Source organism: Streptomyces sp. NPDC096193 (genome assembly GCF_040302905.1).
GTDB lineage: Bacteria > Actinomycetota > Actinomycetes > Streptomycetales > Streptomycetaceae > Streptomyces.
In genome coordinates, this window is record NZ_JBEOSJ010000002.1 from 286931 (window position 1) to 513621 (window position 226691).

At 70.7% G+C, this 226691-nt stretch carries 216 protein-coding genes and 5 pseudogenes (2 of these 221 running past the window's edge); 125 read left to right on the top strand and 96 right to left on the bottom strand.

The window, feature by feature from the left end:
- Both hemG and hemQ read left to right on the top strand, forming a co-directional pair.
- Positions 1 to 375, top strand: partial view of a protoporphyrinogen oxidase gene (gene hemG, locus ABTX78_RS03980; RefSeq protein ID WP_352205232.1) — the end only. The gene continues 1065 nt to the left of window position 1, outside the view; 375 of the gene's 1440 nt are visible here — the last part of the coding sequence; the start codon falls outside the window, past its left edge; it ends in the stop codon at positions 373 to 375.
- Positions 376 to 379: 4 nt separating this feature from the next.
- The gene (gene hemQ / locus ABTX78_RS03985; protein WP_352205233.1) at positions 380 to 1099 is read left to right on the top strand and encodes a hydrogen peroxide-dependent heme synthase; all 720 of its coding nucleotides are present in this window, start codon (positions 380 to 382) and stop codon (positions 1097 to 1099) included.
- A 62-nt stretch (positions 1100 to 1161) separates the two neighbouring features.
- On the opposite strand, the gene ABTX78_RS03990 is transcribed toward hemQ, so the two are convergent.
- The 6 genes from ABTX78_RS03990 to ABTX78_RS04015 form a co-directional block, all read right to left on the bottom strand.
- On the bottom strand, positions 1162 to 2763 hold the full coding sequence (locus tag ABTX78_RS03990) for an alpha/beta hydrolase (protein WP_352205234.1): 1602 nt from the start codon (positions 2761 to 2763) through the stop codon (positions 1162 to 1164).
- 98 nt (positions 2764 to 2861) lie between these two features.
- Positions 2862 to 3647 carry a TIGR04222 domain-containing membrane protein gene (locus tag ABTX78_RS03995; protein WP_352205496.1) on the bottom strand — a complete coding sequence of 262 codons (786 nt, stop codon included), beginning with the start codon at positions 3645 to 3647 and terminating at the stop codon, positions 2862 to 2864.
- A 144-nt stretch (positions 3648 to 3791) separates the two neighbouring features.
- Positions 3792 to 4772, bottom strand: coding sequence for a TIGR04222 domain-containing membrane protein (locus ABTX78_RS04000; RefSeq protein WP_352205235.1), 981 nt, complete (start codon positions 4770 to 4772; stop codon positions 3792 to 3794).
- A 5-nt stretch (positions 4773 to 4777) separates the two neighbouring features.
- Positions 4778 to 6151 (bottom strand): MbnB/TglH/ChrH family RiPP precursor modification enzyme, encoded by a 1374-nt coding sequence (locus ABTX78_RS04005; RefSeq protein WP_352205236.1) that lies wholly within the window; start codon positions 6149 to 6151, stop codon positions 4778 to 4780.
- A gap of 156 nt (positions 6152 to 6307) precedes the next feature.
- On the bottom strand, positions 6308 to 7090 hold the full coding sequence (locus ABTX78_RS04010; RefSeq protein ID WP_352205237.1) for a DUF4142 domain-containing protein: 783 nt from the start codon (positions 7088 to 7090) through the stop codon (positions 6308 to 6310).
- A 108-nt stretch (positions 7091 to 7198) separates the two neighbouring features.
- Positions 7199 to 7915 carry a peptidyl-tRNA hydrolase gene (locus ABTX78_RS04015; RefSeq protein WP_352205238.1) on the bottom strand — a complete coding sequence of 239 codons (717 nt, stop codon included), beginning with the start codon at positions 7913 to 7915 and terminating at the stop codon, positions 7199 to 7201.
- An 80-nt stretch (positions 7916 to 7995) separates the two neighbouring features.
- Here ABTX78_RS04015 and ABTX78_RS04020 point away from each other — a divergent pair, with 80 nt between their 5' ends.
- Together ABTX78_RS04020 and ABTX78_RS04025 are read left to right on the top strand one after the other, a co-directional pair.
- Positions 7996 to 8670, top strand: a complete 675-nt coding sequence (locus ABTX78_RS04020; protein WP_352205239.1) for an AIM24 family protein — start codon at positions 7996 to 7998, stop codon at positions 8668 to 8670.
- A gap of 146 nt (positions 8671 to 8816) precedes the next feature.
- Positions 8817 to 9482 (top strand): RraA family protein, encoded by a 666-nt coding sequence (locus tag ABTX78_RS04025; protein WP_352205240.1) that lies wholly within the window; start codon positions 8817 to 8819, stop codon positions 9480 to 9482.
- Between the two features lie 64 nt (positions 9483 to 9546).
- Here ABTX78_RS04025 and ABTX78_RS04030 read toward each other — a convergent pair whose 3' ends face one another.
- Positions 9547 to 10287 carry a flavodoxin family protein gene (locus ABTX78_RS04030; RefSeq protein WP_352205241.1) on the bottom strand — a complete coding sequence of 247 codons (741 nt, stop codon included), beginning with the start codon at positions 10285 to 10287 and terminating at the stop codon, positions 9547 to 9549.
- A gap of 459 nt (positions 10288 to 10746) precedes the next feature.
- Here ABTX78_RS04030 and ABTX78_RS04035 point away from each other — a divergent pair, with 459 nt between their 5' ends.
- The 3 genes from ABTX78_RS04035 to msrB (ABTX78_RS04045) all read left to right on the top strand — a co-directional run bounded on the left by ABTX78_RS04035 (position 10747) and on the right by msrB (ABTX78_RS04045) (position 12795).
- Positions 10747 to 11667 carry an NADP-dependent oxidoreductase gene (locus ABTX78_RS04035; protein ID WP_352205242.1) on the top strand — a complete coding sequence of 307 codons (921 nt, stop codon included), beginning with the start codon at positions 10747 to 10749 and terminating at the stop codon, positions 11665 to 11667.
- A gap of 146 nt (positions 11668 to 11813) precedes the next feature.
- Entirely contained in the window at positions 11814 to 12266 is a 453-nt protein-coding gene (locus tag ABTX78_RS04040) for a DUF5709 domain-containing protein (RefSeq protein ID WP_352205243.1), read from the top strand.
- 82 nt (positions 12267 to 12348) lie between these two features.
- Complete coding sequence (msrB, locus tag ABTX78_RS04045) at positions 12349 to 12795, top strand: peptide-methionine (R)-S-oxide reductase MsrB (protein WP_352205244.1); 447 nt, start codon at positions 12349 to 12351, stop codon at positions 12793 to 12795.
- A gap of 39 nt (positions 12796 to 12834) precedes the next feature.
- On the opposite strand, the gene ABTX78_RS04050 is transcribed toward msrB (ABTX78_RS04045), so the two are convergent.
- The 5 genes from ABTX78_RS04050 to ABTX78_RS04070 all read right to left on the bottom strand — a co-directional run bounded on the left by ABTX78_RS04050 (position 12835) and on the right by ABTX78_RS04070 (position 16020).
- Positions 12835 to 13131, bottom strand: coding sequence for a DUF6510 family protein (locus ABTX78_RS04050; protein WP_352205245.1), 297 nt, complete (start codon positions 13129 to 13131; stop codon positions 12835 to 12837).
- Between the two features lie 11 nt (positions 13132 to 13142).
- Positions 13143 to 13886, bottom strand: coding sequence for a ferredoxin reductase (locus ABTX78_RS04055; RefSeq protein ID WP_352205246.1), 744 nt, complete (start codon positions 13884 to 13886; stop codon positions 13143 to 13145).
- Positions 13856 to 14455 (bottom strand): molybdopterin-dependent oxidoreductase, encoded by a 600-nt coding sequence (locus ABTX78_RS04060; protein WP_352205247.1) that lies wholly within the window; start codon positions 14453 to 14455, stop codon positions 13856 to 13858. The genes ABTX78_RS04055 and ABTX78_RS04060 overlap by 31 nt, the downstream gene beginning before the upstream one ends.
- Before the next feature lie 148 nt (positions 14456 to 14603).
- On the bottom strand, positions 14604 to 15497 hold the full coding sequence (locus ABTX78_RS04065; protein ID WP_502993757.1) for a polysaccharide deacetylase family protein: 894 nt from the start codon (positions 15495 to 15497) through the stop codon (positions 14604 to 14606).
- Positions 15498 to 15534: 37 nt separating this feature from the next.
- On the bottom strand, positions 15535 to 16020 hold the full coding sequence (locus ABTX78_RS04070; RefSeq protein ID WP_352205497.1) for a MarR family winged helix-turn-helix transcriptional regulator: 486 nt from the start codon (positions 16018 to 16020) through the stop codon (positions 15535 to 15537).
- Positions 16021 to 16275: 255 nt separating this feature from the next.
- Here ABTX78_RS04070 and ABTX78_RS04075 point away from each other — a divergent pair, with 255 nt between their 5' ends.
- Together ABTX78_RS04075 and ABTX78_RS04080 are read left to right on the top strand one after the other, a co-directional pair.
- Positions 16276 to 16782 carry a cupin domain-containing protein gene (locus tag ABTX78_RS04075; RefSeq protein WP_352205249.1) on the top strand — a complete coding sequence of 169 codons (507 nt, stop codon included), beginning with the start codon at positions 16276 to 16278 and terminating at the stop codon, positions 16780 to 16782.
- Between the two features lie 140 nt (positions 16783 to 16922).
- The gene (locus ABTX78_RS04080; protein WP_352205250.1) at positions 16923 to 18386 is read left to right on the top strand and encodes a S1 family peptidase; all 1464 of its coding nucleotides are present in this window, start codon (positions 16923 to 16925) and stop codon (positions 18384 to 18386) included.
- 143 nt (positions 18387 to 18529) lie between these two features.
- On the opposite strand, the gene ABTX78_RS04085 is transcribed toward ABTX78_RS04080, so the two are convergent.
- The gene (locus ABTX78_RS04085) at positions 18530 to 19027 is read right to left on the bottom strand and encodes a MarR family winged helix-turn-helix transcriptional regulator (protein WP_352205251.1); all 498 of its coding nucleotides are present in this window, start codon (positions 19025 to 19027) and stop codon (positions 18530 to 18532) included.
- A gap of 97 nt (positions 19028 to 19124) precedes the next feature.
- Here ABTX78_RS04085 and ABTX78_RS04090 point away from each other — a divergent pair, with 97 nt between their 5' ends.
- A complete protein-coding gene (locus ABTX78_RS04090; protein WP_352205252.1) occupies positions 19125 to 19538 on the top strand; it encodes an organic hydroperoxide resistance protein in 414 nt (137 codons plus the stop codon).
- A 457-nt stretch (positions 19539 to 19995) separates the two neighbouring features.
- Here ABTX78_RS04090 and ABTX78_RS04095 read toward each other — a convergent pair whose 3' ends face one another.
- The 3 genes from ABTX78_RS04095 to zapE all read right to left on the bottom strand — a co-directional run bounded on the left by ABTX78_RS04095 (position 19996) and on the right by zapE (position 23083).
- Complete coding sequence (locus tag ABTX78_RS04095; RefSeq protein ID WP_352205253.1) at positions 19996 to 21357, bottom strand: alkaline phosphatase PhoX; 1362 nt, start codon at positions 21355 to 21357, stop codon at positions 19996 to 19998.
- 147 nt (positions 21358 to 21504) lie between these two features.
- Positions 21505 to 21930: an OsmC family protein gene (locus ABTX78_RS04100; RefSeq protein ID WP_352205254.1), complete on the bottom strand. Its 426-nt coding sequence runs from the start codon at positions 21928 to 21930 to the stop codon at positions 21505 to 21507.
- Between the two features lie 43 nt (positions 21931 to 21973).
- On the bottom strand, positions 21974 to 23083 hold the full coding sequence (gene zapE, locus ABTX78_RS04105) for a cell division protein ZapE (protein ID WP_502993758.1): 1110 nt from the start codon (positions 23081 to 23083) through the stop codon (positions 21974 to 21976).
- On the opposite strand from zapE, the gene ABTX78_RS04110 reads away from it, so the two are divergent.
- The 4 genes from ABTX78_RS04110 to msrB (ABTX78_RS04125) all read left to right on the top strand — a co-directional run bounded on the left by ABTX78_RS04110 (position 23082) and on the right by msrB (ABTX78_RS04125) (position 26283).
- Positions 23082 to 23846 (top strand): pyrimidine reductase family protein, encoded by a 765-nt coding sequence (locus ABTX78_RS04110; protein WP_352205255.1) that lies wholly within the window; start codon positions 23082 to 23084, stop codon positions 23844 to 23846. The genes zapE and ABTX78_RS04110 overlap by 2 nt on opposite strands.
- A gap of 106 nt (positions 23847 to 23952) precedes the next feature.
- The gene (locus ABTX78_RS04115) at positions 23953 to 24423 is read left to right on the top strand and encodes an indole-3-glycerol phosphate synthase (protein ID WP_352205256.1); all 471 of its coding nucleotides are present in this window, start codon (positions 23953 to 23955) and stop codon (positions 24421 to 24423) included.
- Between the two features lie 44 nt (positions 24424 to 24467).
- The gene (gene murC, locus ABTX78_RS04120) at positions 24468 to 25862 is read left to right on the top strand and encodes a UDP-N-acetylmuramate--L-alanine ligase (protein ID WP_352205257.1); all 1395 of its coding nucleotides are present in this window, start codon (positions 24468 to 24470) and stop codon (positions 25860 to 25862) included.
- Positions 25863 to 25875: 13 nt separating this feature from the next.
- Positions 25876 to 26283, top strand: coding sequence for a peptide-methionine (R)-S-oxide reductase MsrB (gene msrB, locus ABTX78_RS04125; RefSeq protein ID WP_313943502.1), 408 nt, complete (start codon positions 25876 to 25878; stop codon positions 26281 to 26283).
- Positions 26284 to 26337: 54 nt separating this feature from the next.
- On the opposite strand, the gene ABTX78_RS04130 is transcribed toward msrB (ABTX78_RS04125), so the two are convergent.
- Positions 26338 to 26727 carry a VOC family protein gene (locus tag ABTX78_RS04130; protein ID WP_352205258.1) on the bottom strand — a complete coding sequence of 130 codons (390 nt, stop codon included), beginning with the start codon at positions 26725 to 26727 and terminating at the stop codon, positions 26338 to 26340.
- Between the two features lie 44 nt (positions 26728 to 26771).
- Here ABTX78_RS04130 and ABTX78_RS04135 point away from each other — a divergent pair, with 44 nt between their 5' ends.
- Positions 26772 to 27404 carry a nucleoside/nucleotide kinase family protein gene (locus ABTX78_RS04135; protein WP_352205259.1) on the top strand — a complete coding sequence of 211 codons (633 nt, stop codon included), beginning with the start codon at positions 26772 to 26774 and terminating at the stop codon, positions 27402 to 27404.
- A 16-nt stretch (positions 27405 to 27420) separates the two neighbouring features.
- Here the strand turns inward: ABTX78_RS04135 and ABTX78_RS04140 are convergent, their stop codons facing one another.
- Together ABTX78_RS04140 and ABTX78_RS04145 are read right to left on the bottom strand one after the other, a co-directional pair.
- A complete protein-coding gene (locus tag ABTX78_RS04140; RefSeq protein WP_352205260.1) occupies positions 27421 to 27666 on the bottom strand; it encodes a DUF397 domain-containing protein in 246 nt (81 codons plus the stop codon).
- Positions 27663 to 28490: pseudogene (locus ABTX78_RS04145) on the bottom strand (helix-turn-helix domain-containing protein). Before ABTX78_RS04145 ends, ABTX78_RS04140 begins: the two are co-directional and overlap by 4 nt.
- A 130-nt stretch (positions 28491 to 28620) precedes the next feature.
- On the opposite strand from ABTX78_RS04145, the pseudogene ABTX78_RS04150 reads away from it, so the two are divergent.
- The 3 genes and pseudogenes from ABTX78_RS04150 (at position 28621) to ABTX78_RS04160 (ending at position 31357) form a co-directional block, all read left to right on the top strand.
- A pseudogene (locus ABTX78_RS04150) lies at positions 28621 to 29111 on the top strand (ATP-binding protein).
- A 124-nt stretch (positions 29112 to 29235) separates the two neighbouring features.
- Complete coding sequence (locus tag ABTX78_RS04155) at positions 29236 to 30198, top strand: DUF1444 domain-containing protein (RefSeq protein ID WP_352205261.1); 963 nt, start codon at positions 29236 to 29238, stop codon at positions 30196 to 30198.
- A gap of 37 nt (positions 30199 to 30235) precedes the next feature.
- Positions 30236 to 31357: an aminopeptidase P family protein gene (locus ABTX78_RS04160; protein ID WP_352205262.1), complete on the top strand. Its 1122-nt coding sequence runs from the start codon at positions 30236 to 30238 to the stop codon at positions 31355 to 31357.
- 34 nt (positions 31358 to 31391) lie between these two features.
- On the opposite strand, the gene ABTX78_RS04165 is transcribed toward ABTX78_RS04160, so the two are convergent.
- Positions 31392 to 32396, bottom strand: coding sequence for an aldo/keto reductase (locus ABTX78_RS04165; RefSeq protein ID WP_352205263.1), 1005 nt, complete (start codon positions 32394 to 32396; stop codon positions 31392 to 31394).
- A 762-nt stretch (positions 32397 to 33158) separates the two neighbouring features.
- On the opposite strand from ABTX78_RS04165, the gene ABTX78_RS04170 reads away from it, so the two are divergent.
- Both ABTX78_RS04170 and ABTX78_RS04175 read left to right on the top strand, forming a co-directional pair.
- Positions 33159 to 37700, top strand: a complete 4542-nt coding sequence (locus tag ABTX78_RS04170; RefSeq protein WP_352205264.1) for a ricin-type beta-trefoil lectin domain protein — start codon at positions 33159 to 33161, stop codon at positions 37698 to 37700.
- A 93-nt stretch (positions 37701 to 37793) separates the two neighbouring features.
- Positions 37794 to 38174 carry a hypothetical protein gene (locus tag ABTX78_RS04175; RefSeq protein WP_352205265.1) on the top strand — a complete coding sequence of 127 codons (381 nt, stop codon included), beginning with the start codon at positions 37794 to 37796 and terminating at the stop codon, positions 38172 to 38174.
- An 83-nt stretch (positions 38175 to 38257) separates the two neighbouring features.
- On the opposite strand, the gene treZ is transcribed toward ABTX78_RS04175, so the two are convergent.
- The gene (gene treZ, locus ABTX78_RS04180; protein ID WP_352205266.1) at positions 38258 to 40003 is read right to left on the bottom strand and encodes a malto-oligosyltrehalose trehalohydrolase; all 1746 of its coding nucleotides are present in this window, start codon (positions 40001 to 40003) and stop codon (positions 38258 to 38260) included.
- A 90-nt stretch (positions 40004 to 40093) separates the two neighbouring features.
- On the opposite strand from treZ, the gene ABTX78_RS04185 reads away from it, so the two are divergent.
- Together ABTX78_RS04185 and ABTX78_RS04190 are read left to right on the top strand one after the other, a co-directional pair.
- Positions 40094 to 41524, top strand: a complete 1431-nt coding sequence (locus ABTX78_RS04185; protein WP_352205267.1) for a GH1 family beta-glucosidase — start codon at positions 40094 to 40096, stop codon at positions 41522 to 41524.
- Between the two features lie 9 nt (positions 41525 to 41533).
- The gene (locus ABTX78_RS04190; protein ID WP_352205268.1) at positions 41534 to 42433 is read left to right on the top strand and encodes a bifunctional helix-turn-helix transcriptional regulator/GNAT family N-acetyltransferase; all 900 of its coding nucleotides are present in this window, start codon (positions 41534 to 41536) and stop codon (positions 42431 to 42433) included.
- 96 nt (positions 42434 to 42529) lie between these two features.
- On the opposite strand, the gene ABTX78_RS04195 is transcribed toward ABTX78_RS04190, so the two are convergent.
- Entirely contained in the window at positions 42530 to 43426 is an 897-nt protein-coding gene (locus ABTX78_RS04195) for a GNAT family N-acetyltransferase (RefSeq protein ID WP_352205269.1), read from the bottom strand.
- Between the two features lie 395 nt (positions 43427 to 43821).
- Positions 43822 to 44787, bottom strand: coding sequence for a GNAT family N-acetyltransferase (locus ABTX78_RS04200; protein WP_352205270.1), 966 nt, complete (start codon positions 44785 to 44787; stop codon positions 43822 to 43824).
- A 176-nt stretch (positions 44788 to 44963) separates the two neighbouring features.
- On the opposite strand from ABTX78_RS04200, the gene ABTX78_RS04205 reads away from it, so the two are divergent.
- Complete coding sequence (locus ABTX78_RS04205; protein WP_340476038.1) at positions 44964 to 45512, top strand: DUF1707 and FHA domain-containing protein; 549 nt, start codon at positions 44964 to 44966, stop codon at positions 45510 to 45512.
- Positions 45513 to 45905: 393 nt separating this feature from the next.
- Positions 45906 to 46151, top strand: a complete 246-nt coding sequence (locus ABTX78_RS04210; protein WP_352205271.1) for a hypothetical protein — start codon at positions 45906 to 45908, stop codon at positions 46149 to 46151.
- Between the two features lie 467 nt (positions 46152 to 46618).
- Here the strand turns inward: ABTX78_RS04210 and treY are convergent, their stop codons facing one another.
- Complete coding sequence (gene treY / locus ABTX78_RS04215; protein WP_352205272.1) at positions 46619 to 48976, bottom strand: malto-oligosyltrehalose synthase; 2358 nt, start codon at positions 48974 to 48976, stop codon at positions 46619 to 46621.
- A gap of 328 nt (positions 48977 to 49304) precedes the next feature.
- Here treY and ABTX78_RS04220 point away from each other — a divergent pair, with 328 nt between their 5' ends.
- Positions 49305 to 49823 carry a hypothetical protein gene (locus ABTX78_RS04220; protein ID WP_352205273.1) on the top strand — a complete coding sequence of 173 codons (519 nt, stop codon included), beginning with the start codon at positions 49305 to 49307 and terminating at the stop codon, positions 49821 to 49823.
- Positions 49823 to 50197: pseudogene (locus ABTX78_RS04225) on the top strand (MFS transporter); the annotation flags it as partial. The gene ABTX78_RS04220 and the pseudogene ABTX78_RS04225, both read left to right, overlap by 1 nt.
- 103 nt (positions 50198 to 50300) lie before the next feature.
- Here the strand turns inward: ABTX78_RS04225 and glgX are convergent.
- Positions 50301 to 52421: a glycogen debranching protein GlgX gene (gene glgX / locus ABTX78_RS04230; RefSeq protein WP_352205274.1), complete on the bottom strand. Its 2121-nt coding sequence runs from the start codon at positions 52419 to 52421 to the stop codon at positions 50301 to 50303.
- A gap of 300 nt (positions 52422 to 52721) precedes the next feature.
- On the opposite strand from glgX, the gene ABTX78_RS04235 reads away from it, so the two are divergent.
- The 3 genes from ABTX78_RS04235 to ABTX78_RS04245 all read left to right on the top strand — a co-directional run bounded on the left by ABTX78_RS04235 (position 52722) and on the right by ABTX78_RS04245 (position 55532).
- On the top strand, positions 52722 to 53954 hold the full coding sequence (locus tag ABTX78_RS04235) for a DUF5919 domain-containing protein (RefSeq protein WP_352205275.1): 1233 nt from the start codon (positions 52722 to 52724) through the stop codon (positions 53952 to 53954).
- A gap of 113 nt (positions 53955 to 54067) precedes the next feature.
- Positions 54068 to 54790 carry a 3'-5' exonuclease gene (locus ABTX78_RS04240; RefSeq protein ID WP_352205276.1) on the top strand — a complete coding sequence of 241 codons (723 nt, stop codon included), beginning with the start codon at positions 54068 to 54070 and terminating at the stop codon, positions 54788 to 54790.
- Positions 54791 to 54977: 187 nt separating this feature from the next.
- Complete coding sequence (locus ABTX78_RS04245; protein ID WP_352205277.1) at positions 54978 to 55532, top strand: YceI family protein; 555 nt, start codon at positions 54978 to 54980, stop codon at positions 55530 to 55532.
- A gap of 79 nt (positions 55533 to 55611) precedes the next feature.
- On the opposite strand, the gene ABTX78_RS04250 is transcribed toward ABTX78_RS04245, so the two are convergent.
- Positions 55612 to 56472, bottom strand: coding sequence for a phosphotransferase enzyme family protein (locus tag ABTX78_RS04250; RefSeq protein ID WP_352205278.1), 861 nt, complete (start codon positions 56470 to 56472; stop codon positions 55612 to 55614).
- Between the two features lie 158 nt (positions 56473 to 56630).
- Here ABTX78_RS04250 and ABTX78_RS04255 point away from each other — a divergent pair, with 158 nt between their 5' ends.
- The 4 genes and pseudogenes from ABTX78_RS04255 (at position 56631) to mgt (ending at position 60926) form a co-directional block, all read left to right on the top strand.
- Positions 56631 to 57533 (top strand): carbohydrate ABC transporter permease, encoded by a 903-nt coding sequence (locus ABTX78_RS04255; RefSeq protein ID WP_352205279.1) that lies wholly within the window; start codon positions 56631 to 56633, stop codon positions 57531 to 57533.
- Positions 57530 to 58372, top strand: a complete 843-nt coding sequence (locus ABTX78_RS04260; RefSeq protein ID WP_352205280.1) for a carbohydrate ABC transporter permease — start codon at positions 57530 to 57532, stop codon at positions 58370 to 58372. Before ABTX78_RS04255 ends, ABTX78_RS04260 begins: the two co-directional genes overlap by 4 nt.
- Positions 58372 to 59667, top strand: coding sequence for an ABC transporter substrate-binding protein (locus ABTX78_RS04265; RefSeq protein WP_352205281.1), 1296 nt, complete (start codon positions 58372 to 58374; stop codon positions 59665 to 59667). Before ABTX78_RS04260 ends, ABTX78_RS04265 begins: the two co-directional genes overlap by 1 nt.
- Positions 59668 to 59686: 19 nt before the next feature.
- A pseudogene (mgt, locus tag ABTX78_RS04270) lies at positions 59687 to 60926 on the top strand (macrolide-inactivating glycosyltransferase).
- 379 nt (positions 60927 to 61305) lie between these two features.
- Here the strand turns inward: mgt and ABTX78_RS04275 are convergent.
- Entirely contained in the window at positions 61306 to 63570 is a 2265-nt protein-coding gene (locus ABTX78_RS04275) for an MMPL family transporter (protein ID WP_352205283.1), read from the bottom strand.
- Positions 63571 to 63936: 366 nt separating this feature from the next.
- On the opposite strand from ABTX78_RS04275, the gene ABTX78_RS04280 reads away from it, so the two are divergent.
- Positions 63937 to 65136, top strand: a complete 1200-nt coding sequence (locus ABTX78_RS04280) for a S8 family peptidase (RefSeq protein WP_352205284.1) — start codon at positions 63937 to 63939, stop codon at positions 65134 to 65136.
- Positions 65137 to 65213: 77 nt separating this feature from the next.
- A complete protein-coding gene (locus tag ABTX78_RS04285; RefSeq protein ID WP_352205285.1) occupies positions 65214 to 65762 on the top strand; it encodes a DUF1697 domain-containing protein in 549 nt (182 codons plus the stop codon).
- Between the two features lie 12 nt (positions 65763 to 65774).
- On the opposite strand, the gene ABTX78_RS04290 is transcribed toward ABTX78_RS04285, so the two are convergent.
- Positions 65775 to 65966: a DUF4236 domain-containing protein gene (locus tag ABTX78_RS04290; RefSeq protein WP_352205286.1), complete on the bottom strand. Its 192-nt coding sequence runs from the start codon at positions 65964 to 65966 to the stop codon at positions 65775 to 65777.
- Between the two features lie 118 nt (positions 65967 to 66084).
- Here ABTX78_RS04290 and ABTX78_RS04295 point away from each other — a divergent pair, with 118 nt between their 5' ends.
- The 4 genes from ABTX78_RS04295 to ABTX78_RS04310 all read left to right on the top strand — a co-directional run bounded on the left by ABTX78_RS04295 (position 66085) and on the right by ABTX78_RS04310 (position 68422).
- Complete coding sequence (locus ABTX78_RS04295; protein WP_352205287.1) at positions 66085 to 67119, top strand: ketopantoate reductase family protein; 1035 nt, start codon at positions 66085 to 66087, stop codon at positions 67117 to 67119.
- A gap of 10 nt (positions 67120 to 67129) precedes the next feature.
- Positions 67130 to 67702, top strand: coding sequence for a TIGR03086 family metal-binding protein (locus ABTX78_RS04300; RefSeq protein WP_352205288.1), 573 nt, complete (start codon positions 67130 to 67132; stop codon positions 67700 to 67702).
- A 269-nt stretch (positions 67703 to 67971) separates the two neighbouring features.
- Positions 67972 to 68223 carry a DUF6400 family protein gene (locus ABTX78_RS04305; RefSeq protein WP_352205289.1) on the top strand — a complete coding sequence of 84 codons (252 nt, stop codon included), beginning with the start codon at positions 67972 to 67974 and terminating at the stop codon, positions 68221 to 68223.
- Positions 68210 to 68422 (top strand): hypothetical protein, encoded by a 213-nt coding sequence (locus tag ABTX78_RS04310; protein WP_352205290.1) that lies wholly within the window; start codon positions 68210 to 68212, stop codon positions 68420 to 68422. The genes ABTX78_RS04305 and ABTX78_RS04310 overlap by 14 nt, the downstream gene beginning before the upstream one ends.
- Positions 68423 to 68511: 89 nt before the next feature.
- On the opposite strand, the gene ABTX78_RS04315 is transcribed toward ABTX78_RS04310, so the two are convergent.
- From ABTX78_RS04315 to ABTX78_RS04375, 13 genes are all read right to left on the bottom strand, one after another.
- On the bottom strand, positions 68512 to 69258 hold the full coding sequence (locus tag ABTX78_RS04315) for a sirohydrochlorin chelatase (protein ID WP_352205291.1): 747 nt from the start codon (positions 69256 to 69258) through the stop codon (positions 68512 to 68514).
- 8 nt (positions 69259 to 69266) lie between these two features.
- The gene (locus ABTX78_RS04320; RefSeq protein ID WP_352205292.1) at positions 69267 to 70160 is read right to left on the bottom strand and encodes an ABC transporter permease; all 894 of its coding nucleotides are present in this window, start codon (positions 70158 to 70160) and stop codon (positions 69267 to 69269) included.
- Positions 70147 to 70941, bottom strand: a complete 795-nt coding sequence (locus ABTX78_RS04325) for an ABC transporter ATP-binding protein (RefSeq protein WP_352205293.1) — start codon at positions 70939 to 70941, stop codon at positions 70147 to 70149. Before ABTX78_RS04325 ends, ABTX78_RS04320 begins: the two co-directional genes overlap by 14 nt.
- A 34-nt stretch (positions 70942 to 70975) precedes the next feature.
- A complete protein-coding gene (locus ABTX78_RS04330) occupies positions 70976 to 72085 on the bottom strand; it encodes an aliphatic sulfonate ABC transporter substrate-binding protein (RefSeq protein ID WP_352205294.1) in 1110 nt (369 codons plus the stop codon).
- A 207-nt stretch (positions 72086 to 72292) separates the two neighbouring features.
- On the bottom strand, positions 72293 to 73636 hold the full coding sequence (locus ABTX78_RS04335) for a sulfate adenylyltransferase subunit 1 (RefSeq protein ID WP_352205295.1): 1344 nt from the start codon (positions 73634 to 73636) through the stop codon (positions 72293 to 72295).
- A 2-nt stretch (positions 73637 to 73638) separates the two neighbouring features.
- A complete protein-coding gene (cysD, locus tag ABTX78_RS04340) occupies positions 73639 to 74577 on the bottom strand; it encodes a sulfate adenylyltransferase subunit CysD (RefSeq protein WP_340476068.1) in 939 nt (312 codons plus the stop codon).
- Positions 74574 to 75107, bottom strand: coding sequence for an adenylyl-sulfate kinase (gene cysC / locus ABTX78_RS04345; protein WP_502993760.1), 534 nt, complete (start codon positions 75105 to 75107; stop codon positions 74574 to 74576). The genes cysD and cysC overlap by 4 nt, the downstream gene beginning before the upstream one ends.
- Before the next feature lie 32 nt (positions 75108 to 75139).
- On the bottom strand, positions 75140 to 75835 hold the full coding sequence (locus ABTX78_RS04350) for a phosphoadenylyl-sulfate reductase (RefSeq protein WP_352205297.1): 696 nt from the start codon (positions 75833 to 75835) through the stop codon (positions 75140 to 75142).
- Positions 75832 to 76011 carry a hypothetical protein gene (locus ABTX78_RS04355; RefSeq protein ID WP_313943447.1) on the bottom strand — a complete coding sequence of 60 codons (180 nt, stop codon included), beginning with the start codon at positions 76009 to 76011 and terminating at the stop codon, positions 75832 to 75834. The genes ABTX78_RS04350 and ABTX78_RS04355 overlap by 4 nt, the downstream gene beginning before the upstream one ends.
- The gene (locus tag ABTX78_RS04360) at positions 76008 to 77705 is read right to left on the bottom strand and encodes a nitrite/sulfite reductase (protein ID WP_352205298.1); all 1698 of its coding nucleotides are present in this window, start codon (positions 77703 to 77705) and stop codon (positions 76008 to 76010) included. Before ABTX78_RS04360 ends, ABTX78_RS04355 begins: the two co-directional genes overlap by 4 nt.
- A gap of 114 nt (positions 77706 to 77819) precedes the next feature.
- The gene (locus ABTX78_RS04365; RefSeq protein WP_351448512.1) at positions 77820 to 77903 is read right to left on the bottom strand and encodes a putative leader peptide; all 84 of its coding nucleotides are present in this window, start codon (positions 77901 to 77903) and stop codon (positions 77820 to 77822) included.
- A gap of 95 nt (positions 77904 to 77998) precedes the next feature.
- Positions 77999 to 78565, bottom strand: coding sequence for a GNAT family N-acetyltransferase (locus ABTX78_RS04370; RefSeq protein WP_352205299.1), 567 nt, complete (start codon positions 78563 to 78565; stop codon positions 77999 to 78001).
- Positions 78566 to 78776: 211 nt separating this feature from the next.
- Positions 78777 to 80411 (bottom strand): acyl-CoA dehydrogenase family protein, encoded by a 1635-nt coding sequence (locus tag ABTX78_RS04375; RefSeq protein ID WP_352205300.1) that lies wholly within the window; start codon positions 80409 to 80411, stop codon positions 78777 to 78779.
- 17 nt (positions 80412 to 80428) lie between these two features.
- On the opposite strand from ABTX78_RS04375, the gene ABTX78_RS04380 reads away from it, so the two are divergent.
- Together ABTX78_RS04380 and ABTX78_RS04385 are read left to right on the top strand one after the other, a co-directional pair.
- Complete coding sequence (locus tag ABTX78_RS04380) at positions 80429 to 81583, top strand: YihY/virulence factor BrkB family protein (protein ID WP_352205301.1); 1155 nt, start codon at positions 80429 to 80431, stop codon at positions 81581 to 81583.
- 74 nt (positions 81584 to 81657) lie between these two features.
- Positions 81658 to 82392, top strand: a complete 735-nt coding sequence (locus tag ABTX78_RS04385) for a DUF6597 domain-containing transcriptional factor (protein WP_352205302.1) — start codon at positions 81658 to 81660, stop codon at positions 82390 to 82392.
- Here ABTX78_RS04385 and ABTX78_RS04390 read toward each other — a convergent pair.
- The 3 genes from ABTX78_RS04390 to ABTX78_RS04400 form a co-directional block, all read right to left on the bottom strand.
- Positions 82332 to 82727 carry a VOC family protein gene (locus ABTX78_RS04390; protein WP_352205303.1) on the bottom strand — a complete coding sequence of 132 codons (396 nt, stop codon included), beginning with the start codon at positions 82725 to 82727 and terminating at the stop codon, positions 82332 to 82334. The genes ABTX78_RS04385 and ABTX78_RS04390 overlap by 61 nt on opposite strands.
- Before the next feature lie 388 nt (positions 82728 to 83115).
- Positions 83116 to 83883 (bottom strand): CbtA family protein, encoded by a 768-nt coding sequence (locus ABTX78_RS04395; protein WP_352205304.1) that lies wholly within the window; start codon positions 83881 to 83883, stop codon positions 83116 to 83118.
- Between the two features lie 18 nt (positions 83884 to 83901).
- Positions 83902 to 84117, bottom strand: a complete 216-nt coding sequence (locus ABTX78_RS04400) for a CbtB domain-containing protein (protein ID WP_352205305.1) — start codon at positions 84115 to 84117, stop codon at positions 83902 to 83904.
- Between the two features lie 262 nt (positions 84118 to 84379).
- Here ABTX78_RS04400 and ABTX78_RS04405 point away from each other — a divergent pair, with 262 nt between their 5' ends.
- Positions 84380 to 84973: a histidine phosphatase family protein gene (locus ABTX78_RS04405; RefSeq protein WP_352205306.1), complete on the top strand. Its 594-nt coding sequence runs from the start codon at positions 84380 to 84382 to the stop codon at positions 84971 to 84973.
- 228 nt (positions 84974 to 85201) lie between these two features.
- Here ABTX78_RS04405 and ABTX78_RS04410 read toward each other — a convergent pair whose 3' ends face one another.
- Positions 85202 to 87895 (bottom strand): SpoIIE family protein phosphatase, encoded by a 2694-nt coding sequence (locus ABTX78_RS04410; protein WP_352205307.1) that lies wholly within the window; start codon positions 87893 to 87895, stop codon positions 85202 to 85204.
- Positions 87896 to 88021: 126 nt separating this feature from the next.
- Positions 88022 to 89653 carry an FAD-dependent oxidoreductase gene (locus ABTX78_RS04415; RefSeq protein WP_352205308.1) on the bottom strand — a complete coding sequence of 544 codons (1632 nt, stop codon included), beginning with the start codon at positions 89651 to 89653 and terminating at the stop codon, positions 88022 to 88024.
- A 220-nt stretch (positions 89654 to 89873) separates the two neighbouring features.
- On the opposite strand from ABTX78_RS04415, the gene ABTX78_RS04420 reads away from it, so the two are divergent.
- The 7 genes from ABTX78_RS04420 (at position 89874) to ABTX78_RS04450 (ending at position 95146) form a co-directional block, all read left to right on the top strand.
- Positions 89874 to 90995 (top strand): SchA/CurD-like domain-containing protein, encoded by a 1122-nt coding sequence (locus ABTX78_RS04420; protein ID WP_352205309.1) that lies wholly within the window; start codon positions 89874 to 89876, stop codon positions 90993 to 90995.
- 75 nt (positions 90996 to 91070) lie between these two features.
- Entirely contained in the window at positions 91071 to 91508 is a 438-nt protein-coding gene (locus ABTX78_RS04425; RefSeq protein ID WP_313943431.1) for a cupin domain-containing protein, read from the top strand.
- Positions 91505 to 92773, top strand: coding sequence for a beta-ketoacyl-[acyl-carrier-protein] synthase family protein (locus tag ABTX78_RS04430; protein WP_352205310.1), 1269 nt, complete (start codon positions 91505 to 91507; stop codon positions 92771 to 92773). Before ABTX78_RS04425 ends, ABTX78_RS04430 begins: the two co-directional genes overlap by 4 nt.
- On the top strand, positions 92770 to 94029 hold the full coding sequence (locus ABTX78_RS04435) for a ketosynthase chain-length factor (protein WP_352205311.1): 1260 nt from the start codon (positions 92770 to 92772) through the stop codon (positions 94027 to 94029). Before ABTX78_RS04430 ends, ABTX78_RS04435 begins: the two co-directional genes overlap by 4 nt.
- Positions 94030 to 94043: 14 nt before the next feature.
- Positions 94044 to 94301, top strand: coding sequence for an acyl carrier protein (locus ABTX78_RS04440; RefSeq protein ID WP_352205312.1), 258 nt, complete (start codon positions 94044 to 94046; stop codon positions 94299 to 94301).
- Position 94302: 1 nt separating this feature from the next.
- Complete coding sequence (locus ABTX78_RS04445) at positions 94303 to 94782, top strand: SRPBCC family protein (RefSeq protein WP_352205313.1); 480 nt, start codon at positions 94303 to 94305, stop codon at positions 94780 to 94782.
- A gap of 22 nt (positions 94783 to 94804) precedes the next feature.
- A complete protein-coding gene (locus ABTX78_RS04450; protein WP_352205314.1) occupies positions 94805 to 95146 on the top strand; it encodes a TcmI family type II polyketide cyclase in 342 nt (113 codons plus the stop codon).
- A 76-nt stretch (positions 95147 to 95222) separates the two neighbouring features.
- On the opposite strand, the gene ABTX78_RS04455 is transcribed toward ABTX78_RS04450, so the two are convergent.
- Both ABTX78_RS04455 and ABTX78_RS04460 read right to left on the bottom strand, forming a co-directional pair.
- On the bottom strand, positions 95223 to 96284 hold the full coding sequence (locus tag ABTX78_RS04455; RefSeq protein ID WP_352205315.1) for a methyltransferase: 1062 nt from the start codon (positions 96282 to 96284) through the stop codon (positions 95223 to 95225).
- Positions 96285 to 96362: 78 nt separating this feature from the next.
- Positions 96363 to 97427, bottom strand: coding sequence for a right-handed parallel beta-helix repeat-containing protein (locus tag ABTX78_RS04460; protein ID WP_352205316.1), 1065 nt, complete (start codon positions 97425 to 97427; stop codon positions 96363 to 96365).
- 439 nt (positions 97428 to 97866) lie between these two features.
- On the opposite strand from ABTX78_RS04460, the gene rsgA reads away from it, so the two are divergent.
- On the top strand, positions 97867 to 98931 hold the full coding sequence (gene rsgA, locus ABTX78_RS04465; protein ID WP_352205499.1) for a ribosome small subunit-dependent GTPase A: 1065 nt from the start codon (positions 97867 to 97869) through the stop codon (positions 98929 to 98931).
- A 119-nt stretch (positions 98932 to 99050) separates the two neighbouring features.
- Here the strand turns inward: rsgA and ABTX78_RS04470 are convergent, their stop codons facing one another.
- The 4 genes from ABTX78_RS04470 to ABTX78_RS04485 form a co-directional block, all read right to left on the bottom strand.
- Positions 99051 to 99416, bottom strand: coding sequence for a PPOX class F420-dependent oxidoreductase (locus ABTX78_RS04470; protein ID WP_352205317.1), 366 nt, complete (start codon positions 99414 to 99416; stop codon positions 99051 to 99053).
- A 69-nt stretch (positions 99417 to 99485) separates the two neighbouring features.
- Positions 99486 to 99869 (bottom strand): glycoside hydrolase family 95-like protein, encoded by a 384-nt coding sequence (locus tag ABTX78_RS04475; protein WP_352205318.1) that lies wholly within the window; start codon positions 99867 to 99869, stop codon positions 99486 to 99488.
- Positions 99870 to 99999: 130 nt separating this feature from the next.
- Positions 100000 to 100482 (bottom strand): DUF456 domain-containing protein, encoded by a 483-nt coding sequence (locus ABTX78_RS04480; RefSeq protein WP_352205319.1) that lies wholly within the window; start codon positions 100480 to 100482, stop codon positions 100000 to 100002.
- 23 nt (positions 100483 to 100505) lie between these two features.
- Positions 100506 to 101504 (bottom strand): helix-turn-helix domain-containing protein, encoded by a 999-nt coding sequence (locus ABTX78_RS04485; protein ID WP_352205320.1) that lies wholly within the window; start codon positions 101502 to 101504, stop codon positions 100506 to 100508.
- Between the two features lie 184 nt (positions 101505 to 101688).
- Here ABTX78_RS04485 and ABTX78_RS04490 point away from each other — a divergent pair, with 184 nt between their 5' ends.
- The 4 genes from ABTX78_RS04490 to ABTX78_RS04505 all read left to right on the top strand — a co-directional run bounded on the left by ABTX78_RS04490 (position 101689) and on the right by ABTX78_RS04505 (position 106870).
- Complete coding sequence (locus ABTX78_RS04490; RefSeq protein WP_352205321.1) at positions 101689 to 102171, top strand: hypothetical protein; 483 nt, start codon at positions 101689 to 101691, stop codon at positions 102169 to 102171.
- Between the two features lie 124 nt (positions 102172 to 102295).
- Positions 102296 to 104245, top strand: coding sequence for a protein phosphatase 2C domain-containing protein (locus ABTX78_RS04495; protein ID WP_352205322.1), 1950 nt, complete (start codon positions 102296 to 102298; stop codon positions 104243 to 104245).
- Between the two features lie 60 nt (positions 104246 to 104305).
- Positions 104306 to 106048 carry a pyruvate dehydrogenase gene (locus ABTX78_RS04500; protein ID WP_352205323.1) on the top strand — a complete coding sequence of 581 codons (1743 nt, stop codon included), beginning with the start codon at positions 104306 to 104308 and terminating at the stop codon, positions 106046 to 106048.
- Between the two features lie 366 nt (positions 106049 to 106414).
- Positions 106415 to 106870, top strand: coding sequence for an ATP-binding protein (locus tag ABTX78_RS04505; RefSeq protein ID WP_365939363.1), 456 nt, complete (start codon positions 106415 to 106417; stop codon positions 106868 to 106870).
- A 32-nt stretch (positions 106871 to 106902) separates the two neighbouring features.
- On the opposite strand, the gene ABTX78_RS04510 is transcribed toward ABTX78_RS04505, so the two are convergent.
- Positions 106903 to 107997, bottom strand: a complete 1095-nt coding sequence (locus ABTX78_RS04510; RefSeq protein ID WP_352205324.1) for a DUF2637 domain-containing protein — start codon at positions 107995 to 107997, stop codon at positions 106903 to 106905.
- 210 nt (positions 107998 to 108207) lie between these two features.
- On the bottom strand, positions 108208 to 109053 hold the full coding sequence (locus tag ABTX78_RS04515; protein WP_352205325.1) for a (2Fe-2S)-binding protein: 846 nt from the start codon (positions 109051 to 109053) through the stop codon (positions 108208 to 108210).
- Positions 109054 to 109202: 149 nt separating this feature from the next.
- Between ABTX78_RS04515 and ABTX78_RS04520 the strand changes: the two genes are divergently transcribed.
- Both ABTX78_RS04520 and ABTX78_RS04525 read left to right on the top strand, forming a co-directional pair.
- Positions 109203 to 110045, top strand: coding sequence for a GntR family transcriptional regulator (locus ABTX78_RS04520; protein ID WP_502993761.1), 843 nt, complete (start codon positions 109203 to 109205; stop codon positions 110043 to 110045).
- A 127-nt stretch (positions 110046 to 110172) separates the two neighbouring features.
- Positions 110173 to 110580, top strand: coding sequence for a hypothetical protein (locus tag ABTX78_RS04525; RefSeq protein ID WP_352205326.1), 408 nt, complete (start codon positions 110173 to 110175; stop codon positions 110578 to 110580).
- 128 nt (positions 110581 to 110708) lie between these two features.
- Here the strand turns inward: ABTX78_RS04525 and ABTX78_RS04530 are convergent, their stop codons facing one another.
- The 3 genes from ABTX78_RS04530 to ABTX78_RS04540 form a co-directional block, all read right to left on the bottom strand.
- Positions 110709 to 111224 carry a protein-tyrosine phosphatase family protein gene (locus ABTX78_RS04530; protein ID WP_352205327.1) on the bottom strand — a complete coding sequence of 172 codons (516 nt, stop codon included), beginning with the start codon at positions 111222 to 111224 and terminating at the stop codon, positions 110709 to 110711.
- Positions 111225 to 111240: 16 nt separating this feature from the next.
- Complete coding sequence (locus ABTX78_RS04535) at positions 111241 to 112035, bottom strand: hypothetical protein (RefSeq protein WP_352205328.1); 795 nt, start codon at positions 112033 to 112035, stop codon at positions 111241 to 111243.
- A 590-nt stretch (positions 112036 to 112625) separates the two neighbouring features.
- Positions 112626 to 114338, bottom strand: coding sequence for a PucR family transcriptional regulator (locus ABTX78_RS04540; RefSeq protein WP_352205329.1), 1713 nt, complete (start codon positions 114336 to 114338; stop codon positions 112626 to 112628).
- Positions 114339 to 114613: 275 nt separating this feature from the next.
- Between ABTX78_RS04540 and ABTX78_RS04545 the strand changes: the two genes are divergently transcribed.
- The 6 genes from ABTX78_RS04545 to ABTX78_RS04570 all read left to right on the top strand — a co-directional run bounded on the left by ABTX78_RS04545 (position 114614) and on the right by ABTX78_RS04570 (position 122019).
- Positions 114614 to 115504 carry an FAD binding domain-containing protein gene (locus ABTX78_RS04545; protein ID WP_352205330.1) on the top strand — a complete coding sequence of 297 codons (891 nt, stop codon included), beginning with the start codon at positions 114614 to 114616 and terminating at the stop codon, positions 115502 to 115504.
- A complete protein-coding gene (locus ABTX78_RS04550) occupies positions 115504 to 116085 on the top strand; it encodes a (2Fe-2S)-binding protein (protein ID WP_352205331.1) in 582 nt (193 codons plus the stop codon). Before ABTX78_RS04545 ends, ABTX78_RS04550 begins: the two co-directional genes overlap by 1 nt.
- Before the next feature lie 5 nt (positions 116086 to 116090).
- A complete protein-coding gene (locus tag ABTX78_RS04555) occupies positions 116091 to 118475 on the top strand; it encodes a xanthine dehydrogenase family protein molybdopterin-binding subunit (RefSeq protein WP_352205332.1) in 2385 nt (794 codons plus the stop codon).
- A 206-nt stretch (positions 118476 to 118681) separates the two neighbouring features.
- Positions 118682 to 120160: an NCS2 family permease gene (locus ABTX78_RS04560; protein WP_352205333.1), complete on the top strand. Its 1479-nt coding sequence runs from the start codon at positions 118682 to 118684 to the stop codon at positions 120158 to 120160.
- 36 nt (positions 120161 to 120196) lie between these two features.
- Entirely contained in the window at positions 120197 to 121333 is a 1137-nt protein-coding gene (locus ABTX78_RS04565) for an XdhC family protein (RefSeq protein ID WP_352205334.1), read from the top strand.
- A gap of 311 nt (positions 121334 to 121644) precedes the next feature.
- Positions 121645 to 122019, top strand: a complete 375-nt coding sequence (locus tag ABTX78_RS04570; protein WP_352205335.1) for an RNHCP domain-containing protein — start codon at positions 121645 to 121647, stop codon at positions 122017 to 122019.
- Positions 122020 to 122068: 49 nt separating this feature from the next.
- Here ABTX78_RS04570 and ABTX78_RS04575 read toward each other — a convergent pair whose 3' ends face one another.
- The gene (locus ABTX78_RS04575; RefSeq protein ID WP_352205336.1) at positions 122069 to 122806 is read right to left on the bottom strand and encodes a class I SAM-dependent methyltransferase; all 738 of its coding nucleotides are present in this window, start codon (positions 122804 to 122806) and stop codon (positions 122069 to 122071) included.
- Between the two features lie 119 nt (positions 122807 to 122925).
- Here ABTX78_RS04575 and ABTX78_RS04580 point away from each other — a divergent pair, with 119 nt between their 5' ends.
- The 11 genes from ABTX78_RS04580 (at position 122926) to gdhA (ending at position 135217) form a co-directional block, all read left to right on the top strand.
- Positions 122926 to 124365, top strand: coding sequence for a pyridoxal phosphate-dependent aminotransferase (locus tag ABTX78_RS04580; protein ID WP_352205337.1), 1440 nt, complete (start codon positions 122926 to 122928; stop codon positions 124363 to 124365).
- Between the two features lie 389 nt (positions 124366 to 124754).
- On the top strand, positions 124755 to 125357 hold the full coding sequence (locus tag ABTX78_RS04585) for a hypothetical protein (protein WP_352205338.1): 603 nt from the start codon (positions 124755 to 124757) through the stop codon (positions 125355 to 125357).
- Positions 125358 to 125373: 16 nt separating this feature from the next.
- Positions 125374 to 126177 carry a fibronectin type III domain-containing protein gene (locus tag ABTX78_RS04590; protein WP_352205339.1) on the top strand — a complete coding sequence of 268 codons (804 nt, stop codon included), beginning with the start codon at positions 125374 to 125376 and terminating at the stop codon, positions 126175 to 126177.
- Between the two features lie 159 nt (positions 126178 to 126336).
- Positions 126337 to 127626 carry an ATP-binding protein gene (locus tag ABTX78_RS04595; RefSeq protein ID WP_352205340.1) on the top strand — a complete coding sequence of 430 codons (1290 nt, stop codon included), beginning with the start codon at positions 126337 to 126339 and terminating at the stop codon, positions 127624 to 127626.
- Positions 127627 to 127749: 123 nt separating this feature from the next.
- Positions 127750 to 128517, top strand: coding sequence for a carbonic anhydrase (locus ABTX78_RS04600; protein WP_502993762.1), 768 nt, complete (start codon positions 127750 to 127752; stop codon positions 128515 to 128517).
- Between the two features lie 157 nt (positions 128518 to 128674).
- Positions 128675 to 129337, top strand: coding sequence for a hypothetical protein (locus tag ABTX78_RS04605; protein ID WP_352205341.1), 663 nt, complete (start codon positions 128675 to 128677; stop codon positions 129335 to 129337).
- A gap of 124 nt (positions 129338 to 129461) precedes the next feature.
- Positions 129462 to 129950 (top strand): hypothetical protein, encoded by a 489-nt coding sequence (locus ABTX78_RS04610; RefSeq protein ID WP_352205342.1) that lies wholly within the window; start codon positions 129462 to 129464, stop codon positions 129948 to 129950.
- A 149-nt stretch (positions 129951 to 130099) separates the two neighbouring features.
- On the top strand, positions 130100 to 131347 hold the full coding sequence (locus tag ABTX78_RS04615) for a hypothetical protein (RefSeq protein ID WP_352205343.1): 1248 nt from the start codon (positions 130100 to 130102) through the stop codon (positions 131345 to 131347).
- Positions 131344 to 132936, top strand: a complete 1593-nt coding sequence (locus tag ABTX78_RS04620; RefSeq protein WP_352205344.1) for a substrate-binding and vWA domain-containing protein — start codon at positions 131344 to 131346, stop codon at positions 132934 to 132936. Before ABTX78_RS04615 ends, ABTX78_RS04620 begins: the two co-directional genes overlap by 4 nt.
- Positions 132920 to 133693, top strand: coding sequence for a hypothetical protein (locus tag ABTX78_RS04625; protein WP_352205345.1), 774 nt, complete (start codon positions 132920 to 132922; stop codon positions 133691 to 133693). Before ABTX78_RS04620 ends, ABTX78_RS04625 begins: the two co-directional genes overlap by 17 nt.
- A 168-nt stretch (positions 133694 to 133861) precedes the next feature.
- Positions 133862 to 135217: an NADP-specific glutamate dehydrogenase gene (gdhA, locus tag ABTX78_RS04630; RefSeq protein ID WP_502993763.1), complete on the top strand. Its 1356-nt coding sequence runs from the start codon at positions 133862 to 133864 to the stop codon at positions 135215 to 135217.
- Between the two features lie 83 nt (positions 135218 to 135300).
- Here gdhA and ABTX78_RS04635 read toward each other — a convergent pair.
- Positions 135301 to 135510 (bottom strand): annotated as a pseudogene (locus ABTX78_RS04635) (chitinase); the annotation flags it as partial.
- 58 nt (positions 135511 to 135568) lie between these two features.
- Here ABTX78_RS04635 and ABTX78_RS04640 point away from each other — a divergent pair.
- Positions 135569 to 136396 (top strand): MOSC domain-containing protein, encoded by an 828-nt coding sequence (locus ABTX78_RS04640; RefSeq protein WP_352205346.1) that lies wholly within the window; start codon positions 135569 to 135571, stop codon positions 136394 to 136396.
- 13 nt (positions 136397 to 136409) lie between these two features.
- On the opposite strand, the gene ABTX78_RS04645 is transcribed toward ABTX78_RS04640, so the two are convergent.
- The 5 genes from ABTX78_RS04645 to ABTX78_RS04665 all read right to left on the bottom strand — a co-directional run bounded on the left by ABTX78_RS04645 (position 136410) and on the right by ABTX78_RS04665 (position 140871).
- Positions 136410 to 136634 carry a hypothetical protein gene (locus ABTX78_RS04645; protein ID WP_352205347.1) on the bottom strand — a complete coding sequence of 75 codons (225 nt, stop codon included), beginning with the start codon at positions 136632 to 136634 and terminating at the stop codon, positions 136410 to 136412.
- A gap of 255 nt (positions 136635 to 136889) precedes the next feature.
- On the bottom strand, positions 136890 to 137567 hold the full coding sequence (locus ABTX78_RS04650) for a pyridoxamine 5'-phosphate oxidase family protein (RefSeq protein WP_352205348.1): 678 nt from the start codon (positions 137565 to 137567) through the stop codon (positions 136890 to 136892).
- A 154-nt stretch (positions 137568 to 137721) separates the two neighbouring features.
- On the bottom strand, positions 137722 to 138729 hold the full coding sequence (gene ppk2, locus ABTX78_RS04655) for a polyphosphate kinase 2 (protein ID WP_502993764.1): 1008 nt from the start codon (positions 138727 to 138729) through the stop codon (positions 137722 to 137724).
- A 119-nt stretch (positions 138730 to 138848) separates the two neighbouring features.
- The gene (locus ABTX78_RS04660) at positions 138849 to 139484 is read right to left on the bottom strand and encodes a hypothetical protein (protein WP_352205350.1); all 636 of its coding nucleotides are present in this window, start codon (positions 139482 to 139484) and stop codon (positions 138849 to 138851) included.
- A 142-nt stretch (positions 139485 to 139626) separates the two neighbouring features.
- Positions 139627 to 140871 carry a phospholipase D-like domain-containing protein gene (locus ABTX78_RS04665; RefSeq protein ID WP_352205351.1) on the bottom strand — a complete coding sequence of 415 codons (1245 nt, stop codon included), beginning with the start codon at positions 140869 to 140871 and terminating at the stop codon, positions 139627 to 139629.
- A gap of 280 nt (positions 140872 to 141151) precedes the next feature.
- On the opposite strand from ABTX78_RS04665, the gene ABTX78_RS04670 reads away from it, so the two are divergent.
- From ABTX78_RS04670 to ABTX78_RS04690, 5 genes are all read left to right on the top strand, one after another.
- Positions 141152 to 141325: a CsbD family protein gene (locus ABTX78_RS04670; RefSeq protein WP_327678996.1), complete on the top strand. Its 174-nt coding sequence runs from the start codon at positions 141152 to 141154 to the stop codon at positions 141323 to 141325.
- An 82-nt stretch (positions 141326 to 141407) separates the two neighbouring features.
- Positions 141408 to 141842: an ATP-binding protein gene (locus tag ABTX78_RS04675; RefSeq protein ID WP_352205352.1), complete on the top strand. Its 435-nt coding sequence runs from the start codon at positions 141408 to 141410 to the stop codon at positions 141840 to 141842.
- Positions 141843 to 142122: 280 nt separating this feature from the next.
- On the top strand, positions 142123 to 143025 hold the full coding sequence (locus ABTX78_RS04680) for an RNA polymerase sigma factor SigF (RefSeq protein WP_352205353.1): 903 nt from the start codon (positions 142123 to 142125) through the stop codon (positions 143023 to 143025).
- Between the two features lie 491 nt (positions 143026 to 143516).
- Positions 143517 to 145061 (top strand): SDR family oxidoreductase, encoded by a 1545-nt coding sequence (locus ABTX78_RS04685; RefSeq protein ID WP_502993774.1) that lies wholly within the window; start codon positions 143517 to 143519, stop codon positions 145059 to 145061.
- A gap of 153 nt (positions 145062 to 145214) precedes the next feature.
- The gene (locus tag ABTX78_RS04690) at positions 145215 to 146588 is read left to right on the top strand and encodes a cryptochrome/photolyase family protein (RefSeq protein ID WP_352205355.1); all 1374 of its coding nucleotides are present in this window, start codon (positions 145215 to 145217) and stop codon (positions 146586 to 146588) included.
- Positions 146589 to 146660: 72 nt separating this feature from the next.
- Here the strand turns inward: ABTX78_RS04690 and ABTX78_RS04695 are convergent, their stop codons facing one another.
- The gene (locus tag ABTX78_RS04695; protein WP_352205356.1) at positions 146661 to 147290 is read right to left on the bottom strand and encodes an RNA polymerase sigma factor; all 630 of its coding nucleotides are present in this window, start codon (positions 147288 to 147290) and stop codon (positions 146661 to 146663) included.
- Positions 147291 to 147453: 163 nt separating this feature from the next.
- Between ABTX78_RS04695 and ABTX78_RS04700 the strand changes: the two genes are divergently transcribed.
- A complete protein-coding gene (locus ABTX78_RS04700; RefSeq protein WP_502993765.1) occupies positions 147454 to 148473 on the top strand; it encodes a MerR family transcriptional regulator in 1020 nt (339 codons plus the stop codon).
- A gap of 30 nt (positions 148474 to 148503) precedes the next feature.
- On the opposite strand, the gene ABTX78_RS04705 is transcribed toward ABTX78_RS04700, so the two are convergent.
- From ABTX78_RS04705 to ABTX78_RS04740, 8 genes are all read right to left on the bottom strand, one after another.
- Positions 148504 to 149754 (bottom strand): NAD(P)/FAD-dependent oxidoreductase, encoded by a 1251-nt coding sequence (locus ABTX78_RS04705; RefSeq protein ID WP_352205358.1) that lies wholly within the window; start codon positions 149752 to 149754, stop codon positions 148504 to 148506.
- 45 nt (positions 149755 to 149799) lie between these two features.
- Positions 149800 to 150174, bottom strand: a complete 375-nt coding sequence (locus ABTX78_RS04710; protein ID WP_352205359.1) for an STAS domain-containing protein — start codon at positions 150172 to 150174, stop codon at positions 149800 to 149802.
- A gap of 106 nt (positions 150175 to 150280) precedes the next feature.
- Positions 150281 to 150727, bottom strand: a complete 447-nt coding sequence (locus tag ABTX78_RS04715; protein WP_352205360.1) for an ATP-binding protein — start codon at positions 150725 to 150727, stop codon at positions 150281 to 150283.
- Between the two features lie 46 nt (positions 150728 to 150773).
- A complete protein-coding gene (locus ABTX78_RS04720) occupies positions 150774 to 152108 on the bottom strand; it encodes a PP2C family protein-serine/threonine phosphatase (RefSeq protein ID WP_352205361.1) in 1335 nt (444 codons plus the stop codon).
- Positions 152105 to 153112 carry a SpoIIE family protein phosphatase gene (locus ABTX78_RS04725; RefSeq protein WP_352205362.1) on the bottom strand — a complete coding sequence of 336 codons (1008 nt, stop codon included), beginning with the start codon at positions 153110 to 153112 and terminating at the stop codon, positions 152105 to 152107. The genes ABTX78_RS04720 and ABTX78_RS04725 overlap by 4 nt, the downstream gene beginning before the upstream one ends.
- Entirely contained in the window at positions 153109 to 153597 is a 489-nt protein-coding gene (locus tag ABTX78_RS04730) for an anti-sigma regulatory factor (protein ID WP_352205363.1), read from the bottom strand. The genes ABTX78_RS04725 and ABTX78_RS04730 overlap by 4 nt, the downstream gene beginning before the upstream one ends.
- Positions 153575 to 153985, bottom strand: a complete 411-nt coding sequence (locus tag ABTX78_RS04735) for an STAS domain-containing protein (RefSeq protein WP_352205364.1) — start codon at positions 153983 to 153985, stop codon at positions 153575 to 153577. Before ABTX78_RS04735 ends, ABTX78_RS04730 begins: the two co-directional genes overlap by 23 nt.
- Positions 153982 to 154860 carry an STAS domain-containing protein gene (locus tag ABTX78_RS04740; RefSeq protein ID WP_352205365.1) on the bottom strand — a complete coding sequence of 293 codons (879 nt, stop codon included), beginning with the start codon at positions 154858 to 154860 and terminating at the stop codon, positions 153982 to 153984. The genes ABTX78_RS04735 and ABTX78_RS04740 overlap by 4 nt, the downstream gene beginning before the upstream one ends.
- Before the next feature lie 194 nt (positions 154861 to 155054).
- Between ABTX78_RS04740 and ABTX78_RS04745 the strand changes: the two genes are divergently transcribed.
- A complete protein-coding gene (locus ABTX78_RS04745) occupies positions 155055 to 155489 on the top strand; it encodes a MarR family winged helix-turn-helix transcriptional regulator (protein ID WP_352205366.1) in 435 nt (144 codons plus the stop codon).
- Between the two features lie 157 nt (positions 155490 to 155646).
- Here the strand turns inward: ABTX78_RS04745 and ABTX78_RS04750 are convergent, their stop codons facing one another.
- Positions 155647 to 156144, bottom strand: a complete 498-nt coding sequence (locus ABTX78_RS04750; protein WP_352205367.1) for a MarR family transcriptional regulator — start codon at positions 156142 to 156144, stop codon at positions 155647 to 155649.
- Between the two features lie 102 nt (positions 156145 to 156246).
- Here ABTX78_RS04750 and ABTX78_RS04755 point away from each other — a divergent pair, with 102 nt between their 5' ends.
- Positions 156247 to 157413: a PP2C family protein-serine/threonine phosphatase gene (locus ABTX78_RS04755; protein WP_352205368.1), complete on the top strand. Its 1167-nt coding sequence runs from the start codon at positions 156247 to 156249 to the stop codon at positions 157411 to 157413.
- 24 nt (positions 157414 to 157437) lie between these two features.
- Here ABTX78_RS04755 and ABTX78_RS04760 read toward each other — a convergent pair whose 3' ends face one another.
- On the bottom strand, positions 157438 to 158229 hold the full coding sequence (locus ABTX78_RS04760) for a hypothetical protein (protein WP_352205369.1): 792 nt from the start codon (positions 158227 to 158229) through the stop codon (positions 157438 to 157440).
- 336 nt (positions 158230 to 158565) lie between these two features.
- Here ABTX78_RS04760 and ABTX78_RS04765 point away from each other — a divergent pair, with 336 nt between their 5' ends.
- The 5 genes from ABTX78_RS04765 to ABTX78_RS04785 are packed head-to-tail and all read left to right on the top strand — an operon-like array spanning position 158566 to position 163282.
- Complete coding sequence (locus tag ABTX78_RS04765) at positions 158566 to 158688, top strand: hypothetical protein (RefSeq protein ID WP_352205370.1); 123 nt, start codon at positions 158566 to 158568, stop codon at positions 158686 to 158688.
- Entirely contained in the window at positions 158685 to 158774 is a 90-nt protein-coding gene (gene kdpF, locus ABTX78_RS04770; protein WP_055544543.1) for a K(+)-transporting ATPase subunit F, read from the top strand. The genes ABTX78_RS04765 and kdpF overlap by 4 nt, the downstream gene beginning before the upstream one ends.
- Before the next feature lie 8 nt (positions 158775 to 158782).
- Positions 158783 to 160447, top strand: coding sequence for a potassium-transporting ATPase subunit KdpA (gene kdpA / locus ABTX78_RS04775; protein WP_352205371.1), 1665 nt, complete (start codon positions 158783 to 158785; stop codon positions 160445 to 160447).
- Positions 160444 to 162600, top strand: coding sequence for a potassium-transporting ATPase subunit KdpB (gene kdpB / locus ABTX78_RS04780; protein WP_352205372.1), 2157 nt, complete (start codon positions 160444 to 160446; stop codon positions 162598 to 162600). The genes kdpA and kdpB overlap by 4 nt, the downstream gene beginning before the upstream one ends.
- A 4-nt stretch (positions 162601 to 162604) precedes the next feature.
- Positions 162605 to 163282, top strand: coding sequence for a potassium-transporting ATPase subunit C (locus ABTX78_RS04785; RefSeq protein ID WP_352205373.1), 678 nt, complete (start codon positions 162605 to 162607; stop codon positions 163280 to 163282).
- 80 nt (positions 163283 to 163362) lie between these two features.
- Here ABTX78_RS04785 and ABTX78_RS04790 read toward each other — a convergent pair whose 3' ends face one another.
- Complete coding sequence (locus tag ABTX78_RS04790) at positions 163363 to 164502, bottom strand: magnesium and cobalt transport protein CorA (RefSeq protein ID WP_352205374.1); 1140 nt, start codon at positions 164500 to 164502, stop codon at positions 163363 to 163365.
- A gap of 187 nt (positions 164503 to 164689) precedes the next feature.
- Here ABTX78_RS04790 and ABTX78_RS04795 point away from each other — a divergent pair, with 187 nt between their 5' ends.
- Positions 164690 to 165823: a winged helix DNA-binding domain-containing protein gene (locus ABTX78_RS04795; protein ID WP_352205375.1), complete on the top strand. Its 1134-nt coding sequence runs from the start codon at positions 164690 to 164692 to the stop codon at positions 165821 to 165823.
- Between the two features lie 272 nt (positions 165824 to 166095).
- On the opposite strand, the gene ABTX78_RS04800 is transcribed toward ABTX78_RS04795, so the two are convergent.
- The 3 genes from ABTX78_RS04800 to ABTX78_RS04810 all read right to left on the bottom strand — a co-directional run bounded on the left by ABTX78_RS04800 (position 166096) and on the right by ABTX78_RS04810 (position 168665).
- Positions 166096 to 166740, bottom strand: a complete 645-nt coding sequence (locus tag ABTX78_RS04800; RefSeq protein WP_352205376.1) for a LysE family translocator — start codon at positions 166738 to 166740, stop codon at positions 166096 to 166098.
- Between the two features lie 105 nt (positions 166741 to 166845).
- Positions 166846 to 167601: an SDR family oxidoreductase gene (locus ABTX78_RS04805; RefSeq protein ID WP_352205377.1), complete on the bottom strand. Its 756-nt coding sequence runs from the start codon at positions 167599 to 167601 to the stop codon at positions 166846 to 166848.
- 236 nt (positions 167602 to 167837) lie between these two features.
- Positions 167838 to 168665: a helix-turn-helix transcriptional regulator gene (locus ABTX78_RS04810; protein WP_352205378.1), complete on the bottom strand. Its 828-nt coding sequence runs from the start codon at positions 168663 to 168665 to the stop codon at positions 167838 to 167840.
- Between the two features lie 99 nt (positions 168666 to 168764).
- Here ABTX78_RS04810 and ABTX78_RS04815 point away from each other — a divergent pair, with 99 nt between their 5' ends.
- Positions 168765 to 170441 (top strand): AMP-binding protein, encoded by a 1677-nt coding sequence (locus tag ABTX78_RS04815; RefSeq protein WP_352205379.1) that lies wholly within the window; start codon positions 168765 to 168767, stop codon positions 170439 to 170441.
- Positions 170438 to 172045 carry an AMP-binding protein gene (locus ABTX78_RS04820; RefSeq protein ID WP_352205380.1) on the top strand — a complete coding sequence of 536 codons (1608 nt, stop codon included), beginning with the start codon at positions 170438 to 170440 and terminating at the stop codon, positions 172043 to 172045. Before ABTX78_RS04815 ends, ABTX78_RS04820 begins: the two co-directional genes overlap by 4 nt.
- Positions 172046 to 172284: 239 nt before the next feature.
- On the opposite strand, the gene ABTX78_RS04825 is transcribed toward ABTX78_RS04820, so the two are convergent.
- Entirely contained in the window at positions 172285 to 173034 is a 750-nt protein-coding gene (locus tag ABTX78_RS04825; protein WP_352205381.1) for a hypothetical protein, read from the bottom strand.
- A gap of 171 nt (positions 173035 to 173205) precedes the next feature.
- Here ABTX78_RS04825 and gcl point away from each other — a divergent pair, with 171 nt between their 5' ends.
- Complete coding sequence (gcl, locus tag ABTX78_RS04830; protein WP_352205382.1) at positions 173206 to 174984, top strand: glyoxylate carboligase; 1779 nt, start codon at positions 173206 to 173208, stop codon at positions 174982 to 174984.
- Between the two features lie 201 nt (positions 174985 to 175185).
- On the opposite strand, the gene ABTX78_RS04835 is transcribed toward gcl, so the two are convergent.
- The 4 genes from ABTX78_RS04835 to ABTX78_RS04850 form a co-directional block, all read right to left on the bottom strand.
- The gene (locus ABTX78_RS04835) at positions 175186 to 176094 is read right to left on the bottom strand and encodes a hypothetical protein (protein ID WP_352205383.1); all 909 of its coding nucleotides are present in this window, start codon (positions 176092 to 176094) and stop codon (positions 175186 to 175188) included.
- 375 nt (positions 176095 to 176469) lie between these two features.
- The gene (locus tag ABTX78_RS04840) at positions 176470 to 177927 is read right to left on the bottom strand and encodes a catalase (protein WP_352205384.1); all 1458 of its coding nucleotides are present in this window, start codon (positions 177925 to 177927) and stop codon (positions 176470 to 176472) included.
- Positions 177928 to 178130: 203 nt separating this feature from the next.
- Positions 178131 to 179042 (bottom strand): 2-hydroxy-3-oxopropionate reductase, encoded by a 912-nt coding sequence (locus ABTX78_RS04845; RefSeq protein WP_352205385.1) that lies wholly within the window; start codon positions 179040 to 179042, stop codon positions 178131 to 178133.
- Between the two features lie 59 nt (positions 179043 to 179101).
- On the bottom strand, positions 179102 to 179941 hold the full coding sequence (locus ABTX78_RS04850) for a TIM barrel protein (RefSeq protein ID WP_352205386.1): 840 nt from the start codon (positions 179939 to 179941) through the stop codon (positions 179102 to 179104).
- 124 nt (positions 179942 to 180065) lie between these two features.
- Here ABTX78_RS04850 and ABTX78_RS04855 point away from each other — a divergent pair, with 124 nt between their 5' ends.
- From ABTX78_RS04855 to ABTX78_RS04885, 7 genes are all read left to right on the top strand, one after another.
- Positions 180066 to 180317: a thiamine-binding protein gene (locus ABTX78_RS04855; protein ID WP_352205387.1), complete on the top strand. Its 252-nt coding sequence runs from the start codon at positions 180066 to 180068 to the stop codon at positions 180315 to 180317.
- Between the two features lie 53 nt (positions 180318 to 180370).
- The gene (locus ABTX78_RS04860) at positions 180371 to 180691 is read left to right on the top strand and encodes a helix-turn-helix domain-containing protein (RefSeq protein WP_502993775.1); all 321 of its coding nucleotides are present in this window, start codon (positions 180371 to 180373) and stop codon (positions 180689 to 180691) included.
- Between the two features lie 177 nt (positions 180692 to 180868).
- Entirely contained in the window at positions 180869 to 181375 is a 507-nt protein-coding gene (gene uraD, locus ABTX78_RS04865) for a 2-oxo-4-hydroxy-4-carboxy-5-ureidoimidazoline decarboxylase (protein WP_352205389.1), read from the top strand.
- 3 nt (positions 181376 to 181378) lie between these two features.
- Positions 181379 to 181783: a hydroxyisourate hydrolase gene (gene uraH, locus ABTX78_RS04870; protein WP_352205390.1), complete on the top strand. Its 405-nt coding sequence runs from the start codon at positions 181379 to 181381 to the stop codon at positions 181781 to 181783.
- A 5-nt stretch (positions 181784 to 181788) separates the two neighbouring features.
- Positions 181789 to 182712, top strand: coding sequence for a factor-independent urate hydroxylase (gene pucL / locus ABTX78_RS04875; protein WP_352205391.1), 924 nt, complete (start codon positions 181789 to 181791; stop codon positions 182710 to 182712).
- Between the two features lie 149 nt (positions 182713 to 182861).
- On the top strand, positions 182862 to 184238 hold the full coding sequence (locus ABTX78_RS04880; RefSeq protein ID WP_352205392.1) for an 8-oxoguanine deaminase: 1377 nt from the start codon (positions 182862 to 182864) through the stop codon (positions 184236 to 184238).
- 390 nt (positions 184239 to 184628) lie between these two features.
- On the top strand, positions 184629 to 185990 hold the full coding sequence (locus ABTX78_RS04885; protein WP_365937757.1) for a nucleobase:cation symporter-2 family protein: 1362 nt from the start codon (positions 184629 to 184631) through the stop codon (positions 185988 to 185990).
- 114 nt (positions 185991 to 186104) lie between these two features.
- On the opposite strand, the gene ABTX78_RS04890 is transcribed toward ABTX78_RS04885, so the two are convergent.
- Together ABTX78_RS04890 and ABTX78_RS04895 are read right to left on the bottom strand one after the other, a co-directional pair.
- On the bottom strand, positions 186105 to 186971 hold the full coding sequence (locus ABTX78_RS04890; protein ID WP_352205394.1) for a chitosanase: 867 nt from the start codon (positions 186969 to 186971) through the stop codon (positions 186105 to 186107).
- 143 nt (positions 186972 to 187114) lie between these two features.
- Positions 187115 to 187714, bottom strand: coding sequence for an exonuclease (locus tag ABTX78_RS04895; protein ID WP_352205395.1), 600 nt, complete (start codon positions 187712 to 187714; stop codon positions 187115 to 187117).
- Between the two features lie 197 nt (positions 187715 to 187911).
- Between ABTX78_RS04895 and ABTX78_RS04900 the strand changes: the two genes are divergently transcribed.
- Entirely contained in the window at positions 187912 to 190020 is a 2109-nt protein-coding gene (locus tag ABTX78_RS04900; protein ID WP_352205396.1) for a HEAT repeat domain-containing protein, read from the top strand.
- Positions 190021 to 190182: 162 nt separating this feature from the next.
- On the opposite strand, the gene ABTX78_RS04905 is transcribed toward ABTX78_RS04900, so the two are convergent.
- Complete coding sequence (locus ABTX78_RS04905) at positions 190183 to 190788, bottom strand: TIGR03086 family metal-binding protein (protein ID WP_352205397.1); 606 nt, start codon at positions 190786 to 190788, stop codon at positions 190183 to 190185.
- Between the two features lie 283 nt (positions 190789 to 191071).
- On the opposite strand from ABTX78_RS04905, the gene ABTX78_RS04910 reads away from it, so the two are divergent.
- Entirely contained in the window at positions 191072 to 191272 is a 201-nt protein-coding gene (locus ABTX78_RS04910; protein WP_352205504.1) for an SUKH-4 family immunity protein, read from the top strand.
- Positions 191269 to 191409 (top strand): hypothetical protein, encoded by a 141-nt coding sequence (locus ABTX78_RS04915; RefSeq protein ID WP_352205398.1) that lies wholly within the window; start codon positions 191269 to 191271, stop codon positions 191407 to 191409. The genes ABTX78_RS04910 and ABTX78_RS04915 overlap by 4 nt, the downstream gene beginning before the upstream one ends.
- Before the next feature lie 77 nt (positions 191410 to 191486).
- Here ABTX78_RS04915 and ABTX78_RS04920 read toward each other — a convergent pair whose 3' ends face one another.
- Positions 191487 to 192068, bottom strand: coding sequence for a hypothetical protein (locus tag ABTX78_RS04920; protein WP_352205399.1), 582 nt, complete (start codon positions 192066 to 192068; stop codon positions 191487 to 191489).
- A 36-nt stretch (positions 192069 to 192104) separates the two neighbouring features.
- Here ABTX78_RS04920 and ABTX78_RS04925 point away from each other — a divergent pair, with 36 nt between their 5' ends.
- Together ABTX78_RS04925 and ABTX78_RS04930 are read left to right on the top strand one after the other, a co-directional pair.
- Positions 192105 to 192791, top strand: a complete 687-nt coding sequence (locus ABTX78_RS04925; protein WP_352205400.1) for a response regulator transcription factor — start codon at positions 192105 to 192107, stop codon at positions 192789 to 192791.
- Positions 192788 to 194092, top strand: coding sequence for a sensor histidine kinase (locus ABTX78_RS04930; RefSeq protein WP_352205401.1), 1305 nt, complete (start codon positions 192788 to 192790; stop codon positions 194090 to 194092). The genes ABTX78_RS04925 and ABTX78_RS04930 overlap by 4 nt, the downstream gene beginning before the upstream one ends.
- A 79-nt stretch (positions 194093 to 194171) precedes the next feature.
- Here ABTX78_RS04930 and ABTX78_RS04935 read toward each other — a convergent pair whose 3' ends face one another.
- The gene (locus ABTX78_RS04935; RefSeq protein WP_352205402.1) at positions 194172 to 195014 is read right to left on the bottom strand and encodes a CAP domain-containing protein; all 843 of its coding nucleotides are present in this window, start codon (positions 195012 to 195014) and stop codon (positions 194172 to 194174) included.
- A gap of 662 nt (positions 195015 to 195676) precedes the next feature.
- Between ABTX78_RS04935 and ABTX78_RS04940 the strand changes: the two genes are divergently transcribed.
- The 5 genes from ABTX78_RS04940 to ABTX78_RS04960 all read left to right on the top strand — a co-directional run bounded on the left by ABTX78_RS04940 (position 195677) and on the right by ABTX78_RS04960 (position 199827).
- Positions 195677 to 196162, top strand: coding sequence for a hypothetical protein (locus tag ABTX78_RS04940; RefSeq protein ID WP_352205403.1), 486 nt, complete (start codon positions 195677 to 195679; stop codon positions 196160 to 196162).
- 48 nt (positions 196163 to 196210) lie between these two features.
- Complete coding sequence (locus tag ABTX78_RS04945) at positions 196211 to 197677, top strand: hypothetical protein (protein WP_352205404.1); 1467 nt, start codon at positions 196211 to 196213, stop codon at positions 197675 to 197677.
- 76 nt (positions 197678 to 197753) lie between these two features.
- Positions 197754 to 198308, top strand: a complete 555-nt coding sequence (locus ABTX78_RS04950) for a hypothetical protein (RefSeq protein ID WP_352205405.1) — start codon at positions 197754 to 197756, stop codon at positions 198306 to 198308.
- 189 nt (positions 198309 to 198497) lie between these two features.
- Positions 198498 to 199451 carry a fibronectin type III domain-containing protein gene (locus ABTX78_RS04955; RefSeq protein ID WP_352205406.1) on the top strand — a complete coding sequence of 318 codons (954 nt, stop codon included), beginning with the start codon at positions 198498 to 198500 and terminating at the stop codon, positions 199449 to 199451.
- Positions 199452 to 199518: 67 nt separating this feature from the next.
- Positions 199519 to 199827: an Rdx family protein gene (locus tag ABTX78_RS04960; protein WP_352205407.1), complete on the top strand. Its 309-nt coding sequence runs from the start codon at positions 199519 to 199521 to the stop codon at positions 199825 to 199827.
- 74 nt (positions 199828 to 199901) lie between these two features.
- Here the strand turns inward: ABTX78_RS04960 and aceB are convergent, their stop codons facing one another.
- Both aceB and ABTX78_RS04970 read right to left on the bottom strand, forming a co-directional pair.
- A complete protein-coding gene (aceB, locus tag ABTX78_RS04965; RefSeq protein WP_352205408.1) occupies positions 199902 to 201524 on the bottom strand; it encodes a malate synthase A in 1623 nt (540 codons plus the stop codon).
- Positions 201525 to 201740: 216 nt separating this feature from the next.
- Positions 201741 to 202346 carry a nucleotidyltransferase family protein gene (locus ABTX78_RS04970; protein ID WP_352205409.1) on the bottom strand — a complete coding sequence of 202 codons (606 nt, stop codon included), beginning with the start codon at positions 202344 to 202346 and terminating at the stop codon, positions 201741 to 201743.
- Positions 202347 to 202514: 168 nt separating this feature from the next.
- Between ABTX78_RS04970 and ABTX78_RS04975 the strand changes: the two genes are divergently transcribed.
- Positions 202515 to 204512 (top strand): serine/threonine-protein kinase, encoded by a 1998-nt coding sequence (locus ABTX78_RS04975; RefSeq protein ID WP_352205410.1) that lies wholly within the window; start codon positions 202515 to 202517, stop codon positions 204510 to 204512.
- 119 nt (positions 204513 to 204631) lie between these two features.
- On the top strand, positions 204632 to 204943 hold the full coding sequence (locus ABTX78_RS04980) for a DUF5955 family protein (protein ID WP_352205411.1): 312 nt from the start codon (positions 204632 to 204634) through the stop codon (positions 204941 to 204943).
- Between the two features lie 667 nt (positions 204944 to 205610).
- On the opposite strand, the gene ABTX78_RS04985 is transcribed toward ABTX78_RS04980, so the two are convergent.
- Positions 205611 to 206414 (bottom strand): IclR family transcriptional regulator, encoded by an 804-nt coding sequence (locus tag ABTX78_RS04985; protein ID WP_352205412.1) that lies wholly within the window; start codon positions 206412 to 206414, stop codon positions 205611 to 205613.
- 405 nt (positions 206415 to 206819) lie between these two features.
- Here ABTX78_RS04985 and allB point away from each other — a divergent pair, with 405 nt between their 5' ends.
- Positions 206820 to 208163 carry an allantoinase AllB gene (gene allB / locus ABTX78_RS04990; RefSeq protein WP_352205413.1) on the top strand — a complete coding sequence of 448 codons (1344 nt, stop codon included), beginning with the start codon at positions 206820 to 206822 and terminating at the stop codon, positions 208161 to 208163.
- On the top strand, positions 208160 to 209278 hold the full coding sequence (gene alc / locus ABTX78_RS04995) for an allantoicase (protein WP_352205505.1): 1119 nt from the start codon (positions 208160 to 208162) through the stop codon (positions 209276 to 209278). The genes allB and alc overlap by 4 nt, the downstream gene beginning before the upstream one ends.
- 536 nt (positions 209279 to 209814) lie before the next feature.
- On the opposite strand, the gene ABTX78_RS05000 is transcribed toward alc, so the two are convergent.
- Positions 209815 to 210543, bottom strand: a complete 729-nt coding sequence (locus ABTX78_RS05000) for an SDR family NAD(P)-dependent oxidoreductase (RefSeq protein WP_352205414.1) — start codon at positions 210541 to 210543, stop codon at positions 209815 to 209817.
- A gap of 242 nt (positions 210544 to 210785) precedes the next feature.
- On the opposite strand from ABTX78_RS05000, the gene ABTX78_RS05005 reads away from it, so the two are divergent.
- Both ABTX78_RS05005 and ABTX78_RS05010 read left to right on the top strand, forming a co-directional pair.
- Complete coding sequence (locus ABTX78_RS05005) at positions 210786 to 211403, top strand: dihydrofolate reductase family protein (protein WP_352205415.1); 618 nt, start codon at positions 210786 to 210788, stop codon at positions 211401 to 211403.
- Positions 211404 to 211547: 144 nt separating this feature from the next.
- A complete protein-coding gene (locus ABTX78_RS05010) occupies positions 211548 to 211814 on the top strand; it encodes a hypothetical protein (protein ID WP_352205416.1) in 267 nt (88 codons plus the stop codon).
- Positions 211815 to 211855: 41 nt separating this feature from the next.
- On the opposite strand, the gene ABTX78_RS05015 is transcribed toward ABTX78_RS05010, so the two are convergent.
- Complete coding sequence (locus tag ABTX78_RS05015) at positions 211856 to 212143, bottom strand: hypothetical protein (RefSeq protein ID WP_352205417.1); 288 nt, start codon at positions 212141 to 212143, stop codon at positions 211856 to 211858.
- A 71-nt stretch (positions 212144 to 212214) separates the two neighbouring features.
- Here ABTX78_RS05015 and ABTX78_RS05020 point away from each other — a divergent pair, with 71 nt between their 5' ends.
- The 4 genes from ABTX78_RS05020 (at position 212215) to ABTX78_RS05035 (ending at position 215988) form a co-directional block, all read left to right on the top strand.
- Positions 212215 to 213444 (top strand): sensor histidine kinase, encoded by a 1230-nt coding sequence (locus tag ABTX78_RS05020; RefSeq protein ID WP_352205418.1) that lies wholly within the window; start codon positions 212215 to 212217, stop codon positions 213442 to 213444.
- Entirely contained in the window at positions 213441 to 214112 is a 672-nt protein-coding gene (locus ABTX78_RS05025; protein ID WP_352205419.1) for a response regulator transcription factor, read from the top strand. Before ABTX78_RS05020 ends, ABTX78_RS05025 begins: the two co-directional genes overlap by 4 nt.
- A 9-nt stretch (positions 214113 to 214121) precedes the next feature.
- Entirely contained in the window at positions 214122 to 215300 is a 1179-nt protein-coding gene (locus ABTX78_RS05030) for a cytochrome P450 family protein (protein WP_352205420.1), read from the top strand.
- 268 nt (positions 215301 to 215568) lie between these two features.
- Positions 215569 to 215988 carry a PaaI family thioesterase gene (locus tag ABTX78_RS05035; RefSeq protein ID WP_352205421.1) on the top strand — a complete coding sequence of 140 codons (420 nt, stop codon included), beginning with the start codon at positions 215569 to 215571 and terminating at the stop codon, positions 215986 to 215988.
- A gap of 169 nt (positions 215989 to 216157) precedes the next feature.
- Here ABTX78_RS05035 and ABTX78_RS05040 read toward each other — a convergent pair whose 3' ends face one another.
- Positions 216158 to 217162 (bottom strand): Gfo/Idh/MocA family protein, encoded by a 1005-nt coding sequence (locus ABTX78_RS05040; protein WP_352205422.1) that lies wholly within the window; start codon positions 217160 to 217162, stop codon positions 216158 to 216160.
- Positions 217163 to 217317: 155 nt separating this feature from the next.
- Here ABTX78_RS05040 and ABTX78_RS05045 point away from each other — a divergent pair, with 155 nt between their 5' ends.
- From ABTX78_RS05045 to ABTX78_RS05075, 7 genes are all read left to right on the top strand, one after another.
- Positions 217318 to 218037, top strand: a complete 720-nt coding sequence (locus ABTX78_RS05045; RefSeq protein ID WP_352205506.1) for a GntR family transcriptional regulator — start codon at positions 217318 to 217320, stop codon at positions 218035 to 218037.
- Positions 218038 to 218197: 160 nt separating this feature from the next.
- Entirely contained in the window at positions 218198 to 219196 is a 999-nt protein-coding gene (locus tag ABTX78_RS05050; RefSeq protein ID WP_352205423.1) for a sugar ABC transporter substrate-binding protein, read from the top strand.
- Positions 219197 to 219315: 119 nt separating this feature from the next.
- Positions 219316 to 220329, top strand: a complete 1014-nt coding sequence (locus ABTX78_RS05055; RefSeq protein ID WP_352205424.1) for a sugar ABC transporter substrate-binding protein — start codon at positions 219316 to 219318, stop codon at positions 220327 to 220329.
- Positions 220326 to 221387, top strand: a complete 1062-nt coding sequence (locus ABTX78_RS05060) for an ABC transporter permease (RefSeq protein WP_352205425.1) — start codon at positions 220326 to 220328, stop codon at positions 221385 to 221387. Before ABTX78_RS05055 ends, ABTX78_RS05060 begins: the two co-directional genes overlap by 4 nt.
- Entirely contained in the window at positions 221384 to 222229 is an 846-nt protein-coding gene (locus tag ABTX78_RS05065; protein ID WP_352205426.1) for an ATP-binding cassette domain-containing protein, read from the top strand. The genes ABTX78_RS05060 and ABTX78_RS05065 overlap by 4 nt, the downstream gene beginning before the upstream one ends.
- 132 nt (positions 222230 to 222361) lie before the next feature.
- Positions 222362 to 223522: an ROK family glucokinase gene (locus ABTX78_RS05070; protein ID WP_313943283.1), complete on the top strand. Its 1161-nt coding sequence runs from the start codon at positions 222362 to 222364 to the stop codon at positions 223520 to 223522.
- 2 nt (positions 223523 to 223524) lie between these two features.
- The gene (locus ABTX78_RS05075) at positions 223525 to 224100 is read left to right on the top strand and encodes a hypothetical protein (RefSeq protein WP_352205427.1); all 576 of its coding nucleotides are present in this window, start codon (positions 223525 to 223527) and stop codon (positions 224098 to 224100) included.
- Positions 224101 to 224927: 827 nt separating this feature from the next.
- Here ABTX78_RS05075 and ABTX78_RS05080 read toward each other — a convergent pair.
- Positions 224928 to 226691, bottom strand: partial view of a glycoside hydrolase family 3 protein gene (locus ABTX78_RS05080; protein WP_352205428.1) — the 3' portion only. 1149 nt of this gene lie beyond the right edge of the window; 1764 of the gene's 2913 nt are visible here — the last part of the coding sequence; the start codon falls outside the window, past its right edge; it ends in the stop codon at positions 224928 to 224930.

A 226691-nucleotide genomic window follows, 5' to 3' on the forward strand; every position in this document is an offset into this window, starting at 1 on the left:
AGCTCGTCGGACCTGTTCGTCCTGCGCACCTCCATCGGCCGGTACGGCGAGGAGGAGCATCTGCACCGCGAGGACGCCGACCTCGTCGGGGCGTCCCTGGACGACCTCGGCGAGGCGACCGGGATCGCGGCCCGCCCCGTGGCCACCGAGGTGACCCGCTGGATCGGCGGGCTGCCGCAGTACCCGGTGGGCCACCTGACCCGTGTCGCCCGCATCCGCGACGAGGTCGCCAAGCTTCCCGGCCTGCGGATCTGCGGGGCCGCGTACGACGGTGTCGGCATCCCCGCCTGCATCGCCGACGGCCGGCGCGCCGCGGAGGAGATCATCGCCACGCCCACCCTGGCGCGAGGCACGGGTCGGCAGGCGGGAGAATAGCCTCATGAGTGCGCCCGAAAAGATCCCGAACGCAGGCAAGAAGGCCAAGGATTTCAACGAGGTCATCCGGTACACGCTGTGGTCCGTCTTCAAGCTGCGCGATGTGCTCCCCGGCGATGCCGACCGGTCCGCGTACGCGGACGAGGTGCAGGAGCTGTTCGACCAGCTCGCCGCCAAGGACGTCACCGTGCGCGGCACGTACGACCTGTCCGGACTGCGTGCCGACGCCGACCTCATGATCTGGTGGCACGCCGAGACCGCGGACGAGCTCCAGGACGCGTACAACCTCTTCCGGCGCACCCGCCTCGGCCGGGCGCTGGAGCCGGTCTGGTCGAACATGGCGCTGCACCGCCCCGCCGAGTTCAACAAGTCGCACATCCCGGCCTTCCTGGCCGACGAGACGCCGCGCGACTACGTCAGCGTCTACCCCTTCGTGCGCTCCTACGACTGGTACCTGCTGCCCGACGAGGACCGCCGCCGGATGCTCGCCGACCACGGCAAGATGGCCCGCGGCTACCCGGACGTGCGCGCCAACACCGTGGCGTCGTTCTCGCTCGGCGACTACGAGTGGCTGCTCGCCTTCGAGGCGGACGAGCTGTACCGCATCGTCGACCTGATGCGTCATCTGCGCGCCTCCGAGGCGCGGATGCACGTCCGCGAAGAGGTCCCGTTCTACACCGGCCGCCGCAAGTCGGTCGGCGACCTGGTGGCGGGCCTCGCCTGAGGCTCGCCACACCATGAAGGCCGGGCCCGCATCCGCGGACCCGGCCTCGGCGACCCGGAAGATCAGACGGCGTGCGGCAGCTTCGGCTGCGCGGCGCGCCGCTCCAGCGACACCGGGTCAGGCTCCGGGTGCGGCGCGCACGAGGCGCGCCGCACCGGTGTCTCACCGCGGAGCAGGTAGTTCTCCAGGTGGGCGTTGACGCACTCGTTGCTGCCGCCCCCGATGCCGTGCGTCCCGGAGTCCTCCTCCGTGATCAGCACCGAACCCTTCAGCCGCTGCGCCAGCTCGCGCGCCCCTTCGTACGGCGTCGCCGCGTCCCTCTCGGCCGCCAGGATCAGCGTCGGCGGCAGTGCCCCGCGCTTCGTACGGACCTCCAGAGGCTCCTGCCGGGGCGCCGTCCAGAATGCGCACGGCAGGTTCATGAAGGCGTTGTCCCAGGTCTCGAACGGCGCCCTGCGGGCGAGTGCGGTGTTGTCGCGGTCCCAGACCTCCCACTCGGTGGGCCACGGGGCGTCGTTGCACTCGACGGCGGTGTAGACGGCGTTGGCGTTCTCCGAGTCCCCGGCGTACTCCGGCCGCGGGGCTGCCTGCGCGATCAGCGGCTTCTCGTTGCCCTTCAGATACTCCGAGAGCGCGGTCGCCCGCGCCACCCAGACGTCGTCGTAGTACCCGGTGCCGAGGAACGCGGCGTGCAGTTGGCCCGGGCCGACCTTGCCACCCGCCGGCTTCGTGGCGAGACGGTCGCGCGCCTTCTCGTAGCTGCGCATGACCTGCTCCGGCGTTCTGCCGAGATGGAACGTCCCGTCGTGCCGCGCGGCCCAGGCGCGGAAGTCCGACCAGCGGCTCTCGAACGCCAGTGACTGGTCGAGGTTGTTGCGGTACCAGATCTGGTCGGTGTCCGGGTTCACCGCCGAGTCGAAGACCATGCGGCGTACGTGCGAGGGGAAGAGGGTCGCGTACAGCGCGCCGAAGTACGTGCCGTAGCTGGCGCCCATGAAGGTCAGCCGCGGCTGGCCGAGCGCCGCCCGCAGTACGTCGAGGTCGCGGGCGTTGTTGAGCGAGGTGTAGTGACGCAGCGCGGGACCGGCCTTGCGCGCACAGCCCTCCGCGTACGCCTTCGCCTGCGCGATCCGCTCGGTCTTGTACGCGGGGGAGGGGTGCATCGGTGACGGCGTCGGAGCCTTGCCGAAGTCGGCCGGGTCCTCGCAGGACAGCGGCGCCGAACGGCCCACTCCGCGCGGGGCGTAGCCCACGATGTCGTACGCCCGCGCGATCCGCTTCCACTCCGGGAGCTGGGCCGCCATCGGGAAGTACATGCTGGAGGCGCCGGGGCCGCCCGGGTTGTAGACGAAGGCCCCTTGGTACTCGGTCGCCTCACCGCTCGCCTTCACACGGCTGACGGTCAGGGTGATCTGACGGCCCGACGGGTCCGCGTAGTCCAGCGGAACCTTGACCGTGCCGCAGCTGACGGACGAGGGCAGCCCTTCGACCTTGGGACAGGTGCCGAACACGATGCCCGCGTCGGCGGCCCGCTTCGCGGCGACAGCCGTCCCCTCCATCTCGGCGTCGAGGGTGGTGGTACCGCCGGCCGGGGCGACGGCCAGTGCGGTGATGACCAAGGAGCCGAGGCTGCTCACGGCCCCGTACTTCGTCACTGCTCTCATCGCGTTCCCTTCGTACGGACGGCGGCTGTGCGGCCGTGGAAAGGGAGATCCTTCGCGGAGCAGATAGTCATGTAAAGAACCTGAATGGGGTGTCGGCCTCAATGACCCATAAGGGGTGAACCACTCGTGGGGCCGACGCTGAGAGCGGCCCGCAGCGACGGGTCGTCGACCGCCCCGACGCCGTGCACCGCCACCGCGGTCAGGAACGCCCGCTCGCTGCCGTCGGCGGTGCCGACGAGGCTGCCCAGCAGACGCCGGCCGTCGGGTGAGGCCCACCGGGTGTAGGGATGCACCTCGATCCGCGCGATCGCCAGAGCGCCGAGCGTGAGGGGCAGCGGCAGCGCGAACCAGACGATCACGGGCCCGCCGCCGCCCTGCTCCTGAGGGACCATCAGCACCGACAGAGCCGCCAGCGCCGCGGTGAGCATGGTCGCGCCGCGCACCTGACGGACGGCGGACGCCACCTGCGTCCTGTCTCTGTCCGGGACGGTGAGGCCCGCGTGGACCAGACGGTCGGCGAGGGTGCGCACCGCGTCGGCGGCGGACGCGGCGGCCCGTACCGCCGCTGTCCGCGCCTGACCCGCGGGGCCGATGGCGCCGAGCACCGAACGTTCCAGATCGTCCTCGCCGTCCGGGTCCACGACGGTGGCCCAGCCCGTGTGCGCCAGCAGCAGTCTGCGCCGGCGGTGCATGGAGACGAGGGTGAGCTCGGTGACCCGCTGCGGTCCGCCGGCCAGGAAGGCCGCCTCGTAGAGCGTCAACTCCCGCTGTGCGCCGAGCGGTGCGCTGGGCGGGCGAGCCGTGTCCACCGCCGCGAGACGCAGGCGGGCGCAGCTGAGTCCCGCCGCTGACCAGGCCAGGAACAAGAACAGGAGCGAGAGCATGGGCGTGTTGTACGCGAGATGTCCCTCGCGGGGCCACATCTCGTCCACGATCCGGACACGACATCGGGGGCCGGTGACGGCGCGGCGGGCACGGGAACCCGCGCGGCGGGCACGAATCCGCGTGACACGGCCGCGGGGAACCCGTCAGGAACTGCCGCCGCCCCCACAGCTCGAACCGCCGGACGAGCCGCCGCAGCTCGACCCTCCGGACGAACCGCCGGACGAGCCGCCGCAACCGGACCCTCCCGACGAACCGCCGCACCCCGAGCCGCAACTGCTGCCGCAGCCTCCTCCGCCGCCCGGACTCGCCGCCGCACACCACACGACCGCGGTGGTGGTCGCGAACGCGGCCGAACGCTCCTGCCGGGACACGGGAGTCCGGGCCGCGGTCCTCAGCTGTGCTTGGAGGAAGGGGTCCGTCACCCCGCGCAGGCCGTACAGGGCGACGAGATGGGCGGGGGAGTGCAGATGCGCGAACTGCGTCCCGAAGGAGCGCAGGGCGTCCTGGCCGGCAGAACTGATGCGGCGGCGCGAGCGGTTGGCCGCCGTGAAGCCGATCCCGATGCCCACGAACAGGGCCGGCAGCACCAGCACGATGAAGGGGATCCCGGAGTCGTCGGGGCCGGAGGGCATGAAGGTCAGGACCGTGACGACGAACGCGAACGGAAAGCCCATCACGCACACGAACCCCTGGCAGAGGCCCCAGACCGTCAGCGCTCGGTTCGCCCCTGGCGGGAGCATCAGCCCGCGTGCGGCGAGAGCGTCACCGATCTCCTGCACCGCGGGGTTGCGCATCACCGAGCGGCGCAGGGTGTGCAGCGCACCCGTGGGCGATGCGGCCAGTTCGTCGAACACGGCCCGTTCCACGAGGTCCCGGGCGACCGGGCGCTGGGCGACGACGATGCCCGGACCGCCGATGGCCAGCCGCCCGTCCGCGTGCAGGACGGCGAGCGCCGCGTCCACGACCCGCGCCGGGCCGCCGCCGAGGAAGGCGGCCTCGTACACGTCGTGGATCTGTGCCCGGACGCCGGGGCCGGGGCCGCGGTGCGACCTGGACACCCGGACCAGCAGCGCGGTGGACGAGACGGCCACGGCGAGGTGGACGAGGATCGCGAGAACCGTCACGGCTGTCACCTCCCGACCAGCGCGGCCCGTGCCGCCCGGACGAACCGGGTGGCGCGCCGGGGCGGGTGCGCTCCGGCCCGCTCCTCCCACCAGCGGGCCAGCAGTCGGCGCGCGGTCTCGTCGGCGGGCTGCCCGGCGACGAGCAGCCGCTCCGCGAAGTCGAGCGCGTCACGCCGGTAACCGGCCCGCATGGGGCGGCACTTGGCGTACGTGAGAAAGGCGGGTCGGTACCCCTTGCCGAGTATCTCCGGCAGTTCGGGCGCGACCTTGGCGACGACGTCGGCGCGCTTGGCCGCGAGCGCGCGGCTCTGCACCCGGAGCCGCAGCGGGTCGAAGCCTTCGGGGGCAGGAGTCCCGGCGACCAGGGCGGAGAGCAGGGAGGCCTGGGCGATACCGACGCGCTCCCGGGCCCCGGGGTCTTCCTCCCCGCTGGTGACGCGCACGCCGCCGTCCGTGGCCCTCGCTGCCGCCCGCGGCCCGCCGTCGGCGCGGGCCGTACGCCCATCTCCGTCGGCGGAGGCGGTACGCACATCGCCGTCGGCACGGGCCACGGGTCCGGCGCCGTTCACCACCGTCGCGCGGACGGTCTCCATTTCGGCCGCCAGCTCCCCGGGCGGCGGGAAGTCGTCGTCGCGCTCCAGCAGGACGCCGGGCGGCGCGACCCGGGACCTCAACGCGCGCAGGACCCGCAGGACCGGTTCGGTGACCGGGTGGGCGTGGGTGTCGTGCCAGACGCCGTCGCGTTCGACACCGCCCGCGACATGGACGTACCGGATCGCCTCGACCGGCAGTTCGTCGAGCGCCTTCGCCGGGTCCTCCCCGCGGTTCACATGGTTGGTGTGGAGGTTCGCCACGTCGATCAGCAGGCCCACGCCGGTGCGTTCGACCAGCTCGGCCAGGAACTGGCCCTCCGTGAGCTCCTCCCCGGGCCAGGAGATCAGCGCCGCGATGTTCTCCAGCGCCAGCGGTACCGGCAGGAGGTCCTGGGCGATGCGGACGTTCTCGCAGAGCACCTTGAGCGCGTCCCAGGTGCGGGGCACCGGCAGCAGATGGCCGGCTTCGAGCTGGGGGGAGGCCGTGAGCACGCCCCCGGCCCGGACGAACGCGATGTGCTCCGTCATGAGCGGAGAATCCAGCGCCACAGCCCGCTCCGCGAGGTCCTTGAGCTTCTGCTCCGAGGGACGGTCCGCGCCGCCGAGACCGAGGGAGACCCCGTGCGGGACGATCTTGGTACCGCGCGCACGCAGCCGCGTCAGCGAGGCGGGCAGATGGCCGGGGCAGACGTTCTCCGCCACGACCTCGACCCAGTCGAGGCCCGGCAGGTCCTCCACGGCGTCCGCGATCTCAGGACGCCAGCCGATTCCGATACCCAGTTCCATGGGAAGTCCCCTCCTCTGCCCACTGCGCCGTGTGACGGTGCGTGCAGGGCCTATGGCCCCGCAGGACGGCGGCGAACCCGGAGGAGGGGACGTTCAGAGGTTGATTTGAGGTTGCGGTCCGCGAAAAGAACCAAGCTGTCCCGTGATCGACGGCCCTCAGCCGGCGGGCTGCGGTTCGGGCGCCTCCGGGCGGTTCGTGTTGACCGTGCCCGGCGCGACCGGCGAAGGGCTCGACGTGAGGGACTGGTTCCCGGACGGCTCAGCGGGCTGCGGCGCCGGCGGCAGGTTGCCGTCCGGCGGCGGCGGGCCCGTGGGGCTCGCGGTCACGCCGGTTGCCGCCTCGTTGGCGATGGCGTCGAAGTCGACCATGCCGGTGTTCTCCAGCATGGTGATGTGGTCCAGCACCGTGACGTTGGCGTCGGATGCGAGCTGCCGGATCAGTGTGTTCCGGGTGGTGTGCCGGACCTGCGCGATGAGCGAGAAGACCTTGCCGTGCGCGTTGCGCAGCAGGTTGGCGAACTTGTACTCGTACTCCCGGCCGCTCGCCGCCGACAGCTCCCGCAGCCAGCCCTGCTGCTGGTCGTTCGGCTGGTTCGGCAGCTCCACCCCGAGCTGCGCCGCCACGGTGCGGGCCCGCTTGTCGAGGTCCGCGTGACCGACGATCAGGTGGTCACCCGCGTCCTTGATCGCCTTCGTGGGGGCCCGCTCGATCGCCTGCTGCCCCGCGGGCAGCTCCCAGAGTCCCGCCAGCCGGACCTTCACCAGGAAGTCGCGGTCGGTCGCCGTCAGAGGTCCCCACTGGGTCGCCACCGAAGAGGCGTTGATGTTGTCCTGGCCGGTGCCGGAACGGTCCGCGTACGACCACACAGGGAACGCCAGGGCCCCTACCGTGGCGACCAGGGCCGCGATGATGAGTGCCGTCCCGTTGATGCGCCGCAACAAAATGCCTCCTGAGCCGATGTGCTACACCGCAAACCAACCGCCAACTGAATCCGTGTTCAATGCATTCGGCGGTACTGAGAGGTACGTAACGCAGCGGCGGAGTGTTCAACTCCGGAGCGAGGGATGATCGACGACCACGGTGCAGGAGCCCGGAGCGATCTCCGTGAACCCGGCGTCGCGCACCACGGGCAGCCCACTGACCGTGAGTTCCTGCCACAGGGGCCGCCCCGGAGTGCGGACGGAGAGGCGGAATCCCGCGTCCCGCCACGACTTGCGGTCGGCGTCCGACAGTTCCCACCACGCCAGCTGGGCGCCGTGCCCGGCCTGGGCCATCGCCTTGCCGGCCGACATGTCCAGTTCCGGGCTCAGCCACAGCACCGGCTCTGCCGGGCCCGGCTCGGCCGGCGCCTCCGGGTCGTCCAGATCCGTGCCGGAAACCTGGAGTTTGGCCAGCTCCTTGGGCCAGCCGTCGAGCGGCACCGGCGGGAAGACCCGTACCTCCGCCTCTTCGCCCGTCACCGTGATCCCGGGCAGCGCCGACGCCTTGCGCCACTCCGCGCCCCGCGCTCGTCGGACGACCTTGCGGATGCGGGCGTCCTGCCAGTCGCGCATGGCCTGCGCCCACTCTCCCTCCCCGGCCGAACGGTCGTCGGACAGGATGGTGAGCACGGCCCGTGCGGCGGTCTCCAGCGCGTCGGTGCGCGCCGGAGGCGCGCCCTTCTCGATCCGCACGACCAGCGGCAGCACGTACTGCGGGGCTTCGTCGCGCGCGACGCTCTCGTGCCGGAAGGGGCTGCCGGGGCTGATGTCTTCGCTGCTCACACCGCCAGTCTGCCAGCCGCTCCGGACCCGTTGTGCGGGGCTGTTGGCGGAACGGATGCATCCGGGCGACGATGCACCCCATGAAAAGCGATCTCTTTGCCTCGGAGAACATGGCGCAGCAGGCCACCGTGCCCGGTATGACCCTGCAGAACGCCAAATCGGTCAAGTACGCCGTGAACGGCGAGATGCACGCGCGGCAGGGGTCGATGATCGCCTACCGCGGAAACCTCCAGTTCGAGCGCAAGAGCCAGGGCATCGGCGGCATGCTCAAGCGTGCCGTCACCGGTGAGGGCCTGGCCTTGATGGCGGTACGCGGCCAGGGCGAGGCCTGGTTCGCGCACGAGGCGCAGAACTGTTTCATCGTCGACATCGACCAGGGCGACTCCCTGACGATCAACGGCCGCAACGTCCTCTGTTTCGACGCCACACTCTCGTACGAGATACGGACGGTGAAGGGCGCCGGTATGTCCGGCGGGGGCCTCTTCAACAGTCTCTTCACCGGCTACGGGAAGCTCGCCGTCATCTGCGAGGGCAACCCCATCGTCATTCCCGTCACCGCGCAGCAGCCCGTCTACGTCGACACGGACGCGGTCGTCGGCTGGAGCGCCCAGCTCAGCACCTCGCTGCACCGCTCCCAGTCCGTCGGCTCGATGATCCGCGGCGGCTCGGGCGAGGCCGTTCAGCTGATGCTCCAGGGCGAGGGTTTCGTGATCGTGCGGCCCAGCGAACTCACGGCGCAGCCCGCGTCGAACTGACGCGGCCGGTGATCGTGTAGCCGCCGCTGCCTCGGCGGCGCAAGATGGAGAGTGCTGCCGAAGAGCTCGGCGAAGGCGTCGGCGCGCCATCCCGCGCCGCCGTTCCCGCTCCGCAGGCCGGGCCGCGGCGGCGTCCGGGAGGTCCGATGGTGGAGGAAGAGTCGCGACTGCGCGAACTCGCAGCTCGTGTGCACACCGCCGACGTCGTCGACGCCATAGGGCGATTTCACCGGCACCGATGCCATCTGATGGATCTGAAGAGCCCCACGCCGGATCGCCTGCTCTTCGGGCAGGCCGTCACCGTCTCGTATCTGCCGTCGTGCGAGAAGTTTCTGCCGACCGACCGGTACAACTTCACCGAGCTCTTCGGAGAGGCCATCCGCGACGGCGGGCAGGGACGGGTGCTGGTTCTGGCGAGCAACGGCTACCCCGACGCGTCGCTCGGCGGCAAGGTCAAACTCTCCTCGCTCGCGACCCACGGTCTCGCCGGCATCCTCACCGACGCCCGCCTGCGTGACTTCACCGAACTCGCGGAGTACGAGTTCGCCGCCTACTGCAGCGGCGAGGCCGTGCACTGGGGCGGGGACTCCGTCACGCCGTACGAGGCGAACCGGCCGGCTGTGGTGTCGGGAGTGCTGGTGCGTCCAGGCGACTATGTGTTCGCCGACGCGGCCGGGGCGGCGATCATCCCCGGACCGGAGGTGCTGGCGGTCCTCGAGGAGGCCGTGCGGGTGGTGAACGACGAAGCACGTTTCGTCGAGATGAGCCACGGCGAGGGCGACAGCGGATCCGGGGGCGGGCCGAAGGAGTAGGCCGCCGGCTCTTTCGCTTCGACCGGTGGCCCCCGATCGGTCTACCCACGGGCCACCGGCCCGCTCACCGATGCTCCGGGTTCGGCTGGTCGAAGCGCGCGCCCGTGTCCCACTCGGTGCGCTGGTTGCCGCGGGCGGGGATGCCGCCGGCTCGCTTGATCATGGCGGCGAGGTGCATCAGGTTCCAGGTCATGAAGGTGACGTTGCGATTGGTGAAGTCGTTCTCCGGTCCGCCCGATCCGGGGTCGAGATACGAGGGCCCGGGCCCGGCCTCACCGATCCAGCCGGCGTCCGCTTGCGGCGGGATCGTGTACCCGAGGTGCTGAAGGCTGTAGAGGACGTTCATGGCACAGTGTTTCACCCCGTCCTCGTTGCCGGTGATCAGACAGCCGCCGACCCGTCCGTAATACGCATACTGGCCACGGTCGTTGAGCAGCGACGAGCAGGCGTACAGCCGCTCGACGACCTGTTTCATGACGGAGCTGTTGTCACCCAGCCAGATGGGGCCGGCCAGGACGAGGATGTCGGCCGCGATGACCCGCTCGTACAGGGCGGGCCACTCGTCGCTCTGCCACCCGTGCTCGGTCATGTCCGGCCATACGCCGGTCGCGATGTCGTGATCGATGGCCCTCACGACCTCGACCCGGACCCCCTGCGTCTCCATCAGCGCCCGGCTCTTGTCGATGAGTCCCTGGGTGTTGCTCACCTCGGGCGACCGCTTGAGCGTGCAGTTGACGACGAGGGCGCGGAGGCCGTCGAAGCGGTCGGGAAGCGCGTCGGCGGTGGGCGGCGGCTGGGCGGTCACGGAGCCCTCCTGGAATCTGTTCACCGTGCCGTTCACGGAGGTGCGACGCCGTCCTCCTGGAATCTGTTCACCGTGCCGTTCACGGAGGTGCGACGCCGTCCATGGTGCGCTCCGGCTCTCTGCTCCGGCCGCTACGGCGCGGGGGACGACGGACGACCACACCACCAGCCCAACGGCCCATCACAGCCAGGTCCGGCGGTGTGACGGTGTGTGAGTCCGGCCGAGTTGCCCGTGCCACGGCGGGGTGGTTGTGTCGATGGAGGGACATGGGCACGGGGCGACCGATGTGATCCTTCGTCATGACGGAGGGTCGGCGAGGCAGGAAGGCGCCCGCGGAGCGCGCCGCTCACGCCGCTGACGCCGCCGCCGGACCGGACGAAGACCTGGCCCCGGCGCGAACCGAGGTCCGAACGATCTGTGCGCTGCGACCGGACGTATCCGTCATCGAGAGGACCCGTCATGCAAGCCATCACTGTCCGAGACCGCGAGGCGGGTCTCGGTGGGCTCTCTCTGACGGACATGCCGTACCCGCATGCCGCCGAGAACGACGTCATCGTGAAGGTGTACGCCGCGGGTTTCACGTCCGGGGAGCTCGACTGGCCGGGAACGTGGACCGACCGCGCCGGCCGCGACCGCACCCCGAGCGTGCCCGGCCATGAACTGTCCGGTGTCGTCGCCGAACTCGGTTACGGCACGACCGGTCTCACTGTCGGCCAGCGGGTGTTCGGTCTGACCGACTGGACGCGCAACGGCTCGCTGGCCGAGTACACCGCGGTGGAGGCCCGCAACCTCGCACCCCTTCCGTCGGACGTCGATCACGTGGTGGCCGCGGCAGTGCCGATCTCCGGGCTGACCGCGCAGCAGGGTCTGTTCGACCACGGCCGTCTCACGACGGGGCAGACCGTACTGATCCATGGTGCCGCGGGCGGTGTCGGGTCGATCGCGGTGCAGTACGCGCGTGATGCGGGGGCCTGCGTGATCGGCACCGGGCGGGCCGGCGGCAGGGACGTGGCCCTCGGTCTCGGCGTTGATGTCTATCTGGACCTGGAGAACGAGTCGCTGGAGGACGCCGGCGAGGTCGACGTGGTGTTCGACCTGATCGGCGGCGACGTCCTCGACCGCTCGGCCGCGCTGGTGCGCGCTGGTGGCACGCTCGTCGCCGTCGCCATGCCGCCCACGGTCCGTCCCGAGGACGGGCGCGCGGTCTTCTTCATCGTCGAACCCGATCGCGCCGGGCTGGTGGATCTTGCCCGGCGGCTGCGGGACGGGCGGGTGAAGCCGATCGTCGGAGCCGTGCGGTCGCTGGCCGAAGCGCCGGACGCATTCGGACCCGGCCGGCGCGCCCGCGGCAAGACAATCATCCGCGTCGCGCAGGACTGAGGGGAAAGGGCCCGTTCCTCTCCCAGATTCCTGTGACGGCCAACCGCGTTACGCTGGGTGGAATGATGCATTCCGGGATGGCGGCGTCCCCCGGGCCGCTGTTCGGCTCTCGCCGGGGCGCATCCCACGGCACGAAGGACTCAGCGATGGCATCGACGAGCGAGCCGGAGAGCTCCGAATCGGCGGGGCTGCTCAGATCCCAGGAGGGTCTGGACGACGAGGAGATCGGCGACTTCCTGGACGCCGGATACTCGCCGCCGGAAACGCCTCTGGGCATCGGCGAGTGGGGCGTCACCGCCCGGGAAGCGCTGTCGCACGAGGACCTCGACCATCGGCTGGCCCGGGAGGTCGGCGAGGACGCCGTCGACGAGGGCGACGGGATCGGTGACGCGTCGGACACGGACGGCGAGCTGATCGACGACGAGGTGGGCGATGTACGGGCGGGCCGCCTGCTCGCCTGGGACACCGACGTCACGGGCGGCCGGCGCTACGACGGCTACGACTACTGGGCGCATGACGTGGGCATCGACGGCGGGGCCGCCTCCGCGGAAGAGGCAGCCGTGCACATCGTTCCGGACCCCGAGGACCAGCAGCGCTGAGATCGGGCGCGGTCGCTCGAGTGCCGTCGTCTCTGGGCGTGGCCTGGTGCGATTCGACGGACGATCCGCCCAAGGAGGTGTCATGCCCGAGTACTTCAAGAACCCCGAGGCTGTCGCACAACTTTCACCCGAGCAGTACCGGGTCACGCAGCAGGACGGCACGGAGCGCGCGTTCGCCAACGAGTACTGGGACAACAAGGAGCCGGGCATCTATGTGGATGTCGTCTCCAAAGAGCCCCTGTTCGCTTCGGTGGACAAGTACGACAGCGGAACGGGATGGCCCAGCTTCACCAAGGTGGTCGACGCGGTGAACGTCGTCGAGCGGCAGGACGCCTCGCACGGGATGGTGCGCACCGAAGTCCGCTCGGCCCACGGGGACAGCCACCTCGGTCATCTGTTCCCCGACGGGCCCAGGTCCGCGGGCGGACTGCGCTACTGCGTCAACTCGGCTTCCCTGCGCTTCATCCACCGCGACGACCTGGAGCGTGAGGGCTACGGGGCCTACGCGGACCTCTTCGGGACGGGGTGAGGAAACGCGCCGACGTGAGCGGACGCGTTCCGGGCGCGCTCACTCGTCGTGCATGGGAATGGCGATCGCGGACGTGCCGCTCATGTCGAGCCAGACCTCGCCCCTGCCGCGGACCATGCGCATCATGACCTCCCCGCATCCCGGGCAGCGGGCGACACGGCCGGGGCCGCGGTCGTACACATGCAGCCCGCCCAGGGGCCCGGTACGGGTGCAGTGCGCACACCGGCTCATCGCCGCGGTGACATCGACCGCGAAGATTTCGGAGAGCGGTCCGGCGAGCGCGTTGCCGTCCCGGTAGGCGGGCTCGCTGAACGCGTAGCCGGCTGAAACCGTCATGTCACCCTCCGCTAGCCGAATCGTTCTGTGCGGACGCGCTCGGGGGAATGGCCGAGAAGAACCAGGTAGGTGGCGGCCTTCTCGACGAAGCCGGTGGGGCCGCAGACGTAACAGGTCGGCTCGAACTCCGGGGGCCAGCCGTGCCGCGCCAGGTCCTCCGGCTCCACTCGCCCGGCCGGCCTGGGCCATCCCTCGGGTGTCACCCGCGTGTAGAGGTACGTCATGTCGAGGCCCGGAGAGCCCTTGCGCAGCTCGTCGGCGTAGAGACGGTCCGCCGGCTCGCGTACGGAGTACAGCAGACGGAACGGCACCCGGCTGCCGATCGACGCCCTGGTACGGATCATGGACATCAGCGGCACGACTCCGGAGCCGCCCGCCACCAGCAGCACCGGCTCCGGCTGCTCGGGCTGCCAGACGAACCAGCCGCCGACCGGGCCGCGGAGCTCCACGAGCCCTCCGGCCGGCAGGGTGTCCACGAGATAGGGCGAGACCTCCCCGTCCGCTATGCGCTGCACCGTGAGTTCCAGATGCTCGCCGTCCGGGATCGACGCGATCGAATAGCTGCGCTGCGTGCTGTACCCGTCCTCGGCCGTCAGCCGGACATCGACGTGCTGACCTGCCAGATGGCCCGGCCAGTCCGGCACGCTCAGCACGAGCGTGGTCGCCGTTCCCGACTCCGTACGCCGGTCCTTCACCTCAGCGGTTCGCCAGCGCAGACGGTCACCTAGTCGCCCCTGTATCGCTGCTCTTGCCATGGGTCTCCGTAGTTGTGGTAGCCGGCGCTCTCCCAGAAGCCCGGTTCGTCGTCCAGGCGGAGCTCGATCGCGCGCACCCATTTCGCGGACTTCCACAGATACAGATGCGGAACGAGAAGCCGGGCGGGGCCGCCGTGTTCGGGCGCCAGCTCCTGGCCGTCGTAGTCGTGCACGATCCACGCCTTGCCGTCGAGCAGGTCCTCCAGCGGGAGATTGGTGGTGTAGCCGCCGTAGGAGTGGACGAGGGCGAAGTCCGCCGCGGTCTCGACATCCGCGAGCAGTACGTCGAGCGAGACTCCTCGCCACTGTGTGTCGTACTTCGACCACTTGGTCACGCAGTGCAGGTCGACCGTGGGGGTCTCCATCGGCAGCTTCTGCAGCGCTGCCCAGTCCCACGTGTGGCGCTGGCCGTCCTCCGCGACGACCGCGAGCTCCCATGTGTCCAGCGGCACGTGGGGAGTCGGGCCGGCGGAGAGCACCGGGAAGTCGAACGTCTCGTACTGGCCGGGCGGCAGTTTCTTGCCGTCGGTGGGCCGCCGGCCGTGGAATCCTGGCGAAATGATGGGCATGCGCGCATCGCCTTCCTCAGCGCAGGAAGTGCTCCGAGGACAAAGGGCTTCCTTGCCCTGAAGGCCTGTATCCAGCATGCGCCCGGATGCCGCTGATGCTCCACTCGGGGCGGCCGGTGCGACGAGGCGCCCGGACACGAGTCGGACCCTAGGCACGGCCCCTGCGCATCAGCTCCGAGACCTTGACGAGGCGGTAACCGCGCTTGCGCAGTTCGGGGACGATCTTCCGGACCGCCTGTTCGGTGACCGGGGCCGCGCTGCGCGTGCAGTGCATCACCACCAGTGATCCGGGCTTCACCCCGGCCAGGACCTGTTCCGCGACCGCGTCCGCGTCCGTCGCGAAGGCGTCCCCGCTGACGACGTCCCACTGGACGGCGGTCACCTGGGCGGGGGCGATGGCGCGCAGGGCGTCGTCGTCGTAACAGCCGCCCGGGAAGCGGAAGTACGGCACGGTGTTGCGCACCCCGGCCTTCGCGAACGCGGCGAACGCCCTGTCCACATCGGCCCGCATCTCGCTCCTGTCCACCGTCGGGAGTCCGTAGCAGGAGGCCTTGAAGGCGTAGTGGCTGTAGGAGTGGTTGGCGGTCTCGAAGAGCGGGTCGTTGCCGATCGCCCTCGCCTGGTCCGGATACTGCTCGGCCCAGCGGCCGGTCATGAAGACGGTCGAGGGGACCTTCAGCTCCCGCAGGGAGGCGATGAGGCCGGGGTTGTCGAAGTGCTCACCGTCCGCCGCCCTCGGCCCCTGATCCGCCGTCATGTCGGCGTCGAAGGTGAGCGCGACGGTCATGTCGCCCGCCGCGGTGGACGAAGCGGCCCGCTCGAAGACGGGTGTCACCCCGCCCGGACCGGGGGCGAGTGTCGGGACCTGCTTCGCGCGCTGCTCCGGAGGCTTTCCGGGCCGGGGTGCGGCAGCGGCGGCCTTGCCGGGGGAGGGCGGGGCGGACGAGGCTCCGCCTCCGCAGCCGGTGAGCACGGCACCCAGGGCGGCCGCGGCCGCAAGTCTTCGTACGATAATGATCACTGACGGAAAATATACGATCATTCCATCAATGAGGGGACACGGCGCCCGGTGTCGGGTTCTACGTACCCGAGGTCCAGCCGAGCGGGTGCAGTTCCACCGGTCCGGACGGGGCGTCCGGCTCGGCGCCCGCCTCGGAGAAGGCCTTCAGCGCCGCGATCAGGGACGCGCGCTGCTCCGGTGCCAGGCGCTCGACGATCGTGCTGATCTCCCCGCGCCGTCTGGTCATCACCTCGTCCACGATGCGCGCGCCCTCCTGGGTCAGCCGCAGTTCCGTCTCGCGGCGGTTGCCAGGGTTGGTCCGGCGGTCCACGAGGCCGACGGCGATCAGCCGGTCCACCATGCGCATCGCCGTCGAGGGGCTGACGGCCAGTCGCTCCGCGAGCAGGACGAGCTTGGCGGCGCCGTGCGTGGACAGCACGACCAGCAGGCGGAACTGGGGGAGCGTGACCCGGTCCTCGACCGACGCGAGGGACCGTGCCGAGATCGCGACCAGCAGCCGGGAGGCGGTGAGCACCGCGCCGGTGACCGCCTCCACGTCGTCCATTCCGTCGGTGCGCGGCACGCCGTCCGAACCACCCGTCCGTGGGTGGTCGCCGGTCGCGCCGGGCTGCTGTGTCTGCTCCTTCATGGGCCTCTTTCTACCCTGCCGTCACGACCGCCGGGTGAACGTGCTCCTCGCCCGACCCGTACTCATGGCGGGCGCCGCACCGGTCGCCGGTGGCGGTACCGCTCTCTTGCACTGTGCAATGATGCCCGGCGGGGGCTCGCCGACGTCCGGGCCCTGTTCGGGAGGAACGAGATGACGGTGTCCCCGAGAGCCGGAGTTCTCGCCGGCCTGGCCGACGTACGCGCGGTGCCCGCGGACCGCGGCGGCGCCCTGTGGCGCCTGTCGGAGGCGGGCAGGCAACTGGACGCCAACATCATCCGCGTACCGCCCGGTGAACGGGTCGCCCGCCATGCCGAAGCCGACCTGGACGTCCTCCTCTGTGTCCTCGACGGCAGCGGTGAGCTGGAGACCGACGCGGGCCGGCAGCGCCTGGAGGCCGGTTCCGTGGCCTGGCTTCCGCGCGGCATCCACCGTGCGCTGTCCGCCGGAGCGGACGGGCTCGCCTATGTCACCGCGCACACCCGCCGCCCCGGACTCGCCATCCGCAACGCCTCCGCCGTCGCCGCTGCCGCGGAACCGGAACCGGAAGGTGGCGAAGCCGCCTGTCTGCTGAGCAGGATCTGTCCCGCCTGCGACCGTCCGGCCGAAGCGATCGACGCTCGTTACTGCAGCCGTTGCGGCTGTTCACTTCCCACCTGAGCCATTTTTGACGGGCCGTCAACAAGGTTCTTCTGCTTGTGCGGTGAGAACAACACGCGCCTCATGCGTATCCAAGGGCGGACGCGTCCCCCGGTGTCCATCGGCAACCGGACTCCGTACCCCCTACAGGAGGCGACGAGTTGAGTCACAGGCGAATAACCAAGCGAAAGGCCGTTCTGGCGGGAGCGGGTGCCGTCGGCATCGCCGCGGCCGCCGTCCTGCTCCCACAGGCCTACGCTGGGCAGGACGGTTCCCAGTCCGAGGCGGCGTCGGCTCCGAAGAAGATGAGCGCCGCCTCCGCGGCAGAGCTCCTCCAGCAGCTCGGGCAGCAGCTCGGCGAGTCCTACGGCGGCGCCTACTACGACTCCGGCAAGCAGCAGCTCGTCGTGAACGTCGTGGGCAACAACAACAACGTCGTGGTCCAGGTCAAGAAGGCCGGCGCGGTGCCGAGGAGCGTCCAGAACAGCGCCACGAAGCTGACCGCGGCGAAGAGCACGCTCAGCAAGCAGGCCACGATGGCCGGCACCTCCTGGGCCGTGGACCCGCGGAACAACCAGGTCCTCGTCACCGCGGACCGCACCGTCGCCGGCGAGCGCTGGGACAGACTGGAATCCGCCGTGAAGGCCCTCGGCCCCGGTGTGGCCCGCATCCAGAAGTCCGCCGGAGAGTTCAAGACCTTCCTCGAGGGCGGCGACGCCATCTTCGGCGGCGGTGCGCGCTGCTCGCTGGGCGTCAACGTGACCACGCAGGACGGCAGCCCCGGCTTCCTGACCGCCGGACACTGCGGTGTCGCGGCCGAGCAGTGGTCCGAGGAGGCGAACGGCGAGCCGATCGGCACGGTCCAGGACGCGGTGTTCCCGGGCGAGGGTGACTTCGCGCTGGTGACGTACGACGACCCGGCGACGGAGGCCCCGAGCGAGGTCGACCTCGGCAACGGCCAGACGGTCGCGATCACTCAGGCGGCCGACGCGGCCGTGGGCCAGGACGTGATCCGGATGGGCAGCACCACCGGGCTCGACGACGGACAGGTCACCGGACTCGACGCCACCGTGAACTACCCCGAGGGCACCGTCACCGGTCTCATCCAGACCAACGTGTGTGCCGAGCCGGGCGACAGCGGCGGCGCGCTCTTCACCCAGGACGGCAGCGCGATCGGCCTCACCTCGGGCGGCAGCGGAGACTGCGCCTCAGGCGGTGAGACGTTCTTCCAGCCGGTGACCACGGCCCTCGCGGCGGTCGGCGCGCAGATCGGTGACGGCGCGGGCGCCGGAGAGGGCGCGGACGGCGGCGCCGAGGCGAACGCGGGAGCTGACGGTGGCGCCGAGGACAACGGCGGTGCCGAGGCGAACGCGGGTGCCGACGGTGGCGCCGAGGACAACGGCGGTGCCGAGGCGAACGCGGGTGCCGACGGTGGCGCCGAGGACAACGGCGGCCTCGACGGAGGCGTGCAGGACAACGGCGGTGCCGAGGCCAACGCCGGTGCCGACGGCGGCCTGCAGAACAACGGCGGAGCCGACGGCAACGCCGGCGCCGACGACAACGGCGCCGGCGGGAACGACGCGGGGGGTGACGCCGCCGGCGACGGCACGGGCCGGCACAACTGACGCCGAGTCTGTGCGCACACCCGCAGACGAGGAGCCCCGGACATCGGCGGATGTCCGGGGCTCGTCCGTGCCCGGGGTGCCCGATGCGTCGGCCCCGGACCCGCTCCGTCCCGAGGGGCGTGCCCTGCCCACCCCGCGGGGCGTCAGTCGTCCTCCGTCAGGCAGGCCGCGGCCTCCAGCCCGGTCGTGTCCAGCGTGGCCGTGAGCGCCTCCAGCTCGGAGCGCAGCGCGCGGATCCGCTCCAACGACAGGCCCGTGGCCTCGCCGATCCTGCGGGGTACGTCCAGCGCCTTCTGCCGCAGCCCCGCGCCCGCCGCGGTGGGCCGGGCCGTCACGGAGCGCTCGTCCTCCTTGCTGCGCCGGCGCTCCACATAGCCCGTCGCTTCGAGCCGCTTGAGCAGCGGGGACAGGGTCCCGGAGTCCAGTCGCAGATGCTCGCCGATCTGCTTGACGGGCAGCTCGCCGTGCTCCCACAGTACCAGCATCACCAGGTACTGCGGGTAGGTGATTCCCAGATCCCTGAGCGCGACCCGGTAGACGCTGTTGAACGCCCGGGACGCGGCGTGCAGCGAGAAGCAGATCTGGTGGTCGAGGCGGAGGAAGGCCTCGTCCGGCACATCGGTCAGTGGCGTCTTCTCCATGCCCCCAGCATACCTGCACCCCATTTAGTTGTGCACAACTTAGTTGTGTGCTCTACTTGCGTCATCGGTTCGCAACGGACGAAGAAGGATGCATTTCATGGACGCGATCTACACCGCAGTCGCCACCGCCAATGGCCGTGAGGGCCGCGCCGTCAGCTCCGACGGTCAGATCGACCTCCCGCTCGCCTTCCCCGCGGCGCTGGGCGGCAACGGTCAGGGCACCAACCCCGAGCAGCTCTTCGCCGCCGGCTATGCGGCCTGCTTCGCCAGCGCGATGGGCGCCATCGGCCGCCAGGAGGGGATCGACGTCAAGGACGCGTCCGTGACCGCCGAGGTCAGCATCGGCAAGGACACCGACGGCGGCTTCGGCCTCTCCGTGATCATGCGGGTCGAGCTTCCGGACCACCTTCAGGGCGAGGCCGGCCGTGACCTCCTGGAGAAGACCCACGCGTACTGCCCCTACTCCAAGGCGACCCGCGGCAACCTGCCGGTCGAGCTCGTCGTCGAGTAGTCGCCCCGCGCAAGGAGAAGCCCGGGGCAGGGAGTTACCGGACCTGCCCCGGGCTTCGCCGGCTGCTCCAGAATTCTGGGAGCGCTTCTGGAGACGGCTCCATCGTGCGGCGCTCCTGTCACGGGCGCACGCCGGGAGCGGCTGACCAGGGGATCCCGCCCCGGTCGGCCGGACCGCACGCCCGCCGGAGCTCACGGTGACCGCCGTCGTCGGCGGCCCGGCGGCCGAGACCCGGGGGCTCACGACCGCCCTGGCTCAGAGCTCACGACCCCGGCGGCGGCCCAGGGTTCACGACCACGGCGCCCCCAGCCCACGCCCCGGGGCCGGGACCGCCCGACAGCCCCGGACGGGTCTCCCCGGACCGGTCAACCCCGGACCGGTCACCCCGCGACATGGCCTTCCTGGCAGGCCACCGCCCCTCCCAGCACCGCCGCGCGACCCGCCCCGCCCGCCTCCGTCAGCCCCAGGGCCCCGTGACCGCGAACGTCGTACCCGGCGTGTAGCAGTTGACGTACATCGTCTCGCCGTCCGGCGAGAAGGTGACCCCAGCGAACTCGCCCCACTCCGGCGCCTCGGGCGTCCCGATGTTCTGGCGGCCGCGGGCCATCGCGTACACCCTGCCGGACCTGGTCAGCCCGTACACGTGCTGGGCGCCACTGCCGTCCTCGCACACCATCAGTCCGCCGCCGGGCGCCAGGCAGATGTTGTCCGGGGACTCGCCCGGCAGCTGGATGTCCGTGCTCGGACCGAAGGCGACGACCAGCGTGAGACGGCGCCGGTGCGGCTCGTACTTCCACACCTGGCCGAAGTGGTCCGCCGCCGAGCCCTCGCCGCTGCGGGCGAAACTGCAGACGAAGTAGACCGAGCGCCCGCCCCAGTAGCAGCCCTCCAGCTTCTGCGCGTGGGTGATGCCCTTGGGACCGAAGTCCTGGAGCCGGATGGGAGTCTGCTTCGCCTGGCTGTCCGGTACGGGCACCCACTCGATCCGGTCGAAGCTCGTTCCCGGCTCCTGGATCGCGGAGAGGTCGGGCACGCCCGGCACCCGCATGGCCTCCAGCTCCCCGCCCGCGCGCAGTGAACGCGTCCCGCCCAGTGGCCTGTTCGGCAGGAAGCGGTAGAAGAGGCCGAAGGGCCGCTGGAAGGCGTCCTCCGTCTCGTAGACGATCCCGCTCTGCGGATCGACGGCGATCGCCTCGTGCTGGAAGCGGCCCATCGCGGTGAGCGGTACGGCGCCGGTGCGCTGCGGGTCGGCGCCGTGCACCTCGAAGACGAACCCGTGGTCCTTGGTGTAGCCGTTGGTGCCGGCCTTGTCCTCGGTCTCCTCGCAGGTGAGCCAGGTGCCCCACGGAGTGGGCCCGCCCGCGCAGTTGACGGCGGTGCCGGCGATGGCGACCCGCTCGGCCACGACATTGCCCCGCCCGTCGAGCTCCAGGGACGTACAGCCGCCCTTGCCCGCCGGGTCGTATGTCAGGCCCTTGACCGTGGGGACGGGGATCGCGGCGTCCGCGCGGTTCTCGTGGTTGCGGACGAGGTGCACCCGGCCGCGGCGCCCCGCGAAGGCCGCCATGCCGTCGTGGTTGCTCGGAACGCGGCCCTCGCCGGAGCGCAGCGGCTCGCCCTCCCGCGAGAGGACCCGATAGCGGAATCCTTTCGGCAGGTCGAGCAGACCGGCGGGGTCGGGGACGAGCGGTCCGTAGCCGGCGTGCTGCCCGCGTGCCGCCGCGGTCCCCGCGAAGAGCTCGGAGAGGGCGCCGGTGAAGCCGATTCCGGCGGTCAGTGCGCCGGCGCGGGCCAGGACTTGTCGACGTGTTGCGGACATGAGGCAACTCCCTGTTGGGGGGACCTCCCGTTGCCGAAGCTCTGGGAGGGGACAGGAGATGTGACCCGCACGTGTGTATCACGCACCTGGATGCGGGGGAACCGTGCGGGCCACACGAGCCTTCAGCTGTTCCTACAAGTCAACCGTTCAGGCGAGCGAGGCGCTCAGGGTGATCGTCGTGCCCGACAGGGCCTGGCTCACCGGGCAGTTGGCCTTCGCGTCCTCGGCCGCCTTGACGAAACCGGCCTCGTCGAGACCGGGGACCTCGTCCTCGACGGTGAGGTGGATTCCGGTAATGCCCGTGCCGGGCTGGAAGGTCACCTCGGCCTGGGTGTTGAGCTGGGTCGGCGGGGTGCCGGCCTGGGCGAGCCCGTGCGAGAGGGCCATCGAGAAGCAGCTGGAGTGGGCGCCGGCTATGAGCTCTTCGGGGCTCGTCTTTCCATTGGCCTGCTCGGCGCGGGACGGCCAGGAGACCGCGTACTCGCCGATTCCGGAGGAGTCGAAGGTGACGGTGCCCGTGCCTTCGGTGAGGTTGCCCTCCCAGACCGTGTGCGCCTGACGCGTGGTGGCCATGATGCGAATCCCTTCTGACGGAAAGGTGGTTACGCACCCGAACCTACTGCCCCACAAGGCCCTTCGCGTCCCGGGCCAGCGCGGTGAGACGGGAGATGGCGCGGAAGTACTTCTTGCGGTAGCCGCCGTTCAGCATCTCTTCGCTGAACAGTCGGTCGAAGGGCATGCCCGAGGCGAGCACCGGCACTTCGCGGTCGTACAGCCGGTCGGCGAGCACCACGAGGCGCAGGGCCGTCGACTGGTCGGGCACCGGCCGCACATCGGTGAGGCAGACCGCGCGTATGCCGTCGGTCAGAGCGCCGTAACGGCTCGGGTGCACCTTGGCGAGGTGGTCCAGCAGGGCGGGGAAGGCGTCGAGCGAGGCGCCTTCGGTGGCGTACGCGGCCTTGGCGACCGTCTCCTCGGAGTACGGGGGAGGGGCGTCGGGCAGTCCCCGGTGGCGGTAGTCCTCGCCGTCGATCCGCAGCGGACGGAACTGCGCGGAGAGGCCCTGGATCTCACGGAGGAAGTCGGCGGCGGCGAACCGGCCCTCGCCCAGCTTGCCCGGCAGGGTGTTGGAGGTGGCCGCGAGTGCCACACCCGCCTCGACGAGCTTGCCGAGGAGTGTCGAGACGAGGACGGTGTCGCCCGGGTCGTCGAGCTCGAACTCGTCGATGCACAGCAGCCGGTGACCGCTCAGGGTGCGCACGGTCTGCTGGAAGCCGAGGGCGCCGACGAGATTGGTGAGCTCCACGAAGGTGCCGAAGGCCTTGAGCGAGGGCTCGGCCGGGGTGGCGTGCCACAGGGAGGCGAGGAGATGGGTCTTGCCGACGCCGTAACCGCCGTCGAGGTAGACGCCGCGAGGCCCGGTGGGGGCGGCCGGCTTCTTCGCGAACCACCGGCGCTTGCCGGCCCCGCTCGCGTGCGCCCCGCCGAGGCTCGCCGCGAACGAGCTGAGGACCGTGACCGCCTCGCGCTGGCTGGGCTGGTTCGGGTCCGGGACGTAGGTGTCGAAGCGCACCGAATCGAAACGCGGCGGCGGCACCATCTCCGCGACCAGCCGGTCGGCGGGGACGTGCGGCTCGCGGGCGCACAGCGAAAGGGGGGCCGCTTCGGTCATGGCACTGGTCGACACAGTTCCCAACTGTAAGGGTCGTGCCAGACTGCTCGGCATGCGACGACTGCTCCCTGTGACCGACCAGACATCCGGTGAGGACCGCGAATGGTCCCTGGACGAGCTCGCCGACGCCTACGCGTACCCGGACGCCCCGCAGGACGCCTGGCTGCGGGCCAACATGGTGTCGTCCCTGGACGGGGCGGCCCAGCACGACGGCCGGTCCCAGCCGCTGTCCTCCGACACGGACATGCGGATCTTCGGCACCCTGCGAGGCCTCGCCGACGCGGTCGTGGTCGGCGCGGAAACGGTCCGTCTGGAGGGCTACCGGCCCGCACGTGCCCGGGACGCCTTCGCCGAGCGCCGGGCCGCGGCCGGCCAGGGGCCCGCCCCCGCGATCGCCGTGGTCAGCGCCTCGCTGCGCCTCGACTTCTCCCTGCCGCTGTTCACCGAACCCCTGGTGCCGACGCTGGTGCTGACAGGTGCCGCGGCCCCGCCGGACCGGATCCGCGAGGCGGAGAAGGCGGGCGCCGAGGTGGTGGTCGCGGGCGACGGGCCCGGTGTGGACCCGCCGAGGGCGCTGCAGGCGCTCGCCGAACGGGGTCTGCGGCGGCTGCTCACCGAGGGCGGGCCGCGCATGCTGGGGCAGTTCGCCGCCTCGGGGGTGCTGGACGAACTGTGTCTGACCGTGTCGCCCACGCTCACGGTCGGAGACGCGCAGCGCATCACGGGCGGGCCGGGACTCGCGGTCCCGGAACGCTTCGCACTGGCGTCCGTACTGGAGGAGGCAGGGTTCCTTTTCACTCGCTACCGTCGCATCTGACAATCGGCGGAATTTGTCGTTCCGGTTTGCTCCGGCCGGGCAGACTTACTCTCGCATTCCCCGTGCCGACGCGGGGAAGGATGGTTTCCGCAGAAGGGCTCCTGACGTGTTCACTAGCGTATTGATGATCGAGAAGCCCCTGACCTCGGAAGATGTGGAGTTCGTCACCACACTGCACGGTGGCGAGAATGTCGCTTTCGTCGTCCTGATGCAGCCGCGCGGCGACCAGGCCGACGTCCTGCTGCGTGCCATCGACGACGTGGCCATCGGCGATCTGAAGGACGCCGTCAAGGAGGGCGACGAGCCGGAGGGTCGGGCCGCGAAGGCTCCCGCCGAGCGTGCGCTGGACAATTCCCTGGCCGCCCTGCGCGCCGCCGGCAGCGAGGCCGTGGGCCAGGTCGTCGAGGACCATCCGCTCGACAAGCTCAAGGCGGTCGTCGACGAGGCGGAAGCAGACGAGGTGATCGTGCTGACCGCACCGCACTATGTCGAGGAGTTCTTCCACCGGGACTGGGCCTCCAGAGCCCGTCACAAGGTCGGCGTCCCGGTGCTCAAGCTCTTCGCGCACAGCGAATAGGCTGGCCCCTCGCACGTACTCGTACCTCGTGGGGAGACACACGCATGGCACCCGCCATCCCTAGCGCCATGGAACGCCCGCACTTCATCGGCATCGGTGGCGCCGGAATGTCGGGCATCGCGAAGATCCTCGCCCAGCGGGGCGCCGAGGTCGCGGGCAGCGACGCCAAGGAGTCCGCGACCGCCGAGAGCCTTCGTTCGCTGGGCGCCACGGTCCACATCGGGCACGCCGCCGAGCACCTGGCCTCCGACGCCAGCTGTGTCGTCGTCTCCAGCGCCATCCGCGCCGACAACCCGGAGCTGGCCCGTGCCGGTGAGCTCTCGGTCCCGGTCGTCCACCGCTCCGACGCGCTCGCGTCCCTGATGACCGGCCTGCGCTCGATCGCGGTGGCGGGCACGCACGGCAAGACCACCACCACGTCCATGCTGGCCGTGGCACTGACCGAGCTCGGTCTCGACCCCTCGTACGCCATCGGCGGCGACCTGGAGGGCCCGGGGACCAATGCCCGGCACGGCGCCGGGGACATCTTCGTCGCCGAGGCCGACGAGAGCGACCGCAGCTTCCAGAAGTACGACCCCGAGGTCGCGATCGTCCTCAACGTCGAGCTCGACCACCACGCCAACTACGCCTCGATGGACGAGATCTACGACTCCTTCGAGACCTTCGTCGGCAAGGTCGTCCCCGGCGGCACCCTGGTGATCTCCGCCGACCAGCCGGGCGCGGTGGAGCTCACCTCCCGCATCCGTGACCTGTCCACGCTGAAGGTCGTCACCTACGGCGCCTCCGAGTCCGCGGACGTACGGGTGCACAAGGTCACCCCGCGTGGCCTCACCAGCGAGGTCACCGTCCTGCTCAACGGCAAGTTCCTGACCTTTACCGTCTCGGTCCCGGGCAGCCACTACGCGCACAACGCCGTGGCCGCCCTCGCCGCCGGTGTCGCGCTGGGCATCCCGGCGCACAATCTCGCCTCCGCCCTCGGCAAGTACACCGGCGTCAAGCGCCGGCTCCAGCTGAAGGGCGAGGCCGCAGGCGTCCAGGTCATCGACTCCTACGCCCACCACCCCACCGAGATGACCGCCGACCTGGAGGCCATGCGGGGCGCCGCGGCCGACTCCCGGCTGCTGGTCGTCTTCCAGCCGCACCTCTTCTCCCGTACGCAGGAGCTCGCCGCCGAGATGGGCCAGGCACTCGCCCTGACCGACGCCTCGGTGGTCCTCGACATCTATCCGGCCCGCGAGGACCCGATCCCCGGGGTCACCAGCGAGCTGATCATCGACGCCGCCCGCGCGGCGGGCGCGGATGTGACCGCCGTCCACGACAAGGAGACGGTCCCCGAGGTGGTCGCGGGAATGGCGAAGCCCGGTGATCTCGTTCTCACCATGGGCGCGGGAGACGTCACGGACCTCGGTCCGCTGATCCTGGCCCGTCTGTCGAGCTGAGGGAGCCGAATTCATGGCGTACGACATCGAGAAGCCGGACGAGCAGTGGCGCGCGGAGCTGAATCCGGCGGAGTACAAGGTGCTGCGCCAGGCCGGTACGGAGCCCGCCTTCGTCGGTGAGTACACCGACACCAAGACGGAGGGCGTCTATTCCTGCCGGGCGTGCAGCGCCGAGCTGTTCCGCTCCGACACGAAGTTCGAGTCCCACTGCGGCTGGCCGTCCTTCTACGACCCGAAGGACACCGACGCGGTCGAACTCATCGAGGACCGCTCGCACGGCATGGTGCGCGTCGAGGTGCGCTGCGCGCGCTGCGGATCACACCTCGGGCACGTGTTCGAGGGTGAGGGTTACCCCACCCCGACCGACCAGCGGTACTGCATCAACAGCATCTCGCTGCGGCTGACGCCGGACGAGAGCTGATCCCACGGGCGATCCCGGCCAAGGCCGGGTGACCCCCCAACCGAGCACAGCCGGCTACTTGGGCTGGAGCAGGTCCCACCGGTTGCCGTACAGGTCCTCGAAGACCGCCACCGAACCGTAGACCTCGTGTCTCGGCTGCTCCAGGAAGCGCACGCCCGCGGCCGTCATGCGTGCGTGGTCGCCCGCGAAATCCTCGGTGTGCAGGAAGAACCCGACCCGGCCGCCCGTCTGGGTGCCCACGCTCGCGCGCTGCTCCTCGTCCTTGGCACGGGCCAGCAGCAGTGCGCTGCCGTGGCCGGGACCGGCCGGGCGGACCACGACCCAGCGACTCCCGTCGCCGCGGTCGGTGTCCTCGACCAGTTCGAAGCCGAGCGCGTCGGTGTAGAAGGCGATGGCTTCGTCGTAGTCACGGACGACGACGGTGACCAGGGCGATGAACGACATGGGTCACACGTTATACGTATGACCGGTGGTGGAACAATGCGCACATGCTTGCGCAGCCGCCGCCCCCTCCGCACCTGCTGGAACGAGCCCGCGCCCTCGCCGTCCCCGGCCGCCGCCGCATCCTGGGGCTCGCCGGAGCGCCCGGCGCGGGCAAGTCGACGCTCGCCGGCCGTCTCGTGGACGCCCTCGACGGGCTCGCCGTCCTCGTTCCCATGGACGGTTTCCATCTGGCACAGGCCGAGCTCGAACGTCTGGGCCGGGCCGGGCGCAAGGGCGCCCCCGACACCTTCGACGCGGCCGGATACGCCGCTCTGCTCGCCCGGCTTCGCACGCGGTCCGCGGACACCACCGTCTACGCGCCCGCCTTCGACCGGAGGCTGGAGGAGCCCGTTGCCGGCAGTATCGCCGTCCCGCCGGACGTTCCCCTCGTCGTCACGGAAGGGAACTACCTCCTGCACGACGAAGGCGCCTGGGCCGGAATCCGGCCCCTGCTCGACGAGATCTGGTATCTAGAAGTCGATCCCGCGGTCCGTGTCCCCCGACTGGTGGACCGGCACGTGGAGTTCGGCAAGGAGAGGTCCTTGGCCGAGCGCTGGGTCCGGGACTCCGACGAGGCCAACGCCCGCCTGGTCGCACGGGGCAGGGACCGGGCGGACGTCGTCGTGCCGATGCCGTAGGGCGCGCGAGACGCCGTCAGGCCTGGGCGGTGTGGGTGATGAAGGCGGTCCAGGAGGCGGGGGAGAGGGCGAGTTGGGGGCCCTGCTCGACCTTGGAGTCCCGGACGTGGACGGTGGTGGGGCAGGCGGCGACCTCGACGCAGTCGTCTCCGGATCCGCTGCTGTGGCTGGACTTGTGCCAGGCGAGGGCGACTTCGACGCATGAGTCGCCCTGCGTGCCGCTGTAGGTGCTCTTGAACCAGGCCAGTTCTGTGGTGGTCATGCCTCTCCTCGCATCTGCCGCAGCAGGCTCAAGGACTCCTCCAAGGAGTGAGCCTGTGACCGCATCCTGGCATACCGCATCTGGAGCACACTGATCACTTTCGGGTCAGAGATGAACTGTCCGCTCTCCTGGCCTTCGCAGTACCCGAACCACCGGTTGTTCGGCGTTTCGAGCAGGCGGATCGGCCGTGCAGCCCAGCGTGATCCTCACGCACCTGCGGCATGACCTGGATTTCGATGTTGCGGAGTTCCGCGAGGTCGAGGATGTGCTCGATGAGCTCCTGGGTGATCTGCGCACCGCCGGTGCGGCGCAGGAACAGATGCTCTTCCAGGATGAAGCTGTACGCCGTGTTCGGCCGTTCCCGCAGCAGCTTCTGACGCTCCAGCCGAGCGGCCAACTGGTCCGCGATCTGCTGGTCGCAGAGCGGCGGCAACTGGTTCCTGAACAGGGTCCTGGCGTACGCCTCGGTCTGCAACAAACCCGGGATCAAGCGGCATTTCGTACGTGCACAGGTTCACCGCCTCGGTCTCCAGCCGCGCCCACTGCCGGAACCAGCTCGCCAGCCCCGGTCGCCGCGACAGGTGCCGCGCCGCGCCCCGGATCGTTCCGAACGTGTCCAGCACCTCCTCCGCCCGGTCGACGAAATCCGCCGGTGGAAACCTCCGCCCCTGCTCGATCGAAGCCACCGTCGGCACCGAATACCGCACCCGTGGCGCGAACTGTTCCTGTGTCAGCCGCGCTCTCTTCCTGAAAGCCTTGATCACTTCCCCGAACGCCTTCAGGCTGTCCGAGACCTCCGGTTCCCCGCACCCGCTGTCCACCATGGACCGCCACCTCCCGCGTCCATGGTCGCGGAGGGTCACTGTGACTGCCCACTGTGTGTACCCGTACGCTGACGCAGCGTACGAGTCGCTGATCTGGAGGGGCCCCCTCCGTGGCGTCCACGGTGGGGCCATGCACCCACCCGTCACACCCCAACAGCTGGGCCCCGTACGTGTGTTCACGCAGCGGTTCAGCTCCACGGCTCTCGGCGCCCGGCTCGCCCGTCACCTGGCTCTCCATCAACTGCACGCCTGGGACGTGCCGCACGGCTCCGACGCGTCCGACACCGCCGCACTGATCGTCGCCGAGCTGGCGGCGAACGCCGTGACGCACGGCCGTGTCCCGGGCCGGGACTTCGAGCTGAGGCTCACCCGTACGCCCGCGACCCTGCGTATCGAAGTCTCCGACACCCGTGGGGAACGCCGTCCGCCCGGCCGGGGCGATGTGCGCCCGCCGGCCGCGCTCGACGGCACCGGCCGGGGACTGTGCTGGTGGAGGAGCTGGCGGACCGCTGGTCGGTGCTGGACCGCGTCCCGGTGGGAAAGACCGTGCGCGCCGAGCTCGATCTCGGGAGCGGAAAGCCCTCCGGCCCGCCCCCGCACCGGCCGAGCGTCGGCCCATGAGTCGGCACAGGCCGGGCAAAGCGCAGGCCACGACCCCTCTCCCGGGGGATCACCCGCCGACGGGGTGGGTACGCTCGGAGTCCAGGAGGTCCGGTCCTGGCGGGCGAACGAAAGGGCTGATGACGTGGGGTTGTTCCGGCGGGGGCCGAAGCGCGACGGACTCGATGTGCCCCGGGACCCCGAGTTCTCCTTCTTCTCGGTCGACGAGGGTGCGCGCTTCCGGGGACAGGTGCGGGAGGCGTTCGCGGAGCACGGCCTCGAAGTGACCGTGTTCGCCGACGTCGTCACCGACAGCGACGGACGTCAGTTCGGACTGGGCAATCTGGCTGCCGTCCTGCACAACGACGACCGCGGACCGCGTGCCTGGTCCGAGCTGGTCCGGCGGCACGTCGGCATGGTCCTGCGCACCATGAACGCGCCCTCCGCCCTGGACACCCTGCCGACCGAGCAGATCCGCGCCCAGCTCTACCCCCGGGTCGTCGGCCACGAGGGCTTCGACCCGGACAATTTCGGCTACGCCCGTCCCCTCGCCCCCGGCCTCTTCGAGATCATCGCGCTCGATCTGCCCGAGAGCGTCATGATGCTCCCCGACGAGGCCCTGGAGCCGCTCGGTGATCTGCCGTACCTCCGGGAACAGGCGCTCTACAACCTGCGCGGTCTGCCGGTCGAGGGGCACGAGACGGTCAAGGGCGAGGGAGGCATGTGCTTCGAGGTCGTCCTCGGCGACTCCTTCTACACCGCGAGCCGCGTCCTCGCGCTGGAGAGCGTCGTCCGGCAGATCGGCGGCGAGCAGCTCACCGCCGACGGCGCCCTGGTGGCCATGCCGTTCCGGCACCAGCTCGCCTTCCACGCCATCCACGACGCCGGTGTGATCCCCACGCTGAGCGCCATGACCTCGTTCGCGGCCTCCGGCTTCGCCGACACGCCCGGTGCGATCAGCCCGTACGTCTACTGGTGGCGCGACGGGACGCTCACCCAGCTCAGCGACCGGGACGAGGACGGCGACGGCCTGCGGATCGTCGTCGGCGAGGACTTCCAGGAGCTGCTGGAACGACTCGTGGCCGAGGACGGCGGATACGGAGATTGAGCTCGCGCGGGGGGTGAGCCGGGGGCAGGATGGGCTCATGCCGACGACTCCCGCGCCCTTCACCACCGACGACTACCGGGCCCGTATGGCCCGTGCCGCAGAGGCAGCCGCCGCTGCGGGGCTCGACGGTCTGCTGATCGCTCCCGGCCCCGATCTCGTGCATCTCACCGGCTATCAGCCGGGGGTCACCGAACGTCTCACGCTGCTCGTCCTCGTCGCGGGCCGCGAGCCGGTGCTCGTCGTCCCCAAACTGGAGGCCCCGGACGCGGAAGGCGCCGTCGGCGGGCCCGCTCTCACCCTGCGCGACTGGACGGACGGCGCCGACCCCTACGGCGTGACCGCGCCGCTGCTTCCGGCCGGCGGCCGGTTCGGCGTCAGCGACAACACCTGGGCGATGCATCTGCTCGGTCTCCAGCGGCAGTTGCCGGATGCCTCGTACGCCTCGGTGACCGAGGTGCTGCCCATGCTGCGCGCGGTGAAGGACGGACCGGAACTGGAGCGGCTGGCCGCGGCCGGCGCCGCCGCGGACGCCACCTACGGGGAGATCCTCAAGGTCCGCTTCTCCGGGCGCAGGGAGTCGGACATCGCCGCCGATCTCGCCGACCTGCTGCGGCGGTTCGGCCACTCACAGGTCGACTTCACGGTTGTCGGCTCCGGGCCCAACGGCGCCAACCCGCACCACGAAGCCGGGGACCGGACCATCGAGGCCGGTGACATGGTCGTCCTCGACTTCGGCGGACTGCTGGACGGCTACGGCTCCGACACCTCCCGCACGGTCCACGTCGGCGAGCCCGTCCCCGCCGAACAGCACATCCACGACGTGGTGCTGGAGGCTCAGCAGGCCGGCGTCGACGCGGTGAAGCCGGGCGTCGCCTGCCAGGAGGTCGACCGGGCCGCCCGCGAGATCATCGAAGAGGCGGGATACGGCGACCTGTTCATCCACCGGACGGGCCACGGCATCGGCGTGACCACGCATGAACCGCCGTACATGATCGAGGGCGAGGAGCAGCCGCTGGTCCCGGGGATGTGCTTCTCGGTCGAGCCGGGGATCTATCTGCCGGGCCGGTTCGGGGTCCGTATCGAGGACATCGTGACGGTGACGGAGACCGGGGGCCGCCGGCTCAACAACACGCCACGCACCATGGCGATCGTCGACTAGCGCCCCCGGCCCGAGTGGCGTCCCCGGTCGCTGCCTACCGCGGGTCGTGGTGGGACAGCCGCGCCTGCATCTCGTACGGATAGGGCAGCGGTCTGCGGCTGGCCTCGTCCAGCCGCGCCAACTGCCCCTCCGTCAGCTCGAATTCCACCACTTTGAGGTTCTCCTTCAACTGCTCCGCGTTCCGCGGGCCGACGATGGGCGCCGTCACGGCCGGCTGCTGCATCAGCCACCGCAGCGACACCTGCAACGCCGTACGGCCGGTCTCCCGTGCCACCTCGTCCACCGCGTCCAGCGTCCGCCAGGTCTCCTCGGTGTCCCGTTCGCGCCAGTCCTCCTTGCCCGACTGCTCCTGGAAGTGGGCCTCACGCGAACCGGCGGGCACGGACGCCATGCCACGCCGGTACTTGCCGGTCAGCCAGCCGCCCGCGAGGGGGCTCCACGGGATCACGGCGACGCCCTGCTCCTCGCACATCGGCGCCAGCTCCCACTCCAGTTCGCGGCTGAGCAGGTTGTAACGCGGCTGGAGACTGACGTACGGCTCCCAGCCGCGGAACTGCGCCAGGTCCAGCGCGCGTTGGAGCTGGGAGGGCGTCACATTGCTGGTGCCGACGTAGCGGACCTTGCCCGACCGCACGAGCGTGTCCAGCGTCGCGAGCGTCTCCTCGAGCGGGGTGGTCCCGTCCCAGATGTGTGTCTGGTAGAGGTCGATGTAGTCGGTGCCGAGCCGCCGCAGGCTGGCCTCCACCGCGGCGATGATGTGCTTGCGGCTGAGCCCGCCGTCGTTCGGCGCCTCGCCCATCCGGCCCCAGACCTTGGTCGCGATGACGAGATCGTCCCTGCGGCGTCCCTTCAGCCAGCGCCCTAGGATCTCCTCGGAGCCTCCCCGCGCGTACAAGTCGGCGGTGTCGATGAAGGTGCCGCCCGCCTCGGTGAAGGCGTCGAGGGCGCCGTGACTGCTCGTGTCGTCTTCGAAGCTCATGGTGCCGAGGCACAGCTCGCTGACGCGCAGACCCGTCTTGCCGAGATTGAGTTGCTTCATGCTCCGAGACTAGGAGTTGGAGCGCTCTCGATCGCAAGATTCGGCCTCGGCCGATGTGGCCTGCGCAGGGAGATTCACGGGACGGGGAGATTCACCGGGCAGGCGGGGGTGGGGGCGCCGGCTCGGGCCGCCCCCTGGACCCGTCTGCTCCCCGCATCGCCAAAGCCTTCGCGGAACGGGAACGCGTGCTCCCGGACCTGCCGGCGGGCCTCAGCCCGACGGAGGTGACGGTGGGCGAGTCGGGGGTGACGGTGCACGCTCGGGGGGAGGGTGTGCGGTTGAGCTGGCTCGGGTCCTCGCAGCCCACGGCTCGCCATCGACATGTAGTCAGGCACACTGAATATCGGTCAATCCATGGCCGGGACATGCTTCCTTGAGTTGCTCCGCCTTCACGGCAAACACACAGGTAACTCTCGGCGTGAGCACGGCTTTTACGCATACAGAGGCGGGTGTCTCCGCGCGTACTCCCGTGTCGGGGAGCCCAGGACGCTCAAGTAACCCCCTGTCCAGTTGCGTTGACCTGCGTCTATGGTGATCACCGCGCATGCGCGGCGGACCTTGACCGCTCTGCCGTGACGTACGCGCATCAGCCGGCGGCCGGGGGGACTGTGCCGCCACGGGGAGGAACGACTGTCATGTCGCGAAACCGACTCACAGCGCGCGCTGCCCGCTGTTCCCGTCCACGCGTCGGCGCAGCGGGCTGATCAGCCCGCACCTCCTCCACCTCTTCCGGACAGTGACCCCCGCCTGCCCTCGTACGCGATGAAGGATGTCCTCTTGCGCCCCAGACCAGGGTTGTTCCGACCTCGATCACGAAGATCTGCGATCCTCACCCCCGTCATCACCTCCATAACGGCGCTGGCCGTCTTCGGTGGTTTGGCCATCCAGCCCGACCTGTTCGACCGGGAAGCGGGACAGCGTACGGCCTCGGCAAGCGACTCCGAGGACTGGTTCGAGGACACCGCCGCGGAGCAGCTGCGGCAGGATCAGTGCCTCATGGCCGACGTACTGCGCCTGGGCGGGCCGACCATGGCCGCCACCGCGCAGGACGGCCTTAACCAGCCGCAGGACAAGCTGCACGAGTTGGCCAACCGGGAGCACTGGGAGAACACCCCGCTCTCCCAGGCGTACAAGAAGGACAAGGAGGCGGCCTCCAAGGAGCTGGATGCCCTCCACACACTTCGGGCCGCATGGCAGAAGCCGCTCGACGGTCTGGAGACACCGGTCGGCTTCACCGAGGTCGGGTTCCACTGGCCTCCAGGTACGTCGCCGAGTGTCGGCACCGAGGACTTCTACAGCCAGACTGGTCTGACGAAGTGGACCGCTGACCGGTTCTGGAAGAGCGACAGCGACTTCTACGAGGACCCCACGCCCCGGGCTGACGCCACGACGGCGAAGGCCGTCAAGGACCTCGGCATACCGCTGTACGGCAAGGACCCCGATCCGCAGCAGCCCGAGTGGGACCGTCAGGTCACCGAGCACGGCGCGTTCGATTACCTGACGGGCTCGTCCCTGGAGCCGATGGGCACGGACAACTCGCGTATCTTCCTCGCCTCCGGCGGGTTCCCCCGCACCGCGCCACAGCCGGGCACGGCGGAGCACCGCATTGCGGTCGAGGACTTCAAGACCCGGTTCGCCGCGTGCACATGGCGTGATCCGATCGACCCGAACAAGGCACTGAACGGTATCTCCGCCACCGCCGCCACGGAGTGGCAGCAGGAGATCGCCTCCCAGGCTGTGCAGCGCAACCAGCTCCTGACGTCCAACAAGGACGCGACCAAGGCCCTCGCCGCGGGTGCGAAGGCTCTGGGGGACATGCTGGGTCATTCCTGGGTCGCCGACCATCTGGCTCGCTGGCAGGACTACTGGTCCGCCGGTGGGCTGGGCTGGATCGGTGACAGCTACGCGACGATCGAAGTGCCGGGCGCGAAGGGCATGTGCCTGGACGTCGCGGGCGGTGCCAAGACCAACGGCACGCCGATCCAGGTCTACACCTGCAACAACGGCGCGGCGCAGCAGTGGACACTGGAGGGCAGCGAGGACGACCTCCACCTCCGCAATGTCGGCTCGCAGAAGTGCCTGGATGTGGCCGGGAACGCGTCGGCGAACGGCACGAAGATCCAGATCTCGGACTGCTACAAGTCCAAGGGGCAGTCGTGGAAGGGCGACGTCCGTGCGTCCTCGCCGCTGAAGAGCGTCAGCACGGGCAAGTGCCTGGACCTGAGCTCGTTCACCAAGAGCACGGACGCGCGGCTGTACGACTGCAAGGACGCCAGTGCGCAGAAGTTCCTGATCAAGCCGTCCGGTCACAAGGGCACGGACAGCCTGTCGTACCCGGACAAGGCGCAGTTCGACAAGGCGAAGAAGGGCATCACCGACACCCAGGCGGCGGCGAAGAAGCAGCTGGCCGTCATCAAGGCGCAGGCGGTGGCAGCGAAGAACGCCGCCACCACCACCGACACCGCCGAAAAGGCCGCCTACGCCATCGCCGACACCAACGGCGCACCTCGCGGTCGTGGACTGCTGGTCGGTCAGCAGAAGGCGCAGGTGACCAAGGGCGCGGCTGCGGCGCTGGACGCGATGGTGAAGGCCGGTGAGACCGCCGAAGCCGCCACTCGCGCATCAGGCGGCGACAGCCAGACCATCGCGCAGCGTGCGCTGGCCCAAGCGGCACAGTCCAAGGCGGAGTTCCGCAAGGAGGCAGCGCACACCGCCGAGTTGCAGGCCAAGGCCGCGGCGGATGCAGCCAAGGTGCACCGGGACAACGCGAAGAAGGACAAGGAGACCGCGGAGGCCAAGCTCGTCGTCGCGCTCAAGGCGGAAGCGGACGCCAAGGCGGCTGCCGCGGAGGCGCACGCCAAGCGGCTCGCGGCGGAGGCCGAGGAGAAGACGGCCAAGGCGGAGAAGGACACCGCTGCGGCCAAGCAGGCCGAAGCCAGTCAGCACAAGCAGACCGCCCAGGCCGAGGCGGTGAACGCCAAGAACGCCAAGGAGAAAGCCGAAGCCGCCGAAGTCACCGCGGTCGAGAAGAAGAACGCAGCGGTCAAGGCCCGCGACAACGCCCGCGATCTGCGCGACGACGCATGGGACGCCGCGCAGAAGGCGGACGCGGCGCGTGCCAAGGCGGACGCGAAGGAGGCCTTCGCCGAAGCCCATGAGTCCGACAGCAATGCCCAGGAGTCGAGGGCGGCAGCGGATGCGGCGAGCGCACACGCGGACGACGCGGAAGCGGCTGCCGGCCGTGCCCGCACCGCGGCGGATGCCGCGACCGACGCGGCCACCGAGGCGGACGCGGCGGCCACCCGTGCCGAGGCGGCGGCCAAGCGGTCCCGCGCGCACGCGGACGACGCCCAGGCCGCAAAGCTGAAGGCCGACGCCGCGGTGAAGACCGCGACGAGCGCCGCGGCCGACGCCATCGACGCGTCCGAGCACGCCTCTGGCGAGGCCAAGGCGGCCGTCAAGCTGGCGGAGGAGGCGGAGAAGCTGGCCAAGGCCGCCAAGTCGCATGCGGATGAGGCGTTCAAGGAGGCCGGCAAGGCGCTGGTCGCCGCCGCGAAGGCGGCGGGCTTCGCCCACGTCACCGCGCAGGCCGCCGTCGACGCGGGCAACGCGGCAGCTCAGGTCGCCAAGCCGGCGAACGACGCGATCCAGCTCGGCTCGCCGTATGTCACCACGGACTCGGCCGCCAGTCTGGTCGTGCTGACCGGGCAGGCGTCGAAGTCGATCGCCGAACAGCAGAAGGCTGTCGCTGACGCCCACGCCAAGAACGCACAGGCCGAAGCGGCCGCGGCGAAGAACCTCGCCGATCAGGCAACGGGCGACGCGAAGATCGCCTACCAGTACGCGGCCAACGCCGCCGGTCACGCGGCGAACGCCCGCACCTACTCCAAGGAGGCTCTGGGCTACGCGGCCGACGCCGCAGCAGCGGCCGCCAAGGCATCGGCGTCGCTGGCCCGCACGGTCGAGTACGACCGCAAGGCCACCGTGGACGCTGCCGCGGCCGACCAGGCGGCGGGCCGGGCCGAGGGCTACGCCCAGGCCGCCCGCGACTCCGCCGACCAGGCTGCTCTCGACGCCCAGGCCGCACGCGACGCCGCAGCCGCGGCCGAGCAGTCGGCCAAGGACGCCCGCGCAGCCGCGAACCGCGCCGACGCCGCAGCGACCGAAGCCGAGCAGGCGGCCAAGGACGCACTGAAGTACGCCAAGGAGGCGCAGCAGGCAGCGGAAGAAGCGGCTCGCAACGCCGCGAACAAGCAGGTCTCGACCGGTGCGGGCACCGGGGTCGGCGGCACGTGGTACGTCGTCGACGACGGCAGCATCGAAATCACCGACGCCAAGCAGCAGAACGACTGCGTCATCGAGATCGGTTTCGAAGGCTGCACCGTAACGTTCACGGTCACGTTCAACGCGACGGTCGACTTCTTCCTCTGCACCAACCCGGATGTGCCGGCCAGCGCCAACGGCTGCCCGCCGGATGACACGCTCCTCCTCCAGAGCATGCCCCTCAAGGGCTTGAAGAAGGACGTAACCGAGTACTTCTCCAAGTGGCAACTCGTCGAAATGACCACCACGTACCAGGTCATCAAGGGCGTCCTCGTCCAGGACTTCGTCGACTGCTGGCACGGCAGCGTCAGCGGCTGCGCCTGGGCAGCGAGCAACTTCATCCCGGGCAAGGCGTTCGCGAAGATCGCGGAGGGGATCCGCGCCCTGGACGCTGCGCTGAAGACAGGGGTGGGGGTCCGGGACGCCTTCACCGCGCTGAAGGCCCTGGACAACCTCGACCCTGCCACCCTGGCGAAGCTTGAGAAGACGGTCAACGCCTTCGAGGACTTTGCGAGGAACTGCCCGAGGAAGGCCGGGATTGCGGCCAGGGTTGCCTTCTCCGCTGTGGCCTCCAGCGGATGCTGGGCCGATCTGACCGGGCCGGGGCAGTGGAAGGCCGAGAACGAGAGCATGAAACCGGCTGCTCTGGCCTACCAGACGCGGATCACCGGCGTTCCTGCGGGCATGGTGTACCGGCTCACCGCGGACACCAAGTCGGGATGGGTGAAGTTCGACGGGTTCAAGAATGGGACCCTACTCGACGCGAAGAACGGGTACCTCGGGCTCATCGATCCCAAAACCGGCAAGTTCTACAAATGGTACAAGAGTGCCGCTGAGGAGGCCCAGAGGCAGAACAAGGCATTCGAGAGGCACGGTATTCCGATCGTCTGGCACTGCTCTGAGGCTGGCTCGGTCCCCGCGTTCAAGGCCATGCTGAAGGACGAGAACATCACCAGCATCACGGTCGTGCACACGCCATAGAAGGAATCCACCGGACGCCAGGATGGTGATCGCCGCCTAGAATGTGGGCGATCACCATCCCCGTCCGGTACCAAAGAGGAGAAGGTCAAACGTATGGGATACGGGATTTCCCTTCATCGGTTCGTCGACGGCGAGGCCGAAACGTTGGACGAGCAGGTGGCCAGGGAGGCACTGGCGTCTCATGCCGTGAACGCGGACCGCGACGCCGAGGAGATGCTGATCCGGGCAGCCGACGGCGGCGAGGCGGAGGTCAACGTGAGTGCCGATGGCATCATCGTGCACCGCTTCCCGTCCGGCGGGATCGTGGACATCGTTGCTGAACTGGCCGACCGTCTCGGCGCCGCCATCGTTCTTCCGGACAGCGTCCTGGTGAGCGGTGAGGACCAGCGCGCGAACCTGCCGGACGGACTGCAGGCCATGGCCGTCGTCATCGAGATGACGGGCCCGACCCTTAAGCGGGCACTCGGCGAGTGACGACACGGTCCGGCTCGTTGACGGGCGCGGTCGGGCAGTTCGTCCGGGCCGCCTGACCATTGGGCGTCAGGCGGCCCGGAGACTCACCCGTCCGCCAGCACCACACACGACTCCGCCGGCAGGTGCAACATCCCGTCCCCGCCCGGCGGTTGGATCGACTCCCACGCCGCCAGCACCCTCCCCCCGCCGCCCAGCGGGATCGATGCCGGTTCCTTCGACAGGTTGATCGCGACCCGCAGATCGCCGCGTCGGTAAGCCAGCCAGCGGGCCTGCTCGTCGAACGCCACCTTCACCGCCGCCAGGTCCGGGTCCGCCAGGTCCGGCTGGGCGTGGCGCAGGGCGATCAGTTCGCGGTGCCAGGCCAGCAGGCGGGCGTGCGGATCGCGGTCGCGTTCCGCGCGGTCCAGGCAGGAGCGGTCGCGGGTGGCCGGGTCCTGCGGGTCGGGGATCTCCTCCTCCGGCCAGCCGTGTTCTCCGAACTCCCGCCGTCTGCCGTTGCGTACGGCTTCGGCGAGTTCCGGGTCGGTGTGGTCGGTGAAGAACTGCCAGGGCGTACGGGCGCCCCACTCCTCGCCCATGAACAGCATCGGGGTGAACGGGCCCGTCAGTACCAGCGCGGCCGCGCAGGCCAGCATCCCGGGGGAGAGCGTGGCCGAGAGGCGGTCGCCGAGCGCGCGGTTGCCGATCTGGTCGTGCGTCTGGGCGTAGCCGAGGAAGCGGTGGGCCGGCGTGGCGGCCACGTCCAGTGCGCGGCCGTGGGTGCGGCCGCGGAAGCTGGAGTACGTACCGTCGTGGAAGAAGCCGTGGGTGAGGGTCCTGGCGATCGCCGCGAGGGGGGCGGCGGCGAAGTCGGCGTAGTAGCCCTGGGACTCGCCGGTCAGGGCGGTGTGCAGAGCGTGGTGGAAGTCGTCGTTCCACTGGGCGTGCAGGCCGATGCCGCCCGCGTCGCGCGGTGTCGTCGTGCGCGGGTCGCACAGATCCGACTCGGCGATCAGGAACAGCGGCCGCCCTACCTCCGCGGAGAGCCCGTCGACCACTGCCCCGAGTTCCTCCAGGAAGGTGAGCGCCCGGTGGTCGACCAGGGCGTGCACCGCGTCCAGGCGCAGGCCGTCCAGCCGGTAGTCCCGAAGCCAGGCGAGCGCGCTGCCGAGCAGGAAGGCGCGGACCTCGTCCGAGCCGGGGGCGTCGAGGTTGACCGCGGAGCCCCAGGGCGTGGTGTGGGTGTCGGTGAGGTAGGGGCCGAAGGCGGGCAGGTGGTTGCCGGACGGGCCGAAGTGGTTGTGGACCACGTCCAGCACCACGCCGAGGCCGTGCGAGTGAGCTGTGTCGACAAAGCGCTTCAGCGCCTCCGGGCCGCCGTACGGCTCGTGCACCGCCCACAGCGACACCCCCTCGTAGCCCCAGCCGTGCACCCCGGGGAACGGGCAGAGCGGCATCAGCTCGATATGGGTGATCCCCAACTCGGCGAGCTCGCCCAGCCGTTCGGCCGCCGCGTCGAGCGTTCCCTCAGGGGTGTACGTGCCGATGTGGAGCTCGTACAGCACCGCACCCCGCAGCCCCTTTCCGTCCCAGCCGTGGCGCCACGCATACGCGTCCTGTCGCACCAGCGCGCTCGGGCCGTCCGGGCCGTCGGGCTGCCGGCGCGAGCGTGGGTCGGGCAGCACCGTGCCGCCGTCCAGCGAGAAGCCGTACCGGGCGCCGTCGTCGGCCTCCGCCTCGGCGGTCCACCAGTCCCTGCGCTCTGCGTCCCGGGCCATCGGGCGCTCGGCGCCCTCCAGCCACAGCGTGACCTGCTCCTCGGCCTGCGGTGCCCACACCTCGAACAGCACTGGCGGTCCCCTCGTCGTCGATGCCGACCTCCATCCTGACAAGGCCTGGGTCTGGAGGGGGTGACGTTGCGGCCATTAAGGTCAACGGCTATGTCATCGGCCAGGTCCATGCCACCGTTGCCCGCCTTTCCGCCCGGCTTCCTGTGGGGCGCCTCCGCTTCCGCCTTCCAGACGGAAGGAGCCGCGGACACCGACGGCAAGGGGCCGTCCGGATGGGACGCCTTCGCGGCCCAGGGGCGTATCAAGGACGGTTCCGACGCATCGCGCGGCACCGCCTTCCACGAGCGCTACCGCGAGGACGTCGCCCTGCTCGCCGGCCTCGGCGCGGACGCCTTCCGGTTCTCCGTCAGCTGGCCGCGGGTGGTGCCCGGCGGCAGCGGTCCGGTCAACGCGGCCGGGCTCGGCTTCTACGACAGGCTCGTCGACGAACTGTGCGCGAACGGCATCACCCCGGCGCCCACGCTCTACCACTGGGACACCCCGCTCCCGCTGGACGAGGCGGGCGGCTGGCTGAACCGGGACATCGCCTACCGCTTCGCCGACTACGCCTTCGCGGTCGCCGAGCGGCTCGCGGACCGCGTCCCCATGTGGATCACCGTCAACGAGCCCGCCGAGGTCACCCTGCTCGGCTACGCACTCGGCGAGCACGCCCCCGGCAGACAGCTGCTGTTCGACGCCCTGCCCGCGGCCCACCACCAGTTGCTCGCCCACGGACTCGGGGTGGCGGCCCTGCGGGCGGCCGGCGCGGAGAACATCGGCATCGCCGTGTCGCACTCGCCGGTACGGGCCGCGGGCACGGGCGAGGAGGACCGGTTCGGCGCGGACCTGTACGACACGCTGACCAACTGGCTCTTCGCCGACCCGATCCTCACCGGCGCCTACCCCGACGAGAACATCGCCGCGCTGATGCCCGGCCCGGTCGCCGAGGATCTCGCCGTCATCGCCGCCCCGCTCGACTGGTACGGCGTGAACTACTACCACCCCATGCTCGTCGGAGCCCCCGCCCAGGACGCGCTCGGCGACTTCGCGGGCGTCGGCATGCCCGCCGAACTGCCCTTCGGGCTGCGGGAGACACCGAGCGAGGAACGCACGGACTTCGGCTGGCCCGTCGTCCCCGACGGACTGCGCGAGATGCTGGTCCAGCTCAAGGGCCGCTACGGCGACCGGCTGCCGCCGGTGTACATCACGGAGAACGGCTGCTCCTACGACGGGCTCGACGACCGGCGCCGGATTGCGTTCCTGGACGGGCATCTGCGGGCGCTGCACCGGGCCGTCGACGAGGGAGTGGACGTGCGCGGCTACTTCACCTGGTCGCTCACCGACAACATCGAGTGGGTCGAGGGCGCGTCCCAGCGCTTCGGTCTCGTCCACATCGACTACGCCACGATGCGGCGCACACCCAAGGCCTCGTACGCCTGGTACCGCGACGTCATCGCCGCTCAGCGCACCCTCGCGCCGCCGCCCGCGATGCGTTCCGCACTGGACCGCACACCCCTGGACCGCACACCATTCTCTGACTAAAGTCAGAGAATGGATCCCACGCAGATCGGACAGGTGCGACGGTTCAACCGCACCGTCACCGAACGCGTCGGCGCGCTCCAGGACCACTATCTGGGCCGCGACCGGCCCATCGGCGAGGCCCGGCTGCTCTGGGAGATCGACGACCGGGGCCAGGACGTACGCCGTCTGCGCGAGCGCCTCGGGCTCGATTCGGGGTACGTCAGCCGTCTCTTGCGCTCGCTGGAGGCAGCCGGTCTCGTGACGGTGGAACCCCAGCCCCGGGACCGACGGGTGCGCACCGTACGGCTCACCGACGCGGGCCGCGCGGAGCGCGCCGTGCTCGAGGGCCGCAGCGACGAGCTGGCGGGCTCCATGCTCGAACCGCTCAGCCCCGCCCAGCGCAGCCGGCTGGTCGCGGCCATGGCCGAGGTCGACCGCCTGCTGACCGCCGCGACCGTCACGCTGGACCCCGTCGACCCGGACAGCCCGGACGCCCGGGACTGTCTGCGGTCCTACTTCACCGAGCTTCAGGAGCGCTTCGACAACGGCTTCGACCCTGCCAGGAGCCTGTTGCCCGACGCGGGCGAGCTCCGGCCGCCGCACGGCCTGTTCCTCGTCGCCCGGATGCAGGGCGAGCCCATCGGCTGCGCCGGTCTGAAGCTGCCGGCCGCGGCCCCGGCCGAGATCAAACGGATGTGGGTGGCGCCCCGGGCCCGGGGCCTCGGTCTCGGCCGCCGCTTCCTCGCGGAGCTGGAGGCGCGGGCCGTCCGGCACGGCTGCGGCGTACTGCGCCTGGACACCAACAAAGAGCTCAGCGCGGCGATCGGCCTGTACCACTCCGCCGGCTTCGAGGAGGTACCGGCCTTCAACGACGAGCCGTACGCCCACCACTGGTTCGAGAAGCGGATCGGCGAGCCGGCACAAGAGTAGGCAGGATCCGGCACCGGAGTGGAGCAGGAGCCACAGGCAGGGGAGGCGAGGGCGCGGGCCGGGGCGCCGGGAACTGCCGACGCCCCGGCCCTCACATCAGTCCTGCCGGCCCGGCTCCAGATGGACGCGCTCCTGCACGACCGGGTACCCGGCCCTGGTGAAGTTCGCCGCCATCGGGAAGTTGCCCTGGTCGGTGGCGCCCGCGATGAACTCCGCGCCCCGCTCGGCCAGGAGGTGCGTGCACTCCGTGAGCAGGTCGTACGCGTAACCGTGTCCGCGCTGCTCCGGCACCACCCCGATGAAGCCGACGCACGGCCCCGACGGGTTGTGCGCCGGGATGTGCAGCCCGACCGGTTCACCCTCCGGGGTGTGGGCCAGCTGCCACCACTCGCGCGGCGACGGACACCAGTGGAAGAAGTCCAGTTCCTCCTGGGCCGCCTGGTCCACACCGCCCTCCGCGATCGCGCGCAGGGCGTGGGCGTCGAGGGTCGACGAGTGCACCCGGCGCAGAACGTCGAGGAACACCTTGTCGTCCGCCTCCGGTCGGAAGACCAGCCGGCCCGGCCGCTCCGGCAGACCGTTCTGCGGTGTCCACCGGTACTGGAAGCGCTCCACCAGGACGGTCATCCCGGCGGCCTGCGCGGCCCGCAGCCGGCTCTCACCGGCGGCCCGCCGCGCCGGGTCGTCGCGCCAGCCGGCGGGCAGGATCAGCTCGTACTCCACCTGGTGCGGGGAGGTGCGCAGCAGTTCGGCGCCCGCCTCCTCCTCGCCGTCGGCGACGTCGAACCAGTTGATGTTGACGGGGGCCGTGTCGTCGGGGCCGCCCCACCAGGCGGCCCGGGCGACGACCTTGCCGTCGCGCAGCGCGACGCGCTTCCAGTCGGGCCGGTGGGTGGCACGGGACAGCGCACGGCCGACGCCGAGCGGGTCAGGAAGCGAGTCGAAAAGATGTGCGTCGCTCTCGTCGAGCGCGCGGATGACCAGATCGGTCATGAGGAAGTCCTCCGGGAAGAGATCAGGGTGATGCGCTCCCGGTCAGACTGCGAACGCCGGGCGGACGGGGCGGGAGCGCGGGAATCGTGTGGTGGACATCGCACTCGCCTCCTTCCGTCGTCACAGGCGTGGTGATCACCGTAGACGGCCCCGGCCCGAGCCGTCCAGCGTTTTTCCCGGGTCAACGACGGCCCGTGGTACCGGACTCCGGGATTCCGGGACTCCGTGACATCGCGCCCGGTCGCGCCGAGCCCGGCGATCGGATCGAACCGGTGTCCTCCGCCTGCGGCTCGGGCCCCGGGCCCGGCGGACGCATCGATGTGAGTCCGGGACGACCACCTCGCCCCGAGCCTTGCATCAGTTCCGGGCCTCGGAATCGGTCCCGGACCTCGGCATCAGGCCCAGACGTAGTTGAGCGCCCGCTCGAAGTTCACGTACCCCGCCCGCTCGAAGGCTTTCGCCATCGGCACATTGGCCAGGTCCGTGGCCGCCCGGATCCGCGGAACGTCCTCGGCGGCCAGGATCCGGGTGCCTTCGGCGAGGATCTCGTCGATGTAACCCTTGCCGCGGTGGCCGGGCAGCACCCCGATGTACGCGATGATCGCGTTGTAGTTGTTGCGGGCGGGGATCACGAAGCCCACCGGCTCACCGCTGCCCGGCAGTTGGGCGATCCGCCACCACGCGCGCGGCGATCCGTAGCCGGCGAGCTGCTCGTCGTAGTGCTTCTCCGCAGCCTCGTGGGCGGTGAGTCCGGAGGCGAGATCGGCCCGGGCGTGCGCGTCGAGGGTGCCCTCCATGACCGGAGTCGTCAGCGCGAGGAGATCGTCCCGGCCCGTGACGGCGCGGAAGTCCAGACGTCCGCCCGGCGCGGGCACGGCGGTTCCCGGGCGCCACTCCAGCCGCAGCCGTTCCACCAGCGGCCGGGCGCCCGCCGTCTCCAGGACGGCCGTGCGGGTCTCCACCACCGCGCGGGCCGCCGGGTCCGCGCGCCAGTCGGGCGGGACGAAGCGCCCGTACTCGGGCCGGGGCGTGCCTGCCGGGACGACCGCGGCCGTCGCGGTCTCCAGCAGCCGCAGCCCGGCCTCCGACCGTTCGGCCGGGGGCAGTTCGTCGTCGACGTCGAAGAAGTCGAGCGCGAGCGGCATGTCGCCGCCGGCCGTCGTCCACCAGGAGAGCCGGGCGAGCAGCCGCTCCCCGCGCAGGGCGACCCACATCCATTCGGGACGCCGTCGGCCGGTGGCGAGGTCGTCCTCGAGTTCATGGTCGAGGACGTACGAAAGGCGCTGGAACAGGGGGAGTTCGTCCGGGCCGCTCAGCGCGCGGACGGTGAACCCCGGGTGTGGCGCGGGTACAGCTGTCACGTGTACTGGCTCCTCGGTCCTCGGATCGGAGGGACGGTAACACCCGCACGGGCAGGCGCAACGGAGATTTCCCGGGCCGGAACGTTTACTTCCGTGCAGGTCAGCGGTGGGTCGGGAGGGATGAGAACGCCGGTTCTTCTGGACACCTCAGGCCTTTCGGCCCGACAATTGCGGACGTGACGTCGTCCCCCGAGTTCCCCACGTACCCCGCACGGCTTTCGGATGCCGAGCGGGACCGTGTCGTCGGCGTGCTCCGAGAAGGCGCCGCGCAGGGCAAGCTGTCGCACGACACCTTCCTGCGGCGCATGGAGCTGGCCCTGGTCGCGCGCCGACCGGAGGAACTGAGCGTGCTCACCGCGGATCTCCGCGTCGAGAACCGCGCGTCACAGGTGCTGTTCGGCGCGGTGGGCGGAGTGTCCGCGTTCTTCGTACGGCTCCGCAGGGCGTGGCAGGCCGAGAAACTGCCCCCGCTGCTGCTGCCGGAACCCGGCCCGTACCCCCTGCGGATCGGTCGCGACCCGGGCAACGGTCTGCGGCTGAGCCACGACAGCGTCTCGCGGCTGCACGCCGAACTGAGCATGCAGGGCAGCCGGTGGATCCTGCGCGATCTCGCCTCCACCAACGGCACCACTGTCAACGGGCAGCGGGTGACGGGGGCGGTCGTGGTGCGCGAGGGCGACATGGTGGGCTTCGGCCGGATGAGCTTCCGGCTCACGGCGCGCTGACCGGGGGCAGGCGGCCCCGGCTCCTGACCCGGTCCGACGCCCGGGCCCACGCCCGCACTGGCCCGCGCCGGGACCGAAGCCACACGCGGGCGCGGCCCGCCCGTCGCGTCCTCACCCGTCCGGCGCACGCGGACTGCGCGGACCGCGCACCGATGGTCGCCTTGGGGGTCCGCGTGAGGAGTCGGCGCGGCGGCCTCAGGGAAACGAGTCACGATGGACGCTGCCGCACCCGGCGTCGATACCGGTCCAACCCTCCGCGACGGTACGTCACGCGCCCCTGCCCGGCCTGCTTCACCGGACCCTTGAGCAGGACCCGTACCAGCTCTACCGCCGGCTGCGCGAGGACCATCCCCTCGTTCTACGCCCCGTCCATCGGCGCCTGGCTGCTCCTGGTTGCTCAGTCGTCACGCGGACGTCGCCGCTGCCCCGAGTGACCCGCCCCTCGTCGACGGCCGCCGGCCCGGTGACCGGGCGTGCGGCCGGCACCGGGGCGCCGTGCCGCAGGCGATGCGGGAGGTCGTCGAGCACACCTCGTACGTCCTCGCGCACCGCATCGCCCGGCGTGAACAGGCCGATCTGGTCGAGGAGTCTGTCGCCGGCTGCCCACGGGAGCCTTCGGCGTGCGCGGGCGCAGGATGACCCGTGCCGCCGGCCCCGCCGGCAGGCGCGTGGCGCAGCTGTCGGTCCGCGAGATGGCTCTCGCGTCCTTCTTCGCCAACGTCTTGGACCACCCCGACCGCATCGCCGCGCTCCGCGGCGTCCCCGGGCTGATCGGCCGCGCCTGGCAGGAGTCGCCGCGACCCGCCCGTTCTCGTCGTGGTGCGCCGGGCCTCCATCGAGGTACGGGTGAGCGGCGGCACGGTACCCGCGGGTGCCGCCGTCGCCTGTCTGATCGGGGCGGCGGGCCGCGACCCCGACCGCTTCCGCGATCCCGACCTGTTCGACCTCACCCGGGAGGACACCGGTCAGCTGAGCTACGGGCCCGGCGACTGCCCCGCCGTGGAACTCGCCGCGCCGGAGGCGGAGCACGGACTGCGCGCCCTCTTCGACGCGATGCCCCGCCTCCGGTGGGGCCGACGGGTTCCGGCCCGCGGCGACCGGACTGCTCACCCGCTCCCCTCGGAGTCTTCTCGTACGGCCGTGCGGCTGAGGAGGGCGACGGGCCGGTCCGCGAACAGCGTGGCCAGCGGCACCGTGCCGCCGTCGAACTCCCGTGCTCCGTCCAGCAGATCCGCCCAGCGCCCCTCCGGCAGGGTCAGCTCCGTCCCCTCCCAGCCGCCCGCCTCGGCCAGCCGCTGGGAGAGCCGGGTGACGGCCGTGACGACATCGCCCGTACGGCAGAAGGCCACACAGTGCGCGGCGGCCGGACCGCTCGCCGTCAGGGGCACATAGGTCCCCGACTCGCCGAAGACCTCCGGCCGCTCCCGGCGCAGCCGCAGCGCCACCCGGGTCAGCGCCGTCTTCTCGTTCGGCATGGCCTTGCCGAACGGATACCGGTTGTCCGGATCCACCAGCGCCAGGAACTCGCCCTCCGTGCGCTGGTAGAGGTCCGGCACCCCCGGCATCGTCAGCTGGAGCAGAGCGGACCCCAGCACGTTGGCCCGCACGAACGGATCCAGCTCACGGGCGAACAGCGCCACCGAGTACAGCGGCGGCCCCTCGGGGCCCGCCTCCACGAAGTCGGCGACGGCCTTCTCGTACGCCTCGTCCGGCTCCGTCCAGGTCGTGTGCAGCGCCGCCTCCCGCACGCTTTTGAGCAGCGCCTCCCGCAGCCGCCCCTCGTAGGGGAACCCGAAGCCGACGGCGGTCTGCCACGCCACCCACGCCAGATGGGGGTCGGGAGCCCGCCCGCCCTCCAGCCGGCCGGCCTCCTCGGTGATCTGCTGCACGAAGGCCGCCCACCGGTCCGGGCACTCGGACAGCACCGCGATCCTGGCCCGCACATCGGAGCTGCGCTTGGTGTCGTGGGTGGTCAGCACGGTGCCGGTGGAGGGCCAGTCGCGCGCCAGCCGTTGGCAGTAGGCGTGGAAGTCCTCGGGCGCGACGGCCGGGCTGCCGGGGTCACCGCCGACCTCGTTGGCCGAGATCAGCGGGACGTAACGGTAGAACGCCGTGTCCTCAACGGACTTGGCCCGCAGAGCCGAGGACGTCTGCGCGAAGCGGGCACGGAAGGCCACGTGGTCGGGGTCGTCGCCGAGCCGGCCGAGCGCCAGATCGCGCACCACGTCGACCGCCGTGCCCTCCTCCGGTACCGCGAAGGCGCCCTTGGCGCTCGCCGCAGCTTTCACCGTGAGGACCTCGTCCCCGCCGACGCGGTACGGACGGTAGACCGGCACCCGCACCAGCAGTTCCCGGATCGCCGTCCGCAGCGCCCACGGAGCGTGGTCACGCAGCGCCGGATCCCGGTCGCACACCCGCTCGGCCAGCCGGGTCAGCGCGGCGGTCTCGGCGGCCAGTTCGTGGGTGACCACCCGGTACGCCGCGCGGCGCACCGTCGCCTCCCAGTAGCCGCCGCGGTCGCCCGCGGGGCCCGCGAACTCCCGGTACAGCGTGACCAGTTCCTCGGCGCCCACCGGATCGGTGAACAGCCCGTCCAGCTGGCGCAGCGCGTCGTAGCCCGTCGTCCCCGCCACCGGCCATCCCGCCGGCAGCCGTTCGTCCCCGGTGAGGATCTTCTCGACGACGGTCCAGCACTCACCGCCCGTCGCCTCATCCAGCCGGCGCAGATAGCCCTCCGGGTCGGCGAGCCCGTCCGGATGGTCGATGCGCAGGCCCTCCACCACACCGTCGCGCACCAGCTCGAGGATCTTGGTGTGCGTGGCCTCGAAGACGTCCGGATCCTCGACGCGGACCCCGATGAGGTCCGAAATGGTGAAGAAGCGCCGGTAGTTGAGCTCGGTGCGGGCGAGACGCCACCAGCCGAGCCGGTACCACTGCGCTTCGAGCAGCTCGGGCAGCGGAAGGTGCGAGGTCGACTCGCGCAGGGGGAAGCGCTGCTCGCCGTAGTGCAGGACGTCCCCCTCGACCTTCAGGGAGCCGAGCTCGTCGCCGATCCGCCCGCCGAGCACCGGCAGCAGCACCTTGCCGCCGCCGGTCTCCCAGTCGATGTCGAACCACGGCGAGTAGGGCGACAGCGGTCCCTCCCGCAGCACCTCCCACAGGGCGGGGTTGTGCCGGGGGACGGCCGCCATGTGGTTCGGCACGATGTCCAGGACGAGCCCGAGACCGTGCTCGCGTGCCGTGCGGGCGAGCGCCCGCAGGCCCTCCTCACCGCCCAGCTCCTCGCGCACCCGGGTCGGATCGACGACGTCGTACCCGTGCGTGGAGCCGGGCACGGCCTCCAGCACTGGTGACAGATGCAGATGGGAGACGCCGAGTCCGGCGATGTACGGCACGGCTGCCGTGGCAGACATGAACGTGAAGTCCGGCTGGATCTGGAGCCGGTACGTGGCGGTGGGCCTCATGCGAACGTACGTACCCACCTTGAGGGCTTCTGTGTCATCCGTCCCTGCGCCGGTGTCCGCCGATCGGGTTACGTTCACCCGATGCTCCGCACATACCGCGAGGTCGTGGCGCTCACGGGGCCACTGTTGCCGGTCATCTCCTTCTTCGGGCGAGTGCCCACGGCGATGTGCCAGTTCGGCAGTCTGCTGCTGGTCGCCGAGACCAGTGGCAGTCTCGCCGCGCGGGCTCGTCGGGGGAGGGCCGGCAGGGGGCCGGACGGTGGGTGGCCCCCTGCTCGGCCGTGCGGCGGAGCGTCGTGCTCGCCGCCGCCCTCGCCAACCGGTCGCCGTGACCGGGCTCGTCCTCGCCGGGCGCGGTGACGCCGGAACACCCCAGCTGGTGCTCCTCGGCGTTCTCGCGGGCGCGACGGTGCCGCAGATCGGTCCGCTCGCCCGCAGCCGTTCGGTGGCCTTGGCCCGCGGCTCCGGCGCGGACGACCGGGTGACCGGCGCGGTGCTCTCCGTCGAGGGGACCCTCGACGAGGTGTCGTTCGTGCTGGGTCCCGCGCTCGTCGGCGTCGCGGACGCCCTCGCCCGTCCGGCGGCCGCGCTGTTGACGGCCGCGGCGCTGCCGGCCGTGTGCGGTACGGCGTTCGCCCTGGATCCGACGGCCGCAGGGACCGCCGGCACGGCCGCAACCGCCCCGTCCCGTGCGAAGCCCCGGCTGTCCGGAGCGGTCCACGGACTGCGGGTCGCGATGGTCCTCCAGGGCGCCGTGTTCGGCGCCTCGCAGGCAGGCACCACCGCACTGACGGACCGGCTCGGACAGCCGGACAGGCGGCCCTGGTCTATGCGGCCATGGGAGTGATGAGCGCGGCGGCCGGCCTCGTCCTGGCCGCCCTCCCGCCGAGCCTCGGACTCACCACCCGCCGGCGGGTCTCGACCGCCGCACTGGTCGTCATGTCGGTGCCCCTGCCGTTCGTGAACTCGCTCGGCGCGCTGTACGCGGTGGTGACCGTGCTCGGCGTCGCGTACGCCCCTCAGCTGATCACGGTCTTCGCCCTGACCGGGCGCGGTGTCCCGGCCGTGCGTCTCGCCGCATGCATGGCCTTCCTGACGAGCGGTGTCGTCGCCGGTCAGGCCGCCGCCGTCATGCTGTCCGGCGCGCTCGCGGAGACCCACGGTCCGGCGGCGGCCTTCGCCGTGGCGCTGGCGGCCGCCGCCCTGTGCGCCATGCTGTCGTGGACGGTACGACCGGGGCGACGACGGAGCGGGCGGAGCCCGTGGGGAGCCCCGCCCGCTGATGCCCGTGGCCGCGACGGCAATCCCGTCGGGGGCCGGTGGTTCAGGCCGGCCGGCGAAGCACCGTCAGACTCCGGCCCACCAGCTTCACCCGCTCACCGGCCGCCACCTTCGGGCCCTCACCCGGCGGGACACCCTCCTTGCGGGCGGTGTCCACCACCACCTGCCACTGCCGGCCGTGGTTCACCGGCACCGCGAAGTCCAGCTCCTCCGCGCTGGCGTTGAACATCAGCAGGAACGAGTCGTCCCCGATCCGTTCACCCCGCGGCCCGGGCTCGGAGATCGCGTGGCCGTTCAGGAAGACGGACAGCGCCTTCGCGTGCGCCGCCTGCCAGTCCCGCTGCGTCATCTCCTCGCCCTCGGGCGTGAACCAGGCGATGTCGGAGAGCTCGTCGTGCGTCCCCTCCACCGGGCGGCCGTGGAAGAAGCGCCGGCGGCGGAACACCGGATGATCGCGGCGCAGCCACACCATCGCCCGGGTGAAGGCGAGCAGTGTGCCGTCCGTGTCGGAGCCCGGTTCGGGCCACTTCACCCAGGACACCTCGTTGTCCTGGCAGTAGGCGTTGTTGTTGCCGCCCTGGGTGCGGGCGAACTCGTCCCCGTGGCTGAGCATCGGCACACCCTGCGAGAGCATCAGCGTCGCGATGAAGTTGCGCATCTGACGGTCCCGCAGCTCCAGGACCTCGGGGTCGTCGGTGTCGCCCTCGGCGCCGCAGTTCCAGGACCGGTTGTGGCTCTCGCCGTCGCGGTTGCCCTCGCCGTTGGCGTCGTTGTGCTTGTCGTTGTAGGAGACGAGGTCGTGCAGGGTGAAGCCGTCGTGGCACGTGGTGAAGTTGATCGAGGCGAGCGGCCGGCGCCCGTCGTCCTGGTAGAGGTCGGACGAGCCGGTCAGCCGGGAGGCGAACTCGGCGAGCGTCCGCGGCTCGCCCCGCCACAGGTCCCGCACGGTGTCGCGGTACTTGCCGTTCCACTCGGTCCACAGCGGCGGGAAGTTCCCCACCTGGTAGCCGCCCTCGCCCACGTCCCACGGCTCGGCGATCAGCTTCACCTGGCTGACCACCGGGTCCTGCTGGACCAGGTCGAAGAAGGACGACAGCCGGTCCACCTCGTGGAACTGACGGGCCAGGGTGGCCGCCAGGTCGAAGCGGAACCCGTCGACGTGCATCTCGGTCACCCAGTACCGCAGCGAGTCCATGATCAGCTGGAGCACATGGGGGCTGCGCATCAGCAGCGAGTTCCCGGTGCCCGTGGTGTCCATGTAGTAGCGGCGGTCGTCGGTGAGCCGGTAGTACGAGGCGTTGTCGAGGCCCCGGAACGACAGCGTGGGGCCGAGGTGATTGCCCTCGGCCGTGTGGTTGTAGACGACGTCGAGGATGACCTCGATACCGGCCTGGTGCAGGGCCCGCACCGCCTGCTTGAACTCCAGCACCTGCTCACCGCGGTCGCCCCAGGAGGCGTAGGCGTTGTGCGGGGCGAAGAAGCCGATGGTGTTGTAGCCCCAGTAGTTGTTGAGGCCGGCGTCCACCAGCCGGTGGTCGTTGACGAACTGGTGCACCGGCATCAGTTCGAGGGTCGTCACCCCGAGCTCGGTCAGATGCGAGATGACCGACGGGTGCGCGAGCCCCGCATAGGTGCCGCGCAGCTCCTGCGGCAGCTCCGGATGGAGCATCGTCAGGCCCTTCACATGGGCCTCGTAGATGACCGTCCGGTGATAGTCCGTCCGGGGGGACCGGTCGTCGCCCCAGTCGAAGTAGGGGTTGACCACGACCGACGTCATGGTGTTCGGCGCCGAGTCCAGGTCGTTGCGGGAGTCCGGCTTGCCGAAGTGGTAGCCGTACACCGATTCGCCCCAGTCGATGCTGCCGCTTATCGCACGGGCGTACGGATCGAGGAGAAGCTTGGCGGAATTGCACCGCTGCCCCCTCTCGGGTTCATAGGGGCCGTGCACCCGGAAGCCGTACCGCTGACCCGGCATCACACCCGGCAGATACGCGTGCCGCACGAAGGCGTCCGTCTCGCGCAGCTCCACCGCCGTTTCTGATCCGTCGTCGTGCAGCAAGCACAGCTCGATGCGCTGTGCGGCTTCGGAGTACACCGCGAAGTTGGTGCCGGCGCCGTCGTACGTGGCGCCGAGCGGATACGCCTGTCCCGGCCAGACCTGCATAGATATGACTCTTCCACTTCTGATCCGGGTGCTGGAGGGCACTTGGCCCAGATCCTCCCCGAAAGTATCGCCGCCGAACGCCTCCATGGCAGTGGACGACGCGGTCAACATCGTGTTCCTTCTGTCGCCCGGGTACCCCAACCGCTATGAAACCCCTCACTGCGGCAGATCTCGCCAGGCAGAACGTCCAGGAAGATCAAGGGAGTTGGGAAAGCCGCCCGTCGATCCGGCTGCACCTTGTCCCGCATGCGGAGTAGTCTTCCTTGATCGTTGGGTGGGGGACGGGAAGGCGGTGCGCGGGTGAGCTCGGGAGGGCTGGAGCTACCCCCAGGTGACGCGAGTCACGAGGGGGACTCCGCCGAGGTCCCGCCGGGAGCGGTCTCTCTCGCCAGGCCGATGGAGATCGGGGCGGAACTGGACTGGGGCGCGGACGCCTGGAGCGAGGTGCGTACGCGCGCGCAACGGGCCGGACGGGCCTACATCTGGCTGAATCTGGTGGAGCAGCGGCTGCGGGCCGTGGTGGCCGCGGTGCTGCGCCCCATCTACGACCCGGTGCACGGCGACGACTGGGTGGTGGCCGCGGCGGGGCCCGCCGGGCAGGAGTGGGTGCAGCGGGCCGTCGCCGTACGCGAGGTCTCCCGCCGCAAGGGCTATCTGCTGGACCCCGCCGACGACAATGTGCTCTCCTTCCTCACCCTGCCCCAGCTGCGCGAGCTGATGGTCCAGCACTGGCCTTGCTTCGAGCCCTACTTCGACGACCGGCGCGACGTCGAGCTCGCGCTGGACGAGCTGGAGGTCGCCCGCAATGTCGTCTCCCGCAACCGCGCCCTGAACGAAGCGGTGCTCGCCCAGGCGGAGCGCGCCTCGGCGCGGCTGCTGGAGATACTCGGCAGCGGCGCCGGCGTCCGCTCCGCCGACCGGCTCCCGGTCGACGCGGTCGAGGAGCTCGTCGGCGACCGGTACGCGGACGTGGTCTCCGTCCACCCCGACCGGGTGCGGCTCCAGCGTCAGCTGCCGGCCGAGGACCTGTTCGGCGGCGCGCGCCGGCTCGACGCCATCGGGATAGGCCTGAACCTCCTCGTCCAGAACTTCTCCGGCCGCCGGCTGGTCCGTCTCGCCGAGTCGGGCTGCCGCATACGGCTGCTCTTCCTGAACCCGGCCAGCAGCGCCGTCAAGCGGCGCGAGCGGGAACTGGGCATCAAAAAGGGCGAATTGAGCCGGACGGTGGAGATGAACATCCTCCATATGCGCCGGGTGCGCTCCCGGCTCCGCGACCCGGGGGCTTTCGAGATCCACGTCTTCGACGAGACCCCGCGCTTCACCGCCTACCTCGTCGACGGCGACGGCGCCGACGGGCTCGCCGTCATCCAGTCCTATCTGAGCAGGGCACGCGGCATGGAGGCGCCCGTCCTGGTCCTCCGCGGCGGGGGCCGGGCCGTGGTCCGCGCCGGGAACGACGCCGAGAACGGTCTGTTCCAGACCTACCGCGAGGAGTTCGAGTCCGTCTGGGCGGACTCACGGCCCGTCTCCTGAACGGTCGCGGTCGGCGGTCACCGGTCGCGGTCGGCGTCCTGGGTTGTCAGTGCCGCGTGGGAGGGTGAGCAACGCACGGGGGACAGCATCACGCAGTACGGAGGAGGGCCACGATGGCTTGGCACGGGGAACCGCTGGTCGGCTTCGACCTGGAGACGACGGGCACGGAGCCGCTGGAGGCCCGGATCGTGACGGCCGCGGTCGTCGAGGTGCGGGCGGGGGAGCCGGTGGACCGGCGGGTGTGGCTCGCGGACCCGGGCATCCTCATCCCCGCGCAGGCCTCGGCGATCCACGGCATCAGCAGTGAGCGGGCGACGTCGGAAGGACGTCCGGCGCGCGAGGTGGCGGAGGAGATCGCCGCGACCCTGTGCGCGTACTGGACGCGGGGCGTGCCGGTGGTCGCGTACAACGCCGCGTTCGATCTGACGCTGCTGACGGCGGAGTTGCGCCGGCACGGGCTGGCCTCGCTGAGCGAACGGCTGGACGGCCGGCCCATCGGACCGGTGATCGATCCGTACACCATCGACCGCGCCGTCGACCGGTACCGCAAGGGGAAGCGGAATCTGGAGGCGGTGTGCGGGGAGTACGGCGTGCTGCTGGACACGGCCCACGACGCGACGTCGGACGCACTGGCGGCCGTGCGGGTGGCGTGCGCGCTGGCTCAGCGCCATGTGCCGGTGGCGTCGCTGACGCCGGAGCAGCTGCACGACCGTCAGATCGAGTGGTACGCGCAGTGGGCGACGGACTTCGAGGCCTTCCTGCGGCGCAAGGGGAGCGAGGACGCGAGGGTGGACGCGTCCTGGCCCCTGAGGGAGGTCGCACCGACGGGGTCCTGAAGTCCTCCGGTCCGGCGACGAAGGGCATGGGCGGAGGCCATCCGGGGACGGGCGGGGGACTACGCACGCGTTACGGCAAGGGGGCGGTGGCGCCTCGCCCGGACGGGCCGTTTGGTGCGGTTGGGCCGGGTTACGCATCCCTCGAGACCGTTGTCGACGGTCCGCACGACACCCGGAGGCGCTTCCCATGACCGCTCCACAGCAGATTCCCGACCTCACCCCCGCCACGTGGACCATCGACCCCGTGCACTCATCGGTGGGCTTCTCGGTACGCCACCTGATGGTGTCCAAGGTCCGCGGCAGCTTCGAGAGATTCTCCGGCGAGATCACGATCGCCGAGGACCCGCTGCGCTCCTCCGCACACGTGGAGATCGACATGTCCTCGATCGACACCCGCAACGAGGACCGCGACAACGACCTCCGCAGCACCAACTTCTTCGAGAGCGACCGCTATCCGGTCATGACCTTCGTGTCGACCGGTGTGCAGGGCTCCGGCACGGACTACACCGTCACCGGTGACCTCACCATCAAGGGCACCACCCGTCCGGTGGAACTCGCCGTCGAGTACAACGGTGTCCAGATCGACAGCCCCCTGGGCACCCGGGTCGGGTTCGCCGCCACGACCGAGATCAGCCGCAAGGATTTCGGCATCACCTTCGACATTCCCCTCGAAGGCGGCGGCACCGTCGTGGGCGACAAGATCAAGATCGACCTCGACATCCAGGCCGTGCTCCAGGCCTGACGCGGGCGGTCGGAAGACGCGGGTCACCCGGGCCGGGAACACGCGGGGCGTGCGGTCCGCACGGCTCGGCAGGAGGCGGTCAGAAGGGGTACCAGCGGACGTCCGGCGTGGCCGTCCGCAGGGACTCCACCCTGCGGCCGAACTCCAGCCGCGCCGCCTCGTTCGTCGGCGCGTGCTGCGCCACCCACGCACAGCTCGCCGTCTCCCGCGCGCCCCGCAGCACCTCGCACCCCTCCCACTCCCGCACATCCCACCCGTACGCCTCGGTGAAGGACTCGTACGCCTCCCAGCCCAGGCCGTACCGGTCCCTGGACAGGGCCATCACGACCAGGTCGTGCTCGCGGAAGTCGCCGGAGAACGTCTCCAGGTCCACCAGCACCGGGCCGTCCGGGCCCACATGGACGTTGCGGGGCAGCGCGTCCCCATGGATCGGCCCGGGCGGAAGGTGCGGGGTGAGCGCGGCCGACGCCGCAGCGAAACCGTCGCGCCGCTCGCGCAGATAGGCCGCGTCCGCCGGGTCGATCGCATCCCCGGCCAGTCGCAGCCACCGCTCGACCCCGCCCAGCAGCTCCCGCCGCGGCAGCGTGAAGTCCGGCTCGGGCAGCGCGTGCACCTGACGCAGCAGGCCGGCGAGGTCGGTCGGGTCGGCCGGTCGTACCGCGTCGGGGAGCCGGTGCCAGAGCGTCACCGGGTGCCCCTCGACCCGCCGCGCCTGCGGCTCCGCGGGCCGTACCGCGGGCACCCCCGCCTCCGCGAGCCAGACACCGATGGCCAGTTCGCGTTCCGCCCGCGCCTGCAGCGTCTCGTCGTCGACGCTCCGGCCGACCTTCACGACCAGATCGCCCGCCGAGAAGACCGCGTTCTCACCGAGTACCAGCAGTGCCGCGTCGTCGGGCAGCCCGGCGGCCCTCAGCACCTCGCGCGCCCTCGTCTCGTCCATTCGGCACCACTCCCGCTCTCGCTCCCCGACCGTACGAATCCGGCAAAGTCTTGCATCCGTGCAGGTGGGGTTGACGAAGCGACGGGCCGTCAGCACGATGACGGGGGCCGCCAGGGCGGCCGGACCAGCCGGACCAGCCGCCCGAAGGAGTCGATTCCGTGACATCGGCGACCGCAGCGCCGCGGTCCGCGCGCACGTCGGACCATGGAGCCTGGTTCCTGGTCCTCCCGGCGCTGATCCCCATTCTGGTGCTCAGCGTGGGCCCGCTGCTCTACGGCATCTCGCTGGCGTTCACGGACTCCCAGGCCGGCCGCACCGAGCCGACGCAGTGGATCGGCACCCTCAACTTCCAGGACCTCCTCCACGACACGCTGTTCTGGGACTCCTTCAGAATCGGCCTGGTGTGGGCGGTCGGCGTGACGGTGCCGCAGTTCGTGCTGGCGCTCGGCCTCGCGCTGCTGCTGAACCAGCGGCTCCGGCTGCGCTGGCTGGCCCGCGCCCTCGCGATCATTCCCTGGGCCATGCCCGAGGTGGTCGTCGGCATCATGTGGCGGCTCGTCTACAACCCCGACGCGGGCATCCTCAACGAGACGATCCGCGATCTGGGACTCGGCGACGGGCGCGACTGGCTGACCGGACTGGCCACCGCCCTGCCTGCCGTGATCGTCGTCGGCATCTGGGCGGGGATGCCGCAGACCACCGTGGCACTGCTCGCCGGCCTGCAGAACACGCCGCACGAACTGCACGAGGCCGCCGCCCTCGACGGAGCGGGTGCCTGGCGGCGGTTCCGTACCGTCACCTGGCCGGCGCTGAGACCGATCGCCCTCGCGATCACCGCGCTCAACTTCATCTGGAACTTCAACTCGTTCGCGCTGGTGTATGTGCTCACCAGCGGCGGGCCCGGCGGACGCACCCGTCTCCCCATGCTCTTCGCCTACGAAGAGGCGTTCCGCTACGGGCAGTTCGGTTACGCCGCCGCCATGGGCTGTGTGATGGTCGCGGTCATCTCCGTGATGCTCGCCCTTTATCTCGTGGGACGGCTGAGGGGAGGGGACGAGTGACCACCCTTCGTACCGGCAGGGCCGGCCGCGCAGGACAGTACGCCGCGCTGGCGTGCTACCTCGTCTTTCTCGCCTTCCCCTTCCTCTGGCTGATCTCCACGGCCTTCAAGCCGCCGCGAGAACTGGGGTCGCTGCACCCCACCTGGATTCCCGAGAACCCGACGCTCGCCAACTTCCGTCAGGCGTTCGACGAACAGCCCCTGCTCCAGGCGGCCGGGAACAGCCTGATCGCCGCGGTGTCCGCCGCGCTGATCTCGGTGCTGATCGCGACGCCGATGGCCTACGTCATGGCCCGCAACCGCACCAAGCTCTCCACCGCCGCCACCGGGTGGGTGGTGGTCAGCCAGGCGTTCCCGTTCGTCCTGGTGATCATTCCGCTGTTCCTGATCCTCAAGAACCTGCATCTGATCAACACCCTTGCCGGGCTGATCATGGTGTACGTCGTGTGGGCGCTGCCCTTCGCGCTCTGGATGCTCGTCGGATACGTACGGGCCGTGCCCCGCGAGCTGGAGGAGGCTGCGGCCGTCGACGGCGCGGGCCGGCTGCGCACGCTGGTGTCGGTCATCGCGCCGCTCCTCGCGCCGGGCATCGTCGCCACCGCGCTGTTCGCGTTCATCACCGCATGGAACGAGTTCTTCTTCGCGCTCGTCCTGCTCAAGACCCCGGAGAAGCAGACCTTGCCGGTCGTCCTGACGCACTTCCTCGGCGCGGAGGGGGCCGCCGATCTCGGGCCGCTCGCCGCCGCCGCGTTCCTCGCCACGCTTCCCTCGCTCGCCATCTTCGCGGTCATCCAGAAGCGGATCACCGGCGGCATGCTGGCCGGGGCGGTGAAGTCCTGATGCGGGCGCGGACGCTGGCCGCCGCGGCCACGGTGCTGGCCCTGCTGCTCACCGGCTGTTCGGACGGCGACGAAGGGCGGACGGACGGAACCGTCCGGCTGCGGTTCCAGTCCCTCGCCTGGCAGAAGGAGTCCATCGACGCGAACAAGGAGCTCGTCGCGGAGTGGAACAGGACCCATCCCGGCGTGCGGGTGGACTACGTCCAGGGCAGCTGGGACAGCGTTCACGACCAGTTGCTGACCTCGTTCGAGGGCGGTGAGGCGCCGGACATCATCCATGACGCGTCCGACGACCTCGCCGACTTCGCCTACGGCGGCCATCTCGCCGACCTGACCGGTCTCCTGCCCCAGCGGCTGAAGGACGACATCCCCCGGCAGAGCTGGGAGACGGCCACCTTCGACGGCAAGACCTACGGCGTCCCCTTCCTCCAGGAACCGCGGGTCCTGATCGCCAACAAGAAGATCCTCGACGCCTCCGGGGTCAGGGTCCCGACGGCCGCGGATCCGTGGAGCTGGGCCGAGTTCCGTGAGGTGACCAAGACCCTGACGGCCGCGATGGGCGAGGGGAGGTACGGCGTCGCCTGGCCGCTCAAGGAGCCGGTCTCCGTGACCCTCAACCTCGGGCTGTCGGCGGGCGGCCGGCTCTTCCACCGGGACGGCGACGGTAAGGTCACCGTCCGGTTCACGGACGCCGACGGGGTGATGCCCGGGACGGTCCACGACCAGGTGAACACCGACCGGAGCGCCGCGCGGTCCACGCTCGGCATGAGCGGCTCCGACACACTGCCCGGCCTCTTCGGCGGCAAGTACGCGATGGTGCCGCTGGGCTTCTCGTTCCGGCAGCAGGTCGTGCAGCAGGCGCCGAAAGGCTTCGAGTGGACGGTGCTGCCGGCCCCCGCCGGTAAGGAGGGGAACACACAGGGCGTCAGTCCGCAGACCCTGTCGGTCGCGCAGGACAGCCCCCACAAGAAGGAGGCGGCCGCGTTCATCGACTTCATGCTCCAGCCGCCGAACATGGTGCGGCTCGCGAAGGGGGACTGGATGCTGCCGACCGGCACACGGGCGCTCGCGGACCCGGCGCTGCGCACCCCGAAGGACGGCTGGTCCACCGGCGCGGAACTCGCGCGGAGCCTGCGGTCCGCCCCGGCGCAGTCGGTCCGCGGCTATCCGGAGTGGAAGGACAAGGTGGCGACGCCCGCACTGCAGGAGTACTACAGCGGCGCCATCGACCGGAAGGAGCTGGAGAAGCGGCTGGTGAAGGACGGCAATCTGGTGCTCGCGCGCTACCAGCGCTGACATGACCGGCGTCAGGTAGTTGCACGAGACGTCTCGTCTCGTCTAGGGTCGGTCCCATGACCGAACGACAGCGTGCCCATATCGCCATGTTCTCCATCGCCGCGCCCGGACATGTGAACCCGAGCATCGAGGTCGTCCGGGAACTCGTCGCACGCGGCCACCGCGTCAGCTACGCGATCCCCGCCTCGTACGCCGACCGCGTCGCCGCGACGGGAGCCACGCCCGTCGTCTACACCTCGACCCTGCCCACGGAGGACGAACCGGAGGCGTGGGGGACCGAACTCATCGACAACATCGAGCCCTTCCTCCACGACGCGATCCAGGCGCTGCCCCAGCTGGCGGCGGCCTTCGAGGGCGACGAGCCGGACCTCGTGATCCACGACATCACCTCCTACCCGGCACCCGTCCTCGCCCACCGCTGGGGCGTGCCCGCCGTCTCGCTCTCCCCGAACCTCGTCGCCTGGGAGGGATACGAGCAGGAGGTGGCCGAGCCGATGATGGCGGAGCTCAAGGGGTCCGAGCGCGGCCGGGCGTACTACGCGCGCTTTCGCGGGTGGCTCGCGGAGAACGGGCTCGGCGACCGTGACCCGGACGCCTTCGTCGGCCGCCCGGCGTGCTCGATCGTCCTGATCCCGAAGGCACTTCAGCCGAACGCCGACCGGGTGGATGAATCCGTCTACACCTTCGTCGGCGCGTGCCAGGGCGAGCGCAAGGACCAGGGGGAGTGGCAGCGGCCGGCCGGCGCGGAGAAGGTGCTGCTCGTCTCGCTGGGTTCGGCCTTCACCAAGGTCCCCGCCTTCTATCGCGCGTGCGTGAAGGCGTTCGGCGGGCTGCCGGGCTGGCACGTGGTGCTCCAGATCGGCCGCTACGTCGACGAGTCGGAGTTGGGGGACGTCCCGCCGAACATCGAGGTGCGCTCATGGGTGCCGCAACTGGCGGTGTTGCGCGAGGCGGACGCCTTCATCACGCACGCGGGCGCGGGCGGCAGTCAGGAGGGCCTGGCGACGGCCACCCCGATGGTCGCGGTGCCGCAGGCCGTCGACCAGTTCGGCAACGCGGACATGCTGGTGGGTCTGGGAGTGGCGCGCCGTCTGGACTCGACGACCGCTACGGCGGAGGACCTGCGCGAGGCGGTGCTGTCCCTGACCTCCGACCCGGAGGTGGCGCGCCGGCTCGCGGAGATCGGGGCGGGGATGGCGGGGGAGGGGGGCACGCCGCGCGCGGCGGACCTGATCGAGGCCGAGCTTCCACGGGTGTGACCCGAGGCCGAACCGCCACGGACATGAGGCGATCGCCGGACGGGCTTCGGGCGGAAGCCCGCCGGCGATCGGGGACAAGGGTCCGGGACAAGGGTCGGGGACGCGGGTCGGGGACGTGTCACGGGGGCAGTGCGTCAGAGGGGGTGCACGGAGGGCCCTGCCCGCGCCTCGGTTCGGAGCGCCGTGCCGGTTCGGAGCCCCGAGCCCGCGCCTCGGTTCGGAGCGCCGTGCCGGTTCGGAGCCCCGAGCCCGCGCCTCGGTTCGGAGCGCCGTGCCGGGTCCGGAGTCCCCTGCCCGCGCCCCGGTTCGGAGCCCCGGCCCCGCGATCGGGCACCTCGGTCCGGAGCCGCGGGGCCGAGTTCCCCCGTACCCAAGGCTCCTAGACCGCTACCGGTGCACCGCGCCCGTCGTCGTCATGGCCCCGCACTCCTGCTCCCGTCTCCACCGGAACCACCGGCTCGTCGTGCGTCATGTCCGGCAGCCACCGCAGCCACCTCGGGAAGTACCAGTTCTTCTCGCCCAGCAGCGCCATCACCGCCGGCAGCAGGACTCCGCGGATGATCGTCGCGTCGATCAGCACCGCCGCGGCCAGGCCCACGCCCATCTGCTTCATGGACTGCATCGACAGCGTCCCGAAGATGGCGAACACGGCCACCATGATGACCGCCGCGCTCGTCACCACTCCCGCGGTCGTGACCACGCCGTGCGTGATCGCGTCGCGCGTGTCGCGGCCCTGCATCTTCGCCTCGCGGATCCGCGAGACCACGAACACGTGGTAGTCCATCGAGAGCCCGAACAGGATCACGAAGAGGAACAGCGGCAGCCAGGAGATGATCGCGCCCACGCCCTCCGCGCCCACCAGTGACGCGCCCCACCCGTGCTGGAAGACGGCGGTCAGGATTCCGTACGCCGCCCCCACCGACAGCAGGTTGAGCACGATCGAGGTGACCGCGATCGTCAGAGAGCGGAACGACAGCAGCATCAGGAGGAAGGCGAACACCACCACGAAGGCGAAGACCGGTGCGACGGACCCCGTGAGCTGGTCGTTGAAGTCCTTCGAGCCGGCGACCTGGCCGCTGATCGGCGCCTCGACGCCGTCGAGGGCGCCGAGCGTCGCGGGCCGGACCTCTTCCCGCAGGATGCCCAGGCTCTTCTCCGCCTTCTCCTGGTCGGAACCGCCGACCAGCGGGACGTAGATGAAGGCGATGTTCTCGGCGTCGTGCGTGACGACCTCGACCGGTCCCATGGACGCGCCCGAACTCACCGCCTGTGCACGGAAGTCGGCGATCGCCGACTTCACGGGCGCGGCGTTGATGTCGTCCGCCTTGATGACGACCTCGGCCGGGTCGGCGCCGCCGGGGAAGGCCTCATTGACTCGTTCGTACGTCGCCACGATCGGCACCGAGTCGCCGAACTCCTGGTCCAGCGTGAGGTTCTGGGTCTTCATTCCGATCGCGGGCAGGGCGATGGCCACGAGCGCGCCCGCGGCGACCACGAGGGAGACCAGGGGTCGCTTGAGCACTCCGCCGAGGACCGCGGTCCACAGCCGGCTCTCGCCGTTCGTGCCGCGCTTGGCACGGTTGAGGAACGGGATGCGCCCCTTCTCCACCCGCTCGCCGAGCAGGGACAGCAGCGCGGGAAGGACGGTCACGGAGCCGGCCATCGCCACGGCCACCACGATCAGTGACGCGAGGCCCATGGACTCGAACTCCCCGATGCCCGTGAACAGCATGCCCGCCATGGCCACGCACACGGTCACTCCGGAGACGATGACGGCCCGGCCGCTGGTCGCGGCGGCAATCTGCATCGCGGTGTGTGCGTCGCGCCCGGCGGCCCGTTCCTCGCGCTCACGGCGCAGATAGAAGAGGCAGTAGTCGACGCCGACCGCAAGACCGACCAGCAGCATCACCGAGTTCGCCGTCTCGCTCATCGGCATGACATGGCTGACGACACCCATCAGCCCCATGGTCGCCATGATGGCGGTGATGGCGAGGGCGACCGGCAGCAGCGCCGCCACCAGCGCGCCGAAGGCGATCAGCAGAATGCCGAGCGCGACCGGCACGGCGGAGAGTTCGGCCTGCTTGAAATCGTCACCGAAGGCGTCGTCGAACGTCTTGTTCATACTGGCGCCGCCGATCTCCTCGATCCGCAGCTCCTGATGCCGGTCCTGCACATCGGCAACAGCCTTCAGCACAGGCTCGATCCGCTCGCCCGCGGTCTCGGCCTCGCCGCGTACATCGAACTGGACGAGCGCGCTGCGCCCGTCCTTCGAAATGCTCCGGGTGGTGTACGGCGAGGTCACGCCGCTGACTTCACCGGTGGCGTTCACCGCCTTCATCACCGCGTCGACCGCCGACCGGAACTCCGCGTCGGTGGCCGTGAGGGAGTCGTTCCGCGCCTGGAGGAGTACGGACTCGCTCGCGGGCTCGTCGACCCCGGCGTCCTCGGTGATCTTCGATGCCTGGGTGGTCTCCCCCTTCAACTGGTCGCTGTCCTTCAGTTCCACCGTGCCGGCGGCCGAGCCGGCCACCATGGCGACCAGGACGAACACCACCCAGATCCCCACCGCGGCCCATCGGTGCCGGGCGCTCCAGCCGCCTGCCCGCGCGGCGAGACCGCGCGGTCCTCTCCCTGCGTTCTCCATGACAGCTGCCCCCTTTTCCCGGACGCGAACACGGCGCCTGCGTCTCGGTTCTGACGCTAGGGGCACATTCAGGCCGTCTCCTCCTGCCCGGCGGTGACCCCGGGAGGCCGTCATCTCCTCCTTTCGGACCGGGCGCATCCCCGACAAGAAGGATCGAAGCCCCTTACATGTAGCGGCAGATGGGGCTCTCGTCCGATGTGGGCGGCCCTGGCCGGTTTCTTATTACGGAACCTTGTTGTCTGAGTAACAGCTGCATGAAGGTCTTGATCTGGGCGCGTCAATCGGTCAGGGTTTCGAACCAGCCCCCGGAGATCTTCCGGCCGAGGGCCAATCCCCCCACAAATGATGACGAGGAGACCCCTCTTCATGGCAGATCACAAGCGCACGAGCAGGATGAAGCTCACCGCTGCCATCACAGCTGTCGCGGCAGCGGCCGGAGTGACCGTGCTCGGCACGTCCTTCGCCGGTGCGGCAACTCTCGCCGAAGGCACCATATTCGGGGCCAACGCCGAAGGCGCGGTCGCCGGCAGCTACATCGTGATGCTGGACAAGAAGGCCGACAAGCAGGACCTGGCCACCGAGTACGGCGGCAAGCTCCAGCGCAACTACGGCTCCGCCATCAACGGCTTCTCCGCGAGCGGCCTCACGGAGACCGAGGCCAAGCGCCTCGCCGCCGACCCCGCGGTCGACAAGGTCGTGCAGAACAAGAAGTTCAAGGCCAACGCGACGCAGGACAACCCGCCGTCGTGGGGCCTGGACCGTGTCGACCAGGCCGACACGGCGGGCGACAAGAAGTTCACCTACCCCGACAGCGCGGGCGAGGGGGTGACGGCGTACGTGATCGACACCGGAGTCCGGGTCACGCACAAGGACTTCGAGGGCCGGGCGACCAGCGGCTTCGACGCGATCGACAACGACGACAACGCCGACGACGGCAACGGCCACGGCACCCACGTCGCCGGCACCATCGCCGGCGCGAGCCACGGTGTCGCCAAGAAGGCGAAGATCGTCGCCGTCCGGGTGCTCGACAACAACGGCTCCGGTACCACGGAGCAGGTCGTCGCGGGCATCGACTGGGTCACCAAGAACCACAAGGGCCCCTCCGTCGCCAACATGAGCCTCGGCGGCGGCGCGGACGAGGCGCTCGACGAGGCCGTACGCAAGGCGGTCGCAGCCGGGGTCACCTTCGCGGTCGCGGCCGGCAACGAGTCCTCGGACGCGGGGCAGGGCTCGCCGTCACGGGTGACCGAGGCCATCACCGTCGCCTCCTCCACCAAGGAGGACGCACAGTCGGAGTTCTCCAACTTCGGCGAGGTCGTGGACATCTACGCCCCGGGCTCGGACATCACCTCGGCGTGGAACGACAGTGACGAGGGCACCAAGACGATCTCCGGCACCTCCATGGCGACGCCCCACGTCGTCGGTGCCGCGGCCGTCTACCTCGCCGGCCACCAGGACGCCACCCCGGAGCAGGTCGCCAAGGCCCTCACCGACGGTGCCACGGCCGACAAGATCTCCAACCCGAGCGCCGGCACGCCCAACAAGCTGCTGAAGGTCGTCGAGTGACCGACGCCCACCCGCGCTGAACCGGCGGCCGCCGCGCCCTCCCCCACGGGGCGCGGCGGTCGCCTTAGGGTGTGCCGATGACCATGAGGTATGCGGCACTTCTGCGCGGAATCAACGTGGGCGGGCACAACAGAGTGCCCATGGCCGAACTCCGCGCACTCATCGAGGAGTTGGGTCACAAGGCCGTCGCCACCCACCTCCAGAGCGGCAACGCCGTCTTCGACGCGGCCTCCGGCGACGAACAGTCCCTCGCCGTGGAGCTGGAGCGAGGCATCGAGGGCCGTTTCGGCTTCCGCGTCGACTGTCTCGTACGCGACGCCGCTTATCTGCGGGCGATCGCCGACAACTGCCCGTTCCCCGCGGCCGAGCTGGAGGGCAGGCAACTCCACGTCACGTATCTCTCGGACCACGTCGGGCCCGAACGGTTCGCGGAGATCGACCCGGCCGACTACGCCCCCGAGGAGTTCCGGATCGGCGACCGGGCACTGTACCTCTACGCACCGAACGGGCTCGGGCGCTCCAAGCTCGCCGAGGTGCTCGGCAGGCCACGGTTCAGCCGGGGCATTGTCGCCACCAGCCGCAACTGGAACACGGTCGTCAAGCTGGTCGAACTCACGCGGAGCTGACCCGCCTGTGGATCAGTGCCGCCGCGAGTGCCGGCGCCAGCTGAAGCCGCCCGGCAGCCGTACCGACGCGCTGCGGTGTCCGTGGCTGTCCCGGGTGAGGTGGGCGCGGCGCCCGCCGAGAGTCCAGGACCAGCCGTGCGAGCCGATGGTGAGGTGCAGCAGCTTGGGGATGATGGTGATCCGCTTGTGGTAGTGGAACGACATGTCGGCCTCCTTCCCTCGATGGTGAACCGTGCGCGCCCCGTGGCCGTCACCGCCACGCCACGTTTGTGTCACCGCGGGCCCGTGCGAGACCGACTGCGGCTGTGCGAGCCTCGTACACATGCGCTACATCATCATCGGGGCAGGGGCGGTCGGCGGCACGATCGGCGGACGGCTGGCGGAGGCCGGCCATGAGGTGGTGCTCGTCGCACGCGGGGCGCACTACGCGGCGCTTCGGGACGGCGGGCTGCGCCTGACCACGGCGGACGGCACCGGCACGCACCGGCTGCCGGTCGTCGACCGCGCCGACGCCGTACGGCTGACGCCCGACGATGTCCTGGTGCTCTCCGTGAAGACGCAGGACAGCACGGCCGCGCTCGAGGACTGGGCAGCGCAGCCCGTGGACGGCGGCGGCACCGCGTCGGAGCGGCTGCCCCTGGTCTGCGCGCAGAACGGCGTGGAGAGCGAACGACTCGCGCTGCGCCGGTTCCGCAGGGTCTACGGGATGTGTGTCTATCTGCCCGCCACCCACCTCGAACCGGGCGCCGTCTCGGCGTCGGGCCGCCCGCTGACCGGCGTGCTGCACATCGGCCGCTTCCCCGGCGGCACGGACGAGACCGCCCGGCGCGTCTCCGCCGACCTGGAGAAGTCGAACTTCCTCGCCCCGGTCGTCGCCGACGTCATGCGCTGGAAGTACGCGAAGCTCACCAGCAACCTCGCCAACGCCATCGAGGCCGCTACCGGGGTCATCGCCGACGAGGCCGCAGTCGCCCTCGCCCGGCGGGTGATGGCGGAGGGCCGCGTGGTCCTCGCGGCCGCGGGCATCGAGGTGGCCGGTGAGGAGGAGCAGAAGGAGGTGCGGACCGACAAGATCCGCTTCGATCCCTTCGACGGCTCCGAGCGGCGCGGCGGCTCGTCCTGGCAGTCGCTCGACCGCGGTACGGGCACGATCGAGTCCGACTACCTCAACGGGGAGATCGCCCTGCTCGGCCGGCTGCACGGTGTTCCGACCCCGGTCAACGACACCCTCCAGCGCGTCGCCAACAGCTTCGCCCGCGAGCGCCGGCCCGCCGGTTCGATGACCGTCGCCGAGCTGACCGCCCTGGTCGACGAGGCTGTCGCGATTCTTCAAGACCCGTCGGAGGCGTCGCTCTAGCGTCGAGGGCATGAACAGCATTCACCCGCACCTGACGACCTGTGCCGCCGAGGCCGCTCGTGTCGCCCGCGCTGTGAGCCCCGACCAGCTGACCATGCCGTCCGTCTGTGACGCCTGGACCGTGCGGGAGCTCGCCAACCACCTCGTCCTGTACTCCTCGCACGGACTGGAGCACCGCGCCCTGCGCGTCCAGCTGCCCGACGACCTCGTACGGCGGGACTTCACCGCCGAGCCGGCGTGGGCCGATCAGTACGCGGCCCAGCTGGAGCGTGCGCTGAAGGCCTGGTCGGTGCCGGAGGCCTGGGAGGGGGAGGTGGACCTCGGTTTCACCGTGATGCCCGCCGCGGAGATCGCCTCGCTCATCGTCAAGGAACTGGCCCTCCATGGCTGGGATCTGGCCCGTTCCACCGGCCAGACCTTCAGTCTCCCGGAGCGGACGGGCGCGTTCGTGCTGACGGTCGTCGAGGAGCACGCCGAGGTCTTCCGGCAGTACGACGGCTTCGCCGACCCCGTCCCGACGGCCGGGGACGCCACGGCCTTCGAGCGCGCGCTCGCGACGAGCGGCCGTGACCCACGGGCCTGAGGGCACCGCGGACCACCGGCCCGAGACGGGTCCGAGAGCACCGCGCCCCGGTGGGCGAGAGCGGTCGGACGGGGTCGGCAGGCCCTGTGGAGTCCCTCACACGAACCGCCGCTTCCGATGACTTTGTCCCATATGTGCAGATGGTGACTTCAGTGGGTCGACCGTCCGTTTCAGGTGGTGACGACCCCTTTGAGCTGACGCTTCCTCGGTTCGGATGCTCTTGATAGACACGTCGGGTTCGGTCAGCGACCCGGCGGGAGAAGCAAGGCATGATCCACGACCAGACTCCGGATCTCCACGAGTTCGAGATGGACCTGACCCATGACGAGGTGCGGCGGCGCGCCGCGGTGCTCCATGCGCTCGGGGACGACTGGGACCCGTTGGCCGTGCTGGCGGGCGAGCAGGAGGCGTACCGCCAGCTCTACTCGAACCTCGACGCCGAGCAGCAGGAGACCTACGACCGGCTGGTCGCGGCCGGCGTCCTTCCGGGAGGGGAGGGCGAGGGCCGTGCTGCCGCTTGATCCCACGGCCGATGCCGGGCGGCGGGCCTGGGTGCGGTGCCCCGGATGTGCCGACCACCGGGACTGCGGGGTCTGCCTGGCCGGCCGCTCGTGCGGCACCCACTGGCGCTATCTGCTCTCCAGCCGGGGCAGCACACTCCAGCTCCAGTGCTCCAACTGCGCCCATCTGTGGGCGCACGAGACCGGCTTCGGCGCCTGACTGCCCTGATCGCCCTGGTCGGCCCGGCAAGGGCGCGCCCGTGCGGCACGGTGCGCGCGATCCGTCCGGCGGGGGCCGCCGGCCCGCCGTCAGGCAGTGGCCGCGATCCGGTGCCCGGCCCGCGCCTCGTCGTACCGCTCCAGCAGCAGGCTGACCAACTCGGGCGAGGGGCCCAGCACGTCCGCCAGGACGTCCGCCTCGGCGGCACCCTCCGCGATCCGGTCCGGCAGCCGTCCCGGTGCGATGACGTACGGGGCCACCGCGACGCGCGCGCAGCCCTCGGCCCGCAGGGAACGCACCGCGTCCTCGGTGCGGGGCAGTGATGCGGAGGCGAACGCAGGCCGCACGGCGCACCAACCGGTGTCCCGCAGCTCCCGCGCTACTTCTGCGATCACTGCGATCGCCTCCGGGTCCGTGGAGCCCGCCGAGGCCAGGACCAGCCCGGTCGAGCGCTTGTCGGCCGGGCCGAGCCCGGCCTCCCGCAGCCTTCGTTCCACAGCGGCGAGCAGCAGCGGCGAGGGGCCCAGCACCTCCGCCTGGCGCACCCGCAGCCGCGGCAGCCTCCCCGACGCCTCCCGCAGCACGGCGGGGATGTCCGACTTGGCGTGGAAGGCGCGCGTCAGCAGCAGCGGAAGCGCCACGACCTCCTCCGTGCCCTCCGCCGCCAGCCGCTCCAGGACACGCGGCACCGACGGCGCGTTGAAGTCCAGGAAGCCCGTCTCGACCCGCAGCCCCGGCCGCCGGGCACGAACCCGGTTCACCAGCGCATGGACGGTCGCGGCATGCCGCGGATCGCGGCTGCCGTGGGCGACGACGAGCAGTACGGGTCGGGGCATGACGTCACTCAGCTCCTGACGAGGAGGCCGCGGCCCCGCAGCACCGCGCGCTCCAGCGGACTGAAGATCAGCAGGTCGATGGCGATACCGACGATCAGAATCAGAATGATCGCCAGGAACACCCCGGGCATGTCGGAGTTGTTGCGGCCGTTCTCCAGCAACTGGCCGAGTCCGAGACCGAGATCGGGCGACGAGGCGATGATCTCCGCGGCCATCAGCGAGCGCCAGGAGAAGGCCCAGCCCTGCTTGAGTCCGGCCACATAGCCGGGGAGCGCGGCCGGCATGACGATGTGCCAGGTGCCGCGCAGGCCCGTCGCTCCCATCGTCCGGCCCGCCCGCAGGAACAGCGGCGGCACCTGGTCGACGCCGGAGACGAGACCGTTGGCGATCGAGGGGACGGCGCCCAGCAGGATCACCGCGTACATCATCTGGTTGTTCAGCCCGAGCCAGATCACGGCCGGCGGCACCCAGGCCACCGACGGAAGCGACTGGAGACCCGACAGGATCGGTCCGATCGCAGCCCGGACGAACTTCACCCGTGCGACCAGCAGGCCCAGCGGCGTGCCGATGGCGAGCGCCAGGAGGAAGCCGAGCAGGCCGCGCGAGATGCTCGTCCACACGATCTCCAGCAGACTGCCCTGGAGCCACAGGTCGGACACGCTGTTCCAGACGGCGGACGGCGCGGGCAGACTGCCCTCGTCGGTGACCTTCGCCCACACCAGCACCTGCCAGACCACGATCACCAGCGCGACGGCGGTGAGCGGCGGCAGCACCTTCTTGAGCAGCACCTCGCGCACCGGGGTGCGGTGCGACTGCACCGTGTCCAGGGCGTCCAGGCCGGCCTCGAGCCCGGCGAGGTCGTCGGACTTGGTGACCTTCGCGGTGGTCTCAGTGCTGGCCATGTCGGCGGATCTCCCCACGCAGTTGTTCAGTGATCTCGATCGACAGTTCCGCCACGGCGGCGTCCTCGATCCGGCGCGGCTGCGGGATGCCCACCGTCCATTCGCGGGCGATGCGCCCCGGACGGGAGGACAGCAGCACCACACGCTCGGCCAGCCGGACGGCCTCGCGGACGTTGTGGGTCACGAACAGCACGGACACGTTCGTCTCGCGCCAGATCCGGGTCAGCTCGTCGTGCAGCACGTCCCGGGTGATCGCGTCCAGCGCCGCGAACGGCTCGTCCATCAACAGCAGTTGGCTGTCCTGCGCCAGCGCACGGGCCAGGGCGACGCGCTGGCGCATACCGCCCGACAGCTCGTGCACCCGCTTGCCGTACGCGCCGCTGAGCCGTACGAGCTCCAGCAGCCGCTCGGCCTCGGTGCGCCGCTCGGCCTTGGCGACTCCGCGCAGCCGCAGCGCGAGTTCGATGTTCTTCCCCGCGGTCAGCCACGGGAACAGCGCGTGCTCCTGGAACATCAGGGCCGGCCGGCCGCCGGGGGTCTCGATGGCCCCGGCGCTCGGCGCGTCCAGCCCGGCGACCAGATTGAGCAGCGTGGACTTACCGCAGCCCGACGCTCCCAGGAGTGTGACGAACTCTCCCGGCGCGACGTCGAGAGTGATGTCGTCCAGGACGAGCTGTTGTCCGGCAGGTCCTGCGAAGGACTTGGAGACACGCTCGAGACGGGCGGCGTGCCCGGCCGTCGTGCGCTCCTCGGCCTGGTCCTTGGTGAGGGTGCTGGCCATGGTCGTCACCTCCTGGGAACGTGGGCTTGGGTGGTTACTTGACGCCGAGACCGGCGTCGGCGACCTCGGGCTTGCCCTCGGCCTTCAGGACCTTGTTCAGCGACCTCAGGTCGTAGATGCCGTTCAGGTCCGGCTTCTCCAGCAGCCCCGCCTTCACCGCGTGGTCCGCCTGCGCCTGCAGGGTCACGGCCAGCGGGTCGTCGATGAACTGCACGGACTTCCACGCCGGGTCGATGATGTCGGCCGGCAGCCCCTTGCCCGTGAGCGCCTTCAGCTTGGCGTTGGCCGATGTCTTCGCCTTGTCCGGGTTGGCGTTGATCCAGGCGTTCGTCTTCACCGTGCCGCGCAGCAGCGCCTCGACGATGTCGGGGTGCTCCTCGATGAACTTCTGCGACACGATGATGTTCGTGATGACGAACTTCTTGTCGGGCCACAGGGCGGACTCGTCCAGCAGGACCTCGGCGCCCTGGCTGACCAGCTTGGACGCGGTCGGCTCCGGCACCCACGCGCCGTCCACGGAGCCGGACCTGTAGGCGTCCGGGGTGATCTTGTTGTCCGAACGGACCACGGAGACGTCGCCCTTGCCGCTCTGGGCGTCCACCTTCCAGCCCTTCTCCCTGATCCAGTTGAGGAAGGCCACGTCCTGCGTGTTGCCCAGCTGGGGTGTGGCGATCTTCTTGCCCTTGAGGTCGTCCAGGGTCTTGATCTTCTTGGGGTTGACCACCAGCTTCACGCCGCCGGACGCGGAACCGCCGATGATGCGGAGGTTCTTCCCCTTGGACTTGGTGTAGGCGTTGACCGAGGGGGAGGGGCCGATGAAGCCGATGTCGATCGCGCCCGCGTTCAGCGCCTCGATCTCGGACGGACCGGCGTTGAACGTCGTGGACTTGATCTGCGTCCCGCCCAGTTCCTTCTGGAGGATGCCCTCCTGCTCGCCCACGAGGGCGGTCGCATGCGTCAGGTTCGGGAAGTAGCCGAGCTTCACGCTGTCGGCGGAGAGCTTCTTGCCGTTCGCGACGGGAGCGACCTTGTCGTCCTTCTCGGCCTGGGATCCGTATCCACAGGAGGCGAGTGCGCCGACCAGCAGCGGCAGAGCGACGGCGGCGGCGATACCGCGGCGCAGGGTGGTACGGGTGGCAGGCACGGGAGGTGTTCCTCTCGGAGGCCCGGCGGTCACGTCCTACGGAGCGTGGCCGGGAGGTCGACTGGTCTGTGTCTTCGTCTGTGGTGCGGGGTCCGGTCGTGCATTCGGGTCAGCGCGCACATCGCACGACACCCCCGGATCCCGCGCCGAGGGTGCCGCTGCCCACGCGGCCCCCCTCCTTCGCGAAGGTGGAAAAGACGTCAGTCATCAGAAGTCCCATTCGGCGTCGTCGTCGGCCGCCTGCACGGCCTCGGCGTTGGTCGCGAAGGAATCGCCCGCCATGCCGGCGGCCAGCGTGGTGCCGTCGGCGGGGTCGATCAGCAGGAACGATCCGGTGCGCCGGGAGTGCGCGTACGAGTCGAGCGCGAGCGGCTCGGCGGTCCGCACCTTCACCAGCCCGATGTCGTTGGCGACCAGCTGACCCGGGTTCGGGTGCTGGGAGAGGTCGTCGAGGGTGAGCCGCGAGGGGATCTCCTTGACGATCGCCTTGACCGTGCGGGTGGTGTGCTTCAGCAGCACCCGGCGGCCCACCGTCAGCGGCTGGTCCGCCACATGGCAGACCGTCGCCTCGATGTCCTGCGTGGTGGCCGGGGCGTCGTCGCTCGGCACGATGAGATCGCCGCGCGAGATGTCGATGTCGTCCTCCAGCAGGAGGGTCACCGACTGCGGCGTCCAGGCGACGTCCACCGCGTTGCCGAGCAGGTCGATCGCCGCGATCTTCGAGGTGCGTCCCGCCGGGAGCACGGTCACCTGCTCACCCACCCGGAAGGTACCCGCCGCGATCTGGCCCGCGTAGCCCCGGTAGTCCGGGTGTGCGGCGGTCTGCGGCCGGATCACGTACTGCACCGGCAGCCGGGCGTGGCAACTCGTCAGATCGTGGCTGACCGGCACCGTCTCCAGGTGCTCCAGCACGGTCGGGCCGCCGTACCAGTCCATGTTCGCGGACGGGTCGACCACATTGTCACCGGCGAGCGCGGAGATCGGGATCGCGGTGATCTCCGGCACCCCGAGAGAGGCCGCGTACGCGGTGAACTCCTCGGCGATGGCGGCGAAGACGGGCTCGGCGTAGTCGACGAGGTCCATCTTGTTCACCGCGAGGACGACGTGCGGAACGCGCAGCAGAGCGGCGACGGCGGCGTGCCGGCGGGTCTGCTCGACCACGCCGTTGCGCGCGTCGACCAGCACGACCGCGAGCTCGGCCGTCGACGCGCCGGTCACCATGTTGCGGGTGTACTGCACATGGCCCGGGGTGTCGGCGAGGATGAACCGCCTGCGCGCGGTGGCGAAGTAGCGGTACGCCACGTCGATGGTGATGCCCTGCTCCCGCTCGGCCCGCAGGCCGTCGGTGAGCAACGCCAGGTCCGGCGTCTCCTGGCCGCGTGAGCGGGAGGCGTGCTCCACGGCCTCCAACTGGTCGGTGAGGACCGACTTGGAGTCGTGCAGCAGCCGTCCGACCAGCGTGGACTTGCCGTCGTCGACGGAGCCCGCGGTGGCGAAACGCAGCAGGGTGGTGGCCGAGATCCCGGCGAGCTGCCCGGTGGTGGTCGTCATGGCTAGAAGTACCCTTCGCGCTTGCGGTCTTCCATCGCGGCCTCGGACATCTTGTCGTCGGCACGGGTCGCGCCCCGCTCGGTGAGCCGGGAGGCGGCGATCTCGGCGATCACGGCATCGAGCGTGGTGGCGTCCGAGTCGACGGCGCCGGTGCAGGACATGTCGCCCACCGTGCGGTAGCGGATGAGCCGGGTCTCCACCGACTCGGACTCCTTGGGACCGCCCCAGTCGCCGGCGGTCAGCCACATACCGCTGCGGGCGAACACCTCGCGCTCGTGGGCGAAGTAGATCTCCGGCAGTTCGATCTTCTCCCGCTGGATGTACTGCCAGACGTCCAGCTCGGTCCAGTTGGAGAGCGGGAAGACCCGGACGTGCTCGCCCGGCGCGTGCCGGCCGTTGTAGAGCTGCCACAGCTCGGGGCGCTGCCGGCGCGGGTCCCACTGCGAGAACTCGTCGCGCAGCGAGAAGACCCGCTCCTTCGCGCGCGCCTTCTCCTCGTCGCGCCGTCCGCCGCCGAACACCGCGTCGAAACGGTGCTGCTGGATCGCCTCGGTCAACGGGACGGTCTGCAGCGGGTTGCGGGTGCCGTCGGGCCGCTCGCGCAGGGTGCCGGCGTCGATGTACTCCTGCACGGACGCCACGTGCAGACGCAGGCCGTGCCGCTCGACCGTGCGGTCGCGGTACTCGATGACCTCGGGGAAGTTGTGCCCGGTGTCGACGTGCAGCAGCGTGAAGGGGACCGGAGCGGGCGCGAACGCCTTGAGCGCGAGGTGCAGCATGACGATGGAGTCCTTGCCGCCGGAGAAGAGGATCACCGGCCGCTCGAACTCACCCGCCACCTCGCGGAAGATGTGGACGGCCTCCGACTCCAGGGCGTCCAGATGCGACAGGGCGTACGGGCTGTCGACGTCCCCACTCGGATGGTTGACGCTCGTCGTCATGCCAGGCCCTTCTCGATGAGCAGCGCGTGCAGCGCCGCCGCGGACTGCTGAACGGTCTGGTTCTGCGACTCGATCCGCAGATCCGGGTTCGCCGGCTCCTCGTACGGGTCGTCGACGCCGGTGAGCCCGCTGATCTCGCCCGCCGCCTGCCTGGCGTAGAGACCCTTCACATCGCGCTCGGAGCAGACGTCCACCGGGGTTGCGACATGCACCTCGACATACGCGGTGCCCTCCGCCGCGTGCCGCTTGCGCACCGCCTCGCGGCTGTCCGCGTACGGCGCGATCACCGGGACGAGGGCCGTGACGCTGTTGGACGCCAGCAGTTCGGCGACGAAGCCGATCCGCTGGACGTTGGTGTGGCGGTCCTCGCGGCTGAAGCCCAGGCCCGCCGAGAGGAACTCACGGATCTCGTCGCCGTCGAGCACCTCGGTGCGGTGCCCGTCGGCGCGCAGCCGTGCGGCGAGTTCGTAGGCGATCGTGGTCTTGCCGGCACTCGGCAGACCGGTGAGCCAGACAGTGGCCCCAGTCACGTGTTTCTCCCGCTGCTTCTCGTCGTCGTTCATCAGCCGTGCAGCCCGCACTCGGTCTTGCCGCTCCCGGCCCAGCGGCCGGCGCGTGCGTCCTCGCCTTCCAGCACCCGGCGGGTGCAGGGCGCGCAGCCGACGGAGGCGTAACCGTCCGTCAACAACGGGTTGGTGAGGACGCCGTGTTCGGCGACGTAGGCGTCCACGTCGTCCTGCGTCCAGCGGGCGATCGGCGAGACCTTGACCTTCTGCCGCTTCTCGTCCCAGCCGACGACCGGGGTGTTCGCCCGGGTCGGGGACTCGTCGCGGCGCAGCCCGGTCGCCCAGGCGTCGTATGCGGTCAGGCCCTCTTCCAGCGGCCTGACCTTGCGCAGCGCGCAGCACAGGTCGGGATTGCGGTCGTGCAGTTTCGGGCCGTACTCGGCGTCCTGCTCGGCCACCGACTGGCGGGGGGTGAGCGTGATGACGTTGACGTCCATCACGGCCTCGACGGCGTCCCGCGTGCCGATGGTCTCCTCGAAGTGGTAGCCCGTGTCGAGGAAGACGACGTCCACGCCCGGCAGGGCGCGGGAGGCGAGATGGGCGACGACCGCGTCCTCCATCGAGGAGGTGACGCAGAAGCGCGGCCCGAAGGTCTCGGTCGCCCACCTCAGGATGTCCAGGGCCGGCGCGTCCTCGAGCTCCCGCCCGGCCTGCTCGGCGAGCTGCTTGAGATTCGTGCGAGTCGGCGTCATATCTCGTCCCCTCCACCGTCGTTGCGCTGAAGTCCACGGGTCAGCAGCCCGAGGAACTTCAACTGGAAGGCCCGGTTGCATGCCGCGCATTCCCAGGCGCCGTGTCCCTGCTCGTTCGGACGCAGGTCCTCGTCACCGCAGTAGGGGCAGTAGAACGGGGCGGCGCGCTCGCTCATGAGAGGGCCTCCTCGTCGGCACGCGCCGCCCAGGTGGCGAAGCGCTCGTCGCCCTCGCGCTCGGCCTCGAAGCGCTTGAGGACCCGCTCGACGTAGTCGGGCAGTTCGGCGGAGGTGACCTTCAGCCCGCGGACCTTGCGGCCGAAACCGGGCTCCAGGCCGAGCGCACCGCCGAGGTGCACCTGGAAGCCCTCCACCTGATTGCCCTCGTCGTCCAGGACCAACTGGCCCTTGAGGCCGATGTCCGCGACCTGGATCCGGGCGCAGGCGTTGGGACAGCCGTTGATGTTGATGGTGATCGGCTGGTCGAACTCGGGCATGCGCCGCTCGAGTTCGTCGATCAGCGAGGCGCCGCGCGCCTTCGTCTCGACGATCGCCAGCTTGCAGAACTCGATGCCGGTGCAGGCCATGGTGCCGCGCCGGAAGGGAGAGGGGTTCACTCGCAGGTCGAGCGCCTCCAGGCCGGACACGAGCGACTCGATCCGGTCCTCCTCGACGTCGAGCACGATCATCTTCTGCTCGACGGTGGTCCGCAGCCGGCCGGAGCCGTGCTCCGCGGCCACGTCCGCGATCTTGGTGAGGGTGGCGCCGTCGATGCGCCCGACCCGCGGGGCGAACCCGACGTAGAACCGGCCGTCCTTCTGCCGGTGCACACCGACGTGGTCGCGCCACTGCTGTACGGGCTGCTCGGGCGCGGGGCCGTCGACGAGCTTGCGCCGGAGGTACTCGTCCTCCAGCACCTGACGGAACTTCTCCGGTCCCCAGTCGGCGACCAGGAACTTCAGCCGGGCGCGGGTGCGCAGCCGGCGGTATCCGTAGTCGCGGAAGATGGAGATGACGCCCTCGTGGACGTCGGCCACCTCGTCCAGCGGCACCCAGGCGCCCAGCCGGACGCCGATCTTGGGGTTGGTGGAGAGCCCGCCGCCGACCCACAGGTCGAAACCGGGGCCGTGCTCGGGGTGGTTCACGCCGACGAAGGCGATGTCGTTGATCTCGTGCGCCACGTCCAGCAGCGGCGAACCGGAGACCGCGGACTTGAACTTGCGCGGGAGGTTCGAGAAGGCCTTGTTCCCGATGATCCGGCGGTGGATCTCCTCGATGGCGGGCGTGCCGTCGATGATCTCGTCCTCGGCGATACCGGCGACGGGCGAGCCGAGGATCACCCGGGGAGTGTCACCGCAGGCCTCGGTCGTGGAGAGGCCGACGCCTTCGAGGCGGCGCCAGATCTCCGGCATGTCCTCGATACGGATCCAGTGGTACTGCACGTTCTGCCGGTCGGTGAGGTCGGCGGTGCCGCGCGCGAACTCCTCGGAGATCTCGCCGATCACCCGCAGCTGCTCGGTGGTCAGTCGTCCGCCGTCGATCCGGACGCGCAGCATGAAGTACTTGTCGTCCAGCTCCTCGGGCTCCAGGATCGCGGTCTTGCCGCCGTCGATGCCGGGCTTGCGCTGGGTGTAGAGACCCCACCAGCGCATCCGTCCGCGCAGGTCGGCGCCGTCGATGGAGTCGAAGCCGCGCTGGGCGTAGATCGTCTCAATGCGTGTCCGCACGTTGAGACCGTCGTCGTCCTTCTTGGTCTGCTCGTTGGCGTTGAGCGGCGTCATGTGCCCTGCGGCCCACTGGCCCTCGCCGCGGTGACGTCCGGTCTTGCGACGCGACGCGGCGGGGGTGGGCTTTTCGGGGGTGGAGGCCATGGCTGTACGTCCTTCGAGACTGCAGGAGGGCGGCTCTGAGCTGCACACTCGCGCGGAGGCGCGGCTGTGCGCAGGGCGGTTGCTCAGTGGGGAATGCTCGGCTGTGCTGGTCTGTCAGCAGACCGGACAGATGGCGCTGGACATGCGGCCGAGGTCGACGTGCCGCCGACTCACCAAGGCAATTCCAGCTCGAGACATGACGGAAGCGTGTCACGCGAATCCGGCGGCAGTCCACCATTATCCACGATGTGGACAGAGATGTCCCGTACTGTGAGACGTGTGCCGCGGGTCACTCAGCCGTGAGCGCCGGGCCAGGGGCCGGGCGTGGGCGACTCCTGCTCCTCTTCCACCGTCGTGTCGAAGAGGGAGAAGCCACGCCGCAGATAGTTGTCCATGGCGTGCGGACCGTCCTTGGAGCAGGTGTGCAACCAGACGCGCTTCGTCGGCGTGCTGCCCGGCCGGCGTTCCGCCAGGTCCCAGGCCCTCGCCGTCGCGTACGACAGCAGATGGCCGCCGATGCCGCGCCCCCGGAACGCCGGGACGAGGCCGAAGTAGACGATCTCCACCGAGCCGCCGTCCTGGGCCTCCAGCTCCGCGTAGCCGGCCGGCGTGCCCCGGTCGTACGCCACCCAGGTCTCGGTGCCCGGCCGGCCGAGCACCTCCTCCCACTGCGCGTACGTCATCGTGAGCCGGTCGGTCCACCGGATGTCGCCGCCGACGGCCGTGTACAGAAAACGGCTGAACTCGGGCGACGGCACCTCGGCGCGCACGATGCGCACATCGTCCCCGGGAGCGGCAGCGGGCCGCAGATCCAAGGGCGAGGTCTGCTCCAGGTGCCAGGTGGTCACGGTGATGCTCATGAGCGCCAGGGAACCACGAGGGGGGCGGTGGGGCGCAAGGTGGGTCCGACGGGGGACCGGCGGACCCGGGCTCGCGCCCTTGCCGGCGGACCCGGGCTCGCGCCCTTGCCGGCGGACCCGGGCTCGCGCCCTCCCATGAGGTGCACGCCCCCGGGGCGGCGCCGTCCGTCTCGGCGCGTCACCACCCCGGGTTCCTGTCAGCCTCGCCGGCTCACACCTCGGCCCGTGCCCGCTCGACGACGGACGCCAGGTCAAGCGTGTGCGGCAAGGTGCCGAAGGCCGTACCCCAGTCACCGCCCAGCCGGGAGGCGCAGAACGCGTCCGACACCTCCAACGGGGCCCACCGCACCAGCAGCGAACCCTGGAGCACCAGCGCCATCCGCTCCGCCAGCCTGCGGCCCCGCGCCTCGATGCCGTCCAGGTCCGCCAGTTCCGTCAGCAGGTTCTTGATCGCCGCGTCCAGCCGGTGGTCCGCCCCGCGCGCCCGGCCCACCTCCTGGAGGAAGGCGTTCAGAGCCTGCGGCTCCCTCTGGAGCGCACGCAGAAGGTCCAGCGCCTGGACATTGCCCGAGCCCTCCCAGATCGAGTTGAGCGGGGACTCGCGCAGCAGCCGTGGCATCCCCGACTCCTCGACATAGCCGTTGCCGCCCAGACACTCCAGCGACTCCGCGACCGTCGGCGTGCACCTCTTGGTCACCCAGTACTTGGCGGCGGGCACGGCGAGGCGCAGGAAGGCCCGCTCCTCCTCCGTGTCGGCGTCGTACGCCGCGGCCAGCCGCAGCCCGAGCGCCGTGGCCGCCTCCGACTCCAGCGCCAGGTCGGCCAGGACGTTGCGCATCAGCGGCTTGTCGATCAGCGGACCGCCGAAGGTGCTGCGGTACGCGGAGTGGTGCACGGCCTGCGCCACCGACTGCCGCATCAGCGCCGCCGACCCGAGCACGCAGTCCAGCCGCGTCGCCGCCACCATCTCGATGATGGTGCGCACCCCGCGCCCCTCCTCACCGACCCGGCGCGCCCACGTCCCGTCGAACTCCACCTCGCTCGACGCGTTCGACCGGTTGCCTAGCTTGTCCTTGAGCCGCTGGATACGGAACACGTTGCGGGTGCCGTCCGCGAGGATCCGCGGCACGAGGAAGCACGTGAGGCCGGCGGCGGCCTGGGCGAGGACCAGAAAGCCGTCGGACATCGGGGCGGAGCAGAACCACTTGTGACCGGTGAGCAGATACTCGCCGTCCCCGCCCGCCGGCTCGGCCCGGGTCGTGTTCGCCCGGACGTCGCTGCCGCCCTGCTTCTCGGTCATCCCCATTCCGAACAGGACACCCGGCTTGTCGGCCGCGGGCCGCAGGTCCTGCTGGTAGATCTGCGACGTCAGCTTCGGCTCCCACTCGGCGGCCAGCGCCGGGTCCGTCCGCAGCGCCGGCACGGCCGCGTGCGTCATGGACAGGGGACAGCCGTGTCCGGGCTCGGCCTGCGTCCACACCAGGAAAGCTGCCGCGCGACGGACGTGTCCGGCGGGCCTGCCCCAGGCGTTCGTCAGACCCGAGGTGACGCCGTGGCCGAGCAGCCGGTGCCAGGCCGGATGGAAGTCGACCTCGTCGATGCGGTTGCCGTACCGGTCGTGCGTCCGCAGCTTCGGCGGATTCTCGTTCGCCTGCGTCCCCCACTCCTGCGCCTGGGCGGATCCGGCGCTGCGGCCGAGTTCCGAGAGCTCCTCTCGTGCCTCGTCGAGCAGGCCCGGTGCGACATGCCGCTCCACGGCTTCGGTGAGGGCCCGGTCGGACGTATAGACGTCGTACCCCACCAGGGGTGGAGCCTGGTTGGTCACTGTGTGGGTGGTAGCTGCCATGCCGATACGGTAAGGAGGTGCAGGCAGCAAATGAAACACCCGAGCGGCCACCGGGACGGCTCCACCGGGCCCGGGTCCTCTACCGCAACGTCTCGAAGCGGAAGATGGCGTGGCTGCTGCTGAAAGACACGGTCAACTCGTGCATCGAGTACCGCATCCTGGGACTCGCGGCCGAGGCCGCGTTCTTCACCCTGCTGTCCCTGCCGCCGCTGATGCTGGGACTGATCGGTCTGCTCGGCTACATAGACGACTGGACCGACACCACCACCGTCGCCTCCATCGAGGAGAACATCCTCACCGCGGTGGGCACGGTGCTGTCCGACCGGGGCGTCAACCAGATCGCCAAGCCGCTGCTGGAGGACGTCACCCACGGCGGCCGACCGGACATCATCTCCATCGGTTTCGCGATCGCCCTGTGGTCGGGATCGCGCGCGGTCAACGTCTTCATCGACACCATCACCGTGATGTACGGCCTCGACGGCCAGCGCGGCATCGTCGCCACCCGCCTGCTCGCCTTCCTGCTCTACATCATCGCGCTGCTGATCGGGGCGGTGGTCCTGCCGCTGGCGGTCGTCGGCCCCGACCGGGTCGTGGAGCTGTTGCCGTGGGGCACGGAAGTGGTGGCGATCCTGTACTGGCCGGTGGTCATCCTGCTCTCCATCGCCTTCCTGACCACGCTGTACCACGTGTCCGTCCCCGTCCGCTCTCCGTGGATCGAGGACGTCCCCGGCGCCCTGGTGGCCCTCGCGATGTGGGTGCTCGGCAGCTTCCTGCTGCGGATCTACCTCACCAGCACGGTCGAGGGCCCGACGATCTACGGCTCCCTCGCGGCGCCCATCGCCGTCCTGCTCTGGATCGGTCTCACCGCCTTCGCCGTGCTCGTCGGCGCCGCGGTGAACGCCGCGATCGACCGTGTCTGGCCGTCGGTCGCGACGTCGGCGGCCCGCGCCGCCAACGAGCGCATGCGTGCCGCCCAGGCGGCGGAGATCCTCGCCCGCGCGAAGGCGACGCACATGTACGACGACCCGGACGACGACGAGGCGGACGGGGACGACGCCCCCATGCCCTCGGAGTTCCCGGAGCGCTGGTCGCGCTTCCTGCCCCCGGACGACGTACGCTCCCGGCTGCACTCCGGCAGGGAGCACCACAAGCAGGCGCCGCCGGGGGAGTGACACCGGGTTCCCGGACTGTCCGCGCTTCCCCCGGACGCGGGACGGCGCGTGCGGGAAGCACTAGCCTCGATGGCATGTACGTGGAACGCCCGTCCCGCCTGAAGGGCGCCGTCGTGTGGACCCGCACCCTGGCCGGCCTGCCGGGCCCCGCCCACCCCGTACTGCCCGACGGCTGCATGGACCTCATCGTGGTCGACGGCCGGCTCCTCGTCGCCGGTCCCGACTCCCGCGCCCAGATCGCGGACACCCGGATGATCACGGCCATGGGCGTCCGGTTCGCCCCCGGCACCGCGCCCGCGCTCCTCGGCGTACCGGCGCACGAACTGCGCGACCGGCGCGTCGACATCGCCGATCTGTGGGGCGCGACCGAGGCCCGCCGGCTCACCGAACGCATCCTGACGGCCGCCGACCCCGTAGGGGCACTGGAGGCCGTGGCGATCGCCCGTGCGGCGGACGCCGGCCGTCCCGACCCGGTGCTGGGCGAGGTCGTCCGCCGTCTCGACGAGGGCGGCACGGTCGCCGGCGCCGCCTCCGCGGCCGGCCTCGGCGCCCGCCAGCTGCACCGCCGCTCCCTGGCGGCCTTCGGGTACGGGCCCAAGACCCTGGCCCGGGTGCTGCGGCTCCAGCGCGCGCTGACGCTGGTACGGGCCGGAGTGCCGTACGCCGACGCCGCACTCACCGCGGGCTGCGCCGACCAGGCGCACCTCGCCCGGGAGATGCGGGACCTCGGCGGTACGACCCTCAGTGCCTACGCGGAGTCCGCGAAGAACGAGATCCCGCAACCGTCGGGGTCGAGCACCACGGCGTAGCGCTGCCCCCAGACCGCGTCCCAGGGCTTGAGGTGCCCCTGGTACCCGGCCCCGGTGAGGTCCGCGTACACGGTGTCCACCTCGGCCGGGCTGTCGCACCGGAAGGCGAGACCGATGCGTTCCCCGCCGCCCGTGGGGCGGGTCCACTGGGGGTCGAAGGAGCGGATGGTCTCCTCGGTGTCCCACAGCACACGCAGCCCGTTGGGCAGCGTCGCCTCGGCATGCGGGGCGGTGTCGGCGCCGGCCGGGATGTCCAGTCCGATGCGGCGGTAGAAGGCGAGAGATGCGGCCATGTCGGAGGCGACGATGCCGATCGCGTCGAGTTGTGGAGTCATGGCGTCAATCTAGGCAGGCCGCGCGCGGGGGGTCTTGAACGAATCGGACCTCTGCGGCCGGCCGAGCCGCCCCGCTCCGTACGGGTGACGTCCCGCCCCGGCAGACTGACCGTCCCGCGCCGACTCCAACATCACTGAGTGAGAGGGGGAACCACTGCGGAAGGACTCGCCGATGACCACATGCCCCACCCCTGCCACGTCCGGCTCCGCGCCTGCCATCACCGGTCCTGCCACCAGCGGTCCGGCTTCCGCCGCGGACGGATCCGGGACCGCGCGCGGACGCCGGTACCGGGTCGCCGTGGCGCTGTGCGCCCTGCCCCCGGTGTCCCGCGGCTGAAAAACAGGAACCCGCCGGTCTCCCGGCGGGTTCCCGCTTGCTGACGGTGGATCAGTTGGCTGCCACGGCAGGAGAGGCCGAAGCGCTCCCGTCCGCCGCCGGCACCGTCCTCGGTGTCAGGAGCCGCTCGGCCAGGAAGCCGAAGACCAGGCCGAAGACGGTCCACAGCGTGGCCTGGATGGCCAGCGTCGCCAGCCGGAACTCCCAGACCACCGTGGCCGGGAAGCCCTTCGGCACCTCGTTGAACGACGGCAGGAAGGCGTACGCGAGACCGACGGCGACCACGAAGGCCCCGCCCGCGGCGATCGTCGCGTTCCAGTTGCCCAGGCGCGGCGCCAGCCGCCTGCCGAGGATCACCGCGGCCACCGACAGCAGCACGCTGAGCAGGACCATCAGGAAGTACAGCGAGGTCCGTTGGCCGATCGTGTCGGGGTCACCGACGGCCGGCGGGTTCGGCGGGTACTTGAGATACGGCACGAGGTAGACGCTCAGCAGCGCACCGAGCGCGAGCAGCGCGGCCGTGGCACGCGGACCGAACCGGCCGACGCGGCCGAGTGCGACACAGTAGGCGAGGGCGGCGATGCCGCCGACCGCGACACCGAAGACGAGTACGCCGGTGGCGAGCCCCGCGGTCGACTGCATGGCCCTGGTGACCAGTTCCTCGCCGCCGTGCTCGTGGGAGTGGCTCTCCTCGAACGCGATGGCGGAGTCGACGGGACCCTCACCCAGGAAGTACGCGACGGCCATGGCGACCGCACCCGCGACCAGTCCGGCGAGCATGCCGCGGACGAGCAGGGCTCGCACCGATACGGAGTTCATGATCGTTCCCCCGGCGTCTCAGTGGCAGGGGAAGCCGAGCAGGTGGCGTCCGTCGTGGACCCACTCGTGAACGTTCTCACCGGCGATGAGCGAGGTGGCACCCTGCTCGGCGCCGACGAAGTACAGCAGAACCAGCATCACAATGCCGAAGAAGACCGCCCAGGGAGCAATCGCCTTGAGCGAGATGGGGGTGATGGCCGGCGCGGTGGTGGCGGGCGCAACGGACTGAGCCATGGCAGAACCTCCTGGGGAACACGCGTCCCGATCGTGGTGCCTGAGACGAAGGTGCTGGGTCTGACTTCCCGCAGAGGTACGGGTTCACAGTGGCGCGACCGTGCCGGATTCTCACCGGACTTCCGTCACACCGTCGTCATGTCCACGCGACCGTACCGCGTGCGGGCCCCCACCGCTACGGCGCGTGGGGGCGCGGGAGAACACCGGAACTCCCGTGATGTGCTTGTGCCGTGGGCACTGCGGCGGGAAGGGCGGGCAACCGGTGACAGTACGGGTGATGTTGGTCGCACCTGCGACGACGGCCGCTGTGCGGGAGGCGCGCTTCGGGGCGGACGAGCCGCTGGACGAGCTCGGGGCACGCGCGGCCCGGGCCGCGGCGGGCGATCTGCCGCAGGTCCGACAGCCGTTGTGCGGACCGTCGTTGCGATGCCGCGCCACGGCCGAGGCACTGGGGCTTCAGGCCGAGCCCGCGGACCGGCTCGCCGACTGGGACATGGGCCGCTGGCGGGGACGGCGGCTGGACGAGGTGAGCGCGGGCGAACCCGAGGCGGTGGCCGTCTGGTTGTCCGACCCGTCGGCCGTACCGCACGGCGGCGAGTCCCTGACGGCGCTCTGCGCACGGGCCGGCGACTGGCTCCGCTCGCTGCCTGACGACGCGGGGCGGGTGCTGGCGGTCGTGGAGCCCGCCTTCGCGCGGGCGGTGACCGTCCACGCGCTGGGCCTTCCCGTCGAGGTGTTCTGGCGGCTCGACGTGGCACCGCTGGCGCTCACAGAACTGAGCGGCCGGGCCGGCCGGTGGAATCTGCGCTGCGGCCGGCCGCTCGCGGGGGAGCGGACCGTCCCCGACCGGCCGTGACGTGTCCGGCCACCGCGATGCGAGCAGCCCGGCCGGCCGGCCGGGAACGGACACGCGACCGCGTCCGTCCCCCCTCGGCATCTGCCGTGTCCCCGCGCGAGCACCGGTCGCCGCGCGGAAACGCGGCGATTCGAGGACGCACATCCTCCCCGCGCGCAGCCGGGCCACCGTCGTCCTGCCGGCGCCGGGCGGGCCGCCGATCCGCGGCACCCCGGCGCCCAGAGGCCGTCACAGGTCCTCGGACGGCAGCGGCTGCTCCGTCCAGATGACCTTGCCGTCCGGTGTGTACCGGGTGCCCCAGCGGTCGGCGAACTGGGCCACCAGGAACAGCCCGCGGCCCCCCTCGTCGGTGGTTGCGGCCTGGCGCAGATGGGGCGAGGTGCTGCTGTGGTCGGAGACCTCGCAGATCAGGCTGCGGTCCAGGATCAGCCGGACGTGGATCGGCCCGATGGCGTAGCGGATGGCATTGGTGACCAGCTCGCTGAGGATCAGCTCCGTCGTGAACGCCTCCTCCTCCAGACCCCACTCCGCCAGCGTGCGTGCCACAGCCCCCCGGACCTCGCCCACCGCGGCCGGATCCGGCCGTACCTCCCAGTCCGCCACCTTCGCCGGGTCGAGCACGCGGGTACGGCCCACCAGCAGCGCGATGTCGTCCCGCGGGCGCTCCGGGAGCAGGGCCCGGAGCACCGCCTCGCACGTCTCGTCGGGACTGCGGTCCGGATGCCCGGCGACGGTACGGCGCAGCAGGGCCATGCTCTCGTCGATGTCCCGTTCGCGGTCCTCGACCAGACCGTCCGTGTAGAGCACCAGGCTGCTGTTCTCCGGCAGCTGGAGCTCCAGCGTTTCGAAGGGCAGCCCGCCGAGTCCGAGGGGCGGACCCCCGGGGACCTCCGCGAAGTCCGCGTTGCCGTTCGCGTGGAGCACCACCGGCTGGACGTGCCCGGCCCGCGCCATCGTGCAGGTGCCGGTGGACGGGTCGTAGATCGCGTAGAGGCAGGTCGCGCCGGTGACGCCCGCCTCGCCGGCCTCACTGCCGTCGGCGACCTCCTCCTGGTCGATCCGGGCGACCAGTTCGTCCAGATGCCACAGCAGCTCGTCGGGCGGCAGATCGAGCGTGGAGAAGTTGTGCACCGCCGTGCGCAGGCGGCCCATGGTGGCCGCGGCGTGCAGCCCGTGCCCCACGACGTCGCCGACGACGAGCGCCACCCGCGCGCCCGGCAGCGGGATGATGTCGAACCAGTCGCCGCCCACTCCGCCGAGCCCGCCGAGGCCCGCCTGGGCGGGGCGGTAGCGGAAGGCGACGTCCAGGGCGTTCTGCTCCGGCAGCCCGCGGGGGAGCAGACTGCGCTGGAGCGTCACCGCCATCGTGTGCTCGCGCGTGTACCGGCGGGCGTTGTCCACGCTCACCGCCGCCCGCGCGACCAGTTCCTCGGCGAGGGAGAGGTCCTCCTCCTCGAAGGCCTCCGGCCGCTTGGAGCGCCAGAACATCGCCACGCCCAGGATCACCCCGCGCGCCCGCAGCGGCACCGCGATCATGGAATGAAAGCCGGAGTCGACCAGCTTCTGCGCCCGGACGGGCGACTGCTGCTGCCAGCCTCTGAGGGCGGCGAGATCCGGCTCCAGGACGGCTTCGCCCTTGCCGATGCCCGCGCCCATCGGAGTGGTCGGCAGAAAGCGGATGGCCGTGCCCAGCGGGTAGAGCGCCGAGTCCTGCCGCAGCCCCTGGAACGCCACGCGGCGCATCTCCGCGCCGCCGCCGCTCGGCGTCGGCTCCTCGCCACGCAGCACGGCGGCCATCAGGTCGACGGTGGCGAAGTCGGCGAAGCGGCCCACCGCGAACTCCGTCAGCTCCTCACAGGTGCGCACCACGTCCAGCGTGGTGCCGATCTCCGTGCCGGCGTCGTACAGCAGCTTCAGCCGCGCCTGGGCCACGTCCGCCCGCCCGCTGAGCGCCTGGAGTTCGGTGGTGTCGCGGACCGTCGCCACACTGCCGGGCGGCCCGCCGTCCGCGTCGGTCGAGCGCTGGTTCACGGCGAGCAGCCGGTCTCCGACCAGATGCACCTCGTCGCTGGCGATGCGCCCCGAGGTCAGCAGTTCGGCGGTACGGGGGTCCAGGCCCAGCTCGGCGACCGGCCGGCCCTCCACGTCCGCGGGAAGACTCAGCAGCCGCCGTGCCTCGTCGTTGGCGAGCAGCAGCCGCCCGTCGCCGTCGACGATGAGCACGCCCTCGCGTACGGCGTGCAGGACGGCGTCGTGGTGCTCGTACATCCGGGTCATCTCGGTGGGCCCGAGGCCGTGCGTCTGGCGCCGCAGCCGTCTGCTGACCAGGGCCGTGCCACCGGTGGTCAGCAGCAGCACCACGCCCGCGGCGCCCAGCAGCAGCGGGAACTGGTCCTCCACGACACCGCTGACATGGTCGATCGTGATGCCCGCCGACACCATGCCGATGACCGTCCCGTTGGCCCCGCGCACCGGCACCACCGCCTGGACGAGCGGCCCGATCGTCCCGGTGATCTTCTCGGTGACCACCTCGCCGGCCCGTGCCGGGGCCAGGTTGCCGACGAACTGCTTGCCGATCCGGTCGGGGAGCGGATGCGTGTAACGGATGCCCTGCGGGTTGAGGACGACGATGAAGTCGACGCCGGAACGTTTTCGCGCCTCCTCGGCGCGCGGCTGGAGAATAGCGGTGGGGTCAGGACTCTTCAGCGCGGCCTCGATACCGGGCGAGTTCGCGAACGTCTCGGCCACCGCCACCGAACGGTTGCGGGCCTCGCGCTCACTGTCCGACCGGGACTGCAGGACGAGCGCGCCCATGCCTGCTGCGACGAGCAACACCACGATCGCCACCTGCAGGAGAAAGACCTGACCTGCGAGGGTTCTCATCCTCAGAACCGAGCGCCGGCGGCCGTAGCGTGCGGCCATGTCCTATTTCTACACCTCCCGCATACGGTGGGCTATCCGCGCACCGTAGAGCGCAACGGCCGCACGCGCGACGCGTTTGCCCAGATGCGTCGCGCGTGCCGGACCTGCTGTCTGCCCGGGAAGTACTCAGCCCAGGCTCAGAACCTCCGTGAGCACCTTCCGCAGCGTCGCCTCGGGATCGTCCGCCGCCCCCCGCGAACGCCAGGCCACGAAGCCGTCGGGACGGACGAGCACCGCGCCCTCGGGAGTGGTGCCGTGCCTCTCCGCCCAGTCCTCTCCGTCCTCCGGGGAGAGATCGGCGGCGGGCCCGCTGCCGATCGCGTAGGCCTCCAGAGGTACGGACAGTCCCGCCGCGGCCTTGCGGGCGCCTTCGCGCCACGGTGAGTTCTCGGCGCACAGCAGCACGAGCGACTGCTCGTACAGGTCCACCGTCGACACACGGCCGTTCTGTCCGGTGACCCAGATGTGCGGGGCCCGGGTGCCGGGATCCCCCGAGAGCTGCATGCGCTCGGGCACCACGGCCAGCGAGGGGTCGACCCCGACGACCGCGCCCGAGCGGTAGCCGTAGCCCATCGCCACCATCAGCACGCCGCCCTGCCGGCCGCCGCCCGAAGTGGGCGAGGGTGCGTAGCCGGGGTGGCTGTGCTCCGCCGAGCGGGCCGAGGCGCGCTCGCTGGTGACCCGCGCTACCGGCAGCCGCTCCATGCCGTAGGTGTCGAGCAGGCCCGGCCCGGCCCAGCCCTTCAGCACCGCCGCGAGCTTCCAGGCGATGTTGTGGGCGTCCTGGATACCGGTGTTCGAGCCGAACGCGCCGGTCGGGGACATTTCGTGGGCGGAGTCACCGGCGAGGAAGACCCGGCCGTCCGAGTAGCGTTCCGCGACCCGTTCGGCCGCATGCCACGGCGCCTTGCCGGTGATCTCGACATCCAGGTCCTCGGCCCCGACCGCGCGCCGGATGTGGTCGGCGCACCGCTCGTCGGTGAAGTCGTCGAGCGTCTCACCGTCCTCGGGGTGCCACGGCGCGTGGAAGACCCAGCGGTCGACGTTGTTCACCGGCAGCAGGGCCCCGTCCGCTCCGGGCTTGGTCAGGTAGCAGACGATGAAGCGCCGGTCGCCGACGACGTCGGCGAGCTGCCGGGAGTTGAAGGTGACGCTGACGTTGTGGAACAGCTCGCCGTTGCCTGTCTGGCCGATGCCCAGCTGTTCCCGGACGGGACTGCGCGGCCCGTCGGCGGCGACGAGGTAGTCGGCGCGCACGGTCCTGTGCTCGCCGGTCGTACGGTCCTTGACGACGGCGCTGACACCGCCTGCGTCCTGCTCGAACGAGAGCATCTCGTTCGAGTACAGCATCTGCGCCCCGAGCCTTCGCGAATGCTCGGAGAGCACCGGCTCGATGTCGTTCTGGCTGCACAGGCACCAGCCGGCGGGACTGATCCGCGCCAGTCGGCCGCCCGGGTCGATCTCCTTGAACAGCCAGGCGGAGTCATTGCCCGTCAGGGACCCGCCCTGAAGGATTCCGTGGTTGTCGGCGAGGACGGCCGCCGCTTCGCGAATGTCCTGTTCCACTCCGCAGACGCGGAACAGCTCCATCGTGCGGACGTTCATTCCTCGGCCGCGGGGGTGTGTGGATGTGCCCGAGTGCTTCTCGACGAGCAGATGCCCGATGCCATGACGGCTCAGGAACATCGAGGTGGCCAGGCCCACCAGGGACCCGCCGACGATCAGTACCGGCACGCGGTGATCGGCGTTCTCTTCCATGGGAACTAGATGCCCGGCACGACAGGGGTTCCCTCGCCCATTCACCCGCATGGTGCTCAGCTCTCGCGCCGGACGTGCGACCGGACCACGATCGGTTGCGGGAGCGCCCCCGGGCCATGTGGGGCGATCGTTGCGGATCCGCAGGGCTCGACCGTGCGGATTCCACCGACAACTGACGACGGGCCATGTCTGGCACGGTCGCGAAGGAGTGTGAACAAGGATGACAACCTTGTCGGAACGGATATCGCAGTCCGCCTTCGACGGCTCCAGGCTTCGGGTGATTTTGCTGCTGGACCTCCACGACGGGGCGCAGAAGCAGTTCCTCGAGGCGTACGAGCACATGCGGAACCAGGTCGCCTCCGTACCGGGGCACATCAACGACCAGCTCTGCCAGTCGATCGAGAACCCGTCGCAGTGGCTCATCACGAGCGAGTGGGAGAGTGCACCGCCCTTCCTCGCGTGGGTCAACAGCGAGGAGCACGTGGAGACGGTCCAGCCGCTGCACAGCTGCGTACGGGACACGCGTTCGCTGCGCTTCAGTGTGCTGCGGGAGACCGGAGCGCCGTTCACCGAGTCCTTCGCGCCCAGCAAGGGCGGCCTCCAGGCGGCTCCTCGCGTCGGCGACGGAGTGGTCCGGCACGCGCTGACCTTCACGGTCAAGCCGGGCACCGAGGAGAAGGTCGCCAAGATCCTCGCCGGCTACACCTCGCCGTCGGCTCGCGTCGACGACAACACCCGGCTGCGCCGCACCTCGCTCTTCATGCACGGCAACCGTGTCGTCAGGGCGATCGAGGTGCAGGGCGATCTGATGGCCGCACTGCGGCACGTGGCACGGCAGCCCGAGGTGCGGGCCGTCGAGGACGCCATCAACCCGTACCTGGAGCAGGACCGGGACCTCGACGACTCCAACTCCGCGCGGCTCTTCTTCACCCGTGCCGCACTGCCCGCCGTGCACCATGTCGCGGGCGACGGTCTGGACACCGACGAGCTCAACCGGCACGCGCTGTTCTACCAGGCCAAGGAGGGCTGCGGGATGGCCCTGGCCCGGATGCTCGCCAAGCAGGACGAGGCGGCGGCCGACAGCCCCGGGAACCCCATCGCCGGCAGCACGGTCTTCCAGCGCGACGACATCGTCGTCCGCCTGGTGGACGTCGTAGGGCCCCTGGACGGGCACCCCGCCCTGGCACTCGGCGTCGCAGGTGACCGCAAGGCCGCCTGCCTCGCCAAGCTCCTCGCCGACGGCGAGGAGGGCGTGCCGACCACCGACGCGGAGATCTCGCGCTTCCTCGCGCGCTCCGACATGCAGCTCATCACCGACCGGAGCGCGCCGCCCGAGTCCTGACGGCGTCCTGACCCCGCGCCCGGCGAAGCGGCCAGCGGGCCGAACCACCGGGACCCTGCATCTGGAGGAAGCAGCATGACCACGCACAGCCCACGCATCGTGGACCTCAGCGAGACCCAGCCCAACACCCGGCGAGGCGGTGACCTGCGCGCGGTGCTCACGCCGACGGCCGTGGGCGCGACCAGCGGGTTCATGGGCCTGGCGATCGTGCCGCCCGGTGAGTCCATCGCCGAGCACTACCACCCGTACTCGGAGGAGTTCGTGTACGTGGTGAAGGGGCTCCTGGAGGTGGACCTGGACGGCGAGACGCACTCCATGAGTCCCGACCAGGGCCTCATGATCCCGCTGAACGTGCGGCACCGGTTCCGCAACGTCGGCAACGAGGAGGCCCGTATGGTCTTCCACCTCGGCCCGCTCGCGCCGCGCCCCGAACTCGGGCACGTCGACACCGAGCATGTCGAGGAGGCTGCCGAGCAGGGCAGGCCGCCGGAACGGACTGGGGCCGTTTCGTGAACCGGCGGGTGGCGGTCACCGGGGTCGGCATCGTCGCCCCCGGCGGTGTCGGCGCCCCGGCGTTCTGGGACCTGCTCGCGAGCGGTCGCACGGCCACGAGGGGCATCACCCTCTTCAATCCGGAGGGCTTCCGCTCGCGTATCGCCGCCGAGGTCGACTTCGACCCCGCGCGGCACGGTCTCGAAGCCGAGCTGGTGGCGCGCTCGGACCGGTACATCCAGTTCGCGCTGGTGGCCGCCCGGGAAGCCGTACAGGACTCCGGTCTCGACCCCGAGAACGAGGACCCCTGGCGGATCGGGGTGTCGCTCGGCACCGCGGTCGGCGGCACCACGCGCCTCGAGCACGACTACGTCGCCGTCAGCAGTTCGGGCGCGCGCTGGGACGTCGACCACCGCCCGGCGGGGCCGCACCTCGAGCGCGCGTTCTCGCCGAGCACCCTCGCCTCGGCGGTCGCCGAACAGATCGGTGCCCACGGTCCGGTGCAGACCGTCTCGACGGGCTGCACCTCCGGACTCGACGCGATCGGCTACGCGTTCCACGCGATCGAGGAAGGGCGGATGGACGTGTGCATAGCCGGCGCGTCGGACTCGCCCATATCCCCGATCACCGTGGCGTGCTTCGACGCGATCAAGGCGACATCGGCGAACAACGACGACCCGGAGCACGCCTCCCGGCCGTTCGACGCCGACCGTGACGGGTTCGTCATGGGCGAGGGCGGAGCGGTACTCGTCCTCGAGGAGCTGGAACACGCCCGCGCCCGTGGCGCGACCGTGTACTGCGAGATAGGTGGCTACGCGACCTTCGGCAACGCGTACCACATGACCGGACTGACGCCCGAGGGCCTGGAGATGGCCCGCGCCATCGACACCGCCCTCGGCCACGCCCGGATCAACAGCTCCGCCATCGACTACGTCAACGCGCACGGGTCGGGAACCAAGCAGAACGACCGCCACGAGACCGCGGCGGTGAAACGTTCCCTCGGCGACCACGCCTACAAGACGCCCATGAGTTCCATCAAATCCATGGTGGGTCACTCACTGGGTGCCATCGGCGCCATCGAACTCGTCGCGTGCGTCCTGGCGATGGACCGGCAGGTGGTCCCGCCGACGGCCAACTACCAGACCCCCGACCCCGAGTGCGACCTGGACTACGTGCCGCGCACCGCCCGCCCCCGGAAGCTGCGCAGCGTGCTCTCCGTCGGCAGTGGGTTCGGCGGGTTCCAGTCGGCGGTCGTCATGACCCGACCCAGTGGGAGGTCAGGATGAGCACCCGCAGCGACCGGCGCACGGTTGTCACCGGGATCGGTGTCATAGCCCCCAACGGCGTCGGTGCCGATGTGTTCTGGAAGGCGACCCAGGAGGGCATCAGCGTCCTCGACCGGGTCACCCGGGAGGGGTGCGGCGAACTGCCCCTCCGCGTCGCGGGCGAAGTGCGCGGACTGGACCCGGCCACCATGGTCGAGGGGCGTTACCTCGTCCAGACCGACCGGTTCACGCACTTCGCGATGGCGGCCGCCGATCTCGCCCTCGAGGACGCGCGGCTCGGCCGCGCCGACTACGAGGACGAGCCCTACGACGTCGGTGTTGTCACCGCCGCCGGCTCCGGCGGCGGCGAGTTCGGCCAGCGGGAGCTCCAGCGGCTGTGGGGCCAGGGCTCCCGCTACGTCGGGCCGTACCAGTCCATCGCCTGGTTCTACGCGGCGAGCACCGGCCAGATATCCATCCGCGGCGGCTTCAAGGGCCCCTGCGGTGTGGTGGCCAGTGACGAGGCGGGCGGCCTCGACGCCTTCGCGCATGCCGCGGGCGCCGTCGCCCGCGGCACGAACGCGGTGGTCGTCGGCTCCGCCGAGGCCCCGCTCGCGCCCTATTCGGTCGTCTGCCAGCTCGGCTACCAGGACCTGAGCACCAGCGACGACCCGGCCCGGGCCTACCGGCCCTTCACCTCGGACGCCTGCGGCTTCGTCCCCGCCGAGGGCGGGGCGATGCTCGTGGTCGAGGAGGAGTCGGCGGCGCTGCGCCGCGGTGTCCAGCCGCGCGCGTACGTGGCCGGGCACGGGGCCACCTTCACCGGTCCTTCCCGGTGGAAGGAGTCCCGGGAAGGACTGGCCATGTCGATCCGTGGCGCACTCGAGCGGGCCGGCTGCGCCCCGGAGGAGATCGACGTGGTCTTCGCCGACGCGCTCGGTGTGCCCGAGGCCGACCGTGCCGAGGCGCTGGCGATCGCCGACGCCCTGGGCGCGCACGGCCGCCGGGTTCCGGTGACCGCGCCCAAGACCGGCATCGGCCGGGCGTACTGCGGCGGGCCCGTGCTCGACGTGGCCACGGCGGTACTCGCGATGGAGCACGGCGTCGTGCCGCCCACCCCGGGAGTCTTCGACGTGTGCCACGACATCGACGTCGTGACAGGCAAGGCCCGCAGGACGCCGCTGCGTACGGCCCTCGTCCTGAGCCGCGGACTGATGGGCTCGAACGCGGCCCTCGTGGTGCGCGGTGCGGCCGATCGCCCTGGTGACAACTCGTGACAAGGAGAACTGCCATGTCAGACGTACTGACCATCGAAGAGCTCGCCGCCCTGATGAAGAAGGGCGCCGGACTCACCGTGGATCCCGCCGACCTCGCCGGCCGGAGCGAAACCCGCTTCGACGAGTTCGGCCTCGACTCGCTCGGTCTGCTCGGCATCGTCGGCGAGCTGGAGAACCGGCACGGCCGTCCCCTCCCGCCCGACGCCGACCGCTGCAAGACCCCGCGGGAGTTCCTCGACCTCGTCAACACCAACCTCATGAGCGGAGCCTGAAGTGTCCGGACACACCGAGAACGAGATCGTCGTCGCAGCGCCGCTGGATCTCGTCTGGGACATGACCAACGACCTGGAGAACTGGCCGCAGTTGTTCAGCGAGTATGCCTCCGTCGAGGTCATCGAGCGCCGGGGTGACACCACGACGTTCCGGCTGACCATGCACCCGGACGAGAACGGGACGGTCTGGAGCTGGGTCTCGGAGCGCACCCCGAACCGCCAGGCGCGCACGGTGGAGGCCCGCCGCGTCGAGACGGGTCCCTTCGAGCACATGAACATCCACTGGGAGTACTCCGAGGTCGCCGGCGGCACCCGGATGCTCTGGCGGCAGGACTTCGCCATGAAGCCCGAGGCGCCCGTCGACGACGAGTGGATGACCGACAACATCAACCGCAACTCGAAGGTCCAGATGGCACTCATCAAGGACAAGATCGAGCAGCGCGACCGGGAGAGCCGCGGCGCCGCGGTTCCCTCCAACTGATCCGGAAGAAAGGGCACAGCGGATGACCTCACCGCACCGAGCGCTGATCGTGGCGCGTATGGCGCCCGAGTCGGCCACCGACATCGCCGAACTGTTCGCGAAGTCCGACGGCGGCGAACTGCCGCACCTCGTCGGAGTCACCCGGCGCAGTCTGTTCCAGTTCGGCGATGTGTATCTGCATCTGATCGAGTCGGACCGCCCTCCGGGCCCGGCGATCGCGCAGGTGACCGAGCACCCGGAATTCAAGGACATCAGCGACCGGCTGACGGCGTTCGTCAGCCCCTACGACCCGCAGACCTGGCGTGGTCCGAAGGACGCGATGGCCCGTCAGTTCTACCGGTGGGAACGCGACAGCACCGCGTGAGACCGCGACGACGCCCCGGCTCCTCCTGATCGGAGGACCCGGGGCGTCGGCGTGCTGCGGGGGTGGTGGGACCGACTCACCCGGGCACGACGGACTCGAACGCGTGGAGGTAGGCGTTGACCGGACGGACCTCACCGACCACCAGGCCCGCCTGCGTCATCCGGTCCGTCATCGACTTCTGGGTGTGCTTCGCGCCGCCCACGTTCAGCAGCAGAAGCAGGTCCATGGCGGTCGTGAACTTCATCGACGGGGTGTCGTCGACCAGGTTCTCGATCACGACGACCCGCGCTCCGGGCCGCGCCGCCTCGACGACATTCCGCAGGGTGCTGCGGGTGCTCTCGTCGTCCCACTCCAGGATGTTCTTGATGACGTACAGGTCGACGTCGACCGGCATCTCGCGGCGGCAGTCGCCGGCCACGATGGTGACCCGGCCCGCGAGGGGTCCGCCGTCCCGCAGCCGCGGGTCCGCCTTCGCCACGACGCCCGGCAGGTCGAGCAGGGTGCCCTTCACCGTCGGGTGCTTCTCCAGCAGGCTGGCCAGCACATGGCCCTGCCCGCCGCCGATGTCGGCCACCGTCCTGACGCCCTTGAGGTCGAGCAGGTCGGCGACGTCCTGCGCCGACTGGACGCTGGAGGTGGTCATCGCCCGGTTGAACACATGCGCCGACTCACGGGCATCGTCGTGCAGGTACTCGAAGAACCCCTTGCCGTACAGGTCCTGGAAGACGCTCTCGCCGGAGCGCACGGCCTGGTCCAGCCGCGGCCAGGCGTCCCAGGTCCACGGCTCGGTGCACCACAGGGAGATGTAGCGCAGGCTGTTCGGGTCGTCCTCGCGCAGCATCCGGGACATGGGCGTGTGGGCGAAAGTGCCGTCCTCGGTCTCCACGAAGATCCCGTAGCAGGACAGCGCACGCAGCAGCCGGCGCAGCGGCTGCGGCTCGGTGGTCACCTTGGCCGCGAGCGCCTCGGCGGTGGTGGGTGTCTCGCCGAGTGCGTCCGCCACGCCGAGCCGGGCCGCCGCGCGGACGGCCGCGGACACCGCAGCGCCGAAGACGAGTTCGCGCAGGCGCATGGCCGGGGGAGGGGCGGCGACGTCGTCCACGACGGGCTGGACAGGTCTGGGGCTTACGGTGGTCATGCGGCCTCGAATCGTCTGAGGGTCCGCGCTCCGGCGGGCCCGGTGATACGGGGGTTGGGGCTGATGGCGGTCACGGGCTCAGCACATCCCCGCGGGTACGGACGTCTTGCAGCGGTTGCCGCTGAACTTGTTGGTCGCGCCGCCGGCGGCGTTGGCGAGGTCGGCCTTGCCGTTGCCCGTCACCTGGTTGTTCTCGATGACGTTGTCGGTGTTGGCCGCCCCCACGAAGCTCTGGAACAGGACGATGCCGCCGGACAGGGGCGAAGTGCCCACGTTGTCGGTCACCTTGTTGTGCCGGACGACGGTGGCCTCGGAGCCGGTGAGCACGATGCCGGAGCCCTGGAGGAAGGGCAGCCGGGCCGTGGCGGGACAGTGCTTGTTGTTCCTGCTGACGACGTTGCCGCCGATGGTCATCGCGCCGGCCGCCGGCTTCGACTCGTCACCCACAACGAAGATGCCGGCGCAGTTGGCGGTGATGTCATTGCCGAGCACGGACAGGTTCCGGACCCGCCGCACGGTGATGCCGATGCGGTTGTCCGACAGCCTGTTGCCGGCGACGACCGCACCGCCGATGTCCGTCGCGCCGCCCTCCCTGTCGATGGTGTTCGCCAGGAAGATCCCGGCGTCACCGTTGGAGCGGGCGGTGTTCTCGCGGAACACGCCCCGGGTGGAGCGCTCCTGGGCGAGTCCCCAGGTGCCGTTCTTCTCCGCGGTGACCTGCCGGACCGAGAGCCTGTCGGTGCGGGTGGCCCACAGGCCGTTCTTCGCGAAGCCGCTCAGCGTCAGTGAGCGGACGGCGACATTCTTCACGGGCTTGCTGTCCGTGCCCCGTACGCAGATGCCGCTGCCGATCTGCGCACAGGCGTTGGCGGCCCGCGTACCGGCCGCGGCGGGCCGGATGACGGTGGCCGGTCCGGCGCCCCGCAGGGTCAGGCCGGAGGTGGTGACAAGGACGCTCTCACGATAGGTGCCGGGTGCGATGAAAATCGTGTCGCCCGGCTTCGCCGCGTCCACTGCTGCCTGGATCGATTCGCCCGGCTGGACCGCGCGCATGGTCGCTTCGGACGAGGGGGCGGCGGCGCCCAGTCCCGAGACCATGACGACTGCGGTGCATGCGAGGCACCTGATCTGTCGTTTCGTCATGAGCCGAAGCTATGGGCGATCATTCGGGCCCGCCACACGGAGTGAGCGGATGGATACACCCCGTGCGGCGACCGGGTGTTTTCCGCCCCGCGCCGGTACGGCGGAGAAAAACCCGTGGTGCCGGACCGGCGGGCCGGGCTAATGTGACGGCGTTCCCGCGGTGGCCTCCTGTCGCCGCGTCAGGCCGAGCATGATCCGGGAGGTGTGAACGATGGCTGTCATCACGCCGGGCGCTGCCCGCACTCAGATGTGCATCCACTCCACCCCCGTGGTCTCCGGCTGACCCCACCTCACTTCTGCGCGCCTGTGCGCGCGTGCCGGGGCCACCCATGTGAAGGGTCACCCCTTGTCTTTCTCTCCGTCCCACTCTTCTCTTCCGTCGTCCTCTCCTTCTTCTTCGGCGGCGTCCTCCTCGTCGGACGCGCCGTCCTCGCATCCGCTGTCCGCCTACGGCTGGGACGACGGCTGGGAGGCCGAGTTCGCTCCGTACGCCGAGCGGGGTCTGCTGCCCGGCCGCGTCGTACGGGTCGACCGCGGCCAGTGCGACGTCGTCACCGCCGACGGCCCGGTCCGGGCCGACACGGCGTTCGTCACCCCGCACGATCCGCTGCGGGTCGTCTGCACCGGTGACTGGGCGGCCGTCGACCCGGCCGGCGATCCCCGGTTCGTCCGGACGTATCTGCCGCGCCGGACCGCGTTCGTACGCTCCACCTCGTCCAGCCGCTCCGAGGGGCAGATCCTCGCCGCCAACGTCGACCACGCCGTCATCGCGGTCTCGCTCGCCGTCGAGCTCGACCTCGGCCGGATCGAGCGCTTCCTGGCGCTCGCGTGGGAGAGCGGCGCGCAGCCGGTCGTGGTGCTCACCAAGGCCGACCTGGTGCCGGACGCGACCGGGCTCTCGTATCTCGTCCAGGACGTCGAGACGACCGCGCCCGGCGTGCAGGTGCTGACCGTCAGTTCGCTGACCGGCGACGGCATGGACGTGTTCGGTGCCGTCGTCGCCGGCGGCACGAGCGTGCTGCTCGGGGTCTCGGGCGCGGGCAAGTCCACTCTCGCCAACGCGCTCCTCGGCGAGGACGTGATGGACGTGCAGGCCATCCGTGACGTCGACGGCAAGGGCCGGCACACCACCACGACCCGCAACCTCCTCGTCCTGCCCGGTGGCGGTGTCCTGATCGACACGCCGGGGCTGCGGGGTGTCGGACTGTGGGACGCGGAGAGCGGCGTCGGCCAGGTCTTCGCGGAGATCGAGGAGTTCGCGCGGCAGTGCCGCTTCCACGACTGCGCCCACGAGGCGGAGCCGGGCTGCGCGGTGCTCGCCGCCGTCGAGGAAGGCTCACTGCCCGAACGCCGTCTCGACAGCTACCGCAAGCTGCTCCGGGAGAACCGCCGCATCGTCGCCAAGACCGATGCCCGGCTCCGCTCGGAGATCCTGAAGGACTGGAAGCGCAAGGGCGCGGAAGGGCGCGCGGCGATGCAGGCGAAGCGCGGACGTCTGCGCTGACGTCGGCTCGACGGGTCCCGAAGTTCCTCGACGCACGTCGAAGTTCCTCGACGCGCCTCGATGGTCTTCGACGGACCTCGGGCAGGGTGCGGCGCGCGGTCTCCGCGCGCCGCGCCCGGTCAGTCCAGGCCCCAGCTGTGGATCTTCCCCGGATGGATCCGGATCAGCTCCTCGCTGAAGTGCGGGCCCAGGTCGTGCGGCCCGGTGAGCAGTTCGGCCTCGCCCCTGATGTCCACACCGCGCACCTTCCACGGCTTGAGGCTCACGATGTCGTCGACGACGAGCGCGACCTTCGGATTCGCCCGCAGGTTGCGCCACTTCTTGGTGGTCGCCAGGGCGTATCCGCCGACCAGGATCGTGCCGTCCTCCTGCGGGAAGAAGCCGACCGGGTTGGCCTGCGGCTGGCCCTTCGGATCGACAGTCGCCAGCCGCCCCAGCCGCTGGGACGCCAGGTAGGCACGCTCGGCATCACTGAATTCGGTCATGCCGCCAGCCTCACACGCCCGGGCGGCCCACCGCATCGGATCATCTCCCTACGGCTCGCGGCCTACGCCTCACGCCGGCAACCCCCACCGCGGCGCGGGCGCGTTCGGCCGCACCGGCACGATCCGCGGGTCCGGGCGGTCGCCACGGGCCGTGATCAGGGCGGACTCGCCCTTGCGCAGACGGATGCGGATCCCCCCGTCGTCCGCAGGCTCCCAGCGCAGCTGCCGCCCGCGCCCGTCGCGTACCTCGACGAGCCCTTCGATGCCGTGGCGTACGACGCAGGGCGCGCCCACCTCGCTCCGCAGCCGGACCCAGCGCGTCCTGCCGTTCTCGCGGACCGCGCTGAGCAGGCACGCCCCCCGGGTGCGGAAGTCGTGCACGACCAGCTCCCGCCAGGCAGTCGGCAGCGCCGGGCAGATCCGGATCACCCCGCCCCACGACTGACAGACCATGTCGTGCACCGACTGGGACGCCGACAGCGGGTCTCGATGACCGGGACGGGCTCCTTGTCCATCGTGTTGGCCTGGATGAAACGGCTCATCAGCCATCGGATTCCTGTTCACGAGCGGCGACGCCGACTCGTCAGCCCCAGACGACCGCGCTCAGCCAGGCCCCCACCACGAGGAGCGAGGCGAACAGCTCCACCAGCACACTCGTCCCCACGGCCCGCATCACCGCGCGGGTGGAGGCGGCTGCGGGACCGTGCCCGCCGAGCCGCCGGCGCTCACTCACATAGATCCCGCCGATGAATCCCGGGATCGCGCCCACCACCGGCAGCAGAAGGAAACCCAGCAGTGCCCCGGTGCCCGCCCAGGCGCCCAGCTTCGGGGTCACCCCCACCTCGCGGATCCTGCGCGGCGGCAGCTGCCACACCACGACCTGGTCGATGATCAGCACCACCGTCGACGCCACCAGCAGTGTCCAGGCCAGGCCCGTCTGCACATGCATCGACCACCAGAGCATCCCCGCCCACACCAGCCACCGCCCCGGGACACCCGGGACGAGGACCCCGAGCAGACCCAGCACCATGACCAGGCCGACCAGCAGGAGCTGCCACACGCCCATTTGCCAAGCGTGCAGGATCGGGGTCATTCCTGCAGGTCGCGAGCCACCCAGCCCTTCGCGTACGCATGCCAGCCGAGCTGCAGACGGGTCGTCACCCCGGTGAGCTCCATGAGCCCCTTCACCCGCCGCTGGACCGTCCGAAGCCCCAGGTCGAGCTGCTTGGCCACCCGTGCGTCCGTCATTCCCGCGAGCAGCAGCGACAGGATCTCCAGATCCGTCGCGTCGGGGCCCGACGGCACCTCCTCGAAGGATTCGCCCACCGCGCTCATCCCGAGCCGCAGCGGCAGCGCCTCCCGCCACACGGCCTCGAACAGGCCCATGAGCGAGTCCAGCAGGCCGCTGCCGTGGACCACGAGCGCCGCCGGGTCGGCGCCGCGGCCCGTCAGCGGAACCATGGCGAGGGTGCGGTCCGCGACGACCAGCTTGGTCGGCACCCGGTCCACCACGCGTACCTGCTCGTCGCGGCCCAGCGCGGCGGTCAGCTCCGTGACCCCGCCGGGCGTGGACAGCACCTCGCGCTCGATCACCGCGCGGTAGGTCACCCCGCGCCGGGCCGCCTTCTCCTCGGCGTCATTGTCCGCTCCGGCGATCAGGACCGGATTTCCGGTGACGAGGGCGCAGACCTCCTCCGTCGCCCCGAGCTGGAGCTGAACGAAACGGTGCGCGACCGCACTCGCGCCCGTCACCACCTCCACCAGGTCGTGCACGGCCGGCTCGGCGGCCTCGGCGCGGTACTCCTCGGCCAGCAGCGCGGCGGCCAGCTCCGCCTGCTCCAGCTCGTGCCGCTGCTGCGTCAGCAAGGCACCCAGGGCCACTCCCGGAGGCGCCGCCACCCAGCGGCCGGTGCGCGCCGACGACTGCGCCGCCAGCCCGTGCTGTTCGAGCCGCCGCAGCGCCCGCTCCGTCACGGTCTCGGGCAGCGCGAGCCGATGGGCGAGATCGGTGACCTCCGCCGCCCCGAGCGCCACCAACGCGCGATACGCGGACTCCTGCTTCTCGTCGAGACCTATCGCTCCCAGCACCAGAACCCTCCCCGGACGTGCACTTCCTCGCCGCGTTGGCGGAAACCGGCCACGGCGTGTTCCCGCCGCGCACATCATCCCTGCACCACCCGCCGCTCTGCCAATGTGGCGCCATCGCAGCACCGACAGCGCTCCATGCCAGTGCCTTTGGCGTGCACTTGTGCCGAATTCGGATGGGAGAGCGATGCGCCTGATGACGCGTACGGCCCTGGGGGCGGCCGACGAACTGTCCCTCAACACCACCAAGTTCGGGCAGCCGGCCGCGGTCTGGAAGCGCTCGACCGAGGTGCTGACGACCTGGAGGTTCCGCTCCCGGCTGGACGAGAACGTCCACTCCCAGGGTCTCGGGCTCCTCTTCCCGCACCACGGCCTGCCCGAGGACGGGCTCAAGACCCTGCCGGCGAGGGACGGCCGGCGGATCGCCCTGAGCGTCACCGGGCACGCGGGCTGCACGCCCGGCTCCCTGACCGCCGCGAAGCTGTCGTACTCCTACGACCAGGGCGAGACATGGATCCCGGCGCCGACCGCCCGCAAGGTCGGGGCCTGGACCGCCACCGTCCACCATGCGGGTGCGACGGGCCGGCCCGTCACCCTCAGGACCGAACTGACGGACGCGCGGGGCAACTCCGTCACCCAGCTCGTGGTCGACGCATACGCCGTGCGCTGACCACGAACGGGTCCGCCGGGCGTTCTTCCCGTGGGGGGTTGAGGCGCCCGGCGGACCACTTTTCGTCGCCTTGATTTTATGGATGCCCCGTTTTCGCACCGCCCTGGCGGTGGACAATAAGGGCATGAGTCAGCAGGGGGAGAGGCCCACCACCGAGAACGACTGGTGGAACCGGCTGTACGACGAGTCCGCCCCGGACACCGGCCCGGCCACGAAGCCGGGCGACACGTTGGACGACCGGTTCGACTCGGCAGCGGAAGCGGTCTCCGCGCCCGGGCCTGCCGCCGATCAGCCGGACCGGCCGAAGGCGTGGTGGGAGACGGACCCGGCGGACACGCTGGAAGTCCCGGGCCTCCCGGAGGGCTTGGCCGCGCCGGCCCCGCCGTCGGGCGGCCCGTCCGGCGGCGGGACCTCGGACAGTCCGGACTGGCCGTTCACTGCCCCGGACCGGCAGGCGCCGCGGCCTCCCGCCCCCCGCCGGGCCGACGAACCCCGGGCGCCCGCCCGGCCGGTGGCCGACCGGCCCGGACCGGATCGGCCGGCCGCGGCACCCGAGTCCGGACCGCCGGACCGTCCCGACAGGCCGCCGGCGTCCACCGAGGACCGGTCAGCGGGGTCGGGGTTCGATCCGTACCGGCCGGGGGGCGCGACCTCCGGCCCGCCCCGGCCTGCGGACGAAACCGGGCCGGGCGTACCCGGTACGCCGCCTGTGCCTCCGTCACCGCCGCGCGGGCGTGCTCCATGGGAGCCGCCTGTCGTACTGGCGCAGCCGCAGTCCTCGCCGCCGGAGCCCCGGTACGCGCCTGGGCCCGAGGGGGAGGCCGAGCCGCCGGAGCCCCGGTACGCGCCCGCCGGTCAGGGGGAGGCCGAGCCACCCGAGCGCCGTTATACGCCTGCGGGCGAAAGGGAGGCCGAGCCACCCGAGCCCCGGTACGCGCCCCCGCCTCGGACGGAAACCGAGCCGCCTCAGTCCCAGCACGCTCCTGGGCCCGTCGCCGCCGAGGTTCCCGAGCCGCCCGCGCAGCCTCCCGTCGCCTCGCCGCGCCCCCGCGTCGGCCACGTCGGTGACGGCCCGCCCACCTACGACCCCGAGCCCACCGCCCTCCCCGCCGTCGGCCCCGAGGGACTCGACGACCTGGTCGCCGACACCGTGCTCGACGGCGCCCGATACGGCACGTACACCCTGCGCGCGGCGTCCGTGCGCGGGGACTCCGCCCGTTTCCGGGGCGAGCCGCGGCGCGACGCCCTGCTGACCGCGCGGTTCGGCAGCGGACCGGCCGCCCTGCTCCTCGTCGCCGTCGCCAGTGGGGCACGCGCGGCCGAGGGTGCCCATCTCGCCGCCGCCGACGCCTGTCGCTGGATCGGCGGAGCCGTCGGCCGCAGTCATGCCCGGCTGTCGGAGGACATCCGGGCGGGCCGGCGCGGCGACCTCAAATCCGGTCTGCACCGGCTCACCGACCGGAGCCTCGGCAAGCTCCGGGCCGGCGCCGGGGAGCGGGGCGTGCAGCCCGAGGACTACAGCGCCGGTCTGCGGTGCCTACTGCTCTCCGCCGACCCCGACTGCCGTACCCGCGTCTTCTTCGGCGTCGGCCCCGGCGGTCTCTTCCGGCTGCGCGACGGTGTGTGGCAGGACATCGAACCGCCCGTCCCCGAGCCGGCGGCCGTCACCGGCGCCCCTGTGGTCGGGTTCGGCTCCGCACCGGCCGGGGAAGGGAGGGACGGGCACCAGGGGAATCCGCTCGCCGGCATCCCCTCGGAGACTCCCGCAGGCGACCGGCTGACCATGGACCTCGGCATCCCGACGCCCCCGGCTCCATATGTGGAGGCACCACCGCCGCCGCCTCCCGAGCCGTTCCGCTTCCGTGCCTCCGTGGCCCGTCCGGGTGACGCGCTTCTGTTGTGCAGCCCGGGCCTCGCCGAGCCGCTGCGCGGCGAGCCCGCGCTCGCCGACGAACTGGCCGGACGCTGGGCATCCGCCGAGCCGCCGGGCCTCGCGACCTTTCTCGCCGACACCCAGCTGAGGGTGAAGGGCTATGCCGACGACCGTACGGCGGTCGCCGTCTGGGAGGCGTAACCGGCTGCGCCGTGGGTTGATGGACCTCCGGGCCGTCAAGCCGAGAAGGGTACGCAACCCATGGCCAAGCAGAACGTCGCGGAGCAGTGCGTCGACATCCTCGTCCGCGCCGGTGTGCAGCGCCTGTACGGAGTCGTCGGCGACAGCCTCAACCCTGTCGTCGACGCCGTCCGGCGGCACGACGGCATCGAGTGGATCCATGTGCGGCACGAGGAGACCGCCGCCTTCGCGGCGGGCGCCGAGGCACAGATCACCGGCAGGCTCGCGGCCTGCGCCGGCTCCAGCGGACCGGGCAGTCTGCATCTGATCAACGGGCTGTACGACGCCCATCGCTCGATGGCCCCGGTGCTCGCCATCGCCTCGCACATCCCCTCCGGCGAGATCGGACTCGGCTACTTCCAGGAGACCCACCCGGACCAGCTGTTCCGCGAGTGCAGCCACTACTGCGAGCTGATCTCCAACGCGCGGCAGATGCCCCGGCTGTTGCAGACCGCGATCCAGAACGCGATCGGACTCAGCGGCGTCAGCGTCGTGGCACTCCCCGGCGACATCGCGTCCCAGCCCGCCCCGGACAAGACGATCGAACACGCTCTCGTCACCACCTTGCCCTCCGTACGCCCCGGGGACGCCGAGATCGACAAGCTGGTCCGGATGATCGACGAGGCGGACCGGGTCACCCTCTTCTGCGGCAGCGGTACGGCGGGCGCGCACGGGGAGGTCATGGAGTTCGCGGAGCGCATCAAGTCCCCGGTCGGGCACGCCCTGCGCGGCAAGGAATGGATCCAGTACGACAATCCGTTCGACGTCGGCATGAGTGGACTGCTCGGCTACGGCGCCGCCTACGAGGCCACCCACGAGTGCGATCTGTTGATCCTGCTGGGCACCGACTTCCCGTACAACGCGTTCCTCCCCGACGACGTCAAGATCGCCCAGGTCGACGTCCGGCCGGAACATCTGGGCCGCCGCTCCAAACTGGACCTCGCGGTCTGGGGCGACGTGCGCGAGACGCTGCGCTGTCTGACGCCGCGGGTTCGGGCCAAGTCGGACCGCAGGTTCCTCGACAAGATGCTGAAGAAGCACGCCGACGCGCTGGAGGGCGTGGTCAAGGCGTACACCCGCAAGGTCGACAAGCACGTGCCCATCCACCCGGAGTACGTCGCTGCGGTGCTCGACGAACTCGCCGCCGATGACGCCGTGTTCACCGTCGACACCGGCATGTGCAATGTGTGGGCCGCGCGCTACCTCTCACCCAACGGCCGGCGCCGGATCATCGGCTCGTTCAGCCACGGCTCGATGGCGAACGCACTGCCCCAGGCGATCGGGGCGCAGTTCATCGACCGCGACCGCCAGGTCGTGTCGGTGTCCGGCGACGGCGGATTCTCCATGCTCATGGGCGACTTCCTCACCCTCGTCCAGTACGACCTGCCGGTGAAGGTCGTCCTGTTCAACAACTCCTCGCTCGGCATGGTGGAGTTGGAGATGCTGGTCGCCGGCCTGCCCTCGCACGGCACGACCAATGTGAACCCCGATTTCGCGGCCGTGGCCCGCGCGGCGGGAGCGTACGGTGTCCGGGTCGAGAAGCCGAAGCAGCTGGCAGGCGCCCTGAAGGACGCCTTCCGCCACAAGGGCCCGGCACTGGTGGACGTGGTCACCGACCCCAACGCCCTCTCGATCCCGCCGAAGATCAGCGCGGAGATGGTGACCGGGTTCGCCTTGTCGGCCAGCAAGATCGTGCTGGACGGCGGGGTCGGCCGGATGCTCCAGATGGCCCGCTCGAATCTGCGCAATGTGCCGAGGCCGTAGGGCCTGTTGCGGGATCGGCCCCGCACCCCTGACCGCGGTCCGGGGGAGGCACCGCCCCGGCCTCCCTCCGCCGCGGAGCTCGACCCCGCGCCGCTCTCCGTGGCGCCACGGTTCGGCCCGCCGTGACCGCTGCCGCGACCGCCGCCTTGACCGCCGCCTTGACCGCCCGGGCCCCAGCCCCTCGGACCGCGCGCCGACTGCGGCAATGGGCGTACCCCGCCTCCCACTTCTGTGTGCAAAGTCCGTCTCCTGGGAGTGCTTGACCCGACCGGATGAGTGGCGCGCCGTGGTCGGGGCAATGCTTTCCGTGAACACTTTCGAGGTCGTTCCGGAGTAAGGGGCTGTTCCGACGTGCGGGTGGGGATGATGAGTGGGCGTCAGGGAGGAGTTGGAGCCGGTGCGGGTGGGCACGGCGGCGAACCCGGGGCGGAGGAGGCGACGGGCGGGCTGCGGCGGCGATTAGGCTGCGCCGACCTCAGAGCGATCCCCGAAGTCCGGCGAGTGCTGCGGGAGTTGCTGCACCACTGGCACGGGTCCGACAGAGCGCATGTCGCGGAACTGCTGACGAGCGAGCTGGTGACCAACGCGCTGGTCCATACCGATCAGGGTGCCGTCGTGACGGCGACCGTGGCATCCACCACCCTCCGGGTGGAGGTGCGTGACTTCATGGCGGGGCTGCCCGTGCCGAGCGTCCCCGAAGCCCATCTCGGCACCCACGGCCGGGGCTTGATGCTGGTGCAGAGCCTCGCCGACGCCTGGGGCGTTCGGACGCACAGCATGGGCAAAGTGGTCTGGTTCGAGCTGCACGAAAGGCCGGCCTGAGGGTTCGGGCCGGCCTTCCGGGGTTGCGCCACTCAGCCGAACTGCTGCTCCAGATCCTTGAGTTTGCGCTCCAGCGAGTCCAGACGCGGCAGCGCCTGGGTGTCGTCCTCGGCAGTGAGGTCGACCGTGCGGGGCTCAGCGCCGTCCGCTCGGACGGCCTGGAGGGAGGGCCGGGAACGCAGCGGCAGCTGTCCCGGCTCTGCTATGGCAGGCTCCGCGACGGTCCCCGATCCGCCGGTGACGGCCGGTGCGGTGGCGGAGCCCGCTCCGAGCGCGGGTCCACCGGCCGCACCGAGGGCGGCCAGCTCCGGCTCGCGGCCGGTACGACTGCGGCCCCAGGCCCGGTGCTGCCGGTTGAACGCCCTGATGCGCGCCCGTTCCAGCTTCTCCCGGTCCCGCCTGCGGAGACGGTTCTGCTCCTTCTCGCGCCGGTCCTCGCGTACCTCTTCCACCGCCTCGTCCAGGGTGCGTACGCCTTCCAGCAGCATCAGTGACCAGGCGCCGAAGGTCTCCCGGGGGGCCCGCAGCCAGCGGACGATCCGGATCTGCGGCAGCGGGCGGGGCACCAGGCCCTGTTCGCGCAGCGCCGCCCGGCGGGTCTGCTTCAGCGCGCGGTCGAACAGGACCGCGGCCGAGAGCGACATGCCGGCGAAGAACTGCGGTGCGCCGGCATGGCCCAGACCCCGGGGTGCGTGGACCCAGTTGAACCAGGCCGCTGCGCCCGCGAAGGTCCACACCAGCAGCCGCGAGCCCAGGGCCGCGTCACCGTGGCTTGCCTCGCGCACGGCGAGGACGGAGCAGAACATGGCCGCTCCGTCGAGGCCGAAGGGGACGAGGTACTCCCAGCCCCCGGACAGGTTCAGATTCTGCTGGCCGAAGCCGACCAGTCCGTGGAAGGAGAGGGCGGCGGCCACCGCGGCGCAGCAGAACAGCAACACGTAGGAGGCGGTGCCGTACACGGCTTCCTTGCGCCGGCGGCGTTCCTCGCTGCGTTCCCAGGAGTCCTCGGTCGCAGCCTGCCCAGCGGCCCGCTTGCCGCGCGCGACGACCGCCACCGCGACCAGGACTCCCACCAGCATCACTCCGGCGGGAAGCAGCCAGTTCAGCGATATGTCGGTCAGTCTCATGTGCGGTGTCCCTTGCATCTGCATCGCGGTAGGGCGTTTCGGCCGCCATAGTGGCCGAAGTCCTGGCGACGGCAGAGGGTTTCGGGGCAAGAGAACGCCAACGGGGCCACACGGCGCACAGATAGGTGCGATTTGCTCGAACGGCCGTGTGGAGCGCATGAGTTGAGTTCGATTTAGTCCATCCGTACGGGTGGCGTGGCGGGCCCGGGGTCAGGCGTCGGCCAGCAGCCGGGTGATCCGGTCGGCGTCACAGGTGCGCGGACAGGTCCCGCACGTGTCCTCCGGACGCAGTGTGTAGAACAGGCAGCAGCTCGCCCGGTCCCGGGTCGGCAGCTCCTCACCCGCGGGCCCGGTGAGCACCCGGAAGCCGGGGGTGCCGACGTACGGCTTGGTGGTGCCCGGCAGCAGCAGGTCCAGTTCCGCCATGGCGCGCTGCTCCTCGCCGAACAGGCCGGCGATGTACCAGAGGCTCTCGACGACCTCGTCGGTCACCATGCCCCACAGGGCCCGCTTCCCGCGCCGCATGCGCGGTCCGAAGCCGTCCAGGACGGGTCCGAGGTGCTCGGCGACGGCGGCCCGCACTTCGTCGCGCAGGGCCTCCTCGTCCGGTACGACCCGGGCGCCGGGCAATGCTGCCGCCGGGTCCCCCGGCAGACAGGCGAACTCGGTCACCCGCACCGTCATCTGCCCCAGCGCCCGCTGGAAGGCCACGTGCTCGGGCGCCAGCCGGGGAACCCGGCGGTGCAGGAACCAGGGGACGGTGATCAGCAGGCAGGCGGGCCAGGCGTACCGGTGGAGTCCGAAGCTGGCGATCACGTCGGGCCGCGCCTGCTGTCCGTAGTCGCGCAGCACCTGGGCGTTGTCCCAGGCGAGGAAGGCCTCGAGAGGGGGCCCGCCGTGTGCGAGATCACTCGCGCCGACCCAGCCGCCGCCGACGGGCAGCTGTTCGCCGTCCTTCAGCACGCGCACGCGCAGCCCGGAGAATACCTCGCAGAGGCGCGCGTACGCGTCCTCGACGGGCGAGGCCAGGGCGGGCAGAAGTGCGGGAACGGCCATGCCGGGGACCACCGAATCACGATCGTTAGCAGGTAAGCCTTACCTTACCCGATGTGATCGATGTTTGAACTGGAGGCCGGTCCGCCTATGGTGCACCCGGGGCCCCGCCGTCGCAGGCCGGGCCCGGCCCCAGGCCGGAGGAGGACCGAGTGGAGCAGGCCCGAGCGCGCGACGCCGCGACCTCGCAGCCCCACGCCTCGGTGCGCATCCCCGGCCCGCAGGGACCGGAGGGCCGCCCCACGCCCTACGCCCCGCCCCGTGTCCCGGAACAGGCGCGCGGCGAGCACACCCACAGCGAGCCGCCGGCCCCGCACACCCGCAGCCAGCCACCGGCCCCGCCCATCAACAGCGAGCCGCCGGCCCCGCACATGGTCCGGCGACACTCCGTCCGCGGCCAGATCCTCGACGCGCTGCGCACCGCACTCGTCGACGGGGAACTGGTGCCCGGCACCGTGTACTCGGCCCCGGCCCTCGGCGAACGGTTCGGCGTCTCGGCCACCCCGGTCAGGGAGGCGATGCAGCAGCTGTCGGTCGAGGGCGCCGTCGAGGTCGTGCCCAACCGCGGGTTCCGCGTCATCGTCCGTACCCCCCGCGAACTCGCCGAACTGGCCGAGGTCCGCGCCCTGATCGAGATCCCCGTCATGCTGCGGCTGGCCCGTACGGTGCCCACCGCGCGCTGGTCCGAGCTGCGTCCGCTCGCGGACGCGACCGCCGCGGCGGCGGCCGTCGGCGACCGCGCGGTCTACGCGGACACGGACCGCGCCTTCCACCGCGCCCTCCTCTCCCTGTCGGGCAATCACCAGTTGGTGATGGTCGCCGAGGACCTCCACCGCCGCTCCCAGTGGCCACTGTCGACATCCCTGGTCAGCCGCCGGGCCGACCTGGTCGCGGACGCCGCGGAACACATGGCCCTTCTGGAGGCCCTGATCGCCCAGGACCTGACCGTGGTGCGGTCGCTGGTGCGGGAGCACTTCACGGGCGCGGACGGCTGACGGGCCGTCAGTTCCGCGGTGATGGGGATGCCTTCGCGGCCCCCGGTGCTCCCGGGGCGGAGGGGACTAAAGTGATGAGTGGTACCGCCCGCGCGCGGTCACGTCCTCAGCAACGGGGGGTTCATCCATGACCGCGGAGTCGTCGGAATCGCCGGACTCGAGTGAGCCGGGCAAGGCGAGTGAGTCGGGCAAGTCGAGCGAGTCGAGCGAGATGTCCGCGTCCTCGATACCCGACGACGCATGGGAGCGGTTCCAGCGGGAGAGCGAGGGCCCCGCGCGGCTGCGCGCGCCCAAGGAGCCGTCGGCGCGGGCCCGGATCGTGGCCGAGCGGCTGCGGCGGGTCGATGAGGAGGCCGCGCGGCAGGGCCTCGGCAAACGCCGGAGGGCGGAGCCCGACGCATGGCGGGCATGGGCCTCGCGGGATCGTGTGCACAAGCCTCGCAGCAGGGCCTGGGGACTGGTCTGGGTCGTGGTGGCGGTCGGGGTCACGCTGGTGATCATGAACCCCGGTCGTGCGCTGTCCTGGCTCTCGTGACCGTCCGCGCGTGAGTGTCCGCGCCTGGCCGTCCTTCTCGTGACGCTCCGACGGTCCGACGCCCGGTACGGTCCGACGCCCGCTATGGTCCGACGCCCGCTACGGTCCGCGGCTGTGCGGCCCGCGCGTCAGGACGGCGGTGGCTCCAGCCCGGTCAGCAGTGACGCCACGTCGAGACCCGTCAGCAGGTACTCCTCGAAGGCCCGGTTGTGCAGCGCCCACGGTGAGCGCCGCAGCCTGACCCGGTCGATCGCCCCGGGCGCGTCGTGGCCCAGCTCGATCAGTGTCTGCGCCGCCACCAGCCCCGACCGGTTGTAGCCGGAGTAGCAGCGCACCAGCACACGGCGCCGGCCACGGATCGCGTCGGCCGCCGCCTCCGCCACCCGGCGTACGCGGTCGATCTCCTCCGCGGTGAGCCAGTCGTCCGGGATCGGCACGACCCGGTGCTCCACGTCGGGGGACGGGCCGTGACCCTCACGGGTGTAGAGGCTGATCACCAGGTCGAACTCGCGCTCCACGACCACGTCCTGATGGTCGCGGCCGCCGTCCGCCCAGACATGGCCGCCCATCCACAGGCCTGTCGCGATCTCGTCCCACCGGGACCGCGGCTCCGGTACGTCCCCTTCCCGGCGGCGCGTCCTCACGGGGCGGACTGCCCGCTCACGCGGCGGTTTCCGGCCGGGCCGGGGACGACTGCGAGGGGATGTCGGCGGCCAGCTGACTCGCCAGCCACACCGGCACACCGCCCAGCAGCCGGAAAAGCCGTCCCGCCTCCGCCCGGAGCCGGGACGCCTCCGGTTCCGGCTCGCAGTCGGCGAGCGCGGCCAGCGTCGGGGCGGTACCGATCAGATACCCGAGCTCCTCACGGATCCGCAGCGACTCGGCGAAACCGTGCCGTGCCTCGGCCAACTCGCCCTCTCGCAGGGCGAGTCCGGCCTGATGGTGCCAGGTGAACGAGAGCAGCAGGGTGTCGCCCTGCGCGGTGGCGCCGTCGTGCGCGCGGCGGTACGCGGCGCGAGCGGCCTGCGGCGAGTCGGCGATGTGCTCGGCGACCAGCCCCCGGCGGAAGTCGAGCAGGGGCCGTCCCGGTGAGGTGGGCGCGAGCAGGGCGGCCGCGCGGCCGAGCGCGGAACGGGCCTCGTCCGCACGGTCGCGCACCCCGAGCCGGGTGGCCGCGTAAGCCAGCCTGCCGCGCTCGCAGGCGGCCCCACCGCGTTCCTCGTCGTCCCGGGCGACGGCCTCCGCGGTCCGCAGCGCGTCCTCCGCCTCGGCCCAGCCGTCGCTGGTGAACAGGCAGCGCTCGACGAGCAGTCCGGCACGTTCGAGCGCGGCCGCGGGGTCCGCGGCCCGCGGGGCGAGCAGAGCAGCCGCGTCGGTCCAACAGCCGCGCGAACGCAGCCGCCATACCGCGGTCTGGAGAGGATCGTCACCCGCAGTGGTTCCGTAACCAGACATGGCGGTATGCGCCACTATGCCCTCCCCGAGCACGCCATTGAGCTGTTGAGTAAGTCGCATCTCAGCATGGATGTGCACGCCGGGCCAAGAGGCTAGGTGAATGAATTCACAATCGCTCAGCGGTCGGTGGGATCGTGATATGCGCCGGGGTGGGGAGTGATCGCCCGGAGCGGGCGCGGCCGGGGTGGCTGCGGAGGTGGCCGCTGAGGCGTCAACCAGCTGGATCTTTCCCCGACCGCCACGAGTGATGCCGCCACGCGTCGCCGGGGTGACGGTCCGCCCCCTTCGAGGGGGTGCCACGGGTGTCGGCATCCGGCGGGGATAGCCGGCGGGGCGCGATTCGGCGGCGGAGCGGGGCGAGTTCCGCGTGGTCGGGTGCGCCCGGCCGTACGCCAGCGGGAAGCGTGGCCTCACGCCGAGCCGGAAGCCCGGCTGCGGGTCGAGCGGGGAGACGGCCGAGCCGGGACCGGACTCGCCGCAGGGGCGGTGCACACCACCCCGCCCACCCCCGCCGCGCGTACCGCGGCGCCAACTCCCGACGCGCGACGCTCCGTTCGCCCCACCCCCGAGGCGGGCCCGACGGTTCTCCCTCAGCTCATCCGCAGTGCCAGGAAGAAGTCCAGCTTGTCCTCCAGGCGCGACAGATCCCGGCCCGTCAGTTGCTCGATGCGGCCCACCCGGTACCGCAGCGTGTTCACATGCAGGTGGAGGCGGGTTGCGCAGCGGGTCCAGGAGCCGTCGCAGTCGAGGAACGCCTCCAGCGTCGGGATCAGTTCCGCGCGGTGGCGGCGGTCGTAGTCCCGCAGCGGGTCCAGCAGCCGGGCCGTGAACGCACGCCGTACGTCGTCCGGGACGAACGGCAGCAGCAGGACGTGCGACGCCAGCTCGTGATGGCCGGCCGCGCACACCCGGCCGGGACGTGCCGCCGCCACCCGGCGGGCGTGCCGGGCCTCCTCCAGGGCGCCGCGCAGGCCCTCCGCCGAGCTCACGGCCGCGCTGACGCCCAGCGTCAAGCGCCCGTCGTCCGCGAGGCCCGCCGACAGCGGATCGCGTACGGACGACAGCAGCGCGTCCGCGTACAGGCCCTCGTCGGTGGCCTTGGCATCCTGCGCCTCGGGGTCCGCGGGCACCGCGGGCAGCGGTACCAGGGCGATCGCCTCGTCACCCGTATGGGCCACCGCGATCCGGTCCGAGGAATCGGGTCCGGCGGCCGTGGGATCGACCAGGATCTCCTCCAGCAGGGACTGGGCGACCGGGCCGGCCTCGATCGCCGTGGCCGCCGAACCCGGCCGGCCCGTGGACTCCTGGTCCCAGTCCACCCGGGCCACCACGACCTGCCAGTGCGGTGCGGTGCCGAGGCCGGGCAGCAGCACGGGCGCGGCCACCCGCAGCCGTGCCGCGATCTCGGCGGGGGCGGCGCCCGTCTGGACGAGTTCCAGGACCTCCTGGGCGAGCCGTCGCCGTACCGTACGGGCCGCCTCCCGGCGGTCCCGCTCGACGGCGATCAGCTGGGTCACGCCCTGGAGCAGGTCCAGCCGGGCGGCGGGCCAGTCGCCCGCGTCGGCCTCCACGGCCAGCAGCCAGTCGGACAGGACGCTCTCGCGGACGTCCCGGGACGCGGGCGCGGCTCCGCGGCCCGTGTTCCGGATCGGGAAGAGCGAGTACGTCGTGCCGCCGAGCGTCGCCCGGTGCGGCCCACGGCGTCCCGTACGGGTCGCGGCCAGATGTTCACCCGCAAGGGTGGCGCTCACGGAAGGGGGGAGCTCGTCGCCCGCGCCGGCGATCTGGCGGCCGGTGGGGGAGAGGACCCAGGCGTGAAGGTCCAGGTCGGAGCCGAGCAGATCGAGGACGACCTCCGGTCCGCCGCCGGCCGGTCCGGAGGTCATCAGCCTTCTGTGCCTGTCGACGACTGCGGCGAGGTCGCCGGCCCGCTCGCCGGAGACCTGGCGGACGACATATTCGGTAATGGTTGCGAATGCAACGGACTCGTTGACTGCAAACAAGGGGAGGCGGTGGCGCGAACACGCCGCCGCCAGATCGTCCGGGATGTCGCCCATCTCGGCCTCGCCCGCCGCCAGCCCCGCGACCCCCGCGCCCGCGAGGATCCGTACGAACGGCTCCGAGTCCTCCGCGGAATGCCGCCATGCCAACCCGGTCAGCACCAGCTCGCCGCCCGAGAGATAGCGGCTCGGGTCCTTGAGGTCCGTCGTCATCACGCCGCGGACGCCGCGGTCGAGTTCGTCCTCGCCGCCGAGCAGCCGCAGCCCCAGCGCGTCGTTCTCCAGCAGTGCGCGCAGCCGCATCTCGTCGCCGCCGATCTGTCTCGTTGTTGCCGGTGGCCCGTGGCCACGGTTTCCAGGGGAAAACAGTGGGGTTACCGCACCCCGCCTTTCGTTCGAATCTACAAGACGTGACGGGCGACCAGCCAACTCCTTCATGGTTTCGGTGACTGCACCGACCGGAGCACGCCCTTGTGTACTGAGGCCACACCGCGTTAACAGCACGTGAATAACCAGTCGAGGGCCGACCGTCCCGGGCCCGCTGAGACGAACGACTTCGATTCAGAAGAGAGCCACTCATGGACTTCCTTCGCCCCGCCAGCTGGGAGGAGGCGCTCGCCGCCAAGGCAGAGCACCCCACCGCTGTACCCATCGCGGGTGGCACCGATGTGATGGTCGAGATCAACTTCGACCACCGCCGGCCCGAGTATCTCCTGGACCTGAACCGCATCGGTGAGCTGTGCGAGTGGGAGGTGGGCGAGGAGAACGTCCGCCTGGGCGCCTCCGTCCCGTACGCGCAGATCATGGAGCACCTGCGCTCCGAGCTGCCCGGGCTGGCCCTCGCCTCGCACACCGTGGCCTCCCCGCAGATCCGCAACCGCGGCGGCGTCGGCGGCAACCTCGGCACCGCCTCCCCGGCCGGCGACGCCCACCCGGCGCTGCTCGCCGCGGGCGCCGAGGTCGAGGTGGAGTCGGTACGCGGCAGCCGCCTGATCCCCATCGACGCCTTCTACACGGGTGTGAAGCGCAACGCGATGGCCGCGGACGAGCTGATCCGCGCCGTGCACATCAAGAAGGCCGACGGGCCGCAGCAGTACTCCAAGGTCGGCACCCGCAACGCGATGGTGATCGCGGTCTGCGCGTTCGGCCTGGCGCTGCACCCCGAGACCCGCACGGTCCGCACCGGCATCGGTTCGGCCGCGCCCACCCCGGTCCGGGCGACGGCGGCCGAGGAGTTCCTGAACGCCGCGCTCGAAGAGGGCGGCTTCTGGGACAGCAAGAAGATCATCACCCCGTCCGTCGCCAAGCAGTTCGCCCAGCTCGCCTCCGGCGCCTGCAACCCGATCGACGACGTTCGCGGCACCGCGAACTACCGCCGTCACGCCGTCGGGATCATGTCCCGCCGCACGCTCGGCTGGACCTGGGAGTCGTACCGCGGCAACGGCCGCAGCACTGAGGGAGTCGCATAATGCGCGTGAACTTCACGGTCAACGGCCGCAAGCAGGAGGCTGACGATGTGTGGGAGGGCGAGAGCCTTCTCTACGTCCTGCGCGAGCGCATGGGCCTGCCCGGCTCCAAGAACGCCTGTGAGCAGGGCGAGTGCGGTTCCTGCACGGTCCGCCTCGACGGTGTCCCGGTCTGCTCCTGTCTCGTCGCCGCCGGCCAGGTCGAGGGCCGCGAGGTCGTGACGGTCGAGGGCCTGGCCGACTTCGCCCAGCAGCGCTCCGCCGGCGGCTGCGCGACCGGCGCCTGTGGGACGACCCTCCAGGACGCCCGTCAGTGGAGCGCCCAGGGCACCGACTCGCAGACCGGCGAGGGCACCGAGCTCTCGCCCATCCAGCAGGCGTTCATCGACGCCGGCGCCGTGCAGTGCGGTTTCTGCACCCCCGGTCTGCTGGTCGCCGCCGACGAGCTGCTGGAGCGCAACGCCGAGCCGTCCGACGCGGACATCCGCGAGGCGCTCTCCGGCAACCTCTGCCGCTGCACCGGTTACGAGAAGATCCTCGACGCGGTACGCCTCGCTGCGGCCCGCCAGGAAGAGGCGGTCTGACAGCCATGGCCACGACTGGTACCCCCACGAACCTCACCCAGGGCTCCAAGACCAAGGGCGGCATCGGCGAGTCGACGCTCCGTCCCGACGGCACCCTCAAGGTCACCGGAGAGTTCGCGTACTCCTCCGACATGTGGCACGAGGACATGCTCTGGGGCCACACCCTGCGCTCCACCGTGGCGCACGCCGAGATCCGGTCGATCGACGTCTCCGAGGCGCTCGCGATGTCCGGCGTCTACGCCGTGCTGACCCACGACGACCTGCCCACCGAGGTGAAGAACTACGGCCTGGAGATCCAGGACACCCCGGTGCTCGCCCACGGCAAGGTCCGCCACCACGGCGAACCGGTGGCCATCGTCGCCGCCGACCACCCGGAGACCGCACGCCGCGCGGCCGCCAAGATCAAGATCGACTACGCCGAGCTGCCGCTCATCACCGATGAGGCGTCGGCGACCGCTCCGGACGCGATCCTGGTCCACGAGAACCGCGACGACCACCACATCGGTCATGTGCCGCACCCGAACATCGTGCACCGCCAGCCCATCGTCCGCGGCGACGCCGACGAGGCCGCGACGCGCGCCGATGTGATCGTCAGGGGCGAGTACACCTTCGGCATGCAGGACCAGGCCTTCCTCGGCCCCGAGTCCGGCCTCGCGGTCCCGTCCGAGGACGGCGGCGTCGAGCTGTACGTCGCGACCCAGTGGCTGCACTCCGACCTCCGCCAGATCGCACCCGTACTCGGCCTGCCCGAGGAGAAGGTGCGGATGACGCTCTCCGGTGTCGGCGGCGCGTTCGGCGGCCGCGAGGACCTGTCGATGCAGATCCACGCCTGCCTGCTGGCGCTGCGCACCGGCAAGCCGGTCAAGATCGTCTACAACCGGTTCGAGTCGTTCTTCGGCCACGTCCACCGGCATCCGGCGAAGCTCTACTACGAGCACGGCGCCACCAAGGACGGCAAGCTCACGCACATGAAGTGCAAGATCGTCCTGGACGGCGGCGCCTACGCCTCCGCCTCCCCGGCGGTCGTCGGCAACGCCTCCTCCCTCTCCGTCGGCCCCTACGTCATCGAGGACGTCGACATCGAGGCCATCGCCCTCTACTCCAACAACCCACCCTGCGGCGCGATGCGCGGCTTCGGCGCGGTCCAGGCGTGCTTCGCCTACGAGGCGCAGATGGACAAGCTCGCCGCGAAACTGGACATGGACCCGGTGGAGTTCCGGCAGCTCAACGCCATGGAGCAGGGCACCCTCCTGCCGACCGGCCAGGTGGTCGACTCACCCGCCCCGGTGGCCGAGCTGCTGCGCCGGGTCAAGGCCAGGCCGCTCCCGCCCGAGCAGCAGTGGCTCGCGGCCGGTGAGCAGGCCGACGTCCGCGCGCTGCCCGGTGGTCTGTCCAACACCACCCACGGCGAGGGCGTCGTCCGCGGCGTCGGCTACGCGGTCGGCATCAAGAACGTCGGCTTCTCCGAGGGCTTCGACGACTACTCCACCGCCCGGGTGCGCATGGAGGTCGTGGGCGGCGAGCCCGTCGTGACCGTGCACACCGCCATGGCGGAGGTCGGCCAGGGCGGTGTCACCGTCCACGCGCAGATCGCCCGCACCGAACTCGGCGTCACCCAGGTGACCATCCAGCCGGCCGACACCCAGGTCGGCTCCGCCGGATCGACGTCCGCGTCCCGCCAGACCTACGTCACCGGCGGCGCGGTCAAGAACACCTGCGAGAACGTCCGCGAGAAGGTCCTCGAGATCGGCCGCCGCAAGTTCGGCTCCTACCACCCCGCCTGGGCCACCGCCGAGCTGCTGCTCGAAGGCGGCAAGGTCGTCACCGACGGCGGCGAGGTCCTCGCCGACCTGGTGGACGTCCTGGAGGGCGAGGCGGTCGACCTGGAGCTCGAATGGCGCCACCGGCCCACCGAGGCCTTCGACCTGCGCACCGGCCAGGGCAACGGCCACGTCCAGTACTCCTTCGCCGCGCACCGCGCGGTCGTCGAGGTCGACACCGAGCTCGGGCTCGTCAAGGTCGTCGAACTCGCGGTCGCCCAGGACGTCGGCAAGGCGCTCAACCCGCTGTCCGTCGTCGGCCAGATCCAGGGGGGAACCACCCAGGGACTGGGCGTCGCGGTCATGGAGGAGATCATCGTCGATCCGAAGACCGCGAAGGTGCGCAACCCCTCCTTCACGGACTATCTGATCCCCACCATCCTCGACACGCCGACCATCCCCGTCGATGTGCTCGAACTCGCCGACGACCACGCGCCGTACGGGCTGCGTGGTATCGGCGAGGCCCCGACCCTGTCGTCCACCCCGGCCGTCCTCGCGGCGATCCGGAACGCGACGGGTCTCGAACTCAACAGGACGCCGGTACGTCCCGAGCACCTCACCGGTACCTGAGAGCCAGCCCTCCGGGCGGTACGTCCAGGGAACGTCACACTTCCACCGCGTACCGCCCGGAGCACCGGAGCACCGCACCGCTCGCGGCCGTTCCCCCACCGTTCGTCTCGGGCCGTCCCCCGGGTCGTGCAGCCCACGCAGTCATCCCAAATCCCGCAATCTCCGTCTCCATGCGGGTGCCCCTGTGAACCTTGGGAGTAGGCATCATGACCCAGCAGTCCCTTGAGCCGAAGACATCGGAGGACGCCGGAGCCGGTACGCTCCAGCCCGCCGGACGCTCTTGGCTCGACCGTTACTTCCACATATCCCGGCGGGGATCGACCGTCGGCCGGGAGGTGCGCGGCGGCATCACCACCTTCATGGCGATGGCGTACATCATCCTTCTCAACCCGGTGATCCTCTCGGTGCCCGACGCGACCGGACAACGGCTCGACGGCGACCAGCTCACCACCGCCACCGTCTTCGCCGCGGCGGCCACCACCATCGTGATGGGCTTCATCGGCAATGTGCCGCTGGCCCTCGCCGCGGGACTCAGCGTCTCCGCCGTCATGGCGTTCCAGGTCGCCCCGGAGATGACCTGGGGCAACGCGATGGCCATGTGTGTCATCTACGGCCTCGTGATCGTCCTGCTGGTCGTCACCGGCCTGCGTGAACTGATCATGAACGCGATCCCGTTGGCGCTCAAGCACGCCATCACCATGGGCATCGGCCTGTTCGTCTGCCTCATCGGCCTCGTCCAGGCGGGCTTCGTCACCTCGATGCCCGGAGACGGAGGCATCGCCGGCGCCAAGCCCATCCAGCTCGGTACCAGTGACATGCTGACCGGCTGGCCGGTGCTCTGCTTCGCCGTCACGGTCCTGCTGATCTTCCTGCTCCAGGTGCGCAAGGTGCCCGGCGCGATCCTCATCGGCATCATCGGCGGTACCGTCTTCGCCGCCGTCGTCCACCAGTTCGCCGGACTCGACAAGCAGGCCTGGGGCGGACTGAACGCCCCCGAGCTCACCGGCTCCATCGTGAGCACCCCCGACTTCGGCCTCTTCGGCCAGGTCTCGTTCGACGGCATCGGCAGCGTCGGCGGCATCACGGTCGGCGTCATCGTCTTCACCCTCGTGCTCGCCGGCTTCTTCGACGCGATGGGCACCATCATCGGCATCGGCCAGCAGGCCAACCTCGCCGACGACAAGGGCAAGATGCCGGGCCTCAACAAGGCCCTGGCCGTCGACGGTGCGGGCGGCGCGATCGGCGGCCTCGCCGGCGCCTCGGGCCAGACCGTGTTCGTCGAGTCCACCGCCGGTGTCGGTGACGGTGCGCGCACCGGATTCGCCAGCGTGATCACCGGCCTCGCCTTCACGCTCTGCCTCTTCTTCACCCCGCTCGCCCAGCTGATCCCGACCCAGGTCGCCGCCGCCGCGCTCGTCGTCATCGGATCGATGATGCTCGCGAACGCCAAGCACATCGACTGGAACGACCAGGCGACCGCCATCCCGGTCTTCCTGACCACCGTCCTGATGCCCTTCACCTACTCGATCACCGCGGGCATCGCGGCCGGCGTCATCGCCCACGTCCTCATCAAGGCCGTCCAGGGCCGCGCCCGCGACATCGGCTGGCTGATGTGGGTGCTGGCGGTCGTCTTCCTTGCCTACTTCGCCCTTCACCCGATCGAGGGCTGGCTAGGAGTGAAGTAACTCCCGCCGCCCGTCACACACTTCGAGGAGACCGACATGCTGGACATCGCCGACGAGCTCAACCGGTGGGTCGAGCAGGGCCGTGAGTTCGCCGTCGCCACCGTGGTGGCGGTCGGCGGCAGCGCGCCCCGGCAGCCGGGAGCCGCCCTCGCCGTCGACAGCGAGGGCACGGCGATCGGCTCGGTCTCGGGCGGGTGTGTGGAGGGCGCGGTGTACGACCTGTGCCGACAGGCGCTGGAGAACGGCGAAAGCGTCCTCGAACGCTTCGGCTACAGCGACGACGATGCCTTCGCCGTGGGTCTGACCTGCGGCGGGGTCATCGACATCCTCGTCACCCCGGTACGCGGCGACATCATCCCGGCGGCGCTCGCGGCCGCCGCGTCGGGTGAGGCGGCCGCCCTCGCCAGGATCACCGACGGCCCGGCCCACCTGCTCGGCCGCGCGCTGCTCGTGCGCCCCGACGGCTCCCGCGAGGGCAGCCTCGGCGGCCACCCCGAACTGGACCGTACGGCCGCGGCGGAGGCGGGCGCGCTGCTGGACGCCGGCCGCACCGGCACGGTCACCATCGGCGCCGACGGCAGCCGCTGCGGCCGTCCGCTGACGCTGCTCGTCGAGTCGAGCGTCCCCGCCCCGCGCATGATCGTTTTCGGCGCGATCGACTTCGCCTCGGCGCTGGTACGGATGGGCAAGTTCCTCGGCTATCACGTGACGGTCTGTGACGCACGGCCCGTCTTCGCGACCCGGACCCGGTTTCCGGAGGCGGACGAGATCGTCGTCGACTGGCCGCACCGCTACCTGGAGTCGACGGAGGTCGACTCCCGTACGGTCCTGTGCGTCCTGACCCACGACGCCAAGTTCGACGTGCCGCTCCTCCAACTCGCCCTCGCCCTCCCGGTCGCCTACATCGGCGCGATGGGCTCCCGCCGCACCCACCAGGACCGCAACAGGCGCCTGCGCGAGGTGGGCGTCAGCGAACTCGAACTGGCCCGCCTGCGCAGCCCGATCGGCCTGGACCTCGGGGCCCGTACCCCGGAGGAGACGGCCCTGTCGATCGCCGCGGAGATCGTCGCCCACCGCCGCGGCGGCAGCGGCGTCTCGCTCACCGGTGCCCACACGCCGATCCACCACGACGGCACGGACCGCACGGCGGGGCGCATCGGGTCGGTCGCCTGACCCGCCGGCCCTGCCGGCCCGGCAGCGGCACCTTGCGCGGACCGACGCCCCGGCGGGCCACGGCGGCCCCACCGGCGGGGAAGCCGCCCGCCGCCCGCCGGGAATTCGGTTGCCGAACGCCCGCACGGCACGGTCTCATCAGGGGGACGACTCGACGACTCAGAGGTGGTGCGTGTATGCCCAGGGCCCGGTGGAAGCGTTCTCGCGATCGGGGAAGGCCTCCCACCCCCGTGGTGTGAACTCCCCGGATGCGAGACGACATCGACCGCTGTCGCCCTGTCCCACGCATCACACCAGGAGTCGTGTCCACGATGTCACGCAACACCTCCCGGCGCGCTCGCACCGAGGCGCGCGCCGAGTCCTTCCGCTGTCTGCAGTGCGGTCTCGACGTTCCGATGACCGCTGCCGGCACCGGCCACCGCAATCACTGCCCGAACTGCCTGTGGAGCCGTCACCTCGACGACACCCCCGGCGACCGGGCGGCGGACTGCGGCGCCCGGATGGAACCCCTCGCCATCTCCGTACGCGGGGGCGGTGAATGGGTGCTCGTCCACCGCTGCACCCACTGCGGTGTGCTCCACGCCAACCGGACGGCGGGCGACGACAACGCCCTGCCGCTGACCCGCCTCGCGGTCCGGCCGCTGGCGCAGCCGCCGTTCCCGCTGGAGCGTCTGACCGCGCTGTGACGACGCGTCGTGCGTCCCGGGTTTCCGGACCCGGGACGCACGGCCCGTGTCAGCCGCCCTTGGTCGCCACCACCAGCCGGCAGCGCGGGCTGCCGTCCGTCAGACGTCCCAGCTCGTCCAGCGGCTGCAACTCCACCGTGAACCCCGCCCGGGTCAGCTCGTCCTGCACCTCGACGAGGCGGAAGGTGCGGTAGTACATGACGAACTCCGGCTTCCACACCAGGTTCCGTACCCGCATCACCGCGTCGAAGCCCCACAGGGTCCAGTACTGCCGCGAGCCCACCCGCGCGGGCGCCGGGAGCGGGAAGACGAATTGGCCACCGGGCCGCAGCGACCGGTGGACCTGGGTGAACAGCGCCGGGAGTTCACGCGGCAGAAAGTGTCCGAACGCGCCGAAACTCACCGCCAGGTCGAAGACCGGGGCGAAGGGAAGAGCGCGGGCGTCCGCGCGGACCCAGTGCACCGACGGTCCCTGCGAGGTGCCCTGCTCCGGCAGGACCGACCGTGCGTGGGCGAGCATGCCCGCACTGAAGTCGACGCCCGTGACCTGCTCCTCGCACACCTGCCGCAGTACGCCGACGCCCGCGCCGGTGCCGCAGCAGACGTCGAGCCCCGAGCGGAAGGGGCCGAGGGCCCGCACCGCGCGGGCCACCGGTTCCAGTACGCGGTCCGGTGTGCGGAAGGGTGTCCTGTCGAACTTGGGAGCCAGCAGGTCGTAGCCGTGCTCGACCGACGAGAGAGCCTGGACGGCCAGCTCGCGAAGGGTGGGGCCCGATGGGGTGAACATCACCTTCACAGTAGTGCCCCACGCGCCCCGGGGGGTTGAACATCACCACTCCACGATCCGTATTCGGAGAGGGTCCCCGCGCATCGTGAGGGCCACAGGCAGGCAGGGGAGGCAGCTTCATGGCCGGCAGCAATGTCACGGCGCTCTTTCGCGCGTCCACGGCGCACAGCCCTTCGTACTTCACGCTGAACAGGGCGGGCGGCGCGGAGGCGGGAGAGATCACCGACTTCTGCATACCGTGCAACCCGTACTTCCCCACACCTGAGATGTTCGAGATGCTCGCCGGCCGGCTACGCGAGATCCTCACCTACTACCCGAGCGGCGCCGACACCATCACCGCCGAGCTGTGCCAGGTGCTCGGTCTCAATCCGCAGACCGTCGCGATGGGCAACGGCTCGACCGAACTGATCACCTGGATCGACCACTTGCTGGTCCGCGAGTCGCTGGCCGTCCCCGTGCCCACCTTCGGACGGTGGACCGACCAGCCGATGGAGACGGGCAAGCGCGTCGACATGCTGCTGCTGCCGGAGGCACACGGGTTCGGCCTGGACCCGGCCTCCTTCGTGCAGTTCATCCGGTCACGTGGCTCCCGCGCCGCCGTCATCTGCAACCCCAACAACCCCGACGGCGGCTATCTGCCCAAGCAGAAGGTCATCGCCCTGCTCGACGAGCTTCAGGACCTCGATCTGGTCGTCGTCGACGAGTCGTTCCTCGAATTCGCGGACGCCGAGCCCGACCCGAGCGTCGCCGCCGAGGCCGTACTGCGGACGAACGTGATCGTGCTGCGCAGCCTCGGCAAGAACTTCGGTCTGCACGGGGTCCGCTTCGGCTACCTCGTCTCCAACCCGACCCTCGCGGGCAAGGTGCGCGCCGCGCTGCCCAAGTGGAACCTCAACTCCTTCGCCGAGACGGTGGTGTTCATGCTGAGGGAACACCGCCAGGAGTACGCGCAGAGCCTCGCCCAGGCGCGTCAGGACCGGCAGGAGATGATGTGGCGGCTGTCCCAGCTGCCGGGGCTGACCGTCTACCCGTCGCAGGGGAACTTCCTCTACGTACGCCTCCCGGAGGGCGTGGACGGGTCCGTCCTGCGTGACCGGCTGCTCGGCGAGCACGGGGTGCTGGTGCGCGAGTGCAGCAACAAGGTGGGCAGTTCCAGCCGCTTCCTGCGGCTGGTGATCAGACCGCAGCACGATGTGGCGCGCCTGATGTCGGCGATGGAACAGGTCCTCTACGGCCGCAGCGTGCAGGTCCCGGAGCAGCCTCCGCAGCCGATGGCGCCGATGCTCTCCCAGCTCCCCTCGCAGGCCCAGCCCCAGCCCCAGCCGCAGCCCGAACCCCAGGGCCGGCCACAACCCCAGACGCAGATGCAGGCCCCGGCGCCGATGCTGGCGCTCGCTCAGGAACCGGTCTCCGCCCGGGGCCTGTCCCCGGCCCGCCGGCCGGCCCCGAACCGCACCGCCGCGCCCTCGGCGGCGCCCGCGGCCGCGCTCTCCCAGGCGATGGTCCCCGGCTACACGTCGGGCACGGCGGCGGTGGACCGGCTGATCGCGGGGGCCTGAGAGCCACCCGCCGAGCCGGCGTCGATCGGCTTCCTGTCCGCCGACCGCTGGTACGGACCATGGTTCAGCCCGCTGGAGGGCACTCGGCTGACTCCCCGGCCCTTCGACACGCGTCCGCGCCCCGGATGCCCCGGGCGAGCAGCCCGCGCGGCTCCTTCCTGGGGCAGCGGACGGGACCCGCCGCCGCGGGCCGGCGCTTCGCCGCAGCCTGGTCGGTGCCAGGTGGGGCGGGCTGCGCCGTGGTCCAAGACCGGCCCGCCGTCCGATATCGCGGCGTCCGCGAGTCTTGACGCAGACACGCCACACACCTACCTTCCTATCGCTGAGGTTGTTCAGCTATTAACCCATCGTTCAAAATACTGAACGAGCAGCGGTTGAAGGAGCTCATGATGACCGGCAAGCGTTTCTTACTGGCGGGGGCCGCAGCGACCTGCGGACTGATCCTCGTCGCGCCCCAGGCGTCCGCGGAGGTCGAGCCGGGAGGGTGGACGTCGCACTCGCCGTCCTTCTCCGTCCAGGAGAGGGGGTGCGGCCAGGTCGACAACCTCACCTTCCGCCTCACCTGCTCGACCACCAGCGGCGACCAGCGCGCCGAGCGCCGGTACGCCACGTACAACGGCGGCACCCACCAGTTCGAGGGTTACTTCCGCATCACGGCCATGGGCGGGACCCGCATCAGTCTCAAGCAGACGTTCCGCGACGGGTCGTCGGCCGGCCCGTACTTCATGCTCGCCGTCGAGCGCGGCGGCCGGCTGTACGCGGTGCACGGGGGCGCGACCGTCGCCGACGGTGCGACGGTCGGCACGCAGGTCCGCGTCAACACCGTTCACCAGGTGGGCACATCCCACCGCACCTACATCAACGGCTCCCGCCGGCACACGTACGACAGCCCGGGCGGCAGCTACTACGACAAGTTCGGCGCCTACCGCACGAACAGCGGCAACGGGACCGCCACCGTGCAGTGGAGCGGCATCAAGTTCTGGCGCAAGTGAGCGCACGGGTACACGGATGACGACGATTCCCCGCCCGGCCGTCCGCGCGCTGCTGGCCGCCGCCCTCGTGTCCGCCGTCCTGTCCGGCTGCACGGACAGCTCCGCGGACTCCTCCGCGGGCGCGCGGGCGGACCGGCCCGCGACCGGGAAACCGGACGCCACGGCCGGTGTGACGCTGGCGGCCACGCTCGACTCACCCACCGACATCACCCTGCGCTGGAGCGGCCGGGACCCGGGGGCGGCGGGGCACGTCGTCGAGTTCGCCACCGAGCGGCAGGGGCCGTACACCGTCCTGCTGTTCGCGCCGCCCGGCCGGCGGACGTACACCCACCCCGATCTCATCCCGACGACTCCCTTCTACTACCGGCTCCGGCCGTACTACGGGCCGGCGTCGGACGGGATCGGCATCGCGTTGCCGCCGGGCGATTTCGGTGAGCGGGACCAGCAGAAGGACCACGGCTGGGCCGAGCCCCGGAAACTCCCCGGAGACGAAGGGGTGGGCGAGGCCCGGCACCCCGTGACGGGAGGCCCGGACAGGGCGGCGGCGCCGACCGGGCTGGAGGCGACCGTCATGCACGCGAACGGTGTGAAGCTCACCTGGCAGGACCACGCCCGGGACGAAGTGGGCCAGCTGGTCGAGATACGGCCCGCCGGCGCCCGCGAGTACCGGGTCGCCGCGGTCCTCGACGCGGACATCGAGTCCGCCGGGCTGATCACCCTGCCGCACGAGAAGAAGGCGGCGATCCGCGTCCGGCCCCTGCGCTACGGACCGCAGTCCAACATCGTCCACCGCACGACGGGCGCGGAGCCGCCCCGCTGACCATGAGCGGGAGAACGTCGGCCGACGCCCGGCCCCGGTGCCGCCGGCTACCGACGGAATGTCGCGTTCGCCGCGCCGCCCTTGTGCACAACGGCGCAGGCCCGCAGCGGCACACCGCCCCTAGCCTCGCCGGAACAGCACCAACGAGGGGCGGTACCGGTGAACTGGCTCATTCGCGACTACCGCGAGAGCGATCTCGCGGCGGTGGTCCACCTGATCGACACCACGGCCGAACTCGGCCAGGAGTCCGTGTTCTCGCTCGCCGAGTGCATCGGCGCGCTCACCTCACGCCAGCCCGCGGTCGTCGCCGTGCACCAGGGCGTCCCGGTCGGCGCGGCGCTCGCCACCGTGGCGGGCGAGCGGGCCTGGGTGATGCGTATCGCCATCTCCTCCGCCTGGCGTGGCCGGGGTCTTGCGAGCGCGCTGCTCGTGGAGCTGGAGCGGCGCCTGATCGCGGCCCGGGTGGGACGTATCGCCTATGTGCTGCCCGAGGAGGAACTGCTCGGCGAGGGCCTGCTGAACGCCGGATACACACGGCAGCCCGCCGTCGCCTACTTCGAGAAGGTCGAGCCGCTGCACGGTCCGGCCGCCAACCTGCTGGAGGACCTCGGCGGCCGGTTCCTGCCGAGCGATCTGTGGACCAGGGTCGCCGGCATGGAGGCCGAGAAGGACCTGATCGAGCGGCGGGTGGTGCTGCCGCTGGCGGAGCCGGAGCGCGCCGCCCGGCACGGCGTCCGACCGCCGCGCGCGGTCGCGCTGTTCGGTCCGCCGGGGACGGGCAAGACCACGTTCGCCCGCGCCGTGGCGGCCCGGCTCGGCTGGCCCTTCGTCGAACTGCTGCCGTCCCGGCTGGCGGACGAGGGCAATCTCGCCGCCGCGCTGCGCAGCGCCTTCGCCCGGATCGCCGAGCTGGAGAGGGTGCTGGTCTTCATCGACGAGGTGGAGGAGATCGCCCCCGTGCGCGGCGATGCGGGGCAGCCGGGCGGTATGCACGGAGTGACCAATGAACTGCTCAAGCTCATCCCGGGCTTCCGCGAGGGCGACGAGCGCCTCCTGGTGTGTGCCACCAACTCCGTACGCTCACTGGACCCGGCGTTCCTGCGGCCCGGCAGGTTCGACTACCTGATTCCGATCGGCACGCCGGACGCGGCGGCCCGTGCCGCGATCTGGTCCCGGTTCACGGACGGCCGGCCCGATGTCGAGGTCCCCGTCCTGGTCGCGGCCAGTGAGCTGTTCACGCCCGCAGACATCGAGCACGCGGCACGGATCGCGGCCCAGAGCGCGTTCGAGCGCGACCTGGAGACGATCGGCGGCGATCCGCTCGACCGGCGCGACCTCGGTGCGGGGACCGAGGACTATCTGACGGCGATCTCCCAGTGCCGCCCGACGGTGACGACCGAAATGATCGAGCAGTTCGGAGCGGACATCACCGCGCATGCGCGGGTGTGACACGAGTACGCAACACCCCTTTTTCCGTTGGCCATTGCATGCGAGCCATCGTGGTCATTCCCGTATCGGTAAACGATCAGTAAATGGGAACGAAGTATCGATCGCGGCGGATACGTTCGAGCCGTGAATCCGAAAAGCTTTCCCCCAGCCGGCACCGGCCTTCCCCGGACCGGCGCAGCCCCATCCCATGTCAGCCCCGGACGCCGCGCGCTGCTGCGTGCCGCGGTCGCCGGTGGTGCGACCGCGGTCGGCGGGCTCGCCCTCGGCGCGACGCCCGCCACGGCGGCACCACGGACCGGCGCCCGCCCGGCCACCCCCGCCCAGGCGCTCAAGGAGCTCTCCGCGGGCAATCACCGCTGGCGCACCTTTCACCAGCAACACCCCAACGAAATCAGGGCTGTTCGCCATGCCCTGGTCTCCGGACAGAACCCGTTCGCGGTCGTGCTGGGCTGCGTCGACTCGCGTGTGCCTCCGGAGCTGGTCTTCGACCAGGGCCTCGGCGATCTGCTGACCGTACGTTCGGCGGGCGAGGTGCTGGACGAGGCGGTGCTCGGCAGCGTCGCGTACGGTGTACTGGAACTCGCCGTACCCCTGGTCCTCGTGCTGGGGCACCAGTCCTGCGGCGCGGTCAAGGCGGCGGTCCACGCCGACGAGACGGGGGAGGAACTCCCCGCGCACATCCAGTATCTGGCCGACCGGATACGCCCGGCGATAGACCGCGGCCAACACGGCGACGCACGCGTCGACTCGACGATCAACCGTCAGGTCGCCCTGGTGCACCGCCGGCTCGCGGCGGAACCCGACCTCGCGGCGAAGATCACGGCCGGTGAACTGGCCGTCGTCGGGGCGCGCTACGAACTGGACAGTCAGCTGGTGCACACGATCGCCTGACGCCCCGAGGGTTTCGGCGAGGGCCCCGGCGGCGGCGAACGATGCCGCGGCCGTGGCGCTGCGTATTCGCCGACGGCGCCGTTGCGCACCGCCGTGCGGTTCGGCGGTACCAGCTGAATGGTGAGTCAGTGGGTGGCTACGACACGGGAAACGGAAGATGACCAACGAGCCGGAAATACCAGTCCTCCTGGGCAGGCCCGAGCGCATGTGGGAACGCGCGGTCGTCCTCGTGCTGATCGCCGTCACCAGAACGGCTCGTCCCGCATTCCGCCTGGGGGAGCGCGCGTTGGAGTGTTCGCATTCCAATGGCGGGTGGAATCTGGAGCTGCTGCCGGACGGCAACGCGGTCTTCTTCGGCCAGGATGTCGACTGCAGTGACACCACCTACGGGGGCGACAAGCCCGTCGACCTGCTGGCGGGCGCGCCCTCCTGGCTGCCCTACGGCAGGCTCCGTGATCTGAACCACGGTCATGAACTGGGCTATCTGTACTGGTGGGAAGGGGACCGCTGGGGCCGCGCTCCCTATCCGGACTTCGTCGAGGACGACGGTCTGGCCGCCTCCTGCGACGGATACGCCGGACTCTTCGACGACAGGTCGCTCGCCGACAGCTTCGCGGACGCCGGCTACCGGGACCGGGAGGTGGCCGAGCGCTTCACCGCCCGGGTCGCGGCCCGCACGGTGAACGCCGAGGCCCTCAGTGAGCTGATGGACTCGGCCTCCGATCCGAGTCCGCCGTGGGAGTCCCGTCTGCCGAGCGCCCTGGAGTGGGCGCAGCGGCTGGCAGTCGCCGAACAGCCGGACCCGCAACAGCCCTCCTGAAGCGAGGGCGGCGAGCCGCTCAGGCGCGGCGGATCGAGGTGTCACGGCTCCCGCTGAGCAGGCCGCACCCGTCGTACGTATCCCTTTTCCGTACGCTCCCGCACGCCCCGAAGGGACCTACAGCATGGGATACGCGACCCGGAGCCGACGGGCCACCGTGTTGCTCGCAGGCCTGCTCGTACTTCCGCTCGCCGGCTGCTCCACCGAGCCGGACGGCGCGACGGACAAGAAGGCGGCGGCGAGGCAGCCGGCGGAGAGGCGGACCGTGGCGAAACAGCAGCCCCGCCCGGCCGCGCCCGCGCCGGCTCCCGCGAACGTCGAGAAGATCGGCGCGCTCACCGGCTGCACTCCCGAGGTCCGCATCCAGGCCGAGGAGCTCCGCGAAGGCGTGTGCACCACGGCGCAAGGCAGTTGGACCGTCACCACCTTCCCCGAGGAGAAGTTCAAGACGATCTGGCTGGACAGTGCCCGGATGTACGGCGGGACCTATCTGGTCGGGCCGCGATGGGCCGTGGGCGGAAAACCGGAGCTCCTGGACACGCTGCGCACGAAGCTCGGCGGTGAGGTCGTCCGTCTGCGGGACCCGGCCCCGGGCAGCACGCCGTCCCCCTGACGGCCCCCTTTCGTCCGCCATCCTCAGTCGTCAACTGCCCTGCTTGGAAACGGAGTTGTTCAGAGCCGATTCGCTCAACCGTGCCCGCGCGGCCACCTCGCTGCGGAATGCTGTCATCGGCTGGGACGGGGGAATCGGGGGAGGCGTCCGTGGTTGTCGGGGAGAGACGTGTCGTCGAGGAGCCGAGCCTGGCGGTACGGCGGCCGTCGTCGTCCTTCCGGTCGCGGCGCGGCTTCCTGGCCGCCTTCCTGCCCGCACTGGCCTTCGTCCTGACCGGCGTCACCGCACTGGCCGTCTCCGGCAACACGCTGCTGCCCTTCGAACGTGTCATCACCCTCGAAGGCAAGATGGCGTCCAAGCGGGACTTCTTCGAGGACCAGGAGGTCCAGCGGCTCCTGATGAAGCATCACATCAAGGTGCACATCACGAGCTCGGGCTCGCGCGAGGTGGCGATCCGGGACATCTCCTCGTACGACTTCGTCTTTCCCTCCGGGCAGCCCGCCGGTGACCTGATCACCAGCCGGCTCGCCGCCCAGAACGCCTACGCCAAAGTGCACCGGCCGTTCGTCAGCCCCATCGTGCTCGCCACCTACCGCGAGTACGCCGAGGCCCTCCAGGACCGGGGCATGGCCGCCGCCCAGCGCACCCCGGGCCAGGAAAAACCGCTCTACTACGGCCTGGACATGCTCGATTTCCTCCGGAGCATCGACGACAAGCTCCAGTGGAACGACCTGGGGATCCGGAAGTACGGCATCACCAACGCCAACCGGGTCCTCGCCCAGAGCCCCGACGTCTGCGGCTCCAACTCGGCCGGCACCTATCTCGCGCTCGTCTCCTTCACCTGGCGCGGCAAGGGCAACGAGGTGCCGCAGAGCGACCAGGAGGCGGACGCGCGGGCCCGGGCCATCAAGCCGCTGCTGGAGCAGGGACTGCCCGCGGCCGACGTGTTCCGCACGTACATCTCCCCGGAGGGGAAGGGGATAGCGCCGGTGGTCGTGGCGTACGAGCACCAGTACCTCACCTACCAGGCACAGTTCCTGGCCGAGTCGAAGAGGCTCGACACCGACCGGGTGCTGCTGTACCCGGCCGGACAGATGGTGACGCAGCCGCAGTTCATCGCGCTCACCGAGGACGGCGACCGGCTCGGCGAACTCATCACCCGTGATCCCGAGCTGCGCCGGCGTGCCATGGAGCTGGGCTTTCGCATCCTCGATCCGTCGGGCGAGGTCGCGGGCGACCAGCTGTCGCGATTCCTGACGGAGCGGGGCATCCCCGTCCCGTCCGTGGCGAGCGACAACACCCGCTCCTCGATGCCGCGGCTCCGCTTCCTGGAGCGGATGATCTCCGTCGTGGGCGACTGCCCGGCCGCCGACCTCGCTGCCGGGACCTCCGGATGAGCAGGCTCTCCCGCCTGACCCGATGTGCCGCCCTCAATCTTGCCGCCCTGGTGCTGGGTTCGGCGACGGCGTGCACCACCGACGAGCCCCGGCGGATCAGCCTGAGTGTGCTCGCGGGCTCCGAACTCGCTGACATGGCACCCCTGTTGGACGATCTCCGCAAGGACACCGGGATCACCCTGGAGATGGACTACGGCGGCGCCGTCGACGCGGGCAACGCACTCGCACCGGGGACGTACCGGCACGACCTCGCCTGGCTCTCCTCCGACCGCTGGTTCCAGCTCAAGATGAAGGAGTCCGGACGGAACGCCGAGAAGCCGCTGACCACGAGCATCATGCGCTCGCCGGTCGTCATCGGCATGAAGCCGGCCGTCGCGGCCCAGCTGCGCCGCGGCGCACCGGGCGGGCAGATCTCCTGGGCGGACGTGGCGGACGCGGCGGCCGAGGGATCTCTCGGCTTCGCCATGGCCGATCCGCACCACACCAACAGCGGCCTCGCCGCCCTCGTCGGCGTCGCGACCGCCGCCGCCGGCACCGGCGGGGTGCTGCGCCCGGGGGACGTCTCCTGCGACCGGCTGCGCGGCTTCTTCAGCGGCCACCGGCTCACCGACGACTCCACCGCCCGCCTCACCGACGCGTTCGCCCGCCGGCAGGACGGCCTGGACGCCCTCATCACCTACGAGTCCGAGGTCCTCGCCCTCAACTCCAGTGGCAGGCTGCGCACCCCGCTGGAGATCGTCCGCCCCAAGGACGGCACGGTGCTGTCCGACTACCCCCTGCTCCTGCTCGACCCGTCCAAGCGGGCCGCGTACGACAGGCTGGTCGAGTGGCTCAAGAGCGAGCGCGTCCAGAAGCGGATCATGGAACGCACGCAGCGCAGGCCCATCGACCCCGGCCTGCAACGCATCCCAGCCCTGCGCGAACCGATCGGCAACGCGCTGTACTTCCCCGACCAGCAGGCCGTCGTCGACCGGCTCCTCGCCGACTACGGCGACCCGAAGCGGGACCCGGCCGGGCATGTGCTCTTTCTCCTCGACTTCTCCGGCTCGATGCGGGGAGAACGCATCGAGCAGCTCCGCGCCACCTTCGCCGGCCTCAGCGGCGCCGACGACAGCCGCTCCGGCAAGTTCGTCCGGTTCCACCGGGGCGAGACGGTGACCGTGATGCGGTTCGGCGGCCGGGTCCTCGACGAGCGGAGCGTCACCTACAGCGGCCCGCGGGACGTGGAGCGGCTGCGGACCCTGGTGGCCTTAGACGACTTCGGCGACGCCACCGCCATCTGGTCCACGCTCGACCACGCCTACGGCAAGGTCGCGGCCCTGGTCCGGGACCGGCCGGGCGTTCCCTTGTCCGTCGTCCTCATGACGGACGGTGAGAACAACGCGGGCCTCGGCCTCGACGCCTTCGTCCGGCGGCATGCGGGCCGACCGGACGCGGCGCGGGCGGTGCGTACGTACACCGTCCGCTACGGCGAGGCCGACACGGCAGAACTCGACCGAGCGGCACGGGCGACCGGCGGCCGCATGGTCGACGCCACCGCCCAGTCACTCCTCAGCGCTTTCAAGGAGATCCGTGGGTGCGTTCAGTGAGGAGTGGTGGGGCCTCTGGTGGCCGTGGATGCTGCTGTGGCTCGCGACCGCGGCGGGAGCGGCGGCGCTGCTGGGAGCGGTGCTCCTGTGGGCAATCCGCCGGCGCCGGTCCCGCGACCGGAATCTCACCTTCAGCATCTGCTTCTATCTGCACGACCGCTCGGTCATGGACCACTACCAGATGCGCGGTTACGCGGCGGCGCTGCGCAAGGAGGTCGAACAGCGGACCAGCGACAGCAAGGACGGCACCATCCGCGCCAGCGTCTTCGGCGTGAGCGCGGGCGGCGGGCGGCGCGACAACAGCGAGGTCGTCAGCAAGTACCTCGAGGTCGCCGAGCCGATCTCGGTGATCGGCGTCATCATGGACGTCCTCGAAGCACAGGACGTCATCGTCCACGTCGACCTCGTCCGGCAGACCGTGCGGCGCAACGCGGCCCTCGTCAACGGCCTGGCGGCACTGCCCGGTTCGCGATCCGCGCCGGCGACCGCCCGGCTGCGTGACATCGAGGACTTCGTCCTGATCCGCGGCCGCTTCCGCAAGGTCGGCGAGTCGGCGGAGTCGACGGTGCTGCTCGCGCCGTACGGGGATCCCGACGATCCGGCGCGCGGGCCGCGGGTACGGGTCACCTGCGCGACGGAGGGACTGCGCAACGAGGTCCCGCAGGGCACGTTCTCCGCCCGCTGCCTCGGCAAGGTCCAGGACTGGAACGCGGAGGAGGCGGTGCTGGAGGTGCAGGCGATGGCGATCTTCCGCTGACCGGCGCGCCGCCTGCGCGGAAGCGGCACCCCGGCGGGCCGGGCGTGGCAGACTTCCGGCCGATGAACGTCCGGCCCCGCACGGCCGTACTGCTGACTGGCAACGACACCTGGACCGTCACCGCCTCGGTCGGTCCGTCATACGCCGGCCGGGCAGGAGGGACATGCTGTGACCCTGTCTTCTTCGAAGGCGCGACTGGCAGCGCTGCGCACCGACATCGAGCGCCGCAATCCGGCACAGCCCGAATTTCATCAGGCGGCGACGGAAGTGCTGGACACCCTGGCGCCCGTGCTCGCCGCCCGGCCCGAGTACGCGGAACCGGGGCTCGTCGAGCGTCTCTGCGAACCCGAACGGCAGATCATCTTCCGGGTGCCCTGGCAGGACGACCGCGGTGAGGTCCAGGTCAACCGCGGTTTCCGGGTCGAGTTCAACAGCGCGCTGGGCCCCTACAAGGGCGGACTGCGTTTCCACCCCTCGGTGAACCTGGGCGTGGTGAAGTTCCTCGGCTTCGAACAGGTCTTCAAGAACGCGCTCACCGGGCTCGGTATCGGCGGCGGCAAGGGCGGCAGCGACTTCGACCCGCGCGGCCGCTCGGACGCCGAAGTCATGCGCTTCTGCCAGTCCTTCATGACCGAGCTCCAGCGGCACATCGGCGAGCACACCGACGTTCCCGCGGGTGACATCGGCGTCGGCGGCCGGGAGATCGGCTATCTGTTCGGCCAGTACCGCCGGATCACCAACCGCTGGGACGCCGGCGTCCTCACCGGCAAGGGGCAGGGCTGGGGCGGCTCGGCCATGCGCACCGAGGCGACCGGGTACGGCAGTGTGCTCTTCGCCGCCGAGATGCTGCGGCTGCGCGGCGAGGAGCTCCAGGGCCAGGCGGCCGTGGTCTCCGGCTCCGGCAACGTCGCCATTCACACCATCGAGAAGCTGGCGCGCAGCGGTGCCCACCCCATGACCTGCTCCGACTCCGAGGGCTGTGTCGTGGACGAGAAGGGCATCGACCTCGAACTCCTGCGGCAGATCAAGGAGGTGGAGCGCACCAGGGTCAGCGAGTACGCCAGGCGCCGCGGCGCCTCCGCCCGCTACCTTCCCGGCGGCCGGGTGTGGGACGTGCCCTGCGACATCGCCTTCCCGTCGGCCACCCAGAACGAACTGCACGCCGACGACGCGCTCGCCCTCGTGCGCAACGGTGTCAAGGCCGTCTCCGAGGGCGCGAACATGCCCACGACCCCGGAGGCGGTACGCATCCTCCAGGACGCGGGTGTGGCGTTCGGACCGGGCAAGGCCGCGAACGCCGGCGGTGTCGCGGTCAGCGCCCTGGAGATGCGGCAGAACGCCACCCGCGACGCGTGGACCGCGACGCGCGTGGAGGAGGAACTCGCCGTCATCATGCGGGACATCCACCGGGTCGCCCACGAGACGGCCGAGCGCTACGGCGTTCCCGGCGACTACGTGGCAGGCGCCAACATCGCCGGATTCGAGCGGGTGGCGGACGCGATGCTGGCCCAGGGCCTGATCTAGCACGCGTCACCGACCCCGCCGGCGGACAGGAGGGGGCCCGCACCGCCTCGGTGCGGGCCCCCGGCGGGGCTGCGCGCCTCCGCTCAACGGCGCCGCACGGCCTCGACGTTGTTCCCGAAGGTCCAGTTCTTGACCGGCAGAGCGGGGACCTGCTTGTCGTCCGGAACGCGCATCGTTGTGCCTCGGACGGCCAGGCCCTTGTCGAGACGGTCGGTCTGCGCGGTGAAGCCCTCGACCGTCCCCGCGGAGTAGGAGTCGCCGGAACAGCCGTACACACTGCCGTTGTCGTACTGCGGTGACGGGACGGGCGACGGTACGGTCGGGCCGAGTGCGCGGACACAGGGGGAGCAGGTGGCACGAGTGGTGGAGTTGGCGTACTACCCCGTCAAGGGCTGCGCCGGCAGCGCGGTGCGCCAGGCGGTGCTGACACCCGCGGGACTCGCACACGACCGCAGTTTCATGGTGGTCGACGAGCAGGGGGTGTACCGCACCCAGCGCCGGGACCCACGGCTCGCGCTGATCGTCCCCGTGATCGGCGCCGACGGCCTGCGGCTCACCCTGAACGCGCCCGGGCGGGAGCCGCTCGCCATCGACGTCGACACCGACGGACCACGGCGGCACGTCGATCTGTTCGGCGCCGCCTTCCTCGGGATCGACCAGGGCGACGACGCCGCCGACTGGCTCTCCACCGTCCTCGCCGCACCGAGCAGGCTCGTCCGCGTGCCGCCCGAGCACCACCGGGTGACCGACGGCCGCACACCCGGCACCTCCGGCTACGCCGACAGTTGCGCCGTCCATCTGCTGTCCCGGTCGAGCGTCGACCTGCTGAACGGGAAGCTCGCGGACCGCGGCACCGCGCCGGTGCCGACGGACCGCTTCCGCCCCAACATCGTCGTCGGCGGCTGGGACGAGCCGCACACCGAGGACCGCGTACGCCGCATCACCGTCGGAACGGCGGAACTGGGCTACGCCAAAACGGCCATCCGCTGCGCCGTCACGGTGGTCGACCAGCTGACCGGCGCACGGGACGGCCCGGAGCCGCTCCGCTCGCTGGCCGGATACCGCCGCGCGAGGGAGGGTGGCGTCGCCTTCGGGGCGAAGTTCGCGGTACTGCGGACGGGCACGCTGTCCGTGGGCGACGAGCTGACGGTGGGCGCGTGGGGAGAGACCGAGCTGTAGCCGCGCCTGGCACTCATCCGCGGTCGTCGTCCGGCAACGCGAAGAAACTTCCGCCGTGTTCGTCGACATGCACCACGTACCTGCCCACGCGGACGACCTGCACCGGGCCCGACCGCCAGGCGCCGCACGGCCCTTCGTCGCCGGCCAGCGGTGTCCGGACCTCGTGGAACGTGCTGCCGTCCGGGTTCGAGCCGGACTCGGTCATGTCACCGCCGGACGAACGCTCCAGCCGTCCCACGTCCTCGCCCGGCTCCCCGACGTCATGACCGAACCGGACCAGGCCGTCGTCGTAGACGGTGACGCCGGCGAAACCCCGGCTGTCGGCGCACCAGTCGCCGGCCTGGAGCCGGAGACGTGCTCGTCCTCCCGCAGCGGTCCGCCGTCACAGCTGATTCCGGCGCGCAGCCATGCACTGGGAGAGGGTGGCTTCACCCGCCCAGCATTGTCAGCCGGGCGGGCTGCCAGGGGGCCGCCCTGTCAACGGCGGAGCACGTCAGCGGTGCCAGAACCGCCGCAGTCCACGCGGCTGCGGAACAGCACCCGCCGTGGCCGTCGCACCGGCCGCCGCCGGCCGAGCCGCCTCACGCCGCAGGAAGTACTCCGCGTCCTTCGGGCGGCCCGACTCCGTGGTGCGGGGCCTCGGAGCCGGCTCCAGGTGCGGAATGTACTTGGAGCAGTGCACGTACGCCTCGTGGACCGTCACGTGCACCCACAGCTGGGCCTGCCGTCCCGGAACCGTGTCCCGCGGAAGGCCGGGGTGCGCGGCGCGCTGCTCCTCGTCGGTGCGCAGCGCGGCCGCGCCGTTGACGTGCAGACCTATGTGGTGCCGCGTGAAGTCGACGAACAGCAGGCCTAGATGGGGATTCTCGACGAGGTTGCCCACGCCGGCCAGGACGCCGTTGCCGCGGTACTCGGGATAGGTCAGCGTGCGGTCGTCCAGCACCGTGACGAACCCGGGCGGACCGCCGCGGAACGTCGCGTCACAGGCACCGCCGGCATCCGCCGTGGACAGGAACATCATGGTCTGGTCGCCGATGAACTCCCGCATGGCAGGCGTGAGAACGTCGTGCATCTGCCGGTCGTAGAAGTCGGCCGCCCGCTCGGCGGTGCCGAACTCCTTCTGGGCCAGCCGTTCCCCGTAGGAGCCGAACTCCTGGTCGCTGGTGGTCACGGCGGGTGGGCCTCCTCGGAAAAACGGCTGGATCCGGCGGAGGCTCATTTTCGTCTGTCGCGGCTCGCCCCGTCCAGCGACTGGGGAGTTGTGCCCGACAGGTTGTCTGCGGGCCCGGCCCGCTCACCCACCGTCCCCACGCGGTGCGTCCGCCTCATCTGCCGGGGCGCTCCGGGCGGTACGCCTCCTGCTGGTCCGGCTTCCCCGGATGCTCGCCCGGCCCCTCGGTGTGGCTGGCCAGCGGGGTGGGGGACAGCGCGGTGCTCTCCTCACCCGGCTCCAGCAGGGTGTCCGCCGGGCCGACGATCAGGGGGTCGGGACGGCCGACCGTCTCCTTGTCCTTGCTCGCGTAGTCCAGCTGCGAGAGCAGGCTGCGCATCGCCTCCAGCCGCCCGCGCCGCTTGTCGTTGCTCTTCACCACGGTCCACGGGGCATGGCTGGTATCGGTGGCCCGGAACATGTCGACCTTGGCGGCGGTGTAGTCGTCCCACAGGTCCAGCGAGGCGAGGTCGGTGGGGGAGAGCTTCCACTGCCGTACCGGGTCGACCTGGCGGATCGCGAAACGGGTGCGCTGCTCGGCCTTGGACACGGAGAACCAGAACTTCACCAGCACGATGCCGTCGTCCACCAGCATCTGCTCGAAGCGCGGGCACTCGCGCAGAAACAGCTCGTACTGCTCCGTGGTGCAAAAGCCCATGACCCGTTCGACACCGGCCCGGTTGTACCAGGAGCGGTCGAAGAAGACGATCTCGCCGGCCGCGGGGAGGTGCGCCACGTAGCGCTGGAAGTACCACTGGCCCGCTTCCCGTTCCGTCGGCTTCTCCAGCGCCACCACACGCGCGCCACGTGGATTCAGCCGCTCGGTGAAGCGCTGGATCGTGCCGCCCTTCCCGGCCGCGTCACGTCCTTCGCAGAGGACGACCAGCCGCCGGCCGGTGTCCTTGACCCAGCGCTGGAGCTTCAGCATCTCGATCTGCAGCAGCCGCTTACGGCGCTCGTACTCCGCGCGCGGCACCTTGCGGTCGTAGGGGTAGTTCTCGCGCCAGGTCTTGATCGGGCGGCCGTGCTCGTCCAACAGAAGCGGATGCTCGGGCCTGCTCTCGTCCACCGTCAGACCGTCGAGGAGGCTGTGCTGATCGTCCCGGTCGTGTGCGTCACTCACAAACGTCACCTGTCTCGCAGCCGTGGAGGGATGGGAAGCGCCCTGCCGGTACACACCAGTAAACGGGTCGGAGCGTCGCGGGGCACCCGGCCGGGGTCAGGGCGCCGGCCGGGGCGGGTTCAGCGGTGGGTGGAGTGGGCGGTGCGCTGCGACGGCAGCCACAGCGGGAGACGGGAACCCACCCGGCGGCCCGCCGCGCCGCCGGACTGCGCCCGCGGGCCATGGTCGCGGAGGAGCTCCTCGAGATGCGCCCGGCCGGCCACCATGGCGCGGCGCATGGCGTCGGCGTCGGTGACGCCGGCCGCGGCCTGCTGGGCGGCGGCGTGCAGCAGCCGGGCGCCGTCGATGTGGCGCGGGAAATGGACCGACAGGGCGTCGAGCTGGCGCTCGCGCGACTCGGCCGTGAGGCCCCGGTCGGAAGCGAGCCGGCTCAGCAGCTGGTTGGCCCGCGCCGCGGCCGCTCCGGGCGCGTCGACGAACTGCTCCTGGAGCCCCGACCAGCGGCTCAGATACTGCCGCCGGGTGCTGTCGGTGAGCGAGAAGGGGCAGAGACCGCCGAAGCGCCGCAGCCGGTCGGCCAGTTCGCGCTCCGCCGCCCGCACATCCCCGCCCGCCAGAGCGACCACGCGGTCGTACTCGGGTCCGAAGCGGCGCGTGAGCGTGGCCGTGCTGTACAGCTTCACCGGCCGGGCGAGCAGGAGCACCGCCATGATCGCTGCCACCAGTCCCAGAATCGCCAGGATGCTCACGGACATGGTTCCTGCCTTTCGACGATCTCCACGGCTGCTGTGTCACTGCGTGTTACCGATGCGTCGGTGGATAAACACCCCGGGTGACGGAGTGGCTACCTCCGGTTTCCCTCGTGCCCCAGGACCGCTCTCCCATTGCCGGCAGCGTTCACAGATACCGGCGGATGGGCTGGACCGCGGCCTCCCGGGCCCGCTGGAGGACCGACCGCCGCTTCCAGCGGCCACCCCTGATCGCCTCGCTCCGGGCGGCGTCCTCGTCGAAGTGGCCGTTCAGGGTCGCGGTGAACGCCTCGTCGAGGACGGCCAGCATGACTTCCTCGTCGTGTTCGAGCGACCGGCGGTTGAAGTTGGTGGACCCGATGAGCGAGGCCACCCCGTCGACCGTGATCACCTTCGCGTGCAGCATCGTGGGCTGGTACTGGTAGATCTTCACCCCGCAGGCGAGCAGGTCGTCGTAGAAGTGCTGCCCGGCCAGCTGGCAGACCCGTTTGTCGGTGTACGGGCCCGGCAGCAGGATCTCCACCTCCACGCCCCGCCGCGCCGCCGCGCACAGCAGGTCGATGAAGTAGGCGTCCGGCGAGAAGTACGCGGTGGTCAGCCGGAAGCGCTCCTCCGCCGACTCCAGCATGACCCGCATGAGCGTCTGCATGTCCTGCCAGCCGAAGCTGGCCGAGCCACGCACCACCTGCACGATCGCGGAGCCCTGCCGCTCGTGCTCGACGAACCGGTCACGTCCGTCGAAGAGTTCGTCGTGGCACTCGGCCCAGTTCTGTGCGAACGCGGCGGCGATGCCGTCCACCGCCGCGCCCTGGAGCCGGACATGTGTGTCACGCCATTCGTTCTCGTCGCGGGCGTCCCCGCACCACTCCTCGGCGATGCCCACACCGCCGGTGAAGGCCGTCGTCTCGTCGACGACGAGCGCCTTGCGGTGGCAGCGGTGGTTCTGCTTGAGAGGCGACAGGTACAGGGGCTTGCGGAACCAGGCCACCTGCACGCCGTCCCGTTCCATCATCGTCAGCTGATCCTTCTCGATCAGCCGGCAGCCGAAGCCGTCCAGCAGCAGCCGCACCCGCACACCCGCGCGGGCCCGCTCGGACAGGGCCTCGGCGAACTCCCGGGCGATGTCCCCCCGCCAGTACACGAAGGTCATCATGTCCACGGTGTGCTGGGCCGATCTGATGCTCTCCAGCATGGCCGCGAAGATCTCGTCCCCGTTGCGGAGCGGGACGAGGCAGTTGCCCTCGGTGGCGGCGATGCCGATCAAACGCTCCAGTCGCCGCCGCAGGCGCTGGATGCGCTGCTCGGGCGTGACCGCCTCGGCGGTACCCGCCTCGCCGGATCGTGCGGACCGTCTTTCGGGACGTATCCGCGGCTGGTCCTGTGTGCTCGTCATCGATTCACTGCTCCGGTGCAAAAGGGGGCGCCGCGCCAGGGGCGCGACGCAGGGACGGTACCCAGCAAGGGACCCCGACCGGTCCGGTCGGGGCCACGAGGACGCCGGCGGGTGCCCGTGATCGAAGGAACCCTCTTTCCAGCCCCCGGTCCGCCGCATGCCCCCACGGCAACCGAACATGCCCTTCGCCTTTTCCGCGAAGCTCACGGGTTTACCGGCCGTGTGAGCGGTGACGCGACTGTCAGGACCTGTTGTCTAGCCGACTTGGAAGTGAACAGCTGTGGCTGAGAACCAGAAGGCCAAGGCCAAGATGGAACAGACCAAGGGCAAGGCCAAGGAAGCGGTCGGACGCACCGTGGGCAACGAGCGGATGACCGCAGAAGGCCGCGCCGAGCAGGCGAAGGGTGACGCCCGCCAGGCCAAGGAGAAGACCAAGGACGCGTTCGACCACTGAGGTCTGCACACACTGTCGGGCCCGTCGCATCCCGCTGTGCGACGGGCCCTTGTCCTTCGGGGCCCCGGGCCCCACCAGGACGATGCCCAAGGAGTGCTGGAGCGTGTCTGCTGATGAACTGACGGGGCCGATGCACCCGATTCCGCAAGGTCCCGCCGAAGCGCGCAGGGAAGTCGAGTTCCTGCTGCACGAGCGATTCTGCCGGCCCGATGCCGACCGCGACGATCACGCCCTGACGGATGCCTTGCTGGTGACCTCGGAATTGGTGACGAATGCCCTTCTGCACGGTGGCGGCGTCACGGACTTCGAGGCGGAGCTGACGACAGAAGGCGTCCGTGTGAGCGTGAGCGATCACAGCGACGAGATACCGACCGTCCTGGAACGCACCGACGCCCGTGGCCGGTTCAGAATCGGGGGACACGGCTGGCGTGTGATCAGCCGGATCGCGCGGGACGTGGCCATCACGCGCCATGACAGCGGGGGCAAGCGGATCTCCGTACTGGTCCCGTTGATCTGATCCGCAGCCGATCCGGAGCTCCGTACTCCTCCCCGTTGATCCGACGTTGATCGGATCCGCGGCCGACCCCCGCCGGGCCGCTGCTGCGGCTCCCGGGCCACGCGGACCATCCCTCCCGGTCCCCCGGCACGGACCATGCGGAATACTGGGTCGGTACTCACCCGACAGGGATGGAGGCGCCTCACAGGCTTTGCCTCCATCTCTTCGGGGTCGGGTGTGTGAGCCGGCGGATCGGGGGCACACGCCTTTTCGTCACACCGTCTATGGGGAGGGACCTGACATGCCGAGCGCCATATCGTCCACGCACCGGAGCCTGTCGGACGCGGCAGAGGCGACGGCCGGCGCCCCGCAGCGGGTGGGGGACCTGCCGTGGGTCGAGGATGCCGGCAAGGTCGCGCCGAAGGATGCGAAGAGCCTGTCCAAGGTGTTCTTCGACCGGCTGCAGACGCTCGAAGAGGGCACGCACGAGTACCAGTACGCGCGCAACACCCTGATCGAGATGAACCTTTCGCTGGTGCGGTTCGCGGCCAACCGGTTCCGCAGCCGCGGCAGCGGTGAGATGGACGACATCATCCAGGTCGGCACCATCGGTCTCATCAAGGCCATTGACCGCTTCGAACTGAGCCGCGAGGTCGAGTTCACCTCCTTCGCGGTGCCGTACATCGTCGGCGAGATCAAGCGCTTCTTCCGTGACACCAGCTGGGCGGTCCACGTCCCGCGCCGGCTCCAGGAGCTCCGCACCGAACTCGCCAAGGCCCGCGACGAACTGGCCGGCGTACTCGACCGCGACCCGACGGTGAAGGAACTGGCCGAGCTCCTCGACCTGAGCGAGGACGAGATCATCGAGGGCCTGGTCGCCGCCAACGGCTACACCGCGGGCTCCCTCGACACCCCGAACGCCGACAGCGACGACGCGCCCACCGGCGCCGGGAGCGGCCGTGCGTACGCCGACGTGCTCGGCGACATCGATCCGGCGATGGAACTGACGGAGGATCTGCACACGCTCGCGCCGCTGCTCGGACAGCTGGACGACCGTGAGCGGAGCATCCTTCAGATGCGTTTCGGCCAGGAGATGACGCAGGCCGAGATCGGCAAGGAGCTCGGCATCTCGCAGATGCACGTCTCCCGTCTGCTGACCCGCATCCTGGCGAAACTGCGGGCGGGCATGCTCACCGAACACTGAGCCGGGTCCGAGCAGAGATTCCTGAGCACGAATGCCGAGCAGCGAATCCTGAGCGCCGACTTCTGCGCGGATGCCGCGCTCGCCGGACGACGGCGGGCGCGGCATCCGTCCGTCTGCATCCGTTTGTCTGCATCCGCCGCCCCGACTCGCGGCGAAGTCATGACGCGGTCCCGGCAGGCGCGCTCTTGGGCCCTGCCGGGCCCGTCTGTCTCGGTGCGTCCCCGCGTCCGCGTCTCCCCGCGCGTCCCGGCGTCGACCGCGCCATGATCGGTCCTGGGTGACCTGCACTCGCCGTCCCGCCACCGCATCCCTTCGCCGTCCTTTGCCGGAAGAGTCGGTGCAGCTCGGCGACAGCACGGTCGCGGATCATGCGACGGACGAGCGGACCACGGGCACAGGAGGCGCCGATGCCGACGGACGGACCGACAGGGGCGCGGGAGCAGCCGGAGAAGCAGGACCAGCAGCGCCGACAGGAGGCGGGGTACCGGCCGGTGACGCGCGACCAGCCGGAGACGGGGCAGGACACCGCGCCACTGCGGTGCCTGGTCACCGGGGCCACCGGGTACATCGGCGGCCGGCTGGTGCCCGAGCTGCTCGAAGCCGGACACACCGTACGCTGTCTCGCCCGCTCGCCCGACAAGCTGCGCGACCACCCGTGGGCCGCAGACGCCGACGTGGTCCGGGGTGATGTCACCGACCCCGAGTCCGTCAAGGCGGCGATGCAGGACATCGACGTGGCCTACTACCTGGTCCACGCCCTGGGCACCGGCTCGCACTTCGAGGACACCGACCGCGAGGCCGCAAGGATCTTCGCCGATGCGGCGCGGTCGGCAGGCGTTCGGCGCATCGTCTATCTGGGCGGTCTCACTCCCTCCGGGGTCCCCGAGCACGAGCTCTCGGCGCATCTGCGCTCCCGTGCCGAGGTGGGGCAGATCTTCCTCGACGCCGAGGTCCCCGCGACCTTCCTGCGCGCGGCCGTGATCATCGGCTCCGGTTCGGCGTCCTTCGAGATGCTGCGTTATCTGACCGAGCGCCTGCCGGTCATGGTGACCCCGAGCTGGGTGCGGACCCGTATTCAGCCGATCGGCGTACGCGACGTCCTGCGGTATCTCGTCGGGTCGGCCCGTATGCCCGAGGACGTGAACCGCGCCTTCGACATCGGCGGGCCGGACGTCATCACCTATCTCGACATGATGCGCGGCTACGCCGCCGTGGCCGGGCTCCCGCGGCGGCTCATCGTGCCCGTCCCCGTCCTCACCCCGCGGCTCTCCAGCCACTGGGTCGGGCTGGTCACCCCCGTGCCCCACTCCATCGCCCGGCCGCTCACCGAGTCGCTGCGGCACGAAGTGGTGTGCGACGAGCACGACATCGCACGCCATGTGCCCGACGTGCCGGGCCGGCCGCTCACCTTTCAGCAGGCCCTCACCCTCGCACTGCGACGCGTCCGCGAGGCCCAGGTGACCACGCGCTGGTCGTCGGCGTCGGTGCCCGGCGCCCCGAGCGACCCGCTGCCGACGGACCCCGACTGGGCGGGTGGCAGCCTTTACAAGGACTGCCGGGAGCTGGTGGTGGACGCACCGCGCGCCTCGCTGTGGCGGGTGATCGAGGGCATCGGCGGCGACAACGGCTGGTACTCCTTCCCGGTCGCGTGGGCGGTACGGGGATGGCTGGACCGCTTCGTGGGCGGCGTCGGCCTGCGGCGCGGACGGCGGGACGCCGAACGCCTGCGGGTCGGTGACTCGCTGGACTTCTGGCGGGTGGAGGCGATCGAGCCGGGTCGTCTGCTGCGGCTGCGGGCCGAGATGCGGCTGCCGGGTCTGGCCTGGCTGGAGATGTACGCCGAGGACGACGACCGGGGACGCACCCGCTATCGGCAGCGCGCCCTCTTCCACCCCCGGGGCCTGCTCGGACACGCCTACTGGTGGAGCGTGTCGCCCTTCCACGCGATCGTCTTCGGCGGCATGGCCCGCAATATCGCGCAGGCGGCGGTGAAGGGCACGGCCACCGAGGGCCCGCGGCGGCCGGTCTCCCGCTGAGCCGTGCGTCCGGTCTCCGGCTGAAGGCTGCATCCGCCGGGCCGCCCGCGCCCGAATCATCCCCGTAGACCCGAAAATCCGTAGACCCGTTAACCCCGTGTAGATCCTCGTAGACCCCCGTAGACATCGACATCCCCACCAGGAGAGGCGCACATGACGGTCTCCGTCGTCCTGTTCACGTCGGACCTGCGGCTGCACGACCACCCGCCCCTGCGCGCGGCCGTGAACTCCGCGGACGAAGTGGTCCCGCTGTTCGTGCTCGACCCGGGCATCGAGGCCGCCGGATTCGACGCGCCCAACCGCCGGGCGTTCCTCGCGGACTGCCTGGCGGATCTCGACGCCGGGCTCGGAGAGCGGGGCGGGCGGCTCGTGCTGCGGTCCGGCCGTACGGCGGAGGAGGTGTGCAAGGTGGTCGCGGAGACGGGAGCGTCGACCGTCCACACCGCGGCCGGTGTCTCCGGGTACGCGTCCCGACGCGAGGAGGAGCTGCGGCGCGGACTGGACGGGCAGGGTTGCCGTCTGGAGGTCCACGACGCCGTGATCACCGCCGTGCCGCCGGGGGCTGTGGTGCCCGTGGGCTCCGACCACTTCGCCGTTTTCACCCCGTACTTCAGGCGCTGGGCGCAGCAACACCTGCGCATTCCTTACGGTGCACCCCGGCGCGTCACGGTCCCCGACAACGTCGGTTCCTACCGGCTCCCGCCGCGCCAGGACGTGGTGGGGGTGGCACCCGGACTGGCCGAGGGCGGCGAGACGGCGGGGCGCACACAATTCCTCACCTGGAAGCGGCGAGGACTGGCCGGGTACGCGGACCACCACGACGACCTGCCGGGCGACGACACGTCGAAACTCTCCCCGTACCTCCACTTCGGCGCGCTGTCCCCGGTCGAACTCGTGCACCGGGCGCGGGACCACGGTGGCCCGGGGGCGGAGGCTTTCGTCCGTCAGCTGTGCTGGCGCGACTTCCACTACCAGGTGCTGGCCGCGCGCACGGCGGCTTCCCGTGAGGACTACCGGCCCCACGGCGACGCATGGCGGACCGAGGGGGACGCGGCCGAGGAGATCGAGGCCTGGAAGCAGGGCCGTACGGGCTACCCCATGGTCGACGCCGCGATGCGTCAGCTGCGACACGAGGGCTGGATGCACAACCGCGGCCGGCTGCTGACCGCCTCTTTCCTGGCCAAGACCCTCTACGTCGACTGGCGCATCGGCGCCCGCCACTTCCTGGAACAGCTGGTGGACGGTGACATCGCCAACAACCAGCTCAACTGGCAGTGGGTGGCGGGCACCGGCACCGACACCCGCCCCAACCGCGTGCTGAACCCGGTTGTCCAGGGCAAGCGCTTCGACCCCGACGGCGCCTATGTACGCCGCTGGGTGCCGGAGCTGGCCGGTCTGCGGGGCGCCGCCGTGCACGAGCCGTGGCGGCTGGAGGGTCTGGACCGCGCGCAGTACGACTATCCGGAGCCCATCGTCCGACTGTCCGAAGGCCTGGCGCGCTTCAAGCTCGCACGCGGCAAGGAGTAGGAGGGGCTCCCGGCCCGGGACGCCCGAAGCACCGGCCGCCGGGTGTCACCCCGCCCGGCAGGGCCGTGGATGTCACAGCGCCGCACCGGACCGGGACGGGCCGTAGGTCTCGGTGATCCGCCGCCGCAAGCGGTGCAGCCCGCGCCGTACGTGGCTCTTGACCGTGCCGAGCGGGATGCCGGTGCGCTCGGCGATCTGCACCTGTGTCAGGTCCTCGTAGAAGGCCAGGCACAGCACCTCCCGCTGCGGGAGCGGCAGTCTGGCCAGCTCGTCCGCGAGGAGCACCCGGTCCAGACACTCCTCGGGCGATGTGCCGGCCTTCGGCTCCGCGGTCTGTGCCGGTACATGGGCGGCGGCCGCGGCGAGTTCGGTGCGCCGGGTCCGTGCGGCCAGGGCGTCCACGGTCTTGCGCCGGGTGATCCCGACGAGCCAGGCGCCGAGGGGTCCGCGCTCCGGCCGGAATCCCGTCCGGCCCCGCCATGCCGCGAGGAAGACCTGCTGGGTGACGTCCTCGGCCTCGCGCGCGTCGCCGAGGGTGCGTGCGGCCAGCGTGTGCACCAGGGGTGCCCAGTGACGGTAGATCGCGGCGAAGCTCTGTTCGTCGCCGCGCAACAGCCCTTCGGCGAGCTGCCCGGACTCGTGGGTCTCCTCGGCCGGTGGATGCAGCTGCCCGGCCGGCCCGGCCAGTGCTGACGTGGTCATCGTCTCGCTCCTTCCGCCGGATCCCGGCCGGTTGGTGCGTCGAACAGGTCCGACGCCGCTGTCCGCGGCTCGCCCCTGGGCCACCTGGCCGGTGTCCCGCCGGGGATGCCTCAGTCTTGGGCGGGCGAATCGACGCAGGCAACACGCGTCGTTTGTGCGTCGTATGCTCGAAGGCGTGGACACTTCCGCAGCCGACGGACCGCCCCGGACCGGCGGCCTCACCACCGGAGCGGTCGCGCGCCGGCTCGGCGTCGCGCCCACCACGCTGCGCTCGTGGGACCGGCGTTACGGCATCGGCCCCGCCGGGCGCGACGGCGGGAAACACCGCCGCTGGACGGACGAGGACATCGCGATGCTGGAGCGCATGTGTGCGCTGACCGGCACGGGCCTGCCGCCCGCGGAGGCCGCCAGCGTCGCCCTCGCCGCCGCGTCGTCAGGCGCCGTCGGGGCCGGCGCTTCGGGGGCGGCGGAGGAGACCGGTCCGAGGCCGCCGGTGCACAAGGATCCGGGCCGGCGGCGCGGGGCCCGTACCGGTCTGCAGCTCGGCGACGTACGCCAGGAGTGCCGGGGCCTCGCACGCGCCGCGCTCCGTCTCGACGCCCAGGCCGTCGACACCCTGCTGGCCGCGGTGATCGCGGAGCACGGTCTCGTCACCGCGTGGGAGGAGGTCATCGTGCCCACGCTGCGCGCCGTCGGACGCAAGTGGGAGCGCTCCGGCGAGCAGTACGTCGAGGTCGAGCACCTGCTCTCCTGGCACGTCTCCAGCGCACTGCGGCGAAGCGCCGGTCCCGCGTCGGGGAAGGAGCCGTGCGCACCCGCGCTGCTGGCCTGTGTGCCGGGGGAGAACCACACCCTGCCGCTCGAGGCCCTCGCGGCGGCGCTCGCCGAACGGAACCTGCCGGTGCGGATGTACGGCCCGGCCCTGCCGGTCGAGGCGCTCGGCGCCGCCGTCCGCAGGACCGGGCCGGCGGCAGTGGTGCTCTGGGCGCAGTCGCGGACGACCGCGAGCGCGCCGCTGGCCCAGCACGTCGCCCGGACCACCTGGGGTGTCCGGGGCGCGCGCAGCAAGCCGGTGGTCCTGACCGCAGGACCGGGGTGGGCGGGCCCGCGCGTCGCGGGCACGGTGCGTCCGCTGGGACTGGGCGAGGCGCTCGGAGCCCTGGAATCGGCGCTGCATGCCTGAGGCCCGCCGCGCCCGAGCCGGGTGCCGGGACTACCCGCGGCCCCGTGGCCCGGCGCCCCGGTCGGCGAGTACCTCACGGGCCGCCCTCGCCCCGGAGGCCAGAGCGCCCTGCACCGAGCCGGTGGCGCGGTGGTCGCCGCACAGGTAGCGCGCGGGACCGAAGCGCGAGGAGCGGCTCAGCGGCCACGGCGGCGGCATGGCCGGCAGCGCGTCCTCGACGGTGCAGCTGGCCACCCGGTCCCAGGAACCGGTGCCGGTGACGTAGACGTCAGCGAGGTCGGCGAGCAGCGCCCGCTCGCGTCCCGGCTCGTCACGGCCGAGGACCGAGGTCGAGATCAGCGACCGGCCCTCGGGGGCGTACGACCGGCAGACCTCGCTGAGCACACAGGTGTTGAGGAACCGGTGCCGGCTGTCGGTGACCAGGGTGGGCTCGGCCAGCGGCGGGGTGGAGGCGGCGTGGTAGTACGTCGTGACCGTCCGCGTCGCCGGTACCTCAAGACCGGGCAGCAGGCGAGACGCCGCCCGCGGGCCGGTGGCCACGACCACGGCCGATGCGGACCGCTCGCTCCCGTCGTCGAGCAGCACCCCGTCGTCCGTGACCGCGGCGACCGGTGTCCCGAGGCTCACCGTGCCGGGCGGCAGCCGGTCGGCGAGCTGCGCCGGTACGGCCCCGATGCCCGCCTGGGGCAGACACAGACTCCCGCGCGTCATGCTGCGCCACACCAGATGGAAGAAGCGCGCGGACGTCTCCAGTTCGTCCTCCAGGAACACCCCGGAGAGGAACGGCCTCAGCACGGAGTCGATCGTCTCGTCGGACACCCCGGCCTCCGCGAGAGCGGTCCAGGTGGTGCGGTCCGGACCCCGCTTCAGAAGGGCCGCGGGCGCCAGCATGTCCCGTGCCGTCAGCACGCCGAGAGCCGCCAGGTCCCGGGCCGGCGCGAGGCGTCCCGGCCGGAGATCGGCCACCGCCCGTGGCCGCCGGGTGGGGTCCACGACTCGCAGCATCTCGACGCCCCGGTGCAGCAGGAAGCCGGGAGTGAAGGGGTGCAGCCGCAGGTCCCGCAGCTCCAGCCGCTTCTTGACCTGCGGATAGGAGGTGTTGAAGACCTGGAACCCGCGGTCGAGCAGAAAGCCGTCGCGGCGGTCGGTGCGCATCCGGCCCCCGACACCGTCCGAGGCCTCCAGGACCTCGACGGACAGCCCCGCGAAGACGAGATCGTGAGCACAGGCCAGTCCCGCGAGGCCCGCCCCGATCACCAGTACGTCGTACGGCCTCTGCATGCGCTCTCCCACTGTCCGTCGGTGCACCCGGTGGCCGGGGCCCCGTCAGGCCGAGCGAGCGGCGTCCAGGTCGGGGGCGATGGCGAAGATCGTGTCCGTGCCCGTCACCTCGAAGAGCCTGTGCACCGGAGGGCTGAGCGGGCCGGCCAGGACCAGATTCTGCTCCGAGTGGGCGCTCAGCAGCAGGTTGAGCAGGCTGGAGTCGCCGAACGTCACACGCGAGAGGTCGAGCACGGTCCGTACGGCCGCATCCCCGGCCGTCTCGGCGAGGACGTCCTCAAGCTGCTGGAGCGAGCCGAGGTCGAACGCCCCGGCCGCGGTGATGACACGAACCGGGTCGGCAGCGTCCGACAGCAGGGTCACTCTCGGCAGGTCCGGCGCACCGTCGGCGGCGGCGGACTGGGTGGACTGATGATCCATGGTGGTTCGTCCCTCGGGGATAGGGAGCACCCCCGTCGGTGGCGGAGCAGGAGTGCGCGGCGGTGACAGAGCAGGCCATGCGCCCGGGCTGCGGACCGGAGGTGGTCTACAGGCCGAGGGTGGTGCGGACCTTGATCCGCTTTCCGACCGGGTCGCGCCTGACGTCGAAGCCCTCGCACAGGGCGAGGACGATCTCCAGTCCGTGCTGGCCGACCCGCCCCGGCTCGGCCGCGCGGGCGACCGGCAGCACGGGGCTGGTGTCCCACACGGTGATCTCCAGAAGGTCGGCGGCCACTTCCAGGTCCATGAGGCAGGGACCGGGAGCGTACTTGCAGGCATTGGTCACGAGCTCGCTGACGATCAGCTGGGCCGTCCCGATCGCGTGTGCCGACACGGGGAGGCCGAACTCGGCCTGCACCCGCGTCAGGAACTCCTTGGTGAAGAACCGCGCGGCGGCGATGCCGTCCGGCGCACCGTCGTAACAGACGCTCGCCCACGGCGTCGTACCGCAGGACAGCACCGCGTCCCTGCCGGTCAGTCCGATCTGTTCCATGCTGCTCCTGCGCCGTGTGTGTTCCGCGCTCTGCGGCCCTGCTCGTCTACCCCGGTTCTCCGTCGTCACTCCCGGCTCCTGTGGAGGTGAATCGGGCGGCGATCGCGAGGGTGTCGTCGCTGTGGAGCACGTCGACGAGTATGTCCGCGGCGATGGCGCCGGGGATGTGGTCGGTGGGCCGGGCGCGGTGGCGCAGAGCGGACGTCATCAGGGCCGCTTCGCCCTCGTAGGGGTCGCGCCGGCACTCGGTGAGGCCGTCGGTGTAGAGGATGACCAGGTCGTCCGGGTCCAGCCGGGTGGTGAGGACCCGCTCGCTGCCCGGCTGGGGGTAGCCGATGCCGCGGCCGCGGACCTCCAGGTACGACGCGGTCCCGTCGGAGCGCACCAGCAGCGCGGGCGGATGGCTGCCGTTGGCCAGCGCCAGTTCGCCGGTCGCGGGGTCGAGGCGGGCCAACAGCAGGGTAGCCATGACGTTCTGGTCGAACGGCGCGAGGATCTCGTCCGTACGCGCCACGATGCTGCCGAGTGAGTGCCCCTCCAGCGCCAGAGTGCGCACGGCGTGCGTGACGGTCAGAGCGGTCCGGGTACTGGTGACGCCGTGGCCGAGTGCGTCGACGATGGTGATGTGCACCGTGCCGTCCGGCAGGGTGAACCAGTCGTAGAGATCGCCGCCTGTGGGTGCGTCGTCGCTGGCCGGGGCGTAGTGCACAGCGAGTTCGACGCCGTCCGCACGCAGCGGGCGCGGGCGCAGCGCGTCCTCCAGGGCGCGCAGGGTGTGGCCGTGGGCCGCGCGCAGTTGTTCGTCGCGCTCCTCCAGCTGGACGTAGAGGGCGAGGACACCGCTGTTGGTCTCCGCCAGCTCCTCCTCCAGGCGGCGGTGCTCGACCGCGAGGGCGTCCGCGCGGGCGAGGGTGGCCTGCAACTCCTCCTCGACCAGCGCCAGATCCGCCTCGGTGCCGGCGACGGCGGTGGCGGAGTGTGCCCGGCCGTTGTGCGACCGCTCGCTCGGCGAGGGCAGGACGATCCGCGCCGACTGCTCCCCGCAGGCCGGTCGCTGCGCCGTGGGAGGGGCCGTCAGACGCCAGACAAGCGTGCCGTCGGCGGTGGCCCTCCCCGGCAGGGGCAGGGTCTGCGGGTCCGTGCCGCTCCCGACTCCCGGATGGGTGAACCGCAGGGTCACGACCACCTGGTCGCCGCCGCGGCCGGACTCCTGCGTGGCGGTGAGCGTGACCAGACGCCCGCTGTTCAGGGGAGGGGCGGCGACCTGACTGAGCGACATCACCAGCCGGGCCCGCTGCTCGGCGCTGAGCCGGTGGGTGACGGCGATCCTGCGGGCCGTACGGCGCAGAGCGTGCACCGTACGGAAGGTGTCGCGGATCATGACCGCCCCTGGGGGATACCGCCGAGCACGAGTGCCGTGGCGTCGTCCCGGTGCCGGCGGTGGGAGTGCATCAGCGATGCCGCCAGCAGTGTGGGGGGCAGGCGCAGTTGTGCCGGCGGGACGTCACGCGTCCAGCGGTGGTCGATCCCGTCGGTGTGCACGAGCACCGCGGCAGCGGGTTCGAGCTGCTCGGTGCGCGGTGTCGGCATGTTGTATCCCACTATCCCCGGCTGCCCGGTGAACTGCTGGGCAATGCCTTCGCGGGAGCACATCACCACCCGGATGTTGCCGATCCCACAGTGCTCGACGTACCCGGGATGCACGCGCACGACGGTGGCCGCGGCGCCCCGGCTGTGCCGCAGGGCCTTGTGCAGAGCCGTGAGGAGTTCCGCCGGTGGCAGGCCGGGGTGCGCCCGGAAGGTCCGTACGGCGCGCCGGGTGGCCGTGGCGGCCTCGGGGCCGTGCCCTAGTCCGTCGAGCACGAGTCCGGTCCACACGCCGTCGTGGCGGGCGACGGCGTAGCCGTCCCCGCTCACCTCCTCCCCGGTCGCCGGCAGACACAACCCGCCCACCGTGACGGGGTGTTGCTGCCCCGGTGTCTCCGCGAGCCAGGCATGGGCGAGGGTGCCGTGCCCGGGTTCCGAGCGCAGCGTGAAGTCGGTCGCGGTACGCAGCACCGTGCCCAGACCGGCCCCGAGGGTGCGGGTCGTGGTGTAGCCGTCGGTGAAGCTCAGCGGGATGTCCGCGATACCGGGCCCCCGGTCCACCGCGACGATGTCCAGCCCGTTCCCGCGGGGGGAGGGCTGGAGGTAGATCGCACCGTCGCGGGCGTGCTTGTCGATGTTGGTGGCGAGTTCGCTGGCCAGCACGGCCGCGTGGTCCGGCAGGGCTCCGGGCAGGCCGCACTCCCGTGCGAGGGCGCGCGCCCGGTCCGCCGCGATCTGCACGGCACTGTGGTGGTCAACGGGGATCTGCGCCGTCGGCCGGGGTACGCCAGGCGTCACGTCCGCGGGTTCCATCGCAGTGCGACGACGACCGTGCCCTGCCCGGGGGCGGTGTCGACCCGGAACTCGTCCATCAGGCGCCGCGCACCGCCCAGTCCGTGTCCGAGGCCCGCTCCCGTCGTGTACCCGTCCGTGAGCGCCCGGTCGACATCCGCGATGCCCGGTCCCTGGTCCGCCACGGACAGCCGCAGGCCGCGCTGTCCGGCGCGTTGGACGTGCTCGATCGCGAGGGTGCCGCCGCCGCCGTGGACATAGGCGTTACGCGCCAGTTCGCTGGCGGCGGTGACGATCCGCGTCTGGTCCACCAGGCCGAAACCGGCACGCTGGGTGGCCGCCCGCACCGCGTGGCGGACGACGAGCAGGTCCTCCGCGGTCCGGATCTCGTACGTCGTGGACGTCTCGTCGCCGTCCTTCTCCGTACCAGTGGAGCTCCCCGGCGATGCGGTCTGCGCGGCGTTGACATCACCGTGTGGGAGCACCGGCATTCCCCTTCTGGACTTGGGGAACCCGCCGCCAACCCAGGGCGGCGAGGCCCTGCTCGGCGTTGAGCGCGGTCTCGACGCCGTCGAGCTGAAGACCGAGCTCCACCAGGGTGATGGCGACGGCGGGCCGCATCCCGGCGACCACGACGCGTGCCCCGAGCAGGCTCGCCGTGGTGGTCAGTTCCATGAGGGTGCGCGCGACGAACGAGTCGATGATCTCCAGCCGGGAGATGTCGATCAGCACGCCGGTGGCCCGGTCGGCGACGATCCGCTCGGTGAGTTCGTCGGTGAAGTCGATGGCCGCCTTGTCGTCGAGCTCGTTCAGCAGCCCGGTGACCAGGACATCTCCCAGGCGCAGGACCGGCACGCCCGCGGTACCGCCGCCGCTCACCGGAGAGCCGCGGTACCGGCCGCCTGCCCGGACGCGTCGGTGAGGGGGATGGCGGCGGCCAGGGCGTCGGCGAGGGTGGCACGGGTGAGGATGGCGGACAGGTCGATGCCGAGCTGGGAGATGGTCTGGGCGATGGGCGGGCGGATGCCGCTGATCACACAGTCCGCGCCCATGAGCCGTACGGCGTTGACCGTCTGCATCAGGTGGTGGGCCACCGCGGTGTCCACCGTCGGCACCCCGGTGATGTCGATGATCGCGACCTGCGCCTCGTACTGCTGGATGGCCTCCAGCAGGTTCTCCATGACCACCTGGGTGCGGGCGGTGTCCAGCGTGCCGATCAGCGGAACCGCGAGCACCTTGTCCCACAGCCGCACGACGGGGGTCGACACCTCCATCAGCTGGCGGCTCTGCCGTCGGATGATCTCCTCGCGGCCCTCGACGAACGTGGCGAAGGACACGGCGGCCGCGGCGTCCAGAAGACGGTCGATCAGCCGGGCCGCGGCATACAGGGACGCGCTGTCACGTGAGAGACCCTGCACCGTCTCCAGCAGTGCTTCCTTCAGCGCCCGCACGGCCGAGGCGATCACGGTGGGTGAGGCTCCGCGCCGGGCCCGCAGCAGGGACAGCTCGGTGATCGCCTGGTGCAGGTCCTGATGGGCCTCGACCAGCCGCTCGACCGGCTGGTCGCTCTCCAGGCCGGCTCGCAGCGCGTCGACCAGGGTGTCGGCTTCCTCGCGGAGTTCGGCTTCGGTGATTCCGGTTCCGAGCGCCGCCTGCTCCAGCTGCAGCTGCACCCACCGGTCGGCAACCTTCTCGCCCTGCTCGCGCAGTACTGCGCAGATGTCGAGCCGGGCCTCGGGCTCACTGGCGTTCATTCGGTCCACCTCGTCATGGTTGTCGCGCGGAAAATGTTAGCGGAGGGGCTGTAGGGCCCCAAGGCGGCCCCGACGTCCCTGCGCATGCCGCTCGCGATGCCGGGCAGGCGCAGGAGGACACCGAACCTCGACCCGAACGTGTGATGAGCGACAGTGAAGCGCTGATACGCCGGGAAGGCAGAGATGCAGCCACAGTGGAAGACAGGGCTCCGGCGGGCGCCGAGACGGCGGTAGCGGCTCTGATGGCCCTGTCCGAGCACGCGGGCCTCACCGCACCCCATCCCCACCTGTGGCTGCGAGCTCTGGTCGCCGTCTCCGCGGGAGCCGCCTGCCCCGCCGAGATGCGGCGAGCGCTGGGTATCACCGCGCCCTCGGCGAGCCGGTTGTGCGCCCGGCTGGAGAGCGCCGGGCTGCTCGTACGGCACGCCGATCCGAAGGACCGGCGCAAGTCAGTGATCGAGCTCAGTCCGGCGGGCGCGGAGGAGGTGCGCGGCCATCAGGAGCGCACGGCGGATCTGATCGGGGCTGCGCTGCCCGCCTCGGGACCCGAGGTGGAGGCCTTCGCGGTCGCGTGCGACATCGCACGCACCCACCTGGTCCGGGCGTTGTCGTCCGACGGCGGCCGATGACGGTGGTGCGGCAACAACGGTTGTCGTTTGACAACTGTCCACCAAAGGAAACAATCTGACCTCGTGCGGATCCTCGTCCGTGCCTCCGTGCCGTCCCTACGCTCCGGAACAAGGCAGGTGAACCGTGCAGGGATCCCGCTCCCACCGAACGTCCCGGTCAGGCGGACTCCGCTGCGGTACCCGCCCGTCCGTCCTTCGGAGCCGCACCTTCGAAGGCGAAGCGGAAGCCGCCGAGGCCCTCCACGAGCGCCGTACGCTCCGCGGATGTCATGCTGGAGATGACCTCGAGCAGTGCGCCTTCGCGCCGGATCCGCAGATCCCGGAGGTAGCTCTCACCACGGCCCGACAGGCGCAGCTCCAGCTCGCGGCGGCTTGCTGAGCTGGGAGAGCGCTGGATGAAGCCCAAGGCGTCGAGACGATCGCACATCCGGCTCACCGACGAGGGCGCCGACCCGAGAACCTCGCCGAGCGTGCGCAGGTTCATGGGCTGGTCGCGGTCGAGGATGTACAGCACGCGCAGTTGCGAGGACGAGACGGGGGCCGTGGACGTCGCGTCGCGGCCTTTGTGCCAGAGCACTTCGAGAAGTTCGATGACCTCACGGGCTGCGTGGACGGCGGCAGCCCGATCGTCGTTCGAAGAAGTCTCGGAATGCATGCCCCCAACTGTGACACTTCGCAACGGCCTTGTCAGTCGCTGAGACATAAGAGGCCATCCGGTCCTTTTACTCATTCTTCCCGAACAGGTGGTAATCGAACGGTGGACAGATTCACGGCCGTGGAACGTGCACTGCGCGGGGCTGCGCCTCACGCACTCCTCGAGGCAGTGCAGGGCGCGCTCGCCGCCCACTACGCGGCCGTCTCCGTCGATCTGCTCCTCGCCGACTACGCGATGACCATACTGCAGCCCGTCAATGTCCCCTCCGGCGCGGACCGCTCGATCCCCGCCCACGCCAACGGGCCGGGCCGCGCCTTCGGCGCTCAGCAGCCCCATGTGGAGAAGGACGAGCGTTCGCAGCAGCGCACCGCCCACCTGCCCGTCAGTGTCCGCGGCGATCGCCTCGGAGTCCTCACCGTCCGGCTCGCCGCCGACGACCTCACACCCGACGTCGAGCGGGAACTGATGGACATCGCGGAGATCCTCGGCCACGAGATCATCGTGGCCGAGCGGGACACCGACCGTTTCCTCCAAGCGCGTCGCGCCAGCAGACTCACGCTCGCCGCCGAGATGCAGTGGCAGCTCCTGCCCGGCCGCTCCCGCACCCGCCCCGAGTACGAGATCGGCGCCCAGCTGGAACCCGCGTACTCCACACACGGCGACAACTTCGACTGGTCGGGCGACGCGGACCAGTTCACCCTCACGCTCACCAACGGCATGGGCGAGGGCATCGAGGCCGCCCTGCTCACCAACCTCGCCATCAACGGGCTGCGCAACGCCCGCCGCGCGGGACTCTCACTGGTGGACCAGGCCTTTCTCGCCGACCAGGCGGTCTACGGGCACTACCACGGCATCGTCCATCTGGCGGCGCTCCTGCTGCGCTTCGACCTCGCCACCGGAGACGTGGAGATCGTCGACGCCGGATCCCCGAAGATGTGGCGCATGCGGCAGGGCAGGATCGAGCCCATCGAACTCGAACCCCAGCTGCCGCTCGGCATGTTCGAGGAGACGATCTACACGGCCCAGCGCTTCCAGGTGCAGCCCGGTGACCGCCTGCTGTTCGCCAGTGACGGTGTCTACGACGTCCTCTCACCGGCCGGCGAACGCTACGGCGAGAAGGCCCTGGCCCGCGCCATCACCTCCACCCGGCTGCTGCCGCCCTCCCAGGTCCCCGGAGCCGTGCTGAAGGAGCTCTCCGGGCACCGCGGGGTGAGCGAGGCGGACGACGACGCGATGGTGGTGTGCCTCGACTGGCACGGCCGCCCGTGACGAGCGTGCCGGCCGTCCGCCGGGTCAGCGCATCAGTGAGGCGACGTCGCCCATGACGATGACCGGGTTCCTGGCCGGGTCGAGCCGGAGCAGCAGATCCTCCATGTGGGGCTGCTCCAGCGAGACGCAGGCGCGTGTGGGTCCGCCGTGATCCACATGCACCCAGATACCGCCGCCCTTTTCCTCGCCCTCGGGCCGGTTCTGGTCCAGCGGTGACGTACCGGGAATGCGGTTGTAGTCAATGGCGATGACGTAGTTGAAAGAGCCTTCCAGCGATTCACCCAGAAAGCCGATACCGGATTCCGTGAATTGCTCGTCCTGGTCGTAGGGGAGTTTCGTACCGGGATTCGGGAGCCGTCCGCCGGCGTCACCCAGGGTGAAGACGCCGACGGGCGAGCGCAGGTCGTCCACGACATGGTCGTCCGTCCACCCGCGCAGTGCGTTGTGGGCGGGCCAGGGGCCTGCCACGGCGACCCACGGCCGACCCGCCTCGCGCTGGTACAGAACCGCCGAGGCGATGGAGGAATCCACGCCGGCACCGGTGACGACCAGAGCCTGCCGTGTGTCGGCGGGGATGCGGGAGCTGGTGGTGGGGCCCAGCCCCTGGATCACACCGGCGTTCGCCTTCTTGGCTTGCGCCCCTGCCTGGCCGCGCGGCGACGCGGAGGCGCGCGGGGCGTTCGCCGGGTCGGGAGCGCCGCCGTTGTCCGGCTCCGCCGAACATCCCGTGAGCAGAAGTCCGGCGCAGGAAAAGACGAGAAGAAATGCGCGAGGGCGATTTCTGACCAGCACGTCCAGAGCCTTCCGGTCGGGCATTGACTGACCGTCAGTGTGACCCATGGCCGGCCGGAATCGTGGAATGCCGCGGGGCCGTGCCGTTCCTTTCCGCGGGCCGCGGAGTCAGGGGACGCGTGGCCGGGCGCCGGGTGGGCGGCCCGCGTCCGCGGGTGCCCGGCCGTGCCGCCCGGGCGGCGGTCCGGTGGCGCGAAACCGCTCTCGCGGCGAGGCCGAGGCCCCCGAACGAAGGGGTGCCGGACCGCATTCTCGCAGGTCGGAGCAGTGAACGTCAGAGAGCCGTCAAGGGAACGCCGATGGCCGTAAGAGACCCGTCAACGACGGGCGCGTCCGCCGGGGGACGGGGTTTCCTCAGGGATGTCAGAACATCTCCCGTCTCTCTTTCAGGAGCTCACGATGGCCGATGTGGCCTTCGTCGTCATCACGATCGCGGTCTTCGCGCTGGTGGCGTTCATCGCCAAGGGGGTGGCAAAGCTGTGACCGCCGAGAACATCGTCGGCCTGATCGTGGCCGTCGCCCTGCTGGGCTACCTCGTCCTCGCCCTTGTGTTCCCGGAGAGGTTCTGAGCCCCGTCATGAGTCCCATCCTCGCCGCCGTGCTCCAGATGCTCGCGCTGATCGTCGCGCTGGCGCTGGCGTACCGCCCGCTGGGCGACTACATGGCCCGGGTCTACTCCTCGACCAGGCATCTGCGGGTCGAGAAGTGGATCTACCGGGCCATCGGCGCCGACCCGTCCGCCGAGATGCGCTGGCCCGCCTATCTGCGCGGTGTGCTCGCCTTCTCCGCGGTCGGCGTCCTCTTCCTCTATCTGCTCCAGCGGCTCCAGGGCAGCCTGCCCGGCTCGCTCGGCTTCGCCTCGATCGACCCGGACCAGGCGTTCAACACCGCCGCGTCCTTCGTGGCGAACACCAACTGGCAGTCGTACTCCGGCGAGCAGGCCATGGGGCACGTCGTCCAGACCGGCGGCCTGGCGGTGCAGAACTTCGTCTCCGCCGCCGTCGGCATCGCCGTCGCCGTCGCCCTGGTCCGGGGCTTCGCCCGCTCCCGTACCGGTGAGCTGGGCAACTTCTGGGCCGACATGGTCAGGGGCGTCGTGCGCATCCTGCTGCCGATCGCGGTGATCGGTGCGATCCTCCTGGTCGCCTGCGGTGCGATCCAGAACTTCGCCGGGATCCACGAGGTCGGCCAGTTCATGGGCGGCACGCAGGAGTGGAACGGCGGCGCGGTGGCCTCGCAGGAGGCGATCAAGGAGCTGGGCACGAACGGCGGCGGTTACTTCAACGCCAACTCGGCCCACCCCTTCGAGAACCCGAACGGCCTGTCCAACCTGTTGGAGATTTTCCTGATCCTGCTGATTCCGTTCGCGCTGACGCGCACCTTCGGACGGATGGTCGGCTCGGTGAAGCAGGGTTACGCGATCCTGGCGACGATGGTGGCGATCTGGATCGGATTCACCGCACTGATGATGTGGACCGAGTTCCACCACGGCGGCCCGGCGTTCGACATCGCCGGCGGTGCGACGGAGGGCAAGGAGACCCGCTTCGGAGTCGGCGGCTCGTCGATCTTCGCGGTGGCCACGACGCTCACCTCGACCGGCGCGGTCAACTCCTTCCACTCCTCGTTCACGGGCTTCGGCGGCGGTATCGCCATGCTGGGCATGCAGCTGGGCGAGATCGCCCCCGGCGGTACGGGTTCCGGTCTCTACGGCATCCTGATCATGGCGATCATCGCCGTGTTCATCGCGGGTCTGATGGTCGGCCGTACCCCCGAGTACCTGGGCAAGAAGATCGGCACCCGCGAGATCAAGCTCGCGGCCTGCTACATCCTCATCACCCCGGCGCTGGTCCTGTGCTTCACCGCAGCGGCGACGGCCCTGCCGACCCCGGTGAACTCGCTGACCAACTCGGGTGCGCACGGCTTCTCCGAGATCCTCTACGCGTACACCTCGGCGGCGAACAACAACGGCTCGGCCTTCGCGGGGCTGAACGCGGACACGCAGTGGTTCAACACCACACTCGGTCTCGCCATGCTCCTGGGCCGCTTCCTGCCGATCGTGTTCGTCCTGGCCCTGGCGGGCTCGCTCGCCGAGCAGAAACCGGTGCCGGCGACCGCGGGCACCCTGCGGACCGACAAGCCCCTCTACGCGGGTCTGCTGGTCGGCACCATCCTGATCATCGCGGGTCTGACCTACTTCCCGGCCCTGGCACTGGGCCCCCTCGCCGAAGGACTGGCGTCATGACCCCCGTAACGAAGAAGCACGAGGAGCCGGGCTCCATGTCCACTGCCACCCCGACCCGGGCGCCGCATTTCGACGCGCCCACCGGTCACAAGCCCGACGCGGCCCGCGTCGGCGGGGGTCTGTTCGACGCGAAGCAGCTGATCACGTCCCTGCCGGACGCCCTCAGGAAGCTCGACCCGCGGGTGATGATCAAATCGCCCGTGATGTTCGTGGTCCTGGTCGGCTCCGTGCTGACGACGATCTTCGCGATCACGGACCCGGGCAACTGGTTCGGCTGGGCGATCGCCGCCTGGCTGTGGCTGACCACGATCTTCGCCAACCTGGCGGAGGCCGTGGCCGAGGGCCGCGGCAAGGCGCAGGCGGACACCCTGCGCAAGGCCAAGACCGACACCGTCGCCCGCCGTCTGACCAAGGACGACGGGGCGCAGGAGCGGGTGCCCGGCACCGACCTGCGCGTCGGCGACCTCGTCGTCTGCGAGGCCGGCGACGTCATCCCCGGCGACGGTGACGTCGTCGAGGGCGTGGCATCGGTCGACGAGTCCGCCATCACGGGCGAGTCGGCCCCGGTCATCCGCGAGTCCGGCGGCGACCGCAGCGCGGTCACCGGCGGTACGAAGGTGCTGTCCGACCGGATCGTCGTCAAGATCACCGCGAAGCCCGGTGAGACGTTCATCGACCGGATGATCGCCCTCGTGGAGGGCGCCGCCCGCCAGAAGACGCCCAACGAGATCGCGCTGAACATCCTGCTCGCCTCGCTGACCATCGTCTTCCTGCTCGCGGTCGTCACCCTCCAGCCGTTCGCGAAGTACGCGGGCGCCGAACAGACCATGATCGTGCTGACCGCACTGCTGGTCTGTCTGATCCCCACCACGATCGGCGCACTGCTCTCGGCCATCGGCATCGCCGGCATGGACCGGCTGGTCCAGCGCAATGTGCTGGCCATGTCCGGCCGTGCGGTCGAGGCCGCGGGCGACGTCTCCACACTGCTGCTCGACAAGACCGGCACCATCACCCTCGGCAACCGCCAGGCCGCCGAGTTCGTCCCGGTCAAGGGGGTCGCCGAGACCGATCTGGCGGACGCTGCCCAGCTCTCCTCGCTCGCGGACGAGACCCCCGAGGGCCGCTCCGTCGTTGTCCTGGCGAAGGAGAAGTACGCGCTGCGCGAGCGTCACCAGGGAGAACTGGTGCACGCCGAGTGGGTCGCGTTCACCGCCCAGACCCGGATGTCGGGCGTCGACCTCGTCGAGAACGGATCCGGGCGCAAGGTCCGCAAGGGCGCGGCGGGTTCGGTCATCTCCTGGGTCACCGAGCGCGGCGGCACCGTCTCCGACGACGCCGACACCCTCGCGGGCACGATCTCTCAGTCCGGCGGCACCCCGCTGCTGGTCGCCGTCGAGGACGACCGGGGCGCCCGGGTCCTCGGCGTCATCCACCTCAAGGACGTCGTCAAGGAGGGCATGCGCGAGCGGTTCGACGAACTGCGCCGCATGGGCATCAAGACGGTCATGATCACGGGTGACAACCCGCTCACCGCCAGGGCGATCGCCGAGGAGGCGGGTGTCGACGACTTCCTCGCCGAGGCCACCCCCGAGGACAAGATGGCGCTCATCAAGCGGGAGCAGGCGGGCGGCAAGCTGGTCGCGATGACCGGCGACGGTACGAACGACGCCCCCGCGCTGGCCCAGGCGGACGTCGGAGTGGCCATGAACACCGGTACCTCGGCCGCCAAGGAGGCCGGGAACATGGTGGACCTGGACTCCAACCCGACGAAGCTGATCGAGATCGTCGAGATCGGCAAGCAGCTCCTCATCACCCGAGGCGCTCTGACGACCTTCTCGATCGCCAACGACGTGGCGAAGTACTTCGCGATCATCCCCGCCATGTTCGCGGTGGTCTACCCGGGCCTGGACAAGCTCAACATCATGGGCCTGTCCTCGCCCGAGTCCGCGATCCTGTCCGCAGTCGTCTTCAACGCGCTGATCATCGTCGCGCTCGTGCCGCTCGCCCTGAAGGGCGTGCGGTACCGGCCGACCAGCGCCGACAGGATGCTCCGCCGCAACCTCGGGATCTACGGACTCGGCGGCCTCATCGCCCCGTTCATCGGCATCAAGCTCATCGACCTGCTCATCTCCCTCATCCCTGGCATCGGGTGACGTCATGAACAACTCTGTCGGCAGTACGGCACGGCTGATCGGGGCAGGGCTGCGCGCCCTCCTCGTCCTGACCGTCATCTGCGGCGTGATCTACCCGCTCGCCATCACCGGGGTCGCCCAGGCCCTGTTCCACAGCAAGGCCAACGGTTCCGAGGTGTCCTCCAACGGCAAGGTCGTCGGCTCCGAACTGATCGGGCAGAGGTACAACCTGCCGCCGAAGAACCCCCACGATCCGGAAGAGGCCCCGGTCCCGGACCTGAAGTGGTTCCAGCCGCGTCCGTCCAACGGCCTGGGCAGCAACAGCGTCAACACCCAGTATTCGCTGATCCTCTCCGGGGCGACCAACCGCTCCGCAGACAACCCCGAGCTGATCCGGTGGGTCACGGACGCCAAGGCCGCGGTGGTCAAGGACAACTCCACCGCCACCTACAAGGTCAAGCCCTCCGAGGTCCCGGCCGACGCCGTGACCTCCTCCGGCTCCGGTCTGGACCCGGCCATCTCCCCGCAGTACGCGCAGCTCCAGGTCCACCGGGTGGCCGAGAAGAACCACCTCGACGTCAGGAAGGTCGACAAGCTGGTCAAGGACCACACCGACGGCCGGATCCTCGGCTTCATCGGCGAGCCGACGGTGAACGTCCTCGACCTCAACATCGCACTCAAGGAGCTCACCGGCGGGCGCTGACCGCCGGACGACGTCTGCGGCCCGCACCCTCAGGAGGCCCGCACCCTGACAGGAGGGTGCGGGCCGATGGAGGGACGGGGTCAGAGCCAGTCCCGCCGCTTGAAGATGAAGTACAGGCTCGTACACACCAGGCCCATCAGGGCGAGGGCGAACGGGTACCCGAACCCCCAGCCCAGCTCCGGCATGTTCTCGAAGTTCATGCCGTAGATCGTGCCGACCAGGGTCGGTGCGAAGAGGATGGCGGCCCAGCTGGAGATCTTCTTGATCTCCTCGTTCTGCTCGAAGCCCGCTTCCGCCAGGGCCCGCATCTCCGCGTTCTGCTGCTGTGTCACCAGCGTCGCGTTCACCGTGAGGATGTCCGAGAGGGCCTGGCGGAAGCCGTCGACGCGCTCGCTGGTGTGCGTCACGTGGTCGGCGACGTCCCGCAGATAGCGCTGGAGTTCCTCGTCCGTGCCGTACTTCGCGAAGCCGGCCATCAGACCGTGCAGCATCCCGACCAGCGGACGGGTCGCGCGCTGGAACTCGACCATCTCCCGGGACAGTTCGTAGATGCGGCGGGAGACCGCCGGGTCCCCGCCGAAGACCTCGGTCTCGATCTCGTCGATGTCGTTCTGCACACCCGTGACGACCGGGGCGTACCCGTCGACGACGCTGTCCAGGATGGCGTACAGCACCGCTTCCGGTCCCAGCGCCAGGAGTTCGGGGTTCTCCTCCATGCGGCGGCGCACGGCGGAGAGGTCCGGGGCCGCGCCGTGGCGGACCGTGATGAGAAAGTCCTTGCCCACGAACACATGCAGTTCGCCGAAGTCGACCTCTTCCTGGGCGTCGAGATAGCGCGCGGCGCGCAGGACGACGAAGAGCGTGTCGCCGTAGCGCTCCAGCTTGGGGCGCTGATGGGCCTCCATCGCGTCCTCGACGGCCAGTTCGTGCAGGTCGAACTCGGCTGCCAGCGACAGGAGTTCCGCCTCGGACGGGCGGTGCAGTCCGATCCAGGCCATGCCGTCGGGGTACTCGTGCAGCTCGCGGTAGGTCTCGGCGAGCGAGTCGGGGGTCGAGACACGGCGGCCCTCGCGGTACAGCGACGCCTGGACGACGCTGCCCTGGTCCTTGTGCACCGGCCCGGCGGCGGAGGGCTCGGTGCCGGCCGCGTTCTCCGGCGAGGAGCCGCCCGGCGGCTGGGGCCGGCGGCGCCACTGGGGTCGCTTCGGCGTCAACGGCATCGGCGTCTCACCTCCCACGTCGGTCGGCGGCGCAGGAAGAAGCGCGCCGCCACGGCCTCGGTGCAGGATATCCACGTCGATTCGGCTGGTACGACCGAGAGGCGCTGTGGTGCTCCCGGTCTTCGGTCACCTAGCCGCACACCCTTGAGGACGGAAGGTGTCCGCAAGCCTGCGTAGCGTGTGGTCCATGGCCCCGAAGACGACGCATCCCGTACTCGGCAGGCGCGCCCTCAACCGCGCCACCCTCGAACGTCAGCTCCTGCTGCGCCGCGCTCCCCGGTCGGAGATGCCGGTCAGGGGCGCCGTCGAGCACCTCGTCGGCCTCCAGGCGCAGAACGTGAAACCGCCGTACTACGCCCTCGCCGCGCGGCTCGAAGGATTCCGCCCCGAGGAGCTGTCCGCGCTGATGGCGTCCCGAGAGGTCGCCCGCCTGGTCACCCTGCGCTCCACCATCCACACGCACTCCGCGGACGACTGCCTCACCCTGCGGCCGTTCGTCCAGGCCGGCGGCCCCGACCGGGAGCTGAAGATGTTCCGGTCCCGCGGCGGGCTGGACGGGATCGATCCCGACCGGCTGCGCACCATCACCCGCGAGGTGGTCGAGGAGGAGCCGCGGACCCTCGGACAACTGCGCGAGGAGCTGCTGAAGGAGTGGCCGGACGCCGATCCCTTGTCCCTGTCGGTGGCCGCCCGCTGCGTACTGCCCCTGGTGCAGATCACCCCGCGCGGCGAGTGGGGCCGCAGCGGCCAGGTCGTGCTGACGACGGCCGAGCGGTGGTTCGGCCGGGAGCCGTCGCCCGCGGCGTCCGCCGACGAGGTCGTACGGCGGTATCTGGCCGCCTTCGGGCCCGCGTCGGTCAAGGACATGCAGACGTGGTGCGGGCTGACCCGGATGCGGCAGGTCTTCGAGCGGCTGCGGCCCGGTCTCGTCGTCTTCCAGGACGAGAAGGGGGTGGAGCTGTTCGACCTGCCGGACGCGCCCCGGCCCGACGAGGACACCCCGGCCCCGCCGCGGTTCCTGCCCGAGTTCGACAATCTGCTGCTCTCGCACGCCGACCGCGGCCGTGTGGTGGCCGACCACAAGAGCCTGACCTGGCGCGGCAACCAGGCCTGCTCCACGCTGCTCGTGGACGGCTTCCTCGCCGGGATCTGGCGGTCGGTGGAGGAGAAGGACACGGTGAGCCTGACGGTCCAGACCTTCGGGAAACTCACCCGGGCACAGCGCGACGCGGTGGCCGCGGAGGGGGAGTCGATGCTCTCCACCCTGTCCACGGCCACCGCGCACGACATCCGCTTCGGGGACGTTCTCGGTACGGCCTGATCGGAGTCCGACGGCCGGGTCGGTACGGCCTGGTCGGAGGCCGACGTGCGGGCTGCGGTGGTCGTCGAACGTCTCCCGGCGGACAACCACTCCCGGACCTCACACGACCGGCACCACCGCGGGGCGACGGTCCCCAGCCGACCGGCGACGGCCCTCACCGGACCCGACCGGCGACGGCCCCTCACCCGGCCTGCGCGGCGACGGCCCGTCACCCGACCCGAGCGGCGACAGCCCGCGCGCACTCCATTTCCACGGCCCGGAACGCGTCCCCGTCAGTCCGCGCGGCCCATCGCCGCCACCGTCACACCCAGGCCGATCATCGCGAACCCGCCTGCGCCGCCCACCATCGACAGCCGCCGCTCGGAGCGGGCGAACCAGCCGCGGGCCGCGGCGGCGCCCAGACCCCACAGCGTGTCGGTGACCATGCCGATGCAGATCGGGACCAGTCCCAGCAGCAGCATCTGCGCGGGCAGACTGCCGGCCGAGTGGTCCACGAACTGCGGCAGCACCGCGGCGAAGAAGACGATGCCCTTGGGGTTGGTGACGCCGACCAGGATGCCGTCCACGACGGTCCGCACATCGCTGCGGGCGGGCCCCATGGGTGCGGACATGTCGGAGACCTTCATGTCCTTACGGTGCCGGAACGCCTGGACTCCCAGGTGAATGAGGTAAGCCGCGCCGGCGAGCTTCACCGCCATGAACACGAGGACGGACCGTTCGACGATCGCGCCGACGCCCAGGGCGACGAACACCACCAGCGCGTATGAGCCGACGACATTGCCCAGAGCCGTGGCCACCGCGGTACGGCGGCCGTGCGCGAGCGCCCGCCCGACTACGAACAGCACGCTCGGGCCGGGAATCACGATCACGAGGAGGGACATCGCGGCAAAGGCCAGGAAGCGTTCGGTCGACACCATGGCGTCATTCAATCCGACGACGCGCAGACTCCTCCAGGGCCGGGATCCGCCCGCTTGCTCCCGCGTGGTGGTGTCACCGTGGTGCTGTCTCCGGCCCGCCGCGACTCACCGTGCCATCCAGCCGCCGTCCACGACCAGCACATGCCCGTTGACGTAGTCCGCCGCCGACGAGGAGAGGAAGACCACGCTGCCCGCGAGGTCCTCCGGGGTGCCCCACCGGCCGGCCGGGATGCGGCCGAGGATCTCGGTGTTCCGTTCCCCGTCCTCACGCAGCGACCTGGTGAAACCGGTGGCGATGTAGCCCGGCGCGATCGCGTTCACCTGGACCCCGCGCGGTCCCCACTCGGTGGCCAGCGCCTTGGTCAGACCGGCGACGGCGTGCTTGCTCGCGGCGTACGACGGCACCCCGACACCGCCCTGGAACGACAGGAGCGACGCCACGTTGACGATCTTCCCGCTGCCGCGCGCCGCCATCGCCGTGCCGATCTCCCGGCTCAGCAGGAACACGGCGTCGAGATTGACCGCGAGGACGCCGCGCCACTCCTCGTAGGCGGTGTGTTCGGCCGGTGAACGGTGGATCGCGCCCGCGTTGTTGACGAGGATGTCGATGGGCCGCCGGGCCAGCAACTCCCGCACCGTGGACGGGATCGCGCTCGGCACGGCCAGGTCGAGCACCAGCGTCTCGGCGTCACGGCCGAGGGCGCGCACCGCCTTCTCGGTCTCCTCCAGCGGCCCGCCGCGGCCGGCGAGCACCAGATCCGCTCCCGCCTCCGCCAGAGCGAGGGCGATCGCCCGGCCGATGCCGCTACGCGCGCCCGTCACCAGCGCCGTACGTCCCTCCAGTGAGAACAGCCCGCTCATCGCCACTCCTCGGTCGTGCCCGCACGGTTCGTCCCCGCACGGTTCGTCCCCGCAGGGCTCGTACCCGCGAGGCTCGCCCCTCCACGGATCGCGGGCCTACGGATCGCACCCTCAGCACCCGCAAGGCGCGCCCCCACAGACCGAGCCCTCGGATCGCGCACCCGTGCCCGCAGATCTCGCGTCCCCAAGGATCGTCGCCGCAAGTCCCCGGGATTCCCGAGGCCGGGCGGATCACGTCACGGCAGCAGACCCGCGCGGCGTGCCGCCACCACCGCCTCCGTCCGGGTGTGCGCACCCAGCTTCCGCATCGCGGCCCGCAGGTACCCCTTCACTGTCTCCTGTTTCAGACCCAGCCGCTCCGCCGCGCCCGCGTTGGTCGCCCCCGTCGCCACGCACGCCAGCACATCCAGCTCGCGGGGCGCGAGGGCGATGGCGGGGTCCGCGGACCGGCCGCCCGTGGCAGCGGCCAGCCTGCCGCAGACCTCCAGCAGCGACGCACGCAGCGACGGGTCGACGATCCGCGGCGCCAGCGCCCGCAACTGGCCGTGTGCCTCGCGGACCTCCTCCCACGACGCACGGCCCGCCGCAGGCTCCCGTGCCATCGCCAGCAGTTCCTGCACCTCGTCCCGTACGACGAGGGTCTGCTCCACGTCACGGGCCGCGGCCACGGCGGCGTCGAAGGTCCGGTCGCCCAGCGGCACCGGCCGGCGCAGGGCTCCGTACAGGACGCCCCGCACCCTGCGGCGCACCACGACCGGTACCGCGAGCACCGAGCGCAGCCCCTCGGTGGAGACCGCCGCGTCGTACTCATGGCTGATGTGGCGCGCCTCGCGGTAGTCGGTCACCGCGCACGGCCGGGACAGCGCCATGGACTTTCCGCCCAGACCGTTGCCCGCACAGATGGCGAGCCCGCGCAGCGCACCGGTCTGCGCCCCGCTCAGTTCGGCTATCCGCAGCTGGCGGCTGTCGTGCAGCAGACCGCCGAACGCGACGGGCAGCCCGCTCGTCCGGCGCAACCGCAGCAGCGCCGCTCGCATCTCGACCGCGTCGGCGGGCTCGGACACTGCTCATCTCCCTCGGCGGGTCACCCCCGAAAGGGGGTAGTGAGACCTGGGTCACTGATTACACGATGCTACGCAGTGGTGTGGCAACGAGGAGGACACATGGCGGCAAGCGGCGCGACGGAGGAGTTCCGGACGGCACGGGACTTCCTGCTGCGGTACCGGGACGACTACGCGACGGCCTACCAGGGCTTCGTCTGGCCGCGCCCCGAGCGCTTCAACTGGGCCCTCGACTGGTTCGACGTGATCGCCGCGGGCAACGACGCCACGGCGCTGCACATCGTCGACGAGGACGGCACCGAGACCCGGATCTCGTTCGCCGAGATGTCCGAGCGCTCGGACCGGGCCGCGAACTGGCTGCGCGCCCAGGGCGTCGGACCGGGTGACCGCCTCGTCGTCATGCTCGGCAACCAGCACGAGCTGTGGGAGACCGCCCTCGCCGCGATGAAGCTGCGGGCCGTCGTCATCCCCGCCACCCCGCTGCTCGGTCCGGCCGATCTGCGCGACCGCATCGAGCGGGGCCGGGCCTCGCACGCGCTCGTACGGTCGCAGGACACCGCCAAGTTCGCCGAGGTGCCCGGCGACTACACCCGGATCGCGGTCGGCGAGGAGACGGAGGGCTGGCTTGCGTACGCCGAGGCGTACGACGCCGACCCGGCCTTCGTCCCGGACGGGATCACCCGCTCCGACGACCCGCTGATGCTGTATTTCACGTCCGGCACGACCGCCCGGCCCAAGCTCGTCGAGCACACCCATGTGTCGTATCCGATCGGGCATCTCACCACGATGTACTGGATCGGGCTGAAGCCCGGCGACGTGCATCTGAACATCTCCTCGCCCGGCTGGGCCAAGCACGCCTGGTCCAATCTCTTCGCCCCCTGGAACGCCGAGGCGACCGTCTTCATCCACAACTACACGCGCTTCGACGCGGGCCGTCTGATGGCGGAGATGGACCGTGCCGGTGTGACCAGCTTCTGCGCACCGCCCACCGTGTGGCGCATGCTGATCCAGGCGGACCTCGGCCAGTTGCGGACCCGGCCGCGGGAGGTCGTCGCGGCGGGGGAGCCGCTGAATCCCGAGGTCATCGAGACGGTACGGCGCGAGTGGGGGGTGACCATCCGGGACGGCTTCGGGCAGACGGAGACCGCCGTGCAGGTCGCCAACAGCCCCGGGCAACTGCTGAAGGCCGGTTCCATGGGCCGGCCGTGTCCCGGCTACCGGGTCGAGCTGCTCGACCCGGTGACCGGCGCACCCGGCGCCGAGGAGGGCGAGATCGCGCTCGACCTGTCGGCCCGGCCCGTCGGCCTGATGACCGGGTACCTCGGTGACCAGGAGCGTACGGACGAGTCGATGGCGGGCGGCTTCTACCGGACCGGCGACATCGGCGCGCGCGACGGGGACGGATACATCACCTACATCGGCCGTTCCGACGACGTCTTCAAGGCGTCCGACTACAAGATCTCGCCGTTCGAGCTGGAGAGCGCTCTGCTGGAGCACGAGGCGGTGGCCGAGGCCGCCGTCGTACCGGCCCCGGACCCGCTGCGGCTCGCGGTCCCCAAGGCGTACGTGGTACTCGCCGAGGGCTGGGAACCCGGCCCGGACACCGCGAAACGGATCTTCGAGCACTCGCGTGCGGTCCTCGCCCCGTACAAGCGCATCCGCCGGCTCGAATTCGCCGCGCTGCCGAAGACGGTCTCCGGCAAGATCCGCCGGATCGAGCTGCGCGAGCGCACGGCCGAGGGTTCGTCCGCCGAGTACACCGAGGGAGACCTGCGATGAGCCTCTCCTACGCCCACGGCACGGGCACCACGGCGCTGCTCGGCGACACCATCGGGCAGAACCTCGACCGTGCCCTCGCCGCGCACCCGGGCCGCGAGGCACTGGTCGACGTGGCATCCGGCCGCCGCTGGACGTACGCCGAGTTCGGTGCGGCGGTCGAGCGGCTGGCCCGCGGCTTGATGGGCATCGGCGTCGCCAAGGGCGACCGGGTCGGGATCTGGGCGGTGAACTGCGCGGAGTGGGTGCTCGTGCAGTACGCCACCGCCCGTATCGGCGCGATCATGGTGAACATCAACCCGGCGTACCGGGCGCACGAGCTGGAGTTCGTCCTCCGGCAGGCGGGTGTCTCGGTGCTGTGCGCCTCCCAGCGCCACAAGAGCAGCGACTACCGGGCGCTCGTCGAGGAGGTACGGGGCAACTGCCCCGGCCTGCGCTCCGTCCATTACATCGGCGACGGCTCGTGGGACGCGCTGACGGCCGCGGCTCCGGCTGTCACCGACGCGCAACTGGCCGCGCGTGAGGCTGAGTTGTCCTGCGACGACCCGGTCAACATCCAGTACACCTCGGGCACCACGGGCTTTCCCAAGGGCGCGACGCTGTCGCACCACAACATCCTCAACAACGGCTATTTCGTGGGGGAGACGATCGGCTACACCGAACAGGACCGGGTCTGCATCCCGGTCCCCTTCTACCACTGTTTCGGCATGGTGATGGGGAATCTGGCGGCCACCTCGCACGCCGCGTGCATGGTCGTCCCGGCGCCCTCCTTCGACCCGGAGGCGACCCTGCGCGCGGTCGAGGACGAGCGCTGCACGTCGCTGTACGGCGTGCCGACGATGTTCATCGCGGAACTCAATCTCCCCGGCTTCGCCTCCTACGACCTGAGCTCGCTGCGCACCGGCATCATGGCGGGCTCGCCGTGCCCGGTGGAGGTGATGAAGCGGGTCGTTGCCGAGATGAACATGGGCGAGGTGTCGATCTGCTACGGCATGACGGAGACCTCCCCGGTCTCCACCCAGACCCGCCGCGACGACGACCTGGAGCGCCGTACCGGGACAGTGGGCCGGGTGCTGCCCCATCTCGAGGTCAAGGTGGTCGACTCGGTGACCGGGGTGACGGTGCCGCGCGGCGAGTCGGGCGAGCTCTGCACGCGCGGCTACAGCGTGATGCTCGGCTACTGGGACGAGCCGGAGAAGACCGCCGAGGCGGTCGACGCTGGGCGCTGGATGCACACGGGCGACCTGGCGACGATGCGCGAGGACGGCTGTCTCCAGATCGTCGGCCGGATCAAGGACATGATCATCAGGGGCGGTGAGAACGTCTATCCGCGCGAGATCGAGGAGTTCCTCTACGGCCACCCCAAGATCGCGGACGTCCAGGTCGTCGGCGTCCCCGACGAGAAGTACGGCGAGGAGATCCTGGCCTGCGTCGTCCCCCGCGACCCGGCTGATCCGCCCGCCCTGGAGGACATCGCCGCGTTCTGCCGCGAGCGCCTCGCGCATTACAAGGTCCCGCGCCGGCTGGAGATCCTCGACACCTTCCCGATGACCGTCAGTGGCAAGGTGCGGAAGATCGAACTGCGTGAGCGGTACGCGCGGGGCTGAGGCTCACAGCTCCCGGGCCGCACGCACACCCGTCGCCCGCGGTCGAGACGCTCCCGGCCGCCCGTGTGGCGGGATGGTCGATCGGGCCGCGCCCGAAGCGCCGGTGGGGTGCGGCCGGGTGGACGGACATGCGGCCTTCTCGGTGCATTGACGCAGGGGCAGTGTGCCCGAACGACCCGGGGCCCGGTTCCGCCGGGAGCGCCGGGCTGTGGGGCCGCCCGGTCCATGACCCGCGGCCCCTACGCTCCGGTGGAGACCAGCTCGTCCGCCGGACCGTTGACCGGCTGCGGACTGCCCGTGAGGTCCATGACGAACAGCGGGACGCCGACGCCGTCCGCGCGTGACCTGGCGTCGTTCTCGTATCCGGCGAGCGAGAAGAAGACGGTCGACGCCGAGGCGCTCATACCGCTCAGCCACAAGCACTCGACATCGCGCAGCGTCGCGGGCCGCGTCGACGGATCGACCCGGGCGATCAGGCCCTGGGCGCGCAGCTCCGTGCCGGAAGCGGGCCGGGTGTCCGGCTGGACCACGTCGCGGAACCCCAGCCACTGGAGATAGCGCGTCGCCGCCGTCACCGCGTCGCGCGCCGTACGGATGGTGACCGGGCGGAACGAGGGCCGCGGCACGGTCGCCGTGCGGGGCAGGCGCAGCCGGGCGGGAGGGGCCGGGTAGGAGCGGCCGGCCGGAACGGGGGTGCTCACCGGGCGTACGGGAATGCGCAGCACGGTGCCGCAGGGACAGCCGAGCTCCGGCTGCGGCCACTGGTCCTGTCGGCCGCACTCCGTGCAGCGGACGGTCACCCAGTCGTCGGTCCAGGTGCGGTGCGTGACGCGCTCCGGCGGGGCGGCGCGCACCAGCGGTGGGGCGAGCGGCGCGCCGCACGCGCACGGATACACCGGTGAGGCGAACAGATGGTCGCGGCGGCAGCACGGGCAGCGCACCGGGACCGGCTCGGCCATCACTTCCCCCTTGGTCTGTCCTGCTGCCATCCATCGTCCATCAAGAGCGGGGCCTTGGGGAGGGACTTCGGGCATCCCTTGACGACGCCAGGCCCGCCGCCTACATTGCTTCCATATAGCAGAACTATTCTTCCGCATTACGGAATCCAGCTCTGAGGGGCGCGAGGAGCGAGAATCCGCCAGGCCGAAGCAGGAGCACCCATGCCTCGTATGACCGCTGCCCGAGCGGCAGTTGAGATCCTCAAGCGCGAAGGCGTCACCAACGCGTTCGGCGTGCCCGGCGCGGCGATCAACCCCTTCTACAAAGCCCTCCAGCAGGGCGGCGGCATCGACCACACGCTCGCCCGCCATGTCGAGGGCGCCTCCCACATGGCGGAGGGCTACACGCGGGCCAACCCGGGCAACATCGGTGTCTGCATCGGTACGTCCGGCCCCGCCGGCACCGACATGATCACCGGCCTCTACTCCGCGATCGGCGACTCGATCCCGATCCTGTGCATCACCGGCCAGGCCCCGACCGCGGTGATCCACAAGGAGGACTTCCAGGCCGTCGACATCGCCTCGATCGCCAAGCCGGTCACCAAGGCGGCGACCACCGTCCTGGAGGCCGCGCAGGTCCCCGGCGTCTTCCAGCAGGCCTTCCATCTGATGCGTTCCGGCCGTCCCGGCCCGGTCCTCATCGACCTGCCGATCGACGTCCAGCTGACCGAGATCGAGTTCGACCCCGAGACGTACGCGCCGCTGCCGGTCTACAAGCCGTTCGCGACCCGTCCGCAGGTCGAGAAGGCGCTGTCGCTCCTGCTGGCCTCCGAGCGGCCGCTGATCGTCGCCGGCGGCGGCATCATCAACGCCGACGCGTCCGACCTGCTCGTGGAGTTCGCCGAGCTGACCGGCACACCCGTCATCCCGACCCTGATGGGCTGGGGCACCATCGCCGACGACCACGAGCTGAACGCCGGCATGGTCGGTCTCCAGACCTCGCACCGCTACGGCAACGCGACGTTCCTGGAGTCGGACTTCGTCATCGGCATCGGCAACCGCTGGGCCAACCGCCACACCGGCGGCCTCGACGTCTACACCAAGGACCGCACGTTCGTCCACGTCGACATCGAGCCCACGCAGATCGGCAAGATCTTCGCGCCCGACTACGGCATCGTCTCCGACGCCCGCGCGGCGCTGGAGCTGTTCGTCGAGGTCGCCAAGGAGCTCAAGGCCGAGGGCAGGCTGCCCGACCGCAGCGAGTGGGCGGCTTCCGCGCAGGAGCGGAAGGCCACGCTGCAGCGCCGTACGCACTTCGACAACGTCCCCATGAAGCCGCAGCGCGTGTACGAGGAGATGAACAAGGCCTTCGGCCCGGAGACGCGCTACGTCACCACCATCGGCCTCTCCCAGATCGCCGGCGCGCAGATGCTGCACGTCTACAAGCCGCGCCACTGGATCAACTGCGGCCAGGCGGGCCCGCTCGGCTGGACGATCCCGGCCGCCCTCGGCGTCGCCACCGCCGACCCGGAGACCCCCGTGGTCGCGCTGTCCGGCGACTACGACTTCCAGTTCATGCTGGAGGAGCTGGCGGTCGGCGCGCAGCACCGGATCCCGTACGTCCACGTCCTGGTCAACAACGCCTACCTGGGCCTGATCCGCCAGGCGCAGCGCAACCTGGACATCAACTTCCAGGTCAACCTGGAGTTCGAGAACATCAACTCCCCGGAGCTGGGCGTCTACGGCGTCGACCACGTCAAGGTCGTCGAGGGTCTCGGCTGCAAGGCCATCCGTGTCACCGAGCCCGACCAGCTGCTGCCGGCCTTCGAGGAGGCCAAGAAGCTGGCGGCCGAGTACCGGGTCCCGGTGGTCGTCGAGGCGATCCTGGAGCGCGTCACCAACATCTCGATGGGTGTCCAGATCGACGGCGTGAACGAGTGGGAGGACCTGGCCACCGAGCCGGGACACGCGCCCACGTCCATCAAGCCCCTGAAGGTCTGATCCTCCTCGCACCAGCGGTCCCCGCCCCGGTCCTGACCCCGGGGCGGGGGCCGTTTCCCCTTTCCGGGGCGCTTTCGCTGCCTTCGCGAGACGCCTCGCCCATCTGATCATCCGATAACAAGCCCCTTGGCCCGCCCGAAACGGTCGACCGGCGCAGCCGAGGAATCCGCACCGGAGGCGTCGCTCCGGGTGGGCCGGCCCCTATGCGGCGGTGCGTTCCCGTTCCGCGGCGATCGCCCGGCGCAGGGCCTCCAGCTTGAGGGGAAGCAGCGGGCGCAGGCCGTCGTACCGCAGACGGCCGACGCGGTAGGAGGTGATGAGGCCGTTCTCCTCCAGGGGCATGCCGGCGGGGCGCAGCACCGTACGGCCGTCCTCGTCGAGCATCCCGTCGTGGTTCATCCACAGCGAGACCCAGAGCTTGCTGGTGCCGTGGGTGCGCCGGACGAGTTCGGCACGCAGCGGCAGCCATCTCTCCAGGGCCGCGCGGGTCAGGGGTGAGGTGTCGATCCACTCACCCGGCTCCGCGCCGACGGTGGCCCCGCCCTGCGGGTGCCGCTCGATGTACACGGCGGCGTTGCCGTCCGCCAGATGGGTCAGACGCTGCCCGATCAACTCGCCACTGCGTGCGGCGGTGTCGAGCTCCACGCAGAGAACGGCCGTCAGTCGGGTCTGCGCGGGCGACATGGCGCCGCCGAGGTACCTGTCCAGTTGCCGGCGCAGCGCCGAGAGTGTCGCCTGTCGCGGGACGGGGCGCAACGCGACCTCGCCGCCGCCCAGTTGGGGGGCGGGCATGCCGTGGGCCTCGCGCAGCAGGTCGATGCACCTGCGCCGGATCTCGTTCGTCGGCCCGGAGCTGGGCGGGTGGCCGCCCGCGACGCGGCGGGCCCGCAGAGCGCCGGATTCGGCGAGGCGCAGATACGGGGTGATGGCGTCCTCTTCGAGGAGGCGCCGCAGACTGCGCCGTGCGCCGACGGGCAGTGCGCCGCGGGCGAGCGCCCGGTCCATCTCGCCGCGGACCATGTCGAGCTGCCGCCGGCGTGCCGCGCCGACGCCGAGCTCGTCGAGGAGGCCGTCGAGTGCGTTGACGGCGGCGAATGTCGACGTGGGCATGAGGTGATTGTGGCGTACGCCCGGGATGTGCGCCGGGAAACGAGGTGAGGGCGTGGAGTACGGGACCGTCCGTACTCCACGCCCTCACGTACGTGGTGCCGCCCGACGGCGCGAGGCTGGCGCGACAGGACATTCGCACCGCCGGGCGGAGTCTGTTGTCTGGCTGGGACCGCGGCGGCGGCGATTGGTTCCGGGGAGCCGCCTCCTTCTGGTCAAGAAGCGGCTTCCGGAGCCTTCACCACCGCACTGGCATCGCACGACCGCCGCGGTCCTCGCCTTCACCCGCTCCGCGGACCACCCCTCATTCGGGTCCGCCGGGCGGGCTCGGCGCACAGGACATGACCTCCCGTCAGATCCTGTGCGCAGTCGGTGCCCTCAGTCCTCGCGCAGGGCGCGGACCGCTTCCTCGACACGCTTGCCGTAGTCGGCGTCGGCGGCGTGGAAGTGGGCGAGGTTCTTCTCGATGACGTCGTCACGGCCGACCTGGGACAGGCCGCCGGCGATGTTCGCGACGAGGCGCTGCTTCTCGTCCTCGGACATCAGCCGGTAGAGCTCGCCCGCCTGGAAGAAGTCGTCGTCCTTGACGTGAGCGGGAGCCGCGTGGGTGCCCGTCCAGCCCTGGACGGCGAGCGGTGCGGACGGTGCGCCGTCACTCTGTACCGGTCCCGCGTACGAGTTGGGCTCGTAGTTCTTCTCGTGGCGCGAGCCGTTGCGGGTGGCCATGATGCCGTCACGGCCGTAGTTCTGGGCCGTCGTCACCTTGGGGGCGTTCACCGGCAGCAGGGTGTGGTTGACGCCGAGCCGGTAGCGGTGCGCGTCCGCGTAGGCGAACAGTCGGCCCTGGAGCATCTTGTCCGGCGAGGGGCCGATGCCGGGAACGAAGTTGTTCGGGGAGAACGCCGCCTGCTCGACCTCGGCGAAGACGTTCTCGGGGTTGCGGTCGAGCACCAGCCGGCCGACGCGCTGGAGCGGGTAGTCGGCGTGCGCCCATACCTTGGTGAGGTCGAACGGGTTGAAGCGGTAGTCGGCCGCTTCGGCCGCCGGCATGACCTGGACGTACAGCGTCCAGGACGGGTTGACGCCGCGTTCGATGGCCTGGAGCAGGTCGGTCTGGTGCGAGTTGGCGTCCGAGCCGACGACCTCGGCGGCCTGCTCCGAGGAGAGGCAGCGGATGCCCTGGTTGGTCTTGAAGTGGTACTTGACGAAGAAGGCGTCGCCCTCGGCGTTGGTCCACTGGTAGGTGTGCGAGCCGTAGCCGTTCATGTGACGGTACGAGGCGGGGATGCCGCGGTCGCCCATCAGCCAGGTGATCTGGTGGGTGGACTCGGGGGAGTGCGCCCAGAAGTCCCAGACGTTGTCCGGCTCCTGCTTGCCCGTGAAGGGGTCGCGCTTCTGGGAGTGGATGAAGTCGGGGAACTTGATCGGGTCCTTGATGAAGAACACCGGGGTGTTGTTGCCGACGAGGTCGTAGTTGCCCTCTTCGGTGTAGAACTTCAGGGCGAAGCCGCGCGGGTCACGGACCGCGTCCGCGCCGCCGAGGGAGTCGGCGACGGTGGAGAAGCGGATGAAGGTCTCGGTGCGCTTGCCCACCGCGGAGAGGAAGTCCGCCTTGGTGAAGCCGGTGACGTCGTCGGTGACCTCGAAGTAGCCGTGTGCGCCGGAGCCGCGGGCGTGCACCACGCGCTCCGGGATCCGCTCGCGGTTGAAGCGGGCGAGCTTCTCCAGGAGGTGCTGGTCCTGGAGGAGGAGCGGGCCACCGACGCCGGCGGTGGCGGAGTTCTGGTTGTCGGCGACCGGGGCGCCTGACTCGGTCGTAAGCACACGCTGCGTCATGGTGGCGGGTCTGACCTTCCGTACTGAAGCTGTTGATGCGGCCGGCGGTGCGAGGAGCGTAATTTCGCCCCGGAGGCAACGTCAACAGTTTGTTGAAAACGAAGTGTGGTGTTCCGGACGGCGCCGGCGCCTGGGCGCGACAGGACTGGTGTCAGCGCCGACGCCGTCCGGAAATCTGAGGGCCCCGAGCGAGGGCCGGTCGATCAGACCTGCTGGCCGGAGAGCCGCTCGACGGCGCGCAGCAGGGCCGAGTGGTCCAGGCCGCCGTCGCCCTGCGCGCGCAGGGAGGCGACCAGTTGGGCGACCACGGCGCCGACGGGCAGCGCGGCACCGACGTTGCGGGCGGCGTCGGTGACGATGCCCATGTCCTTGTGGTGCAGGTCGATCCGGAAGCCGGGCTTGAAGTCCCGGTTCAGGAAGTTGTCCTTCTTGCGGGTCAGCACGGTCGAGCCGGCGAGGCCGCCGTTGAGCACGTCGAGTGCGGCCTGGAGGTTCACGCCGGACTTCTCCAGGAAGACCACGGCCTCGGCGCACGCCTGGATGTTCACGGCGACGATCAGCTGGTTGGCGGCCTTCACCGTCTGGCCGGAGCCGTGGGGGCCGCACAGCACGATGGTCTTGCCGAGCGCTTCGAGGATCGGCAGGGCGGTGTCGAAGTCGCTCTGCTCACCGCCGACCATGATGGACAGCACGGCCTCGACCGCGCCCGCCTCGCCGCCGGAGACCGGGGCGTCCAGGACGCGCAGGCCCTTCTCGGCAGCGGCCTTCGCCAGATCGACCGACGTCTGCGGGGTGATCGACGACATGTCGATGATCAGCGCGCCGGACCGGGCGTTCTCCAGGATGCCGTCCGGGCCGTACGCGATGGCCTCGACCTGCGGGGACGCCGGGACCATCGTGATGATCACGTCGGCGTCCTTGACGGCCTCGGTGATGGAGGACGCGGCGGAACCGCCGGCTGCGGCGAGCCGGTCGAGCTTGTCCTGCTCCAGCGTGAAGCCGGTGACGGAGTAGCCGGCCTTCAGCAGGTTCTCGGACATGGGGGAGCCCATGATGCCGAGGCCGATCCACGCGATCGCCGGGCGGGTGGTTCGCGAGGAATCTGCGATGCTCATGAGGGTGCCTTCCTGAAAACTTCCGTACGTCTGTGAGTTCGGCGCGCCTGGGTGTGGGTTCAGCGCGCCGCGCGCGCCTCGGCCGGGAGCCAGTCGAAGGACTCGGCGCTCGGGCGGTCGCCGGCCTTGTACTCCAGGCCCACCCAGCCCTCGTATCCGGCCTTCGTCAGCTCGTCGAGGAGCTGCTCCAGGGGGAGGGAGCCGGTGCCCGGGGCGCCGCGGCCGGGGTTGTCGGCGATCTGCACGTGGCCGGCCTTGTCGGCGTAGGCCGCGATGACCTGGCTGACGTCCTCGCCGTTCATCGACAGGTGGTAGATGTCGAGCAGGAACTTGGCGTTCCCGAGGCCGGTCGCCGCGTTGACCCTGTCGATGACCTCGATCGCGGCCGGGGCGCTCACCAGCGGGTAGAGCGGGGACTCCGGCTTGTTGAGGGTCTCGACGAGCAGGATCGCCCCGATGCGGTCGGCCGCGCGGGCGGCCAGCACCAGATTCTCCAGGGCGAGGGTGTCCTGAATCTGCGGGTTCACGTCCTCGACGCGGTTGCCGTAGAGGGCGTTGAGCGCCTTGCAGCCCACCGAGGCGGCGAAGTCGGCCGCCACCTCGATGTTGGCGCGGAAGCGGTCGGACTCCTTGCCGGGCACGGAGAGCGCGCCGCGGTCGGGGCCCGGCAGCTGCCCGGCGTAGAAGTTCAGCCCCACCAGCTGGGTGCCCGCGTCGTCGAGCGCCTTCTTGAGGGCGTCGAGCTCGGCCTGCGCCGGGGTGGGGGTCTCGATCCAGGGCCACCACAGCTCGACCGCCGTGAAGCCCGCCGCGGCGGCTGCCGCGGGGCGCTCCAGGAGCGGGAGTTCCGTGAAGAGGATCGAAAGGTTCACATCGAAGCGCTGGTCGGTGTATCCCATGAGGGGTGTGCGCTCCTTCCGTATTGCGGAAGTCAGTTTCTGCTTAACGGAAGATTGCAGGCGGTCCGTCGGACTTGTCAAGGGGCCATCTCCGATTTCGCCTCTCTCGCGTTAGGTTGTGCGCGTGCGATTGAGAGTGGAGTTCACGACCGAGCCCTTCGACCTGGACGAAGCGCCCGCCCATGCCGTGGTGGCCCGTGAGGTCGTCCAGTCGGCCGAACTCGACGCCGTCGACGTGGGGCCGTTCGGCAACACGGCCGAGGGTGACGCCGACGCCGTGCTCGCCGCGGTCGACGCGCTCGTGCGCCGCTCCCTGGAGGCCGGCGCCACCCGGGTCTCGCTCCAGATCAACGTGGTCGGGGAGGGGGAGAAGTGAGCGACCCCTCGGAGCACCCCCTCACCCGCGCGGTCAAGCCGCTCGTCGACGCGATGGGCGCGGAGATGGTCGAGCCCGGGCAGGCGAGCCCGGACGACGTGGTGCTCTCCTGGGAGGGCGAGGACGTCGTCGCGGTTCGGCTGCCGCAGCTCTCCGACTCCCTCGACCACATCCTGGCGGCCCTGGAGCGCCGTCACGGCATGCCGCTGTCCGAACTGGACCGCAGGACGAAGCAACTGGTCGTGCGCTCCCTGGAGGCCCGCGGCGCGTTCTCGGTGCGCCACGGCGTCGAGACGGTGGCCGGTGCGCTGGGCGTCAGCCGCTTCACCGTCTACAACTATCTGAACCGCGAAAACGGCACCAAGGGCGAGTGACCACCCGCCCCTGCTTCACTCTGCGATCGCTCGCGGTCACGGCACGTGGTGGGGCTCTCCGAGTGGCGGCTCGGGTGTCACCGAGTTTTCAACAAAGTGTTGACGTTATGTCGCCGGAGGGCGTTAGCTGTCCGCAGCCCGTCCAACGCACAGCGAAAAACAGCCACGGAGGCTCCCGTGACTTCGAGCTCGACGCCGGGCCTCGCCCGGTTCAACACATCGGCGGAGAGCGACGCGAGCGCCGCGCTCCACGAGGTGTGCGCCAGTTCGGCCTGGGGAAACAAGCTGCTCGCGCAGCGTCCCTACGCCACCGCCGAGGCCCTCTACACCGCCAGTGACGCCGCGATGGCCGAGCTGACAGCGGCGGATCTGGCCGAGGCGATGGCGGGACACCCGCCGATCGGCCGGCCGAAGCCGGGCGATGCGACCTCCGCCCGCGAACAGCGGGGGATGGCCGGCGCCTCCGAGGAACTGAAGGCCGAACTGCTCGAACTGAACCTGGCCTACCAGGAGAAGTTCGGTCACGTCTTCCTGATCTGCGCCACCGGCGCCACCGGTGAGCAGATGCGGGACGCGGTCAGGGTCCGGATCCAGAACTCCGACGAGCGGGAGCGGGAGATCGCCCGCGGAGAGCTCGTCAAGATCAACCGGATCCGGCTGGCCCGACTCGTCGAAGGAGAGTGACCTGTGAGCACCGAGACCACCGCTTCCGTGTCCACCCACATTCTGGACACCAGCATCGGCCGCCCCGCCGAGGGCGTCGCCATCACGCTGTCGGCCCGCCCGGGCCACGGCGCCGAGTGGACCGCGCTCGGCGGCTCCGCCACCGACGCCGACGGGCGGTGCAAGGACCTGCCGGCGCTGCCGGAGGGCACCACACATGTACGTCTCGACTTCGAGACCGAGGCGTACTTCTCCACCAGGAACAACGCCAACCAGCAAGCCGAGGCGCAGCAGGACGCCCCCCGCGTAAGGGACAGCGGTGCGTTCTTCCCGGAGGTGGCGATCACCTTCGCCGTCGTACCGGGCGAGCACTACCACGTACCGCTGCTGCTCAACCCGTTCGGCTACTCCGTTTACCGAGGGAGCTAGCAGACATGCCCACGATTCTCGGCCAGAACCAGTACGGCAAAGCAGAGAACCGCGTCGTCAAGATCACGCGGGACGGCGACACCCACCACATCAAGGACCTGAACGTCTCGGTCGCCCTCTCCGGCGACATGGACGACGTCCACTACTCCGGCTCCAACGCCAACGTCCTGCCGACCGACACCACCAAGAACACGGTGTACGCGTTCGCCAAGGAGCACGGCATCGAGTCCGCCGAGCAGTTCGGCATCCACCTGGCCCGTCACTTCGTGACCTCCCAGGAGCCGATCCACCGGGCGCGTATCCGCATCGAGGAGTACTCCTGGGAGCGCATCGCCACCTCGGACGCCAACTCCAAGTTCATCGGCTCCGACGAGGTACGGCACTCCTTCGCCCGCAAGGGCCAGGAGCTGCGCACCGCCCAGATCACCTACGACGGTGAGAACTGGGAGGTCCTGTCCGGTCTGAAGGACCTCACGGTCATGAACTCCACCCACTCGGAGTTCTGGGGCTACGTCAAGGACAAGTACACGACGCTCAAGGAGGCGTACGACCGCATCCTGTGCACCGACGTCGCCTCGATCTGGCGCTACAACTGGACCAGCGACGACGACCGGATGCCCAACTGGGAGAAGTCGTACGAGCAGGCCAAGAAGCACATCCTGCAGGCCTTCGCCGAGACGTACTCACTCTCGCTCCAGCAGACCCTGTACCAGATGGGTTCGCGGGTGATCAACAGCCGCAGCGAGATCGACGAGATCCGCTTCTCGCTGCCGAACAACCACCACTTCCTGGTGGACCTCGAGCCGTTCGGGCTGAAGAACGACAATGAGGTGTACTTCGCGGCGGACCGCCCGTACGGCCTGATCGAGGCCACGATCCTGCGGGACGGCGTCGAGCCGCGGATCCCCGTCGACATGACCAACCTGTAGACGAACCGCTTGAACCCCCGACGCGTGCGCCGGCGTTGAGTCCCAGGGGGAGAGCGGGGGCATCTGCGCAACAACAGAACCGCGGACCCGGTCGTCACCCCGCTCGACCCCCGGGTCCGTTCCAACAATGGGAAGAACGAGGAACCGCCATGGCGGCTTCGCGCATCGTCATCGAGAACTGTGCCATCGCGACCGTGGACGCGGACGACACCGAGTACGCGTCCGGGTACATCGTCGTCGCCGACAACCGGATCGAGTCGGTGGGCGCCGGCCTGGCCCCCGCCGGTCTGGAGAACGTCGTCCGCCGCGTCGACGGCACCGGCCATCTCGCCACGCCCGGTCTGATCAACACCCACCACCACTTCTACCAGTGGATCACCCGGGGCCTCGCCACCGACCACAACCTGTTCAACTGGCTGGTGGCGCTGTACCCGACGTGGGCGCGAATCGACGAGCCGATGGCCCGCGCGGCCGCACAGGGCTCCCTCGCCATGATGGCCCGCGGCGGAGTCACCACCGCCATGGACCACCACTACGTCTACCCGAGGGGCTCCGGCGACCTGTCCGGCGCGATCATCGGTGCGGCGAGCGAGATGGGAGTCCGCTTCACGCTCGCCCGCGGCTCCATGGACCGCGGCAAGTCCGACGGCGGACTGCCGCCGGACTTCGCCGTCGAGTCCCTCGAAGGCGCACTCGCGGCCACCGAGGAGACCATCGACAAGCACCACGACGCCTCCTTCGACGCGATGACGCAGATCGCCGTCGCCCCGTGCTCCCCCTTCTCCGTCTCCACCGAACTGCTGCGGCAGGGCGCCGAGCTGGCACGCCGCAAGAACGTACGGCTGCACACGCACGGCTCGGAGACCGTCGAGGAGGAGGAGTTCTGCAAGGAGCTCTTCGGGATGGGCCCCACCGACTACTTCGAGTCGACCGGCTGGCTCGGCCAGGACGTGTGGATGGCCCACTGCGTCCACATGAACGACTCGGACATCGCCGCCTTCGCCCGTACGGGCACGGGCGTCGCGCACTGCCCGTCCTCCAACGCACGGCTCGCCGCCGGCATCGCCCGGGTCCCCGACATGCTGAAGGCGGGCGTCCCCGTCGGCCTCGGTGTCGACGGCACCGCCTCCAACGAGTCGGGCGAACTCCACACCGAGCTGCGCAACGCGCTGCTCGTCAACCGCCTCGGCCCCCACCGCGAGGCCGCCCTGAACGCGCGCCAGGCCCTGCGCCTCGGCACGTACGGCGGTGCCCAGGTCCTCGGCCGCGCCGATCAGATCGGCTCGCTGGAGGCCGGTAAGCTCGCCGACCTCGTGCTGTGGAAGCTGGACACGCTCGCCCACTCCTCCATCGCCGACCCGGTGATCGCGCTCGTCTTCGGCGCGGCAGCCCCCGTATCGCTCTCCCTCGTGGACGGCAAGACCGTCGTCGAGGACAACCACCTGACCACGGTGGACGAGGACGCCATCGCCCGCTCCGCGCGGGACGAGGCACAGCGCCTGGCGCGGATCGCCGCACAGGGCTGACCCAAGCGTCCGGTCGAGGGGGACGGCCCTCGGCCGGAAGCCGTGGACCCGAGCGGGGTCCATGGCAGCCGTGACCGGGGGGTGCGGCACCGCATATCGGTGCCGCGCCTCCCGGGACGGTGACTCGTGTCTTCACACCCCCGAAGCACCGGGCTCACCGCTGCACCACTTCGCACCACCTCCCTGACACCCGCGTCGCCGCCGACGTGTAACCGACCGGAGGAACCGACCGTGGCCGCACAGCCCAGGTTTCCGAACGATGCAGACACACCCGCAGACGCGACAGCAGACGCAGACGCGGCACCGGCAGTACCTGACGCACCGGCAGTACCTGATGCACCGGCAGCACTTGACGCACCGGCAGAGAAGAAGCATCCGGTCGACGAGACCCTGCCTCCACTGAAGATGTTCACCAGCGGCCTTCAGCATGTGGCCGCGATGTATGCGGGTGTGGTGGCCCCGCCCATGATCGTGGGACCCGCCGTGGGGCTGAGCGCCACGGACACGGCCTTCCTGATGGGGGCCAGCCTCTTCACCGCGGGCATAGCCACCCTTCTGCAGACGCTCGGCTTCTGGAAGGTCGGCGCCCGGCTCCCGTTCGTCAACGGAGTCTCCTTCGCCGGTGTGACCCCGATGGTCGCCATCGGCAGGGACCGCGGAGCGGACGGCATCACCGTCATCTTCGGCGCCATCATCGTCGCCAGCGTGCTCGGTTTCCTCCTCACGCCGTACTTCTCGAAACTGGTCCGCTTCTTCCCGCCCGTCGTCACGGGCACCGTCATCACCCTCATCGGCGTGTCGCTGCTGCCCGTGGCCTTCACCTGGTCGCAGGGCGGCAACTCCACGGCCGACGACTACGGTTCGATGAAGAACATCGGCATGGCGGCCCTCACCTTCGTGATCGTGCTGGCCCTGCGCAAGGTCCTGCGCGGCTTCCTCCAGCAGATCGCGATCCTGCTCGGACTCGTCGCGGGCACGGTCATCGCGGCGCCGCTCGGCATGGCGAACCTCGACGCCATCAAGAACGCCGACATCGTCGGCTTCCCCACGCCCTTCCACTTCGGCGCGCCGCAGTTCGAGATCGCCGCGATCGTCTCCATGTGCGTCGTAATGCTCGTCTGTATGACGGAGTCGACCGCCGACATGCTCGCCCTCGGCAGGATCGTGGACCGGCCGGCCGACGAGCGGATCATCGAGGGCGGGCTGCGTGCCGACACCCTCGGCAGCGCCATCAGCCCGCTGTTCAACGGCTTCATGTGCAGCGCCTTCGCCCAGAACATCGGCCTGGTCGCGATGACGAAGGTCCGCAGCCGCTTCGTCGTCGCCGCGGGCGGCGGCATCCTGATCCTGCTGGGCCTGTGCCCCGTCGCCGCCTCGGTGATCGCGCTCGTACCGCTGCCGGTCCTCGGTGGCGCGGGCATCGTCCTCTTCGGCTCGGTCGCGGCGAGCGGCATCCAGACACTGGCCACCGCCGCCCTGGAGAAGGGCGAGAACGCGCTGATCGTCGCCGCGTCGGTCGGCATCGGACTCATCCCGATCGCCGCGCCGGAGTTCTACCACGCCTTCCCGAAGGACGCGCTCGTCGTCCTCGACTCCGGCATCTCCACCGGCTGCATCGTGGCGATCGCGCTCAATCTGGCCTTCAACCACCTGGGCAGGAAGGGCGGTTCGGACGAAGTGCAGCAGGACGCGCAGGGCAGTGGGAAGCCTGACGGGGTGACGGTGCCCGCGCCGGCGGCCGCTCTGCACTGAGCGGACCTTCGCCGATGACGGCGGGGAGGCAGACGCGCGAGAGGGCGCCTACCCCACGACGGGTACGCGTCCTCTCGGGCCGGCACCCCGCCGCGTGCGGCGGGTCCGTGGCTATCAGTCGATGTGGAAGCTGTCGCCGTAGACCTTCCAGTCCAGCGGCGTGTTCAGGTTGAGGTTGTTCTTCTGCACGAAGACCCGCTGGGCGGTGTCGACCCGGCTGGTGTCCTCGTGCGCCTCCTCCTGCTTCATCGCCCAGACACGGGCGTCGAGGAACGCGTTGAGGTAGCTCTTCTCGTCGCCGCCCTGGGCCGGGGGCCTGGCCTTGGCCATCGCCCGCTTGCGGATGCTGCTGAAGCCGGCCGGGTCGCCGCCGTCGCCGTGCATCACGATGGCGTCGTAGTAGATGAACTGGCCCAGCACGCCGACACCGTCGCTCTTGCCGCGGCTCACCGCCGGGTTGAAGTACACCCGGTCCCGCTCGTCGTTCTGCGCGGTCTTGAACGCGGGGTCCTCGGCCGCCTTCGTCCAGTCCTTGGTGAAGTTCGGGTCGAGGCCGGCGTGCGAGTCGCTGCCGTCGACGTTGCGCAGCGCGGGGAGGTACCTGGCGAGGACGTTGCCCGGCTTGCGCTTCGTGTAGAGCTCGACCAGGTCGAGCATGTCACCGGTGCCGGAACAGAACCCGATGATTCCGGCGGTGTAGCCGCGCCCGTCGCCGATGTCCTCGATGTACTTGTACTGGGCCTTCCAGTCCAGCGAGGAGTTCTCCGCGCTGGAGACGAGCTTCATGGCGATCTCCTTCTTCGCCGGGTCGTCGAGGCCGACGGCGGCCGGGGCCGCCGCGGTCGTGGAGGGAGTGTCGCTCGCGTCCGAAGGGGAGTTGGCCGCGAAGGCGGTGGCGGGAACCGCGATCAGTGTCACGCCGAGTGCCAAGCGGGGGAGGAACCTGAGCGGACTCTTGGCGCGCTTGTGGGGGGTGGGCACCTTGCCTCCATGAGGAGTTCGTCGTTCCGTCTTCTATTAGGAAGCTTTCCTATCAGGGTCGGGAACGACTCGTACACCCTTTCCCCGCAAGGAAATTCGACCCGATTACGGGCCGTGAATACCGAAGCGGCAGACCCGCGAGGTCAGCGCCCCGGCCACGCCATGAGGTTGTTGAAGAGCTCCGCCTGCTCGATCGCGTCGTCCAGGCCGTGATGCGTGTGCCGCCTCGTGGAGTGGAGTTCGGGCGGCATGGTCTTCTTGACGACCGCGCGCAGCGGAAGTCGCGCCTTGGTGGCGTACAGGGTCTTCATGTCGAAGCAGCCGGAGTGACCGAACGGACTCGCGCCGGTGAACCGGATCAGATACCAGTACGGGAACGTCCAGTCGTACGTGGCGGGGTAGCCGCACATCACCGGCTGCGCACCGGTGGAGACCTCCCGCACCCAGGCGGCGAACTCGGCCATGGCGTCGCCCGGTTCGCTGCCCTCGGCGATCAGCCTGTCCCGGTCCAGCCCGCTGACCGCGAGTGCCTCGGGCACGAAGTCCTCGCTGATGGGGCGCAGTTCGCGGTAGAACGTCCGCGCCTTCGGGTCCGCCGGCTCGTAGCCGTCGGCGTCCTGGCGGCCGGCCACGGCGGCGCCGAAGCTGATCATCGAGTAGGGGCCCGGGATCGGGCCGTCCGCCTCGACGTCGACGGAGACGTAGAGGCTGGGTTTCACGCGTGGTGCCGTACCTCGGGCCATACCGCGAGCATCGCATCGGGGCGGCTGCCGGCACATCTGCATTTCCGGGGCACGGCTTTGGCTCTGAGGGCGCGTCGGCACGGCCTCGGCTCTGAGGGCGCGTCGGCACGGCCTCGGCCCGGAGGGCGCGTCGGACGCATCGAGGGCGGGAGCCGGCATCGGAGGCGTTGTCAGACCTCCGTGACATGCTCGGAAGCATGGATCACGAGCAGGTTTTCGCCGGTCTGGACAGCGTGCGCTGGGCCGAGTTGGAGCATGCGTACGGCGAAGCCGACGACCTCCCCGGCATGCTGCGTGCGCTCGCGGGCGACGACGCGCAGGCGGCCGAGGCGCTCGACGAGCTGTGGAGCAGCATCCTGCATCAGGGGACGGTGTACCCCGCCACCGTGCAGGCCGTGCCCTTCCTGGCGCAGCTGGCCGCGGCAGGGACACGGACCGTCGATCTGCTGGTCCTGCTCGGTGGCATAGCGGAGAGCGACGACGTGTACGGGCTGCCCGATCCCGATGCGTGCCGGGCGGCCGTCGCGTCCCAACTTGCGCTGATCCTGCCGTTGTCGGCGTCCGAGGACGCGCGGGTGCGTCAGGCGGCGGTCTGGACGGCCGGCAGCACCGGTGCCGCATCCGCCCTTCCGCGGCTGCGCCGGCTGTGGGACGAGGAGAGCGAACCGGGAGTCCGGGCGGAGCTGCTCGCGGCACTGGTGCGGCTCGACTACCCGGATGCCGCGGATGCGGCCCTGGCGGCGATCGTTCCCGGCGAACCGGCCGAGCTGCGGATCGTCGCCGCCATGGCCTGCCTGGACGCCGGTCTGCCGTGGACGCCCGCACACCGGGACACCCTGGTGTCGCTGCTCCCGGCGGACCGGCATGTCGCCGGCCGCTTCGACCAGGCACGCACCGAGCCGCTGCACCATGTCGTCGACACGCTGCTGCGGCGCGACACGGACCAGGACCGCTCCTCGGCGTACGAGTTGATCCGGGCGGCACTCGCCGCCGGGGACCCCGAGGCCCGGAAGGAGGCGCTGTGGGCGGCCGAGCACGCCTGCGTGATCTCCCGCAGCGCCCCCGGGCGGCTGGCTCCCTCGCTGCTGGCCCTGCTGAAGGCCGGGGAGCACACGGCCTCCCTGCTGCCCATCCTCGACAAGCTCGGCGTCCATGCGCGGCCGGCGGCCCCGGCGCTGGCCGCGGTCGCCGCCGCGGGCGGCGACCTGGCGGACCGGGCACTCGCCGTGCTGGTGCGGGTCGCCCCGCACGAGGCCGCACCGCTGCTCGCCCGCGACCTCCCCGACCGCGCACGTGCCCTGGCGGCAGCGTGCGGGTTCCCCGGCAACCGGCCCGAGCGTGACATGCCGTACGCACCGGAGCTGCTCAACGCCATCCGCATCCGGCTGACCGACGACGAACTGGCGGGGAACGAACCGGTATGGCTGACCGGCCTGCTGGCGGACTGGGGCATACAGGCGGCCGCCGCCCTGCCCGAGCTGACCGCGGTGCTGGACCGCTTCCCGGCGGCCGTGCCCCAGGCGCTTGCGGCGGTCTGCCCGCCGGACAGCCGCGACGCCACCGCGGACGTCCTGCGACGAGCAGCCGTCACGGGCCCGCCGGAGGGCCGGTACGCGGCAGCCGACGCCCTGTGGAACCTGACGGGGGAGACCGGCCCGCTGGTGGACGAACTGAGGCGCCGGCTGGAGCAGAGCGCGGCGCCGGAAGCCTGCCGGACAGCGGGCGCGCTCGGAGAGGAAGGCGCCTGTCTGGTCCCGCAGTTGCGCTCGGCCCTGACCCCAGCGGGCCGCAAGCGCACCGTCCCCGAGCTCGACGCGGACATCCAGACCGCGCTCGCGCTGTGGCGGCTGACCGGCGAGGCGAACGAAGCGGTCGACGTGCTCGCGGGCGTCCTGGCCGAGGCCTCGGACGGGACCTGGACGCGCTGGTCGCTCCGGGAGGCAGCCCTGGCGGCCGCCCATGTGGGCCCGGCGGCACAGGCGTTGACACCCGCCCTGGAGGGTCTGCTGGACGATCCTTCCCACGCTCCGGCCGCGATCAGCGCCCTACGAGCGATCAGCGGCGGACCGGACCCTGTCCGTACGGCGGAGATACTCCTGACCTCCGTCGAGCACAACGCCGACGCCGACACAGCACTCGACGCCTTGGGCGCGCTCGGCCCCGACGCCCTGACGCCCCCGGTCAGCGCCCGGCTGAAGGCGCTGGCCGAACGCGATCTGCGGGTCGTGACGTCGGGAGTGGAGCCGGGAATCGTTCCGGCGGACGAGCGGCTGAGGGAGCGCGCACGGAAGCTGCTCGGGGCCTGACGGCGCATCGCGCGCCGCCGGCGGCGTCACGGAGGTGTCGGCCTCGATCGATGGCGGACCGGGATCCGGCCCGCCACCACACTGCACTTCCCGGGCCGCCTTCCGCCCGGATGCGCTCCCGGGGCCACCGCCCGCCCGGATGCGGCGCGAGAACGGCCCGGGTCAGTGTCCCGGCCGCCAGTCGGGACGCCGCCCGCTGAGCCCGATGACCCGGTCGAGCAGCGGCGCATCGGCGGGGACGTCGACGACGGGTCCGAACGCGTCGCCGCGAGCCTCCTCGTCCCCGGGCGCGGGCTTCATCATCCCGTACGACTCGCGCAGGCTCGCCTCGTCGCAGGCGTACTTCTGTCCCGTGGCCTGCGCCAGGTCCCAGCCGTGGACGACGAGCTCGTTCAGCGCCACGCGGCCGGCGATCGCGGCAGGAAAGGTGACCCCGCCGGCCTGCGTGTCCCCCTCCCACGCCTCGGGCACGGTCCAGGCCTCGGCCAGCTCGTCCAGCCGCTGCGGGAGCACGTCCCGCCAGTCGTCACCCAGGACGGGCCGCGAATCGCCGGGACTGGAGGCCGTCAACGGTCCGAGGTCCTTGCGGGCGGCATCGCGGAAGGCCGTCGACAGCATGACGACATGCGCCAGCAGCTCCCGCACGGCGTACTCGGGACAGGGGGTCGGATCCCCGAGCCGGTCGTCCGGGATGCCGGCGACGAGTCGCGCCACGGCGTCGGCGGCGGGGCGGAGATCGGGGGAAGAGGTCTGCGCTGTGGAGTCCATACCAGGGGAGACCGTGCCCGGGTCCGAAATTCATCGCTGGAGCATCCAGAGCCCGGGCGACAGGCTCTGACCTGCCTTTTGCCACCGTCGATTCCTGGAGCGCACGTGCCTGAAAACGGGTAAGCGTTTGATCCTGGTGGGATACAGCGACGGAATGCACTCGGAGCGGTCGATCGGCTACCCCTTGATGAACAAGAAGAAGGAAGCCGGTCTGCAGGCTGTATTCACCGAGCGGGCTCCCTGCCAGAAGTTGTCTTTCTGAGGACTCGGTGCATGTCGGTGCCTGGGCCGCCGAAATGTACCGGTCCCCGAGAAGTATCGGTCCTGGCTCGTCCTCGGGTATTTCCCCTATGCCACGGCGGCATTCAATCCGGAGGACAGCCGGGTCTACTCATTCGCCGACGACGGCGAGGGTGAACCTGTCCTGATCCATGAGAGTCTCGAATCTCTCGTGCGCGCTCTGATCGTTCTGAAGGAATCATGAAGGACAGGGCGGTGGACCCGGACCTCTCGCCCGAGCGGATCCGGATCAGCATCGAACCCTTCGACAGGAACCCCTTTGCCGACGAGGATTCTGCCTGGAGCCAGATCTACGAAGAAATGTCCGACGGCATCTTCTGACGGCACGTCCTCGAGCGAGGACGGCCCGGGCGTCCCACACCCCCGGGCTGCCAGGTCGTGTGCCCACGGGACAGCCCTCAGAACGATGTCTCGCGCACACTCGCCCGGTCCGACGGCTCCGTCGTCGCCGTGACCTCCGAGCGCTGCCGCTCGGCCGCGAACGTCACCGTCAACGTCTCCGGGGCGCTCTGCGTCGTACTCGCCGTGAAGCCCTGGTTCGGCACCGCCGAGATCAGACACACCCCGCCGCTGCCGTAGCGCACCGTGGCTTTGCCGCCCCGGGACGAGATGGTGTGCACTCCGGAGCCGCCCTCCTGGCAGCCCTGGTTGCCGGTCGGCTTCCCGTCGGACGGCGGATCCTGCGGGCTCGGCGTCGCGCGCGGTGTCGGCGGCCGTGACTCCCGCGGCTTGTCGGCCGTCTTCGTCGGCGCCGGCTCCGGCTGCCGCCGGGAGGCGCTCGGCGAAGGGGTGGGGCTCGGGGAGCGGGACGGGCGCGCCGAGGGCGTCGGGGAGGCGGCGAAGTCCTCGGGTGCCGACTGCGCCACCGGCGCCGTCGGCCTGGTCGAGCCGACCACGAAGTGGACCGTGAATATCACGGCCGTGACGCTGGCTGTCGTGCACGACAGCCAGATGAGCAGATAGCGCAGGTACCGGGGCACGGCACCATAGTGGCGGACCGGCTAACGTTCCTGCCCATGGCCTCCGTACTTGTCGTCGAGGACGACCCTGTGATCCGTGCCGCACTGACCGAGGTCCTCAGTGCGCACGGGTATGCGATCAAGACCGCTCACCAGGGTTTCGAAGCGCTGCGCGAGGTCACCCAGGCCCCGCCGGACATCGTCGTGCTCGACCTCGGACTGCCCGATCTGGACGGTCTCGACGTGCTGCGGATGATCCGCGGGATCTCCCGGGTGCCGGTGCTCGTCGCCACGGCCCGCGACGACGACCGTGAGGTCATCAGGCTCCTCAACGCGGGGGCCGACGACTACATGGTCAAGCCGTTCTCCGGCGGGCAGCTCGCCGCCCGGATCGCCGCCGTGCTGCGGCGGTCCGCGCCCGATGCGAACCGGGCCCGGGAGCCGGTCCTTAAGGTCACCGACCTCCGCATCGACACACTCGCTCGCACCGTGCACCTCGCCGGCCGCGAGCTCTCCCTCACACGGCGTGAGTTCGACCTGCTCGCCTACCTCGCCGCCAACGCCGACCAGGTCATGTCCCGTACGCGCATACTGTCCGAGGTGTGGCAACAGCCGTATCTGGAGGACCAGACGGTCGATGTCCACCTCTCCTCGCTGCGCAGAAAGCTGGGCGAGAAGGCTTCGCATCCCCGGTACCTCCACACCGTGCGCGGCATCGGGATCAAGCTGGTCAGCTCGCCATGAGACGCGCCCTGGCAGGAATCGCCCTCGCCGTGACCACGATGGTCGCGCTGTCCTTCCTCATCCCGCTGGCCCTGCTCGTACGCGAACAGGCCCGGGACCGCGTCACCACCGCCGCCGAGCAGCGGGCGGCCGCCCTGTCGCCGGTGCTCGCCCTGACGACGAAGCCGGCCGATGTGCAGCAGGCGGTCTCCGGCCTGGGCTCCGACGACCAACTGGCCGTACGGCTCCCGGACGGCGATCTCGTCGGCACGGTGCACGCCCCGCGGCAGGCACTGGAACGGGCCGTGAGCAAGCGCGAGACGCTGGCGATGGACACCGCCGACGGCTGGTTCTACCTGCAGCCCGTGGTCCTCGCCGAGGACCGGGTGGCCGTCGTCGAGTCGTACGTGCCCGGCGCGGATCTGACCCGCGGGGTGTGGGCGTCGTGGGGCGTGATGGCGCTGCTGGCCATCGGTCTGGTGGGCGGTTCGGTGCTGGTGGCCGACCGGCTGGGCGCTCGGGTGGTCCGCTCGTCGCGGAGCCTGAAGAGCGCGTCACTGGCACTGGGGTCCGGCGACCTCGACGTACGGGTGGATCCGGACGGGCCGCCGGAACTGCAGGAAGCCGGCGCGGCGTTCAACCACATGGCCGACCGTGTCGTCCAACTGCTCGCCATCGAGCGGGAGATGGTGGCCGACCTCTCGCACCGGCTCAGGACGCCGCTGACCGCGCTGTACCTGGAAGTGGACCTGATCAGGGGGTCACCCGGGGCCGGACGGATCACCGCGGCCGTCGAACAGCTCGAGACCGAACTCGACTCGATCATCACGGCGGCCCGGACTCCGCTGGCCGCCGGCCAGGCGGGCGGGACGGTGTCGTCGAGATCGTCGGAGATGGCCGAAGTGGTCGCGATGCGGCTCGACTTCTGGTCCGTGCTGGCGGCCCAGCAGGAGCGGCTGTGCGAGCGTTCCTTCACCCCGCGGCGTACGCCGGTCCGCTTCCCGGAGGACGAACTCGCGGCCGTCGTCGACGCGCTGATCGGCAACGTCTTCCGGCACACCCCGCAGGGCACCGCCTTCGCCGTACGGGTGGAGCGTGACGACCGGAGCGTGCGGCTGACGGTGGACGACGCGGGCCCGGGCTTCGCGGACCCGGAGACCGCGCTCACCCGCGGGGTCAGTGTCGGCGGCTCCACGGGGCTCGGCCTGGACATCGTGGCCAGGGCGGCCCGTGACGCGGGCGGGGAGCTGGAGATATCGCGGGGGCCGATGGGGGGCGGACGGGTACGGGTGTCGTTCGCGCTGGCGGACGCGGGGGGGTAGGCAGACGGTCGGGCGGGACCGGTCAGGTCCTGCGCTGCCGGCCGGACCGGTCAGGTCCTGCGGTGCTGAGCGGACCCGGTCAGCGGCGGGCGCCGAAGTTCTGGGTCCACCAGGGGCCGCCGTCGCCGACGTGCACGCCGACGCCTATCTCCTTGAACGAGCAGTTCAGTATGTTCGCGCGGTGGCCGGGGCTGTTCATCCACGAGTCCATGACCGAGGCGGCGTCCGCCTGGCCGCGGGCTATGTTCTCGCCCAGCGTGGACCAGGCGTATCCGGCGGCCTCCACCCGGCTGGTCATGGTGGATCCGTCCGGACCGGTGTGGGACATCACGCCGCTCGCGGCCATGACATCGCTGTAGTCGTCGGCGGCCTCGGTCAGCTGCGCGTTCGCGGTCAGGGGTGAGCAACCGGCGGACGCGCGCTCCTTGTTGACGAGGGCGAGGACCTGCGCCTCGGCGCCGTTCGAGCTGCCGCCGTCCGAATCGCCCGACCCGCCGGACCCGGAGCCGGACCCACCGGACACCGGGCCCGACGCGCGCCCTCCGCCGCTGCCGCCCGTGCCCTTGGCGCTCTTCGCGTTGGTCTTCGGGGCGGTCGTCGGGGTCTTCTTCGCCTTCGGCCTGACCGGCACGCTCTTGGTCGGGCTGGGCGTGGCCGACGGACTGGGACTCGCGGACGCGGACGCCGAGGGAGAGGCGCTGCCCGTGGTGTCCTCGCCCGCGGCCGTGTCGGGCAGGGCGTCGGCGGCACTGGCCGCCACGCGCTCCCCCTCGCCGCCCTGATCCCCGCCACCGGTGAGCAGGGTGGCCCCTACGCCGGCCGTGACGGTGAGCGCGCCCAGTGCCAGGACGAGGTTCCGCTTGCCGGGCCCGTCCTTGCGGCGGGCGTGGGAGCGGGATCGAGCGGCACGGTGGGAACTCATGGTCAGGCACCTCGTCGATTCGGCGAGCCGGTTAACCCCGGTGGGCGCGCGGACGCGCCCACCGGGACTGTGGGGGGTTGCCGAAGGAGCCTATGGCGGACGGGGGCCGGGGAGGGGGCCCGGAAGGGCTTCTTCAACAAGCCCTAAGGAAGCCATAAGACTCCGATCGGGCGGGCGGGGGCTCGGGGTGGTCGCATGCCCTGCGGGGGCGGACGTGCTTCTGCCCATGGGCGGGGCTGGTTCGCTTGTCGGCGCGGCCGGAAATCTCAGAAGACGTCGCTGGGAATCGGATGCTTCCTCTGATCAACTCGCAGGTGCCAGCAGGGTCAACCGTGGAACGGCGGCGAGGGCGATCAGCGTGGGCGCGGCGAATACCAGCGGCGCGGCGGCCCGCTTTGACGAAGAGCGGCGCCAGCACTCCGGTGACCGTAGTGGAGATCAATCCCAGACCGGCCGCCACGCGGAGTGCACGGTCTCCCGTGGTGCTCGTCTCGACCACGTAGGCGTCGTTCCTGGCCTTGATCATGTGCATCCTCGTTCGACAGGCGCAGATGCAGTTGTTTCGTTTGCGGACGTGATCCCCAAGACGCGGTAACTGTAGCGAGCCTTCCCAACGTGGTTGCTAGTGTTGGTCGTTGATGCAGATCGGGGCGGGGGCAACGATGACGTTCGATGACGAGTGGGCACAACTGAAGTCCGAGGCGCAGGACAGTCGATCTGCGCAAATGCGACTCAATGCGGCGGCGCCCGATCCGGGTGGGTCGGGTTCGGGGATGAAGCCCGATCTGGTGGTCCGCCAGGACGATCTGGGCAAGGTCGGCAACGAGGCGTTCCGGGTCCATGGCGAGCTGCAGAAGAAGGCCGACATAGCGGGCGCGGGCATGGGCAAGGCCGGGGCAGGGTCGACCGCCCGAGCCGCCGCCGAGCTGAAGAGCCGGAACCTCACCGCGGGTGACGAGCTGTACACCACGCTCGAGGTCTGGACCGCGCAGCTAAAGACCGTGCTCCAGATGTGTGCGCACATCTCGAATCACCTGGACTTCTCGAAGAAGTTGCATGCCAACGACGAGGCGCAGATCGCTGCCGCACTGAAGCGGCGGGACGGTTCAGCGGTGCCGGCGTCCGAGATGTCGAAGTACGTCAAGTAAGCGGGGGGCTGGGTAGTGGGGGCATTCACGTACACGAACCTCATCGAGGTGGACCTCGGCAAGCTGAACGCGGCAGCCGATGACTGGAAAACCATGGTCGGCGGACTGGAACTGCTGAGGACCGATGTCTACAGCGGTCTGGTGCAGCTGTCCGACGGGGCGCGGTGGGCCGGTGTGAATGCCGGGGTCACGAAGGACTTCGTCCGTATGACAGCGAAGGAGGTCTGGGACCTGCACCGAGAGGCCAAGAGCATCTCGGGCGTGCTGGAGGACGCGCACAGCGAACTGACGCGCATCCAGAAGCGGGCAAAGGAGCTGACCGCGGAAGCCCGGAAGGGCGGGTCCAACAGTACGGACGAACCGGACCCCGGCCTGTTGGTGATGGACGGCCCCGGCGGCACGGTGAAGGTGATGGAAGCGATCTGCGACGCCAAAGGGACGTCGCAGCGCACGAAGGACCTCATGCAGTGGTACGCCGACACGCTTTCCGGGCTGGTCGCCCACGCAGCGGAGATCGACGCGGCGGTGTCCCGGGCGCTGAAGAAGAGCCATGGCGGCGACCCGCACAACGCAGGCCACGCGACGTACACCTCGCTCGATGAAGATCAGCTGCCACGCGCCATGAAGCTGGCCTCCCTCGGTGATGACGCGAACGTGGCGCAGCGAGCTGAACTGCGACGGCTGTGGCAGTCCTTGAGCCCGCAGGCCCGTGCTGAACTCTGGACGGGTCACAAGGACGATCTCCTGTCAGCGGGCCTTCTGACTCCGACAATCAAGCGGGCTGCCCCCGACCGCGGGTCAGGGCCGCACGGGGTCGAGGAGCCCGGAGCGGAAGAGCGCAGGACGCGGGAGAAGATGAACGTGATCGCCGAGCTGGCGGACTGGAAGGGCGACAACGACGCATCCCGCCACATGGCCCACTACCTGGGGAACAGCGGGGACGACATGGACCTGCCCGTCGACAAGATGATGACCGACGATCCACGGTTCAGATCCCACATCGAGGACGACATCAGGGAGCGCCAGGACGCGTGGCGCGAGCAGGCTCTGGCGGAATTCAGGAGAAACGGGGGACAACCGGTCTCAATGCCTGTCGAAACGGCGAACCGGGACTACAGCTTTCAGAAGGAGGAAAACAAGAACTGGTTCTACGCGATCGGCTCCACCCGGTCGAACGTCACCGGCGTGGTCACCGTGGTGCCGGATGCCAATGGCGAGCCCAAGGTAGGCCTCGACTACCAGGCCAACGCCTGGGACCGCTACAACTGGGACAAGGACAAGGGTGTGACCATCGAGATTCCGGGATTGCCGTCGATGAGCATTCCGGACGGGCAGATGGCCCGCCTGCACACCACTGGCATTGCCCAGGAGTTCGACATGGTAGGCAGCAGTTCGGTCAAGCACTACGACCTGGGCGGCTCCGCCCCGAACGGCGACCCTCTCCCGAAACCCGACGAGCCAGGGCGTGAGGGTGGGCGTACGGATCCCGGGCGTGAACAGCAGGAAGGCCGGTAGAGGTCCATCAATGAACAGCACCAGTAGTGACCCCTCTCGGAGGCGGCCCGCGCGCCGGGTGCGGGTCGTCGGTGTCGTGCTGCTGGCGGTCATCGCCTGCGTTGCTGCGGCAGTCGGGGGGTTCGCGTACCTCGCCGACGATGGGTCGTCGGATCAGGCGGACGGCGAGAAGAACTGCTGCTGGGAAAGCGGAGCCACAGCTGCGTGGATCGGCGAGCAGATCGGCATCCGCATCCCGAAGACGGCTTCGGACCGACGGGCCGGATACAAGACCGGCAGCCGCCACGACACGGGGTTGCTCGCCTTCACCCTCCCCAGCCCGGAGGCGGACGGGTACACGTCCCGGCTGATCCGGCCGGGTACCAAGATGATCCGGAACTTCCATCCCGAGGAGAAGGATTACCGCCCGGCGGCCGCCTTCGCCCACCTCGAGCTGCCGGAGCCGGAGACCTTCGTGGAAGGGCTGCGCCGGGTGAGCCTCTGCCCTGATGACCTCACGACCCCTGAGGGTCAGTACCTGCGCCGTTGTATCGACCTCTTCGCGCATGAATTCAGGCCGGGCAGTACCCGTATCTATGTCAGGTCGACGATCGAGCCCGGCCTGACGCCACCCCCGGCGAACGGCAAGTAACAGGATCGGCCCACGCCATCCAGGTTGAGGTGGCGCTGGCCTCCGCCCGCGAGGCCGGCCGTGCGGGCCACCTGCGCTTGCCCCCCATGCGGGATGCGGCACCGACGAAGGTGCCGGACCCCTTGTGAGCGGCCCCCGACTGTGGCATATAGGTCTGGACCATTGCCCGTCGTCCGCGGAGGCCCGACCGTGCAACGTCCCCCCACACTCGCCGCGTTGACCTGTGCGGCCGCTCTGCTCCTCACGGCCTGTGGCGGCGAGGAGAAGGACACCACCAGCCCGAGCACCCCCTCCGGCGTCAGCGCGCAGGCGGGGAGTGCCACGTCCGTCCACGTCATGTGGCAGCACGCCACCGACGACACCGCCGTCACCGGATACGAGGTCTTCCAGAAGGGGACCAAGGTCAAGTCGCTGCCGGCCACCAAGCAGATGGTGGACATCGACCGGCTCGCGCCGAAGACCGCCTACAGCTTCACCGTGCGGGCGCGGGATGCCGCCGGGAATCTGTCGAAGGCGAGCGCCGCGACAGCCGTCACCACTCCGGCTCCGACGCCGGAGGACAAGGAGGCGCCCACGCGGCCGGCCACACTGAAGGGCAAGGTCGACGGGGGCCGGGCGGTGACCCTCAGTTGGGGGAAGTCCGCGGACAACAATCAGGTCACCTCGTACGACATCTACCAGGAGGACACCCGTATCCACAGCGTGTCCGGTACCGAGACGACCGCCCAGGTCACGGGGCTGCGGCCGGGGACGGTCTACACGTTCACCGTGCGCGCCCGTGACGCGGCGGAGAACTCGTCTCCCGACAGCGCCGCGGTCGACCTCACCACGCCTGCGGCACCCGGCAAGGGCCCGAGCACGGCTCCCACCGGCCTCAGGGCGACGGCCCGCAAGGGCAGCATCGACCTGACCTGGACCCCGCCGGACACCGGAGGGGAGCCCGTGGATGCCCACGAGTTGTACCTCAACGGGAAACCGGCGACGACGATCGTGTGGGGCACGATGCCGACGGGCCCGACGGCGACGTACACGATGACGGTCACCGACAAGCCGGGCACGCGGTACAGCATCAAGTTGCGGGCGAAGCTGCCGGACGGGAAGTGGGGGGACTTCTCGGCGCAGCGGACGGTCGTGGTGCGGTAGGGGCCGGCCACGCTCGGCACAATGGGGCCGGCCCCACCCGCCCTCACCTGCCGAAAGGCGTCACCCCGTGAACACCCCCGCCGCCTCCGCACCCGCCCCCACCCATCGCGTCCAGATCGAGTACTGCACCCAGTGCCGCTGGCTTCCCCGTGCCGCGTGGCTGGCGCAGGAGTTGCTCACCACCTTCGAGGCCGAGCTGGACGAGCTCGCCCTCAAGCCCGGGACCGGTGGGGTGTTCGTCGTGCGGGTCGACGGGGACGTCGTGTGGGACCGGCGCGAGCAGGGGTTTCCCGAGCCGACCGCCGTCAAGCGGCTCGTGCGGGACCGCGTGGCGCCAGGACGGACGCTCGGGCACTCCGACAGGGCGGCGGAGTAGACAGTCGGTCCGGCCGGACACGACGACGCCCCCGGTGCTGTGCGGTACCGGGGGCGTCGATTCGGTGCGGCAGATCAGCCGCGGAGCTGCTCGTACGCCGACAGCGTCAGGAAGTCCTCGTAGTCCTCGTCCAGCGCGACCCTCAGCAGCAGGTCGTGCGCCTGCTGCCAGTTGCCGGACTCGAAGGCCTCGTCGCCCAACTCGGCGCGGATGGCGACCAGTTCCTCCGCGGCGACCTTGCGGGCCAGTTCCGGTGTGGCCCGCTCGCCGTTCTCGAAGACCACGCCCGCGTTGATCCACTGCCAGATCTGCGAGCGGGAGATCTCGGCGGTGGCCGCGTCCTCCATCAGGTTGAAGATGGCGACCGCGCCCATGCCCCGCAGCCAGGCCTCGATGTAGCGGATGCCGACCTGGACGGCGTTGCGCAGGCCGTCGTACGTCGGCTTGGCGTCCAGGGAGTCGATGGCGATCAGGTCGCCGGCCGCCACCGAGACGTCCTCGCGCAGCCGGTCCTTCTGGTTGGGCTCGGCGCCCAGGACCGCGTCGAAGGAGGCCATCGCGATCGGGACCAGGTCCGGGTGCGCGACCCAGGAGCCGTCGAAGCCGTCGCCCGCCTCGCGGTCCTTGTCGGCCTTGACCTTCTCGAAGGCGACCTTGTTGACCTCGGCGTCGCGCCGGGACGGGATGAACGCCGCCATGCCGCCGATGGCGTGCGCGCCGCGCTTGTGGCAGGTGCGGACGAGCAGTTCGGTGTACGCGCGCATGAACGGCGCCGTCATCGTCACCGCGTTGCGGTCCGGCAGCACGAACTTCTCGCCGCCGTCACGAAAGTTCTTGACGATCGAGAAGAGGTAGTCCCAGCGGCCCGCGTTCAAACCCGACGCGTGGTCGCGCAGTTCGTAGAGGATCTCCTCCATCTCGTACGCGGCGGTGATCGTCTCGATGAGGACGGTCGCGCGGACGGTGCCCTGCGGGACGCCGACGTAGTCCTGGGCGAAGACGAAGATGTCGTTCCAGAGGCGGGCCTCCAGGTGCGATTCCGTCTTCGGCAGATAGAAGTACGGACCCTTGCCCAGGTCGATCAGCCGCTTGGCGTTGTGGAAGAAGTAGAGGCCGAAGTCGACCAGCGCGCCGGGGACCGGGCGGCCGTCGAGCCGGAGGTGGCGCTCGTCGAGGTGCCAGCCGCGGGGACGCATGACGACGGTCGCGAGCTCGTCGGCGGACTTCAGGGCGTACGACTTCCCGGACTTCGGGTCGGTGAAGTCGATACGGCGCTCGTAGGCGTCGATCAGATTGAGCTGGCCGAGGACCACGTTCTCCCAGGTGGGGGCCGAAGCGTCCTCGAAGTCGGCGAGCCAGACCCTGGCGCCCGAGTTGAGGGCGTTGATGGTCATCTTGCGGTCGGTCGGACCGGTGATCTCCACGCGGCGATCGTTCAGTGCCGCGGGGGCCGGGGCGACCTTCCAGGAGTCGTCCGCGCGGATGGCGGCCGTGTCCGGGAGGAAGTCCAGGGTGGAGGTGCGGGCGATCTCGGCGCGGCGTTCACCGCGGCGGGCGAGCAGTTCGTCACGCCGGGGCGTGAACCGCCGGTGCAGCTCGGCCACGAAGGTGAGTGCCGCGTCCGTGAGGACCTCTTCCTGCCGGGGCAGGGGCTCGGCTTCGACGATGGCCAGCGGGGACGGCGCTGGTGCGGACATGAGCTGTCACTTCCTTCAGCGGGCGATGCCTGACGGCCGCCGGGCGCAGGGATACGGCACTCGGTGCCGCAAGAGCCGAGACGCGGTCGCGGGCGCTTGTGTGGAGTCGGGCGCTTCTGACCAGTGGATAGTAGTTTCCTCATGGTGGAAGTTCAATGGTTTGTTGATATCGAGATTCTCCGGGTCGACAGACCATGGCTCTGAGTGCCACGCCGTTCACTCAAGGTGTGTCAGATCCTCCGTCGTGTCGATGTCGTACGCCTCCGCGATGTCGCCGCACTCGACCAGCTCGATCACGTCGGCGTGTTCCTTCAGATACGCGCGCGCACCGCGGTCGCCCACCGCGCTCGCCGCGATCGCCTTCCAGTGGTCCGCACCGAAGAGGACCGGGTGCCCGCGTTCTCCCGCGTAGGAGGCCGCGGCGAGCGCGTCCCGGGACCGGTACGCGGCCCGGACCCGCGCCACCGCGGGCGCGCCGATCCCCGGCTGGTCCACCAGGCAGACGAGCGCGGCGTCAGCGGCCGTCGGCGTCAGGGACTCCAGTCCGGTGCGCAGGGACGACCCCATGCCCTCCGGCCAGTCCGCGTTGTCGACGACGACGCAGCCGGACAGATCGGCCTCCTGTCGTACGCGATCCGCCGCCGCGCCGAGGACCACGTGCACGGTGTCGCAGCCGCCCTCGCGCAGCACCCGTACCGCGTGCTCCACCAGCGGCCGCCCGCGGTGCGACAGCAATGCCTTCGGACGGCCTCCGAGGCGCCGCCCGCCGCCCGCGGCGAGCAGCAGTCCGGCGACGACGGGTTCATTCGGTGCGTGTGTCATGAGGACTCCCTACCTCAAATATGGGCGAAGTGCCGGGCGTCCGGTACTCCGTGAGGGTGGGGCTGCAACCGGACGGGCCGTGCCCGTCGTCCGACCTGGAGAGGCGTGGGTGACCTCGGATAGGGTGCACCGGCCAATACTGAAGTTCGCCATGGGGGACACGAGTCGATGAGTGGGCGCACACACCAGGGGGTCTTCCAGCCGCTGGGCGAGGACGACCCGAAGCACGTCGCTGGTTACAAGATCGTCGCTCGTCTGGGCGCGGGAGGCATGGGCAAGGTCTACCTCTCGTACACGCCCGGCGGCCGGCCTGTCGCCATCAAGGTGATCCGGCCCGACTTCGGCCAGGACGCCGAGTTCCGGCGGCGCTTCGCCCAGGAGGTCCAGGCCGCGCAGCGTGTGCAGGGGCTGTTCACCGCGCCGGTCATCGACGCCGACGCCGAGGCCGAGCAGCCCTGGCTCGCCACGGCGTACGTCCCCGGGCCCTCCCTCGCCGACGCGGTCGCCGAACACGGCAAACTCCCCGTCGAGACCGTGCTGTTGCTCGTCGCCGGCATCGCCGAGGCGCTGCAGATCATCCATGGCGCGGGCATCGTCCACCGCGACCTCAAGCCCGCGAACGTGCTGCTCGCCGTCGACGGGCCGCGAGTCATCGACTTCGGTATCGCCCGCGCGGCCGACGCCACTTCGCTGACCAGCAGCGGTGTCACCATCGGTACGCCCTCGTTCATGGCGCCGGAGCAGGCGGCGGGCAGTCATGTCACGCCGGCCACCGACATCTTCGCGCTCGGCCAGGTCGCGGCGTACGCCGCAACGGGCAGGGCCGCGTTCGGCGAGGGCACCTCGCACGGTGTGCTCTACCGGATCGTGCACGAGGAGCCCGACCTCACCGAACTTCCGGAGCAGCTGCGGGAGTTGGTCACGCGCTGTCTGGCGAAGGAGCCGGAGGCGCGGCCCTCGGTGGCCGAACTCCTCGCGATCTGCCAGGCCGCCAACGCCGACACGGTGTTGCGCCGGCCCGAGGAGTGGCTGCCGGGAGCGGTGGCCGCGGAGATCACCACACGCAAGGCCGCGCCCGCGCCGCCGGCGACTCCGCCGGCCGGGCATGCCCCCGCTGCTCCCGCGCAGCCGCCGGCCCAGCCCCCGGCTCCTGCCCATACACCGGACACCGGCTCTACGCCGGTGCCGCCCGGCGTGCCCACGCCGACCGCGGCCGTCGCCCCCTCGACCCCGCCGCCCGGCTTCGGCCCCGCGCCGCAGAACCCGGCGTACGGCTATCCGAACGCGCAGGCGTCCCACCTGCAGGCGCCACACCAGCAGTCGGCTCACACCCCGCCCCCCCAGCAGCAGCACCCTCAGACGCCTCCTCCGCATGCGCAGCCGACCCACCAGCAGCCGACCCACCAGCAGGCGGCCCACTCGCAGGCGGCCCACCCGCAGGGGCCGGGGACGGCGCCCACGCCGCAGTACGGCTATCCACCGCACCAGTACACGATCGGCGGGCCCACCGGTCACCTCACGCCCGCCCCGGCGAAGAAGAAGACCGGTCGCAATCTGGCCATCGCCGTCGTCGCCACCGTCGTGCTCGGCGCGCTGGTCGGCGGCGGAGTGTTCCTGGCGCTGTCCGGCGAGGAGGACGGCAAGGACAAGGCGTCGCAGAGCCAGGACAAGGGCGAGGACAAGGGCGATCAGGGGCCCGCCACCGAAGACCCCTCCGACACCGCACCGGAGACCGGCGGAGACAAGTCCTCCGAGCCGGTGAAGGACCCCGAGCCCAAGACGTACACCGGGCTCAACGTCGTGGACGGCTACCACATCACCCTCGGGGACGAGCCGGTGAAACCGGTCGCCGACGACGCCTCCAACTCCGATGTCTCCTACTCATGGGACCTCGGCTGGATCCAGGTCGAGAACGCCAAGCTGATCCTGCTGCGCACCGGGCAGGCCGCCGACCTGGACACGTGCCGCAGCGAGACCCGGTACGCAAGCAGGCTCGAGACGGAGAATCTGTCGAAGGGCGCCAAGTTCTGCGTGCTGACCGAGTCCGGCAACGTGGGAGTGGTGACCTACCAGGGGAAAGCCCCGGATTCGGACCCCAGTCGCTTCATCACCCTCGACGTGACCGTGTGGCGCGGCGCCATCGACCCCGTACAGCCGACGTCCTGAATTCGGTCCATGCGGTGGCGCGCACGGACCCGTATGGCGTTAACTTGCCCGCGACCCTGGGTGTCCGGCCAACAACGGTCGGTCAGAGGCCGGCACAACGACGTGCGAGGGGGAGAGCTTTGTTGCGGAGCGTGGGGCAGACGCGGGTGACAGGGAGCGGCGAGGACCCGAGGACGACGGAGCTGCGCGCTGCCGTCGCCCGGCTCCGCCGTGAACTCGCCGGTCACCCGGCGGAGTTCCCCGACCGGGACATCGCCGAGGACGAACTCGCCGTGCTGGCGGCGATGGTCGCGGCCGGTGATCCGGAAGTCCCCCGGATGCGGCGATCGCTGCTGCTGATCGCCGGGGCGATCGGGTCGGTGAGCGCGCTGGCACCGGCGCTGATGCAGGTACGCAACGCAATGGACCTCTTCGGCGAAGTGCCGCGCTGACGCCGGCGGTACGGCTGCCTGGCACCGCCCCGCGGGGCATGCACACGCGGGACAGGCAGGACCGCACCGGGAACGTACCCGCCTGCGGCCGGGCTCCTCGCCCCGCCGCAGGCGGTGTCACTTCACGAGCAGGTGCAGGATCGTGACCACGGCGATGCCGACGAGAAGTGCGGTTCCGAGCGCGTGCGGGGTGAAGGAACGCGACGGCGGGCGAACAGGTCCCTGTGTCCAAGTCGCAGATGCCCCTGGCCGAGCTGCTCCAGGTGCGCGAGCGGACGCAGAGGCCGGAACACCCGGTCACCCTGGAGAACCCGGCGCCTCCTGGTGGGGTGCACAAGCATGGCGGGTGATGTGGCCGGTGCGGTCGACGCATGTGCCGAGCTGCTTCCGGTGCAGCAGCGGGTGCTGGGACCGGAGCATCCGCGCACGCTCGCCACCCGGCACGAGCTCGCCGTTCTGCGGGGCGTGCTGGGTGATGTCATCGGTCGGACGGAGGCCTTCACCGAGCTGCTTCCGGTGCAGGAACGGGTGCTGAGGCCGAAGCACCCGGACACGCTCCGCACCATCTGCTCCACCGACGCCTCCAGGCGCATGGCACCAGCGGCTGGACCCCTCGATCGCGCTGAGTGCTCAGCGCGACGGGGGGCGGCGCGGACCGCCCGGATCGTCAGCCGTTCCCGCCGGCCGTGTTCGCCAGCGCCGTCGACAGTTCCTGCGCGACCTCCTGGAGGATGGGGACGATCCTCTCCGTAGCCGCCTCGGTGACCCGTCCGGCGGGGCCCGAGATGGAGACCGCCGCGGCCGTCGGCGAGTTCGGCACGGACACCGCGAGGCAGCGCACGCCGATCTCCTGCTCGTTGTCGTCCACCGCGTAGCCGCTGGCCCGGACCAGCTCCAGCGCGTCCAGGAAGCCCTCGGGCGTCGTGATCGTCTTCTCGGTGGCGGCCGGCATGCCCGTCCTCGCCAGCAGGGCCCGCACCTCGTCCGGGGGAGTGTTCGCCAGGAGCGCCTTGCCCACACCTGTGGAGTGCGGCAGGACCCGCCGGCCGACCTCGGTGAACATGCGCATGGAGTGCTTGGACGGCACCTGGGCCACGTAGACGATCTCGTCGCCGTCGAGCAGCGCCATGTTCGCCGTCTCGCCGGTCTCCTCGACCAGGCGGGCCAGATACGGACGCGCCCAGGTCCCGAGCAGTCGGGACGCGGACTCGCCGAGACGGATCAGCCGGGGGCCGAGCGCGTAGCGGCGGTTGGACTGCTGGCGTACATAACCGCAGGCCACGAGCGTGCGCATGAGGCGGTGGATCGTGGGCAGCGGCAGACCGCTGCTGGCGGAGAGTTCGCTCAGTCCGACCTCGCCGCCGGCGTCGGCCATTCTCTCGAGCAGATCGAAGGCACGCTCCAGGGACTGCACGCCGCCGCTGTTCGCGGCCTTGGCTGCATCGGTGGTGCTGGCGCTGGACGTCGGCACGGCAACGGTCCTTTCGGGCAGGGCGGGCAAGTCAGCAGCCTACCGGGCGGCTGCGACCGGCACGCTGCTCCCTTCACGGCGTCTCTGCCGGTCAGGGGGTGTTTGTCCCTGTGTCGGCGGACACCTCCGACAGCGCTCGGCGCCCGCCTTGGTGGAAGCAACGTTCTGCCTTGTGAAATCTTACTTCCACTTTGTGGAAACGTCCAAGGGGTGGGTTCGAGCTCGGTGAATCCATGCCTCCGGGGTGGTTCGCTCGCGCGCGTGCGGTCAGGGGGGATGATCCCTCCGCAGGTCACGGGCGCCGTCGGTGACCCGGAGGGGTCTTGACGGACCGCACCGAGGAGTGAAGACTCCTTCAACAGTTCGTTGAATTTTTGCGGCACGGAACGGAAGTGAGGGGCACGGGTGGCCGATGTGGACGTGAACCTGGTACTGCGCTCGACGCGGGTGATCACCCCGGACGGAACGCGGGCCGCGGCGGTCGCCGTCGCCGGCGGGAAGATCGCGGCGGTGCTCCCCTACGACGCCGAGGTGCCGGCCGGGGCCGGGCTGGAGGACGTCGGCGACGACGTCGTCCTCCCCGGTCTCATCGACACCCACGTCCATGTGAACGACCCCGGCCGCACCGCGTGGGAGGGCTTTTGGACCGCCACCCGCGCCGCCGCCGCGGGTGGGATCACCACGCTTCTCGACATGCCCCTCAACTCCCTTCCGCCCACCACGACCGTCGACAACCTGCGGACCAAGCAGGACGTCGCACGGCCCAAGGCCCACGTGGACACGGGCTTCTGGGGTGGCGCGATCCCGGACAACACCAAGGATCTGCGGGCCCTGCACGACGCCGGAGTCTTCGGCTTCAAGTGCTTCCTGTCGCCGTCCGGGGTGGAGGAGTTCCCGGAACTCGACCAGGAGCAACTGGCCCGCTCCATGGCCGAGATCGCCGGCTTCGGCGGACTGCTGATCGTGCACGCCGAGGACCCGCACCACCTGGCCGCCGCTCCCCAGGAGCCCGGCCCCCGGTACGCGGACTTCCTCGCCTCCCGGCCCCGTGACGCCGAGAACACCGCCATCGAGAACCTGATCACCCATGCCAAGCGGCTGAACGCGCGGGTCCACGTCCTGCACCTGTCGTCCAGCGACGCACTGCCGCTGATCGCCGCCGCCAAGGCGGAGGGGGTACGGATCTCCGTCGAGTCCTGCCCGCACTTCCTCACCCTCACCGCCGAGGAAGTCCCGGACGGTGCCACGGAGTTCAAGTGCTGCCCGCCCATCCGTGAAGCCGCGAACCAGGACGCGCTCTGGGCCGGCCTGGCCGACGGCACCATCGACTGCATCGTCTCCGACCACTCACCCTGCACCACCGACCTCAAGACTCCGGACTTCGCCTCGGCCTGGGGTGGTATCTCCTCGCTGCAGCTGGGACTCCCGGCGATCTGGACCGCGGCACGCGGGCGCGGCCATTCCCTGGAGGACGTCGTGCGGTGGATGTCCGCCGGCCCGGCCGAACTCGCCGGGCTGACCCACAAGGGCGCCATCGAGGCCGGCCGTGACGCCGACTTCGCCGTCCTCGCCCCGGACGAGACCTTCACCGTCGACCCGGCGGAGCTGTACCACCGCAACCAGGTCACCGCGTACGCGGGCAAGACCCTGTACGGCGTCGTGCGTTCGACCTGGCTGCGGGGCGAGCGCATCGCGGAGAACGGCACCCTGGCGGAGCCGACCGGCCGTCTGCTCGAAAGGAACAACTGACCGTGTCCATCCCTTCCTTCACCGGTGACGCCAGCCCCTACGGCGGCGGCGACCCGTACGCCGACTACCGCACGGCCGACTTCCCCTTCGCGCACCACGCCGACCTCGCCGACCGGCGGCTGGGCGCGGGCGTCATCGCCGCCAACGACGAGTTCTTCGCCGAGCGCGAGAACATGCTGAAGCCCGAGGCCGCGGAGTTCGACCCCGAGCACTTCGGCCACAAGGGCAAGATCATGGACGGCTGGGAGACCCGCCGCCGGCGTGGCGTGGGCGCGCAGCAGCCGCATCCGACCGACGACGACCACGACTGGGCGCTCGTACGCCTCGGGGCGCCCGGCGTCGTACGCGGCATCGTCATCGACACCGCGCACTTCCGCGGCAACTACCCGCAGGCCGTCTCCGTCGAGGCGACCGCGGTGGCCGGGTCCCCCTCGCCGGAGGACCTGCTCGCGGACGATGTGAAGTGGACCGCGCTCGTACCGCGGACGGCCATCGGCGGCCACGCGGCCAACGGCTTCGCCGTCGACGTCGAGCAGCGCTTCACACACCTGCGCGTCAACCAGCACCCCGACGGCGGCATCGCGCGACTGCGGGTGTACGGAGAGGTGGCACCCGACCCGGCGTGGCTCGACGCGCTGGGCACCTTCGACCTCGTCGCACTGGAGAACGGCGGCCGGGTGGAGGACGCGTCCGACCGCTTCTACTCCCCGGCCACCAACACCATCCAGCCGGGGCGCTCGCGCAAGATGGACGACGGCTGGGAGACCCGCCGCCGCCGGGACAAGGGCAACGACTGGATCCGCTACCGGCTCGTCGAGCAGTCCGAGATCCGCGCGGTGGAGATCGACACGGCGTACCTGAAGGGCAACAGCGCGGGCTGGGCGGCGATTTCGCTGCGCGACGGGGACGCGGGGGAGTGGGCGGAGATCCTCCCGCGGACCCGGCTCCAGCCGGACACGAACCACCGCTTCGTGCTGGACGCGCCGGCGGTGGGCAGCCGGGTGCGGATCGACATCTACCCGGACGGCGGGATCTCGCGACTGCGGTTGTTCGGGTCGCTCACGGCGGAAGGGGCGGCGCGGTTGCGGGCGCGGCACCAGGAGCTCGGGGGCTGAGGTTGTTCGGGGCGGGCGGGGTCCGTTCCTGACCTGACCTGACCTGACCTGGCCGGTCCGGGCCGAGCCGTGGATTTTCGTCCACGGCTCGGCCCGGGTGCCCGGCTGCGCCGGGGTACGGCCTTCGGCCGTGTCCTCAATTGCCGGACGGGCTTGATTTGCCGCCCCGGTCCGTTAGGTCAGGCGGGACGGGCTTGATTTCCGCCTGGGGGTTCACTCGGGGCGGGGCGGGTTGTTTGCCGCCCCGGCCGGTTGCGTCAGGCGGGGCCGGCACGGTTTCCGCCGGGGTTTCACTCGGGGCGGGACGGGTTGATTGCCGCCATGGTCCGTTGCGTCAGGCGGGACGGGCTCGGTTCCCCCCCGGGTTTCACGCCGGGCGGGACGGGTTGATTGCCGCCCCGGCCGGTTACGTCAGGCGGGACGGGCTCGGTTTCCACCTCGGTCCGGCACGCCGGGTGGGCCTGCTTCCACCCCGGTTTGTCATGCCGTCCCACGGGCTTGTCGCTCCGCCCGTGGCAGGGCGGCGCGGCCCCGGGTTACGCCGCGTGGCCGCCGTCCACCGCCAGTTCCGCCCCCGTGATGTAGGACGCCTCGCCGCTCGTCACATACGCCACCAGCGACGCCACCTCCTCCGGGGTTCCGAAGCGGTCCAGTGCGGTGCCCGCCTTCTGCGGAGGTGCGTACGGGCCGTCCGACGGGTTCATGTCCGTGTCGATCGGACCCGGGTGGATCAGGTTCGCCGTGATGCCGCGCGGGCCCAGTTCGCGGGCCAGCGCCTTCGTCAGGCCCGTCAGGGCCGACTTGCTCATCGCATAGAGCGTGCCTCCCGGGCCCGGCACGTACTTCGTCATGCAGGAGCCGATGGAGACGATCCGGCCGCCGCGCTCCATCCGGGCGGCTGCCGCCTGGGAGGCGAGGAAGACCGCGCGGACGTTCACGGCCAGCACCCTGTCCACCTCGGCCGTCGCCAGGCTTTCGACCGGTCCGAGTACGCCGATACCGGCGTTGTTGACCAGGATGTCCAGCCCTCCGAGCGCGTCGGCCGCGCGACCGACGGCGGAGGCTGCGGTGTCCGTGTCGGCGGCGTCCGATCGGAGCGCGACGCCCCGGCGGCCCGCCGCCTCGATCTTGCGGACCACCTCCTGGGCCGTCTCCTCGCTGCGCACATAGGTGATGGCGACATCGGCGCCCTCCTGTGCGAGTCGCAGGGCGATCGCGGCACCGATTCCGCGGCTGCCACCGGTCACCAGAGCTGTCCTGGGCACGAGTTCCCCTTGTGATGATGTGTCATGACGTGTCGTACGACCTGATGACGTCAAGCAAAGCGGCCCGGCCTCCTGGGTGCCGGCGGCAAACGGACGTTGAATCCCGGTGTGACCCTGCGGCGAGAGCCCACACACCGGATGACCGATGAGATCCCGGCGCCGGCGGGGTCGTAACTGATGACCGCATGGCTGGACCGCCTCACCCACCGGGCGAACACGAGCAACGGAAGCAGGTACCTCTCATGGGGAAGCTCTCGATCACCACCTTCGTCTCCCTCGACGGCGTCATGCAGGGACCGGGCGGGCCCGAGGAGGACCCCCGTGACGGCTTCGACCTCGGTGGCTGGACCGTTCCCTATGCGGACGACGACTTCGGCCACTTCATGGACGGCGTCTTCGGCCGCGTCGGTGCGTTTCTGCTGGGCCGCCGCACGTACGAGATCTTCGCCGGGTTCTGGCCGACGATGACCGACCCCGACGACCCGATCGCCTCGAAGCTCAACTCCAAGCCGAAGTACGTCGTCTCCACCACGATGGAGCGGGCCGACTGGGAGCCGACCACGATCATCCGCGGTGACGATCTCGCCAAGGAGATCACCGCGCTCAAGGAACGCACGGACGGTGAGGTGCAGGTCCACGGCAGCGGCCGGCTCGCCCACTCGCTGCTGGAGCACGATCTGATCGACACCCTCCACGTGCTGACCTACCCCGTCGTCCTCGGCAAGGGCCTGCGGCTCTTCCCGGAGGGCGCGGTGCCCACGGCGTTCCGGCACACCGAGGCCCGCACCACCGGCAGCGGCGTGACGATCCAGACCTACGAACTGGCCGGCCGCCCCGAGTACGGGACCTACGGGGCCTGACACCGCGGGCGGGCACGGTTGTCAGGTTGGTCCGCCATGCGATCACTCCCGTACGACATCGAATTCCGCGGCCGGGCCAGGCGTGTTCAGGGCTGGGGCGTCGGACTGCCCGCGCTTTCCGGCCTGTTGTGAGTGTGGTTCGGGGTGCTGCTTCTGACGCCCTACGACCTCGACGGCAGGAACCAGGAGTGCGAGGCGCGTCTGTTCACGGACCGGTCCACCGCCAACGAAGGGCTCGGCAACGGCTCTTCGTGCCCCGCCGAGCGGGACTGGCCCGAGCTCGTCGCCGTGCTCGGGCTGTCCGTCCCCGTCTCCGTGGTCGGCGCGGTGCTCTTCACCAGCGGCACGGTGAGCAACCGGATGAGTGAGCACCTGGCCGAGGTGACCCGGCTCAACACGGCGAAGGTCTGAGCAGTCCCGTCCTTTGGCATCGCCTGCCTCCGGCGCCCCCGTCACTTGAGGTTGTCGGCCATCATCATCACCGCGAAGCCGGCCACGGCGATCACGATGTTCGTGAGCAGGGCCGCATCCCCGAGAAAGGAGACGTTCTCCGTCAGGAAGCGGGTGAAGGCCATGAAGCGGAACCAGCCCGTGAGCTCACGGATCACGCCGCAGCCCCCCAGCACGAGCATGATCATTCCGGCGCCTTCGAGAATCTTCTTCATGCCCGCGATCGTCGTGCGGCGCCGTGCCCTGGCGCGTCGGCCCTCGGCATGCACTCCTGCTCCGAAAGTCTCCACGTCGGCGACTTTGGTAGCTTCCCGCTCGCCTCGGCCTGTCCGGCGCCTCCCGCCTGCGTAACTTGGTCGGTATGACGCGTACGGAATACCCCTGGCTGCTGCCCTCGGCCATGGCGGACCCCCAGGAGCCCGACCGGCGGGGGGAGACGTCCACGGGCCGGCGCCGGCGGACCGTGCGCGACTGGATCGTGGACACCTGCGCCTTCGTCCTGGCCGCGTTGTTCGGGCTGATCGCGGCGGAGGCCAGCGACAAGTACAACGCCTCCGAGATGGTGGTCCTCGCCGATCAGCTGCTGGGTGCGGCGGCGTGCTGTGCTCTGTGGGTGCGGCGGCGCTGGCCGGTCGGCCTGGCCCTGGTCCTGACCGTCGCCACCGTGCTCACGCCGGTCGCCGGGGGCGCGATGCTGGTGGCCGTTTTCAGCCTCGCCGTGCACCGGCCGTTCAGGCCGGTCGCCCTGGTGGGACTGGTCGCGCTGGTCGGTTCCGTCGTGCAGCCGCTGGTGCGCCCCGACCCGACGGTGAACTACTGGGTGTCGATGATCGCCGGGGTCGTCCTGCTGCTGCTGGCGATCGGCTGGGGCATGCTCGTACGCGCCCGGCGCCAGCTCGTCGTGGCGCTGCGCGAGCGTGCCTTGCGGGCCGAGACCGAGGCCGAGCTCAGGGCCGAGCAGGCCCAGCGGCTGGCCCGTGAGGCCATCGCCCGCGAGATGCACGACGTGCTCGCCCACCGGCTCACCCTGCTCAGCGTGCATGCGGGCGCCCTGGAGTTCCGGCCGGACGCGCCACCCGCCGAGGTGGCGCGGGCCGCCGGGGTGATCCGCGACAGCGCGCACGAGGCGCTCCAGGACCTCCGCGAGATCATCGGCGTGCTCCGGGCGCCCGGCGAGGGCGAGCACGGAGACCGTCCGCAGCCGACGCTCGCCACGCTCGACGCGCTGGTCGCCGAGTCCCGCGAGGCCGGGATGAAGGTGACCCTCGACAACCGCATCACCGACACGGCCGCCGTCCCCGCGATCGTGGGGCGCACCGTCTACCGCATCGCTCAGGAGGGCCTCACCAACGCCCGGAAACACGCGCCGGGCGCCGAGGTCACCGTCGCCGTCGGCGGAGGGCCGGGCTCCGGGGTCACCGTCGCGGTCGACAATCCCGCTCCGGTCGATGACGTCGGCACGGTGCCCGGTTCCGGCCAGGGGCTGATCGGGCTCACCGAACGGGCCTCGCTCGCCGGCGGCAGCCTCGAGCACGGTGCGACGGGAGACGGCGGATTTCACGTCCGGGCCTGGCTACCGTGGGCCGCATGACTATCCGGTTGATCGTCGTCGATGACGACCCCCTGGTCCGAGCCGGGCTCTCCCTCATGCTGGGCGGGGCCGACGACCTCGAGATCGTCGGGGAGGGCGCGGACGGATCCGAGGTGCCGGAACTGATCGACCGGCTCTCGCCCGACGTCGTGCTGATGGACATCCGGATGCCGACGGTGGACGGTCTGCGCGCCACCGAGGAGCTGCGGCGCAGGCCGGACGCCCCCGAGGTCGTGGTGCTCACGACGTTCCACGCGGACGAGCAGGTGCTGCGGGCGCTGCGGGCCGGGGCCGCCGGGTTCGTCCTCAAGGACACCCCGCCCGCCGAGATCGTGGCCGCGGTGCGGCGGGTGGCCTCCGGGGACCCGGTGCTCTCCCCGGCCGTGACCCGCCAGCTGATGTCGCACGTCGCCGACCGGGTGCCCGACCCGCGCCGCAGCACGGCGGCCCAGCGCCTGGACTCGCTCGCGGAACGGGAACGCGAGGTGGCGGTCGCGGTGGGCCGCGGCCAGTCCAACGCGGAGATCGCGGCGACGCTGTACATGAGCGTGCCGACCGTGAAGACCCATGTCTCGCGCATCCTCGCGAAGCTGGATCTCAACAACCGTGTCCAGATCGCGCTGCTCGCGCACGACGCGGGCCTGCTGGACGAGGAGGGGCGGACGTAGGCTGGCGGGGTGGCGATCATCGATCTGGGGGAGTACGGGGCGGACTTCGTCGCCGATCCGTATCCGTACTACGCGAAGTGGCGCGAGGCCGGTCCCGTGCATCAGATGCGTGGGGTGCAGGGCGATGAATTCTGGCTGGTCGTCGGCCACGAGGAGGCGCGCGCCGCGCTGACCGACCCGAGGCTGCTGAAATCACCGGCCGTGGTGGGCCGGATGATGCTGGACGAGCGGGTCATCGGGCCGAATCTGCTGGTCCTGGACCCGCCGGACCACACACGGCTGCGCAGACTGGTGGCGCGGGAGTTCACCGGACGCCGCGTGGAACAGCTGGCCCCGCGCATCGGGCAGATCACCGACGAGCTGCTCGACGCGATGTTGCCCGCGGGGCGGGGCGACCTGGTCGACGCCCTCGCCTTCCCGCTGCCGATCATCGTGATCTGCGAACTGCTGGGCGTGCCGGCCGCGGACCGTGACGCCTTCCGCACCTGGTCCAACGAGGTGGTGGCACCCACCGGGCAGGCCGAGCTGGAGCGGGCCGTCGGCGAACTGGCCGCGTATCTGGACGACTTGATCGAGGACAAACGCTGCCAGGGGCCGACGGGTGACCTGCTGTCCGCCCTGATAACCGCCCGTGCGGAGAATGACGACCGGCTCTCGGCCGCCGAACTGCGTGCCCTGGCCTATCTGCTGCTGATCGCCGGCCATGAGACGACCGTCAACCTGATCGCCAACGGCGTACGGGCCCTGCTCGCCCACCCCGATCAACTGGCCGCTCTGCGCGCCGACTTGTCCCTCCTGGACGGCGCGGTCGAGGAGATGCTCCGCTACGACGGACCGGTGGAGGCGGCGACGGTGCGCTTCACCGCCGAGTCCCTGCGAATCGGCGACCGGATGATCCCGGCCGGCGCGATGGTCCTGGTCGGACTCGCGGCGGCCGACCGCGATCCGGCGCGCTACGCGGCCCCTGACACCTTCGACATCCGCCGCGACACCCGCGGCCATGTGGCCTTCGGCCACGGCATCCACTTCTGCCTGGGCGCCCCCCTGGCCCGCCTGGAGACCCGGATCGCCCTCCGGTCGCTGCTCACCCGCTGCCCCGACCTCGCCCTGGACCCGACGGCGGGCCCGCCGGAGTGGATCCCGGGGCTGCTGATGCGGGGAGTACGCAGCCTCCCCGTGCGCTGGTAGGGCGACGATGGCGCACCGGGCGCGATAAGTCGTGGCGGCGGCCGGTCGCCCGGCCGGCAGGGCTGGAGCCGGACCGGCCGGCACGCGGCGTACGGGGAGCAACTCTGGGCGCGCGGCGGGGCGTTGCGTTTCCCCGTCCCGACCCGGTCGCCGGCATCCGCGCGTGGATCGGAGCACCGTCCCGCCGCCGGCTCCGAGAGCGACGACCGCACCACACTGCGTACCGTGCTCGCAGAACTGGTCCCCCCACATACCGAGGAGCCCCGCCATGACCGGATTTGACCTCGGCCTCGCGCAGAAGGTCCTCGACAGCCAGCCCTTCAGTCGGCTGCTCCGGGCGCGCATCACCGCCTTCGGGGACGGGGCCGCCGTGCTGGAGGTCGACGTGCGGGACGAATTGCGGCAGCAGAACGGATATCTGCACGGCGGTGTCCTCGCCTACGCCGCCGACAACTCGATCACCTTCGCCGCCGGCAGCACTCTCGGGCCCGCCGTCCTCACCGCGGGGTTCTCCGTGCAGTACGTACGGCCCGCCACCGGGCTGATCCTCCGGGCGCGGGCCACCGTCGTGCACAGTGGGCGGCGGCAGGCCGTGGTGCGGTGTGACCTCCTGGCGGTGGGGGAGGACGGCGAGGAGACGCTGTGTGCCGTCGCGCAGGGCACGGTCCTCTCGTCCCAGGCGTCCTGAGGCCGCCTCACGGGGCGTGGACTTCCTGACCGCGGGCTGCCTCAGGTGGCTCCGGCGCCCTGAACGGGTTGCCTCAGGCGCCTCCGATGCCTCGACCGCGGGCTGCCTCAGGTGGCCCGACGGCCCGACGCCCCGATCGCAGCCCTCAGGCTCCCCGACCGCGGCCCCCTCACGCGCCCGCGATCTCCTCCAGCCGCACCGGCCTGTGCTCGCGGCGGGACAGCTCGCACGCCTCCGCGATCCGCAGGGCCGTCAGTGCCTCCCGCCCGTCGCACGGATTCGTGCCCTCGCCCTGGATCATCCGGACGAACGCGTCCAGCTCCGCCTCGTACGCGGGGGCGAAGCGTTCCAGGAAGCCCGGCCACGGCTTGTCGGCCGCCGGGGCGCCCTGCGGCTCGGTGGAGCTGATCGGGGTGCGGTCGTCGAGGCCGACCGCGACCTGGTCCAGTTCGCCCGCGAGTTCCATCCGGACGTCGTAGCCGGCGCCGTTGCACCGCGTCGCCGTGGCCGTGGCGAGGGTCCCGTCGTCCAGGGTCAGCACCGCGGCCGCCGTGTCGACGTCACCCGCCTCGCGGAACATCGGCGGTCCCGCGTCCGAGCCGGTCGCGTAGACCTCCACCACCTCGCGCCCCGTGACCCAGCGCAGGATGTCGAAGTCGTGGACCAGGCAGTCCCGGTACAGGCCGCCCGACAGCGGCAGATAGTCGGCGGGCGGCGGCGCCGGGTCGGAGGTGATCGCCCGGACCGTGTGCAGGCGGCCGAGCGATCCCGACCGCACCAGGTCGCGGGCCACCGTGTACCCGGCGTCGAAGCGGCGCATGAAGCCGAGCTGGAGCTCCGTACCCGCCGTCTCCACCTCGCGCAGCGCACCCAGCGTGCCGGGCAGGTCCACCGCGATCGGCTTCTCGCAGAAGGCGGGGAGCCCGGCCCGGGCCGCACGGCCGATCAGTTCCGCGTGGGACGCGGTCGCCGAGGCGATCACGATCGCGTCCACGCCCCAGGTGAAGATCTCGTGCGCGCTGGGCGCCGCCGTGGCCCCGGTCCGCTCGGCGACCGCGACCGCCTTCGTCGGGTCGGCGTCCGCCACGACCAGGGATCCGACCTCCCGGTGGCGGGCGAGCACGCCCGCGTGGAAGGTGCCGATTCGTCCGGTTCCGATCAGTCCGATGCGCATGGCCCAAAAATGGGGCCGGGCCGGGCGCCGTGTCAAGACTTTGTCCTGACAACCGAACTTCACGACTTCCCGTCAACATGAGCGGCGACTACGCTCGGCCCGTGCCCAAGCAGCCCAGACACGTGACGGACTCGTCCCTGTCTCTCCAGCTGAGCGTGGACCGCACCAGTCCGGTCCCGCTCTACTTCCAGCTGTCCCAACAGCTGGAGGCGGCCATCGAGAGAGGGACCCTCACCCCCGGCAGTCTGCTCGGCAACGAGATCGAGCTGGCCGGCCGGCTCGGGCTGTCCCGTCCCACCGTCCGGCAGGCGATCCAGTCGCTCGTCGACAAGGGACTGCTGGTGCGCCGCCGCGGTGTCGGCACCCAGGTCGTGCACAGCCAGGTGAAGCGTCCGCTGGAACTCAGCAGTCTCTACGACGATCTGGAGGCAGCCGGCCAGCGGCCCGCCACGATCGTCCTGGGCAATGCCGTGGAGAGCGCGAGTGCGCAGGTCGCCGCGGCTCTCGGCGTCACAGAGGGCAGCGAGGTCCAGCTGATCGAGCGGCTGCGGTACGCCCACGGCGAGCCCATGGCCCTGCTGCGCAACCACCTGCCCGCCGGACTGCTCGACTACGACACCGAGCGGCTGGAGGCCACCGGTCTGTACCGGATGATGCGCTCCGCGGGGATCACCCTGCACAGTGCCCGCCAGTCGGTCGGGGCGCGGGCCGCCAGCGCCCCCGAGGCGGAACTCCTCGGCGAGGAGGCGGGCGGCCCGGTGCTGACCATGGAACGCACCACCTTCGACGACACCGGCCGGGCCGTAGAGTTCGGCTCCCACATCTACCGTGCCTCGCGCTACGCCTTCGAGTTCCAGCTCCTCGTACGCCCCTGAGCGCGGCCGGTGGCCTCGTGGTGGTCGTTGGGCATGATCAGGTCACGTGAGAATGTCCTTCTGGTAAGAATGTTCGGACAAAGTCTTGACGGGGTGCGGCCGTCGCCGTAGAAACTCACCCAGCCGCAACCGGGCGGCCGGGAGAGAAGGCGGACCCACCATGCGAACCCACCGCAAGGCAGCAGCCCTGCTCGCCGCATGCGCCCTGGTCGCCGTCGCCGGATGCAGCAGTTCCGGCGGCAAGGAGGCCAAGGAGGACACCTCCAAGGACGGCGGAGGCGGCGTCCCCGCGACCACCGAACGCCTCAAGATCGCCATGGTCACGCACTCCGGCGAGGGCGACACGTTCTGGGACATCGTCCAGAGCGGCGCCAAGGTCGCGGCCAGGAAGGACAACGTCGAGTTCCTCTACGCCGCCAACAAGGAGGGCAAGGAGCAGGCGCAGCTCGTCCAGACCTACATCGACCAGAAGGTCGACGGGATCATCGTCACCCTCGCCAAGCCCGAGGCGGTCGGCGCGGTCGTCAAGAAGGCCGTCGCGGCCGGGATACCCGTCGTCACGATCAACTCCGGCGCCGAGTTCTCGGACGCGCTCGGCGCGCTCAGCCACATCGGCCAGGACGAGGCCGTCGCGGGCGAGGCGGTCGGCGAGGAACTCAACAAGCGCGGCAGGAAGAAGGCGCTTTGCGTCATCCACGAGCAGGGCAACGTCTCCCTCGAAGCCCGCTGCGCCGGAGTCGCGAAGACCTTCAAGGGAACGGTCGAGAACCTCAATGTGGAGGGCACCAACATGCCCGCCTCGACCTCCTCCATCGAGGCGAAGCTGCAGAGCGGCAAGGACATCGACTCCGTGGTCACGCTCGGCGCTCCGTTCGCCGCCGCCTCCGTCAAGGCCAAGTCGGGCGCGGGCTCGAAAGCGGAGGTCAACACCTTCGACCTCAACGCCGAGGTGGTCAGACAGCTCAAGGCCGGCGAGATCGGCTTCGCCGTCGACCAGCAGCCCTACCTCCAGGGCTACCTCGCCATCGACGAGCTGTGGCTCAACAAGACCAACCTGAACGTCATCGGCGGCGGCAAGCCCGTCCTCACCGGCCCGGCGCTCGTCACCGAGAAGGACGTGCCCACGCTCGAGAAGCTCACCGCCGACGGAACGCGATGACGTACCCGGCCCACCCGATGCCGACCCTCCCACCTGCCGTGACACATACTTGGGCGGCCGGGGCGCGAGGACACGCCCTCCGGCCGCACCGGGAGAATCGGCAAGAAGGGCACGGCGTCGTGGCTAGGGCAAGGACAGGGGTACGCGCACTGGGCGCGCTGCTGGCGGCGGTTCTCGGAGCCTCCCTCGCGGGATGCAGCAGCACCGGCGGGAAGCGGGCCGAGGACGCGCGCAAGGCGCAGGCCGCGGCCGGCAAGGCCGCCGTGAACACCCCTCGCTGGACCTTCGCGATGGTCACCCACTCGGGCGACGGCGACACCTTCTGGGACATCGTCCAGAACGGCGCCAAGCAGGCTGCCGCGAAGGACAACATCAACTTCCTCTACTCCCACAGCGACGAGGGGCAGCAGCAGGCCCAGCTCGTGCAGGCCGCCATCGACAAGAAGGTCGACGGCCTGATCGTGACGCTCGCCAAGCCGGACGCGATGAAGGGCGTCCTCGCCAAGGCCACCGCGGCCGGTATCCCCGTGATCACCGTCAACTCGGGATCCGAGCAGTCCAAGCCGTACGGCGCGCTGACGCACATCGGCCAGGACGAGACCATCGCGGGCGAGGCCGTCGGCGACGAGCTGGACAAGCGGGGCAAGAAGAAGGCCCTGTGCGTCCTGCACGAGCAGGGCAACGTCGGACACGAGCAGCGCTGCGCCGGCACCAAGAAGACCTTCGACGGCACCCTGCAGAACCTGTACGTCGACGGCACCAACATGCCCGACGTCCAGGCCTCCATCGAGGCCAAGCTCCAGGCCGACCCGTCCATTGACTCGGTCGTCACCCTCGGTGCGCCCTTCGCGGACGCCGCCGTGCAGGCGAAGAAGACCGCCGGCAGCAAGGCCGAGATCGACACCTTCGATCTGAACGCCAAGGTCGCGAGCGGCCTCAAGGCCGGGACGCTCGGCTTCGCGGTCGACCAGCAGCCGTTCCTCCAGGGGTACGAGGCCGTCGACCTGTTGTGGCTCCATCAGTACAACGCCGATGTCCTCGGCGGCGGGCGGCCCGTCCTCACCGGGCCGCAGATCATCACCGAGGAGAACGCCACCGAGCTCGAGGACTACACCGAGCGGGGAACCCGATGAGCGCTACCGCACCACCTGCCGGCACCACGCAGCCGGAGAAGACCGACGAGCGGCTGATGCGCACCTCGCCGCTGCGCAAGCTGATGGCGAGGCCCGAGCTGGGCTCGGTTGTCGGCGCCATCGCGGTCTTCCTCTTCTTCTCGATCGTCGCGGACTCCTTCCTGCGGGCGTCCAGCTTCTCCACCGTGCTGTACGCGGCCTCCACGCTCGGCATCATGGCCGTGCCGGTCGCGCTGCTGATGATCGGCGGCGAGTTCGACCTGTCGGCCGGCGTGATGGTGACGACCTCCGCGCTGATCTCGGCCATGTTCAGCTACCAGATGACGGCCAACGTCTGGGTCGGGCTGCTCGTCTCGCTGGTGGTGACGCTCGCCGTCGGGGTCTTCAACGGCTACATGCTGATCCGGACGAAACTGCCGAGCTTCATCATCACGCTCGGCACGTTCCTGATGCTGACCGGCCTCAACCTCGGTTTCACCAAGCTGATCAGCGGCACGGTCTCCACCAAGTCCATCGCCGACATGGACGGCTTCACGTCCGCGCAGAAGCTCTTCGCCTCCGAACTCACCCTCGGCGACATCACCTTGAAGGTGACGATCCTGTGGTGGTTCGCCTTGGTCGCGCTCGCCACCTGGATCCTGCTGCGCACCCGCTTCGGCAACTGGATCTTCGCGGTCGGCGGCAACGCGGACGCGGCCCGGGCGGTCGGTGTGCCGGTCACCAGGACCAAGATCGGCCTCTACATGGGCGTGGCGTTCGCCGCCTGGATCTCGGGACAGCACCTGCTCTTCTCCTTCGACGTCGTGCAGTCCGGCGAGGGCGTCGGCAACGAGCTGACGTACATCATCGCGGCCGTCATCGGCGGCTGTCTGATCACCGGCGGCTACGGCTCCGCGATCGGCTCGGCGGTCGGCGCGTTCATCTTCGGCATGACCAGCAAGGGCATCGTGTACGCGGAGTGGAACCCGGACTGGTTCAAGTTCTTCCTGGGAGCGATGCTCCTTCTGGCCACCCTGCTCAACGCATGGGTCCGCAAGCGTGCGGAGGCAACGCGATGACCACGCCGAAGTCCACGGAGCCCGCGGACACCGGGCGGACGCCTCTCGTCGAGCTCGACGACGTCAGCAAGTACTACGGCAACATCCGCGCGCTGGAAGGTGTCTCGCTGGAGGTGCACGCCGGGGAGATCTCCTGCGTCCTCGGCGACAACGGCGCCGGCAAGTCCACCCTCATCAAGATCATCGCAGGTCTGCACCGGCACGACGCGGGCGCCTTCCTCATCGAGGGGGAGGAGGCGGACCTGTCGAGCCCCCGCGAGGCGCTGGACCGCGGCATCGCCACGGTCTACCAGGATCTCGCCGTGGTGCCTCTCATGCCGGTCTGGCGGAACTTCTTCCTCGGCTCCGAGCCCACCAGGGGCAAGGGTCCCTTCAAACGGCTCGACGTCGACATGATGCGCGAGACCACCAGGTCCGAACTGCTGCGCATGGGGATCGACCTGCGCGACGTCGACCAGCCCATCGGGACGCTGTCGGGCGGCGAGCGCCAGTGCGTGGCCATCGCCCGCGCCGTCTATTTCGGTGCGAAGGTCCTCGTTCTCGACGAGCCCACCGCCGCACTCGGGGTCAAGCAGTCGGGTGTGGTGCTGAAATATGTGGCCGCCGCCCGCGACGCCGGGCTGGGAGTCGTGCTGATCACCCACAACCCGCACCACGCGTATCTCGTCGGCAACCGTTTCATCCTGCTCAAGCGCGGAGTCATGTCCGCCAGCCACACCAAGGACTCCGTCACGCTCGATGAGCTCACCCGTCAGATGGCGGGCGGCAGCGAGCTGGAGGACCTGCGCCACGAGCTGGAGCGCGCACCGGTACCGACGCATCTGGGGGGCCACGACCAGTAGCCCCTCGCACCGCATGGCCCGGCGCTCCCGCCCAGGGGCTCCGGGCCGGTCCGGTCCTCGGCCGGGGCCGCGGGCCGATGGCCCGGATGGCAGAATCGGGCCCGTCAGCCGCCCCCGAAACCCCGCAGGGACATGAGCACCTACCGCGACTTCGCCCACCGCGGCTCCGCCCGCGCCACCGTCCTGCGTACCGTCGGCACCCGGGAGCGGCGTTCGCACCTGACGGCGCCGCGCGTGCCGACCGTCGGAATCGACATCGGCGGGACGAAGGTGATGGCCGGCGTGGTCGACGCCGACGGGGTCATCCTGGAGAAGGTCCGCACCGAGACGCCGGACAAGTCCAAGAGCCCGAAGGTCGTCGAGGACACCATCTGCGAGCTCGTGCTCGACCTCTCGGACCGGCACGACGTGCACGCGGTGGGCATCGGAGCGGCCGGCTGGGTCGACGCCGACCGGTCCACGGTGCTCTTCGCCCCACACCTCGCCTGGCGCAACGAACCGCTGCGCGACGCGCTCACGGCCCGGCTCGCCGTCCCCGTGCTCGTCGACAACGACGCCAACACCGCCGCGTGGGCGGAGTGGCGTTTCGGCGCGGGACGCGGCGAGGACCATCTCGTCATGATCACGCTCGGCACCGGCATCGGCGGCGCGATCCTCGAGGACGGCCAGGTCAAGCGGGGCAAGTACGGGGTCGCGGGTGAGTTCGGCCATATGCAGGTCGTCCCCGGCGGGCACCGCTGCCCCTGCGGAAACCGCGGCTGCTGGGAGCAGTACAGCTCCGGCAACGCCCTTGTCCGCGAGGCCCGGGAACTGGCGGCCGCCGACTCCCCGGTCGCCTACAGCCTCATCGACCGGGTGGGCGGCAACGTCGGCGACATCACCGGACCGCTGATCACCGAACTCGCCCGCGAGGGCGACGCCATGTGTGTCGAACTGTTCCAGGACATCGGACAGTGGCTCGGTGTCGGCATCGCCAACCTCGCCGCCGCGCTCGACCCGTCCTGCTTCGTCATCGGCGGAGGCGTCAGCGCCGCCGACGACCTGCTCATCGGACCCGCCCGGGACGCCTTCCGCCGTCACCTCACGGGTCGCGGATACCGGCCCGAGGCCAAGATCGCGAAGGCGCAGCTCGGGCCCGAGGCGGGTATGGTCGGCGCGGCCGACCTCGCTCGGCTCGTGGCACGTCGCTTCCGCCGCACCAACCGGCGACGGGTGGAGCGCCACGAGCGGTACGAGCGCTACGCACAGGCCCTCCGCAACGCCGGATCGCCCGGCCCCACCCAGGAACCGTAGTCATGACCGTGCCTCGCCAGTCCGCCGCCCCCGACGAGAACTTCCGTCCGCCGGAGGGCCGGCGCCACATGATCGGCCGCCGCTGGCTGACGGCGATCATCATCGTGCTGCTCGTCGGCATCCCGGCCGGTTACCTGGTGGTCTCCGCGGAGCAGAGCCGCGACAGCGGCCGGGACAAGGAGGCCGAGTCCTCGGCCAGCGGGCTGCGGGAGACCTGGCCGTCGCAGATGAAGCGCCGGGTCTTCGGGGTGCCGATCCCCCCGAAGTCCAAGGGGGTCGCGTACTACGAGACCAGCAACTGGAAGACCAGCCGGCTGTTCGTGCAGTTCCGGACCACGTCCGCGGGCCTGGACCTGTTCCTGGAGGGCGTCGGCATCAACCGCGCGGCGTTGAAGAGCGGCAAGATCACCATCGGCGACCGGGACGCGGACACCGTCGGTTGGACCTTCCCGCCGTCCCGGGACTGGGCGGGTGCCAGCCACACGCAGAAGGACCCACTGCCCAGCCAGGACATCACGGTCGACATGACCAGTACCGACCGTCCCAAGGTCTACGTCGTCTCCACGACCACCCCCTGACCGGCATGCGGCCGGCCCTCGCGGCAGTGCGCGGAGGGGGGCCGTCCACTCATGACCCCGGAGTCACTACCGTGGAGCGGGTGAGTGACACGCAGACGCCCCCGAAGACCCTTCAGTACCGGATCGACGGTCCGGACGACGCCCCTGTACTCATCCTCGGGCCCTCTCTCGGGACGACCTGGCACAGGTCGTGAATACTGTCCGTGGGCGTCCAAGTCAGTCCAGGATGACCGTGTAACGCCAGGTCAGAGCGTTTTGATCCGGGGGCGACGCAGTCGGTGACAGGTGTGGGGGACAGCGGCGTTCGATGGCAAGCCTGCAGGTCCGGCCCGGCGGGGCTTCCGAATGGGTGGGTTGTGGCGTCCGGCATGGGCACCGTTGCGTTCGGTTGTCCTTTCGAAACGCCCGAAGCGAGGACGCCGCAACGACACGCGTCGCATGACCGGTGCGCAACGGGTGCTTCCCGCCCGGAAGAACGTCCCCGACCCCCAGCTCTGGTCAGTGTCCCGCGGACGTGCGGCGTTACCGGACCGGTGGCATGCGCCGGGCATCGACGCATGCGGCCTGTTTCCTCATGACGCGGCCTTGTACTTCTCCAGCACGTCCCGCCACGTCTCGAACGAGGGCAGGCGGACGTAGTGGCACTCGCCGCCGCGGATGAAAGTGGCCTCGCCGTCGACGCTCAGGGAGTAGCGGTCGTACGAGACGCCGTGCGCGGGCTGCGGTCGGCGCCGGGTGACGGCGTCGCGGTGGCCGGGGCCACCGCGAACACCGTCGCAGCGACACCAGGACCGCGAAGATCCGGTGTCGCATGAAGTGGTCTCCTGTCAGCGCAGTGAGAAGGTACTCAGCCGCAGGCCCTCGCCGAGGACCAGGTACACGTCCTGGCGCCGGGCCGCGCCCTGCAGCGCCGCCGTGACGTCCGCGTAGGCGTAGCGCGAGCCGGTGCTCTCGACCGTCGCGGTCCCGGCCAGGCGGCCGTCCGGCGCGCCGAGGCGGACCTCGATCGTGCCGTCGCCCGACGACTCCTTTGCCACCCGCGCCGTGAGCCGGCGCGCGCCCGCGCGCAGGTCCGCGTCGGCGAACAGCAGCCAGGCGCCGGAGGACTCGGCGCCCACCGCGGTGCCGCGCGCCTTGGACTCGTCGACCAGCCGCACGCCCTCGTAGTCGTCGAAGTTCTCCGCCCGCGTCGTCCGCGACAGCTCGCGCGGCGGCACGGTCTCGCCCCGTACGTCCAGCGTGGTCCGACCGCGGATGTCGCCGGCCGACGAGCCGACCAAGACCTCGTACGCGCCGCTCTCCACCACCCACCGGGAGCGGGTGACGTCCCAGTGCGCCAGGTCGGTGCGGGACAGCGGCAGCGTCACGGTCCGCGTCTGGCCGGGCCGCAGCACCACCTTCCGGAACGCCTGCAGCTTCTTCAGCGGCTGCTTGACCCGCGAGTCGCGCTGCCGGGTGTAGAGCTGCACGACCTCGGCGCCGGTGCGGCGCCCGGTATTGGTGACTGCGACCTCGACGCCGCCGCGGACGACGCGCGGGCGGCCGTAGCGGAAGGAGGTGTACGACAGGCCGTGCCCGAAGGGGTAGAGCACCTCGCCGGTGAAGTACTGGTACGTGCGGTCGTGCTTGATGTTGTCGTACTCGAGGATGGAGGGCAGGTCTGCCTCCGACCGGTACCAGGTCTGGGTGAGCCTGCCGGACGGGTTGACGTCGCCGAAGAGGACGTCGGCCAGCGCGTTGCCGGTCTCCTGGCCCGCGTGGGTCGTCCACAGCAGGGCCGGGACGTTCTCCTGCTCCCAGGTCAGCGTCGTGGGGTAGCTGTTCTCCACCACGACCACGGTGTGCCGGTTGGCCGCCAGCACCGCCTTGACCAGCGCCGCCTGGCTCTCCGCCAGGCCCATGTCCTCGCGGTCGTCGGTCTCGCGGGAGTTGATGAAGGGCATGGAGCCGACCACGACGATCGCGGTGTCCGCGTCCCGTGCCGCCGCCACGGCCTCCTCGATGCCGCTGCGCACCACCTCCCGCGTGTAGCGGCTCGCCTGGGCGGCGCTGCCGAGGACGAGGGTGCCGTCGCCGTCCCGCGCGCGGAGGTAGACGTTGTCGCCGAGCCAGTTCTCGTAGCCCGCGTACTTCAGCAGGGCCGTGCCGTCGCCCTGCTCCTCGAAGGTGAACAGCTGGGAGACGAACCAGCCGTTGGGCTGGTCCTGGTCGTTGAAGAACTGGTTGCCGTTGCCGTCCGGGTCGCGCATGCCGACGACCTTGCCGTTGGCGAGGGCCCGCAGCGTGACCACGCCCTGGCCCCAGCCGAAGACGTCGAACTGCTCCGTCTCGCCCACCGAGGTCGCGGACTCCGTCAGCGCCGCCCCCTCCGCGGCGCTGCCGGAGGTGACGTACCGGCCGGTCACCGCGTTCTTCAGCGCGATCCGGTCGACGCCCTCGCTGCTGGTGACGGCGGTGCCGGCGCCCAGCCGGCCGGAGATGCCGGCGAGCGGCGTCACCCGGTACGGCAGCTCGCCGGAGTACCAGTCGGTGTAGAGGGTGTCGGCGAGCGGGCCGACGACCGCGACCTTCCGCAGCGCACCGGCGTTCAG

Coding starts and splice junctions, on each gene's coding strand:
- ABTX78_RS04410 (WP_352205307.1), bottom strand. CDS start 87,895: ATGGCCGCACGCTACGGCCGCCGGCGCTCGGTTCTGAGGATGAGAACC.
- ABTX78_RS04800 (WP_352205376.1), bottom strand. CDS start 166,740: ATGGTGTCGACCGAACGCTTCCTGGCCTTTGCCGCGATGTCCCTCCTC.
- ABTX78_RS04835 (WP_352205383.1), bottom strand. CDS start 176,094: ATGCCCACGTCGACATTCGCCGCCGTCAACGCACTCGACGGCCTCCTC.
- ABTX78_RS04435 (WP_352205311.1), top strand. CDS start 92,770: ATGAGCACCCGCAGCGACCGGCGCACGGTTGTCACCGGGATCGGTGTC.
- ABTX78_RS04025 (WP_352205240.1), top strand. CDS start 8,817: ATGGTGGAGGAAGAGTCGCGACTGCGCGAACTCGCAGCTCGTGTGCAC.
- ABTX78_RS04400 (WP_352205305.1), bottom strand. CDS start 84,117: ATGGCTCAGTCCGTTGCGCCCGCCACCACCGCGCCGGCCATCACCCCC.
- ABTX78_RS04020 (WP_352205239.1), top strand. CDS start 7,996: ATGAAAAGCGATCTCTTTGCCTCGGAGAACATGGCGCAGCAGGCCACC.
- ABTX78_RS04285 (WP_352205285.1), top strand. CDS start 65,214: ATGACCATGAGGTATGCGGCACTTCTGCGCGGAATCAACGTGGGCGGG.
- ABTX78_RS05060 (WP_352205425.1), top strand. CDS start 220,326: ATGAGCGCTACCGCACCACCTGCCGGCACCACGCAGCCGGAGAAGACC.
- ABTX78_RS04050 (WP_352205245.1), bottom strand. CDS start 13,131: ATGACGGTTTCAGCCGGCTACGCGTTCAGCGAGCCCGCCTACCGGGAC.
- ABTX78_RS05025 (WP_352205419.1), top strand. CDS start 213,441: ATGACTATCCGGTTGATCGTCGTCGATGACGACCCCCTGGTCCGAGCC.
- ABTX78_RS04095 (WP_352205253.1), bottom strand. CDS start 21,357: ATGTCCGCAACACGTCGACAAGTCCTGGCCCGCGCCGGCGCACTGACC.
- ABTX78_RS04695 (WP_352205356.1), bottom strand. CDS start 147,290: ATGACCACGTCAGCACTGGCCGGGCCGGCCGGGCAGCTGCATCCACCG.
- ABTX78_RS04460 (WP_352205316.1), bottom strand. CDS start 97,427: ATGACGAAACGACAGATCAGGTGCCTCGCATGCACCGCAGTCGTCATG.
- ABTX78_RS04930 (WP_352205401.1), top strand. CDS start 192,788: ATGAGACGCGCCCTGGCAGGAATCGCCCTCGCCGTGACCACGATGGTC.
- ABTX78_RS05070 (WP_313943283.1), top strand. CDS start 222,362: ATGAGCACCTACCGCGACTTCGCCCACCGCGGCTCCGCCCGCGCCACC.
- ABTX78_RS04690 (WP_352205355.1), top strand. CDS start 145,215: ATGACGGTCTCCGTCGTCCTGTTCACGTCGGACCTGCGGCTGCACGAC.
- ABTX78_RS04075 (WP_352205249.1), top strand. CDS start 16,276: ATGACGGTGTCCCCGAGAGCCGGAGTTCTCGCCGGCCTGGCCGACGTA.
- ABTX78_RS04515 (WP_352205325.1), bottom strand. CDS start 109,053: ATGGCCGTTCCCGCACTTCTGCCCGCCCTGGCCTCGCCCGTCGAGGAC.
- ABTX78_RS04605 (WP_352205341.1), top strand. CDS start 128,675: ATGACCAACGAGCCGGAAATACCAGTCCTCCTGGGCAGGCCCGAGCGC.
- ABTX78_RS05035 (WP_352205421.1), top strand. CDS start 215,569: ATGACCGGATTTGACCTCGGCCTCGCGCAGAAGGTCCTCGACAGCCAG.
- ABTX78_RS04250 (WP_352205278.1), bottom strand. CDS start 56,472: ATGGACGAGACGAGGGCGCGCGAGGTGCTGAGGGCCGCCGGGCTGCCC.
- cysD (WP_340476068.1), bottom strand. CDS start 74,577: ATGACGACGAGCGTCAACCATCCGAGTGGGGACGTCGACAGCCCGTAC.
- ABTX78_RS04415 (WP_352205308.1), bottom strand. CDS start 89,653: ATGGAAGAGAACGCCGATCACCGCGTGCCGGTACTGATCGTCGGCGGG.
- ABTX78_RS04065 (WP_502993757.1), bottom strand. CDS start 15,497: ATGATCGTATATTTTCCGTCAGTGATCATTATCGTACGAAGACTTGCG.
- ABTX78_RS04130 (WP_352205258.1), bottom strand. CDS start 26,727: ATGTCGTTCATCGCCCTGGTCACCGTCGTCGTCCGTGACTACGACGAA.
- ABTX78_RS05050 (WP_352205423.1), top strand. CDS start 218,198: ATGCGAACCCACCGCAAGGCAGCAGCCCTGCTCGCCGCATGCGCCCTG.
- ABTX78_RS04880 (WP_352205392.1), top strand. CDS start 182,862: ATGGCGGCTTCGCGCATCGTCATCGAGAACTGTGCCATCGCGACCGTG.
- ABTX78_RS04900 (WP_352205396.1), top strand. CDS start 187,912: ATGGATCACGAGCAGGTTTTCGCCGGTCTGGACAGCGTGCGCTGGGCC.
- ABTX78_RS03995 (WP_352205496.1), bottom strand. CDS start 3,647: ATGCTCTCGCTCCTGTTCTTGTTCCTGGCCTGGTCAGCGGCGGGACTC.
- ABTX78_RS05040 (WP_352205422.1), bottom strand. CDS start 217,162: ATGCGCATCGGACTGATCGGAACCGGACGAATCGGCACCTTCCACGCG.
- ABTX78_RS04035 (WP_352205242.1), top strand. CDS start 10,747: ATGCAAGCCATCACTGTCCGAGACCGCGAGGCGGGTCTCGGTGGGCTC.
- ABTX78_RS04470 (WP_352205317.1), bottom strand. CDS start 99,416: ATGACCGAATTCAGTGATGCCGAGCGTGCCTACCTGGCGTCCCAGCGG.
- ABTX78_RS04085 (WP_352205251.1), bottom strand. CDS start 19,027: ATGGAGAAGACGCCACTGACCGATGTGCCGGACGAGGCCTTCCTCCGC.
- ABTX78_RS04315 (WP_352205291.1), bottom strand. CDS start 69,258: ATGCCCCGACCCGTACTGCTCGTCGTCGCCCACGGCAGCCGCGATCCG.
- hemQ (WP_352205233.1), top strand. CDS start 380: ATGAGTGCGCCCGAAAAGATCCCGAACGCAGGCAAGAAGGCCAAGGAT.
- ABTX78_RS04940 (WP_352205403.1), top strand. CDS start 195,677: ATGACGTTCGATGACGAGTGGGCACAACTGAAGTCCGAGGCGCAGGAC.
- ABTX78_RS04790 (WP_352205374.1), bottom strand. CDS start 164,502: ATGCCGTTGACGCCGAAGCGACCCCAGTGGCGCCGCCGGCCCCAGCCG.
- ABTX78_RS04750 (WP_352205367.1), bottom strand. CDS start 156,144: ATGCATTCCGAGACTTCTTCGAACGACGATCGGGCTGCCGCCGTCCAC.
- ABTX78_RS04575 (WP_352205336.1), bottom strand. CDS start 122,806: ATGTTCACCCCATCGGGCCCCACCCTTCGCGAGCTGGCCGTCCAGGCT.
- ABTX78_RS04140 (WP_352205260.1), bottom strand. CDS start 27,666: ATGACCACCACAGAACTGGCCTGGTTCAAGAGCACCTACAGCGGCACG.
- ABTX78_RS04580 (WP_352205337.1), top strand. CDS start 122,926: ATGGCCGGCAGCAATGTCACGGCGCTCTTTCGCGCGTCCACGGCGCAC.
- ABTX78_RS04390 (WP_352205303.1), bottom strand. CDS start 82,727: ATGACTCCACAACTCGACGCGATCGGCATCGTCGCCTCCGACATGGCC.
- ABTX78_RS05075 (WP_352205427.1), top strand. CDS start 223,525: ATGACCGTGCCTCGCCAGTCCGCCGCCCCCGACGAGAACTTCCGTCCG.
- ABTX78_RS04245 (WP_352205277.1), top strand. CDS start 54,978: ATGACCGCTCCACAGCAGATTCCCGACCTCACCCCCGCCACGTGGACC.
- ABTX78_RS04040 (WP_352205243.1), top strand. CDS start 11,814: ATGGCATCGACGAGCGAGCCGGAGAGCTCCGAATCGGCGGGGCTGCTC.
- msrB (WP_352205244.1), top strand. CDS start 12,349: ATGCCCGAGTACTTCAAGAACCCCGAGGCTGTCGCACAACTTTCACCC.
- ABTX78_RS04850 (WP_352205386.1), bottom strand. CDS start 179,941: ATGGGATACACCGACCAGCGCTTCGATGTGAACCTTTCGATCCTCTTC.
- ABTX78_RS04300 (WP_352205288.1), top strand. CDS start 67,130: ATGAACAGCATTCACCCGCACCTGACGACCTGTGCCGCCGAGGCCGCT.
- ABTX78_RS04540 (WP_352205329.1), bottom strand. CDS start 114,338: ATGCGGCTGCGCGCACTGCTGGAGAACGACGCGCTGGGGCTGCGGCTG.
- ABTX78_RS04335 (WP_352205295.1), bottom strand. CDS start 73,636: ATGACGACCACCACCGGGCAGCTCGCCGGGATCTCGGCCACCACCCTG.
- ABTX78_RS04505 (WP_365939363.1), top strand. CDS start 106,415: ATGAGTGGGCGTCAGGGAGGAGTTGGAGCCGGTGCGGGTGGGCACGGC.
- ABTX78_RS04490 (WP_352205321.1), top strand. CDS start 101,689: ATGCGCCTGATGACGCGTACGGCCCTGGGGGCGGCCGACGAACTGTCC.
- ABTX78_RS04860 (WP_502993775.1), top strand. CDS start 180,371: ATGGGCGCGGAGATGGTCGAGCCCGGGCAGGCGAGCCCGGACGACGTG.
- ABTX78_RS04440 (WP_352205312.1), top strand. CDS start 94,044: ATGTCAGACGTACTGACCATCGAAGAGCTCGCCGCCCTGATGAAGAAG.
- kdpA (WP_352205371.1), top strand. CDS start 158,783: ATGAGTCCCATCCTCGCCGCCGTGCTCCAGATGCTCGCGCTGATCGTC.
- ABTX78_RS04905 (WP_352205397.1), bottom strand. CDS start 190,788: ATGGACTCCACAGCGCAGACCTCTTCCCCCGATCTCCGCCCCGCCGCC.
- ABTX78_RS04475 (WP_352205318.1), bottom strand. CDS start 99,869: ATGGTCTGTCAGTCGTGGGGCGGGGTGATCCGGATCTGCCCGGCGCTG.
- ABTX78_RS04160 (WP_352205262.1), top strand. CDS start 30,236: ATGCCGACGACTCCCGCGCCCTTCACCACCGACGACTACCGGGCCCGT.
- ABTX78_RS04730 (WP_352205363.1), bottom strand. CDS start 153,597: ATGCCGGTGCTCCCACACGGTGATGTCAACGCCGCGCAGACCGCATCG.
- ABTX78_RS04170 (WP_352205264.1), top strand. CDS start 33,159: ATGAAGGATGTCCTCTTGCGCCCCAGACCAGGGTTGTTCCGACCTCGA.
- ABTX78_RS04325 (WP_352205293.1), bottom strand. CDS start 70,941: ATGGCCAGCACCCTCACCAAGGACCAGGCCGAGGAGCGCACGACGGCC.
- ABTX78_RS04185 (WP_352205267.1), top strand. CDS start 40,094: ATGTCATCGGCCAGGTCCATGCCACCGTTGCCCGCCTTTCCGCCCGGC.
- ABTX78_RS04370 (WP_352205299.1), bottom strand. CDS start 78,565: ATGAGCATCACCGTGACCACCTGGCACCTGGAGCAGACCTCGCCCTTG.
- ABTX78_RS04665 (WP_352205351.1), bottom strand. CDS start 140,871: ATGACGAGCACACAGGACCAGCCGCGGATACGTCCCGAAAGACGGTCC.
- ABTX78_RS04290 (WP_352205286.1), bottom strand. CDS start 65,966: ATGTCGTTCCACTACCACAAGCGGATCACCATCATCCCCAAGCTGCTG.
- ABTX78_RS04240 (WP_352205276.1), top strand. CDS start 54,068: ATGGCTTGGCACGGGGAACCGCTGGTCGGCTTCGACCTGGAGACGACG.
- ABTX78_RS04560 (WP_352205333.1), top strand. CDS start 118,682: ATGACCCAGCAGTCCCTTGAGCCGAAGACATCGGAGGACGCCGGAGCC.
- glgX (WP_352205274.1), bottom strand. CDS start 52,421: ATGCAGGTCTGGCCGGGACAGGCGTATCCGCTCGGCGCCACGTACGAC.
- zapE (WP_502993758.1), bottom strand. CDS start 23,083: ATGCCGAGCAGTCTGGCACGACCCTTACAGTTGGGAACTGTGTCGACC.
- ABTX78_RS04555 (WP_352205332.1), top strand. CDS start 116,091: ATGGCCACGACTGGTACCCCCACGAACCTCACCCAGGGCTCCAAGACC.
- ABTX78_RS04320 (WP_352205292.1), bottom strand. CDS start 70,160: ATGGCCAGCACTGAGACCACCGCGAAGGTCACCAAGTCCGACGACCTC.
- ABTX78_RS05065 (WP_352205426.1), top strand. CDS start 221,384: ATGACCACGCCGAAGTCCACGGAGCCCGCGGACACCGGGCGGACGCCT.
- ABTX78_RS04175 (WP_352205265.1), top strand. CDS start 37,794: ATGGGATACGGGATTTCCCTTCATCGGTTCGTCGACGGCGAGGCCGAA.
- ABTX78_RS04660 (WP_352205350.1), bottom strand. CDS start 139,484: ATGTCCGTGAGCATCCTGGCGATTCTGGGACTGGTGGCAGCGATCATG.
- ABTX78_RS04705 (WP_352205358.1), bottom strand. CDS start 149,754: ATGCAGAGGCCGTACGACGTACTGGTGATCGGGGCGGGCCTCGCGGGA.
- ABTX78_RS04710 (WP_352205359.1), bottom strand. CDS start 150,174: ATGGATCATCAGTCCACCCAGTCCGCCGCCGCCGACGGTGCGCCGGAC.
- ABTX78_RS04550 (WP_352205331.1), top strand. CDS start 115,504: ATGCGCGTGAACTTCACGGTCAACGGCCGCAAGCAGGAGGCTGACGAT.
- ABTX78_RS04720 (WP_352205361.1), bottom strand. CDS start 152,108: ATGATCCGCGACACCTTCCGTACGGTGCACGCTCTGCGCCGTACGGCC.
- ABTX78_RS04495 (WP_352205322.1), top strand. CDS start 102,296: ATGAGTCAGCAGGGGGAGAGGCCCACCACCGAGAACGACTGGTGGAAC.
- ABTX78_RS04715 (WP_352205360.1), bottom strand. CDS start 150,727: ATGGAACAGATCGGACTGACCGGCAGGGACGCGGTGCTGTCCTGCGGT.
- ABTX78_RS04585 (WP_352205338.1), top strand. CDS start 124,755: ATGACCGGCAAGCGTTTCTTACTGGCGGGGGCCGCAGCGACCTGCGGA.
- ABTX78_RS04680 (WP_352205353.1), top strand. CDS start 142,123: ATGCCGAGCGCCATATCGTCCACGCACCGGAGCCTGTCGGACGCGGCA.
- ABTX78_RS03990 (WP_352205234.1), bottom strand. CDS start 2,763: ATGAGAGCAGTGACGAAGTACGGGGCCGTGAGCAGCCTCGGCTCCTTG.
- ABTX78_RS04090 (WP_352205252.1), top strand. CDS start 19,125: ATGGACGCGATCTACACCGCAGTCGCCACCGCCAATGGCCGTGAGGGC.
- ABTX78_RS04425 (WP_313943431.1), top strand. CDS start 91,071: ATGACCACGCACAGCCCACGCATCGTGGACCTCAGCGAGACCCAGCCC.
- ABTX78_RS04935 (WP_352205402.1), bottom strand. CDS start 195,014: ATGAGTTCCCACCGTGCCGCTCGATCCCGCTCCCACGCCCGCCGCAAG.
- aceB (WP_352205408.1), bottom strand. CDS start 201,524: ATGTCCGCACCAGCGCCGTCCCCGCTGGCCATCGTCGAAGCCGAGCCC.
- kdpB (WP_352205372.1), top strand. CDS start 160,444: ATGACCCCCGTAACGAAGAAGCACGAGGAGCCGGGCTCCATGTCCACT.
- ABTX78_RS04165 (WP_352205263.1), bottom strand. CDS start 32,396: ATGAAGCAACTCAATCTCGGCAAGACGGGTCTGCGCGTCAGCGAGCTG.
- ABTX78_RS04620 (WP_352205344.1), top strand. CDS start 131,344: ATGAGCAGGCTCTCCCGCCTGACCCGATGTGCCGCCCTCAATCTTGCC.
- ABTX78_RS04355 (WP_313943447.1), bottom strand. CDS start 76,011: ATGAGCGAGCGCGCCGCCCCGTTCTACTGCCCCTACTGCGGTGACGAG.
- msrB (WP_313943502.1), top strand. CDS start 25,876: ATGGCGTACGACATCGAGAAGCCGGACGAGCAGTGGCGCGCGGAGCTG.
- ABTX78_RS04385 (WP_352205302.1), top strand. CDS start 81,658: ATGTACGTGGAACGCCCGTCCCGCCTGAAGGGCGCCGTCGTGTGGACC.
- ABTX78_RS04365 (WP_351448512.1), bottom strand. CDS start 77,903: ATGTCTCGAGCTGGAATTGCCTTGGTGAGTCGGCGGCACGTCGACCTC.
- ABTX78_RS04280 (WP_352205284.1), top strand. CDS start 63,937: ATGGCAGATCACAAGCGCACGAGCAGGATGAAGCTCACCGCTGCCATC.
- ABTX78_RS04895 (WP_352205395.1), bottom strand. CDS start 187,714: ATGGCCCGAGGTACGGCACCACGCGTGAAACCCAGCCTCTACGTCTCC.
- ABTX78_RS04545 (WP_352205330.1), top strand. CDS start 114,614: ATGGACTTCCTTCGCCCCGCCAGCTGGGAGGAGGCGCTCGCCGCCAAG.
- ABTX78_RS04570 (WP_352205335.1), top strand. CDS start 121,645: ATGTCACGCAACACCTCCCGGCGCGCTCGCACCGAGGCGCGCGCCGAG.
- ABTX78_RS04970 (WP_352205409.1), bottom strand. CDS start 202,346: ATGACACACGCACCGAATGAACCCGTCGTCGCCGGACTGCTGCTCGCC.
- ABTX78_RS04190 (WP_352205268.1), top strand. CDS start 41,534: ATGGATCCCACGCAGATCGGACAGGTGCGACGGTTCAACCGCACCGTC.
- ABTX78_RS04110 (WP_352205255.1), top strand. CDS start 23,082: ATGCGACGACTGCTCCCTGTGACCGACCAGACATCCGGTGAGGACCGC.
- ABTX78_RS04925 (WP_352205400.1), top strand. CDS start 192,105: ATGGCCTCCGTACTTGTCGTCGAGGACGACCCTGTGATCCGTGCCGCA.
- ABTX78_RS04305 (WP_352205289.1), top strand. CDS start 67,972: ATGATCCACGACCAGACTCCGGATCTCCACGAGTTCGAGATGGACCTG.
- murC (WP_352205257.1), top strand. CDS start 24,468: ATGGCACCCGCCATCCCTAGCGCCATGGAACGCCCGCACTTCATCGGC.
- ABTX78_RS04455 (WP_352205315.1), bottom strand. CDS start 96,284: ATGACCACCGTAAGCCCCAGACCTGTCCAGCCCGTCGTGGACGACGTC.
- ABTX78_RS04675 (WP_352205352.1), top strand. CDS start 141,408: ATGCCCAAGGAGTGCTGGAGCGTGTCTGCTGATGAACTGACGGGGCCG.
- ABTX78_RS04700 (WP_502993765.1), top strand. CDS start 147,454: ATGCTCGAAGGCGTGGACACTTCCGCAGCCGACGGACCGCCCCGGACC.
- ABTX78_RS04590 (WP_352205339.1), top strand. CDS start 125,374: ATGACGACGATTCCCCGCCCGGCCGTCCGCGCGCTGCTGGCCGCCGCC.
- ABTX78_RS04805 (WP_352205377.1), bottom strand. CDS start 167,601: ATGAGCGGGCTGTTCTCACTGGAGGGACGTACGGCGCTGGTGACGGGC.
- ABTX78_RS04055 (WP_352205246.1), bottom strand. CDS start 13,886: ATGGCAAGAGCAGCGATACAGGGGCGACTAGGTGACCGTCTGCGCTGG.
- pucL (WP_352205391.1), top strand. CDS start 181,789: ATGCCCACGATTCTCGGCCAGAACCAGTACGGCAAAGCAGAGAACCGC.
- ABTX78_RS04535 (WP_352205328.1), bottom strand. CDS start 112,035: ATGTCTGGTTACGGAACCACTGCGGGTGACGATCCTCTCCAGACCGCG.
- ABTX78_RS04360 (WP_352205298.1), bottom strand. CDS start 77,705: ATGGCCTCCACCCCCGAAAAGCCCACCCCCGCCGCGTCGCGTCGCAAG.
- ABTX78_RS04500 (WP_352205323.1), top strand. CDS start 104,306: ATGGCCAAGCAGAACGTCGCGGAGCAGTGCGTCGACATCCTCGTCCGC.
- gcl (WP_352205382.1), top strand. CDS start 173,206: ATGCCTCGTATGACCGCTGCCCGAGCGGCAGTTGAGATCCTCAAGCGC.
- ABTX78_RS04100 (WP_352205254.1), bottom strand. CDS start 21,930: ATGGCCACCACGCGTCAGGCGCACACGGTCTGGGAGGGCAACCTCACC.
- ABTX78_RS04195 (WP_352205269.1), bottom strand. CDS start 43,426: ATGACCGATCTGGTCATCCGCGCGCTCGACGAGAGCGACGCACATCTT.
- ABTX78_RS04480 (WP_352205319.1), bottom strand. CDS start 100,482: ATGGGCGTGTGGCAGCTCCTGCTGGTCGGCCTGGTCATGGTGCTGGGT.
- ABTX78_RS04070 (WP_352205497.1), bottom strand. CDS start 16,020: ATGGACGACGTGGAGGCGGTCACCGGCGCGGTGCTCACCGCCTCCCGG.
- ABTX78_RS04060 (WP_352205247.1), bottom strand. CDS start 14,455: ATGCCCATCATTTCGCCAGGATTCCACGGCCGGCGGCCCACCGACGGC.
- ABTX78_RS04375 (WP_352205300.1), bottom strand. CDS start 80,411: ATGGCAGCTACCACCCACACAGTGACCAACCAGGCTCCACCCCTGGTG.
- ABTX78_RS04765 (WP_352205370.1), top strand. CDS start 158,566: ATGTCAGAACATCTCCCGTCTCTCTTTCAGGAGCTCACGATGGCCGAT.
- ABTX78_RS04760 (WP_352205369.1), bottom strand. CDS start 158,229: ATGCCCGACCGGAAGGCTCTGGACGTGCTGGTCAGAAATCGCCCTCGC.
- treY (WP_352205272.1), bottom strand. CDS start 48,976: ATGAGGCCCACCGCCACGTACCGGCTCCAGATCCAGCCGGACTTCACG.
- ABTX78_RS04815 (WP_352205379.1), top strand. CDS start 168,765: ATGGCGGCAAGCGGCGCGACGGAGGAGTTCCGGACGGCACGGGACTTC.
- ABTX78_RS04785 (WP_352205373.1), top strand. CDS start 162,605: ATGAACAACTCTGTCGGCAGTACGGCACGGCTGATCGGGGCAGGGCTG.
- ABTX78_RS04975 (WP_352205410.1), top strand. CDS start 202,515: ATGAGTGGGCGCACACACCAGGGGGTCTTCCAGCCGCTGGGCGAGGAC.
- ABTX78_RS04915 (WP_352205398.1), top strand. CDS start 191,269: ATGAAGGACAGGGCGGTGGACCCGGACCTCTCGCCCGAGCGGATCCGG.
- ABTX78_RS04845 (WP_352205385.1), bottom strand. CDS start 179,042: ATGAGCATCGCAGATTCCTCGCGAACCACCCGCCCGGCGATCGCGTGG.
- ABTX78_RS04795 (WP_352205375.1), top strand. CDS start 164,690: ATGGCCCCGAAGACGACGCATCCCGTACTCGGCAGGCGCGCCCTCAAC.
- ABTX78_RS04350 (WP_352205297.1), bottom strand. CDS start 75,835: ATGACGCCGACTCGCACGAATCTCAAGCAGCTCGCCGAGCAGGCCGGG.
- ABTX78_RS04395 (WP_352205304.1), bottom strand. CDS start 83,883: ATGAACTCCGTATCGGTGCGAGCCCTGCTCGTCCGCGGCATGCTCGCC.
- ABTX78_RS04265 (WP_352205281.1), top strand. CDS start 58,372: ATGCGGGCGCGGACGCTGGCCGCCGCGGCCACGGTGCTGGCCCTGCTG.
- ABTX78_RS04525 (WP_352205326.1), top strand. CDS start 110,173: ATGACCGCGGAGTCGTCGGAATCGCCGGACTCGAGTGAGCCGGGCAAG.
- ABTX78_RS04825 (WP_352205381.1), bottom strand. CDS start 173,034: ATGGCAGCAGGACAGACCAAGGGGGAAGTGATGGCCGAGCCGGTCCCG.
- ABTX78_RS04450 (WP_352205314.1), top strand. CDS start 94,805: ATGACCTCACCGCACCGAGCGCTGATCGTGGCGCGTATGGCGCCCGAG.
- ABTX78_RS04135 (WP_352205259.1), top strand. CDS start 26,772: ATGCTTGCGCAGCCGCCGCCCCCTCCGCACCTGCTGGAACGAGCCCGC.
- ABTX78_RS05005 (WP_352205415.1), top strand. CDS start 210,786: ATGGGGAAGCTCTCGATCACCACCTTCGTCTCCCTCGACGGCGTCATG.
- ABTX78_RS04420 (WP_352205309.1), top strand. CDS start 89,874: ATGACAACCTTGTCGGAACGGATATCGCAGTCCGCCTTCGACGGCTCC.
- ABTX78_RS04295 (WP_352205287.1), top strand. CDS start 66,085: ATGCGCTACATCATCATCGGGGCAGGGGCGGTCGGCGGCACGATCGGC.
- ABTX78_RS05020 (WP_352205418.1), top strand. CDS start 212,215: ATGACGCGTACGGAATACCCCTGGCTGCTGCCCTCGGCCATGGCGGAC.
- ABTX78_RS04275 (WP_352205283.1), bottom strand. CDS start 63,570: ATGGAGAACGCAGGGAGAGGACCGCGCGGTCTCGCCGCGCGGGCAGGC.
- ABTX78_RS04610 (WP_352205342.1), top strand. CDS start 129,462: ATGGGATACGCGACCCGGAGCCGACGGGCCACCGTGTTGCTCGCAGGC.
- ABTX78_RS04510 (WP_352205324.1), bottom strand. CDS start 107,997: ATGAGACTGACCGACATATCGCTGAACTGGCTGCTTCCCGCCGGAGTG.
- ABTX78_RS04565 (WP_352205334.1), top strand. CDS start 120,197: ATGCTGGACATCGCCGACGAGCTCAACCGGTGGGTCGAGCAGGGCCGT.
- ABTX78_RS04740 (WP_352205365.1), bottom strand. CDS start 154,860: ATGAACGCCAGTGAGCCCGAGGCCCGGCTCGACATCTGCGCAGTACTG.
- ABTX78_RS04840 (WP_352205384.1), bottom strand. CDS start 177,927: ATGACGCAGCGTGTGCTTACGACCGAGTCAGGCGCCCCGGTCGCCGAC.
- ABTX78_RS04820 (WP_352205380.1), top strand. CDS start 170,438: ATGAGCCTCTCCTACGCCCACGGCACGGGCACCACGGCGCTGCTCGGC.
- ABTX78_RS04005 (WP_352205236.1), bottom strand. CDS start 6,151: ATGGAACTGGGTATCGGAATCGGCTGGCGTCCTGAGATCGCGGACGCC.